This window comes from Ensifer sp. D2-11, from assembly GCF_054161295.1.
This window is the reverse complement of sequence record NZ_CP096435.1, coordinates 505,416-732,865: the sequence shown is the minus strand read 5'-3', so window position 1 is coordinate 732,865 and position 227,450 is coordinate 505,416. Positions and strand designations below refer to the sequence as shown.

211 protein-coding genes, 10 pseudogenes and 1 riboswitch (1 of these 222 only partly in view) are annotated in these 227,450 nt (G+C 60.6%); of the genes and pseudogenes, 123 read left to right on the top strand and 98 right to left on the bottom strand.

Annotation, left to right across the window (positions count from 1 at the left end):
• Positions 1–776 precede the first annotated feature (776 nt).
• Positions 777–2,531 (bottom strand): cation:proton antiporter domain-containing protein, encoded by a 1,755-nt coding sequence (locus tag M1D34_RS29325; protein WP_498784640.1) that lies wholly within the window; start codon positions 2,529–2,531, stop codon positions 777–779.
• A 363-nt stretch (positions 2,532–2,894) separates the two neighbouring features.
• Between M1D34_RS29325 and M1D34_RS29320 the strand changes: the two genes are divergently transcribed.
• Positions 2,895–3,125, top strand: a complete 231-nt coding sequence (locus M1D34_RS29320) for a hypothetical protein (RefSeq protein WP_498784638.1) — start codon at positions 2,895–2,897, stop codon at positions 3,123–3,125.
• A gap of 408 nt (positions 3,126–3,533) precedes the next feature.
• On the opposite strand, the gene M1D34_RS29315 is transcribed toward M1D34_RS29320, so the two are convergent.
• A complete protein-coding gene (locus M1D34_RS29315; RefSeq protein WP_498784636.1) occupies positions 3,534–4,058 on the bottom strand; it encodes a DUF2380 domain-containing protein in 525 nt (174 codons plus the stop codon).
• Between the two features lie 136 nt (positions 4,059–4,194).
• Between M1D34_RS29315 and M1D34_RS29310 the strand changes: the two genes are divergently transcribed.
• Positions 4,195–5,175 (top strand): AraC family transcriptional regulator, encoded by a 981-nt coding sequence (locus M1D34_RS29310; protein ID WP_498784634.1) that lies wholly within the window; start codon positions 4,195–4,197, stop codon positions 5,173–5,175.
• Positions 5,176–5,501: 326 nt separating this feature from the next.
• The gene (locus M1D34_RS29305; protein WP_498784632.1) at positions 5,502–5,981 is read left to right on the top strand and encodes an SRPBCC family protein; all 480 of its coding nucleotides are present in this window, start codon (positions 5,502–5,504) and stop codon (positions 5,979–5,981) included.
• A gap of 986 nt (positions 5,982–6,967) precedes the next feature.
• Here M1D34_RS29305 and M1D34_RS29300 read toward each other — a convergent pair.
• Entirely contained in the window at positions 6,968–7,531 is a 564-nt protein-coding gene (locus M1D34_RS29300; RefSeq protein WP_498784631.1) for a tyrosine-protein phosphatase, read from the bottom strand.
• A gap of 329 nt (positions 7,532–7,860) precedes the next feature.
• Positions 7,861–8,910 carry an extracellular catalytic domain type 1 short-chain-length polyhydroxyalkanoate depolymerase gene (locus M1D34_RS29295; RefSeq protein WP_498786174.1) on the bottom strand — a complete coding sequence of 350 codons (1,050 nt, stop codon included), beginning with the start codon at positions 8,908–8,910 and terminating at the stop codon, positions 7,861–7,863.
• Positions 8,911–9,000: 90 nt separating this feature from the next.
• Between M1D34_RS29295 and ppk2 the strand changes: the two are divergent.
• Positions 9,001–9,625: pseudogene (gene ppk2, locus M1D34_RS29290) on the top strand (polyphosphate kinase 2); the annotation flags it as partial.
• Between the two features lie 96 nt (positions 9,626–9,721).
• Here ppk2 and M1D34_RS29285 read toward each other — a convergent pair.
• The 6 genes from M1D34_RS29285 to M1D34_RS29260 form a co-directional block, all read right to left on the bottom strand.
• Entirely contained in the window at positions 9,722–10,537 is an 816-nt protein-coding gene (locus M1D34_RS29285; protein WP_498784629.1) for a class I SAM-dependent methyltransferase, read from the bottom strand.
• Between the two features lie 497 nt (positions 10,538–11,034).
• Complete coding sequence (locus M1D34_RS29280; protein WP_498784627.1) at positions 11,035–11,391, bottom strand: hypothetical protein; 357 nt, start codon at positions 11,389–11,391, stop codon at positions 11,035–11,037.
• Between the two features lie 309 nt (positions 11,392–11,700).
• Positions 11,701–12,186 (bottom strand): peptidase dimerization domain-containing protein, encoded by a 486-nt coding sequence (locus M1D34_RS29275; protein ID WP_498786173.1) that lies wholly within the window; start codon positions 12,184–12,186, stop codon positions 11,701–11,703.
• Positions 12,077–12,313, bottom strand: a complete 237-nt coding sequence (locus tag M1D34_RS29270) for a hypothetical protein (RefSeq protein ID WP_498786171.1) — start codon at positions 12,311–12,313, stop codon at positions 12,077–12,079. Before M1D34_RS29270 ends, M1D34_RS29275 begins: the two co-directional genes overlap by 110 nt.
• A complete protein-coding gene (locus M1D34_RS29265; protein WP_498784625.1) occupies positions 12,270–12,404 on the bottom strand; it encodes a hypothetical protein in 135 nt (44 codons plus the stop codon). Before M1D34_RS29265 ends, M1D34_RS29270 begins: the two co-directional genes overlap by 44 nt.
• Positions 12,401–13,237, bottom strand: a complete 837-nt coding sequence (locus M1D34_RS29260; protein WP_498784623.1) for an NIPSNAP family protein — start codon at positions 13,235–13,237, stop codon at positions 12,401–12,403. The genes M1D34_RS29265 and M1D34_RS29260 overlap by 4 nt, the downstream gene beginning before the upstream one ends.
• A 163-nt stretch (positions 13,238–13,400) precedes the next feature.
• On the opposite strand from M1D34_RS29260, the gene M1D34_RS29255 reads away from it, so the two are divergent.
• Positions 13,401–13,970: a TetR/AcrR family transcriptional regulator gene (locus M1D34_RS29255; protein ID WP_498784621.1), complete on the top strand. Its 570-nt coding sequence runs from the start codon at positions 13,401–13,403 to the stop codon at positions 13,968–13,970.
• Positions 13,971–14,512: 542 nt separating this feature from the next.
• Here the strand turns inward: M1D34_RS29255 and M1D34_RS29250 are convergent.
• Positions 14,513–15,175 carry a TetR/AcrR family transcriptional regulator gene (locus tag M1D34_RS29250; RefSeq protein ID WP_498784619.1) on the bottom strand — a complete coding sequence of 221 codons (663 nt, stop codon included), beginning with the start codon at positions 15,173–15,175 and terminating at the stop codon, positions 14,513–14,515.
• Positions 15,176–15,358: 183 nt separating this feature from the next.
• On the opposite strand from M1D34_RS29250, the gene M1D34_RS29245 reads away from it, so the two are divergent.
• Entirely contained in the window at positions 15,359–16,258 is a 900-nt protein-coding gene (locus M1D34_RS29245) for a shikimate dehydrogenase (RefSeq protein ID WP_498784617.1), read from the top strand.
• Positions 16,255–16,494, top strand: a complete 240-nt coding sequence (locus M1D34_RS29240) for a hypothetical protein (RefSeq protein WP_498786280.1) — start codon at positions 16,255–16,257, stop codon at positions 16,492–16,494. The genes M1D34_RS29245 and M1D34_RS29240 overlap by 4 nt, the downstream gene beginning before the upstream one ends.
• A gap of 153 nt (positions 16,495–16,647) precedes the next feature.
• On the opposite strand, the gene M1D34_RS29235 is transcribed toward M1D34_RS29240, so the two are convergent.
• A complete protein-coding gene (locus M1D34_RS29235; protein ID WP_498784615.1) occupies positions 16,648–17,328 on the bottom strand; it encodes a GntR family transcriptional regulator in 681 nt (226 codons plus the stop codon).
• Between the two features lie 203 nt (positions 17,329–17,531).
• Here M1D34_RS29235 and dctP point away from each other — a divergent pair, with 203 nt between their 5' ends.
• From dctP to M1D34_RS29210, 5 genes are all read left to right on the top strand, one after another.
• Positions 17,532–18,518: a TRAP transporter substrate-binding protein DctP gene (gene dctP / locus M1D34_RS29230; protein ID WP_498784613.1), complete on the top strand. Its 987-nt coding sequence runs from the start codon at positions 17,532–17,534 to the stop codon at positions 18,516–18,518.
• A gap of 88 nt (positions 18,519–18,606) precedes the next feature.
• A complete protein-coding gene (locus M1D34_RS29225; RefSeq protein ID WP_498784611.1) occupies positions 18,607–19,125 on the top strand; it encodes a TRAP transporter small permease in 519 nt (172 codons plus the stop codon).
• Positions 19,122–20,423 carry a TRAP transporter large permease gene (locus M1D34_RS29220; RefSeq protein ID WP_498784609.1) on the top strand — a complete coding sequence of 434 codons (1,302 nt, stop codon included), beginning with the start codon at positions 19,122–19,124 and terminating at the stop codon, positions 20,421–20,423. Before M1D34_RS29225 ends, M1D34_RS29220 begins: the two co-directional genes overlap by 4 nt.
• An 11-nt stretch (positions 20,424–20,434) precedes the next feature.
• Positions 20,435–20,875, top strand: a complete 441-nt coding sequence (locus tag M1D34_RS29215) for a type II 3-dehydroquinate dehydratase (protein ID WP_498784607.1) — start codon at positions 20,435–20,437, stop codon at positions 20,873–20,875.
• A gap of 491 nt (positions 20,876–21,366) precedes the next feature.
• Positions 21,367–21,933 carry a MarR family transcriptional regulator gene (locus M1D34_RS29210; protein WP_498784605.1) on the top strand — a complete coding sequence of 189 codons (567 nt, stop codon included), beginning with the start codon at positions 21,367–21,369 and terminating at the stop codon, positions 21,931–21,933.
• 128 nt (positions 21,934–22,061) lie between these two features.
• Here the strand turns inward: M1D34_RS29210 and M1D34_RS29205 are convergent, their stop codons facing one another.
• From M1D34_RS29205 to M1D34_RS29195, 3 genes are all read right to left on the bottom strand, one after another.
• A complete protein-coding gene (locus tag M1D34_RS29205) occupies positions 22,062–22,262 on the bottom strand; it encodes a hypothetical protein (RefSeq protein WP_498784603.1) in 201 nt (66 codons plus the stop codon).
• A gap of 179 nt (positions 22,263–22,441) precedes the next feature.
• Positions 22,442–22,633: a hypothetical protein gene (locus M1D34_RS29200; protein ID WP_498784601.1), complete on the bottom strand. Its 192-nt coding sequence runs from the start codon at positions 22,631–22,633 to the stop codon at positions 22,442–22,444.
• 3 nt (positions 22,634–22,636) lie between these two features.
• Positions 22,637–23,614: a nucleoside recognition domain-containing protein gene (locus tag M1D34_RS29195; RefSeq protein WP_498784599.1), complete on the bottom strand. Its 978-nt coding sequence runs from the start codon at positions 23,612–23,614 to the stop codon at positions 22,637–22,639.
• A 119-nt stretch (positions 23,615–23,733) separates the two neighbouring features.
• On the opposite strand from M1D34_RS29195, the gene M1D34_RS29190 reads away from it, so the two are divergent.
• The 3 genes from M1D34_RS29190 to M1D34_RS29180 all read left to right on the top strand — a co-directional run bounded on the left by M1D34_RS29190 (position 23,734) and on the right by M1D34_RS29180 (position 26,233).
• The gene (locus M1D34_RS29190) at positions 23,734–24,186 is read left to right on the top strand and encodes an Lrp/AsnC family transcriptional regulator (protein WP_498784597.1); all 453 of its coding nucleotides are present in this window, start codon (positions 23,734–23,736) and stop codon (positions 24,184–24,186) included.
• 599 nt (positions 24,187–24,785) lie between these two features.
• The gene (locus M1D34_RS29185; RefSeq protein ID WP_498784595.1) at positions 24,786–25,103 is read left to right on the top strand and encodes a GFA family protein; all 318 of its coding nucleotides are present in this window, start codon (positions 24,786–24,788) and stop codon (positions 25,101–25,103) included.
• A gap of 230 nt (positions 25,104–25,333) precedes the next feature.
• On the top strand, positions 25,334–26,233 hold the full coding sequence (locus M1D34_RS29180; protein ID WP_498784593.1) for a helix-turn-helix domain-containing protein: 900 nt from the start codon (positions 25,334–25,336) through the stop codon (positions 26,231–26,233).
• Between the two features lie 37 nt (positions 26,234–26,270).
• Here M1D34_RS29180 and M1D34_RS29175 read toward each other — a convergent pair whose 3' ends face one another.
• Positions 26,271–28,409 carry a TonB-dependent siderophore receptor gene (locus tag M1D34_RS29175; protein WP_498784591.1) on the bottom strand — a complete coding sequence of 713 codons (2,139 nt, stop codon included), beginning with the start codon at positions 28,407–28,409 and terminating at the stop codon, positions 26,271–26,273.
• 254 nt (positions 28,410–28,663) lie between these two features.
• On the opposite strand from M1D34_RS29175, the gene M1D34_RS29170 reads away from it, so the two are divergent.
• The 5 genes from M1D34_RS29170 to M1D34_RS29150 are packed head-to-tail and all read left to right on the top strand — an operon-like array spanning position 28,664 to position 33,645.
• Positions 28,664–29,659 carry an iron-siderophore ABC transporter substrate-binding protein gene (locus M1D34_RS29170; RefSeq protein WP_498784589.1) on the top strand — a complete coding sequence of 332 codons (996 nt, stop codon included), beginning with the start codon at positions 28,664–28,666 and terminating at the stop codon, positions 29,657–29,659.
• Positions 29,656–30,702, top strand: coding sequence for a FecCD family ABC transporter permease (locus tag M1D34_RS29165; RefSeq protein WP_498784588.1), 1,047 nt, complete (start codon positions 29,656–29,658; stop codon positions 30,700–30,702). The genes M1D34_RS29170 and M1D34_RS29165 overlap by 4 nt, the downstream gene beginning before the upstream one ends.
• Positions 30,699–31,739, top strand: a complete 1,041-nt coding sequence (locus M1D34_RS29160; protein WP_498784586.1) for a FecCD family ABC transporter permease — start codon at positions 30,699–30,701, stop codon at positions 31,737–31,739. Before M1D34_RS29165 ends, M1D34_RS29160 begins: the two co-directional genes overlap by 4 nt.
• On the top strand, positions 31,736–32,578 hold the full coding sequence (locus M1D34_RS29155) for an ABC transporter ATP-binding protein (RefSeq protein ID WP_498784584.1): 843 nt from the start codon (positions 31,736–31,738) through the stop codon (positions 32,576–32,578). Before M1D34_RS29160 ends, M1D34_RS29155 begins: the two co-directional genes overlap by 4 nt.
• Positions 32,575–33,645, top strand: a complete 1,071-nt coding sequence (locus M1D34_RS29150) for a DUF2218 domain-containing protein (protein ID WP_498784582.1) — start codon at positions 32,575–32,577, stop codon at positions 33,643–33,645. Before M1D34_RS29155 ends, M1D34_RS29150 begins: the two co-directional genes overlap by 4 nt.
• A 67-nt stretch (positions 33,646–33,712) precedes the next feature.
• On the opposite strand, the gene M1D34_RS29145 is transcribed toward M1D34_RS29150, so the two are convergent.
• From M1D34_RS29145 to M1D34_RS29130, 4 genes and pseudogenes are all read right to left on the bottom strand, one after another.
• Positions 33,713–34,656 (bottom strand): IS630 family transposase gene (locus tag M1D34_RS29145; protein WP_498779537.1). Its coding sequence is split into 2 segments (ribosomal slippage): positions 33,713–34,320 and positions 34,320–34,656, totalling 945 coding nucleotides; the frame shifts between segments, so codons are not numbered across the junction.
• A 193-nt stretch (positions 34,657–34,849) separates the two neighbouring features.
• Positions 34,850–35,046 (bottom strand): annotated as a pseudogene (locus tag M1D34_RS29140) (hypothetical protein).
• 287 nt (positions 35,047–35,333) lie between these two features.
• A complete protein-coding gene (locus M1D34_RS29135; RefSeq protein ID WP_498784580.1) occupies positions 35,334–36,257 on the bottom strand; it encodes an arginase family protein in 924 nt (307 codons plus the stop codon).
• An 18-nt stretch (positions 36,258–36,275) separates the two neighbouring features.
• On the bottom strand, positions 36,276–36,653 hold the full coding sequence (locus M1D34_RS29130) for a VOC family protein (RefSeq protein WP_498784578.1): 378 nt from the start codon (positions 36,651–36,653) through the stop codon (positions 36,276–36,278).
• A 231-nt stretch (positions 36,654–36,884) separates the two neighbouring features.
• On the opposite strand from M1D34_RS29130, the gene M1D34_RS29125 reads away from it, so the two are divergent.
• From M1D34_RS29125 to M1D34_RS29110, 4 genes and pseudogenes are all read left to right on the top strand, one after another.
• Complete coding sequence (locus M1D34_RS29125; protein ID WP_498784576.1) at positions 36,885–37,445, top strand: GNAT family N-acetyltransferase; 561 nt, start codon at positions 36,885–36,887, stop codon at positions 37,443–37,445.
• 275 nt (positions 37,446–37,720) lie between these two features.
• Positions 37,721–38,107, top strand: coding sequence for an ester cyclase (locus M1D34_RS29120; protein ID WP_498784575.1), 387 nt, complete (start codon positions 37,721–37,723; stop codon positions 38,105–38,107).
• Between the two features lie 429 nt (positions 38,108–38,536).
• Positions 38,537–38,803 (top strand): annotated as a pseudogene (locus M1D34_RS29115) (ribbon-helix-helix domain-containing protein); the annotation flags it as partial.
• Positions 38,803–39,130, top strand: a pseudogene (locus tag M1D34_RS29110) (type II toxin-antitoxin system RelE/ParE family toxin); the annotation flags it as partial. The pseudogenes M1D34_RS29115 and M1D34_RS29110, both read left to right, overlap by 1 nt.
• Positions 39,131–39,368: 238 nt before the next feature.
• On the opposite strand, the gene M1D34_RS29105 reads toward M1D34_RS29110, so the two are convergent.
• From M1D34_RS29105 to M1D34_RS29070, 8 genes and pseudogenes are all read right to left on the bottom strand, one after another.
• The gene (locus M1D34_RS29105) at positions 39,369–40,094 is read right to left on the bottom strand and encodes an amino acid ABC transporter ATP-binding protein (protein WP_498784573.1); all 726 of its coding nucleotides are present in this window, start codon (positions 40,092–40,094) and stop codon (positions 39,369–39,371) included.
• Entirely contained in the window at positions 40,072–40,731 is a 660-nt protein-coding gene (locus M1D34_RS29100) for an amino acid ABC transporter permease (protein WP_498784571.1), read from the bottom strand. The genes M1D34_RS29105 and M1D34_RS29100 overlap by 23 nt, the downstream gene beginning before the upstream one ends.
• Positions 40,728–41,399, bottom strand: coding sequence for an amino acid ABC transporter permease (locus M1D34_RS29095; RefSeq protein WP_498784569.1), 672 nt, complete (start codon positions 41,397–41,399; stop codon positions 40,728–40,730). Before M1D34_RS29095 ends, M1D34_RS29100 begins: the two co-directional genes overlap by 4 nt.
• Positions 41,400–41,466: 67 nt before the next feature.
• Positions 41,467–42,252: a transporter substrate-binding domain-containing protein gene (locus tag M1D34_RS29090; RefSeq protein ID WP_498784567.1), complete on the bottom strand. Its 786-nt coding sequence runs from the start codon at positions 42,250–42,252 to the stop codon at positions 41,467–41,469.
• A 4-nt stretch (positions 42,253–42,256) separates the two neighbouring features.
• Positions 42,257–43,003: a GntR family transcriptional regulator gene (locus tag M1D34_RS29085; protein WP_498784565.1), complete on the bottom strand. Its 747-nt coding sequence runs from the start codon at positions 43,001–43,003 to the stop codon at positions 42,257–42,259.
• Positions 43,004–43,505: 502 nt separating this feature from the next.
• A pseudogene (locus tag M1D34_RS29080) lies at positions 43,506–43,980 on the bottom strand (enoyl ACP reductase FabMG family protein); the annotation flags it as partial.
• 52 nt (positions 43,981–44,032) lie between these two features.
• Positions 44,033–45,724 (bottom strand): dihydroxyacetone kinase family protein, encoded by a 1,692-nt coding sequence (locus M1D34_RS29075; protein WP_498784563.1) that lies wholly within the window; start codon positions 45,722–45,724, stop codon positions 44,033–44,035.
• Between the two features lie 371 nt (positions 45,725–46,095).
• Positions 46,096–46,566 (bottom strand): Lrp/AsnC family transcriptional regulator, encoded by a 471-nt coding sequence (locus M1D34_RS29070; RefSeq protein WP_498784562.1) that lies wholly within the window; start codon positions 46,564–46,566, stop codon positions 46,096–46,098.
• Positions 46,567–46,711: 145 nt separating this feature from the next.
• On the opposite strand from M1D34_RS29070, the gene M1D34_RS29065 reads away from it, so the two are divergent.
• Together M1D34_RS29065 and M1D34_RS29060 are read left to right on the top strand one after the other, a co-directional pair.
• Complete coding sequence (locus tag M1D34_RS29065) at positions 46,712–47,617, top strand: DMT family transporter (protein WP_498784560.1); 906 nt, start codon at positions 46,712–46,714, stop codon at positions 47,615–47,617.
• Positions 47,618–48,029: 412 nt separating this feature from the next.
• Positions 48,030–49,889: an ABC transporter ATP-binding protein gene (locus M1D34_RS29060; RefSeq protein ID WP_498784558.1), complete on the top strand. Its 1,860-nt coding sequence runs from the start codon at positions 48,030–48,032 to the stop codon at positions 49,887–49,889.
• A 484-nt stretch (positions 49,890–50,373) separates the two neighbouring features.
• Here M1D34_RS29060 and M1D34_RS29055 read toward each other — a convergent pair whose 3' ends face one another.
• The gene (locus M1D34_RS29055) at positions 50,374–50,796 is read right to left on the bottom strand and encodes a cupin domain-containing protein (RefSeq protein ID WP_498784556.1); all 423 of its coding nucleotides are present in this window, start codon (positions 50,794–50,796) and stop codon (positions 50,374–50,376) included.
• A 428-nt stretch (positions 50,797–51,224) separates the two neighbouring features.
• Between M1D34_RS29055 and M1D34_RS29050 the strand changes: the two genes are divergently transcribed.
• From M1D34_RS29050 to M1D34_RS29025, 6 genes are all read left to right on the top strand, one after another.
• On the top strand, positions 51,225–52,229 hold the full coding sequence (locus M1D34_RS29050; RefSeq protein ID WP_498784554.1) for a LacI family DNA-binding transcriptional regulator: 1,005 nt from the start codon (positions 51,225–51,227) through the stop codon (positions 52,227–52,229).
• Between the two features lie 41 nt (positions 52,230–52,270).
• Positions 52,271–53,554: an ABC transporter substrate-binding protein gene (locus M1D34_RS29045; RefSeq protein WP_498784552.1), complete on the top strand. Its 1,284-nt coding sequence runs from the start codon at positions 52,271–52,273 to the stop codon at positions 53,552–53,554.
• 84 nt (positions 53,555–53,638) lie between these two features.
• Complete coding sequence (locus tag M1D34_RS29040) at positions 53,639–54,580, top strand: carbohydrate ABC transporter permease (RefSeq protein WP_498784550.1); 942 nt, start codon at positions 53,639–53,641, stop codon at positions 54,578–54,580.
• Complete coding sequence (locus M1D34_RS29035; RefSeq protein WP_498784548.1) at positions 54,573–55,466, top strand: carbohydrate ABC transporter permease; 894 nt, start codon at positions 54,573–54,575, stop codon at positions 55,464–55,466. Before M1D34_RS29040 ends, M1D34_RS29035 begins: the two co-directional genes overlap by 8 nt.
• A gap of 3 nt (positions 55,467–55,469) precedes the next feature.
• A complete protein-coding gene (locus M1D34_RS29030) occupies positions 55,470–57,191 on the top strand; it encodes a glycoside hydrolase family protein (RefSeq protein ID WP_498784546.1) in 1,722 nt (573 codons plus the stop codon).
• A gap of 24 nt (positions 57,192–57,215) precedes the next feature.
• Positions 57,216–58,262 carry an ABC transporter ATP-binding protein gene (locus tag M1D34_RS29025; RefSeq protein WP_498784544.1) on the top strand — a complete coding sequence of 349 codons (1,047 nt, stop codon included), beginning with the start codon at positions 57,216–57,218 and terminating at the stop codon, positions 58,260–58,262.
• Positions 58,263–58,530: 268 nt separating this feature from the next.
• Here M1D34_RS29025 and M1D34_RS29020 read toward each other — a convergent pair whose 3' ends face one another.
• The 7 genes from M1D34_RS29020 to M1D34_RS28990 all read right to left on the bottom strand — a co-directional run bounded on the left by M1D34_RS29020 (position 58,531) and on the right by M1D34_RS28990 (position 65,884).
• Entirely contained in the window at positions 58,531–58,926 is a 396-nt protein-coding gene (locus M1D34_RS29020) for a DUF1016 N-terminal domain-containing protein (RefSeq protein ID WP_498784542.1), read from the bottom strand.
• A gap of 296 nt (positions 58,927–59,222) precedes the next feature.
• Entirely contained in the window at positions 59,223–60,080 is an 858-nt protein-coding gene (locus tag M1D34_RS29015) for an alpha/beta fold hydrolase (protein WP_498786169.1), read from the bottom strand.
• Positions 60,081–60,753: 673 nt separating this feature from the next.
• Complete coding sequence (locus M1D34_RS29010) at positions 60,754–61,539, bottom strand: SDR family oxidoreductase (RefSeq protein WP_498784540.1); 786 nt, start codon at positions 61,537–61,539, stop codon at positions 60,754–60,756.
• 46 nt (positions 61,540–61,585) lie between these two features.
• Positions 61,586–62,536 carry a sugar-binding transcriptional regulator gene (locus M1D34_RS29005; RefSeq protein WP_029959090.1) on the bottom strand — a complete coding sequence of 317 codons (951 nt, stop codon included), beginning with the start codon at positions 62,534–62,536 and terminating at the stop codon, positions 61,586–61,588.
• 23 nt (positions 62,537–62,559) lie between these two features.
• A complete protein-coding gene (locus M1D34_RS29000; RefSeq protein ID WP_498784538.1) occupies positions 62,560–64,029 on the bottom strand; it encodes an FGGY family carbohydrate kinase in 1,470 nt (489 codons plus the stop codon).
• Between the two features lie 77 nt (positions 64,030–64,106).
• Complete coding sequence (locus M1D34_RS28995) at positions 64,107–65,075, bottom strand: transketolase family protein (protein WP_498784536.1); 969 nt, start codon at positions 65,073–65,075, stop codon at positions 64,107–64,109.
• The gene (locus tag M1D34_RS28990; RefSeq protein WP_498784534.1) at positions 65,075–65,884 is read right to left on the bottom strand and encodes a transketolase; all 810 of its coding nucleotides are present in this window, start codon (positions 65,882–65,884) and stop codon (positions 65,075–65,077) included. Before M1D34_RS28990 ends, M1D34_RS28995 begins: the two co-directional genes overlap by 1 nt.
• Before the next feature lie 204 nt (positions 65,885–66,088).
• Here M1D34_RS28990 and M1D34_RS28985 point away from each other — a divergent pair, with 204 nt between their 5' ends.
• The 7 genes from M1D34_RS28985 to M1D34_RS28955 all read left to right on the top strand — a co-directional run bounded on the left by M1D34_RS28985 (position 66,089) and on the right by M1D34_RS28955 (position 73,822).
• Positions 66,089–67,063 carry an ABC transporter permease gene (locus tag M1D34_RS28985; RefSeq protein ID WP_498784532.1) on the top strand — a complete coding sequence of 325 codons (975 nt, stop codon included), beginning with the start codon at positions 66,089–66,091 and terminating at the stop codon, positions 67,061–67,063.
• 126 nt (positions 67,064–67,189) lie between these two features.
• A complete protein-coding gene (locus M1D34_RS28980; protein ID WP_029959096.1) occupies positions 67,190–68,122 on the top strand; it encodes a substrate-binding domain-containing protein in 933 nt (310 codons plus the stop codon).
• 26 nt (positions 68,123–68,148) lie between these two features.
• A complete protein-coding gene (locus M1D34_RS28975; protein WP_498784530.1) occupies positions 68,149–69,636 on the top strand; it encodes a sugar ABC transporter ATP-binding protein in 1,488 nt (495 codons plus the stop codon).
• A gap of 16 nt (positions 69,637–69,652) precedes the next feature.
• Positions 69,653–70,441: an SDR family oxidoreductase gene (locus tag M1D34_RS28970; RefSeq protein WP_498784528.1), complete on the top strand. Its 789-nt coding sequence runs from the start codon at positions 69,653–69,655 to the stop codon at positions 70,439–70,441.
• A 59-nt stretch (positions 70,442–70,500) separates the two neighbouring features.
• A riboswitch (FMN riboswitch) is annotated at positions 70,501–70,647 on the top strand.
• A gap of 112 nt (positions 70,648–70,759) precedes the next feature.
• Complete coding sequence (ribB, locus tag M1D34_RS28965) at positions 70,760–71,395, top strand: 3,4-dihydroxy-2-butanone-4-phosphate synthase (protein ID WP_498784526.1); 636 nt, start codon at positions 70,760–70,762, stop codon at positions 71,393–71,395.
• Between the two features lie 332 nt (positions 71,396–71,727).
• Positions 71,728–72,615, top strand: coding sequence for a tyrosine-type recombinase/integrase (locus M1D34_RS28960; RefSeq protein ID WP_498784524.1), 888 nt, complete (start codon positions 71,728–71,730; stop codon positions 72,613–72,615).
• A gap of 13 nt (positions 72,616–72,628) precedes the next feature.
• Complete coding sequence (locus M1D34_RS28955) at positions 72,629–73,822, top strand: IS91 family transposase (protein ID WP_498784522.1); 1,194 nt, start codon at positions 72,629–72,631, stop codon at positions 73,820–73,822.
• 680 nt (positions 73,823–74,502) lie between these two features.
• Here M1D34_RS28955 and M1D34_RS28950 read toward each other — a convergent pair.
• Positions 74,503–74,916 (bottom strand): annotated as a pseudogene (locus M1D34_RS28950) (KUP/HAK/KT family potassium transporter); the annotation flags it as partial.
• A gap of 383 nt (positions 74,917–75,299) precedes the next feature.
• Here M1D34_RS28950 and M1D34_RS28945 point away from each other — a divergent pair.
• The gene (locus M1D34_RS28945) at positions 75,300–76,175 is read left to right on the top strand and encodes a LysR family transcriptional regulator (RefSeq protein ID WP_498784520.1); all 876 of its coding nucleotides are present in this window, start codon (positions 75,300–75,302) and stop codon (positions 76,173–76,175) included.
• Positions 76,176–77,048: 873 nt separating this feature from the next.
• Here M1D34_RS28945 and M1D34_RS28940 read toward each other — a convergent pair.
• The 5 genes from M1D34_RS28940 to M1D34_RS28920 form a co-directional block, all read right to left on the bottom strand.
• Complete coding sequence (locus M1D34_RS28940; RefSeq protein WP_498784517.1) at positions 77,049–79,235, bottom strand: putative bifunctional diguanylate cyclase/phosphodiesterase; 2,187 nt, start codon at positions 79,233–79,235, stop codon at positions 77,049–77,051.
• A gap of 400 nt (positions 79,236–79,635) precedes the next feature.
• Positions 79,636–80,334 (bottom strand): hypothetical protein, encoded by a 699-nt coding sequence (locus tag M1D34_RS28935; protein ID WP_498784516.1) that lies wholly within the window; start codon positions 80,332–80,334, stop codon positions 79,636–79,638.
• 140 nt (positions 80,335–80,474) lie between these two features.
• Entirely contained in the window at positions 80,475–81,731 is a 1,257-nt protein-coding gene (locus M1D34_RS28930; protein ID WP_498784514.1) for an RNA polymerase sigma factor, read from the bottom strand.
• Positions 81,732–81,783: 52 nt separating this feature from the next.
• The gene (locus M1D34_RS28925) at positions 81,784–82,143 is read right to left on the bottom strand and encodes a YciI family protein (protein ID WP_498784512.1); all 360 of its coding nucleotides are present in this window, start codon (positions 82,141–82,143) and stop codon (positions 81,784–81,786) included.
• 10 nt (positions 82,144–82,153) lie between these two features.
• Complete coding sequence (locus M1D34_RS28920; protein WP_498784510.1) at positions 82,154–82,513, bottom strand: YciI family protein; 360 nt, start codon at positions 82,511–82,513, stop codon at positions 82,154–82,156.
• Between the two features lie 157 nt (positions 82,514–82,670).
• Here M1D34_RS28920 and M1D34_RS28915 point away from each other — a divergent pair, with 157 nt between their 5' ends.
• From M1D34_RS28915 to M1D34_RS28900, 4 genes are all read left to right on the top strand, one after another.
• On the top strand, positions 82,671–82,895 hold the full coding sequence (locus M1D34_RS28915) for a hypothetical protein (RefSeq protein WP_498784508.1): 225 nt from the start codon (positions 82,671–82,673) through the stop codon (positions 82,893–82,895).
• A 128-nt stretch (positions 82,896–83,023) separates the two neighbouring features.
• Complete coding sequence (locus tag M1D34_RS28910; RefSeq protein WP_498784506.1) at positions 83,024–83,374, top strand: hypothetical protein; 351 nt, start codon at positions 83,024–83,026, stop codon at positions 83,372–83,374.
• Between the two features lie 255 nt (positions 83,375–83,629).
• Positions 83,630–83,971: an ArsR/SmtB family transcription factor gene (locus M1D34_RS28905; protein WP_498784504.1), complete on the top strand. Its 342-nt coding sequence runs from the start codon at positions 83,630–83,632 to the stop codon at positions 83,969–83,971.
• On the top strand, positions 83,968–84,894 hold the full coding sequence (locus M1D34_RS28900) for an SRPBCC family protein (protein WP_498784502.1): 927 nt from the start codon (positions 83,968–83,970) through the stop codon (positions 84,892–84,894). The genes M1D34_RS28905 and M1D34_RS28900 overlap by 4 nt, the downstream gene beginning before the upstream one ends.
• Positions 84,895–85,291: 397 nt before the next feature.
• Here M1D34_RS28900 and M1D34_RS28895 read toward each other — a convergent pair whose 3' ends face one another.
• On the bottom strand, positions 85,292–86,161 hold the full coding sequence (locus M1D34_RS28895) for an SDR family NAD(P)-dependent oxidoreductase (RefSeq protein WP_498784500.1): 870 nt from the start codon (positions 86,159–86,161) through the stop codon (positions 85,292–85,294).
• 111 nt (positions 86,162–86,272) lie between these two features.
• On the opposite strand from M1D34_RS28895, the gene M1D34_RS28890 reads away from it, so the two are divergent.
• On the top strand, positions 86,273–87,175 hold the full coding sequence (locus M1D34_RS28890) for a LysR family transcriptional regulator (RefSeq protein ID WP_498786278.1): 903 nt from the start codon (positions 86,273–86,275) through the stop codon (positions 87,173–87,175).
• A 433-nt stretch (positions 87,176–87,608) separates the two neighbouring features.
• Here the strand turns inward: M1D34_RS28890 and M1D34_RS28885 are convergent, their stop codons facing one another.
• The 6 genes from M1D34_RS28885 to M1D34_RS28860 form a co-directional block, all read right to left on the bottom strand.
• The gene (locus M1D34_RS28885; RefSeq protein WP_498784498.1) at positions 87,609–88,409 is read right to left on the bottom strand and encodes an ABC transporter ATP-binding protein; all 801 of its coding nucleotides are present in this window, start codon (positions 88,407–88,409) and stop codon (positions 87,609–87,611) included.
• Positions 88,410–88,422: 13 nt separating this feature from the next.
• Positions 88,423–89,316 carry a nitrate ABC transporter permease gene (ntrB, locus tag M1D34_RS28880; RefSeq protein ID WP_498784496.1) on the bottom strand — a complete coding sequence of 298 codons (894 nt, stop codon included), beginning with the start codon at positions 89,314–89,316 and terminating at the stop codon, positions 88,423–88,425.
• A 62-nt stretch (positions 89,317–89,378) separates the two neighbouring features.
• Complete coding sequence (locus M1D34_RS28875) at positions 89,379–90,671, bottom strand: CmpA/NrtA family ABC transporter substrate-binding protein (protein WP_498784494.1); 1,293 nt, start codon at positions 90,669–90,671, stop codon at positions 89,379–89,381.
• An 833-nt stretch (positions 90,672–91,504) separates the two neighbouring features.
• Positions 91,505–92,320 (bottom strand): oxidoreductase, encoded by an 816-nt coding sequence (locus M1D34_RS28870; RefSeq protein ID WP_498784492.1) that lies wholly within the window; start codon positions 92,318–92,320, stop codon positions 91,505–91,507.
• A gap of 85 nt (positions 92,321–92,405) precedes the next feature.
• Positions 92,406–93,686, bottom strand: coding sequence for a beta-ketoacyl-ACP synthase II (fabF, locus tag M1D34_RS28865; RefSeq protein WP_498784491.1), 1,281 nt, complete (start codon positions 93,684–93,686; stop codon positions 92,406–92,408).
• A gap of 175 nt (positions 93,687–93,861) precedes the next feature.
• Positions 93,862–94,446, bottom strand: a complete 585-nt coding sequence (locus M1D34_RS28860) for a TetR/AcrR family transcriptional regulator (protein ID WP_498784489.1) — start codon at positions 94,444–94,446, stop codon at positions 93,862–93,864.
• A gap of 99 nt (positions 94,447–94,545) precedes the next feature.
• Here M1D34_RS28860 and M1D34_RS28855 point away from each other — a divergent pair, with 99 nt between their 5' ends.
• From M1D34_RS28855 to M1D34_RS28845, 3 genes are all read left to right on the top strand, one after another.
• On the top strand, positions 94,546–95,655 hold the full coding sequence (locus M1D34_RS28855; protein WP_498784487.1) for an efflux RND transporter periplasmic adaptor subunit: 1,110 nt from the start codon (positions 94,546–94,548) through the stop codon (positions 95,653–95,655).
• A complete protein-coding gene (locus M1D34_RS28850) occupies positions 95,655–98,765 on the top strand; it encodes an efflux RND transporter permease subunit (RefSeq protein WP_498784485.1) in 3,111 nt (1,036 codons plus the stop codon). The genes M1D34_RS28855 and M1D34_RS28850 overlap by 1 nt, the downstream gene beginning before the upstream one ends.
• Positions 98,766–99,865: 1,100 nt before the next feature.
• Positions 99,866–99,967, top strand: coding sequence for a recombinase family protein (locus tag M1D34_RS28845; RefSeq protein ID WP_498784483.1), 102 nt, complete (start codon positions 99,866–99,868; stop codon positions 99,965–99,967).
• Positions 99,968–99,993: 26 nt separating this feature from the next.
• Here the strand turns inward: M1D34_RS28845 and M1D34_RS28840 are convergent.
• Positions 99,994–100,326 (bottom strand): annotated as a pseudogene (locus M1D34_RS28840) (ATP-binding protein); the annotation flags it as partial.
• On the opposite strand from M1D34_RS28840, the gene M1D34_RS28835 reads away from it, so the two are divergent.
• Positions 100,256–100,456, top strand: a complete 201-nt coding sequence (locus M1D34_RS28835; protein ID WP_498784481.1) for a hypothetical protein — start codon at positions 100,256–100,258, stop codon at positions 100,454–100,456. The pseudogene M1D34_RS28840 and the gene M1D34_RS28835 overlap by 71 nt on opposite strands.
• Positions 100,457–100,797: 341 nt before the next feature.
• Here M1D34_RS28835 and M1D34_RS28830 read toward each other — a convergent pair whose 3' ends face one another.
• Positions 100,798–103,143 (bottom strand): PBP1A family penicillin-binding protein, encoded by a 2,346-nt coding sequence (locus M1D34_RS28830; protein WP_498784479.1) that lies wholly within the window; start codon positions 103,141–103,143, stop codon positions 100,798–100,800.
• Between the two features lie 622 nt (positions 103,144–103,765).
• Between M1D34_RS28830 and M1D34_RS28825 the strand changes: the two genes are divergently transcribed.
• The gene (locus tag M1D34_RS28825; RefSeq protein WP_498784477.1) at positions 103,766–103,909 is read left to right on the top strand and encodes a hypothetical protein; all 144 of its coding nucleotides are present in this window, start codon (positions 103,766–103,768) and stop codon (positions 103,907–103,909) included.
• 142 nt (positions 103,910–104,051) lie between these two features.
• Here the strand turns inward: M1D34_RS28825 and M1D34_RS28820 are convergent, their stop codons facing one another.
• Together M1D34_RS28820 and M1D34_RS28815 are read right to left on the bottom strand one after the other, a co-directional pair.
• The gene (locus M1D34_RS28820) at positions 104,052–104,327 is read right to left on the bottom strand and encodes a hypothetical protein (protein WP_498784475.1); all 276 of its coding nucleotides are present in this window, start codon (positions 104,325–104,327) and stop codon (positions 104,052–104,054) included.
• Between the two features lie 173 nt (positions 104,328–104,500).
• Complete coding sequence (locus M1D34_RS28815; RefSeq protein ID WP_498784473.1) at positions 104,501–104,698, bottom strand: hypothetical protein; 198 nt, start codon at positions 104,696–104,698, stop codon at positions 104,501–104,503.
• Positions 104,699–105,012: 314 nt separating this feature from the next.
• Here M1D34_RS28815 and M1D34_RS28810 point away from each other — a divergent pair, with 314 nt between their 5' ends.
• Both M1D34_RS28810 and M1D34_RS28805 read left to right on the top strand, forming a co-directional pair.
• Complete coding sequence (locus tag M1D34_RS28810; protein WP_498784471.1) at positions 105,013–105,264, top strand: hypothetical protein; 252 nt, start codon at positions 105,013–105,015, stop codon at positions 105,262–105,264.
• Positions 105,265–105,777: 513 nt separating this feature from the next.
• Positions 105,778–106,035, top strand: a complete 258-nt coding sequence (locus M1D34_RS28805) for a hypothetical protein (protein ID WP_498784469.1) — start codon at positions 105,778–105,780, stop codon at positions 106,033–106,035.
• A 594-nt stretch (positions 106,036–106,629) separates the two neighbouring features.
• On the opposite strand, the gene M1D34_RS28800 is transcribed toward M1D34_RS28805, so the two are convergent.
• Positions 106,630–107,817, bottom strand: a complete 1,188-nt coding sequence (locus M1D34_RS28800) for an MFS transporter (protein WP_498784467.1) — start codon at positions 107,815–107,817, stop codon at positions 106,630–106,632.
• Complete coding sequence (gene wrbA, locus M1D34_RS28795) at positions 107,814–108,452, bottom strand: NAD(P)H:quinone oxidoreductase (RefSeq protein WP_498784465.1); 639 nt, start codon at positions 108,450–108,452, stop codon at positions 107,814–107,816. The genes M1D34_RS28800 and wrbA overlap by 4 nt, the downstream gene beginning before the upstream one ends.
• A gap of 155 nt (positions 108,453–108,607) precedes the next feature.
• On the opposite strand from wrbA, the gene M1D34_RS28790 reads away from it, so the two are divergent.
• On the top strand, positions 108,608–109,528 hold the full coding sequence (locus tag M1D34_RS28790) for a LysR family transcriptional regulator (protein WP_498784463.1): 921 nt from the start codon (positions 108,608–108,610) through the stop codon (positions 109,526–109,528).
• A 139-nt stretch (positions 109,529–109,667) separates the two neighbouring features.
• On the opposite strand, the gene M1D34_RS28785 is transcribed toward M1D34_RS28790, so the two are convergent.
• Positions 109,668–110,726 carry a YeiH family protein gene (locus M1D34_RS28785; RefSeq protein ID WP_498784461.1) on the bottom strand — a complete coding sequence of 353 codons (1,059 nt, stop codon included), beginning with the start codon at positions 110,724–110,726 and terminating at the stop codon, positions 109,668–109,670.
• Between the two features lie 204 nt (positions 110,727–110,930).
• On the opposite strand from M1D34_RS28785, the gene M1D34_RS28780 reads away from it, so the two are divergent.
• The gene (locus M1D34_RS28780) at positions 110,931–111,803 is read left to right on the top strand and encodes a LysR family transcriptional regulator (RefSeq protein WP_498784459.1); all 873 of its coding nucleotides are present in this window, start codon (positions 110,931–110,933) and stop codon (positions 111,801–111,803) included.
• A gap of 71 nt (positions 111,804–111,874) precedes the next feature.
• Here the strand turns inward: M1D34_RS28780 and M1D34_RS28775 are convergent, their stop codons facing one another.
• A complete protein-coding gene (locus M1D34_RS28775) occupies positions 111,875–112,939 on the bottom strand; it encodes an FAD-binding oxidoreductase (RefSeq protein ID WP_498784457.1) in 1,065 nt (354 codons plus the stop codon).
• Positions 112,940–113,512: 573 nt separating this feature from the next.
• On the opposite strand from M1D34_RS28775, the gene M1D34_RS28770 reads away from it, so the two are divergent.
• The 4 genes from M1D34_RS28770 (at position 113,513) to M1D34_RS28755 (ending at position 117,652) form a co-directional block, all read left to right on the top strand.
• Positions 113,513–114,595, top strand: coding sequence for an amidohydrolase family protein (locus tag M1D34_RS28770; protein WP_498784455.1), 1,083 nt, complete (start codon positions 113,513–113,515; stop codon positions 114,593–114,595).
• Positions 114,596–114,607: 12 nt separating this feature from the next.
• On the top strand, positions 114,608–114,961 hold the full coding sequence (locus M1D34_RS28765) for a Rieske (2Fe-2S) protein (RefSeq protein WP_498784453.1): 354 nt from the start codon (positions 114,608–114,610) through the stop codon (positions 114,959–114,961).
• Positions 114,962–114,979: 18 nt separating this feature from the next.
• Positions 114,980–116,449: a betaine-aldehyde dehydrogenase gene (gene betB / locus M1D34_RS28760; RefSeq protein ID WP_498784451.1), complete on the top strand. Its 1,470-nt coding sequence runs from the start codon at positions 114,980–114,982 to the stop codon at positions 116,447–116,449.
• 201 nt (positions 116,450–116,650) lie between these two features.
• Complete coding sequence (locus tag M1D34_RS28755; RefSeq protein WP_498784449.1) at positions 116,651–117,652, top strand: ABC transporter substrate-binding protein; 1,002 nt, start codon at positions 116,651–116,653, stop codon at positions 117,650–117,652.
• Positions 117,653–117,881: 229 nt separating this feature from the next.
• Here the strand turns inward: M1D34_RS28755 and M1D34_RS28750 are convergent, their stop codons facing one another.
• Positions 117,882–118,118, bottom strand: a complete 237-nt coding sequence (locus M1D34_RS28750) for a ferritin-like domain-containing protein (protein WP_498784447.1) — start codon at positions 118,116–118,118, stop codon at positions 117,882–117,884.
• Positions 118,119–118,457: 339 nt separating this feature from the next.
• The gene (locus M1D34_RS28745; RefSeq protein WP_498784445.1) at positions 118,458–118,871 is read right to left on the bottom strand and encodes a Ros/MucR family transcriptional regulator; all 414 of its coding nucleotides are present in this window, start codon (positions 118,869–118,871) and stop codon (positions 118,458–118,460) included.
• A 243-nt stretch (positions 118,872–119,114) separates the two neighbouring features.
• Between M1D34_RS28745 and M1D34_RS28740 the strand changes: the two genes are divergently transcribed.
• Entirely contained in the window at positions 119,115–119,717 is a 603-nt protein-coding gene (locus M1D34_RS28740) for a hypothetical protein (RefSeq protein WP_498784443.1), read from the top strand.
• A 144-nt stretch (positions 119,718–119,861) separates the two neighbouring features.
• Here M1D34_RS28740 and M1D34_RS28735 read toward each other — a convergent pair whose 3' ends face one another.
• Positions 119,862–120,071: a hypothetical protein gene (locus M1D34_RS28735; RefSeq protein ID WP_498784441.1), complete on the bottom strand. Its 210-nt coding sequence runs from the start codon at positions 120,069–120,071 to the stop codon at positions 119,862–119,864.
• Positions 120,072–120,815: 744 nt separating this feature from the next.
• Between M1D34_RS28735 and M1D34_RS28730 the strand changes: the two genes are divergently transcribed.
• Together M1D34_RS28730 and M1D34_RS28725 are read left to right on the top strand one after the other, a co-directional pair.
• Positions 120,816–121,271 carry a transposase gene (locus M1D34_RS28730; protein WP_498784439.1) on the top strand — a complete coding sequence of 152 codons (456 nt, stop codon included), beginning with the start codon at positions 120,816–120,818 and terminating at the stop codon, positions 121,269–121,271.
• 256 nt (positions 121,272–121,527) lie between these two features.
• Positions 121,528–122,160: a hypothetical protein gene (locus tag M1D34_RS28725; protein ID WP_498784437.1), complete on the top strand. Its 633-nt coding sequence runs from the start codon at positions 121,528–121,530 to the stop codon at positions 122,158–122,160.
• A 114-nt stretch (positions 122,161–122,274) separates the two neighbouring features.
• On the opposite strand, the gene M1D34_RS28720 is transcribed toward M1D34_RS28725, so the two are convergent.
• Positions 122,275–122,514, bottom strand: a complete 240-nt coding sequence (locus M1D34_RS28720; RefSeq protein ID WP_498784435.1) for a helix-turn-helix domain-containing protein — start codon at positions 122,512–122,514, stop codon at positions 122,275–122,277.
• A gap of 488 nt (positions 122,515–123,002) precedes the next feature.
• On the opposite strand from M1D34_RS28720, the gene M1D34_RS28715 reads away from it, so the two are divergent.
• Entirely contained in the window at positions 123,003–123,587 is a 585-nt protein-coding gene (locus M1D34_RS28715) for a LabA-like NYN domain-containing protein (protein WP_498784433.1), read from the top strand.
• A 407-nt stretch (positions 123,588–123,994) separates the two neighbouring features.
• Here M1D34_RS28715 and M1D34_RS28710 read toward each other — a convergent pair.
• Positions 123,995–124,424 (bottom strand): annotated as a pseudogene (locus M1D34_RS28710) (LysR family transcriptional regulator); the annotation flags it as partial.
• Between the two features lie 168 nt (positions 124,425–124,592).
• On the opposite strand from M1D34_RS28710, the gene M1D34_RS28705 reads away from it, so the two are divergent.
• Positions 124,593–124,736, top strand: coding sequence for a hypothetical protein (locus M1D34_RS28705; protein ID WP_498784431.1), 144 nt, complete (start codon positions 124,593–124,595; stop codon positions 124,734–124,736).
• Between the two features lie 518 nt (positions 124,737–125,254).
• On the opposite strand, the gene M1D34_RS28700 is transcribed toward M1D34_RS28705, so the two are convergent.
• From M1D34_RS28700 to M1D34_RS28680, 5 genes are all read right to left on the bottom strand, one after another.
• Entirely contained in the window at positions 125,255–125,710 is a 456-nt protein-coding gene (locus M1D34_RS28700) for a hypothetical protein (protein ID WP_498784429.1), read from the bottom strand.
• A gap of 134 nt (positions 125,711–125,844) precedes the next feature.
• Entirely contained in the window at positions 125,845–126,066 is a 222-nt protein-coding gene (locus tag M1D34_RS28695) for a hypothetical protein (protein ID WP_498784427.1), read from the bottom strand.
• Positions 126,067–126,152: 86 nt separating this feature from the next.
• A complete protein-coding gene (locus M1D34_RS28690) occupies positions 126,153–126,719 on the bottom strand; it encodes a DUF1003 domain-containing protein (RefSeq protein WP_498784425.1) in 567 nt (188 codons plus the stop codon).
• Positions 126,720–127,167: 448 nt separating this feature from the next.
• The gene (locus M1D34_RS28685) at positions 127,168–127,938 is read right to left on the bottom strand and encodes a DUF1614 domain-containing protein (protein ID WP_498784424.1); all 771 of its coding nucleotides are present in this window, start codon (positions 127,936–127,938) and stop codon (positions 127,168–127,170) included.
• Positions 127,939–128,156: 218 nt separating this feature from the next.
• Positions 128,157–129,551, bottom strand: a complete 1,395-nt coding sequence (locus M1D34_RS28680; RefSeq protein ID WP_498784422.1) for a sigma-54-dependent transcriptional regulator — start codon at positions 129,549–129,551, stop codon at positions 128,157–128,159.
• 366 nt (positions 129,552–129,917) lie between these two features.
• On the opposite strand from M1D34_RS28680, the gene M1D34_RS28675 reads away from it, so the two are divergent.
• The 8 genes from M1D34_RS28675 (at position 129,918) to M1D34_RS28640 (ending at position 141,707) form a co-directional block, all read left to right on the top strand.
• Entirely contained in the window at positions 129,918–131,198 is a 1,281-nt protein-coding gene (locus tag M1D34_RS28675; protein WP_498784420.1) for an MFS transporter, read from the top strand.
• Between the two features lie 131 nt (positions 131,199–131,329).
• The gene (locus M1D34_RS28670) at positions 131,330–132,826 is read left to right on the top strand and encodes a sensor histidine kinase (protein ID WP_498784418.1); all 1,497 of its coding nucleotides are present in this window, start codon (positions 131,330–131,332) and stop codon (positions 132,824–132,826) included.
• The gene (locus M1D34_RS28665) at positions 132,823–133,260 is read left to right on the top strand and encodes a response regulator (protein ID WP_498784416.1); all 438 of its coding nucleotides are present in this window, start codon (positions 132,823–132,825) and stop codon (positions 133,258–133,260) included. Before M1D34_RS28670 ends, M1D34_RS28665 begins: the two co-directional genes overlap by 4 nt.
• Complete coding sequence (locus M1D34_RS28660; RefSeq protein WP_498786276.1) at positions 133,260–134,327, top strand: sensor histidine kinase; 1,068 nt, start codon at positions 133,260–133,262, stop codon at positions 134,325–134,327. Before M1D34_RS28665 ends, M1D34_RS28660 begins: the two co-directional genes overlap by 1 nt.
• A 145-nt stretch (positions 134,328–134,472) precedes the next feature.
• The gene (locus M1D34_RS28655; RefSeq protein WP_498784414.1) at positions 134,473–135,942 is read left to right on the top strand and encodes a trypsin-like peptidase domain-containing protein; all 1,470 of its coding nucleotides are present in this window, start codon (positions 134,473–134,475) and stop codon (positions 135,940–135,942) included.
• 168 nt (positions 135,943–136,110) lie between these two features.
• Positions 136,111–137,376 carry an efflux RND transporter periplasmic adaptor subunit gene (locus M1D34_RS28650; protein ID WP_498784412.1) on the top strand — a complete coding sequence of 422 codons (1,266 nt, stop codon included), beginning with the start codon at positions 136,111–136,113 and terminating at the stop codon, positions 137,374–137,376.
• A 14-nt stretch (positions 137,377–137,390) separates the two neighbouring features.
• Entirely contained in the window at positions 137,391–140,498 is a 3,108-nt protein-coding gene (locus tag M1D34_RS28645) for an efflux RND transporter permease subunit (protein ID WP_498784410.1), read from the top strand.
• A 265-nt stretch (positions 140,499–140,763) separates the two neighbouring features.
• A protein-coding gene (locus tag M1D34_RS28640; RefSeq protein ID WP_498784408.1) for an IS630 family transposase occupies positions 140,764–141,707 on the top strand; the annotation gives its coding sequence in 2 pieces (ribosomal slippage) (positions 140,764–141,100 and positions 141,100–141,707; 945 coding nt in all).
• Positions 141,708–141,962: 255 nt separating this feature from the next.
• Here the strand turns inward: M1D34_RS28640 and M1D34_RS28635 are convergent.
• Complete coding sequence (locus M1D34_RS28635; RefSeq protein ID WP_498784406.1) at positions 141,963–142,172, bottom strand: hypothetical protein; 210 nt, start codon at positions 142,170–142,172, stop codon at positions 141,963–141,965.
• Positions 142,173–142,680: 508 nt separating this feature from the next.
• Positions 142,681–142,822: pseudogene (locus M1D34_RS28630) on the bottom strand (1,3-1,4-beta-glycanase); the annotation flags it as partial.
• A gap of 217 nt (positions 142,823–143,039) precedes the next feature.
• Here M1D34_RS28630 and M1D34_RS28625 point away from each other — a divergent pair.
• From M1D34_RS28625 to M1D34_RS28610, 4 genes are all read left to right on the top strand, one after another.
• The gene (locus M1D34_RS28625; RefSeq protein WP_498784404.1) at positions 143,040–143,495 is read left to right on the top strand and encodes a transposase; all 456 of its coding nucleotides are present in this window, start codon (positions 143,040–143,042) and stop codon (positions 143,493–143,495) included.
• Between the two features lie 883 nt (positions 143,496–144,378).
• Complete coding sequence (locus tag M1D34_RS28620) at positions 144,379–144,681, top strand: hypothetical protein (protein WP_498786274.1); 303 nt, start codon at positions 144,379–144,381, stop codon at positions 144,679–144,681.
• A 128-nt stretch (positions 144,682–144,809) separates the two neighbouring features.
• On the top strand, positions 144,810–146,570 hold the full coding sequence (locus M1D34_RS28615) for a tetratricopeptide repeat protein (RefSeq protein ID WP_498784402.1): 1,761 nt from the start codon (positions 144,810–144,812) through the stop codon (positions 146,568–146,570).
• Positions 146,571–146,891: 321 nt separating this feature from the next.
• A complete protein-coding gene (locus M1D34_RS28610; RefSeq protein ID WP_498784400.1) occupies positions 146,892–148,190 on the top strand; it encodes a mechanosensitive ion channel family protein in 1,299 nt (432 codons plus the stop codon).
• A 74-nt stretch (positions 148,191–148,264) separates the two neighbouring features.
• Here M1D34_RS28610 and M1D34_RS28605 read toward each other — a convergent pair whose 3' ends face one another.
• The 6 genes from M1D34_RS28605 to M1D34_RS28580 all read right to left on the bottom strand — a co-directional run bounded on the left by M1D34_RS28605 (position 148,265) and on the right by M1D34_RS28580 (position 153,029).
• A complete protein-coding gene (locus M1D34_RS28605; RefSeq protein WP_498779751.1) occupies positions 148,265–148,570 on the bottom strand; it encodes a hypothetical protein in 306 nt (101 codons plus the stop codon).
• The gene (gene tnpC / locus M1D34_RS28600) at positions 148,570–150,135 is read right to left on the bottom strand and encodes an IS66 family transposase (protein WP_498780409.1); all 1,566 of its coding nucleotides are present in this window, start codon (positions 150,133–150,135) and stop codon (positions 148,570–148,572) included. The genes M1D34_RS28605 and tnpC overlap by 1 nt, the downstream gene beginning before the upstream one ends.
• Positions 150,136–150,207: 72 nt before the next feature.
• The gene (tnpB, locus tag M1D34_RS28595) at positions 150,208–150,555 is read right to left on the bottom strand and encodes an IS66 family insertion sequence element accessory protein TnpB (RefSeq protein ID WP_018240454.1); all 348 of its coding nucleotides are present in this window, start codon (positions 150,553–150,555) and stop codon (positions 150,208–150,210) included.
• Positions 150,552–150,914 carry a transposase gene (locus M1D34_RS28590; protein ID WP_498779747.1) on the bottom strand — a complete coding sequence of 121 codons (363 nt, stop codon included), beginning with the start codon at positions 150,912–150,914 and terminating at the stop codon, positions 150,552–150,554. Before M1D34_RS28590 ends, tnpB begins: the two co-directional genes overlap by 4 nt.
• A 195-nt stretch (positions 150,915–151,109) precedes the next feature.
• Positions 151,110–151,622: a pilus assembly protein N-terminal domain-containing protein gene (locus tag M1D34_RS28585; RefSeq protein WP_498786167.1), complete on the bottom strand. Its 513-nt coding sequence runs from the start codon at positions 151,620–151,622 to the stop codon at positions 151,110–151,112.
• A 111-nt stretch (positions 151,623–151,733) separates the two neighbouring features.
• Positions 151,734–153,029, bottom strand: a complete 1,296-nt coding sequence (locus M1D34_RS28580) for a pilus assembly protein TadG-related protein (RefSeq protein WP_498786165.1) — start codon at positions 153,027–153,029, stop codon at positions 151,734–151,736.
• A gap of 258 nt (positions 153,030–153,287) precedes the next feature.
• On the opposite strand from M1D34_RS28580, the gene M1D34_RS28575 reads away from it, so the two are divergent.
• From M1D34_RS28575 to M1D34_RS28540, 8 genes are all read left to right on the top strand, one after another.
• Positions 153,288–153,800, top strand: a complete 513-nt coding sequence (locus M1D34_RS28575) for an A24 family peptidase (protein ID WP_498786164.1) — start codon at positions 153,288–153,290, stop codon at positions 153,798–153,800.
• 43 nt (positions 153,801–153,843) lie between these two features.
• Positions 153,844–154,635 carry a Flp pilus assembly protein CpaB gene (cpaB, locus tag M1D34_RS28570; RefSeq protein ID WP_498786162.1) on the top strand — a complete coding sequence of 264 codons (792 nt, stop codon included), beginning with the start codon at positions 153,844–153,846 and terminating at the stop codon, positions 154,633–154,635.
• Positions 154,636–154,658: 23 nt separating this feature from the next.
• Positions 154,659–156,404: an AAA family ATPase gene (locus tag M1D34_RS28565; protein ID WP_498786160.1), complete on the top strand. Its 1,746-nt coding sequence runs from the start codon at positions 154,659–154,661 to the stop codon at positions 156,402–156,404.
• The gene (locus M1D34_RS28560; protein WP_498786158.1) at positions 156,401–156,826 is read left to right on the top strand and encodes a TadE/TadG family type IV pilus assembly protein; all 426 of its coding nucleotides are present in this window, start codon (positions 156,401–156,403) and stop codon (positions 156,824–156,826) included. Before M1D34_RS28565 ends, M1D34_RS28560 begins: the two co-directional genes overlap by 4 nt.
• Before the next feature lie 344 nt (positions 156,827–157,170).
• Positions 157,171–157,341 (top strand): Flp family type IVb pilin, encoded by a 171-nt coding sequence (locus M1D34_RS28555; RefSeq protein WP_003526943.1) that lies wholly within the window; start codon positions 157,171–157,173, stop codon positions 157,339–157,341.
• A gap of 107 nt (positions 157,342–157,448) precedes the next feature.
• The gene (locus tag M1D34_RS28550) at positions 157,449–158,876 is read left to right on the top strand and encodes a TadA family conjugal transfer-associated ATPase (protein WP_498786156.1); all 1,428 of its coding nucleotides are present in this window, start codon (positions 157,449–157,451) and stop codon (positions 158,874–158,876) included.
• A gap of 27 nt (positions 158,877–158,903) precedes the next feature.
• Positions 158,904–159,905: a type II secretion system F family protein gene (locus tag M1D34_RS28545; RefSeq protein ID WP_498786154.1), complete on the top strand. Its 1,002-nt coding sequence runs from the start codon at positions 158,904–158,906 to the stop codon at positions 159,903–159,905.
• Between the two features lie 9 nt (positions 159,906–159,914).
• Positions 159,915–160,880: a type II secretion system F family protein gene (locus M1D34_RS28540; RefSeq protein ID WP_498786152.1), complete on the top strand. Its 966-nt coding sequence runs from the start codon at positions 159,915–159,917 to the stop codon at positions 160,878–160,880.
• A 53-nt stretch (positions 160,881–160,933) separates the two neighbouring features.
• Here M1D34_RS28540 and M1D34_RS28535 read toward each other — a convergent pair whose 3' ends face one another.
• From M1D34_RS28535 to M1D34_RS28500, 8 genes are all read right to left on the bottom strand, one after another.
• Positions 160,934–161,998: a chemotaxis protein CheB gene (locus M1D34_RS28535; RefSeq protein ID WP_498786151.1), complete on the bottom strand. Its 1,065-nt coding sequence runs from the start codon at positions 161,996–161,998 to the stop codon at positions 160,934–160,936.
• A gap of 9 nt (positions 161,999–162,007) precedes the next feature.
• On the bottom strand, positions 162,008–164,134 hold the full coding sequence (locus tag M1D34_RS28530) for a hybrid sensor histidine kinase/response regulator (protein ID WP_498786150.1): 2,127 nt from the start codon (positions 164,132–164,134) through the stop codon (positions 162,008–162,010).
• Entirely contained in the window at positions 164,121–165,761 is a 1,641-nt protein-coding gene (locus M1D34_RS28525; RefSeq protein ID WP_498786148.1) for a methyl-accepting chemotaxis protein, read from the bottom strand. Before M1D34_RS28525 ends, M1D34_RS28530 begins: the two co-directional genes overlap by 14 nt.
• Entirely contained in the window at positions 165,739–166,413 is a 675-nt protein-coding gene (locus tag M1D34_RS28520; protein WP_498786146.1) for a chemotaxis protein CheW, read from the bottom strand. Before M1D34_RS28520 ends, M1D34_RS28525 begins: the two co-directional genes overlap by 23 nt.
• Positions 166,410–167,771 carry a CheR family methyltransferase gene (locus M1D34_RS28515; protein ID WP_498786144.1) on the bottom strand — a complete coding sequence of 454 codons (1,362 nt, stop codon included), beginning with the start codon at positions 167,769–167,771 and terminating at the stop codon, positions 166,410–166,412. The genes M1D34_RS28520 and M1D34_RS28515 overlap by 4 nt, the downstream gene beginning before the upstream one ends.
• Before the next feature lie 177 nt (positions 167,772–167,948).
• The gene (locus M1D34_RS28510) at positions 167,949–168,632 is read right to left on the bottom strand and encodes a LuxR C-terminal-related transcriptional regulator (RefSeq protein WP_498786142.1); all 684 of its coding nucleotides are present in this window, start codon (positions 168,630–168,632) and stop codon (positions 167,949–167,951) included.
• A gap of 190 nt (positions 168,633–168,822) precedes the next feature.
• Positions 168,823–172,038: a PAS domain S-box protein gene (locus M1D34_RS28505; protein ID WP_498786140.1), complete on the bottom strand. Its 3,216-nt coding sequence runs from the start codon at positions 172,036–172,038 to the stop codon at positions 168,823–168,825.
• A gap of 142 nt (positions 172,039–172,180) precedes the next feature.
• Positions 172,181–172,852: a protein-L-isoaspartate(D-aspartate) O-methyltransferase gene (locus M1D34_RS28500; protein ID WP_498786138.1), complete on the bottom strand. Its 672-nt coding sequence runs from the start codon at positions 172,850–172,852 to the stop codon at positions 172,181–172,183.
• 299 nt (positions 172,853–173,151) lie between these two features.
• On the opposite strand from M1D34_RS28500, the gene M1D34_RS28495 reads away from it, so the two are divergent.
• The 14 genes from M1D34_RS28495 to nuoG all read left to right on the top strand — a co-directional run bounded on the left by M1D34_RS28495 (position 173,152) and on the right by nuoG (position 187,577).
• Positions 173,152–173,652, top strand: a complete 501-nt coding sequence (locus tag M1D34_RS28495) for an NADH-quinone oxidoreductase subunit J family protein (protein WP_498786273.1) — start codon at positions 173,152–173,154, stop codon at positions 173,650–173,652.
• Entirely contained in the window at positions 173,652–173,954 is a 303-nt protein-coding gene (gene nuoK, locus M1D34_RS28490) for an NADH-quinone oxidoreductase subunit NuoK (protein WP_100673253.1), read from the top strand. The genes M1D34_RS28495 and nuoK overlap by 1 nt, the downstream gene beginning before the upstream one ends.
• A 4-nt stretch (positions 173,955–173,958) precedes the next feature.
• Positions 173,959–175,422 (top strand): monovalent cation/H+ antiporter subunit D family protein, encoded by a 1,464-nt coding sequence (locus M1D34_RS28485; protein WP_498786136.1) that lies wholly within the window; start codon positions 173,959–173,961, stop codon positions 175,420–175,422.
• Entirely contained in the window at positions 175,419–175,673 is a 255-nt protein-coding gene (locus M1D34_RS28480; protein WP_498786134.1) for a hypothetical protein, read from the top strand. The genes M1D34_RS28485 and M1D34_RS28480 overlap by 4 nt, the downstream gene beginning before the upstream one ends.
• On the top strand, positions 175,666–177,426 hold the full coding sequence (locus M1D34_RS28475; protein ID WP_498786132.1) for a Na(+)/H(+) antiporter subunit D: 1,761 nt from the start codon (positions 175,666–175,668) through the stop codon (positions 177,424–177,426). The genes M1D34_RS28480 and M1D34_RS28475 overlap by 8 nt, the downstream gene beginning before the upstream one ends.
• Positions 177,427–177,432: 6 nt before the next feature.
• The gene (locus M1D34_RS28470; RefSeq protein ID WP_498786130.1) at positions 177,433–178,908 is read left to right on the top strand and encodes an NADH-quinone oxidoreductase subunit M; all 1,476 of its coding nucleotides are present in this window, start codon (positions 177,433–177,435) and stop codon (positions 178,906–178,908) included.
• Positions 178,905–180,344, top strand: a complete 1,440-nt coding sequence (locus tag M1D34_RS28465) for an NADH-quinone oxidoreductase subunit N (protein WP_498786128.1) — start codon at positions 178,905–178,907, stop codon at positions 180,342–180,344. Before M1D34_RS28470 ends, M1D34_RS28465 begins: the two co-directional genes overlap by 4 nt.
• 215 nt (positions 180,345–180,559) lie before the next feature.
• Positions 180,560–180,925, top strand: coding sequence for an NADH-quinone oxidoreductase subunit A (locus tag M1D34_RS28460; protein ID WP_248447020.1), 366 nt, complete (start codon positions 180,560–180,562; stop codon positions 180,923–180,925).
• Positions 180,913–181,416 carry a NuoB/complex I 20 kDa subunit family protein gene (locus M1D34_RS28455; RefSeq protein WP_498786127.1) on the top strand — a complete coding sequence of 168 codons (504 nt, stop codon included), beginning with the start codon at positions 180,913–180,915 and terminating at the stop codon, positions 181,414–181,416. Before M1D34_RS28460 ends, M1D34_RS28455 begins: the two co-directional genes overlap by 13 nt.
• Positions 181,413–181,961: an NADH-quinone oxidoreductase subunit C gene (locus M1D34_RS28450; protein ID WP_498786125.1), complete on the top strand. Its 549-nt coding sequence runs from the start codon at positions 181,413–181,415 to the stop codon at positions 181,959–181,961. Before M1D34_RS28455 ends, M1D34_RS28450 begins: the two co-directional genes overlap by 4 nt.
• A gap of 16 nt (positions 181,962–181,977) precedes the next feature.
• On the top strand, positions 181,978–183,192 hold the full coding sequence (gene nuoD, locus M1D34_RS28445) for an NADH dehydrogenase (quinone) subunit D (RefSeq protein WP_498786123.1): 1,215 nt from the start codon (positions 181,978–181,980) through the stop codon (positions 183,190–183,192).
• A gap of 18 nt (positions 183,193–183,210) precedes the next feature.
• On the top strand, positions 183,211–183,717 hold the full coding sequence (gene nuoE / locus M1D34_RS28440) for an NADH-quinone oxidoreductase subunit NuoE (protein WP_498786121.1): 507 nt from the start codon (positions 183,211–183,213) through the stop codon (positions 183,715–183,717).
• 3 nt (positions 183,718–183,720) lie between these two features.
• Positions 183,721–184,986 carry an NADH-quinone oxidoreductase subunit NuoF gene (nuoF, locus tag M1D34_RS28435; RefSeq protein ID WP_498786119.1) on the top strand — a complete coding sequence of 422 codons (1,266 nt, stop codon included), beginning with the start codon at positions 183,721–183,723 and terminating at the stop codon, positions 184,984–184,986.
• Between the two features lie 29 nt (positions 184,987–185,015).
• Positions 185,016–187,577 (top strand): NADH-quinone oxidoreductase subunit NuoG, encoded by a 2,562-nt coding sequence (gene nuoG / locus M1D34_RS28430; protein WP_498786117.1) that lies wholly within the window; start codon positions 185,016–185,018, stop codon positions 187,575–187,577.
• 93 nt (positions 187,578–187,670) lie between these two features.
• Here nuoG and M1D34_RS28425 read toward each other — a convergent pair whose 3' ends face one another.
• From M1D34_RS28425 to nuoH, 3 genes are all read right to left on the bottom strand, one after another.
• Positions 187,671–188,111, bottom strand: coding sequence for a CBS domain-containing protein (locus tag M1D34_RS28425; protein WP_013845539.1), 441 nt, complete (start codon positions 188,109–188,111; stop codon positions 187,671–187,673).
• 43 nt (positions 188,112–188,154) lie between these two features.
• The gene (locus tag M1D34_RS28420; RefSeq protein ID WP_498786115.1) at positions 188,155–188,721 is read right to left on the bottom strand and encodes an NADH-quinone oxidoreductase subunit I; all 567 of its coding nucleotides are present in this window, start codon (positions 188,719–188,721) and stop codon (positions 188,155–188,157) included.
• A gap of 68 nt (positions 188,722–188,789) precedes the next feature.
• The gene (gene nuoH, locus M1D34_RS28415; protein WP_498786113.1) at positions 188,790–189,776 is read right to left on the bottom strand and encodes an NADH-quinone oxidoreductase subunit NuoH; all 987 of its coding nucleotides are present in this window, start codon (positions 189,774–189,776) and stop codon (positions 188,790–188,792) included.
• 352 nt (positions 189,777–190,128) lie between these two features.
• Between nuoH and M1D34_RS28410 the strand changes: the two genes are divergently transcribed.
• Complete coding sequence (locus M1D34_RS28410; protein WP_498786111.1) at positions 190,129–190,320, top strand: DUF6494 family protein; 192 nt, start codon at positions 190,129–190,131, stop codon at positions 190,318–190,320.
• A gap of 46 nt (positions 190,321–190,366) precedes the next feature.
• On the opposite strand, the gene M1D34_RS28405 is transcribed toward M1D34_RS28410, so the two are convergent.
• The 5 genes from M1D34_RS28405 to M1D34_RS28385 form a co-directional block, all read right to left on the bottom strand.
• Positions 190,367–191,287, bottom strand: coding sequence for an ABC transporter permease (locus M1D34_RS28405; protein WP_498786109.1), 921 nt, complete (start codon positions 191,285–191,287; stop codon positions 190,367–190,369).
• Positions 191,287–192,351, bottom strand: coding sequence for an ABC transporter permease (locus tag M1D34_RS28400; protein WP_498786107.1), 1,065 nt, complete (start codon positions 192,349–192,351; stop codon positions 191,287–191,289). The genes M1D34_RS28405 and M1D34_RS28400 overlap by 1 nt, the downstream gene beginning before the upstream one ends.
• Positions 192,335–193,870, bottom strand: a complete 1,536-nt coding sequence (locus M1D34_RS28395; RefSeq protein ID WP_498786105.1) for an ABC transporter ATP-binding protein — start codon at positions 193,868–193,870, stop codon at positions 192,335–192,337. The genes M1D34_RS28400 and M1D34_RS28395 overlap by 17 nt, the downstream gene beginning before the upstream one ends.
• 86 nt (positions 193,871–193,956) lie before the next feature.
• The gene (locus M1D34_RS28390) at positions 193,957–195,051 is read right to left on the bottom strand and encodes a BMP family ABC transporter substrate-binding protein (protein WP_498786103.1); all 1,095 of its coding nucleotides are present in this window, start codon (positions 195,049–195,051) and stop codon (positions 193,957–193,959) included.
• A 54-nt stretch (positions 195,052–195,105) separates the two neighbouring features.
• Entirely contained in the window at positions 195,106–195,876 is a 771-nt protein-coding gene (locus M1D34_RS28385) for a GntR family transcriptional regulator (RefSeq protein WP_498786101.1), read from the bottom strand.
• Positions 195,877–196,106: 230 nt separating this feature from the next.
• Here M1D34_RS28385 and M1D34_RS28380 point away from each other — a divergent pair, with 230 nt between their 5' ends.
• The 4 genes from M1D34_RS28380 to M1D34_RS28365 are packed head-to-tail and all read left to right on the top strand — an operon-like array spanning position 196,107 to position 200,367.
• Positions 196,107–196,973: an aromatic ring-hydroxylating dioxygenase subunit alpha gene (locus tag M1D34_RS28380; RefSeq protein ID WP_498786099.1), complete on the top strand. Its 867-nt coding sequence runs from the start codon at positions 196,107–196,109 to the stop codon at positions 196,971–196,973.
• A gap of 39 nt (positions 196,974–197,012) precedes the next feature.
• Positions 197,013–197,918 (top strand): aromatic ring-hydroxylating dioxygenase subunit alpha, encoded by a 906-nt coding sequence (locus M1D34_RS28375; protein WP_498786097.1) that lies wholly within the window; start codon positions 197,013–197,015, stop codon positions 197,916–197,918.
• 24 nt (positions 197,919–197,942) lie between these two features.
• A complete protein-coding gene (locus tag M1D34_RS28370) occupies positions 197,943–199,709 on the top strand; it encodes a PDR/VanB family oxidoreductase (RefSeq protein WP_498786095.1) in 1,767 nt (588 codons plus the stop codon).
• Between the two features lie 10 nt (positions 199,710–199,719).
• Entirely contained in the window at positions 199,720–200,367 is a 648-nt protein-coding gene (locus tag M1D34_RS28365; protein WP_498786093.1) for a glutathione S-transferase family protein, read from the top strand.
• A 126-nt stretch (positions 200,368–200,493) separates the two neighbouring features.
• Here M1D34_RS28365 and M1D34_RS28360 read toward each other — a convergent pair whose 3' ends face one another.
• Positions 200,494–201,369, bottom strand: a complete 876-nt coding sequence (locus tag M1D34_RS28360) for a helix-turn-helix domain-containing protein (protein ID WP_498786092.1) — start codon at positions 201,367–201,369, stop codon at positions 200,494–200,496.
• Between the two features lie 210 nt (positions 201,370–201,579).
• Between M1D34_RS28360 and M1D34_RS28355 the strand changes: the two genes are divergently transcribed.
• The 7 genes from M1D34_RS28355 to M1D34_RS28325 all read left to right on the top strand — a co-directional run bounded on the left by M1D34_RS28355 (position 201,580) and on the right by M1D34_RS28325 (position 209,601).
• Positions 201,580–202,635 carry an aromatic ring-hydroxylating oxygenase subunit alpha gene (locus M1D34_RS28355; protein ID WP_498786090.1) on the top strand — a complete coding sequence of 352 codons (1,056 nt, stop codon included), beginning with the start codon at positions 201,580–201,582 and terminating at the stop codon, positions 202,633–202,635.
• 159 nt (positions 202,636–202,794) lie between these two features.
• On the top strand, positions 202,795–203,805 hold the full coding sequence (locus tag M1D34_RS28350; RefSeq protein WP_498786088.1) for a PDR/VanB family oxidoreductase: 1,011 nt from the start codon (positions 202,795–202,797) through the stop codon (positions 203,803–203,805).
• 38 nt (positions 203,806–203,843) lie between these two features.
• Entirely contained in the window at positions 203,844–204,878 is a 1,035-nt protein-coding gene (gene add, locus M1D34_RS28345) for an adenosine deaminase (RefSeq protein ID WP_498786086.1), read from the top strand.
• A 103-nt stretch (positions 204,879–204,981) separates the two neighbouring features.
• Positions 204,982–206,013 carry a BMP family lipoprotein gene (locus M1D34_RS28340; protein WP_498786084.1) on the top strand — a complete coding sequence of 344 codons (1,032 nt, stop codon included), beginning with the start codon at positions 204,982–204,984 and terminating at the stop codon, positions 206,011–206,013.
• 80 nt (positions 206,014–206,093) lie between these two features.
• Complete coding sequence (locus M1D34_RS28335) at positions 206,094–207,608, top strand: ABC transporter ATP-binding protein (RefSeq protein ID WP_498786082.1); 1,515 nt, start codon at positions 206,094–206,096, stop codon at positions 207,606–207,608.
• A complete protein-coding gene (locus tag M1D34_RS28330) occupies positions 207,605–208,672 on the top strand; it encodes an ABC transporter permease (protein WP_498786080.1) in 1,068 nt (355 codons plus the stop codon). Before M1D34_RS28335 ends, M1D34_RS28330 begins: the two co-directional genes overlap by 4 nt.
• Entirely contained in the window at positions 208,669–209,601 is a 933-nt protein-coding gene (locus tag M1D34_RS28325) for an ABC transporter permease (RefSeq protein WP_498786078.1), read from the top strand. Before M1D34_RS28330 ends, M1D34_RS28325 begins: the two co-directional genes overlap by 4 nt.
• Positions 209,602–209,726: 125 nt before the next feature.
• On the opposite strand, the gene M1D34_RS28320 is transcribed toward M1D34_RS28325, so the two are convergent.
• A complete protein-coding gene (locus M1D34_RS28320; protein ID WP_498786076.1) occupies positions 209,727–210,224 on the bottom strand; it encodes a redoxin domain-containing protein in 498 nt (165 codons plus the stop codon).
• A 299-nt stretch (positions 210,225–210,523) separates the two neighbouring features.
• Between M1D34_RS28320 and M1D34_RS28315 the strand changes: the two genes are divergently transcribed.
• The 9 genes from M1D34_RS28315 to M1D34_RS28275 all read left to right on the top strand — a co-directional run bounded on the left by M1D34_RS28315 (position 210,524) and on the right by M1D34_RS28275 (position 218,840).
• Positions 210,524–210,661, top strand: coding sequence for a hypothetical protein (locus M1D34_RS28315; protein ID WP_498786074.1), 138 nt, complete (start codon positions 210,524–210,526; stop codon positions 210,659–210,661).
• Positions 210,662–210,679: 18 nt separating this feature from the next.
• Positions 210,680–211,846, top strand: a complete 1,167-nt coding sequence (locus M1D34_RS28310) for an acyl-CoA dehydrogenase family protein (protein WP_498786072.1) — start codon at positions 210,680–210,682, stop codon at positions 211,844–211,846.
• A gap of 26 nt (positions 211,847–211,872) precedes the next feature.
• Complete coding sequence (locus M1D34_RS28305) at positions 211,873–212,991, top strand: LLM class flavin-dependent oxidoreductase (RefSeq protein ID WP_498786070.1); 1,119 nt, start codon at positions 211,873–211,875, stop codon at positions 212,989–212,991.
• An 82-nt stretch (positions 212,992–213,073) separates the two neighbouring features.
• A complete protein-coding gene (locus tag M1D34_RS28300; protein WP_498786068.1) occupies positions 213,074–214,144 on the top strand; it encodes an ABC transporter substrate-binding protein in 1,071 nt (356 codons plus the stop codon).
• Positions 214,145–214,155: 11 nt separating this feature from the next.
• Complete coding sequence (locus M1D34_RS28295; RefSeq protein ID WP_498786066.1) at positions 214,156–215,163, top strand: ABC transporter permease; 1,008 nt, start codon at positions 214,156–214,158, stop codon at positions 215,161–215,163.
• Positions 215,157–215,969: an ABC transporter ATP-binding protein gene (locus M1D34_RS28290; RefSeq protein ID WP_498786064.1), complete on the top strand. Its 813-nt coding sequence runs from the start codon at positions 215,157–215,159 to the stop codon at positions 215,967–215,969. The genes M1D34_RS28295 and M1D34_RS28290 overlap by 7 nt, the downstream gene beginning before the upstream one ends.
• An 18-nt stretch (positions 215,970–215,987) precedes the next feature.
• On the top strand, positions 215,988–216,527 hold the full coding sequence (locus tag M1D34_RS28285; RefSeq protein ID WP_498786062.1) for a YcnI family copper-binding membrane protein: 540 nt from the start codon (positions 215,988–215,990) through the stop codon (positions 216,525–216,527).
• Positions 216,524–218,191, top strand: coding sequence for a copper resistance CopC/CopD family protein (locus M1D34_RS28280; RefSeq protein ID WP_498786060.1), 1,668 nt, complete (start codon positions 216,524–216,526; stop codon positions 218,189–218,191). Before M1D34_RS28285 ends, M1D34_RS28280 begins: the two co-directional genes overlap by 4 nt.
• 145 nt (positions 218,192–218,336) lie before the next feature.
• Entirely contained in the window at positions 218,337–218,840 is a 504-nt protein-coding gene (locus M1D34_RS28275; RefSeq protein ID WP_127595136.1) for a cupin domain-containing protein, read from the top strand.
• 102 nt (positions 218,841–218,942) lie between these two features.
• On the opposite strand, the gene M1D34_RS28270 is transcribed toward M1D34_RS28275, so the two are convergent.
• The 3 genes from M1D34_RS28270 to M1D34_RS28260 all read right to left on the bottom strand — a co-directional run bounded on the left by M1D34_RS28270 (position 218,943) and on the right by M1D34_RS28260 (position 219,627).
• The gene (locus tag M1D34_RS28270; RefSeq protein ID WP_498786058.1) at positions 218,943–219,152 is read right to left on the bottom strand and encodes a PIN domain-containing protein; all 210 of its coding nucleotides are present in this window, start codon (positions 219,150–219,152) and stop codon (positions 218,943–218,945) included.
• An 80-nt stretch (positions 219,153–219,232) separates the two neighbouring features.
• Positions 219,233–219,382, bottom strand: coding sequence for a hypothetical protein (locus M1D34_RS28265; protein WP_498786056.1), 150 nt, complete (start codon positions 219,380–219,382; stop codon positions 219,233–219,235).
• On the bottom strand, positions 219,382–219,627 hold the full coding sequence (locus M1D34_RS28260) for a type II toxin-antitoxin system VapB family antitoxin (protein ID WP_498786055.1): 246 nt from the start codon (positions 219,625–219,627) through the stop codon (positions 219,382–219,384). The genes M1D34_RS28265 and M1D34_RS28260 overlap by 1 nt, the downstream gene beginning before the upstream one ends.
• A 209-nt stretch (positions 219,628–219,836) precedes the next feature.
• Between M1D34_RS28260 and M1D34_RS28255 the strand changes: the two genes are divergently transcribed.
• On the top strand, positions 219,837–220,070 hold the full coding sequence (locus tag M1D34_RS28255) for a hypothetical protein (RefSeq protein ID WP_127595142.1): 234 nt from the start codon (positions 219,837–219,839) through the stop codon (positions 220,068–220,070).
• A 68-nt stretch (positions 220,071–220,138) separates the two neighbouring features.
• Positions 220,139–220,292, top strand: a pseudogene (locus tag M1D34_RS28250) (cyclophilin-like fold protein); the annotation flags it as partial.
• Between the two features lie 52 nt (positions 220,293–220,344).
• Here the strand turns inward: M1D34_RS28250 and M1D34_RS28245 are convergent.
• Entirely contained in the window at positions 220,345–222,765 is a 2,421-nt protein-coding gene (locus M1D34_RS28245; protein ID WP_498786053.1) for a GcvT family protein, read from the bottom strand.
• 234 nt (positions 222,766–222,999) lie between these two features.
• Positions 223,000–223,887, bottom strand: coding sequence for a LysR substrate-binding domain-containing protein (locus M1D34_RS28240; protein ID WP_498786052.1), 888 nt, complete (start codon positions 223,885–223,887; stop codon positions 223,000–223,002).
• A gap of 226 nt (positions 223,888–224,113) precedes the next feature.
• On the opposite strand from M1D34_RS28240, the gene M1D34_RS28235 reads away from it, so the two are divergent.
• The 3 genes from M1D34_RS28235 to M1D34_RS28225 form a co-directional block, all read left to right on the top strand.
• A complete protein-coding gene (locus M1D34_RS28235) occupies positions 224,114–225,649 on the top strand; it encodes a trimethylamine methyltransferase family protein (RefSeq protein ID WP_498786050.1) in 1,536 nt (511 codons plus the stop codon).
• A gap of 7 nt (positions 225,650–225,656) precedes the next feature.
• Positions 225,657–226,649 (top strand): GlxA family transcriptional regulator, encoded by a 993-nt coding sequence (locus M1D34_RS28230; protein ID WP_498786048.1) that lies wholly within the window; start codon positions 225,657–225,659, stop codon positions 226,647–226,649.
• Between the two features lie 91 nt (positions 226,650–226,740).
• Positions 226,741–227,450, top strand: the 5' portion of a protein-coding gene (locus tag M1D34_RS28225; protein WP_498786046.1) for a M24 family metallopeptidase. The gene runs 595 nt beyond the window's last position; 710 of the gene's 1,305 nt are visible here — the first part of the coding sequence; its start codon is at positions 226,741–226,743; its stop codon lies off the right edge, out of view.

Genomic DNA, 227,450 nt, shown 5'->3' with positions numbered 1-227,450 from the left:
TTAGATTTCGGAGAACGCAAGGTTAGAGCCCGGTAAGAGGGGCCGCGCCTCCGTCGCACCGGCACTAGTGGGCGGCACCTGAGGCTCCGAAGTGCGCTATCGCGGAGACGGGGAGCTAGCGGCGACGCCTGCGCGAACGTGCTTGCTGCAAGAACCAACGGGCATTCTCAATCGATAGCCGCATGCGCTCTCCCGGCACGGTCTCCTCCGCGTTAACCTGGTGCCCGTTCTACTGTAGTGTCGGGGATGTGATACGTGATGGTGAAGGTATCTACTGGGACGGGGTCAAAGTCGCTCCCTGTGTCGAAGGACTAGCCGACCCGCGCGGCATCTGCGTGTCGGTCTTGCATATGATCCCGCAACAAGCTTGCCACCCGATTTGAATCCAAGGGCAGACAAGGCGCTATCCGGCAGGCGCGGCCAATTGGGTGCTTACATTTGAGCTCTTGCGCCCAATTTTCGAGATACGCGGGAGCGAGTTCTCGGTCGAAGCGGCAATTCGTTATCTCGGGCAACTGAACCCGAAAAGTTCGCGACTGCTGAGGAGTACATTCGCAAGGGGCCCAGAGGCGATCAAGACACCTTTGCCGGTGGCCTTCATTCATCGATTAGAGCAAACGACACGATAGTTAAGCCAGCCCATCTAGGCTCGGTTCTGTTGACGCACATCGCGTATTCGGGATCGCCGGGAATATCAGGCAGTTAGAATGCGCCGGTGCGGAGCCGCTGGTTCGGTTCCTCTCAAGGCGAGGGACTGTCCGCAGTTCAGCGCAAGCTTATTCTGATATGCGGCCTGTTTGGCCTTCGTTGGGATTGGGAGCTGCGGATACATCGATGTGGCTTAAAATATGTTCCGAGATGCTCCGCGCGATCTCCCGCTCTCCCATTATGATGAGATTCGCTCCCAACTTTGTCAGGTAATCGACCTCAGCGTCGGAATGGGCGCGGGCGATGATCTCGAGTGGCGGATTCACTGTGCGGGCGCGCTCGATGAGGTTGCCACTTTCGAACGGGCTTGGAATGGCGCTGATCAACCATTTGGCTGCGCCAACGTTGGCCGCCTCGAGTAATCCGGGCTGAGCGGCATTTCCAATAATGACCTCCGTGCCAAGCGCCCGGAGTTGATCGGCAACCGCTTGCCGTTCCTCGATTATCAGGTAAGGCAGCCGGGCTTTTTGCAACGTCTCTGCAACCAGGCTCCCAACCCGCCCATAGCCGACGAGGACAGCATGGTCGGTGAGACGGCTACCAGTGAGCTCGGGTGTGTCTGTCTTGCTGTCTTCCTGTACGGTTCCGGCCGGCTCGCGTGGCTTGAGCCATGGCGTTAGGCGAGCGAACCCGGCGAATAGAAGAGGGTTGATGAGAATGGATAGGATCGCTCCGGCAAGCACCAGGTCCCGTCCTGCCTCCGGAAGAAGCTTGAGTTCAACTCCCAACGCCGCAAGTATGAAGGAGAACTCGCCGATCTGTGCGAGGCTGAGGCCGAGTGTCAGAGCTACAGACAGGGAATAGCCGAACATGACGGCGATCGCGGACGCGGCTGTCGCATTGCCAATCACGATGATCAGGAATGTTGCTCCGACGAGCAGCGGCTGCTCAACCAGAATCATGGGGTTGAACAACATACCTACCGAGACAAAGAAGAGCACGGCAAATGCGTCGCGGAGCGGCAGCGTTTCCTGCGCGGCCCTTTGGCTCAACTGCGATTCGGCGAGGATCATTCCCGCGAAAAAAGCGCCAAGAGCGAAAGAGACGCCGAACAGTTCAGCTGCTCCGAAGGCGACTCCCAGCGCAATCGCCAGCACGGCCAGACGGAAAAGCTCTCGCGAACCGGTGTGAGCAACATAGTGCAGTACCCACGGAATGACACGCCGGCCGACGATAGCCATCGCAGCAAAAAAGGCGGTCAACTTGGTCAACGCAAGTGCAAGCGCGCCGGACACAGTTTGCGGCTCAAGGAAGGTGAAGAGGCCGCCATCGCCTGAACTCGGCTGAGTTGTGCTGCCGCCAAAACTGCCAGCGAAGGCCGGCAATAATACGAGCGCGAGGATCATGGCGACGTCTTCGACGACCAGCCATCCGACGGCAATACGCCCTCCAACGGTTTCGAGTTGTCGCTTTTCCTGGAGGGCCCGTAGAACCACGACCGTGCTTGCAACCGAGAGTGCCAACCCGAACACCACGCCGGCTGCAATTGGCCATCCGATCAGTTGCGCCACGATCAACCCGAGCGTTGTCACCAGAGCCATTTGACCGAGCGCCCCAGGAAGCGCGATCGTTCGTACGGAGAGTAAGTCGTGGAGGGAGAAATGCAGCCCTATGCCAAACATCAGCAGGATAACACCAAGCTCGGCGAGTTGGCGCGCCAGCGATTGGTCTGCAACAAAGCCGGGCGTAAACGGGCCTATCAAAACACCTGCCAAGAGGTAGCCGACCAGCGGCGATAGGTGAAGTCGGTTTGCCAGCGTGCCGAAAATGAAAGCAAGCCCAAGGCCGGCGACGAGGGTAGCCATAAGTGGTGTGTGAGGCATTTCTCCAGTCCGGCCGGTTCCACTAAGAGGCCAAGTGCCCAACGAGCATAGACATAATGGACTACGGCGCGAGTGTCTTGCTTTCTATTCGCCAGAAGATGTGAGGTGCCGTCGCTGGCGTCACGTATGGTTGTGACAATTTGGCGTGTGGGTCTGGCATAGGAGCCATGCTGAGTAACCGACAGGAGATCGCCATGTGTTCTATGCCGAAAAGCATCGGCATAGCTGCTCTGGTTTTGCGGTCCACCCCGCCTCGCACCGGATCGAGCAGCGGTTTTTCACCTCAGAAACCAGGTGAACCATCCGGTTGGCATCAAAGTGCGGGTTTTCCATTCGAGTCAAAGAGACGGAGCAGAGCAACTGATGCCGACCAGCATCGCAAGCTCGACATCAGCGGGGCTGGCACCGGACGGCAGCCGCGTCATCAGCGTAATGCGCTTCAGCAAGGAGCCGCTGAGCTCGGAGGAGAGCTACCTGGTGGTGATCGACGAGTTAGCTGATCCATTGCGGAGCACGTCCGGCGGCGAAAGCTTGGCTGTGCAATACGTGCTGCCAGTCCTCTTTCGCACTTCGGACGCTCTTGCATCGGGGTGAATTGGAGTCTGGCACGCTCCCGCGGCCGGCTCATGCTCGTGGTTGAAAATAACGGGGGCAAGGCTGAGGCTGTCTGATGTGAAGCTGACCCAGGGCCGCGCCGTCATCGCTCCCTGGATTTATCGGTTACGTGCTGCCGGGCCTAACCAGGCAATGGCGAGTCGGCAGGGAGGGCAGTTATTCTGGCGGCGTGGTGACACTTTCAGTGAAGAGCAACGGCAGCGAGATCGATGCACAGGTTGTGGTGAGCGGTCGGAGTTCTGTCACGCCCGCGGGCGTTTCCCATGATCGATGTCCGCACTGCTGGCTTGCAACCGGGTTGCTCGGCACTAATACTCAAAGACGATCACTGCGGTTTAACTGGGCAGCGCTACTTGGGTCGACACCGCGGAGGCCTCGGGAGCTGCCTCACGGGATGCAGTTCCTTTCTACATCACGCGCCACGAATCTTGCAGCCCGCTGCCAAGCTTCATCCGTGTCGCCACGATAGCTTAAAAACCGGTCACAGGTCGGTTTGTTAGAGTTGAGATCCAGCAGTGCGTATTTCACCCAACCGACCAAGGTGCTCATCTTGTGAACCTCCCCTATGAGCAGGTAACTCGCTCCGGCTGACTTCGCTTGCTCGGAAAGCTCTGCGATCCCTCGTTCGCGGGCTGTGCACTGCTCATGCTCGCAGGCCAACGAAGTGAGGGTGATCGTGTGATGTTCCGCTAGTTTCTCGCGCACCGTGAACACAAACGCCGTCAGTCGCGCTTCATGTTCGGTAATCTGGTCCTCGACTTCGCCGGAGGTGTCGTGGAAGTCGAAACTAGCTACGGCCAGGGTTAGCGGTTCAACCGTTTCGGCGACGGCAACTGAAGCAATCGCGCTCACACCGATCAACGCCGAGAAGATTATCCGACCTGCAGAGCGATATCCCGTTGGTATTTTCATCGATCCGACCTCTCCCGAAATCTACGGCGATCTGCGCCACTTTCGTCCTTCTTCGCCGAGCATACCCACTCGACGTCTGCCGTTCTTGCCATTTGGCGCCAGGTCGACGACAATGCCTCACGTTCGAATGTCGCTGTTGGGCCTTACCAAAGCGCGGTCCGTAGGACCGATCATTGATGCCGTTGAGCGAGCGGGGGGAAACGTCGCTCGCGTATTCTTGCGCGCCGATCTGCCACTTCGATTGATCGAGTGCCCCGAACAGCTGGTTCCGCTGCGCACTCAGCTTTGCCTCCTTGAATATGCGGCCCGGGAGATTGGCGATCCCGTGCTGCCCGCACGCCTGTCGCTTGCAGCGGGTGTGGTGAAGCTTGGTGCTCTCGGGCAACATGCACTGGCCACCGATCGTCTCGACACGGCAGTCTCGAACACCAACCGTCTAATGGGTTCACTGCTGCAATCGTGCACCCGGATACAGCTGATCGTCCACGACAAAGTGGCGAAATGGAGCTACATGGTCACCGATCCGTGCGAGGTCGGGCGGCAGAAGAATGAATTGCTGGCTTTGGGTTACATGACGGACCTTGTGCGTTCCTTTATGGGACCGGCCTGGACACCGCTTCGGGCTGTGGTCTCAGGATCGCAGATTGAAGCAAAATCGGAAACCGAGCTCACATTGCGCGCCGATCTTTCGCTTAGCACCGAGGCCGCTCTCTATTTTCCAAGCGACCAGCTTGACGCGTCGAAGCCTATCAGGTCAGTGCAGCCATCGTCTGCAGTTGGCTGTGGTCGGCCGATAGGAAATGACCTACTAACCTGTATCGAACACCTGATCCTGCTCAATCTGTTGGATGATCGCCCCACAATTGATCGGATAAGTAGTCGACTCGGGATCTCGAGACGTACCTTACAGCGCCGGTTGACCGAGCGAGGCACGAGCTTTGACGCCATTCTAAAGGGAGTGCTCGAGCGTCAGGCGGAGATCATGCTCGCCATACCGGATTTTCCGGTTTCGCAGATTGCCTATCAACTCGGATACGCCGACCCTGCGCACTTCACTCGTGCTTTCATCGCCTGGAAGGGAATGTCGCCGCGGGCATGGCGGCTTGCCCGTCCATGATTACTCTGGGGATGTACCACGTAGAGAAGGGGCCGTCCGTGACAGGTGGCTCCTCGCCGTCAGCGGGAGCTTCTTTGCGCTTACGGTGAGCGCCCAGTCCCCGAAGCACGTGATGAACGAACGGCCTGAGAGCGGCAGCGTCGCGGTATAGAGAGGCTTGCGGCCGGCCAGATCTTTGGTCAGCGGCTGCCTCGATGAGCTCGGCCGTTTCGACGCCGACGGTGACGATCGCTCTCTCGCAGAGAGCGTAGTTGTTGTGTAAGGTAGGTTCCTGGCCGCGCGCTGGGCGCTCCCGAATCCGCGAGCGACAGGAAGAAGGAGACGGTATGAGCCCCAAGCCCACCGGCCACGTTTGTGGCAACGACCTGATCTTAACGCGCACGTTTCGGGCACCCATAGATGACCTTTGGGCGAGCCTGACGAAGTCCGAGAACACCGCGCTCTGGTTCGGCGGCTGGGAGGGCGACGCCGGCTCGGTCAAGATGGTGCGGTTGCAACTGGTCCATGAGAAGGGCCAGCCGTGGACGAACGTGACGATCGAAGAATGCGCGCCGCCGCGCCGCCTGGTCGTCACGATGAAGGATGACCATGGCGAGTGGCGCATCGAACTGTCGTTGACGCAGACGGACGACACGACCGAGCTGCGCTTTGTGCAGCCCCTGAGCGACAGGAAACTCGCGGGCGATGTGGGGCCGGGCTGGGAATACTACCTCGACATGCTGGTCGCGGCGCGCGAAGGCAAGGCGCTGCCGTCATTCGATGACTACTACCCCGCGCAGAAGGCATACTACCTGGAAGGCGCATAGGCGATCGGCACGCCGCAGGGTTGGAAAGCAGGGTGGGCATCGAGGCGCTGGCCGCCAAGGTGCCGCCAGGAATTCGGCCGGGCATGATCTTGTTGGCCCGTTCTGCTCCGGCAAGCCATAGACTCGAAAGTCAGGAAACACGCGAAGCCCGTTGCGCGAAGCGCTGCAACATCGGCCACGTCCACCGCCGTTCCCTCCGTTGGCCAGCGGCCGTGCTCCACTCACATCGCGAGATGGATCGGCTCCTTCAACTATCTCGCAGACCTTACGCTCGATAAGGCCAATGACTGCAAAGGCCGAGCAGGTTCGGATGGCTGCAAAGGGTCGATTTTCACCTTCCTCAGCGCGAGCACGCGTCCAGAGGAACCGGCCCTACGCGGCGAGAACCAGCGAGGTGTTCCCGTTCTCTGCTAAAAGATCGCATATTATATCGAGGGAAACCTTGCCGCGTGCCTGAGCGCCGCCGCCGATCGATAGTGTGTTCCCCGACGGAAAGGCTCCAACCAGAAGCGGAGATCGTTCGCCGCATTCGTTCAGGCAGTGACCCCGTGATCTTTCGAACGCCGGGAAATCACCAACCTAGCATGCGATCAAACACTTCCGATTGGTTGAGTGTCACGGTTTCACCTCCTTCTGACTTGCCCTGTTCGAGGTTCTCACGCGTAGCGCGGGGAGCATTCATCTGTAGAAACGCCTTTGCCGAGCTCCACGCCGCCGACGATCGAGTGTCTGCATCTTCTCGGAAAACAGCCCCTTCGATATGAAGAACCGCTAAGACCCGCGGCTATCACCCATGCCCGCGGGTAGAGATGGCCGCATGAGTTGTCCTTTCAGGCCGAAAAACTGCCGAACCTTGTCGTGATCGTCGGGGTCAGGTTTTCATTCGCCCGACATGAGCAAGTCCATCCACCTGCGGAGGACCAAGGCCAGCGCGAACTCCTCGGCAAGATCGGTGGTGCTGCCCGCTCGAGGTACGACCCAGGCCCTCAGCTAGTCAGACCGAAGAGGACCGTTTCCAGCTCCTCCCAGCTTTCATCCATAGCAAAGGCTGCGGAAATGTACGGAATGCCGATATGGCCGTAGCGGGCAGATAGCTGCCGTTCCGAGGTCTCCTCATCGATGCCCGCGATCTGCTTAAGATAGAGCACTGCAGCTAGCCCGGTTCTGTCAGCGCCGGCCTGGCAGTGGATGAGTATCGGCTTTGGTGCGTGATGCAGCAACGCGATCAGGTGCCGCGCCTGGTGCGGCGACACCCGCTTCGACGCTGACAAACGGAAATCGAAATGAGCAATGCCGGCTCGGTTGGCGGCCCCGACCTCCTGACGATACCACGCTTCCTTGCTCTGGCCTCGGAGGTTCACGATCGTCTTGATTCCGAAGTGTCGTGCATAGCCCGCGATGTCCGCGGCAGAAGGCTGTGCCGATCGGTAGAGCTGTCCCGGCAGCACCTCGTGGAAATTGCCCGTGAGTTGGAGAGCACCCAGGTATCCGCCAAAGATGAGCGCGGCGGCGCCGGCCGAACCTGCGATTGCTTTCAAAAATGTGTTCATATTCAACCTTGTGCTTGAGAATGGAGGGCGGTCGGCCGACGTGGCGTGGCAGATATGACCCACTTCGGAAGGGCTCCTGATAATGTGATCTGATGATTTTGTGGTCGCCCTCAGCGACGAGGATGCGCATTGCCGGTCCGCCTCTGATCCTTGGCGTAAGCGAACGCCTTCGGGTCTATCGCGGCGGACTATTATGTCCTGAACCTGTCCGAACGCTGACAAGTCCGTAACACGCTTCCGGCAGAAAAGTTGGTAAAGCCGCCTCTCTACAACTGCTGCACCGGTCGAGCAGTGAACATGCCGGTGGAACGCGCCCAGAACGCGAAGTCTCACTTTGAGCGGATGATCCCTGCTGCCCTCAGAGCCCGCTCAATCACCGCACTGATGCCATCTGGTGTCCGCGACGGCATTTGTATTCTCCTCTCGCTCGGCGTTTTGATCAGCTCCCAAGCCAGAGCGGTCTCGATCGTGGAGGAGAGACCGACGTCCAGGAAGAACCTCCCGCTCTTTTCGTACCCCGCGGAGGTGTCGATGGCTACGCCGTGAGCCATCCGAGGAAGGGTTAAGAGTTCTATGACGTCGCGACCGCTGGCGTCTTTCCAGATGTCCAGCGTTCCACTACCTCGTTGCTGCGTGACAGTCGGGCGCCGGCCGACCCCGTGCACGCCCCGCCACTGTTCGACAATCGCCATTGCATTGGCGGGTACCACGGTGTCATCCTTGGCACCGTGCCAGATGGAAACTGTTGGCCAAGGTCCTTGGTGATCCGAAGCATTGCGGAGTTTCGTTCGCAGGGTTTGACCATCCGGCAGGCCGTGCCCTCGCATGCGATCGAAGGCCTCCGGGACTGTCGACGCCGCGTTATAAGGCAGGCCTGAGAGAATGGTCCCTGCCGAAAAGACCTCCGGGTAGGCGGCCAGCATTGCGTTCGCCATCGCCCCACCTGCGGAAAGGCCCGTGATGAATACGCGGCTAGGATTCACATGGTGCCGTTTAATCATGTGCTCGACCATCTGCCAGATGGAGAGAGCTTCCCCGGAATTCCGGCTGATATCGACGGGATTGAACCAGTTAAAACACAAGTTGGCATTGTTGGAGCGGAGCTGTTCTGGAAACAGCACGACGAAGCCATTGTCGTCGGCAAGTCGCGACCAGCCTGAGCAGGCATCGAAGAGCGCTGCGGTCTGGGTGCACCCGTGCAGGACCACCACGAGATCGGGGGACCTTCCGACCTCCACCGGCACGTGGGACCAGGCGCGCAGTTGACCGGGATTTGATCCGAAGCCTTCCAAAGGCTTAAGCAGAGCCGAGCGGTACCGTGAAGGGTCCGTTTCAGAAAGTCGGTTGAGGCGCCTCAAAGTGTCTGAAAGAGATCGCACACTGCTCTCCTTGGTCATTGGCTAAGACACCTCGGAAACGCTTAGGATGCAATTTGGTTGCTGCACTGCACAAAATCGAGATGACGTGGTGTTTGGGAGGGCCGCGATGCGGCTGGAAAGGGTGGTGTCATCAAGCGCATCACCCAGCGGCTCACATCCATGCGTCGTCAGAACCGTAGCACTGCCGGCACCGTCGGATCGCGAGAAGACCCAATGGTATTTCCAGCGCTATGTGCCGCATCTGCCGGCCGGCGACGAAATCGTGCTGTTCGAGCGTTCCTGGTACAACCGCTGCGACGTCGAACGCGTCATGGGTTTCGCGACCGAGGAGGAGGTCGAGCAATTCTTCAACGACGCGCCCGAGTTTGAGCGCATGTTGGTGCGCTCCGGCGTTCGGCTCGTTAAATACTGGTTCTCGATCACCGACGAGGAGCAGCAGTTGTGCTTCCTGATGCGGATCCACGATCCGCTGAAACAGTGGAAACTTTCGCCGATGGACCTGCAATCACGCGTGCGCTGGGAAGCCTATACCAAGGCCAAGGAAGAAACCTTCGCCCGAACCAACGTGCCCGAGGCGCCCTGGCACATCGTCGAGGCCAACGACAAGAAGCGGGCGAGACTCAACTGCATCGACCATCTCTTGAGGCAGATCCCCTATGGCGATGTACCCCATGAGGACATCAGCTTACCGGATCGCATATTCAATCCCAACTAGGAGCGGAAGGTTCTGCCGCCGCAGCTTTACGTGCCATCAAAATACTGACATCTCGCGGCAGGACTGCGGCGCTGCCTGGGCTATGGCGCCATCTTCTCAGAAGCCATATCGAACCAGGCGCCCCATACGATATGGTGTCGGGAAGGTGCTGAAGAGCTGCAGCGCGATCTGGGCGGGCGGTGACATGCGCGCCACTTGCTCGGGTTCCCAGTCCCAACGATCCTCGATGAGCTTTAGCCGCGGTACCTGCAGCTCCATCTCTGCCGCGTCGTCGAGCGCCCATTGTAAACAGGCGCCGGTGGCGCGTATCGCCGGATTGAAGCGCAGCAGTCGGACCGCGAAACTGCCATAGGCGTCGAAGGCTATTTCGCCCGAGGGAAAGTGGCCGGCGATCCGCTGCAGAACCTGCAGAACCTGATATTTCTTCAGATAAGGCAGAACACCCTCGGCGATGATGATGGCCGGCCTGTCGGCGGGAAGGTTCGCTATCCATCCGTGCTCGACTATCGAGCACGCTAGCATCTCGCAATCCTCGCGGTCGGGGTAGATCTGTTGCCGCAAGCTGATGACATCGGGAAAATCCAATTCGAACCAACGAACTCCCGGCCCAGGATCAATCCGGAAGATCCGACTGTCGAGACCACAGCCGAGATGGAGAACAGTCGCCTCGGGGCAGCGCTCGAGGAATGCCTCCGCCCATCGATCAAGCATGTAGGCGCGCAACGCGATGCCGATCGTCATGTCGTGACCAACATTAAGGTGTCGACTGTCCTGATCGATACGGTGCATCGCATCTGCGGCGAAGCGGTCGCGAAGCAGCGAATCCGGCATGGCGTTTTCGGCTGCCTTGGCTTGAAGGGTGATGAGTAGGGTTTCCCTTGCACCGGTGAGGCGGACTTGCTCCAGTTGCATGGCTTCCTCCAGAATGCCCGTCAGAAGGTCTCCGCCGCATCTGCGGCAATGATCTGTTATCCTCGGCATCGATCATTGAGTGCCAGGCTGAAGTGAAAGCGCTCGGCTCACAGCGAGGGCACGCAGCTCCGCTTTGCTGGCAGCCGCAACATGGCGACACTATACGACGATTTTGTAACGCTTGTGTTGACCAGATCGATTGTCGCTGTGGGCGACACGCTCCTGCGTCAAGGCGAGCGCAAGAATTCGCGACAGGGATAAATGGCTTGCATCGTCAACGCTGTTTTTTGCGCCGTGAAGTCAGGTTACAGTTGACGCTTCAAACGCCGGAGGCTGTCTTCGCGAAATAGTTTCGATCACTCCATAAGAAGACCGCGTCCCTTTCTACGTCACCTCCAAATAAGGAGGGTTACCATCGCAACGCAAGCCGCAGAAGACCCTTAGCAGCTGTGTGAGGCACCTCGCACGGCGGTTTCTATATCACTTTGCCGTATCGCTCATGTATTCCTCCTGTTGAAATCGCGTTTGCCTTTGGTGCGCTTGAGGATTTCGGACAGGGTCCTTCGGTCATCCTCGGACATGGCGGCAATCCACTGGTTGGTGAAGTACCGCAATTCGTGGGTAGAGAAGGGGGCCGGGTTCCTCGCGTGGGGAACGAGGGTGTCGATGAGCGTCTGGCCCAATCCGAAGTGGTCCCAGTTCTCCTCGACACCCGGCTCTCCCTCCTTCGGCTCGATTGCGACCACCGGTGAAACCATGTTGATCGTGGCGCCGGTGGGAACCGGCCCGCCCTGCAGAAGCGCCACGTACTTGGAAGTCTGCGGCCTACCAACCAACCATTCCATTATGCTCATCCCTTGCCCTCCAATAACCACATTCTCGTCACCAACCACTGCGTGCAGTGAGGGCCCTCCAGCCCCGTGCGCTTTCCCGGCTGGGCTGTGGCGTTTGTATAGACTTCATCAAACCTTTTGATCCATTCGGCTTGATGGTCGATACCTCTTGCGGAGAGGCCAGCCGATTGGCCTAGTCCGTCGGATGGATTTTTGCCGTCTTTGGAGCGGCGAGTGGGGAAATGACTCGATCTGCTCCAAAGAGACCAGCCGGCGGCTGTAAAGCTCGGTAGTCGATGCGTATAGATCACAACTCCTGTCGCGCAGTGGTTAGACAAAGCGGTGAAGCTCATCAACGAGGCGCGCTATCATCCGGTAACAACGTCTCAGTTGATCCGCGCTGACGAACTCGTCCGGCTTGCGGCCATTATCCATGAGCCGGGGCCGCAGATGGCGGTGGAAATGCCCAGGCCTTGGTTGAAGACGCCTACTTCGGTGCCGAACGCGACTTTCAACGCCGGGTCGTCGTGGCCGAGGATTCGCCGCAACAATCTTACTGCTGGCGCATCGCGCGCGGCACTCAGGCCGGGATAGCCGGAGAACCTCGTCCATCTCGATGCAGGCCGTCGGGAAGCGGGTGTGATGGCGCGAGGCGATCGCACTTGCGTCGGCCTTGATGCGGGCGAGGATGTCGCGCGGGTCGTCCTCAGCGATGTTGCGGATCTCGAAATCGATCTCGCAGCGGTTCGGCACGAAGTTGAGCGCGGTGCCGCCGCGCATCATGCCGGCGTGTGCGGATAGGCGTCCTCGAGATATTCGATATGACAGTCGATTCAAAAACCGCGAGGTCGCCATCAAGCAGGACGGGGACCTGCCTGTTGGGATTGGTTGCGAGAACGTCAGGATGCCTGGGATTGTAGCTCTCCGTCTGGCTGAAAGGCACCACTGATGCGCTCAAAAGTCAGGCCCTTTTCATGGAGGGCGATCTCGACCTTGCGCGAGAAGAGGCTGAGCGGCGCGGAAAGCAGCTTCATCTGTCCTCTCCCTGGCAGGGAGTCTTCAGCGCGAGGGAAGAAAGACCCTCGCCATGAATCAGGGAGCGCGCCGTCGGGGTCAGCCGAGATATTTCGTTCGGCCGCCACACGCGGCCGTCCATTTCCGGAAGGATACGCTCGGTCCATTCCCGCGATGCTGAAAGAGCATCGATGTGAGCGTCATAGGCCACCTCATCGCGAAAGAGCGAAAACCAGACGAAGACGGTCTCTCCCTCCCTGACGGGCAGGCGCGGAAAGGTGTTTTCCGATCGCTCCAAGACGAAGGTCCCAAGCACGTCCGCGCCAGTTTCGCTCAAAACTGGCGACACGTCCCTGATAAAGAAATCCGCAAACGCGCTGTCGGTCCGGGGAGCAAGGTACGCAATCGTCGCGACGACGAGCCCGCGCCGGCTGCCTTTTGTACCGCGAGGCGACCGCCTTGGGTCCGTCACCCGGAACACGTCCTCCGGCGAGAGCGGACGGAGCAGCAGCACATTGTCAGAGTTCACCATCGTCCCGTTGGCGGCATCGCGATGCTCGGCCCAGACCGGCCCCGAGTAGAACGCCTGCAGCGCCTTCTCGCGGGAAGCCATGTCGCGGAAGCCGCGCAGCCAGACGAAGCTGTCGGGCGCGTCCAAATCGCGGAACTGGCCGATGACGCGCATGCCGGCGTCCTCCTGCGTCTCCACGAACGCCCGATCGAAAAGATCGATCAATCTCTCGCGGCTTCCCGGACGCAGCCGGTATCGCCGCAGTTCCACCACAGATACCGGATCAAGGCGTGCAGATGCGGGCATAGATCCCTCGACTGCCGTGTCGCATACATTCGTCATGTGGTTTTCCCCAATGGCAGGACGATCATCCTGTTTTCACTAATACGGGACACTTGTCCTGTTTTGTCAAGCTGCTATTCTGAGACCGACTGCACAACGAGATGGAGAGGCTATGAAGGCGGACGGCGCACGATCCGGCGGGCGGCGGAATGATCCCAGGGCTATGAGGGAAAGACTCGTTGATACCGCCTATACCGCCTTCGTCAGCAACGGCTACCACGCTACCTCGATGCATGATCTCAAGCGTCAAGCTGACGTCTCCGGCGGTGCGCTCGCCCATCATTTCCCGACCAAGAAGGATATCGGCCTGTCGGTTTTGCGCGACAGGGTGGCGAGGGCAGTAGAGGAGACGTGGATCGCGCCGTTGCGGGCGGCATCCGGCGCGCGTCAAGGCGTCCTCTCCATCTTTGATAAGATCATCGCGGAACTGGAGGGACGTGGATCCGTAACGGGTTGCCCGCTGAACAACCTGTCCCATGACATGGCGCGGCAGGACCCGGATTTCCGCGAGGAGATCGAGCTGACCTATCGGCGCTGGCGTGACGCAATCGCAGACAACATCCGCACCGGCCGAGGGTCGCCCGATCGGGTCGACTCCGATGCCTTCGCAACGCTCGTCGTTGCAGCCTATTCAGGCGCAATGGCAATGGCCAGGGTCAGCCAGAGTGCGGCTCCGCTAAAGGCTTGTGCCGATCAACTCGAACGCATCATGGAGGACTGGGGCGTCACTTGAGCGGCTCCATCGCGGCTTACCTTGCGACAGGCAAAACAGACGCGCGGGAGGCATGGGTTATATCTGTTGCGTCCGTCAGATAAAGAACCGTCTTCCAGCTTATCCTCTGGCCGTTCAGCAGGGTGTCAGCGCCAGCGGTACAATCGGCGGACCAAACCTCTGATCTGAAAGGCAGCTATAGGCTCATCAATTCTGTAAGCGGACGGACCGCTTCCCACCCCAGGTCAGATGTCACGACAAAAGAGCGCATCTCCATAATTCATGAAGCCCAGCTCAACCTCTCTTGCCGGCTCGAACGCGAGCATTCCACCTGGGCCGAGCAGAACGACGATCACTGTGGCCAACAACACGTAGTTCTGCGATCGAAACTCATCAGCGGCGAGAGCAACTCATCAGCGGCGCGAGCAACGTGATTTTTACGGCGGGCACATCGAACCCAGAACGATTTGACGACCCTTGATCTTTTCGTGACCGAAGTGCTCGGCGTCGAGATCATCCGTGGTTCTGCGTTTCGACGAAAGTTGCTCAGGGCACCTAAATTATCAAGGTTTTGGCGGCCGCGTCGCATAGGCGATAACCGCGTCAGCAATCATCTGCTTGTGGCGGTTGTAAAGATCCGGCTCAGACAGATCGCGATGAAAGATGGTCCCGAAGGTGTATCGGTTGGACACGCGGAAGAAGCAGAACGCGCTGATGAGCATATGCAGATCCACGGCGTCGATGTCGCGGCGGAAGACGCCTTCCCTGCGGCCTCGATCTAGGATCTCCTCGATTGTCCTAACTATGGAAAGGTTGAGTTCACGGATCTCCGATGACCGCTTCATATGGCTCGCATAATGGATGTTCTCGATGCTGACCAGCCGGACAAAGTCCGGGTTCTTCTCATCGTGATCGAAGGTGCTGGCGATCAGTGTCCGTAGCGCTTCGACCGGGGGCAAGTCAGCGAGCTCAAGATCAGCTTCGAGCGCACGGATCTTGCGATACGCCTTTTCAAGCACCGCGAGATAAAGACCCTCCTTGCTGCCGAAGTAGTAATAGATCATCCGCTTGGAGGTGCGTGTTTTCTCAGCGATGGAGTCCACTCGGCCGCCCGAGAGGCCAAAGGCAGAGAACTCCTCGGTGGCGACATTCAGAATATCCTCCTTGGTTTTCTCCGGGTCGTTCTTCCGACTTTCTCGTTCAACAAGCTTGGCCATCTTACCCATCCACCTCGGGGGCACGCTCGCCCCAATTGCAACCACTTCATATTGAGCTTGGTCTCGGCTTTCAATGGAACTCCGATTGACACGGACTGGTTAGTACATTATCAGCTTTCGGCAATAGTGCGTTGGAGGAGCGCCACTGGCAGGACATGTTCGACATCGTCCAGAGCCGGCGTTTAACGTTGTATGAAAACGGTCGGCAGTGCGTCTTTCCAAGCTGGACTGATCGGAAAGGGCATCCAAGCGTCTTTGACGCCAGCCCTGCATATGGCAGAAGGACAGGCGCAAGGTTTCGAGTATTTTTACGAGTTATTCGACCTGGACGGAGTCGATGGCGGTGTCGAGCGTCTGGCCGATCTTCTCACGGAAGCGGAGCGGCGGGGCCTCGGCGGCCTGAACATCACGCACCCTTTCAAGCAACAAGTAATCGAGTTCCTCGATACGTTGTCAGACGAGGCGGGGGCTCTTGGCGCTGTAAATACTGTTGTCCTTCGCGGTGGACGAAGGCATGGGCATAACACCGACTGGTGGGGCTTTGCCGAGGGCTTCCGCCGTGGCTTGCCTCGTGCTGATTTGACCTCGGTGGTACAGCTTGGAGCCGGTGGCGCAGGTGCTGCCACCGCCTTCGCTATTCTCCGCTCTGGAGCAGCCGGACTGACGATATTCGACCAGGACGAAAATCGCGCACTGGCATTGGTTGAAAATATGCAGCGGCTTTTTCCGGATGCGTACATTATGGCTGGGACCGACCTGTCAGGGGCGATGGCGACTGCGTCGGGGCTGATCCATGCGACACCGACTGGAATGGCCAAGTATCCTGGTTTGCCCTTGCCCGCTGATCTTCTGCGCTTTTCCTTGTGGGTGGCCGAGGTCGTCTACTTCCCACTGAGCACTGAACTGGTGATCGAGGCGGGGCGCCGCGGATGTCGGACCCTGAATGGCGGGGGCATGGCGGTCTTCCAAGCTGTGAAGGCTTTTCAGCTCTTTACCGGCGTAGAACCCGATGCCGAGCGGATGGTGAAGCATTTTGAAGAGATGACGCGCATTCCCGGTCAATCCGCAGTCGCGGCGGGGGGTGGCCGATGAGGACCTCGATCGCAGCCGTCTCCCTAAGTGGCGAACTGCCCGAGAAACTGGAGGCGATCGCCAAGGCGGGTTTCGACGGTGCCGAAATCTTCGAAAATGACTTCCTCACCTTTGATGGATGCCCTCGTGACGTTGACTCTTACCGGCCGAAACATCGGATTTGGGCTCTGCTAATCGGCTCATCAGTGTTCGATGTGCTCCCGGAAGCGCAGCGGAGGCGGATGCGAGAAGCCTGAGGCAGGAGAAGGAACTGGTGGGGCTTTTCAATGAGCAGGGGATGATATCTGCGAGCCCGACCTAGGGCAATTCCGGACCTAGCAGTACATGGACTCGCCCCTGTTCTCCTCTTGGCGGGACGAACGCAAACTAAGAGGCGAGAGCGGCAGCATTCAAGGAATGCGGCCGCTCTTCAGGACATGATCTGCCCCGTTTTGAACATGCCTTGTGAGCATTGCGCATGCGCCCGCGAGATCTCGGTTCATGGCAAACTCGAACAACCTCTTGTGGTCATCAACCACCGGCTGACCTCGGAAGCTCTGGGCGAGAAGGTGATAGCGTAAGAAGCGGTCGAAGACGGACGACAGCGTGGCCATCAGGGTCGCTGAATTGCAGGCCGATACCATCGCCTGATGAAACTCCCAGTCGTACCGCACCCACTCCAAGGTTCGAGAAGCATCGCCGCCTAGAAGGCTTCGCTCCACGGCCGACAGTTTGTGGTGCGCGGAGACAAGGCGCGCTTCCCAATCAAGATCGCCAGCAGCGAAGGAGAGGCCGATGGCGTGGCACTCCAATAAGATTCGCATATCAGCGAGTTCCAGAAGTTCTCGCTGAGACGCCGGGCTTACCTCAAAACCACGTTGGCCTTCAGCGACTACCAGGTTCTCCGTGGTCAGGCGACTGAGGATCTCTCTGAGGGTCGAGACGCTTACAGAGTAGCGATCCCTGGCCTGCTCCAACTTGATCTTTGAACCAGGTGGTAGGGCCCCCGAGATCAGATCCCCCCGGATCCGACGGAAGGCGAGTTCACCCGCTGTTTGGTTTGTCTTCGTATTGTCTTGGGAATGTATCATGCAAAAGCTTATATATCCGATATTACGGGAAATATAGGAGATAAAGTTGTTGACTCATTTCCTCGGTGCGTCATTCTGTCATGCACGACATTGATTAAACGGACTATTCCGTACATTATTGCACCGATTGTGGCCAGGAGGATCGGCCATTGATGAGGAGGCAGCTGTCCGTTGGATAGCAGGATCAACTGGGAGGAGAGAATATGACTTTCAACATGACCCGCCGCTATCTTGTCGGCGCGACCATGCTGGTCGCAGCAGCATTCGCCGCACCCGTCCTGGCGCAGGACAAGCCAGTTTTGAAGTTTTCGGCTGTTTTCTCGGAGCAGGATATCCGCGCCGAGATGACCAAGATGCTGGCGGAAGATATCAAGAACGATTTCACGCTCGAGCCCTACTACGGCGGAAATCTCTTCAAGCAGGGCACGGAGCTCGTTGCGATCCAGCGCGGCAACCTCCAGATGGGCAATATCGCACCTCAGGATATCTCCAAGCAGATCCCTGAGTGGTCGGTGCTGACATCCGCATATCTGTTCCGCGACGCGGCACATCTCAGCGCCTTCTTCAACAGCGACGTCGGCGCCGAGTTCAAGAAGATGGCCGAAGACCGGCTCGGCATCCACATTCTTGGACCAACCTATTTTGGCGCGCGCCAGATCGGTCTGAAGCCGGAAAAGAAGATCACGACACCGCAGGACATGGCAGGCATCAAGCTGCGTATGCCCGGCGGCGACGCATGGCAATTCCTCGGTGAAGCCCTCGGCGCCAATCCAGTGCCGGTGGCTTATGCTGAGGTCTACACAGCACTTCAGACCGGTGCGATCGACGGTCAGGACAACCCGCTACCGAACGTAAAGAACATGAAGTTTTACGAAGTGATGTCGCAGATCGTTATGACGTCGCACCTGATCGGCTACGATTTGCTGGTGATCTCAAACGAGGTCTGGAATGCGATGGCGCCAGAACAGCAGCGGGCGTTTCAAGCGGCGGCCGACAAGGCAATGAAGTTCAGCGAAGAGAAGCACGTCGCACAAGAGAAAGCTCTGGTCGAAGAGTTCAAGGCTGCGGGTCTGCAGATCTACGAGCCTGACATCGGCGCATTTCGGAAGTTCGCTCAGGAGAAGTATGTCAATTCCGACCTGGCCAAGTCGTGGCCGGAAGGCATCCTGGAGAAGGTAGCCGGCCTTTAAGGCGCGGCTACCTCGCTGCTAGATCATAAAGGGCGGCGGAGGCGGGGTCCGTTCCTCGCCCTGCCGTCTCGTCTCTGGAGAAATCGACATGCCACCCAAACTGCTGGCCATCGGTGGATGGTTGAGACGGCGTGCGGAGAATCTTCTCTGCCTAATGCTTCTGGCGATGTTCATCGTCTTCATGTTGCAGATCATTTTCCGCTATGCGCTCAATCTTTCCATCGGTTGGACGCACGAAGTCAGCGTCGCTCTTTGGATATGGATCGTCCTATTTGGATCCGCCTTCGTGGTGCGCGAAGTAGACGAGATCCGTTTTGACCTCATCTGGGGCGGCGCGAGCGATCGATCGCGGCGTGTCATGCAGATAATCTGCGCGGCAGCGTTGATCTTCCTGTTCGGCATCTCGCTGCCGGCGGTCATCGATTATGTGACTTTCATGAAGGTGGAGAGCACTGCCTACCTCAAGATCCGCTTCGACTATCTCTACTCCATCTACGTGATCTTCGCGATCGCTATGATCCTTCGATATATCTGGCTGGCTGTACAGGCTATCCGTGGCAGGGCGCCCGACGCTTTTGATCCCACTAAAGCAGGCTCCGGCGTATGAATTTGGCAAGCCCGTTCTCCATCACCCTGGTAGTCATCACCGTGCTCGCGTTCATGGGGCTACCGATCGGCCTGTCAATGATCAGCGGCTCGATCCTCTACCTGTGGCTTGCCGGAGCAGACATGGGAATTGCAGCCGAGCAGTTCCTCAACGGTATGTATTCGAACTACGTCATCCTGGCGGTGCCGCTGTTCATCCTGGCGGCGGAATTCATGAACGTGGGCTCCATGACGGAGCGCCTGCTCAAATTCTGCAACGTCCTCGTCGGGCGTTTCCGCGGCGGTCTCGCCCAGGTTAACATTGTCCAAAGCATCATCTTTGCCGGCATGTCCGGCTCGGCGATCGCCGACGCCGCAGGCAGCGGCAAGATGATGCAGAGCATGATGACGCGCGAAGGCCGCTACACACCGAGCTTTGCGGCCGCCCTAACCGCCGTGACCGCGGTCGTTGGCCCGATCATCCCGCCATCGATCCCGATGATCATCTACTCCCTCGTTTCAGATGCTTCCATCGGCTATCTCTTTCTAGCAGGCATGGTACCTGGGCTCTTGATGGCCGGTCTGCAAATGGTGCAGGTCGTGATCACTGCCCGGCGCGAAAATTTCCCGGTTGAAGAACCGGTGCCGCTTCGCAAGATTCCGGGAATCACCATCCGGGCCTTTCCGGCGCTGATGATGCCTGTTGTATTGCTCGGCTGCATCTATTCCGGCGTCACCACACCGACCGAGGCAGCGGCCATCGCTGCTGCTTACGCTCTCATCATATCGGTTGTCCTCTACCGCAGCATCAGCCTCAGAGACTTCTACGGCTCACTTGCGGTAAGCGCCAAGTCGACGGCCTCGATCGGCATGCTGATCGCCGGCGCATTGGTCTTCAACTATGTGGTCACGATCGAAAACATTCCCCACTCAATCCGGGTTCTGTTAACCGGGTGGGAGTTGAGCCCGACTGGCTTCCTGATCCTCGTGAACGTCATCCTGCTCGTTCTTGGTTGCCTGCTCGAGGGTACCGCGATCCTGCTGATCATCGTGCCAGTGTTCATACCGACAGCGCAGGCCCTTGGGATTGACCTTGTCCATTTTGGCGTTGTCGTGGTCGTCAACATCATGCTGGGCCTGGTAACGCCGCCATATGGTTTGCTGCTGTTCATCGTGGCGAACATATCTGGAGCACCGATCAAGAGCATCATCACAGATGCCGCACCCTTCCTTTTCTGGATGGTGGTGTGCCTGATCTTCATCACATTTGTGCCTGACAGCGTGCTCTGGCTGCCAAGGCTGCTTGGATACCAGGGCTGATGGGAGTGATCATGAAGCCGATCTACATTCTGAACGGGCCAAACCTCAACCGCCTTGGCAAGCGAGAGCCTGAAATCTACGGGACGACCACGCTGGCCGAGGTTGAGGCCTGGTGCCGGGAGGCGGCGGGAGATCGGCCGGTAGAATTTCGTCAGACCAATAGCGAAGAGCGGTTGATCGACTGGGTTCATGAAGCAATCGACGAGGGCGACGGGATCATTATCAATCCTGCCGCCTTCACGTTCACCTCGGTTGCCCTCCTAGACGCTCTCAAAATGTTCAAGGGGCCAATCATAGAATTCCACATCAGCAACGTTCATCGCCGCGAGCCTATCTATCACCGCTCCTATGTCTCGATGACGGCGACCACCGTCATGGCGGGGCTGGGGGCGGAGGGATATCCGCTGGCTGTGAAGGCGCTCGAGATGCTGATCATGAAACAGATGGGATAGCGCACCCACGACTCCAGTTAATTGTCTCGTGATGGCAGCAAGGCGCCTTCGCCACTCAGCACCCTATTCGTCATCGCGGGTAGCGCGTCTAGAGGAGCTGGCCCTGCGCGGTGCGCGACCAGCCGGGGTCCGGTTTGTGCTAAAAAGATCGCATGATGCATCGACGGGAACGGGGCACACTTGCGGTCTTCACGGCTCCAAGCCGCCTCTCGAACTGGACGCAGTAGCCAGACCCTCGCGCGACATCGCAACGGCTCCGAAGCCCCTGTAGAAAGCCCCAAATTTTCACGGTTACGCACTTTCCCTCAACGTGCTTATGTCTTCCTGCTAAAAAACGCATAAGCACGTGTGGCAACGGTGGCAGCATTGCTATGTTGCGAAGTCAGGGGCTCGAAGCCGCAACGCTTTTGCTGGCGTGAGCGGATCTCTGCTCGCTTTTTGCCGCTGCTGCTACGGGCGTCGGACTGCGTGATTCTCCAATGGAGTGAGGGATGAATCAGGGGTTGCCGTTTATAAATCTGGGAGCCATCGGTGCAGCACGGCCTGGGAGCGACGCGTTACAAAGTGCCCCAACCCCTCCTGAGCCTGATCGCAGCGGCGAAGGTCTCCTGGTCAGCTATTTCGAGCTTGCCCGCGTCATGGAGCGTGCAAGCCGGCGGTTTTATGGGGTGCTGCGCGCGGAACTGACGATGCTCGGTGTGGACGACATCGGGCCAGCGCAGGCAATGGTTCTTTTGGCTATAGGAGGGGCGGAACTCTCGGTGGGAGAGCTTTTGGACCGCGGCCATTACATGGGTTCCAATGTCTCCTACCACCTGAAGCAGCTTGCCGAGGGAGACTATATCGATCGGGTCGCCTCACAGCGGGACAAACGGTCTGCCCGCATTCGGCTATCGGAAAAGGGGAAGAAGCTGTGTGCAGGCCTGCGGGAGGCGGGGAAATCCTACGACCGTGGGCTAAGCCACGCCGAGGCGGAACGGAGGGATCTTGAGACGGCCTTCCAGACGCTGCTTCAGCTCGAGCTCGTTTGGAGCAATGCCGTTCGATACGGCATCTGACAAAGCGCTTCCGCGGCTTGGTGTAGGATCGATGGGACTCACTCCTAAAAATCATAGCTCTCATGATAATCCGCACGAGGCCGGGTCGACATAATCGGCAAAGCGCCACAGCCATCCCATTTTCCACTTTATGGCTGGTCAGTGGCCTTTTGTCGCCCGCCCGCGCAGACCGTATCGTCGCCACGGCGCGGTTGGACGTTTTCCGCATACGTGCCGAGCCGCTGATGGAAGAGCTTGGCAAGCCTCGGATAACCCATCGGTTCCGTCTGGGCCAAAAGCACCAGGAAGACCGTGAGTTCCTCTGCGAGCCTCCGGATGGTCCGGTCCATGATCCTGTAGCCAGCGGTAAAGATCCGGATGGGAATTGTTCATTACCCGCAGAAGCCGGCCCCGGTCACCCGCATCGCCGGATAGACGATCGCGGCATTGCCATTGCAGATCAGGAGGGGCGAACCTTCCGCGATCTTCGTCCGGCGCTTGACGGTTCCGAGGTCGCATGAGACGTCCTTCAGTAGGAGGAACCGACCCGACGGGCACAGAAATCGATCTCATCGATGAGCAGGCGACGATAGGGTGCCGGGCACCCGTACAGTGCGAGCGGCGTCTCCATCGGAAGAGCGGCGAGCAGCGTATCCAGGCAAGCGCGCACGTCAGAGGCGCCGCCCAGAGTCCGAAGAGCCAAAAGCGGTCTTTCGTCCATAGCTCATCGTCCCTTTGCCTTTATGGCGTTCACGCGAAATATCTGCGTAAAGAACGTCTTGTCCGACAGGTGGCGAAGCAGAGCAGCAATTGCGGCAGTTGCCGCTACGGCGAAGGCGAGCCGTCCCGCAAGAATGCCGTGAACGTTGGCGCCAATCGAGATCACGATGAGAGTGTCCTCGATCACGCTGTGCGCGAAGCCCATGAACACGCATGAAAGGAAGATCTGACGTGGTGATATTGCGCCAGATTGCGCCTCGCGGATCAGAAGACCGGCGCCGTAGGAAACCCCCAGGAACAACCCGACAGCGGTGAGATGTCCCGCTTCGCCCCGGATGCCGGCAAGGCGCAACACGGGCGAAAGGGCCTTCATCAGCAGTTCCAGCATTCCAGTCACCTTTAGAATTTCAAGGCCCCAGGACAGGACGACGAGGATGACAAGCATCGAGATCATTGTCTCTCCAAGACCACGGAAATATTCGGCCCAATCGGGTGTGGCGCTCATTGGCATCCAGGCTGGGTTCACCGGATCCGACAACCAGCCCGTGGCGATCAGAATATGGTGCAATAGAAAGGCGTAGACCAAACCGCCTGAGATGCGCAGCATCGTCGTCGCGATCATGCCCGGACCTGCCTTCTGAATGATCTTCTGCTCGATGGGCAGGCCATGTGCGAAAAGGAGGAGCGCCGAAAAAACCGTGATATCCGCCACGCTTAGCGAGGAGATAGGAACGAGGGTAAAGACGAGCGGGACAGCGCCCCATATCCCGACGAGCATCCCAGTGAGCCAGGCTAGACCCAGCTCCGGCGGAAGCCCATAGAGGTTCATGACAGGCGCAAAAGCGGGGGCCACCGCCTTGATTGCTCCCATCCTCGACAATAGCTCCGTCAAGATCGCGATAGGGATCGTGATCCGAACAAGCAGCCAGTAAATTTCAAGCGTTTCCCCGGTTTTGCGCAAGGCGGACATCAAGAACAGCATCAGAGGCTCCTTTCCGGTTACCTCAATCTGCTAGGCCAAACCGGTTCACATTTGTGGTCAAAAATTGCAAGAATGTGCAACTTTATTGCAAATGAGCAGTTGGTGAGTATGCTGCCAAAATGGATCGGATCGACCGGAAGCTCTTGAACCTGATGCAGCGCGATGCATTGCGCACAAATGTCGATATGGCAGATGAGGTGGGCCTGTCTCCCTCCAGTTGCCTGCGCCGCACACAGCGGCTGCGAAAATCAGGCGTGATCGACCGGATTGTCGCGATCCTGAACCCGGCCAAGGCCGGGCGCATGATCAAGGCCCTGGTTACGGTAGAACTGAAGTTGCACGGCGAGCAGTACATGCGCCGCTTTCTGGACATCGCAATCACCGAAGAGGCCGTTTCGCACGCCTATGCCGTTACTGGCGAAACCGACGTCGTTCTGATGCTGCGCTTACGCGACATGGAAGAATTCGACTCTCTCTGCGACAGGCTATTCCGCGATCAGACCAATGTTGCTCGGTTCTTCACCATGATGATAATCCGGACCGCGAAAGAGGAAACGGCAATACGGCTTTGATCAATTGCCGCTGCTGGCGAACGAATGATAACTCTTATTCCCGCCATGGTTGTGGGTACAGCAAACTGCGGCGAAGTCTCGAATGGGCTCGAACGAGCCATTCCCGGTCCTCGTCCCTACGGGCACAAGGGGTCGAGAGCAGTGAGATCGCACCGTCCATCAAGCAGAATCCAGTACGCGCGTGACAACCACTAGCCCGCGATCGCGCTGCGCGGACTAGGAGGCACATTAGTGATGGCGCACAAAGAAATCATCAAAAGATCGAGCGGCGCTTGTGCACGGGGATCGGACCGTATTCGATGCAGAAGCGCGCGAATGCCAAGATCTAAGACACAATGGGAGGAGAACGACGAGTTCTCGGCGTTGGTTTTTCTGTTCGGACGGCTATGGGCGCAAGTGGAGCCCGTGCGGTAAAGGCTCTGTCTGGAGTCGAGATCCCGGACTGGGCGGAATTTTGCCGACTCCCGACCGTCCCAGTCGGGTGGGAGCCAGCGTTCGGCGTGGTTGTGCCGAACAGTTTGATAGAACGCCAGAAGCAGACCTTGATCACCCAGCATGATCTGGCGTCATATTTTGTTTGCTGAGACCGGAGGTCCTAGATGAAAGGTCATTGTGATTGCGGAAGCGTGGTTGTCACAATCCCGGAATTGCCGAACGAGATCAATGCGTGCCCGTGTTCCTTCTGCAACCGGGCTGGTGCGCAATGGGGATACTTCCCAGCCAAAGCAGTCGACGTGAAAGGCGAAACCCAAGCCTACTGCCGTGCATCGCGCACCATTGAGTTTCACCGCTGTGCCATATGCGGCATCCTTACCCATTGGCAGACCAATGACCGACGGATCCGATACACGGGAGTCAACATGAGGAACTTTGATCCGGAAGTGATTGCGACAATCACAGTTGTGGCGAATCCCTGAACCAGCCTGGCGCTGTCGGCTCAAACGAGCCGCTCATGCACCCGGTACCGATTACGCAACCTGCAATAGAGTATCCCGCTGACTTAGAAGCCCAGCTTGCCAGTTTGCAAAAAAGATGAGAATACGGTTCAACTTACTTGGCCTGAGATGTGGATTGGCGCCGAACGACAGTGCAATTTCCCTGCTCGCACCGACATCTGGCACCTTGAAGAGGAAGAACTGATCTACAAATGAGCTTCTGGCATTCCATGTCTTGGAAAACCGAAGGCATTCGGGTCACGGCGCCAGTCCAATGGCGCCAATACGATGGGATGGTCAGCGTCCTTTGGGAGGCGGAAAGTCAAGCCGGTGCCAGTGGCTATTATCTCGCGGACGATCCGCGCATCATGTTTTTCTTCAACGACGTCTCGTCGAACGTTCGCATTTCGAACCGGGACACTGATCTAGCGAGGAATTCGCGCCCTATGGCGCGTGCCGTGTATGTTCCCGCCGGTATCCCGTTGTGGACAGGCAGTCTGAAGACACACAGCTTCAGCCACCTCAATCTGCACCTTCACAAGGATCGGGTGTTACGGTTTCTGGCTCCATCGGTTGGGAACTCCGCAGCGCGGACGGCGTTGCGCCGGCCAGTCGAGCTTCAAAACGTGGCGGCAATCGATGCGTTGGCGAAGTTGCTCGCCGACGAAATAAAGAGCCCTTCCAAGCCTGCAGTCTATGCGGAGAGCCTTATAGGCAGCATCGTCGCCGGGCTTCTGGATATTCCTGCCGAAAGGGAGGAAAGGGCTGGCGGCAGGCTGACACAGGCACAGATGAACAAACTCATCTCGCATATCGACGCGCTTGGTGATTATCGAATGTCTGTCGCCGATATGGCTGCCGTCGTTGGCCTGTCCGAAAGCTGGTTTGCAAACGTCTTCAAGCAGACAATGGGCAAGACACCGCTGCAATGGCAACTTGCAAAGCGAGTCGAGCTTTCGAAAAAGCTGCTCGGCGAAAGCGACCTCCCGGTTGCCAGCATCGCCGCGCAGCTCGGTTTTTCCGATCAGGCACATCTGACGAAGGTCTTCCGCCAGATCGTTGGCGAAACTCCCGCGGCTTGGCGGCGGATGCGGCAATTCCGGGAATCGTGAAGATTCCGCCGGCAAGTCGCGAGGGGATGACTTGCCCTTACCAGGTCTGGCGCAGCGTGGCGAGAATGCTGCGTCCCGGATTGTAGTAGACCGCCCCGGAGTCTTTGCTCGCCACGTGTTTTTCGTCGAATATATTGTTGACATTCAGCTGGAACGTCGTGTTTTCCTGAACCTTGTAGGTGAAGACTGCATCGAAGACGAATGCACTCTCCGACGATGAGGTGTTAGTGATGTCGGTGTAATAGGCGTCCGCGTAGCGAGCGCCGAGCCCGAACATCATGTCGCCCCGCGCACCGTCGCCCTCAAGCGTGTAAGTGCCACACACCGAAGCAATATTCTTGGGAACACGCATCAGGCGGTTGCCATCATTAGCACCGCCGGGTTCTTCAATCTTGGAATCGATGTAGCTGTAGGCGGCAATCACGCTGATATTGTTCGTTACCTCCGCCTTGGCTTCGAGTTCGAAACCACGATGTCTGACCTTTTCGACGGTTTGCGGCAGGTAGGTGACCTGGTCAAAAACCGTAATGTTGCCCTTCGTCAGGTCGTAGACGGAAGCAGTAAACAAGGCCGGAAAGGCATCTGGACGATATTTGATCCCGACTTCATACTGCTTTCCCGTCGTAGGATCGCTACCTGCGGCAGGCGGCGCGGCCGACTCGGCGTAGCTGATGTAGGGCGCCAGCTCCTCGGTAATCTTGTAGCTCGCGCCGATCCGCGTCGTAAATTCGCTGTGGGTGCCAGCCCGCGTGGTACCCGCAAGGAGATTTGTCTCGCTAAGATCGAGCCAGTCATTGCGCAAGCCAACGCTCACGGTGAACTTATCGGAGAAGGTCAAATCTTGCTGCAGATAAATAGCGTTGGTCTGCTGGTCGTTGTTTGTGCTGGCATAAGGCGCCATCGCGCCGGGCCCGCCTGAATAGATCGGGTTTTCCCAATCGATCGAAGGCGCAGGCGTGTAAAAGTTGGCACTGTCCGATTCGTATTTATTATAATCGGCACCGAAAAGTGTGCGGCTTTCCACATTGTCGAGACTTGCTTCGTAAATCAGGTGCGCATCGATGACGAATTGTTCGGTCGATTTCTCGTTTCCGAAGAAATAGCGACCCGCCACGGTCGAGCCATCGGTTGGCGTGCTGCCGATATAAGCACTGCCGAACCCGTCGTTCAGCTTGCTGTAGCGGGCGTTGGAGCTGACACTCAGGCCGTTGCCGAAATCGTGGTCGAAAAGAACGCTGTAGCTATTGCGGTTCGTCTCGGTGAAGTAATAGTCCGGTTCCCCAAAAAACTGATCCCTGTCGAAATCAGTCCCGAGCGGGTGGCCACCGCTGCCGGGAACTCCGTCCTTGTCGAGATGATCGAAGACAAATGTCAGACTTGTCGCGTCAGTGGGGCGCCACGTCAGGCCGCCCATGACGAAGTTCTCGTCATCCTGAGAATAATCGTATTCCGCGTCCGATCGCTGAAATTTGCCGGTCAAACGGTAGGAGAGGGTGTCGTCCGCTGTCAGGTTGTCACCGAAATCAAAGCCCAGTTCCTTATGCGAGAACGAGCCGCCCGTGCCATAGACTTCACCGAAACGATCGGTCTTTGGCGTTTTCGTGACATAGTTTACCGATCCACCGGGTTCCGCCGCTCCAAAGGTTGAGGAGCTGGCGCCCTTCAACACCTCAATACGCTCGAAAGCATAGGGCTCTTCCCTGACCCCTGCAAAGGTCCTGCCGATCGCCAAGCCGTCGCGATACGTATACGGAGTGAAGCCGCGAATATCGAAGTAGTCATATCGGTCGTCCGAACCATAAAAGTCGGTCACCACCCCCGCCGTATATTGTACGACTTGCTCGATGGTGTCGGCGGCGCGTTCCTCAATTTCTTTGGAGGTGATGACGGATACCGAGGCAGGGGCTACCAGGAGATCGGTCGGCATCTTGCCGGCGCCGGTCGTTTCGGTGGCGATGATCGACTTTGAATCGTCATCCGTATTGAGAACGCTTCCGCCACCAGTGCCCTGCGCCACAATCGTCTCCAGCACCGTTGCGTCGCCTTCAGTGCCTGCGTCCTGTGCAAACGAGAGGGCAGGCGTTAAAGCAAAAAGTGCTGTGCAGCCCAACAGAAATGCGTTTCGTGAAGGAAACGCTGCCCTCGTCGGCCAGCGGCCAGTCTGATCGATGTCCATGTTCATGTTCCAATTGACGTAAATGCTGAAAGCGGGCCTCAAATACCAATGCCCAACCGGCCCCGGCGTGAAGCCGTTCTCCCACCAGCCGCTATTAACTGGAGCAGTATTGTCCAGTATTGTATGTTTCCCCGGTTTTGTACGATCCGCCGGAAATCTCCGCCCACTTTCTGATTATCGGCGGCTTTGCCGTTGACGCCGCTTAATTAAGCTGAGAGTGGGGGTCAACTTAAAACGTTGAATGGAGTGTGGCGATGAGGCTGTTCCGTTTCGCTGTACTGGCAGTCATAGCCCTTCTTTGGACAGGCAGGCACGGCACTGTGTTCGCTGCCGAGAGTGCTGCGTATCCCATCACCATCGAGCATGCCTTCGGCAACACCATCATCGCGAAGAAGCCGGAGCGTGTCGCAACCGTCGCCTGGGCGAACCATGAAGTGCCGCTGGCTCTTGGCATCGTGCCGGTTGGAATGGCGCGCGCCAACTTCGGCGATGACGACAGAGACGGCATTCTGCCGTGGGTCGCCGCACGGCTCGGTGAACTCAAGGCTGAAAAGCCGGTGCTTTTCGACGAGGGGGATGGCATCGATTTCGAGGCGGTCGCCGCGACGCGACCGGACGTCATCCTTGCGGCCTATTCGGGTCTCAGTCAGGCGGACTATGACACGTTGAGCGAGATTGCACCTGTCATCGCCTATCCGCAGGCTCCCTGGTCGACCGACTGGCGCGAGACGATCCGATTGAACAGCGCGGGGCTCGGGATGGCTGCGGAAGGGGAAGCGCTTATAGCCAGCATCGAAGCTGAGATTGCCCTTACGCTTGACGGACATCCCGAACTCAAGGGCAAATCGGCAATGTTCATAACCCATCTCAGCTCGTGGGATCTCAGCGTCGTCAATTTCTACACGACCAACGATACGCGCGTCAGGTTTTTCGCCGATCTCGGGCTCAGATCGCCGAAAAGCGTGGTGCAGGCATCACAACCCGGAAAGTTCTCAGGCTCCGTCAGCGCCGAGCAGATCGATGCTTTCGACGACGTCGATATTCTCGTTACCTACGGCGACGGGATGCTTTTCGATGCTTTGAAAGCCAACGCGCTGATGCAGCATATGCCTGCAATTGCACGGGGATCCATTGTCATGCTCGGCAACAACGCGGTCGGTAATGCCGCCAATCCCACGCCACTGTCCATCAGATGGGTCCTGAAGGACTACGTGGAGCTGCTCAGCGAGGCAGTCAAGAAGTCAAAATGACCGCGGGGATTATCAAGACATCGGACGGGCGTTGGTCGCCCGTGTCCCGTTCCAACCGGATGCGAAGTCTTTGGCTGGCAGCGCTTTTCGCGCTTCTGATGATCTTGCTTGTCGCCTCTGTTACGGTCGGTACGCGCTATGTCGGGTGGGACGATGTCGCCGCGGCACTGGGCGGTGCGCAGGATAACATCGGTCGCGCATCGGTCGCGTTGCGCATTCCGCGGACCTTGCTGGCCCTGCTTGCGGGGGGCGCTCTGGGGTTGGCCGGAGCGATCATGCAAGGCGTGACCCGCAATCCGCTTGCGGACCCCGGCATTCTCGGCGTCAATATGGGGGCATCTCTCGCTGTTGTCGTCGGCGTCGCCTGGTTCGGGATGTCGTCGCTGTACGCGTATATCTGGGTGGCGATCCTGGGGGCTGGGTGCGCCGCGATCTTCGTCTATGCCATAGGTTCGCTGGGCAGGGGCGGCGCGACCCCTTTGAAGCTGGCGCTGGCAGGCGTGGCAACGTCGGTCGCATTTGCGTCCATGATTATCGCCGTCGTGCTGCCGCGTGGCGATATCGCAGGCGGTATTCATTCCTGGCAGATCGGTGGCGTTGGCGGCGCGACTTACGGGCGCATCCTTCCCCTATTGCCGTTTCTGCTTATAGGGTTCGTGATCAGCCTGTTGTCGGCCAGAAAACTCAACTCTCTTGCACTCGGCGACGAGCTTGCGACCGGGCTCGGCGAAAGCGTCGCAACCGCGCGTGCCGTTGCTTCCCTCGGCGCCATCCTTCTCTGCGGTGCGACGACAGCCATATGCGGGCCGATCGGCTTTCTCGGACTGGTCGTGCCGCATCTCTGCCGCCTGTTGATTGGCGTGGACCATCGGTGGCTGCTGCCTTTTTCGACGCTCGCAGGCGCGTGCCTCCTGCTCGCGGCGGACGTTGTCGGGCGCATCGTCGCGCGCCCTGCAGAGATCGACGTCGGCATCGTCACCGCGCTGATCGGTGCGCCATTCTTCATCTGGATCGTCCGGCGCCAGCGCGTGAGGGACCTGTGACATATCCCTCATCCACCCTTGACGTCGTGATCGCACACCGTAGCAAAAGCGCGCGCAGGCACGCGGTCATTCTCGCGGTGTTGCTGACCCTGGTCGCAGTGATCTTCGCCGTCACCTTGTCGGTTGGGCAATCCGTCACGCCGCCGAGCGATGTTCTGCGCGTGCTCCTCGGTGAACCGGTTTCCGGCGCATCCTTTACGGTTGGGCAACTGAGGTTGCCGCGCGCCGTGCTGTCGATTCTTGCAGGATTATGCTTTGGACTGGGCGGCGTGGCGTTTCAGGTCATGTTGCGCAATCCGCTCGCCAGTCCCGATATCATCGGGATTACCTCTGGCGCTGGGGCGGCTGCCGTTTTCGCCATTGTAGTCCTGTCTATGGACGGGCCGATGGTTTCGGTTATCGCTGTCGTAGGGGGCCTTGGCGTGGCGCTGCTCATCTATGGCCTTTCCTTTCGCAATGGGGTCGCCGGCACCAGGCTGATCCTTGTCGGTATTGGCGTTTCCGCCATGCTGCAAAGTGTTATCGCCTATATCCTTCAATCGGCGCCTGCCTGGAACTTGCAGGAAGCGATGCGTTGGCTTACTGGCAGCGTCAACGGCGCTCAGCTCGGCCAGGCGCTGCCGCTTCTGCTTGCCCTCCTGTTCTTCGGCGGGCTACTGCTCGTTCGCAGTCGCGATCTCGAGACATTGCGGCTGGGCGACGATATGGCGGCCGCTCTTGGAACCAGGGTCTCGCATACAAGGATGCTGGTGATTGTCGCCGCGGTCGGACTGATCGCGTCGGCGACCGCGGCAACGGGGCCGATCGCCTTCGTCGCTTTCCTGTCGGGACCGATCGCCGGCCGGATCGTCCGAAACGCCGGCTCGGTGCTGATCCCGTCTGCACTGACGGGCGCCGTTCTCGTGCTTGCCGCCGATTATGTCGGGCAGCACCTTCTGCCGAGCCGCTATCCTGTGGGCGTCGTAACCGGGGCGCTTGGCGCACCCTACCTGATATACCTCATCGTTCGCTTCAATCGGATCGGGGGGGCTTTATGACCGATCATCTACTGGTCGCCAGCGGATTGACGGCCGGCTACGACAATACCGAAATCCTGCATGCGCTCGACCTCACCATTGCCCCGGGCAAGATCACGGTGATCGTCGGCGCAAATGCCTGTGGCAAGTCCACGTTTCTTCGCACGCTCTCGCGGTTGATCGCGCCCAGCAAGGGACAAGTTCTCCTCGACGGCAAATCCATCCACCGGACACCGTCGCGAGACCTCGCCCGGACGCTGGGTCTGCTGCCGCAATCGCCGATCGCGCCGGAAGGCATTACCGTGGTCGACCTGGTCAGCAGGGGACGGCATCCGCATCAAAGCTTGTTTTCTCGCTGGACGCGACAAGACGACGAGGCGGTCGACAGTGCGCTTACGGCGACCAAGACATTCGACCTTGCCGAACGGCCGATCGACGAGCTCTCCGGCGGCCAGCGGCAGCGAGTCTGGATCGCCATGGCACTCGCGCAGCAGACCGAGATCCTGCTGCTCGACGAGCCGACGACCTTTCTCGACATCAACCATCAGATCGAGGTGCTCGATCTGCTGACCGATCTCAACAGCACGCGTGGAACGACGGTCGTCATGGTGCTGCACGATCTCAACCTTGCTGCCCGCTATGCCGACCATCTCGTGGCGATTGCCGGTGGGCGCGTGCACATTTCGGGTACTCCGGAAGAGGTGCTCACCGAAGAGACCGTGCGGCATGTTTTCGGCCTCGATAGTCGCGTTATCAGCGATCCCACGTCGGGCCGGCCGATCATGCTGCCGATCGGGCGACACCGGATGGCCGCCATCGACGCCATGGGCGATGCACCACAAAAGGAGAGGAGCGCATGAACGCAGTTCATTCATTCAAGCTGTCCGGCGTAGCGGTCTGCGGCAGCGGTGCCGACATGCTCGACGAGATCTGCGAGCATTTTGTCGAACATGCCGAGGTCGAACGGATAGACGACTTGGCGGTGCTGCGGAGCGAGCTCGGTGTCGCGCGCATCAGCATCGAAAACGCGGGCTTGTCGATCGAGCTCGACTGCCCGACGCGTGAAACGCTGCACATGAGCCGCACGATCCTGGCGGAACATCTTTTCTATTTTGCCGAAGACCAGCCGTTCGAATTGACCTGGTCGGAACCGATTTCCCTGTCGGTGCTCCCGAACCTCCATGAGGTGACAGTCGTCTCGGCGCACGATGTTACGCCGCATATGCGTCGCGTGATATTCTCCTGCGCCGATGTAACGCCTTTTGTGGGTGGCGACATGCATGTCCGCCTGCTGGTGCCGCCGAAGGGCAAACCGCCGGTCTGGCCAGGCTCCCGGCAAGACGGCCGCATCGCGTGGCCGGAAGGCGAGGACAGGCTTCTGGTTCGTGTCTATACCATCCGCGCCGTCGATTTGGATCGGGGCGAGTTGTGGATCGATTTCTTGCAGCATCCCGCTCCTGGCGTACCGACTCCGGGTGCAGACTTTGCGCGCGACGCGCAGCCCGGAGACGTGGCCGCGCTGCTAGGGCCAGGCGCAGGCGGTCTGCCAGCGGAGCGCTCCATTTTACTGATCGGCGACGAGAGCGCCCTACCAGCCATAGCACGGATCGCGGCCGAGGCTCCGGCTGAAACGCATATACGTGCCATCATCGAGGTTGAGGACAAGGCGGAAGAGCAACCGCTTCTGACCGATGGCGTGCTCAACGTGCGTTGGTTGCACAGGGGGAGCTACCCGCAAGATGCTGCCGGTATTCTCGTGTCCGAGGCGAAAGCAGCGATAGAAGCCGTCGATGACGAAACGTTTGTCTGGGCTGCGTGCGAAAGAAGAGACATACGAGCAATCAGGACCTTCCTCAAAGCGCGGCAACATGATCGCAGGAAGATGTATGTCGCTTGGTACTGGGAAAGAGATGTGAAAATCGCATAATGTATCGACGGGAAGCTTGCCACGTGGGACCTGGAGTGCCGCAGCCGATCGCTAGAGCACGTCCACTTTAAACCGGGTCATATCCTGCTGCTGCGAAGTAGTTCGCACACTCTTGCGGCTCGAAGAGTTTGACGATGTCGCCAACGGTGTTCCACAGGGCGTCGACGGAGCGTTCGGCCCGTGCCCGCAGAAGCGCCTTGAGCTTTGAGAAGGCGTTTTCGATCGGGTTGAAGTCGGGGCTGTAGGGCGGGAGATAGAGCAGCGTGCAGCCGGCGGTTTCTATGGCCTGTCGGATGCCATCTGCCTTGTGGGCCGGCAGGTTGTCCATGACGACGATGTCGCCGGGCGTGAGGGTCGGCACGAGAACCTGCTCGACATAGGCCCGGAAAGCCACTCCATTCATCGCCCCGTCAAGGACCATCGGCGCGGTCATGCCGGAGAGCCTGAGCGCCCCGGTGAACGTCGTGGTTTTCCAATGACCGTGCGGAACGCCCGATCGGCAACGCTCTCCGCGCGGCGCGCGACCGCGAAGCCGGGACATCTTCGTGGAAAGACCCGTCTCGTCTATGAAGACGAGGCGGGCTGGATCGAGATCAAGCTGGGCATCGAACCAGTCCTGACGCCGCTTCAAGAGGTCTGGCCGCTCCTGCTCCAATGCATGTGCGGTCTTTTTTTGAATGTGAAGCCGCGCTTGCGCAGCCAGACGTCGAGGGTGCTGCGGCCGATAGAGACGGATCGGTCCTCTTCCAGACGCAAAACCATCTCGTTCAGCGTGATGTCCTTCGACGCCTCGATCATGCCGATGATGAAAGCCTCATGATCGTCGAGACGGGAACCTCCAGGTCGACCCTGCTTGGCAGCGCTCACCTGACCCTGCCGGGCGCTCGCGATCCAGGCAATCGCCGTCGAAATCCCGATCCCGAACCGCGCTGCAGCCGACCGCGCGGACATCCCACCAGCCGACGCAGCCAGAACCCGGTGGCGAAGATCATCACTCAATGCTCGGGCCATGTTCCCTCCGACAAATCAAAGACAGGAGGAGGGAATCACAGAACGCTCTGAAAAGGAATCCTCACGCCGATTCCGCTTTCATCGGACGCGCTCTAGTGTGTTCTCCGACGGAAAAGGTTCCAACCAGAAGCGGAGATCGTTCGCCGCATTCGCTCAGAGTACCCCCGTGATCGATCGAACACCCGGAAATCACTCACCTGCTATCGAACACTTCGAGCATTGCATCGCTGATCGCCTCGCCGAGCACGGCCGCAGTTTCCATCAGTGCTTCCTCGTTCACGTCGCGAGCTGCTAGCGCGAAGGCCGCGCCTTCCGCGGTTACAGTTTCCTGCGCCCGCTGGATTGCCCACAGGCAAAGTCGCTACGGCTGCGGATTTCGACGGTCTCCAAGATCTCTCTCTGAAAGCAAATGCCATATAGCGGATTTAGAGGACGAGTCAGTCCGAGGAGTCGTTTTTGACAACCAGCCGGAGGCCGACCCTCCGATCAGCCGACCGACGGTCTTCGACCGTTTCAAGACCTAATCCGCCGCGGGTCCGCGGCACCGCGGGTGCTCGCAGCATCCCGGCAGTCTCAGGTGCGTGGACAGCCGAAGTTCGGCCCTCGGAGGGCGGTCCGCTTCGGGCCAAACCGTGCCACTCATCGTCCGGACGGTGCTGGTCTGCCATAGGGCAAATTTATCGGATTGCCGCCCTTCGGCAACCGACCGAGGGCGCTGCTTTTCCGAGCGCTGTGGCTAGTACGTCGGCCAGGCCGCGCCCGGCGCTGCCGTCCTCATCAAGGCGCGGATTGTAGATGGTGATTTCGATGCCGACTGCCTTGCCGCTCTCCAAGGCAACCCGAAGCGCGGTCCCTAGCTCGTCCCACGACAACCCGCCCGGCACGCGGAAATCGACAGCCGGCATGATGACGTCGTCGAGGCAATCGGCGTCGAGATGGATGAAGAAGCCGTCCAGCTCCTCTCGCGTCAGGTGGTGGACCGCTTCGCGCGCGGCGGCCTCGATGCCCATCGCGCGCACGGCGGGAAGGTCAATCGCCTTGAGCTCTTTGGGAAGCGGCTGGCTTCCGTACTCCTCCTGGTCTTCATGATCGCGATACGCGAACGCGACAGCGTCTTCGGGACGGACCAGAGGACGGCGACCTTCAATGTTAGTCAGGTGCGACGGGCCGTAGCCGGTGACAAGGGCAAGGTCCATCGAGGCGCCCTCACCATTGGGTTCCGCCTCGGGCTGGAAGAAATCGGCGTTGCCGTCGATGAAGAACAGGCCGTAGCTGCCGCGCCGCCGGAACGCGAGCATGGAGCCCAGCACGATCGTGCAATCGCCGCCGAGTACTACCGGAAATTCGCCCGCGTCAAGTACCGCTTCCACCGCGTCGGCGAGCTTTGGCGACCACGCCGCAATTGCCCTGGCATTCAGGGTGCCAGTCTCGGGATCGGGCGTAGGGTCCTTCGGAAGCACCGCCAGCCGCTCGGCGCGGCGCGCATGGATGCGCTCCGCAAGACCGAGGCGCAAGAGCTGGTCGGGCAAGTGCTCCACACCGTCGGTCGCGAGGCCCAGCGTAGAGGGGGCTTCGAGAATTGCATAGGGAAGGGTCGGCATGGGCGCCTCCGTTAGCGGCTATTTTGCGGAGTAGGTCACTGCCTCGATCTTGTGACCGTCCGGATCGCGGACGAACGCCCCATAATAGTTGGCATCGTAGTTCGGCCGCAGCGCCGGAGCGCCATCGTCGCGGCCACCATATTCTAACGCTGCTGCGTAAAATCGATTGACCATCGAACGGTCCTCGACGGCAAAAGCGATATGAGTGCCATTGCCCACGGTCGCTGGTTTTCCATCAATGGGAACCTGAACACTGAAGTGAAACGTGCCGCTTCCGTAGCCTAGTCCACCCTCGTCTTCGGCCATCGGCAAAAGGCCGACGATGGGCAAAACGGCATCGTAGAAGCGCTTTGAACGCCCGACATCATTCGTCCCTACCGAGACATGGTGGATCACAACTACCTCCGCTCCAGTTTTGTCCCCCTAACGGCAGTTTCTGGTCATTGTTCCCTCAAAGCCGACTGTCGTTTGTGGCCAGAATGGACCGAAGCGAATCCGGAACCGCTGAGCCAGCAGCAACCGGTATCGCTCCCACGCCATCCGGGTTACGATGCGTAGCTGAGAACGGGCGCCTCGTCGGACCACCTACGTCAGGAGGGCAGTGTGAAATCGCCAACGGTGAGAGTTATGGCCGCGGCCGAGGAAGATCTGGCGATCGAAACGGTCATGCTGGCGTTTGCAGCGGACCCTATGGCGCGATGGACCTGGCCGCATGCGCACCAGTACCTTGCGGCCATGCCGCGAATGATCCGGGCGTTCGGAAGCAGCGCATTCTCTCACGGGAGCGCCTTTTGCACCGACGGCTACGCCGGAACGGCGCTGTGGCTATCGCCCGGGGTGCATTCCGACGAGGATGGGCTTGGTGCGGTGCTCGAGAGCACGGTTGCACCCTCTCTTGCCCCCGAAACCACGGCCGTATTCGAGCAGATGGCGACGTATCACCCCTCCGAACCACATTGGTACCTGCCCCTGATCGGGGTCGACCCGGCGCATCAAGGCGAAGGTCACGGCGACGCCTTGATGGCGTACGCACTCGCACGGTGCGATCGCGATCACGCGCCAGCCTATTTGGAATCCTCAAACCCGCGCAACATTCCGTTCTACCGACGCTACGGCTTCGAACCGCTCGGCGCGATCCAGGTCGGTTCATCGCCGACGCTCGTCCCGATGCTGCGGCGGCCGCGTTGAGCTTCGGTTCGATCAGATAGTTTGTGGCATACGGCCGCCGAGCGCCACAGCCGCCATACGAAGATGCAACGGGCCGGCGAGACCGTTTGCCGGCGGGCGCCTAGTCGATTTAGGCGATATCCGCTTTTAGATGGCGCATGAACTTCTATGGGAAAGAGCATGCTGCCCACTAATAAAGGCGTCCATTGCCGCATTGGAGGAAGGGGGCAGTACGCTATCTTTCAACGTTGGAAGGCCGTGTAGCCTGTGGGCCTTTCGGCGGAAGGAGACAGTTAATGTTCAGACAACTCGCTGACATATATCGTGCCTACTTGGATTGCCTCAATCGGCAAGCCTGGGATGAGCTTGGCCGATTCGTTGACAACGAAGTCCAGCATAACGGTCGGCTGCTAAGGGTATCGGGCTACCGGGAAATGCTGGTGAAGGACTTCGAAGACATTCCGAATCTGCAGTTCAACATTCAACTGCTTATATGCGAGCCGCCGCGCCTTGCCGCCCGACTTTCATTCGATTGCTCCCCGAAAGGCGAGTTCTTGGGCCTAAGCGTCAATGGACGACGAGTGTCCTTTACGGAGAACGTTTTCTACGAATTCGTAGGATCGAAGATCGCCTCGGTATGGTCGGTAATTGACAAGTCGGCAATCGAGGCCCAACTCCCATAGTAGCGAGAGTAGGGGAGAGTTGGTCCACGACGGCTTGCGGCCGAAACGATGCGTTCTCGTTGACCGGTAGCAACGGGTCGTATGCTGCCTTCGGCGACGATCAGGGACGGCTTGTCGATGGCAGGTTGGCGCCCAGCTTTCAAAGAGATGCGTCGGACCGAGGTTCAATCCTGATCGGCAACCACCTCACCATCCTGCCATCGATATGAGCTGAAGAGGACGCCGGAAGACGTCGAAGGTCTGCACGCTCGCCGGCACGGCGGGTCGAAGCCGAGGGCCACTCGGGAGTCCTGTCCTACAGGTCTTTCGTGATGCGTCCGAGAGGACAGCGCGCGGCATCATCAACTACAAGGGTCCTGACGCTTGGATCGTTCACCACGATATCGCCATGAGCTCGTCGCTGACGGCGCGAGTTCGTAAAGGGAATAAATTTGCAGGTGGATTCCAGAGGTTGAGTGGCTGTGCGAAACGAATGACTGCGTGAGGCCGGACGATCTTAAGAGCTTCGTCGATGAGCAACTCACGGGACCACGCTAGGGGAAGTAGTGAGTATATTCGGGAGTTGATTCGTCGAGATCAGGATGGCCTCGCGCTGCGTAGGCTGTGCTTGACGGAGCCTCGTCCGCACCAACTGAGCCAGTCGACGCGGCTTATTTTACCAGTCTGCGCGATCGAGTTGGTCAGCAGAGCAGTGAATTAAAGAACATTGTTCGCGCGAATTGGCGCGCAGCGACGTCGAGGCGGCCATCGACCATTACGCACGCGAAGCAGGAACCGATTTAGCCACCGGCTTTATCGACGCACTTCAAGCGGCGTACGCTTTAGTTGCGAGCCATGCCGAGTCCGGGTCGTTGCGGTATGCATACGAGTTGGGATTGCCTGACCTGCGGAGTGTAGGTCTGAAGCGACATGCCTATCTCATTTTCTATCGTGACCAGCCAGGTCACGTCGACGTGTGGCGTGTAGCGTGTGCTACATGATAAGCGGGACATTCCGCAATGGATGCAAGAACCGAACAGTCACCGACCGCTCGGACATTCCCACTGTTGGAAGCTAGACTGGGAGGGCAATCGACTTGCCGTCCCTTTTGACAAGATAGGTCCCGCCGCGTTCCGCTTTTCCATTACGCCGCCTGAACGGTCTCTTGATGTCGCGTTGGACCCGGACTCCGCAGGCGTGCCGCCACTCAGGTCGCCCGCAGGAAGACGATCGCTTAATTGCGAACATCGCCGAGACCAGTTTCGGCCGGAGGCACGGCCGGTTAGTGCATGCCGAGAAACTGCCGCAGTTCAGGTGTCTGCGGTTGGGAAAAGACCTCTTCCGGCGGACCTATCTCGTGAACGCGGCCCTGATGCATGAAGACGACGCGCGAGCAGACGTCGCGGGCGAACTTCATCTCATGAGTAACCATGAGCAGCGTCATGCCCTCGGCGGCAAGGTCGCGCACCACAGCTAGTACCTCCGCCACCAGTTCTGGGTCGAGCGCCGAGGTGATCTCGTCGCAGAGGAGCGCGATCGGCTGCATTGCCAAGGCGCGAGCGATTGCCACTCGCTGCTGCTGCCCGCCGGAGAGTTCGTCCGGATAGGCGTCGAACTTCTCGACGAGGCCGACGCGCTCCAACATCTTACGGGCCACGACTTCGGCCTCGGCCCTCGGCGTCTTTCTGACGACCGTTTGTGACAGCATGACATTGCCGCCGACCGTCAGGTGCGGAAACAAATTGAACTGCTGGAAGATCATACCGACCTTGAGCCTGAGCGCCTTCAGATGCGCTTCGTCCTCGATGAGCTGGGCGCCAGCAACAGCGATCAAACCCTTGCTGATCGATTCGAGGCCGTTGATGCAGCGCAAGAGCGTAGACTTGCCCGAGCCGCTCTTGCCGATGATGGCGATCACCTCGCCAGGCTGGACGTCGAGATTAATACCCTTCAAGACCTCGTTGCTACCGTAGCTCTTGCGGACGTCAGTGATTTCGATGAGCGACATTGAGCTTCCTTTCGAGGATCTGGCTGCTCTTTGAGAGGGGCCAGCACAGCGCGAAATAAATGAGGGCGACGAGGCCGTAGACGGTGAAGGGTTGGAAAGTGGCGTTGGTGACGACGGTGCCGGCCTTCGACAGTTCGACGAAGCCGATAATCGAGGTCAGGGCCGTACCCTTGATCACCTGCACCGAAAAACCGACCGTCGGCGGCACGGCGATCCGCGACGCCTGCGGCAGGATGACGTGACGCATCTGCTGCAGCCACCCCATGCCGAGGCTCGCAGAGGCCTCCCACTGACCCTTGGAGATTGCCTCGACGCAGCCGCGCCAGATCTCGCCGAGGAAAGCGGCGCTCCAGAGGATCAGCGCCAGTCCCGCAGCAAGCCAGGCCGGCACGTCGACACCGAAGAGACCAAGGCCGAAGAAAGCGATGAAGAGCTGCATCAGGAGCGGTGTACCCTGGAAGAGTTCAATGTAGTATTTCGCGAGCGCCCGCAGCCACTTGCGCCGGCTGATGCGCAAGACAAGTAGAACCAACCCGGCAATGCTGCCGCCGGCGAAGGAGACAAGCGAAAGTACAATCGTCCAGCGGGTGGCGAGCAGCAGGTTGCGCAGAATGTCCCAGAGGGTGAACTCGATCATCGCACCGCGCTCCTTGGGAAAAAGTAGTCACCAACCATCGTCAGCAGCTGGCGAAGCAGGATCGCAAGAATGAGATAGACGACGGTCGAGACCATGTAGGCCTCAAAAGCGCGGAAGGTTCGCGATTGGATGAAGTTCGCTGCGAAGGTCAGGTCTTCTGCCGCGATCTGGGAAACGACTGCGGAACCGAGCATAACAATCACGACCTGCGAAGATAGCGCTGGCCAGATGCGCTGAAGCGACGGTACCAGCACCACGTGGCGAAAAGTCTCGAACGGGGTCATGGCAAGGCTCGCGCCCGCCTCGAATTGGCCCTTTGGCGTCGCCTGGATACCTGCGCGAATGATTTCGCAGCTATAGGCGCCGAGATTGACGACCATGGCGAGATTGGCCGCCTGCAACTCGCTAAGTTGGAGGCCAAGCGATGGCAGGCCGAAAAAGATGAAGAAGAGCTGGATCAAGAACGGGGTGTTGCGGATTAGCTCGACATAGGCGGCGACAAACGGCTCCGCCCAGGCCGGTCCAAGAGCCCTGGCCCAGGCGCAGACGACGCCGAGCAGGATGCCGGCCACGCCGCCGACCGCGATCAATTGAAGAGTGATCGCGATCCCCTTGAGGATCTGCGGGTAGTATTCGAAAAGCCAGCCGAACTCGAAGTGGTAATTCAAGGCGCACTCCTGTCATGAGAGGCTGACGCCACCCCCGCTCTCGCGTAGTGGCGCCCAGGGCGATCGATCAGAGATCCTTGGGTAGATCCGTGCCGAGCCATTTCTGGGCAATGGCATTCAGGCTGCCGTCGGTCTTGGCAGCGGCGATGATGCCGTTGACCTTTTCGAGCAGCGCCGGCTGTTCCTTGCTCAAGCCGATATAGCAGGGCGAGTTCTTGATGAGGAACTTGAGTTCCGGCCGCTTCGGCGGGTTCCTCGCGAGGATCGCGGCGGCGACCACGTTTCCCGTAGCAACCGCCTCGACTTGACCGGAAAGGAAGGCGGAGATGGTGCCATTATTATCTTCGTAGCGCTTGATAACGGTGTCGCCTGGCGCAACCTCAGTCAGTTCGAGGTCCTCGACGGCGCCGCGGGTTACGCCGATGGTCTTTCCGGCCAGCTCTTCCGGCTTCGTGGCCGCGAATTCGGCTGGCGCGAAGACGCCGTTATAAAAGGGCGCATAGGCAATTGAGAAATCGATCACCTTTTCACGGTCGGGATTTTTGCCGAGGCTCGAAATCACGAGATCGACCTTATTGGTCTGCAGGTAGGGAATGCGGTTGGCACTGGTAACCGGCACAAGCTCCACCTTCACGCCGAGTTTCTCAGCGATTAGATTTGCCATGTCGATGTCGTAGCCGACCGGCGCCATGTCGGTACCGACGCTGCCGAAGGGCGGGAAATCCTGAGGCACCGCGACGCGCAATGTGCCACGTGCGGTGACGTCGCTGAGCGCATCGGCATGGGCGCTGCTACCAAAACCGATCGCGACTGCTATTGCCGTCATAGCGACGAAAAGTCTCCTGGAAATCATTGGTTCATTCTCCTCTGTTGGTCTGCTGTTTTGCTTTTCGGGGTGTATTCGTGGCCTCGTTCTGCGGAGGAAGCGAAAGCGAGTACCTGAGGTCGGCCAGCGGATCGGGGCGTCGTGTGAGGTCAAGCCCTGTCTCCACCTCGTCGGGATGCTCGACTGAAAGTGCTGCCGCTTTCTCGAAGTCCCCCTCCTCCATCGCCGCCACAATTCGGCAATGACCGAGATGCGATTGCACCGCGTGAAATTCGGACTGGTAGAGCAAGGAGATCAGGATCGTGCGTGCGGTCAGGTCACGCAGGATCTCGACGAGAATAGCGTTGCCGGAGAGTTCGGCTATGCGGATGTGGAAGTCGCCCATCAGACAGGTGAGGCGCTGGCGATCGCCGGCCGCGATCGCGTCTTTCTCCTCCACGAGATGCGCATGAAGCTTTTCGCGGCCGCTGTCGGTAAGCGCGTCCATGCCGCGCAGAAGCCCCGCCTCGATGACCCGGCGTGCCGCGTAAACGCCGATCGCCTCTTCGGCCGAGGGCTCTACAACGAACCAGCCTCGCCGCGCGCTGACCTTGACGACACCGCGCTGCTCGAGCCGCATCATCGCCTCGCGAACCCTGGTACGTGAGACATTGAAAAGGCTGGCGACCTCATTCTCGCTCAGGCGCGTACCCGGACGTATGCGCGCGGACAGGATGCCGGAGACGACGGCCTCGTCAATGCTGGTCTGAGCGTTCTTTGATGGCGACAAATCTTGCATACAAGCGGTGTAAGCAAGGCTTGTGCCAACATGAACTCCGCTCGTCTTTCAGCCATTTGCGTCGATCCTGCCGTTTCACATAGCGCTCGGCCGTCGCGCCAATCAGCATCTGCTTACAATTTGATCAGCAGCAGGAATCGGTTTCGTCGGCTACGCAAGGACAAAGCTGTCCCGGCGGGGACAAGCGCCTCCAGATGCTCTCCGTTTAATGTAAAGTCACCAGGGACGGGATTGGCCGCGCGCTCGAGGTGCTGACGTCATCCTGTGATTACAGCCAGCAGACGCAATCCCTAATGATGTACTTGGCGGAAGGTTAAGCATGCGTCTGCGCGCAGTGCTTCAACAGAAAGTTCCGGACCGCTCCCGTCTCTACCGCCTGCTACAAAACATTTCTGCAGGCTGAGACTGTTGGAAAACAACCGCAATTGGCGCATTCTTGCCGGACCGTCCTATCCTTCTGGCCCTTGAGAGAAAACTGCTTCCAACCTAGATTGGGAGGCTGTCAGGCCACCTCAAGCTGAGAGTCTTTCGCCCCTTGCGCGCTCAACGGCGCGGGAGCCTTGCTTTGCAGGTGGGAAGCGTTAAGTCGACGCGCCACGATATCGTGGTTGAGCCACTGGATGGGGCCGGAGGGGATCTGAGGACGCGCCAAAAATCAGCTGCCCGGTCGCCTCCACCACGAGAGCACTCAGGAGGTCGCTGATCATTGCCTTGCTGTCCCGATGCATCTGCGTGATCTCGTTGGATGTGCCGATGGTCAGATCGGCCTGTGCTTGGCTGTTCGCCATCGGCCACGCCGAGAAGTCGTAAAACGGTCGCATGGCTTCGTTGGCCTGCATATCGGCAATTTTTTGGAACACACCCTTCATCGTGAAGCCGTCTGCCAGAAGCTTCTGACATGCCTGCCATTGGTCCTCTGCCCATTGGCCACCGTTCTCTTTCCGCAAGGCGAGTAGCAGAGGATTCAGCGGAAGTTTCACCATGACACAAGGACGGGGGCTGTTGCTCTTGTCAACTTGGCCGCCTGCTTCAGATCGCCTCGGCAACAGCTTTCATCCACACGGCCACGGCCGCGGCGCCACCGTCTGGAGCCCCGATGGCACGATCGCCCATATAACTGGCGCGGCCAAGTTTAGGATTCATGACCGTCGTCGATTGCGCGCCGGCTTCAGCCGCTTCTGCAGCGGCCGCCCAGGTCTGTCGCGCAGAAGCGCCATTGGCGTGCTTGAGCGCCTCCAGGGCGGGATGGAGCGCGTCGAGCATCGTCCGATCGCCGGGCCTTGCACCGCCGATTTCGCTGACCGCGGCAACGCCAATGGCGAATGCCTCGCGGAAACCACTGAGGCTGATGTTATTGCGGCCGGCGAGATGCCGACCGGCTCTCGTGAGTGCGACTGCATAGAACGGGCCTGAGCTCCCGGCAATGGCGCGACGCAGCGCGTTGGCGATGGCAAGGAGCGCCGAGGAGGGGTTTGCCCACGCCTCCAGGGGGAGGGCCCGTATGGCTTCGGCGCCGCGAACCATGCTAGCGCCTAGGTCGCCGTCACCCGCCTTGCTGTCTAGCTCAGTAAGGTAAGGCTCGGCAGCCTCCAAAGCCTCGGCAACTGCGATGCCGATCATTCGATGCTGTTGCGCATGGCTGCCGACCTCGGTGGTCTTGGCAGGGCCTTGCACCGACCGGGCGGGTGCCGCGACTACGGTCCGTTGCCTGGGTATTCGCCCGGATCCGGGCCAAGCGGGAGCTTCCGCCTCTGCGTCGAGCAGCGCCAATTCCTCGTCCTCGACTTTGAGGAGGGAGATCGAGCAACCGGGCATCTCGAGAGCCGTCAGGAAATTTCCCTTCCAGGCCCTTTCCACAGAGATACCGTGTTCGCGCAAGGCAGTCAGCGCACGTCGGCCGATGATCGCGAGTTCCATCGGGGGCGTGGCACCGAGGCCGTTGACAAGGAGCGCGACGCGATCGCCAGGCCTCAGCTCGAGATCTTGCGTTATTTCAGCGACGAGGTGGTTGGCGAGTTCGTCCGCAGATTTAAGGCCCGCCCGTTCCACGCCCTTCTCGCCGTGAATTCCCAGGCCAAGCTCGATTTCGCCCTCTCCGAGCTCGAAGCCGGGCCGACCGGCAGCCGGCACGGTGCAGGCGCCGAGGGCAACGCCCATGGTTCCGAGCCGCGATGCTGCCGCCCGCCCGATCTCCGCAACGACCTTAAGCGGTTTGCCCGACGCGGCCGCGGCGCCAGCGATTTTGTGGACCAGGACGGTTCCAGCGATGCCGCGGCGGCGCTCCGGTGCGACTAGTTGAGAAAGCGCTACGTCGTCGGCGACCACGACAATTTCGACCGGAATTCCGTCGACCTCGGCAAGTTCGGCGGCCAGGCCGAAATTCAGCCGGTCGCCGGTATAGTTCTTGACGATCAGCAAGGCGCCCGCTGGTCCTGCCGAGGCGCGGATTGCCGCAAGAATGGCGTCGACGCTTGGTGACGTGAAGACGTCGCCTGTGACCGCAGCCGCCAGCAGACCCCTGCCGACATATCCAGCGTGTGCAGGTTCATGGCCCGCGCCGCCGCCGGAGATGACCGCCACCTGCCTAGCTTCAGGATCGGGCAAATCGGCCCTGAGCGCAACGTTTTCGGTGTCGAGGAGTGCGAGGTTCGGCGTCATGTCTGCCAGACCTTCCAGCATCTCCCGCACCACGTGGCGGGGGTCATTGATCAGCTTTTTCATGTGTCCTCAGTTCTCCACTTTCAGGAACGCAGCGAGACAGTTGGTGGTGTCTTCGATCAGCGCCCGACTCATAGCCGTTATCCCTGCCGCACCGAGAGAAAGAAATAGTACGTGGCCCCAGACCAGAAAACTATCACGTTCGGTAGCCGATCAGCGCCGAGCAGATGATCTCCCTATCGAAACCCAAGGGTCATCATCAGTAAGCGCTATACTCAGAACCTTAACCGCTGGGCCGGGCGACCATTTCGTTCTCGTTCCATCCCCACCCATAGCGGTAGCATGTCTAGCGGCGAGTGAACCATACAAATTGAGGAAGATCCTACGGCCGAGCGACAGCGGCACGACAGGTCATCAGGACCTGTCCGGTTCCCTCAACGTTCCGGAAGCTTGAGCGCACCGCCTATCTTAACCGCGCGGATGGCGAAGTTTGAGCGGATGTCATTGACGCCCGGCAGTGCGAGAAGGGTTTCGGTCAGAAGTTCCTCATAGGCGGACAAGTCCTTCACGACGACTTCGGCGAGGAAATCGGCGTTGCCGGAAATCAGGAAGCAGGAGACGACTTCCGGAATCGAAAGGAGGGCCGCTTGCTGCGCCTCGGCGTTCTCGCGGCTGTGGTGCCCGACTTTGATCTCGACGAAAACGGTGAGCCCAAGTCCCACCTCCTTGCGGTCGATATCGGCACGATAGCCACGCAACACGCCCGACTTTTCCAGATTGCGGATGCGGCGCAGGCACGGTGACGGCGACAAGTTCACACGCTCGGCAATCTCCACGTTGGTGGCGCGGGCATCTTCCTGCAGAACGCGCAGAATGGCGATGTCGAATTTATCAAGGTGCGGCATATCCGGTAAGTCTCGCGGCCATGATTGGCAGATAATTGCTGATATTGCACGATCGTCGCCATAAATAGCAAGGACATGCCCGAGTGTGCGGACCTATTCTTCCTTTAGACGGACCACGGCCGGACCGTCCACGGAAGGACAGGCAATGAGCACAACGATGATTTCTCCCGATGCGAAGACCTCAAAGGGCGCCGGCTATGCGGGAGCCAGCGTGACCGTCCTCATCTGGGCGGCTTGGGTTCTGGCGACGCGCCACACGGCCTCGACCGGGCTTGGAACCATCGACATCGGGCTCTTGCGCTTCGGCATACCGGCACTGGTGCTGTCGCCTGTGTGGCTGCGAACCGGCCTCATGCCGAAATCCGTGCCGCTCGTGGTTCTCGCGCTGATGGTCGCCGGCGCCGGTGCGCTGTTCTTCCAGGTCACCGCTTTTGCTCTCCATGCGACTCCCGCAGCGCCGGCCGGCATATTGCTCGGCGGCTCGATGCCGCTTGCCACGGCGCTGATCGGCATTCTTATCTTTGGCGAACGGCCGGACCGGATGCGGGCGCTGGGACTTGCAACTATAGTGTCAGGCGCGGCGCTGCTTTTCGTCGGCAGCCTGCTGACGAGCGGAATGACCGCGGCGGGATTCGTTCTGCTGCCGCTTGGTGCGCTTCTCTGGGCAGGCTTCACGCACGCGTTCCGGCGCTCGGGGCTGCCGCCGATCGAGGGTACCGCGATCATCGCGATCTGGTCCTTCCTCGTTCATCTGGTGCTCGCCGCAATCTTCGGCTTCAGCCTGCACACGGTTCCGCTGCCTGAACTCGGATTGCAGGTCATCAGCCAGGGGCTACTCTCGGGTCTCGTCGCTACTTTCGCCTACGGCGTCGCGATCCGCGCACTCGGCAGCATCCAAGCGGCCGCATTCACGGCACTGACGCCGGTTCTCGCGACGCTGGGCAGCGGGCTTCTTTTGGGAGAAGCCGTCGGAAAGCTGGAAATCAGCGCCGCCTTCATCACCGCCACAGGGGTGGTGCTCTCGACCGGCATTCTTTCGAAACGGCGATGAAGGTACACGCTTCCTCCCGACGGTCGGTCGCCCCTACGCAGTTGCGCTTCACTTTATTCGTCATAACCAACTCGTGGCGGGACTTACACCCGCAGGAGCGCGCCCATGCCGGGCGTACAGTGAGGAAAGCCACCGTGAAGGCGGCTTCTTCGCCATGGTGGGTCCTGTAAGTAGCCCTCGCGTCCTGAAATCGAACCATCCCATAACTATAGCAAACAGCCCCCAGATGAGAAGCTAAGATCCTCTGTCATCAGGGGTTGCATTGCGCCCGTTCCGTTCGCATTCTGTCCGGAACGGCGCAGCTGATGCACCGATTCATCCAAATCTCGATTTGTCGCGGCAGTTAGGATCCGTGCCCAATCGCAAAGATCCGTTCGCGCCGCCTCATTCTTCTCCCCTAGTCGGAGCCGCCATGTCGTTTTCGGATCTTATCTATCGTCCCTTCGAGACGCTCATTCGCCCGCTTGATATTCCTTACGCACCACTGCCGTCACGCGGGCCTTTCGCTCTGCTCGTGCATTTCGCCTCGATGTTCCGCGGCGTGCTCGCGGCCGTCGCCATCCTCATGATTGCCATCGAAGGCATCAATCTGGCTACGATCTGGGGCATTTCCTTCGTCGTGGATGGGGTGACGGCTGAGGGCGCAGCCGCTTTCCTCGAAGAGGATTGGCCGACGCTGGCCGTCCTCGGCGTGCTCATTTTCCCGGTGCTGCCGCTGCTGATCTTCCTCGGCAACACGCTGAATTCGCAGTCCGTGGCCGTATGTATGCCGGCCGCGATGCAGTGGCAGGGCCACAAGGCGGTGGAGCGCCAGGACCTCGCCTTCTTCCACGATCTCTTCGCAGGCCAGGTGGCTACGCGCATTTCACAGGTCGCGTCTGCCGTGCAGCAACAGATCGTCGTGGCCTTCTACCAGGTCCCACTCTTCCTGGTACAGTTTGTCGGCTCGCTCGTGCTGCTCACCGCGCTTTCCTGGCCACTGGCGCTCCCGGTTTTCGTCTGGATCGCGGCCAACATCGCGCTTGCAGTGGCGGCGGTGCCCCATTTTTCCCAGCGTTCGCGCAGAACCGCCCGCGCGCGAAGCCTCGTTGTCGGCGCCATGACTGACCTCTACAGCAACATCCAGATGGTGAAGCTGTTCGCGGCGGAAGACAGCGAGGCGGGCGCGATGCGCAAGATCATGGAGAACGCTGTCGAGAGCCAACAGCGCGAAAGGCGCATTCACTTGACGACCGACACATGCGTCATCCTGATCAATACTGTGCTCACGCTCGCTACTTCCATCATAGGTTTTTGGGGACTTGGGAGTGGCTTCGTCACCGTCGGCCAGTTCGTGGCATCGATCGCGATCGTGCTGCGGCTTAACGCCAATTCCCGGGCCTTCCTGCAGATGGGTCAGCAGATTTTTCAGGCGGTTGGAACGATCCGCGACGCCATGCCCGTTGTCACCACGCCGCCGACAATCACCGACACGCCGAACGCCAGGTCGCTCGCGGTGATGGCAGGTGAAGTCGAGTTCCGGAACGTGCAGTTCGAATACCGACAGGGGCAAGGCGTAATCGAAAACTTGTCACTCACCGTGCGCGCCGGCGAGAAGGTAGGGCTGGTCGGTCTCTCTGGCGCCGGCAAGTCGACCCTGGTCAGCCTGCTCCTCCGCTTCTTCGACTTAAAGGGCGGCGCGATCTACATTGATGGACAGGATATACGCAGCGTCACGCAGGCGAGCCTGCGTGAGAGCATTGGTGTCGTTACGCAGGACGTGTCGCTGCTGCATCGCTCCGTCGGCGACAATATCCGCTACGGCCGGCCAAGCGCGTCGTGGGAAGAGGTGGAACATGCTGCGATACTGGCCGAGGCGGATGGCTTCATCGCCAACATCAAGGACAGCGAAGGCCGCACCGGCTACGACGCTTTCGTCGGCGACCGCGGCGTAAAGCTGTCCGGTGGCCAGCGCCAGCGCGTCGCCATCGCTCGCGTTCTTCTTAAGGACGCGCCAATCCTTGTGCTCGACGAGGCAACATCAGCGTTGGACAGCGAGGCCGAGGCAGCAGTGCAGGACAAGCTTGCCTTGCTGATGGAGGGAAAGACGGTGATCGCCATCGCACATCGCCTGTCCACCATTGCCAGCATGGATCGCATCGTCGTGCTCGATCAAGGCCGCATCGTTGAGGAAGGCGTGCCGCCGGCGCTGCTCGAACGAGACGGGCTCTACGCGCGGCTATGGAAGCGGCAGACGGGTGGCTATATTGCCGATACGGTCGAGGCGACGTGAACCGACTCTGTCGCCGCCTCAATTCCATGCCGGACATTGAACGTCTCTCCAAGGCAGCACAGCCGCTGTTCGGCCCGTGCTCGGCGAGTGTCCTCCTGCGACTCATAATCGAAGCCATCCGCGTGCACGTCGATCTCTTCGAGCTTTACGACCCATCGCGGATGTGAGCGGTGCAGAGAATCGAAAATGACCATCATGTCGTTCGGGAATATGGTTGCCAAGACGCGTGTAAGCCTAGCCTGCGGGACCGCTTCCCCTGAATGGGGCATGCGTTCGACTCCCTTCAAGGCGCGACGGATGCACAGTTCGCCTCCCGAGGGCGGCGGTGACAACGGTCATCAACGGCCGTCTCAAGTGGGTGTAAGCGGTGGTCCAAACGCAAATGCGGCACGGCAGATACGCGCCAAGCAGTAGCCATTCCACGACAGCAACGACGCTTACCTCTTTGAAGGCGCCGTTGCCGTACTTCAGGGCGTCGCCTCTCTTATGAGGTCATCAAGTCTATGATCCGCATGACCGCCACCGCACTGCTCGTGTTCTGGGTGCCTTCCGTCGTGTCGGCATTAGCGCAGGTCCAAACATCACCCTTCTTGACGGTGAATTTTTTCCCATTCTGAACCACCGAAAGTTCTCCCTCAGTCATGTGGCAGAGCATATCGTTCGGCATCACGTTGTCGGGCGTCTTCGCACCCGGTTGGATAACGACATCACGCAGCTTGACCATTTTGTAAGCTGGTATCACCGAAGCCCTCTCACCAAGCGCGACAACTCTGACACCGGGACCAATCTCCTCACCCTCATTTGGACCGTAAGTTTGGGCGGCTGCTGGTGTTGGCCAAGCGATCAAAGGTGTGGCGGCCATTGAAAGACCGAGCGCGAGTGTGGTTCTGCGATTGACGACTTCCATTGCTTCCTCCCTAGCCAACTCGTTCTGAAAAAGTAGGCAACCAATCAGCTTTGAGCCGCTGCCACCAAGAGTCAACGGCCCTTCTCATTTGGCATGCCTTGTCGCGCTCGTGTCGCGAGAGGCTCCGAAGAATTCAAACCGCCGGCTTGTCTTACGAGACGCGTTAGCGCCGCCCGCGCGTCGGCTCTATTGACACCGATGCTCGTCAGGACCTGCCCATCAGCTTGCCTTGATCAACCTTAGCAAAGGGGTCGAACGGAGACTTGGACGACTCCAATGGGCCGACCCAAGCCGTTCATCCATGCCGGAAGCCAAACACGCCGATGGCTGACATTTGAGCCATGGCGGCGCCTGTTCGAAAAGCCGCTATTTGACTTAAGTCCCCTGCCAATGTTAGATGTGGGTAATCGATAACCCTAGGTGAAACTTTGACCGTCTCGTTGAATGACATAGCCGAGCGCGCGGGCGTCTCCGTAAAGACGGTCTCAGGCGCACTGCATGGCGGCTCGGCCCGCATGGCCGAGGCGACCAGGCAGCGCATCAAGGAGATCGCCGAGGAACTCGGCTACGTCACCAATCTGGCCGCGCGCAGCATGCGGCAGGGTTGGATGCCTCTGATCGGCGTCGTTGCCGACGAGTTGATCACCTCGCCCTTCGCGACAGAAATCATCCGTGGGCTCGACGGCGCGGCGCGAGCCTCTGACATGGCCGTTTTCGCCATGACCCTGAACGGCAGCCGCGACGTTGGCGCGGTGATCGAGGAAGTGCGCCGCTTTCGGCCGCGGGCGATCGCCTATGCCGCCATGTACCACAAGACGGTGGCGCTGCCGGAGGAGTTCGCCGAGGCAGTCGGCGTGATGATCAATTGCCGCGAAGCGAACGACCGCGTGACCTCGCTAGTGCCGGATGAGTTCGGAGCGGCGCATGAGATCACCAGTTATCTCATAGGTGCCGGACGCAGGAATATTGCCTTCGTCAACCTGCCCGGTCTGCTCGCCGGCGAACTGCGCGAGGCCGGGTTCCGACAGGCGATCACCGAGGGGGGCCTCGATGGCGCCGGCGCGCGCGTGTTGCCCGCTGTTCGCCGAGGGGTCTACAGCGACAGGGCGCACAGCCTCGTTCTTTCCCACATCACCGAGCTGATGAGTGGACCCGGCCACCCGGACGCCATCCTTTGCGGCAACGACCGTGTGGCGATGGAGGTCTATGCGGCGCTGCGCCGTGTTGGCGTGCAAATTCCCGACGACGTCGCCGTCGCCAGCTTCGACAACCAGGTCGATATCGCCTCGCGTCTCGATCCGCCATTGACAACCATGGGCCTGCCGCATCGGGCGATGGGCCGATTGGCCGCGGAGATCCTGCTTGGCGGCGATACGACACCGGGCGAGTTGCACAAGCTTCCGTTCCAATTGGTAGAGCGGTCATCCGTATAAATCAGTAGCCACGTAAAACCCGTTGAGGAGGAGAAACAGTGATGGGTAATCGTTTACTTTCAATCTTAATGGCATCTGTTGCGCTCGGAGGCCTGGCTGAAGCAAAAACCGTCATTCACGTGATGCATCAGGGAGACCCTGGCTGGGTTTCGACCTATGGCGAAGTCGCCAAGCGCTTCGAGGCCGCCAACCCGGATGTCGACATCGAGCTCATCTATGCGCCCCACGACGCCTATAACGAGAAGTTCAGCGCCGCCGTCATGTCAAAGCAGTTGCCGGACGTCATGGAGCTCGACGCGCCGTTCCTCGCAAACTACGTCTGGTCGGGCTATCTGCAGTCGATCAAGCCTTTGATCGACAAGGACATCCTCGACGACATGACCGAGTCCAACGTCGCGCAGGGTACCTATCCGATCGACAAGGAGCTCTACGCCGTCGGCCTCACCGACTCCTCCGTCGTGCTCTACGGCAACCGGGAATATCTGGAAGCGATCGGCGCCCGCATCCCGAAGGGCGTGGACGACGCCTGGACGCGCGAGGAGTTCGAAGGCTACCTCGAAAAGCTTTCGAAGCTTGAGGGCGTCAAATGGCCGATCGACACGTTCCGTGGCTACGGCATCAAGACCGAGTGGATCACCTATGCCTACGGCCCCATCCTGCAATCTGCGGGCTGCGACCTGATCGATCGCAAAACCTGGAAATCCGTCGGAACGCTTGACAGCGATCCTTGTGTCGATGCGCTGACGATGATGCAGAAATGGGTGAAGAACGGCTGGGTCGTGCCGCAGTCCTCAGGCACCAATCAGTTCTTTGCGGAAGGTCATCCCGCGGCGCTCGCGCTCGGTGGCCACTGGTTCTATGCGGAAGCCGCGGCTTCGATGAAGGACAACATCGTCGTCATGCCGCTGCCGAAGTTTGGGCCGAAAGGCGCGAGCCCCAACGGCACCTGGATCTGGGGCATCACGACTGCGTCCGAGCACCCCGACATCGCCGGCCAGTTCGTCAGCTTCATGCTCAAGGACAAGGCACTCCGCGACTATGCGAAGGAGGATTCCGCCTATCCTGGTTTGAAGAGCTTCGCCGCCGATTCGCCCCTTTACGCTGACGGCGGTCCGATGGCCGTGGCTTTCGAGCAGGCGTCAAAGACGGCGATGGCACGGCCGCCGCATCCGGCCTATCCGATCATCACCTCGGCCTTCATGGGAGCAGTCGATGAGATCTTCAATGGCGGCGACGTCAAGGCCGCTCTGACGACGGCAGCCGAGAAGATCGACGAGGACATCGAAGAAAACGACGGCTACCCGCCTTTTGACGAACAGCAATAGCGCCCGCATGTGGCCGCGCGGCGCCGATGCCGCGCGGCGCTGCAGCCGATCGACAAGCGACGCATCTTAACTGAGGAGGAGATCATGACCCTGCAGCAACCGGCGCTGCCGGCGACGGCTGGCGCGACGCGCCCAGCCCGCCGAAGAGACAGGGGCCGCCTGTTCCAGGAGATCGGCATGCTTGCGCCAGCCGTGGCGCTGCTGACGATCTTCCTCCTCGTGCCCTTCCTCCTGTCGTTCTGGACGGCGATGACGAACCAGCCACTGGTGCCGCGACCGACGCCCGTCCGCTTCATCGGGCTCACCAACTTCCTGCGCATCTTCAAGGACGATCTGTTCTGGACGTCCCTTTGGAACGTCTCGCGCTTCACCTTCTGGATCCTGCCGGTGCAATGCGGCCTGGCCTTCGCCACCGCACTGCTGCTCCACCAGAAGCTGCCGTTGCGCAATTTCTTCCGCGGTCTTTTCTTCCTGCCGGCGATCACGTCGATGGTCGTCGTCTGCGTCATCTGGGGAACGCTCTTCCAGTATCCGACCGGCCCGTTTAATCAGGTGATAGGCTTCCTCTCCGGCGGGCACATCCAGCCGATCGATTGGCTCGGTGACCCAAATTGGGCGATGTTCTCGATCGTGCTTCTGTCGGCCTGGCAGGCCTATGGATTTCAGATGATCGTCTATCTCGCCGGGCTGCAGGGTATTCCCGATGAGCTCTACGACGCCGCCAGGATTGACGGTGCCAATGCCTTCCAACGCTTTTGGCACGTGACCATGCCGGGCCTGAGACCGACGCATGTCTTCGTGCTTGTCATCACCACCATACAAGCCTTCAAGCTCTATACCCAGGTTGCGATCCTGACCCAGGGCGGTCCGAGGAGCAGCACCGAAACCGTGGTCCACTATATGGTACGTGCCGGTTTCGAAGAGCAGAAGCTCGGCTACGCCTCGGCCGTTTCGGTCATTCTCTTCCTCATCGTTCTCGTCATCGCGCTCGTACAGCGCCAGCTCCTGAGGCGTTTCGATGTCTGATGTCGCCATCCCCACACTGCACACCGAGGCAAAGCGCGAGCGCTCCGCGATCGGTTCGCTGCGCCTCGTCCAAACAGGCTGTATTCTCATCATCGCACTGGTGATCGTGTCGCCGCTGTTCATGCTGCTAATCGCGAGCTTGAAGGACGACCGCTTCCAGATTCTAGCCGATATGGGCAGCTTCCGGGCTTTTTGGGTCTCGAGCCCGACGCTCTCGAACTTCGCCGAAGTGAGCAATTTCTCAGGTGAGCTCGCCTTTGGCCGTTACCTTCTGAACTCGCTGTTCATTCTCGCCTGCACGGTCGGCGCAGGGCTTATCGTCAACTCGATGGCCGGCTTCGTGCTCGCCTGGGGTACGTTGCGCGGTCGCGCCCTGGTCCTGTCACTGATCATCGCACTCTATGTGATCCCGCAGGAGAGCATCATCATGCCGCTCGTCATCATGGTGTCGCGCGCCGGTATGACCGACACTTTCGCGGTGCAGATCGTGCCCTGGGTTGCGAGCCCGCTTTATATCTTCCTGTTCTACCAGTTCTTTGCCCAGCTTCCGAAGGAGCTCTTCGAAGCGGCCGAGATGGACGGTGCTTCGGTGTTCCGCATCTATCGTTCGATCTTCCTGCCCTTGAGCCTGCCAGCGCTCGCCACAGTCTCGATTCTGATGGGGATCGAGAGTTGGAACCAGTATCTCTGGCCGATCCTGGTGACGCAGACCGACTATGCCCGGCCGATCGCCGTCGCCATCGCCACCTTCTTTGGTCAGGACAGCATTTATTGGGACCGCGCCATGGCAGCCTCGGTCCTGATGATGATCCCGATCCTCGCCCTCTACCTCGCCTTCCAGCGCTGGTTCGTGAGTTCCTTTATTGGCTCCGCCGTGAAAGGTTGATCAATGACAAGCAATGCAAGCCCCACCTCCCTTCTCGGCGGCAGCCTGAAGGCGTTCAGCGCCGCGCTCCCCGCTCGGACTACGCTCCATGCGTGGCTAAAGGCGGTCGATGCGGTTACGCCGGCCGAACTCACAGCGAGCCAGGACGGGCAGCAAATCGGCCGCATAACGGCGGGAAACACGGAGGAATTTGAGTTTCGGGCGCTGGTGATCGAAACAGCCGGCGAAACCTCTTTCAGTTATGACGCCGCGACTACGAGCCTCTCCGTCGTCTACGCCTTTTCGGGGGCGGACGTTCTGGAAAAGGGCATCGTTGTTCTTTACAGCGGCGGGGCCAATACCACACCCGCCGTGCCTGGCAGCTATCATTTCCGCCCACCTTTCGGATGGATGAACGACCCGAACGGGTTCGGCCGCATCGGCGACAAGGTTCATCTCTTTTACCAGCACTATCCCCACAGCCTGCGCTGGAACACCATGCATTGGGGCCATGCGGTCTCCGACGACTATCTCCGTTGGAAGCACCTGCCGATCTTCCTGTTTCCGTCGGCGGAACTTTCGGCCCGCGGGGATGGCCGCGGCGGCGCCTTCTCCGGCTCGGCAATTCCGCTTGCTGGAGAGGAGCCCGCGATCCGTGTCTTCTTCACCGAACAGGTCAAAGACCGCGAGCCGGAAGAGCAGACCCAGTTGACCGCCGTCAGCCGCGACCAGATCAGTGCCGGCCCGGCGGAGACCATCCTCCCGGAACGACCGGCCGGCTTCGACCTGACGCTCGATTTCCGTGACCCCTACGTGATTAAAGGCCCGGATGGCCGCTGGAAGATGCTCGTCGGCAGTCGCGATCACGCGGGAGGAGTGATCCTACTCTACGAGACCGCCGATTCGGACGCCGCAGGTGACTGGAGCTTCGTCGGAATTCTTCACCGTGAGAATCGCTTCGGCATGACGGCGGCCGAATGCCCGTGCATCGTCCCACTCGATGGTCCTGCCGATGATCCGCACACCCGTTGGGCGTTGATCTTTGGACTGCTCACCAGCCGCGATCCGTCAACTGCTCGCCGCAACGTCACCCTTGCAACCGTCGGCCGCTTCGACGGCCGTACCTTCGTCAAGCAATTCGAACAGGAACTCGACTTCGCCACCGACGCCTATGCCTTCCAGGCTTTCGTCGAGGATTCCGGTCCCGTAGGCATCGCGTGGCTCGCGAACTGGACGGAAATTTCGAAGAGGGTCGATTTCCCGACAGCCATGACGCTCCCCCGCCGGGCCGTGCTCAAGGACGGTGCCTTGCTGACGCCGCCGATCGACGCGGTCGATAGCTTGCGGCAAGATTTGATCGACGACTGCCGGCTGCTTTCCGGTGACAAAATCGATCTCGCCAACGGTGCCGTTGAAATCGTCCTGGATCTTACGGCCGCAGGCGCCGCCTTCGAGCTTGAATTCGAACATCCCGACGTGGAACTCGGGGTGCGGCTCGATGCAGAGGGCCTGAGCATCCTCTACGACGTTCCGGAAGGCAAATTGTTGCCCCGCTACATCGCGGCCGGGGCGAGACCCTCGACGCTGCGCATATTCCTCGACATCGGCTCGATCGAGGTTTTTGCAGATCATGGCCGCTGGACCGGGACCAAGCGCTTGCCCGGATTTGCGAGTGTGCGTTCCGCCCGCCTCACGGCCCCCGGAAGCAACGTCGCCGCCGCCAGCATCTGGCAGCTCAAGCTCTAACAAACAATCAAAGGGAGGAGTTTCATGGCATCCGTCTCGATCGATCAGGTTCGCAAGCAATACGGCGCCGTTCCGGTAATTCATGATATTTCCATGACCATCGAAGATGGTGAGTTCGTCACCCTGGTCGGGCCCTCCGGCTGCGGTAAGTCGACCCTCTTGCGCATGCTGGCCGGCCTTGAGGACATCAGCGGCGGCGAGATCCGCATCGGCGGCCGTCTCGTCAACGACGTAGCTCCGAAAGAGCGCGATATCGCCATGGTCTTCCAGAGCTATGCGCTCTATCCGCACATGACCGTCGCTGAAAATATGGGCTTCGCGCTCAAGCTCAAAGGTAAGGACAGGGCGACCATCGAAAAGAGCGTACGAGAAGCGGCCGCCATCCTGGCGCTCGAGCCTCTGCTCGATCGCCTGCCGAAACAGCTTTCCGGCGGCCAACGTCAGCGGGTGGCAATGGGACGGGCGATCGTCCGTCAGCCGCAGGTCTACCTATTCGACGAGCCGCTTTCGAACCTCGACGCTAAGCTCCGGGTCACGATGCGCGCCGAGATCAAGGACCTGCATCAGCGCCTGAGGACGACCACGGTCTACGTCACGCACGATCAGATCGAGGCGATGACGATGGCGGACAGGATCGTCGTCATGCGCGGCGGCAAGGTCGAGCAGATCGGCAGACCGCTTGAACTTTACGACCGTCCGGCCAACACCTTCGTCGCGACCTTCATCGGCTCGCCGGCCATGAACCTTTTCGACGGGGCGATCAACAATGGGCAGTTCGTTACCGATGGCGGGGTGGCGCTTCCAATTCCTGAGGGCTATCAAGGCGCGACGGCGGCGGTCTACGGCGTCCGTCCGGAACATCTCTCCATTGTCGATGTGGGTGCGCCGGCCAGCGTGGTCGTGGTTGAGCCGACCGGATCGGAAACGCATGTGCTCGCGAAGCTCGGATCTTCGGACGTGAACATCGTGCTTCGCGATCGGGTCGGCCTGCAGCCTGGCCAAGCCATCAAGGTCGCTCCCGATATGAGAAGGATTCATCTCTTTTCATCGCAGGGCATGCGCACAACCTAACGGGTGCGGCCCAAGCACGGTGCAAATGCGAGAACTTCACCCGCGGGTATCGCAAGCGTGGGAACCGCCGAGAACCCGTCACGCCCTCGGTTCACAAACAGCAAGGAGGGGACAGCGGCAAGGCGGCACCTTGTAAATAGGTCGCCCCAACCGAGGACTTCGCCAGCACGAACGCTGCTGGCCGCCCCATTTGCGCACTGGCGCAGGTTCAAAGAAGCACGTGAATTTCAGTTTTATGAGGTGAGGACCAAAAGGGCTCGCATCACGGTCACCTCGACTGACTGCTTTCGGCTCGAATTGAGCCGTTCAATGCCTCGATGAGCTTGACGTCATGGCCCCAGGGCAATCGTGCAACAAGTTGTTGCACGATTTTGTTCATCGGGAAATGCCTCTGCAAAGGCGCGCATTTATTTAAGGTTCCGCGGCGAAAGCCCGTCATTTCGGGAAAATTGCGCCGAAGATCCGTGGCGAGCCGATCGATGACGCGCGCGCCCCATCGCTCGGCGACCTGGCGTGCCAAGATTTCCCGGCCGATGCTCCAGTAGAGCAAGATGAGTTCTCGATTGACAGCGACGACCGCCTTCAGGCGGGCTGTTCGGATCCTGTCCTTAAGCTCGGCACGCAGAGAGGCATAACCGTCGCCGTCAGATGACGGAATGTCCATAACTGGATGGTGCCAGCCGAAGGCGGTGTCTGAAGGCGCTCGCCGAGGTTTATATTGTATCTGATTGAGCGGGAACTTGAGGCGCTGACAAACCGCAGCAGGCGGAGAATGCCACCCTGCAGGACTTCATCGAAACAAGTCCGGATTGCCTGGAATTCACCGATCAATGCTCGCACTGCGCTGTGGTGAACGGCCGCCGAATGCTCGCTTGGCCAATGAATGAACAATGGGGATGTCCTGCCGTGGCGGGGGCCGACAGGGGTCGTCTTAGATGAACGGCGATGCGTACGTCCATGTCAGCCGTCCAGGAACTCCAAAAGCGAGCCATTCACCGCACTTCCTTCTTCGCGTTGAACCCAATGCGTCGCCTTCTCAAAAGTCTGCAGGCGGCCATCGTCACAAAGACCGAGACTACGCCTCGCAAGCCCGAATTCCAGAGCCTGGTCCTGCATCCCCCACATGACGAGAGTAGGCGTCATGATCCGCTCCTTCAGGCTCGGGCGAAAGCGCAAGGCGCGGTACCAGTTGAGCATGCTGGTGAGCGCCCCCGGCCGCTCCCAAGCCTGCCGATATTCCGCCATCTCCCCTTCTTCAAAGGCGCCGTCCCGGCTGGATCCCATAAGTGCCCGTGCGAGCAAGGCCGAGTGGCGCGCACTCAAAACGGCTTCGGGCAGCAAGGGGATCTGGAAGAAAACCGCGTAACTGCTCCGCAGAAACTGCGTCGGAGATCGCAGGGCATGGACAAATAGCACATCGGGATGGGGCGCATTCAGGATGACGAGCTTGTCCAGGCGATGAGGCAAATTGGCCCCGGCCGCCCAAGCGACGATACCACCCCAGTCATGGCCGACGAGGTGAAACCTTCCGATGCCCAGCGCGTCGGCAAGGGCGACGACATCGCCGAGGAGCTTGGGGAGCGTGTACTCGCGGATCCCCTTGGGCTTGTCGCTGGTGTTGTAGCCCCTCTGGTCGGGGACGATGACCCGATATCCGGCGGAAGCGAGCGCATCGATCTGCCGTCTCCAGCCGATCCAGAAGTCGGGGAAGCCGTGCAGGAGCATGACCGGCTTACCCCCGGCGGGCCCGGCCAGAACGACATGAAGCCGAATCCTTCCGGCTTTGACGAACTGATGTTCAGACGCGAGTGAGATCATGGTTGGTAACGCGGTTGTCGTCGAAGTGATCCAGCGCAATGAGGTTTTAGATCTAAGCTGCGTCGACCCGACAAGATGCACGCTCAGGCGTCGCATCCTCCCGCTGGACGGAATGGAGCCGAAGGTTCAGATGGCCGAAAGCCGCCGGTCCGCTGAGGCCCATTCCATCCGGACAGGGCGGCATGTTGCCGACTTCTGATTGTCTCAGTCGGGGCGATTCTTCGCCTTCACCACCGTCTCCGATGGCTGGAAGGTTCACCCTGCTGCCGTCGATCTGAACCGGCACGACGCGCCATGAGCGGTTGTCCAATCGGGGAACGGCTTGTTTCGAAACGAACCCGTACATTGGCGGCTTTGTTGGGGTACGGAGACCACGAGATCAGCCCTGCGAGGTCCGTCGTGTGTCGCACTCGTCGGAACGGAAGGGCCTGTTTCTTTGCGACAAGCACTATTGCGCGGCAACCGGCGCGCACTATTTGGTAAGCCGATCCTTGAAGATTTTCCCGTCCTTCATGATGACGACGAAATTTTTGTCGGGATCGGTAATGAGCTCGATATTTGCGATCGGATCCCGTCGATCAGAAGAAGGTCGGCTAGCGCACCTTTGCGTAAAGTCGCGCGACACCCGACGCGCTCAGTCCGTTCATTAGATCGTGCGGTTAGTACTGATAGACTAGGACATGATCAGCCCGCCGTCGACATTGATGGTCTGGCCGGTAATGTAGGCGGCATCGTCCGATGCCAGGAATGCAACCAGGGCCGCGACTTCGGCCGGCGTTCCGGCGCGGCGCATCGGGATACCGCGAACCCATTCGGCCATCAGTTCGCCGGGGCCGTATTCACCCAGCATCTGACCCCAGACCCGGTCATTGTAATCCCACATCTCGGTGTGAATGATTCCGGGGCAAATTGCGTTGGCGGTGATGCCTTCGCGCGCGAGCTCCTTGGCAAGGCTCTGCGTGAGGCCGACCACGCCAAACTTCGAGGCGGCATAGTGCGGGGTATAGATGAAGCCCTGACGGGCCTGGCCGGAGGCGGTGTTGATGAGACGGCCTTTGGTGCCGCTGGCTCGAAAGCGGCGGACGGCCTCCTGGCAGCAGAGGAAGACGCCCTTCGTGTTCACATCCAGGTTGAGGTCCCACTCGCGCTCGGTTAGGTTTTCGACCTTGGCGATGGTGATGACGCCTGCGTTCTGGACCGATACGGAAATCGCGCCCAGCTTCGCCTCGGCCTCGCCATAGGCCTCCTGCACTGCTCGAGCGTCGGTTACATCCAGCATCAGCCCGATCACATAGGCGCCGGTCTCCTCAGCCAGCGTCTCGGCGGCCGCGGACGTATCCTTCTCGATCGCGGCGATGGCGACCTTTGCTCCCTCTTCGGCAAAGCGCTTGGCGATGCCACGTCCGATTCCCTTGTTCCCGCCGGTGACGAAAACCGTTTGGCCTGCGAAACGTCTCATGGTCTTCCCTCCATAATGCGCAACAGGCCAAGGGCTGATCGTCGGATCAGGCCGTTAGCCGAGCTGCTGTGAACTTGTCGGTGACGAGCACATCGATAACGCCCAGTTTAAGGGCGCCGGCGATGGCTTGTGTTTTGGATTCTCCGCCCGCGAGCGCCATGACGCGGTCGGTCTTGCGCAGGTCTTCCAGCGAGATGCCGATTACGCGGTCGTTAAGCGGGGTTTCGACCGGCTTTCCGTCCTTGTCGTAGAATCGGTAGGAAATCTCGCCAACCGCCCCGGCCTCGTGCAGCATCGCCATTTCCTGACGGGAGAAGGTGTTGCCGGAGCGGGCGAGCAGCTCGGATGGTTCCACCGCGCCGATGCCGACGATGGCAAGGCTGAGGCGGCCGAAGAGGTCCATCGTTTCGCGCACGACCGGGTCGGCGAGCATGACGAGTTTCGCCTCGCGTGAGGAGGTGATGCCCTGGACAAGAAGCAGTCTCGGCTCGCCGCCGGTGAGTCTTGCAAGACGCGCGGTCAGCTGCGTGGCATGGGTCTGCACCGAGGCGTCGCCCATGCCGCCGAGGATCTGAACGATGTACTTGGCCTTGGCGTTCTTCAACGGGTGGATGTTGTCGACCATGCGCAGAATGGTCTGACTCCAGCTCGAGACCCCGACAATCTCGTCCTGCTTCAGCGTGACCTCGAGGAAATGGGCGGCCGCCTCGCCGATGCGCGCCATGATCGCCCCGTCGCGATCTTCCGAACAGTCGATGACGATAGCCTCGGTCAGGCCGTAGCGCTCTCGCAGCGCGGTTTCCAGATCCGCGAAAGTGCCGGCCGGGGGAATGACCGTCGTGCGCACGATGTCTTCCTGCTCGGCGCGCTTCAGCATGCGCGAAACAGTGGCCTGCGACATGTGCATGATCTCGGCGATCTCCGCCTGCCTCTTGCTTTCGATATGGTACATCTGGGCAACGCGGGCGATCAGTCGAAGCTCGTTGAGCCGTCCCATTGGGGTCCTCCAGCAGTGAATTTTTATTCACTCATAATTGAAGGGCCTCGAACGGTCGAGCGGTAGATTGCGTCCTGCCAAACCACAAGGCGATCTGTGGCGTCGCATGCGCGCGGAAGGAGGGGATTGCCGGCGCGCGGCAGGGAAGCGACAGCGGGGAGATCGGGCCAAACGCCCAGCGAGAGACCCGCCAGATAGGCCGCGCCGAGAGCGGAGGCCTCAGGCGCGTCGGATTGGATAATGACGTGGTTCAGAGTATCGGCGACGCATTGCATCAGGAAGGTGTTCTTGCTCGGCCCGCCATCCGCATAGAGACAGCCGAGCGGCGCCGGCGATTGCGCGGACATCGCCTTGAAGACGTCATGGACCTGGAAGGCCATTGAGTCTGTCACCGAACGCGCCATCTGGGCGCGCGTCGTGTTGAAGGTGATGCCGGAAAACAGCGCTCGTGCATCTGCCTGCCAATAGGGCGCGCCGAGACCCACGAAACCCGGCACGAAACCCGGCCCGCCGGGCTCGGCGGTGGCGGCGAGATCGATCAGGGCCTGCACATCGGAAAGGCCGAGCATTTCGGCCATCCACGGGAGGGCCGCGGCCGAAACGAGAATATTGCCCTCGAAGGCATAGGTCGGCCGGCCGGCAATCGACCAGGCGATCGTCGTCGTGATGCCCTGCTCGGGTGCGATGAAGCGAGGCAGGGTCGTCATGACCGACGAGCCGGTGCCGAAGGTCACCTTGCCGTCGCCGGGATTGAAGGCGCCATGGCCGAAAAGCGCGGCATGGCTGTCGCCGATCGCCGAGGCGATCGGGATGCCGTCCTTCAACCCCGGCACATTCTTCGTCACGCCGAAGCGGGCGGCGCTGTCGCGCACCTCGGGCAGGGCGGACTTCGGCACGCCGAACAAGTCGCAAAGCTCGTCGCTCCAGACTTGGTGGTTGAGGTCGTAAAGCTGGCTGCGGGCGGCATTGGCGGCATCGCAGGCATGGATCGCGCCGTCAGTGAAGCAATGGATCAGCCAGGCGTCGATCGTGCCCAGTCGGATCTCGTGTCCTGCCGGCACGCGATCGAGCAGCCACTTCATCTTGGGGCCGGGGAACATCGGGTCGATGGGGAGGCCCGTGAGCGCCAGGACGCGCCCGGCATGGCCCGCTGCGCTGAGTTCGGCGCAGGCTGGCGCGCTGCGGCGGCATTGCCAACTGACCACCGGGCCGAGTGGCTTGCCCGTGACGGCATCCCAGACGGTGACCGACTCGCGCTGGTTGGAGATCGCGATCCCGAGGATGTCGGCGCAAGGTCCCGTTTGCAGGCAGGCGGCAATCGCCTCCAGAACCGATTCCCAGATGCGAAGCGGGTTTTGCTCCACCCAGCCGGGCTGCGGATGTTCGATGCCGACCGGAGATGCGCCACGCGAGAGGATCTCCCCGGTCGTCGAAACGAGCACGGCTTTGGAATTCGTGGTGCCCTGGTCGATGGCGAGAATGGCAGTCGTCATGGCGGCTCCGGCAGGCAGGAATTGGGGGCGCGGCAGGAGGATTGCCGCGCCCGGCACGAAAATCTAATCGCGCATGATCATGCGCGGGAAGGCTTCCGTGCAATCAATGCAACGGCCGCTTCGGCGATGGCGGCAGGGGACATGCCGAACTCGTCGAGCAGGAATTCCGCCGATCCGGTAGGCGCGAAAATTCCCGGAACGCCGAGAATCTTCATCGGCACGGGGGCTTCGGCCACGACGATCTCGGCGATGGCCGAACCGAGGCCGCCGAAGGTGGAGTGCTCTTCCGCCGTTAGGATCGCGCCGGTCTCGCGGGCGGCGGCCACGACGGCATCGATGTCGAGCGGACGGACCGTCGCCATGTTCAGCACGCGTGCCTCTATGCCCTTTGCCGCCAGCAGGTCGGCGGCTTTCATCATGCGGTGTGTCACCGTGCCGTTGGCGACGAGGGTGACCGCGTCGCCGTCGCGCAGCAGGTTGGCCTTGCCCAGTTCGAATGTGTGGCCGGCCGGCAGCAGGTCCGGAACGCCGACGCGCGACAGGCGCAGGAAGACCGGACCGTCATAGTGGGCGGCCCATTCGACGGCCGCGGCGGTCTCGATCGAGTCGCATGGCGCGATGACAGGAAGGTTCGGCAATACGCGGGTCCAGGCGAAATCTTCGATGGAATGGTGCGTCGGCCCAAGCTCGCCATAGGCCATGCCGGAGGAAATGCCAATGAGTTTCACGTTTGCGTTTGAATAGGCGATGTCGGCCTTGATCTGCTCCAGCGACCGCCCCGTGAGGAAGCAGGCGGCGCCGCAGACGAAGGGCAGCAGCCCGCCATTGGCAAGTCCTGCACCGACGCCGACCATGGTCTGTTCGGCGATGCCGACATTGACCAGCCGTTCCGGCCATTTGGATTTGAAACCGCCGAGCTTGGAGGAACCGACGGAGTCGTTGCAGACGGCCACGATCCGGGGGTTGTCCGCGCCGAGGCGCTCAAGAACGGCAACGAAGGCGTCGCGGCAATCGTGCAGCTTGGCAGAAGGTGTCACGGCGTTCATCACAGGGCCTCCGAAAGCTCAGCCACGGCAATCTTGTATTGTTCGGCATTCGGCACCTTGTGGTGCCAGTCTACCCTGTCCTGCATGAAGGAAATGCCGTGGCCCTTGTTCGTATGGGCGACGATGCAGTGCGGGTGGCTACCGCGCTTTTCCAGCGCCGGAACGACTTCATCCATGGCATTGCCGTTGATCTCGGTCACATCCCAGCCGAAGGCTTCGAGTTTGGCGGGGAATGGGGCGAGGTTGTTGGTGTCCTTCAGAGCCGCGCCCTGCTGGAAGCGGTTGTGGTCGATGATCAGGGTCAGGTTGTCGAGGCCGAACTGCGCGGCAGCCGCGATGGCCTCCCAGTTGGATCCTTCCTGCATCTCGCCGTCACCGGTCAACACATAGGTATGGTATTTCGCGTTCGTCAGCTTCGCGGCCTTCGCCATGCCGACCGCCACCGGCAGGCCATGGCCGAGCGGGCCGGTATTGGTCTCGACGCCCGGTACCTTGGTGCAGTTCGGATGCCCGTTGAGGCGCGAATGCGGCTTCAGGAAGGTGCTGATCTCTTCCTGCGGAATGAAGCCACGCTTGGCCAACGTCACATAGAGCGCCAGCGCCACATGGCCTTTCGACAGCACGAAACGGTCGCGCTCCGGATGCTTCGGCTGTTCTGGCCAGATGCGCAGCACGCGAAAATAGAGCGCCGTCAGAATGTCTATGGCTGACATCTCCCCGCCGATATGGCCGGCGCCGGCTTCGAAAACCGCTTGCAGATCGCGAAGGCGGATCTGTCGAGCGATGCGGTCGAGATCGTTCGGCTGCATGAAATCCTCTTACTGAATAAATATGCTATTGCACATATAGTTGCATGTCGATCCCGCAAGTCAAGAGGGAATGCGTCACTGCCAGTCCAAATTTGCGAGACTGGTCGTATTGACAGCTTAGGGATCTATCATGTACGCATTTAAAGACAGCTATGAATAATTATGCCGAACGTACGGGAGGCGGATTATGCGGGAGGACGACGCATGCGGGCTGCAGTGCAAGAGAAGCAAGGAACTGCCGTGAGGCAGCTTCCGTCACTGAGGGGCGCGACCGGCCCGCTGATCGGGCTCGTCGTGCTGTGTCTTTTCCTCACCTTCGCGACGGACAAGTTCCTATCGCTGCGGAACTTCCTCAACGTGCTCGACCAGATCACGGTGCTGGGGGTCATGGCCGTCGGCATGACTTTCGTCATCCTGATCGGAGGCATCGACCTTGCGGTGGGCTCGGTCATGGCGCTGGCGATGATGGTTCTCGGCTACCTCAACGTCGTGGCCGGGGTACCGATGGGGCTCGCCATTCCCCTGTCGCTCGCCGCCGCCGCGCTCAACGGCCTCATCGCGGGCCTCCTCATAACGCGCTTCAACGTACCGGCTTTCATCGCGACGCTGGCGATGATGTCGATCTCGCGCGGCGTTGCGAATATGATCACCGACGGCCAGCAGATCATAGGCTTTCCGGCCTGGTTCAACATGATGGCCATCGTGCGCTTCGGCGGCTTCGTGACGCTGACGGTTGCCGTAATGATCGCGGTCTTCATCCTCGGCCTTCTCTACCAGCGCTATCGGCATGGTGGGCGCGTGCTCTACGCCATCGGCGGCAATGCCGAAGTGGCGCGCCTTGCTGGAATCAACGTCCAGCGCGCGACCGTGCTCGTCTATGTCGTCAGCAGCTTCCTCGCGGGCCTTTCCGGTATGGTGCTCGCGGCTCGTCTCGACTCGGTTCAGCCGTCGTCGGGTGTGTCCTACGAGCTCGACGCCATCGCAGCGGTCGTCATCGGCGGTACCTCGCTTTCCGGCGGAACCGGCGGGATCGGCGGCACCATCATCGGCGTGCTCATCATCGGTGTCCTGCGAAACGGTCTCAACCTGCTGAGCGTGTCTCCGTTCATGCAACAGGTGATTATCGGTGCCGTCATCGTGCTCGCCGTCACGGCAGAAACCTACCGCAAGCGGAAATAACGTCTTTCGCCCCGCTGCCGAGGTGCGGCGGGGTGCTGAAAACGGCCAGCAATGGTGCAGGCCGGAAAAGGAGAAGGTGACCTCCTGCGAGGGCAGGGCGCCACCGGGCAACTCGGAGGAGAAACCATGAAACTTACCACACTGCTGATGGCGGCAGCCGCCGCTTCGGGCCTTGCGCTTCCCGCATCCGCCGCCGAGGTCAAGAAGATCGGCCTTGCCGTTCCGAACCTCCAAGCCGACTTCTTCAACCAGATCAAGCTCGGAGTCGAAAAGCACGCCAAGGAAAAGGGCCTGGAAGTGGTCGTCGTCGACGCGAAGAACGACACGAACACGCAGGTCAGCCAGGTGCAGGACCTGATGATCCAGGACATCGACGCCTTCATCTATATCCCGGCCGGGGCCGCAGCCGCTGCCGTGCCGACGCGCCTTGCCCGCGAAGCCGGCATTCCGGTGATCAACGTCGACCGCGTTCCGGATGGTGCGCCGGGCGACACCTTCATCGCCGGCGAGAGCGTCGAATCCGCCTACGCCGTCTGCAAGCACATCATCGAGAAGGCCGGTGGCTCGGGCAAGATGGCGATCATCCACGGACAGAAGGGCACGACGCCGGAAGTAGACCGCTTCACCGGCTGCAAGCGCGCCATCGACGAGAACAAGGGTGTCGAGCTGGTCGACCAGCAGTGGAGCAACATGTGGTCGGCCGACGAAGGCTTCTCGATCGCGCAGAACATGCTGCAGGCAAATCCGGATATCACGATCATCTTCGGCCAGGCCGACGGTCTCGCCATGGGGGCTGCCAAGGCGGTCGACGTCGCCAACCTCTCGGACAAGGTGATCATCGGCGGCTATGACGGCGACGTCTCGGCCCTCGAATACCTCGCCAAGTGCAAGGGGCCGTTCATCGCCACCGCCACGCAGAGCACGCAGAAGATGGGCGTTCTTGCCGTCGAATCCGCGCTTGCCGTCGCGGCGGGCGAGAAGGTCGAAGAGCGTCAGACGCCGAATGCCGTACTGACGACCTGCGATAACGCTCCGGAATTCGTAAAGAACCATCCGTAACTTGATAGCCGAAAGGCAGCAGCGCCATGACGACCCGCTCTCCAATCCTGTCGCTCCGTCGAATCCAGAAGTCCTACGGTCCGATCAAGGTTCTTCACGGTGTCGATCTCGATATCTATCCGGGAGAGGTCGTGGCGCTGCTCGGTGAAAACGGTGCCGGAAAATCGACCCTGTCGAACATTATCTCCGGCACCGTGCAACCCTCAGCGGGCGAGATGACCTGGCTGGGTAGGGCCTACGCCCCCGCCGATCCCCGTGCCGCGATGGACGAGGGGGTAGGCATGATCCATCAGGAACTGAAACTGCTTCCGAAGCTCTCCATCGCGGAGAACGTATTCGTCGGTCGCTACCCGATGAAGGCGGGACGGATCGACCGCAAGACGATGGAAGATCGAGCGCGCAGCGGCCTTCACCGGCTGGGTCTGGATATCTCCCCGGATCGCCTCGTCGAGGGGCTTTCGACCGGCAAGCAGCAGCTCATCGAGATCGCCAAGGCACTGACGCTCAATGCGCGCCTCCTCATCCTCGACGAACCGACAGCCGCTCTCGGCGGCGAGGAGAGCCAACTCCTCTTTCAGCAGATCGAACGGCTGAAGTCGGAAGGCGTCGGCATCATCTACATTTCGCACCGCCTGGAAGAAATCCGCCAGATCGCCGACCGCATCGTCGTGATGCGCGACGGCTCCAAGGTGCAGGAGTTCGAGAGCGGCGACGTGCCGATACGCACGATCGTCGAGGCCATGGTCGGGCGCTCCCTTGAGCGCATGTTCCCGGCTCTTCCGGCCCCCACGGATCAGGTGACGCTGGAAGTGCGAAACCTCTCGTCGCCGTCCAACGCTTTCCGGGACATCAGCTTCTCGGTTCGCAGAGGCGAGGTTTTCGGGATTGCGGGCCTGATGGGAGCCGGCCGGACCGAACTCGTGCGCGCCATCAGCGGTGCCGACCCCATCTCCGGCGGAGAGGTCCTGCTGCACGGCAGGTCCGTCACGCCCCGCTCGCCGATCGATGCGATCCGCAATGGTATCGTTCTCGTGCCGGAGGATCGAAAGCTCCAGGGCGTCGTGCTCGATCATTCGATCGCGGAAAACATCGCCTATGCCAATCTCCGCGAAATCTCCCGCGGCGGCTGGGTCTCGTCGCGCCGCATCCAGCTATTCGCCGAGGACTGCATCAAGAAGTTCGGGGTGAAGGGCCGCGGCGGGCAGAATGCAGGCGAGCTTTCCGGCGGCAACCAGCAGAAAGTGGTGCTCGCCAAATGGCTGGCGAGAAAGCCTCAGGTTGTCGTGCTGGACGAACCGACGCGCGGCATCGACGTAGGCGCCCGCTCGTCGATCTACGATCTCATCATCGATCTCGCGCGCGAGGGCGTTGCGGTCATCGTGGTCAGCTCGGATCTCGAGGAGGTGCTCGGCGTCTCCACCCGCATCCTGGTCATGGCGCAGGGCAGGCAGGCCGGCATCCTGAACCGCGAGGATGCGAACGACGTCTCGGTCATGGAATTGGCAACGATCTAAGCAGGAAAGAATCCATATGTCTGAAATCACTCTCGACGCGCCGAAATTGTTCGATCTTGCCGGAAACGTGGCTCTCGTGACCGGCGCGGGCAGCGGCATTGGCCAACGCATCGCTATCGGCCTCGCCCAGTGCGGCGCAGATGTCGGGCTGCTCGACCGTCGCACCGATGACGGCCTCGCGAAGACGGCAGATTTCATCGAAAAGGCGGGACGTCGCAGCATCCAGATCGCCGCGGACGTCACCAGCGGCGCGGCGCTCGACGACGCGGTTGCGCGTACGGAAGCGGAACTGGGCCCGCTGACCCTTGCGCTCAACGCTGCCGGCATCGCCAATGCCAATCCGGCCGAGGAGATGGAGGAAAGTCAGTTCCAGACGATGATGGACATCAACCTGAAAGGTGTTTTCCTTTCCTGCCAGGCGGAAGCGCGCGCCATGTTGAGGAACGGCCGCGGGTCGATCGTCAACATCGCCTCGATGTCCGGCGTCATCGTAAATCGCGGCCTCAACCAATGCCACTACAACGCCTCCAAGGCGGGCGTCATCCACATGACGAAGTCCATGGCGATGGAATGGGTCGGCCGCGGCATCCGCGTGAACACGATCAGCCCGGGCTATACGGCAACGCCGATGAACACCCGGCCGGAAATGGTGCACCAGACCAAGCTCTTCGAGGAGCAGACGCCGATGCAGCGCATGGCGAGCGTGGACGAGATGGTCGGCCCGGCCGTTTTCCTCCTGTCGGACGCGGCGAGCTTCGTGACCGGCGTCGACCTTCTCGTCGATGGCGGTTTTTGCTGCTGGTGAATATTGTAGGGGCGGCGCAATCCGGCCCTTGCATTTTGCTGCGGAAATTTCTTAATTACGCGTGTTCTCAGGGCGGGGTGAAATTCCCCACCGGCGGTATCCGGAGCGATCCGGGAGCCCGCGAGCGCTTCCATGCACGTGGAAGGTCAGCAGATCCGGTGAGAGGCCGGGGCCGACGGTTAAAGTCCGGATGGAAGAGGACATGTCTGCACAACCGCTTTTCAGGGAGCGGGTGCAGGCCTGTTCGCCCAAGGGATGAATAGCGGCCGAGAGGTCGCGGTTTAACGCCGATACCGGCAACCCTTGAAAGGCAATGGAATGGCAATCTCGAAAATTGAAGACGCAATCGCGGCGCTGGCACGCGGCGGCATGATCGTCGTCGTCGACGACGAAAGCCGCGAAAATGAGGGCGACATCATCGTCGCCTCGGATGCGGTGACGCCCGGAGCGATCGCGTTCATGATGAAACATGCCCGCGGCCTCATCTGCGTGGCGATGGAGGGCGAGCGTCTCGACTCGCTCGATATCCCTCTCATGGTTCCGCAGAACACCGACGGTTTTAAGACGGCCTTCACCGTTTCCGTCGATTATCTGCCGGGAACGACGACCGGCATTTCCGCCGCCGACCGGGCCGCGACCGTGAAAGCGCTCATGGATCCGGCTTCAGCGCCTGAAGATTTTGCCCGTCCCGGCCACATTTTCCCTTTGCGGGCGCATCCTCGCGGTGTGCGCAGCCGTCCCGGCCATACGGAGGCCGCCGTCGATCTTGCGCGCCTCGCGGGCAGGGCTCCGTCGGGCGTAATCTGCGAGGTCGCCAACGACGACGGCACGATGGCGCGGCTTCCCGAACTGATCGCTTTCGCCGAGTTGCACGGGTTGCCGCTTGTCACCATTGAAGATCTGATTGCATACGTCGAGGGACGGCAGTCGGCTGATGCCGCAGAAGCCGCGTAGCGCCGGCCAGAGTACGAACCGGCGTCTTCGAGTGGAATCGGGGATATTGGGGCAGGCGCCGCGACGAAGTGGATCAGTGGCGTGTGCTTGGAGATTTTTCAACGGGGCCGGGGGTTCGACCCAACTCAATGCGAGGGATGAGCAGTCGACATTCCGGGCTGGCGGTCTGTTGCCAGTCTCCGATCGTCTCAGTTGGGCGGATGGACTAAGCCGCTCGCGCGGCAATCGCGCGTGTGGCTGGCGGTGCGTTTCCCGATCGACGGCGGTTCTTTGTGTCTCGGGTTCCTGGCCTGACGATTGAGGCTTCTCAATCTGATGGACAGGAGGTTCCGATGACAGAGGAGAAGACCACCCCGCTGCGTGAGCGGATGATCGAGGACATGCGGATCCGCGGGATCGGCGACAAGGCGCAGAAAGGCCATATCCGGGCGATCAAGGATTTCGCGGCGTTTCTCGGGCGATCACCCGACACGGCGACGCCGGAGGAGTTGCGGGCCTATCAGCTGCACATGACCAATGCCGGGGTAACGCCCTGCTCATTCAATGCCCGGATCATCGCGCTCAGGTTCTTTTTCGGGATCACCTGCGGGCGCGAGGAGATGAAGCGGTACATGCAGTTCCAGCGCAAGCCGCAGAGGCTGCCGGTCGTCTTGAGCGTCGAGGAGGTCGCCGACCTGCTGGCCGCCGCTCCCGGGCCCGGGCTGAAGTATCGGGCGGCGCTCAGCATCAGCTATGGCGCCGGGCTGCGGGCCTCGGAGGTCTGCCACCTCAAGGTCACTGACATCGATAGCGAGCGCATGTTGATCCACGTCGAAGAAGGCAAGGGCGGCAAGGATCGTAAGGCCATGCTGTCGCCGGGCTTGCTGGATCTGCTGCGCGATTACTGGCGGGAGGCGCGTCCGCGGGGATGGCTGTTTCCCGGCAAGCCGAAGATCAATCCGCTGACGCCGCGCCAGCTCAACCGGGCCTTCACCGCGGCCAAGCACATGGCGGGCATCGCCAAGCCCGCCACGCTGCACACCTTGCGCCACAGCTTCGCCACGCATCTGCTGGAGGCGAACACCGATGTGCGGGTGATCCAGGTTCTGCTCGGCCATGCCAAGCTGAGCACCACCGCCCGCTACACCCATGTCGCCACCAAGCTGATCCGCGACACCATCAGCCCGTTCGAGCGCCTGAAGCAACTGGAGGATCTGACCCTGAGGCGTGGGCTGGAATGAAGCGTGCGCCGGGGTGCCCCGGCAAAAGCTGGAGATTGCTGACATCTTCCGGGCCTATGGTCCTGCGTGGCGGCGAGCCAATGCCGGGCATGTCAGCCTGACCCAGCTCAAGGTCATGGCGGCGATCGAAGCCTGCCGAACCGAGGCGCTCGGCGGGCATGTGGCGGCTTGCACCAAGTGCGGCCATAACCACGTCGCCTATAATTCCTGTAAGAATCGGCACTGTCCGAAGTGCCAGGGACCCGCGGCCCGGGACTGGATGGCCGCCCGCGCCGAAGACCTGCTGCCGGTCGAGTATTTCCACGTGGTCTTCACCCTGCCTGCCGAGATCGCGCAGATCGCTTACTGGAACAAGAAGCCCGTCTATGACCTGCTGTTTCGGGCATCGGCCGAGACGTTGACCACGATCGCCGCCGATCCCAAGCGCCTCGGCGCACGGATCGGCCTGACCAGCGTGCTGCACACCTGGGGATCGGCGCTGACGCATCACCCACATGTGCACATCATCGTGCCCGGCGGTGGGCTGTCGCCGGATGGCAGGCGCTGGATCTCATGTCGCCCCGGGTTCTTCCTGCCCGTAAAGGTTCTGTCGCGTCTGTTCCGGCGATTATTCCTTAAGGGCCTGATGGCACTGCATCAATCCGGCGGTCTCGCCTTCTTCGGGGATCTCGCCGGGCTCGCAGAGGCGGATGCCTTCGCCGCCTGGCTTGCGCCGCTCCGCAAATCCGAATGGGTCGTCTACTCCAAGCCCCCGTTCGGCGGTCCCGAGGCCGTGCTGGCCTATCTCAGCCGCTATACCCACCGCGTGGCGATCTCGAACAGCCGCCTGATCAGCGCGAATGCCGAGACGGTCACTTTCCGCTGGAAGGACTACCGGATCAAGACCGGCGACCGACAAAAGGTCATGCGGTTGGCCACCGACGAGTTCATCCGCCGCTTCCTGCTCCACGCGCTGCCCGACGGTTTCCACCGCATCCGCCATTATGGTCTGCTGGCCAGTGCGGGCCGCAAGACCAATGTCGCAAAGATCCGCGCTCTGCTCGGAGCGGAAACGGCCAAACACGATGATCCGCCAAGCGCTGAGACCATCCCGCTCACTCTGAGAGAGCCATGCCCCGACTGCGGCGGCCCGATGCGCATCATCGAGATCTTCCGACGCGGCCAGAAGCCCAGATCTCGTGCGCCACCGAGAAAGCAGGCCGCATGACAAGGTGCCCGTCACATTGGCCAAAGCCGACCCGGAAACACTCTGCGTTCCGAGTTGGCACCGCTTTGCGCCCAATAACGCTGATCTTCGCAAAATCGTCGAAATCGACAGCAACGAGACCGTCAGATCTGCTTCCGATCATGTCATCCCACGCCCTCAGGTCGGCCCTTTTGCTTCTCCCGCCAGCGCCGAGGTCCACAACAGACGTCCGCGGCCCCGTACTTTCCCCATAGGTCCCACCCAGCCTCCGCGGCTTCCTCCTTCCAAGGTTTGTCAACGCGGGCCGCCAACGCCAGCGGCAATCGTCGCACTGCGGCCCGCATCGAAAAACCTTCAGGAGAGCCGAAGTCTGATGCCACGCGACGAACGGCGACTTTGCGTGCAGAAGAGGTCAATCGCCGCGCGTTCCCATCTCATGCCCCCGGCTCCGAGGTGCTGTTCATGCGGTGGTACGGGGGAGGTGGAGAGCGGCAGGTAGGCGCGCGCAAAGGCACGCCCTTCGTAGGTTCCGGATTGTAATGGCCGCCACAAAGAGGCTGGGAAAAAAGAGCGCTCGCCTACCGGGCGGAGCGCTGCAGTTGTTCGACACGTGCGATTGTCCGCTATTTAGACGACCCAGAGGGGAACTCCCTTTGGAAGTAGGAACGCTAACCGAACTGCTTGTTTGTCGAAATGTTCCTTTAGCGGCAGTGGCTGCCCCCCAAAATGATGACTTGCTCTCCCAACTCGACGCTATTTGCGGGCAGATGGAAGTACTCGGTTGGATCAATCGCCGAGTTGGCCGTGGCGGTGAAGAGCTTGTCCTGCCACTGCGGCAATCCTGATTGATCAATCCGCTATCAGTTTGCACCGCCGGGATAGATGGACGTCGACATTATGTCGAACTTAAAGCCTTCTTTTGACAGCGCGCCAGGGTTCTTGAGACGTTCTGATCGTCCATGAAGCCGAATCTCAACTCCAACAGGCTGAACCGGTCAGACAGCTTTGTAATTGTGTAGCGCTCTTTTTCGGGTACGTACGGGACCTGGCGGTCTTGATGGTCAGGATGACGTTGTGCTTTGCAGCACCTGATTGTGCTTGATGTTGTGACGCAAAATAACTCTACTTGTTAGGGGATGCGCCGGCCTGCGGCGGAGCGAAAGCCGCAGGACCTGGCGAAGCCGTGCACATCAGACCGTGATGCTGCGGTGGCGCGTTTCGTGCTATCGGCTGCGCCGAGCAGGCCTTCCGTCGCTTTCGAACGGCGCTCCGCAGATTTCTCGAACCACTTAACGATCCAGCCGAAGCCTTCCCATTCGCAACTGTCGAGCGGATCGGCAAAAGGATCGGTTCTTTTCTTGCGGTACTGGCTTACGAGCTCTCTATATACAATCGTCCATTGAAGTAGCATCTCATTTCTCCGCCATGCTGTCTGGCCAGAATGTGGTTCGTGGCGGCTTGAAGATGTAGACGCACAAACGAAAGGCATCTTTCAGAGATGAAACTCGAGAATTGGGACGATCTTCGTTTGTTCCTGCACGTCGCTGAACAAGGCGGACTGGCGGGTGCCGCCGAGAAGGCGGGCGTCAGCGCGCCTACAATCGGACGGCGCATGCTGGCGCTTGAACGCGCTATTGGGAGAGCGTTGTTCGTACGGGCGCGTACGGGATACGAGCTTGCACCGGACGGGCACGTTCTGCTGGAGCGCGTGAAGGCGATGTATGAGGCTGCCCAGGATATCCACGAGTGGCAGGAGTCGGTACATTCGCTCCCAATTGTGCGGCTTCTGTCGGACAGCACGTTATCGTGCTTCACGGCCGCGAGCTTTGACCACCTCTGGACGCCCAGCGACTCATTTCGCGTGTGTTTCAAGACTTCCGAGGCCACCCTTGACCTGACGTACCGGGAAGCAGACATAGGACTAGCCGCCGACCGGCCGGAGACTGGTAATGTCGCTGCCCGCCGTTCCGTCGGGGTCGCCTACGCGCCCTACTGCGCCCAGGGTTTTGACCAGCGACGCCACAACAACTGGGTGTCGCTCGGCACAGACGTCGCCAATCAGCGGTGGAAGCGGTGGGCGTTTGAACAGCGGGGCCAGTTCATCACAAACTGGGTAAACGCACCCCGATCGATGTTCGATCTTGTGAAGGCCGGAGCGGGCATCGGCGTTCTGCCGTGCTTCATCGGCGATCGCGACCCCTGCTTCCTTCGGGCGGGGCACGTGATTGACGAGTTGAGCCACTACTTGTGGATCGTCATGCATGATGACGAACGGGACCGGGAATCCGTGCGCACCGTCGCGGACCGACTGTCGGCGCTGCTTGCCGCGAATGCCCCGCTATTCTGTGGATCCACTGGGCGAGATCCCTTGTGAACGGAGCGGGCAACCGACCCCAGCAGGCTCAACGGCGTTGATCCGCCGACACACCTGACCAGCACGTTCACCGCTATCGTTAACGACAACTCCTGTCGTGGAATTGTCCGGTCGCTAGTGCCGCCAATGACTGCTGACGGGACCCTGAGCGAGCATCGCTCGCCAAGCGTCGTGCAGACCATGGCAAGTTCTCTCGCCAAGGCCCTTAGGAATTCGGGAATAGCGACGTCGACACATCGGATACCTATTGGCCAACGATAGCCGCTTAATCATCGATAAAATTCGTTAAGCGCTCGATCCGAGAAAACAGAGAAATCCTCGAGGCTGCCCGAGCCGGTCATTCGATGACCAATTGCCGCTCAAGGGGCGAGCCCCTGACGTTACTCAAGGGTCGTAAGAGGACCAGATTCAGCCATTCATATGGCGGTCACGGTCGCAGGCGTTCAACGGCAACGCGGCCGTTAAAGCTGGCGACAGCTGCGACGAGTACTGATTTGGCGAACTACCGCTTTGTTATCATAGCGTTTTCCTGACAACATCGTCCAAACGGTCGAGATAATCGCCTTCGCGGACAATGCCGACGGATGCTGCTCTTCGTTCGCGCAACCGTTCCCTTCACTCCTCTTCACTTGCACCGGGCGTCTCAGACGCCCTGCACAGCTCGTGACCGCACTTCGTAACGCATCAACGCCCAGCAGTCGGAGCACTCGGCGAACGCACTTCGTTGCACGCTCCTCGTAAGACGGCAATTCCCGGCCGAAGAACCCGGTTGATTGAGGGTCCATGTGCCAAGGGCTCCTTTGCAGCCGCGGCAAACAATAGCGATGCGACCCCGGCCAAAGGCCGCATACCAGCCGCGATTGACCTAAGAGGTCATCGACTGCTGTGGCTCGCGCTGCAGCTCGCCTCGGTTGCGCAATAGATTGCCGTAACTTCGTCGGCACTCACCGGTCGACTGAAGAGGTATCCCTGAAGTTGGTCGCAACCCGACAGCCGCACGGCCGTCGCCTGCTGTTCCGTCTCGATGCCCTCGGCCGTGACAGGGATCTGCAGCGCATTGGCGAGGGCCACAGTTGCCTGAAGGACGGCGCCGGCATTTTGATCGACTTCCAGCGCCGCCACCAGCGAGCGATCCACTTTCATCCGGTCGAACCCAAAACGCCGGAGTGATCCGATGCTGGCATACCCGGCACCGAAATCGTCCAACGCAACTTTGACGCCGATCTTCTTCAACCCGTCGATTGCGCGCCGCGCCTGATCTGGATTGGAAATTAGCACACCCTCCGTCACCTCGATCGTCAGTCGGTGGGGGTCAAAATCCGCAGTTTTGATTGCGGCTGTGACCTGCTCGACGAATCGCGGGTTCTTAAGCTGCAGCGGTGAAATGTTAACTCCGAGATTGAGCGCCGGCCACGCCGCGGCGGCGTTCAGCGACTTCGTCAATACCTGCATGCCGAGAAAATCAATCATGCCGGCGCGCTCAGCGATCTGGATGAACACATCGGGACCGATTTCGATGCCATCCTCCCTGCGCCAGCGTGCTAGCGCTTCCACGCCGGTCACCGCGCCGGAGCGAGCATCGATTAGTGGTTGGAATAGAACCGATATGCCGCCCGTCAACAGCGTAGTGCGCAACTGGCTCTCTAGTTCCGCCTGTTGGAGGGCGTCATCGTCAAAGCTGTTGTCGAAGTCGATGGTCATGCCGCGGCCGAGATTTTTCGCACGGTAAAGTGCGATGTCGGCGCGGCGCATGAGTTCATTGATCTGCACCGAGCCGAGCGCGGATACCGCGACGCCAATGCTACAGCCGATCTCGATCGACCGTCCGTCAATCTCGAATACGCTCGCCAAGGCTTCTTGGAGCCGCCCGCCGAAGCCTGGGACAAGCTCAGCACCAAGTTCGTTGATGGTCACAACCGCGAATTCGTCACCGCCCAAGCGAGCAGCAAATGCGTCATCGGGCAAGGCGTCGCGCAGCCGGTGGGCAACTGAGACAATGAGGGCGTCTCCAACCGCGTGCCCCCAGGCGTCATTGACCGCCTTAAATCCGTCCAGATCGATGAAATGGAGCTTCACCTGCTTCCCGTTCAGTCGCACCCAGTTGAAAACAGCTGCAGCGTTTTCAAGTAGTCCTGCGCGGTTCAAGAGACCCGTCAGAGGATCATGCAGGGCGCGATGTCGCGAAGCGTGTTCGCTCTTGCGCAGATTGCGAACCGTTATGCCACCCGCAAATCCGATGGAGCAGAGAAACAGGACCAAAATCGCGCCTGCGGTTCGTAGATCGCCGTCGACCTTCTCGTAGCTTTTTGTGCCTGGGGCCATCGAGGGCCAGGTGAAATAGGCGATATCCTTGGACGACACACCTTTCAATGGAACGGCCAATCGTCCCGCAGCAGGCTTCAATTCAAGACGCAGGTCCGCAATTGCGAAACTGTTGGACACCTCGGCCACGACGGCCGGGGTAATCAGCTTGGCGAATACGAGCACATAGAAATCTCGCGGGTCGAGCGACTCATCGCTTTTGAACGGTTGGATCGCGGCCGCGCCGATAAGTTCGGTTCCGGCGGAGGAGCGTGCGAAATGCACAGGAACCTCGTCGGCCGTCCTCACCCGTCTCGCCGCGTCGAGCAATGCTTGGAACTCGTCAACAAATTCGCTGGGCATGACGTCCATCGGAACGCCTTTGCGGTACGCGACAACCGGCAGATTCCGGCTATCGACAACGATGGCGGTGTCATAAAGAGGGTAGTCGGCGGAGGTCGACGCCCAGTTTTCGATAATCCAGTCGGCGCGCGTGTCGGCGTTCACCTCGGCATAGGCATCGTCCCAGTACGCGTTGTCGCGCAAGGTTGCCGCCATCTGCTTGCGAAGCGCCTGCACCGCTCCCGACGTGGCTTGCAGGGCTCTTTGGTCATCGATGCCATCGGCCGTCGTCGTGAGGGTAGCGATCGAGCCCGCAACCAATCCTGCGAGTGCGGCTGCGACCAAGATGAACACAGCAGCGACAAGCAGCACCAGTAGCTGTGTCTGGCGGCTTTCCGAGAGTGTATTCCTGTGCATGGGATGATACCTGCGGGGGATTATTGAAAGAATTCCTCGGTCCGTCAGCCCGGGGAAGCAGGAGGCATCATGCCCGCGGCGCGCTGCGTCGTGAACGTACATGCTGCTACGCTAATGGAGGCTTAACGTGCTTCCACGGGGGAGGGGTCTGCCTTCAAGCGGAAGGGCTTCTGCGGTGATCAGCGCGCCGATATGGAAGGAGAAAGCCGCATTTCTCTTGCGAAGGAGCCCCCGCTACTCGCGACATCCTGAAGCAGCTGCCTATCTCTGTTCTAGCTGGACGAATCGGCGCGGAAAGCGGTTGTTGCAAGACTTTGACAACACTCTGTGGTCGAACCCTGATCGCAAAATTTGCCGTGTCGCGGGAGCATCACCCCCCGCGACCCGGCATTGGCCGCCCTTACATTGTTTTCACCATGGTGCAGAGCTGCGCGATCGTCATGCTGTCGGCGCCCGTTGTGCCAGCGGCTGAGCCAGGCGATGTCGATCCGGTTGTGGTACTTGCAGTGGTTTCTCCGGATGGCGTGCTTCCGGCTGTCGAACCGCTCGCGTCACCTGATGTGCTGCCGCTTCCCGCTGTCGACGCGGTTTGCATCGTGTTGCAATCCTGCTTGATCCGGTCCTGCTGTTCGGCTGTGAGCTTCGACCAGTTCGCTTTGAGCTCATCCTGACTGCGCAAAGTCGACCCAGTGGCATCAGAGAACAGGGCATTGCGAATTGACTCTGGCCAGTTCGACGTGGTGTTCCTTTCCGCTTCGTTCATCTCCATCATCCCTGGCGTGCCAGAGCTACCTCCGGATGTGGTGGCGGAGGTATTTCCGGACGTGCCCGATGTACCCGAAGTGCCCGATGTGCTGCCCGATGACGAACCCGAACTGCTTTGAGCGATGGCCGCAGATGCCATTGCGAGGGAAATGGCGGCGACTAGAAGATATTTGTGTGCCATCTGCATTGTCCTTCTTGTTGGCGCGCGAAAGCGCAGCGCCCAAATCGGCTGATATGGGTAATGTTCCGCTTTCAATCGGCTGGGATGCATTTTTCGCGAGGCTTCGGCGCATAGTCGCGCTTCGGAGCGCTCGTTCGGGTCCGGTTCGCACATGGCGTCAGCTTCAGACTGTCGAGCCGACGCTGTTTGACGAAGCCGCCCAACCCGAAGAGACCTGCAGGAAGTTTGACCTCGGCGCTGAGCCCGACCGTGAGGACGATACGCGGGATCAACGGTTGGGTGGACGGTCGATTCTACAAATCGCCTCCAAGATGATCTAAGGGTTCGCGCGCGAACTCGGAGATCCTCTTGCGAATAAAGGCCTTCTCCGGTGCTTGCCGGCATAGTTCGAGTGCGTGTTCGTACGCTCGGCGGGCATCGGGCAAACGCTTGAGCTGGCGCAGGAAATCGGCGCGAGCCGCGTGCGCGAGATGATAGTCCCGCAGTTCACCCCTGGACAGGATTGCGTCGACGATCGCCAGGCCTGCCGCCGGTCCTTCGCACATGGCAACGGCGACAGAACGGTTGAGTTCGATGATCGAAGAGGGCCGGGCAAGCAGAAGCAGATCGTAAAGTTGGACGATATGGTGCCAGTCGGTTTCTCCGGCCGTTCGCGCGCGGGCATGTTCGGCGGCGATAGCCGCCTGCAGCGTATAGTACCCAGCCGTTCCACCAAGCGTCGCGGCGTCAATTAGGGCTAACCCTTCCCCAATCATCTCACCGTCCCAGAGGGAGTGGTCCTGATCGGCAAGCAGGACCAACTCGCCCGACGCGCTCCGTCGCGCCGCCCGCCGCGAATCCTGCAGCAGCATCAGCGCAAGCAGTCCCGAGACCTCAGGGTCCGGAAGCAGGGCCAAGAGCGTCCGACAAAGACGAATAGCCTCGCTGGTCAAATCCGCCCTGACGATTCCCGCACCGAAGGACGCCGAGTAGCCCTCGTTGAACACCAGATAGATCACATGCAAGACCCGCTCGAGGCGACCCGGAAGTTCGGTCTTGTCCGGCACCTCGTAAGGGATTGCGGCTACGCGGATCCGGTTCTTTGCTCGCACGATCCTTTGCGCGACCGTCGGTGCGGGGATCAGGAAAGCATGGGCAATTTCCTCAGTCGTCAGCCCACATATTTCCCGAAGAGACATCGCAATCTGCGCGTCCGCCGGAATCATCGGGTGACAGCAGGTGAAGATCAGCCGGAGCATGTCGTCTTCGATGAGACTCATATCGCCGGACTCCGCATCGCTCGCCGGATAAAGGCTGTCCTCGATATCCGTAAGCGCGGCCTCGAAGCGAGACCGCCTTCTCAGATGATCGATAGCCCGGAAGCGCCCCGTCGATATCAGCCACGCGAACGGGTTCCCGGGAACTCCATCTCTTGGCCATTTCCGCGTCGCTTCGGCAAAGGCATCATGCAGCGCCTCCTCCGCCCGGTCGAAATCGCCGAGCAGGCGGATGAGTGTCGCCAACACCTTGCGTGATTGTGAGCGGTAGATGTCCTCGATCAGCTTCTGCAAGAGATCACCTTCATTCCGGCTCGTCACTGTCGACCTGCGCACAAGGCGCGATTTAGGTTTGTTCCTTGATGGAATAGGCCGGCCGCACCTCAAGTGCCGCGAATCTTGCGAGCGGGGAACGGCTCGCAATGCGAAGAGCCTCCTCCATATCCTCGGCATCGATGAGGATGACGCCGCCGAGGTGTTCCTTTATCTCGGCGAAAGGTCCGTCGGTCACCGAGATTTTGCCGTCGCTCATGCGCACGGTCTTTGCCGTCGCCGGCGCCCGGAGGGCCTGTGCGAGGACCAGATGACCGCTTTCGGTCAGGCTGTCGTCGTAGGCCCTGCAGTCGTCAGTGAGCTTTTGCTGTTCTTCCTCCGACAGTTCCCGGATTGTCGAAGTCTCGAACCAAATCTGGCAGAGATAGTTCATCGCCTTCTCCTTAAATCTCTTTACCAAAGTCATAAACCGGCCGCACCTCTATGCTGCCGAGCTTGGCGAGGGGAATTCCTGCCGCGATGCGGATCGCATCGTTCAAGTCTCGTGCCTCGATCAGGATGAAGCCGCCGATCTGTTCCTTGGATTCGGCGAAAGGGCCATCTGTCATGGAAATCTCGGAACGGCGCACACGTACCACCACCGAGTTCGCCGGCGGTTGCAGGGCTTCCGCCGCAATCATATGGCCGCTTCTGACGAGGTCCTGGTCGTAGGCAAGGGAATCGCGGTCGATCTGTTCCCGTTCCACTTTCGACAACGTCTCGAACTTTCCTTCCTCGCACCAGACCAAGCAGAGATACTTCATGATGGGTGTCCTCCTCTTGTTTCGACAGCCGGTAGACGAGCAGGCTAGGCATATTTCGACAGCGAGGGAGAAATTTTTTTGAATTCTGATGACCGGGTGTCGAACTTCGCCACCCGCGTTCGACCAGAGGCCGTCAGTGCAAAGAGGAGTGGCGGCCATGAATATTGTTGAAGTCGTTCTTGCAAAACAGATCTTTGCGCCACGCGATGAAAGATGCCAGAACTTCGATCATGTGGAGAGTCGCCGGGTACTCCTGCGCCTCTGTGCTTTCCTGCCGATTCTTGCAGCAACCTTCATCGCGCTTGAAATAACCGGTCGGGGAGAGTCAGGGTCGCCCATCCGTCAAAGAACGACATCTTCGGCAGAGTTTCGAGCCTGGTAACACAGTCGAACTTGCAACCACCGAAGGCCGCGGACCGTGATACGGCTGAACGCGGCCGAGAAGCTGGACGTCGGAGTGGCGTGCGTCGTGCTCGCTTTCCCGGGGGATCGTGCGACGAGCTCGAAGGAATGTCGAGCGAAATTCTTGAAACTGGAAACGTTCCGGCGCTGAAGTACTTCACCGGCCGGACCCTGATGCTTTCCGGACAACGTTTGATCCTGATGGCTTGGTTGTTGGCGTGGAGGCGCTACGAAACAATAGCTAATGCGGAGCGGAACGATCTGTTTGTCCTCTCGACATTCATCGCACCTGCGGACGATGAAAATGGACGCGAAAACCGTGAGCGTATCACAACGGCGATTGAGCGTGCCTGCCGGCGCGGTGTTCATGTCCATCTCTTCTACCGGACGACCTTGGATGAGCGGTCCGGATGCAACCGATATGAAGTCGCATGCGTGCCCCGGAATTGCGTGACGTAACGGGCAAGATACACCAGGAGCTGTTGTTGTCAGGCCGACCGCTGAGCGACGTGTTTGTGGGCGCAAGCCGACAGGCAGCATCAGGATTTGGTTCTTCGATTGCGCGGTTCGGTGCGAGCATCGTTGCGCTGACCTTTCCAGCGGTCCTGCAACGAAAGGGGACTTGTCTAGCGACCTGACAAGCTTAGCGAGAAACTTAGCGGATTGACGAAGTTTTCTCTTGCGTCGCCAATAGTGCTGATGATAGTTAGCTTTATGGCTAAGCATGATACTGATCTTTCGCTACTCTTCCACGCTCTCGCCGACCCGACCCGTCGGTCAATCCTGACTCGACTCGCCGAAGATTCCGCGCGGGTCACGGATTTGGCCGGTCCCACGGGACTGCGTCTGCCCACGGTGATGCGGCACCTTTCCGTGCTGGAGGAGGCAGGGTTGATCTCCACCTCCAAGAATGGGCGGATACGTACCTGCGCCATCGTGCCGGAGGCACTGGACCCGGTGCGGACATGGCTGGATGAACAGCGGGCCGTCTGGGAAGCCCGGCTCGATCGGCTGGACGCATTTGTGATGAATGTGATGAGGGAGCGCGCAAAATGACACGGAGCCCGAATTCAAGCAGTATGGCCCGCACGGCACCAGATGACAGGAAGGACCGTTTTGCGATGCTGGCCTTCGAGCGGGACGTGGCCGCGCCGTTATCGGTGCTGTGGCAGGCCTGGACAGCCCCGGCCGCGCGGGCGGTTTGGGCTGCACCCACGCCCTCGGTCACCGTGGAGTTTCTGGAGGCCGACAGTAAGGTGGGCGGACGCGAGGTCTCGCTCTGCAAGGTGGAGGGGCAGCCAAATATCCGCTGCGAGGTCGGTTGGCTGGAATTGCAGCCTGCGCTGCGCAGCGTGAATTACGAGGTGATTTCGTCCGGGGGCGTGACGCAATCGGCCGCGCTGGTGACTTCGGATTTCTCAGGCACGGACGAGCGCAGTCGGCTGGTCGTGACGGTACAACTTTCCTCGCTGGCCGAGAATATGGAGGCGGGATATCGGCAGGGCTTTGCCGCGGGGCTGGACAATCTCGCGGGCGCGGCTGAGCGGACAATGGTACTGGAGCGCGTGATACAGGCACCGCGAACCCTGGTCTGGGGTGCGTGGATGAATCCCGAAACGCTGCCGCAATGGTGGGGACCGGACGGGTTCTCCTGCCGGACGACGCGGATAGATCTGCGAACGGGCGGCGAATGGGTCTTCGACATGATTGCGGCGGATGGTACGGTCTACCCGAACCACCATCGTTACGGTGAGGTCCGGGCCTATGAAAGGATCGGCTACACGCTTCTTTGGGGCGAGAATGGGCCGAAACATGCCGACGCCTGGGCCTCGTTCGAGGATCACGGCGGATGCACGAAGGTGACGCTAGGCATGATCTTTAGCACGGCTGCCGAGTTCCAAGAGGCGAAGGGCTTCGGTGCTGTGGAACTCGGGCTGCAAACTCTGGGCAAACTTGAGCGCTTCGTCGCATCCCGGTGAGAAGCTATGGCTTCCCAACGGAATGGGCTGGCCGAAGTAGGCGAGCCAAATTCCAGCGGCGGGTTTGGGAGCGGCCCGCTTCGCGCGAAGGGCGGGTAAGCGGCGCGAAGCGGTCATTTAACCTTTGAGGAGAGCGAGGTCTCCTCAAAGTCATCAACGCTGGCTGCACCCCCGCAAACGAGGGTCACAGGGAAGCCGTTCGTCACGAGCCCTGTGCACGACTTGTCGGGAGGATGTTCTCGTTCTGGCAAAGATGGCATAATGTATCACTTCGAGCGATCTGAGGTGAGGCCGGCCCAATTGCGCCGCTAGACTTGCATGGGGGCACCCAAGGCGACCACGTGAGTATGGCCGTGAGGCCGGCCGCGGCCTCAATCGATCGCCGCCGCCCGCGAGACTAGGCAAGATCCCCACCGTCGATCCCGATGACATGTCCACTTAAGTACGAACTGGCGTCACTGGCGAGGAAAAGTACCACCGACGCTACCTCCTCCGGAGTGCCGACGCGGCGCATGGGATAGGGGGCAACGAGTTGCTCGGTGGTCAACTTCCAGTCGCGCCGCACGCGGTCCAGCATTGGCGTCTCGATCGGCCCGGGTGCGATGGCGTTGATACGCACGTGCTGCCCATATTCCTGGGCCGCGGCGCGGGTCATATGGATGACGGCGGCCTTTGAAGCCCCGTAGGCGACTATGTTCGGGAAAGCGTGGCGGCCCCCGATCGAGGCGGTGTTGATCATCGCGCCTCCCGATTGCACGAGATGCGGCAGTTCGTATTTCATCGAGAGAAAGACCCCGCGCAGATTGGTGGCGATCTGGTCGTCGAAGCCGGCGATGTCGGTGTCGGCGATTGATGCTGGTGGCAGGTCAATGCCGGCATTATTGAAGGCAATATCAAGACGGCCGTAACGCTCGATCGTCTCGGCTACGAAGCGTTCCACTTGGGACGCATTCCGTACATCCGATCTGATGTAGACAACGTCGCCGCCAGCCGCGCGAAGGCGGCCCTCCACCTCTCGCCCGAGTGCGTCCCGCCGGCCGTTGAACGCGACCTTGGCGCCGGCCCGCGCAAGGGCGCCGGCAGTGATCGCGCCGATGCCGGACGTGCCACCGGTAACAATTGCGACTTTTCCCTCCAGCATACCAGGGGTCTGCGCCCACGCAGGTGACGCCGTGAGACCGATGCCCGCGGCGCCGGCAGCAAAAGTGCCCGCGATAAGCTGCCGCCGGGGAAGCATCATCGTGGCGAATTTGACCTCGTCGTTCATGTCTCGTCTCCTCAGTCATCAATTCGCAAAGGCTAACCGAGAGCATTCGCCGGAAAAATACGGGTCAGCTTTCAAGATTTTAAACTTCCGGTTTATAATCGACACATGGGTTTGCGATCGGATTCCTTTTCCGGCCTTTCGGCTTTTCTTGCGGCGGCAGAAGCCGGCAGCTTCACCGCGGCCGCGGCGCGGCTGGATGTGTCGCCGGCGGCCGTGAGCCAAGCGGTAAAGGCTCTCGAGGAAAGGCTCGGCACGCCCTTGTTCGTGCGTACCACGAGGCGTATCGGCCTGACGGAGGCGGGTGCGGCCCTGCTGGCGCGCGTCAATCCGGCTGCGGCCGAGATCATCGCCGCTATCGAAGATGCGGCCGCAGCGGACGAGCCCACGGGATTGCTGCGGCTGACCGTACCCCGAATGGCGGTGCCGCTTATCATCGAACCCGTTGTTCCCGCTTTGAGGCGCGCTCACCCCAAAGTCTCGATCGAGATCGCGGTTGATGATGCGACGATCGACATGCCTGGGCGCGGCTTCGATGCGGGCATCCGCATTGGTGAATATATCGAGCGCGATATGGTCGCCGTGCGTCTTACGCGGGACATCACTTGGTCGGTCGTGGCGAGTCCAGCCTACCTCGCCAAGCGCAGTACGCCGCAGACACCGCACGACCTGACGGCTCACGATGCAATTCGCTACCGATTCCCGCGTTCGGGCGCCGTCTACAGGTGGGAGTTCGAGCGGGACGGCCGCGCCTTCTCCGTCGATCCGCCCGGCAACCTGATCGTGAACGACGGCGCGTTGCTTGTTTCGTGGGCGTGTGCAGGTCTCGGTCTCGCCTATGTCGCGGATCTCGCGGTTGAGACTGAGGTGGATGACGGCCAGCTTGTTCGACTTCTCGAAGCTTTTCTCCCGACGACGCCGGGCCTTTTCCTTTACTTCCCTCAGCGAGCGCAGACGCAACCGAAGTTGCGCGCCTTTATTGATATAGCCAGACACGTGCTGCGCCCGGCTCGGTAAACAGCAGCGTACTACTGAGCTGTCCTTCTTGGGGGATTAAACGTGCGACGCCGCTGCGTAGAAGGCCAGCGCCATTCTAGGACGTGGTCAAATTCGAATCCCTTAAAGGCGGGGGGATAAGGCGCGGCCCTCTCCGCGAATGAAGCCGTTCGGTCGAAACCGGAGAGCCGACTGCTGGCGGCTGCTCGGCTCGGGTTTGTTTTGCGCCGACAAGCGGACCTTAGCTCGCTCCATCGAAGTTCGCAGCGCGGCTGGATCAACCCCGATTGGAGCCGGAAGGAAGCCTTCGACCCGCCACGCAAAACTGACCCAAACCGCCGCGCTGTTGGAGGTTGCAGGGCAGGGCAAGGCGACGTCGCAACCATTGGTACCGCAAGCTGCAGAACATGGCCGCTGATGACAGCCTTTACTGAGATCGGCTTCGGTTCGCGCATCACTCTGCAGCTTCGACGAAGCGGTGGCGTTCGTAGAGGAACTTCAGCACCGCTTCGCGACATATTAGGTAGGTTCGATCGGAGGCGAGCTCAATGCGCCGACGTGGACGCGCGAGCGGCACGTCGAGGATTTCACCGACTCGTGCAGAGGGTCCATTGGTCATCATGACGATGCGGTCGGAAAGCAGGACCGCTTCGTCGACGTCATGCGTGATCATCAGCACCGTATTGCCGAGTGTCGCGTGGATCTGCATGACCTGGTCCTGCAGATGCGCGCGGGTCAACGCGTCGAGCGCCCCGAAGGGCTCGTCGAGAAGCAGCACCTTCGGTTCCATGGCAAGCGCCCGGGCGATGCCGACGCGCTGCTTCATGCCGCCGGAGACCTCTGAGGGGTGCTTCTCGGCGGCATGCGCCATCTGCACTAGCTCGAGGTTGCGCATCGTCCATTCATGGCGTTCGCCCTTGTTGCGGGTTCTCGAAAACACCTTGTCGACGGCCAACCGGACGTTTTCGTAGACCGTCAGCCACGGCAGCAGCGAGTGGTTCTGGAAGACGACGGCGCGGTCGGGTCCAGGTTCGTCGACCACCTTGCCGTCGAGGAGCACGACGCCGGTTGTCGCCTGTGTCAGCCCAGCGACGATGTTAAGCAGGGTCGACTTGCCGCAGCCAGAATGGCCGATGATCGAGATGAATTCACCCTTGTCGACTGTAAGTGAGACCTGTTTGAGAACCTCGGTGCGCATTCCGCCGCGTTCGAAGCTCTTGTCCAGGAGTTCAAGTGAAAGATAGCTCTTGGTCATCAGGCTTCCCTATTTAAGCGTTTGCAGTGCCGCGGGTGACGAAGCGGCCGATGAGTGCGATGAGGCGGTCGAGGAGAAAGCCGACAATGCCGACATAGATGAGCGCCACGATGATGTCGCTGATCAGCGACGAGTTCCACGCATCCCAGATGAAGAAGCCGATGCCGACGCCGCCAATCAGCATCTCGGCGGCGACGATCGCGAGCCAGGAGAGGCCGATGCCGATCCGTAGGCCCGTGAAGATGTAAGGCGCGGCTGCCGGCAGCATAATCTTTTGGAAATATTCGAGTCCGTTCAGCCGCAGCACCTTTGCGACGTTCTGGTAGTCCTGTGGAATGTTGCGGATGCCGACCGCGGTATTGATGATGATCGGCCAGATCGCCGTGATGAAGATGACGAAGATCGCCGAGGGATTGCCGTCTTGGAAGGCGGCGAGCGAAAGCGGCAGCCAGGCGAGCGGCGGCACGGTGCGCAGCACCTGGAAGATCGGATCGAGGCCGCGCATCGCCAGCGCGCTCTGGCCGACGAGCGTGCCGAGCGCCACGCCGGCAGCGGCGGCCAAGGCATAGCCGAGCGCGACGCGCTGCAAGCTGGCGAAGATGTGCCAGAACAGCCCCTGATCGACACCCTGGCCGGTGTAGAAGGGATGCGCGATCAGTTCCCAGCTCTCCTCGAGGACGCGCGTCGGAGCCGGCAGGCTGGACTCCGGCGACGAACAGACGAGCTGCCAAGCGAGGATGAAGAGCGTCAGCGTAAAGAGCAGCGGCAAGAGATTCGCGACAGCTTGAGCGGCAAAGTGCGATAGCCGCCGATCGATGCCGGGGCTCGCCGTGTGCCCGAGAGCGATGACTTGAGCGGATGACTGCGGCGACGCCTGCGGCTTGATCTCGAGATTAGTGACGGACATGCCGTTCTCCTACGGGTTACAATCGAAGGCAGCCGGGCAGCGACCCGGCTGCCATTTCGGCATCACGCGATGCGGCTGATTGTCAGGCTCTTCAGGTACGCCTCGGGATTAGCGGGATCGAAAACCTTGCCGTCGAAGAACGTCTCCGGACCGCGCGAGGTCGAGGCCGGGATGTCGGCGACGCCAAGGTCCTTTGCCGCCTCGCGCCAGATGTCCTCTCGATTGACTTTGGCGATCAGGGCCTTGATGTCCGTATCCGGTGCTAGCTTACCCCAGCGGATGTTCTCGGTAAGGAACCAGGCATCGTGGCTCTGGAAGGGGTAGGAAGCGTGGTCGCGCCAAAACTTCATGAAATGCGGGCTGCTCTCCACGATTTTGCCGTTGCCGTAGTCATATTCGCCCTTGAGCCGGTCGACGATGTCCTTCGGCGGCACATTGAACCAGCTGCGCTTGCCGACGATTTTGGCAAGTTCTTCCTTGTTCGCCATGTCGTCGCACCATTGAGCGGCTTCCTCGACCGCCATCAACAGGGCCTTGGCAGCCCGCGGGTTCTTCTCGACCCAGTCGGCACGCATGGCGAAGGATTTCTCGGGGTGCTTCGCCCAGATCTCGGCGGTGTTAACGGCGGTGAAGCCGATCTTCTGGTTGACGAGCTGCTCGTTCCAGGGCTCGCCGACGCAGAAACAGTCCATGGTGCCGACCTTCATGTTGGCGACCATCTGCGGAGGAGGGACGACGATGGTCTCGACGTCCTTGTCCGGGTCGATGCCGCCGGCGGCGAGCCAGTAGCGGATCCAGAGGTCGTGCGTGCCGCCCGGGAATGTCATAGCGACCTTCGCCGCGGCGCCCTCGGCCTTTTTCTTCGCAAAGGCGTCCTTGAGCACCGAGGCGTCAAGGCCGACCTTCAGGTCGGCATAGGCAGCACCAATTGAAATCGCCTGGGCATCGAGATTGAGGCGGGCGAGGATTGCCATCGGCAGCGGCTGGTTGTTCTGCGTCACCTTGCCGGTCGAGATGAGGTAGGGCATCGGCGTCAGGATATGGGCGCCGTCTATACCGGCGCCGGCCGAGCCGAGCACCAGATTGTCGCGGGTCGTGCCCCAGGAGGCCTGCTTCACCACCTCGACCTCGGTCATGCCGTACTTGTCGAACAAACCCTTCTCTTTAGCGATAATCAGCGGGGCGGAATCGGTCAGCGCGATGAAGCCGAGGATGGCCTTCGCGGTCTCGGGGCCGGCGCCCTGGGCGAAGGCCCCAGAGGGCAAAAGCGTTTTCGCTGCGCCGACTATGGCGGCCGTCGCGGTCGTCTTCAGCACGCTGCGGCGGGTCAGGCCGCCGAACAAAGTCTTTTTCATGCGTACGTTCCCTCAATGTGTTGGCCGGTCGAAAGCCGACAAAAAAACGCCGCTTGGGCATTGCGCTCCTGGGTTGGGAGGAAACCCTTGGAGGCAAGGACCTTGCGACGTCGGTGTCCTTGGCAGGCGCTATCGGCGCCTGAGCTCGCTTCTATCGCCGTTGATCGAAGCAATGATGGAAAAGCAAGGCCCATGCCAGTTCTAGGCGGCCGCGATATCGCTTTGAATCTAAAGAAAAAGGGAAGTTCCAAGTACTGCCCAAAAAATGAACATTAGCAAATTACGATGAAATATTGTGCGCTGCAGTACAGTTAGGTCGGTCATCCCGCGTAGAAAAACGGCGGTGCCGTTGAAATGTCGTGAGCGATCCTGTGAAGCTCTCAGGACACCGGTTCAGCGCCTCTCGAGCGCTCGCTGAACCACGACACAGTTTGAGCTGACGTAATCGACAATGCTCGCGCGGCGCGCAACGTCGCGCTCGAGCAGCAGTTCCACGTCCTCAGGCGTGGCATTCGTTACGCCTGCAGTTAACCGGGTGTTCCGCAACTAAGCGGATTTTGCATTCTGAAAGAACAACTTTGCGCCCATCACCGGAAATTGCGGCCGGCTGTCGACGAATGATTGCTGCCGGTTTGGGTGCGCGGCTCACCGCGAGAATACTCCCGTTCTAGGATCTGGATTGCACAATCTATCGACGGGAACTGTCGCCCCCGAAGTCGACCGATCGGCGATTGCAGTGCCCAATTCAACTCGTTTGTTGTCAGTGCCGTGCAATGCGCAGTGCCAGGCTCCCAACCCCAGAGGCCCTTCTTGCCTCGCGCATATTGTCGACGTCAGGCCGGCAGCCCGGCCTGCTTGCGCAAGCTCTTGTCGAAAGCGGATTCGGGGACGAAACGGCGCAGCAAGCGAACTTGGCCGGCCAGTTTTCCCGCGGTGTAGCGTCTTCTCGGCGCCTTGGCTATTGCGGCTTTGACAACGGTCTCTGCCACGACCTCCGGCTCGTCGCCTTTTCCGACGCTCTTGCGCATCTGTGCTTCCATGTCAGCGCGCACCGCGTCGTAGACAGCAAGCGAGCGATCGGGCCCGGTTAAGTTCTCTTCGAACGCTGTGCGGGTAAAGCCGGGCTCGACCAGCGCCACCCGAATTCCGAAAGTCCGCAGCTCATGATCGAGCGATTCGGAATAGCCTTCGACGGCATGCTTGGTGGATGCATAGAGAGCATTGTAGGGAGACGGGATCAGCCCCAGGATGGAGCTGATATTGATGATCCTGCCCGCCCCTTGACCGCGCATTGTTGGCAAGACCGCGTTGGTCATGCGAAGCACGCCGAAGACGTTCACGTCGAACAGTGCCTGAGCCTGGGCAGTTGAGGACTCCTCTGCGCCGCCGAGCAGTCCCTGGCCGGCATTATTGACGAGCAGGTCGATGCGCCCTGTCTCCGCTAGCACCTCTTCTACGAGTTTTGCCACGGATGCGTCATCGGTCACGTCACAGGTCAGCATGGTGACGCCGTCAGATCTTTCGGTGGCCGCGCGACGGCTGGTCCCGAAGACGCGAAAGCCCGCGCGCTGAAGGGCTCTGGCGGTTGCGCGCCCGATGCCGGTGGATGCCCCCGTCACCAGAGCGACGCCAAGATTGGCTTTGTTCATGGAACTCACTTCCTTCCCTATGCTGGATTTCGTTTGGAAATAGCGCACGCGCTCTCGTTCATGCTGCCCAACAAGCTTCAGTGTCTCAGGCGGCAATCTTGTCGGTCCATCGTCTGAACACGGCGCTGGCGTTGACACCTCCGAAGCCAAAGCCGTTGGAGATCGCGTACTCCATCTCCGTCGGCCGGGCCTGGTTTGCAACGAAGTCGATCCCGTCGCCGGCCGGATCAGGAGCGCTCAAGTTGAGCGTCGGCGGCGCCACCTGATCCCTGAGTGCAAGAATCGTGAAGATCGCTTCAAGCCCTCCGGCAGCTCCGAGCAGGTGTCCGGTGGCCGACTTCGTTCCGCTGACAGTCACGCTGAAATCTGCGCCGAAGACCCTCTTGATCGCCGCGATTTCTCCGAGGTCGCCGACTGGCGTGGAGGTCGCATGCGCATTGAGGTGGCGAATCTCACGCGCCGAAATTCCGGCTTGGGCAATCGCGATCTCCATAGCGCGGCGCGCACCGTCGCCGTCCTCGGGACCGGAAGTTACGTGATGGGCGTCCGCCGTCGTGCCGTAGCCGACGAGTTCGGCGAGCGGTTTGGCGCCGCGCGCAAGCGCGTGGCTCAATGCCTCGATGACCAGGATGCCTGCTCCTTCGCCCATGACGAAGCCGTCACGCAACATGTCGAAGGGGCGGGAGGCCCGATCAGGTGTTTCGTTGAAATCCGTCGAAAGGGAGCGGGCCGCGGCAAAACCACCGAGGCTGACGATGTTCATGCACGCTTCCGTTCCGCCGCAAACCGCGATGTCGGCTTCATTCGCGCGGATAAGGCGAGCCGCGTCACCGATGGCCTGAATGCCGGCCGCGCACGCCGTTACCGGTGCACCCAGCGGACCTTTGAAGCCGTAGCGGATGGAGATCTGTCCCGCTGCCAAGTTCACCAGGAAGGATGGCACCGTGAACGGTGAAAGACGTCTGACCCCGCGCTGGTCGGCCGTTCGCACCGCTTCCGTTATGGCGGGGAACCCGCCGATGCCCGAGGCGATGATTGTTGCGGTGCGGGCTTGATCCGCTTCCGAGGCCGGCCTCCATCTTGCATGAGCAAGCGCCTCTTCGGCCGCCTTCAGCGCGAAGAGAATGAATCGGTCCACTTTGCGCTGGTCCTTCGGAGCAAAAACCTTGTCAGGATCGAAGCCAGCCTCCGCATCTTCTTCCAGGGAGGGAACGACTCCGCCGATCTTCGCCGGCAGGTCTCCGACCACATCGTCCGAAAGTCGTCGGATGCCCGAGCGGCCAGACAAGAGCCTAGACCAGGAAGTCGCCGCATTGGCTCCGAGGGGGCTGACTGCTCCCATCCCTGTAATAACGATACGACGCATGTTGTCTCCAGTCGTCATTTTGTTCGATCCGGCCGCGCAATCGCGCCGTGAGACGCCCGATTGCGCTCACCGCGTATTCAAAAGCCGCGGCTGAGTTCAGCACCACGCGTGGGCGGCGAAGTCACGGAGTTTCGGCAAAGGCAATTCGCCCGCATCCATTACGCGGGAGGCCGTCTCATTTTCCGTCGGAGCGGGCAATCCGCCGAACTTCCTCGGCTGCTGCTCCGAGAAAGCGCTGCGACATCTCTTCATCATTCACGATGCGAGAGATCGTCACGGCACCCACCATGAGCGACAGCATCGCCATGGCCCTGCTGTAGGTTTTCGGGCCTTCGACCTCCGGGATCAACTCGTCGAGCATTTCAAGATGAGCTTGGATGCCCTCCTGGAAAGGGGCTCTCACTTCCTCGCCTTGTCGCGCCGCATCGGCGCCAAGCGCAACCAGTGGGCAACCATCGCCCTTCTCTCCGCGATGCCCGGTGGAAAGGTAAAGCTTGATAACGCCTTCGAGGGGATCAGGGCTTGCGCCAGCAACAGCCGACCATCTGCGGGTCGCGTGCTCCATCGCTCGCCTGGACGCCAGCGCCGCAAGATCGTCCTTGGATTCGAACTGCTTGTAGAAAGCACCTTGGGTCAGGCCGGCGCCCTTCATCAGATCCTTCAGCCCGATGCCATCAAAGCCGTGCTCCCGAAAAAGCCGGCTCGCCACGTTGATGACCGCTTCGCGATTTGCTTCCGCCTGTGCGCGACTGACTCTCATAAACGACTCCCTTTTTAGATTTCACTTGACATCTATAGCACTGTTAGATTTAGATCGCAATCTAATAGAGGCGGCTCCCGGCAACAAGGGTCATTTGAAATGAACCGCAAGTATCTTTTCGCATCGATCGGACTTGTGGCTGCGGCCGGAGGCGCAGCGTTCGCGTTCGTTTTCGAAGCACCCGGACAGGATGCGGAGGCGGCAGATCCACGTGTCGCGCCTCCACTGGTGAGACTGGTGCAGGCTAAGTCACCGCAAAGAGCAGAGCGTGCCTTCACAGGTACAGTCGCCGCCCGAGTGCAGAGCAATCTTGGTTTTCGCGTACCGGGCAAGATTATTCAGCGCCTCGTTGATGCCGGGCAAAGCGTCAAGGCGGGCCAGCTCCTTATGCGCATCGATGAGACTGATCTGCGGCTTGCGCTCACGGCAAGACGCAACGCTGTAGCCGCGGCACGCGCTGTCCTGGTTCAGGCGAGCGCGGACGAGAGCCGCTATGCAGTTCTGGTAAAGAACGGATTGGCTGCAACGCCTCAGCGCTACGAGCAGGCGAAGGCCACGCTGGACACTGCGACGGCGCAGCTTGCCGCCGCTGAAGCTGAAGCCCGGGTTGCGGAGAACGAAGCGACCTATTCTGTATTGGTTGCGGGCGCGGATGGAACGGTGGTCGAAACGCTCGGTGAGCCGGGACAGGTCGTTTCCGCCGGCCAGACCGTAATCCGGATTGCTGAATCCGGCCCCCGCGAAGCGGTGATCGCGCTCCCCGAAACCACCCGGCCCGCCATCGGCTCGATGGCCGTGGCCAACCTGTACGGAAACGACGAACGCCGCTATAAAGCACATCTTAGGCAGTTGTCGGACTCAGCCGATCCCCAGACGCGTACCTATGAGGCCCGCTACGTGCTCGACGGCGAGGCGGCAACAGCACCGCTTGGGGCCACGGTGACCATCCGGCTTGCAAGCCGGAGTAGTCAGCCGGAAGTCCAGGTGCCGCTGGGAGCCGTGCTCGACAACGGCGAGAAGACCGGCGTTTGGGTCTTGGACAGCGCCACCTCGACCGTACACTTTCGACCTGTCAAGCTTGTTCGTGTGACCAGCGAGACCGCCTTGATCTCCGGACTGAACTCCGGCGATCCGATTGTTTCGCTCGGCGCTCATCTCCTGCAGGAGGGCGCAATCGTCAGGACTGCGTCCGAAAGCGGGGGCAAGTGATGAATTTCAATCTCTCAGCGATCGCCGTTCGCGAACGCGCCGTCACCCTGTTCTTTATCCTCTTGGTAGTGGCGGCCGGCGCCTACGCCTTCGTCATGCTCGGGCGGGCGGAGGATCCCAATTTCACCATCAAGACCATGACGGTCACGACAGCATGGCCGGGTGCGACAGCACGCGAGATGCAAGACCTCGTCGCCGAACCGTTGGAGAAACGGCTTCAGGAACTGACCTGGTACGACCGGGTGGAGACAACCACACGGTCGGGCTATGCCTATATGACGGTCACGCTGAGGGACGACACGCCGCCATCCGCCGTTGAGGAGGAGTTTTACCAAGCCCGCAAGAAGCTCGGAGATGAAGCCCGCAACCTGCCGCCCGGCGTCTTCGGCCCCTTCGTCAATGATGAATATTCGGATGTGAGCTTCGCCCTTTATGCACTCAAGGCCAGCGGCATGGCGATGCGTGAATTGGCCAGGAAGGCCGAGGTGATCCGCCAGGAACTCCTGCACGTGCCCGGCGTCAAGAAAATCAACATCCTCGGAGAACGTCCTGAACGGATATTCGTCGAGTTCTCCTATGCCAAGCTGGCAACCCTCGGCGTTTCTGCTCAGGACATCGTTGCCGCGTTGCAGCGGCAGAACACCGTCACGCCGGCGGGCTCCATCGATACCCAGGGACCGCGGGTCTTCATCCGGGTCGACGGCGCTTATGACAGCGTGCAGGCGATCGCCGACACGCCGATCGTGGCTTCGGGGCGGACGCTGAAGCTCTCCGACATCGCCGAGGTCCGGCGTGGTTACGAGGATCCACCCACCTACCTCATCCGCCGCCAGGGGGAGCCCACCATCATGCTGGCGGCCGTTATGCAGGAGGGCTGGGACGGTCTCGCGCTCGGCAAAGCGCTGGAGGATAGGACTGCGGCTATCGCGCAGACGCTGCCGCTGGGGATGACGCTCGACAAGGTGAGCGATCAAGCCGTCAACATCACCTCCGCGGTTGACGAATTCATGATGAAGTTCGCGATGGCGCTCGGCGTGGTGCTGCTGATCGCCCTGATCAGCATGGGTTGGCGCGTCGGCATCGTCGTGGCGGCCGCCGTTCCGCTGACGCTTGCCGTCGTCTTCCTCATCATGCTGGAAACCGGCCGGTTCTTCGACCGCATCACCCTGGGTGCCCTCATCCTGGCGCTCGGTCTTCTCGTCGACGACGCCATCATCGCCATCGAGGTGATGGTGGTGAAGATGGAAGAGGGCATGGACCGCATCAAGGCGGCGGCCTATGCGTGGAGCCACACCGCGGCGCCGATGCTGTCGGGAACACTCGTGACGGTCGCCGGGTTCCTGCCGGTGGGCTTCGCGCGCTCGACGGCCGGCGAATACGCCGGCAACATCTTCTGGGTCGTCGGGTTTGCCCTTATCGTCTCGTGGATCGTCGCGGTGATCTTCACGCCTTATCTTGGCGTCAAGATGCTGCCCGCGATCAAACCGGTCGAGGGCGGTCACCACGCGATCTACGACACACCGAACTATCGGCGCCTGCGGCGGCTTATCACCTTTGCCGTGCGGCACAAGTTCGTAGTCACCGGTATTGTCGCCATCGCCTTCGCGCTTTCCGTGGTGGGCATGGGCTCCCTCAAACAGCAGTTCTTCCCGACATCCGACCGCCCCGAAGTGCTCGTAGAGGTTCGCCTGCCGGAAGGCACCAGCATTGAGACGACGACTGCCACAGTCGAGAAGCTCGAAGGTTGGCTGGAGGGCCAGCCCGAGGCTGAGATCGTCACGAGCTATGTCGGTCAGGGCGCTCCCCGCTTCTTTTTCGCAATGGCGCCGGAATTGCCCGATCCCGCCTTCGCCAAGATCGTTGTGCTGACACCGGACGCGGAGGCGCGCGATGCATTGAAGCACCGGCTCCGGGAGGCGGTGTCCCAAGGGCTCGCGCCCGAGGCCGACGTACGTGTCACCCAACTTGTGTTCGGGCCCTACACGCCGTTTCCCGTCGAATTCCGGGTCATGGGACCTGATCCCGTGCAACTCTACAGCATTTCCGAGAAGGCCCTCGACATCATGCGGGGCGTCCCGGATGTGCGGCAGGCCAACCGCGACTGGGGCAATCGCACGCCCGTGCTCCGGTTCGTCCCGGATCAGGATCGACTGAACCTCATCGGCCTCTCGTCGGCCGAAGCGGCCCAGCAACTCCAATTCCTCCTCACCGGCATCCCCGTTACGCAGGTCCGCGAGGACATCCGCAATGTCCCCATCGTGGCACGCAGCGCCGGCGGCGAGCGCCTGGACCCGGCGCGTCTGGCGGATTTCTCGCTGATGAGCCGGGATGGCCGGCAGATACCGCTCGACCAGGTTGGCCATTCGGAAATCCGTCTGGAAGAGCCGATCTTGAAGCGCCGTGATCGCACACCCGTCATCACGATCCGCTCGGACATCAACGAGGCGACCCAGCCTCCGGAGGTGTCCATGCAGATCATGGCGGCCCTTCAGCCGCTGATCGCATCACTTCCGGCCGGCTATCGGATCGAAATGGGCGGGTCGATCGAGGAGGCAGCCAAGGCCAATACCGCGCTCGGCAAGGTCTTCCCGGCCATGATCGCCGCCATGCTGATCGTCATCATGCTGCAGGTGCGATCGTTCTCGACGATGGCCATGGTCATGCTGACGGCACCGCTTGGCCTCGTCGGCGTCGTGCCGATGTTGCTCACCTTTAACCAGCCCTTCGGTTTCAACGCCATTCTGGGCATGATAGGACTGGCCGGCATCCTGATGCGCAATACGTTGATCCTGACCGAACAGATCAAGGAGAACCGTGCTGCCGGCCTCGACGACTATCACGCCGTCATCGAGGCTACGGTGCAACGCACGAGGCCAGTGATCCTGACGGCACTTGCCGCCGTGCTGGCCTTCATTCCCCTCACGCATTCCGTCTTCTGGGGATCGATGGCCTATACGCTGATCGGCGGCACCGCGGTCGGCACGGTGCTGATCCTGCTCTTCCTGCCGGCGCTCTATGCGGCGTGGTTCCGGATTAAGCCGACCGCTGATGAGCTCCATGAAAAACCGCCCGCGAAGGCGAAATTGCGACCGGCACTGGCTGCCGAGTAGCATCTGTCGCGGGGGCTGACGATTCAAGTCGCGCTCGACTTGCTTTAACGGGAGGCTGGGCCAGGGCTGTTGGGAGTCACGCCTCAGCTCTGTTGAAAAAGCAACATGGAGGCCGAGGCCGACGAGCACTGTGCCACCTGCACGCCGCATCAGACGTTGCGCAAGACTGGGGGACCTCAATCTTGGGGCTTCTGCCCTACTTAGCGTTTCCCCCCAGGCGACGTCAGGGCGCCCCGTCTAAGACAAATCTGGAAGGATCAGCCGATCGAGAACAGGCAGAGACCCTCCCTAATGGATCGTCGGAGGGGGCTCTAAGATGTCCCGCCTAAGAGCATCCAAAAGGTTGAGCAGACCGACGACCTCATCGGCCTCCTCAGGGCTGAGCTGCGAGGAGAGCTTGTCGGGGCCTAAGACCGCTGGTTCCCCAGTGAAGACGTCGAAGACCGTCCAGGTCCCATCCTGCTCACGTTTCACGCTATATCTTTGATCGTGCATGCGAGTTTTCCGTGTCGATGGTCGTGAACGCACGGGACTCCACTCGGTTCCCCCCGAGGTGGCCATAAGGTCGCCTGAGGGGAGCTTGAAGCGGCGGACTAAGGTCCGTTGCTAACTCCCCGATCTTCTGGAATCAATTATGGTCTGGCAGGGAGGGCCACGACGATGTTTCAGGGCAGCTACAGACCAGACGACATTGCCGTTATGCGCGACGTGCTGAGCGATTGGTGCACCTTGCACGAACGAGACCCGAAGGGTCCCGAGGGCATCGCTGCCGCGTTGAAGTTACTCGACCTGATGCGAGATCGACCGCTGACGTACCAGCAACTCCTTCGGGGACTGGAGGAGTCTGGCGCGTGGCCGCATTGACCAAAATGTTTGGAACAAATTTCTGGGGCCCCCATCGGACTAGAGGAACGCGCGGAGACCTCCGATACCGCTTCGGTTTCGCCAGAGGGTGACCCTGACGCGTTGCCTTCGGCCGACCTGAGCGCGTTCCCTTCCGTTCCGTCATTGCCGACCGAGTGACCACCGAGGGCCAAAGCATCATTGAGAAGGAGGGCGGGTGATTCGCCTCTCTGTCTTAAGACGAATGGAGACACCTAATGATCATCGGTTACGCCCGGGTTAGCTCGACAGGACAGGACCACACGACGCAGATTGAACGGCTGAGGGCGGCTGGCGCTGAGGAGAAGTTTTCAGGCTGAACCGGGAGCGTCCCGTCCGGAGCGGCGCTGTCACTGCGGATGGTGATCACCGTGGAATGGTGAAGTAAGCGATCCAGGATCGCCGTGGTCACTACGGGATCACCAGATACGCCCCCCATTCACCAACAGAGCGGTTAGATGTGATCAGGATCGACTCCTTTGCGTAGCGGCGGGACGCCAGCTTATAGAGCGACAATCTGGATGAGATCACCCTGTTTGTCGCGCTGCAGCCAGCTGGAAGAACAGGTGTGTGGCATAGCCTCGGAGGGGAGATATCCGAGCTCGTCGATGATCAGCAATTTCGGCCGAGCCAGCATCGTCAACTGGTTGTCGAGCGAGCCGTCGCTGTGGACCTTGGCTGAACGCGATCATGCCGGCTTCTTCGATACCGAAGGTGCGCGCGCGATCGGTGTGAAGGGAAGTGAGCAGGAAGCCCACCTCCTTGCCGTTACGCCTCTTGAAAGCGCCCCGGCCGTCGCTCCGATTTGAGCCCCGTCGCGATCTTCCTGGCCTCTCGCACCTAGCGTCGTTGACAGGAGAAATACTAACTGTTTCAGGCGGGCAACATTGCACGAGCGTCGAATTGAGGTTTCACTGACGGCTGAGTTTCTGTTCATTGAGAGGCAAGCGCGCCCTCAACTCCCCAAGGGTGCTGACGGACCCATTTGGCCTCTGCAAGGAGACCGAGTGCAGCCATCTGAGGCGTTTGGCGCCTATGACTGAGCGTTCGGCGCAGCGTATCAGGGGATGTTCCGTCTAGCATCGCATACTTGACCGACAGGACCAGCGTCCTGCGGCAGGACTTTTTGGACCTTTTATCCAGACAAGCATTACTTTTCGCACAGTCGCCGCCCGCCGGAATAGGGCTGATAGCTGCAGTCCGAGGGCCGGAAGGAACGATAGCTGCGGGAGCAAGCCGTAACGTTGCAGGCCCGCGGTGCGCCTTCGCTGTCTACAATCGTGCCCTCCGGCCCCACACGATTTGCCGCAAGCGCGGACACAGCCTCCCGCATGAAGTTCCGCCAAATATGCGCTGGCAGGTCGCCACCAGTGACCCCCTTCATCGGCGTGTCGTCGTCATTGCCTACCCACACACCGGCGACGAGTGGCTCCGTGAAGCCGACAAACCAGGCGTCGCGATTGTTTTGGCTGGTGCCGGTCTTGCCGGCGGCGAATGCGCCCGGATCGGCTTCACGTCCAGTTCCGCGCTCGACCGCTAACTGCAGAAGGCCAAGAAGATCGGACTGATAGGCCGAAAGATCGATGGTTGGCGTGGTTTGTGCGCCAATCCGAAAGGCCTTCGGCTGCCCGGCCGCCTGAAAATCGATAATGCCCCAAGGCTCGATGGGTGCCTTGCCGAAGCGGACCGACGCATAGGCGCTCGTGAGTTCAAGTAAGTTTACTTCCGAAGTGCCGAGGGCCAGAGACGGGGTATTAGCGAGCGGCGCATCGATTCCAAGCTCGCGCGCTGCTGCGATCACATTGTCGAGCCCGACTTCCTGGGCAAGCGCCACTGTCGGTGCATTCAGCGACCTGGCGAAGGCCTCGGCAATGGAAACCCATCCGCGATAGCGGCCGCTAGAATTCTCCGGCGACCAACCATTGACGTCGATCGGCGCATCAAGGACCTGGTCGGATAAGGTGAACCCGGCCTTCAGCGCTGCGTAGTAGACGAACAGCTTGAAGGTGGAACCAGGTTGCCGCATTGCCGTGACCGCACGGTTAAACTGACTTTGCTTGTAGTCGCGGCCGCCGACCATGGCAACGACCGCTCCATCCGGCGTCATCGCAACCAACGCGGCCTGGGATGCGCCGACAGCCTTTCCTTCGGTATCCAAGGCATTTCTTACCACCCTTTCAGCGATCTGTTGCAGGCGCGGGACGAGCGTCGTGCGAACCGTGGTCGAACCCGGCGAGGGACCGGCGATTTCACTCGCCTGTGGCGAGATCCAATCGGCAAACCAGCTTCCGGAGCGTGGCGTCGGCATCGTCGGGGTTAGCGTGGCAAAGCTCGCCTTGACGTGCTCTGCGTCGGGGGCGGTGATCTTGCCATTGGCCACCATCGTGTCGAGGACGACGGAGGTGCGTTGCCGGGCGCCTTCGAAATTGTCGATCGGATTCCACTGGCTGGGGGCCCGCAGCAAGCCCGCCAGCATCGCCGATTCTTGCAGGTTGAGCGCGCCAATATCCTTGTTGAAGTAGACCCGCGCGGCAGCAGGCATGCCGGTAGCGCCGGCGCCGAGATAGGCGCTGTTGAGATAGCGCGTCAGGATTTCCTTTTTGCCGAGTTTCCACTCCAGCCAAAGGGCGATAACGAGCTCCTGTATTTTTCGTTTTATTGTGCGGTCGCTGTCGAGGTATTGCAGCTTGATTAGCTGCTGGGTGATCGTGCTGCCGCCCTCTACCACCGAACCAGCTTCGAAGTTTCGCACGAGCGCCCTTCCGATGCCTCGGACATCGATGCCGAAATGATCCATGAACCGCCGATCCTCAATTGACAGGACGGCATCGATGAGATGTGGCGGGAATTGGTTATATTGTGCGTAGGGCCCTTGATAGGGCCCCTGTCTTACCAACGGACCCCCGTCCGCTGTTTCGAGCACGACGACGGGTTTCAGGGTTCCGTTGCGAATCTCGCTCCAGGGCACGTCCTTCAGCGCCCATACCGATACAGCTCCAGCAAGCATGATGCAGGTCACGAAGGTCAATCCGGCTGTGACTTTCCACCCGCTGGTATTTTGCCATGCGTATCGGCTGAACTTCAGAGGCCTTATAAGATGACGAACACCTCGTCCTGTATTGGCCAGAGCAGTCGCAGACCATTGGCTGATAGTGTTAATGTTCGGTGAACCAGCCTGCCGGCTCGATTTGTTGAACTTTGTCCTTAAAGAGGAAACGGCCGCCTTGGCACTAACCTTCGTCGAGAAGGAGATTGCATGCAAATCATGGCGCAGGGCCTGCAGTAGATTGTGCGCTGCCTGTCTGCTCTGCTCGAACGGTCTGGGGGGGTGTTGCGGCTGGTCAGCTTGGATGAATGCATGGGAGCATTCTCCGGACCCCGAGACGGATTCCTGTGCTTCACCGTGGTCATCAACGAAGTCCCCGGTTGCTTCGGGCTTGCCACCTTTATCGGAGCCATTGGTACTTCGAGACGTGGATTTGGAAGAGCGTGGCATCGGTGACCGTCAAAGACCCGTTCAGAATGTGGAGCAACTTGGTAGGTTCTCCAAGAATTAGCCTTTGGTGTGGTTCATAGGACCTTAGTCCGTCAAAAAGCTTGCAAAGGTCCTACACCCGTTGCGGGAGTGCTAAGCGGGGTACATACTAACTAACTGAGGGAACAATGGCTATTCATCCATTCAAATGGACCTTTCGGAGTGTTCGACTGTGCTTTCTCGTAAACGATGGAGAGATCGGGCAGCCACGGTCGTTTGGCGCATTATAACGAGCCCCTTCACGATTGGCGTCTACATCGCAATCGCGGTCTGGATCGCGTTTGTGGCGAGTGCGAAGACCGGAATTCCGGCCTATGTGCTGATGGCTGCTGAGTTTTTGCTGGTGATATTTGTCGACCCGCCTAAACGACTGGCTGAGTTCAGAGATCAACGCCGCCGATCGGCGCGACCGGGGGACGTTCGCATGAGGGTTCGCGGTGGCCAGCAGCGGTAGCCGCCGCTACCGACTGACCCCGCGGAAGGTCCCAGAGCAAGCCCCATAGTCCCTTTGGGTAGCTCTCGGACTTCATCTTTCTTCGGCTGCCGCCATGGCCAGCAGCTCGTTCTCCGTATGAATTCCGGATTGGAACAGCGCAAGAAGGCGCGCAGCAAGTGCCTCAGCGTCTTCGCTCCCCTGCCGAATATCGAGGCGCTCGCGAGCGATATCGAAGACCCGCTGGAGCAAATCGACATCTGCCGGACCGAGGGGGGCCTCACTTCGAACTGATTGCATTCCATCCTCCGTTCCTGGACCCAGTATCCCGGCGCTAGGAGTCCGGTCCTCCTCGAGAGAGCACGTGTCGCCGGCTACTGTGGGTCCCGATTGCAGACGAGCCGAAGAAGAGAGGCTGTGTGCCAGGGCGCGCATTTCATTTACCCGGTTTGGCTTTCCCTTTTAGGTTGTTTCCGCCCTTTCCACCCTTGGTACTATTTCCGCCTTTGCCGCCCTTTGTACTATTCCCGCCCTTACCGCCCTTGCCGCCACTCGAGCCGCTGCCCGACGCTGCGATGGCATTGGAGGTGAGGCTGGTTGAAAGCAACATTGTCACGGCAGGCGGCGTGACGGCCGCGAATCGGCCGCAAGCTTTTAGAAACTCGCGTCTGTCTCCTTCGCTGAGAGGCAGTTCGTCCCGAGGTTTGTCCATCCGCGCGCCCTCCCTTGGCTAGCTGTATAATACAGCGATTGCTAATGTTATGGGATATAGCTTTCTCTATACGAGTTCCTGTGTCTGGCTTTGTCGCTGGTGTCGCCCACGGCATCTTCGGCTGTTGGGCGCGTGCTGCTCATAAAAATCGGCTGAGCCTTGCGGCGAACGGGCTATTCGGAGACGTTGTTCTGGCCAGAAGCGGCGGCGGTCGGAACGTAAACTGCGACATCGCGTCTCGCATTGTCTAAGAACGTGCCTCCGACAATCAGGTAAACGGCAATCGTCAAAATCGATAAAAGCATAATGCTCAGGGGTAGGCCGGTGGATGCTCCTTGTTCCGGCAGCCCGTAGTCGTCTCTGTCGCGCATCAATCAAGTCCTTTCGGGCGTCGGTTCCCGTACGCCGGTGCGCTGTAAGGCGGTGGAGCCTCAGGGCTGCGTTGAAGGGACAATCATGCAGCTCTGAGGCCATCACTCACGCGAGCGGCCGACGAGGAGGCCGCTCGAGGTGAAAACTCCAATATGCATCAAAGGTTTCGCGCGGCCGCCTGCTTCAGACCATTGCTGTCAACGAGCCAGACTAAGGTCCGATCTGTCCTCGGCTGCCAGGTGGGAAAACCCTCTCCCGGGAAAACCAAGGCACCGCAGGAACGTTAGATTCCGATGTGAGTAGGAGCAGGACTATGAAGATCGTAACCTTGGCAACTGCCATTGGCGTCGCGCTCACGGGTATGACTGGTATGGCCTCTGCCGATCCCTGGAAAGACGAAAGCGGCAGCTGGCGCGGGGGCGGCTACTACGACGGGCCTCGCTATGAGCGAAGGGCCTTCAAGGAAGAATACCGCCGTGGCCGCTGCAAGATCGAGCGCAAATGGGACGACGACGAGTACAAGGAAGAGATCAAGTGCAAACGCGGCGGGTACTATCGGTACTAGCTTGGCGCAGACCGGTCGAATGCCCGGACTTATGGCGCGACCGAAGCGGACTTTGGTCCCTGGATCGCGGTTGCTGACGCCCTTAAACTGCGCTCTACCAGTTGCAATGACCTATCAATTTTATGCCGCGCCATCGATAGATTAGCTGCCCACGCCGAAGCGTGGGCAGCTCCTTCACCTGTCCTGACCTTTGGCTATGCAACGGACGTTGGTCGCAAACTAAGTTCCGGTTTAGAATGGCGGCGCTATTTCCTTGCAGTTGTTATAGTATTCCTGTGAGAGAGTCGAATGTGGTTAACTAGGTTACTGTCAAAGGCCACATCGAAAGATCTCGAGAGGAGAGTTCTGCCAGGAACCTATTAAACCGGTTTATGGGCGGCCCTTCTTGCGCTAGATCCATTGCCCAATTTTCTCATGAGAACTGTCATCGGCCTTGACTTACTCTTATTTCTCACGCTGGAACTTAATTCTGCTGTGATGGTTTGGAGGAAAGAACCCAAAGGAGAACTCTAAATGGCTGATAGAGGACCAACAGTAGTCAACACCGGGGGCAGCGGCGGTGGGTGGGCCGTCGCGGTAATCGTGGTTCTGCTAATTGTCGGAGCCTTGTTCCTGTTCGGTGGCGATCTGTTCGACGGCGGTGGCGGTGGTAATACCGACGTCGATGTAAATGTACCGAACGTTGAAGCGCCGCAGGCACCTTCAGGGGGACAGGAAACACAGGCGCCGTCAGGCGGCGAGGCAGCGCCGTCGGGGGGCGCACAGCAGTAGATACCAAAGCGAGTCGTCGCTCGACGGCTCGCCCGCAACTGACCTTCCAAGTCGGTTCGGCTGGGGAATTGCGAATGTGAACCCTCGGCAGCAGAAAGGCAGCTGCGTAAATGCTTGACCAACGCGGCTTCTTCAAAAGCACGAACGGTAACCGGGAGGATGGTTCCGATGAGGAGGCACTCACTTCTGGGCGGCGCTCTAGCGGCCGCCTTGCGCTTGGCTATTACATCCCTGGCGTTGGGCCGTAGAAAAGACTCGACCGGTCGACGCTTCTCTGGTTCGCTGTCTGACGGACTGCTCTCGGATGCACCAAACGCGAGCTGGGAGAAGAAGATGGGTCACGATTGGGAGGGAAGGCGCCGCCGCCGTCTTCAAGTGCTTAGGTTTCTTGCCGCACTGGCTTTGCCCGTGTTGTTGTTAGGCTCTGCCATTGCTGCCGCGGAATGGGCAAATGGACGAAGCTTTACAATCGAGCCCTCTGGAGCACTGTCAGCTCGGTAATGAAGGTGACGACGATCTTCTCGAGCATTCCGCAGGCTTCAGACCATCGAAATAGACGAGAGTTTACATCGACGCCCTTTCGCCGTGCGGATTTCATGATGGTCTGTCATTGAAGCAGAGCACGAGCAGCGCTGCCACAACGGCAATCGCCACGACAGCCAATGAGACGATCGGCCAGCCGAATGCGCCGGAAAGGCCGCCGGCGGCGGCAGGGCCGATGACGAAGCCGAGGTTGTTGCCTTGCATGGCGAAGCCGATGGTCACGCCGACGAGTTCCGGGCGCGGGGCTTGTCGCGGCGCGCTATCAAAAATGACGACGGGGATCAGCCCACCGGCGAAGGAGAAGACGACACAGAGCGCATAGGCAGCAACAGCCCATAGGGCGTGGGTGAAGATGCCAATCCCGCAAAGGGCCATGATGCCGAAGCTGAAATGCAGCAGGCGCGCCGGCAGGAAGCCGCGGGCGAGCAACTGTCCGCACACGAGGTTGCCGATGCCGCTCGCCGCTATCGCCAGCGCGCTCAACATGCTCGCCGCCTCATTGCTGACCCCAAGGCGTTGAGAAAGGAGCGACGGCAGAAAACCGAACACGGCAAAGAAAGCGGCCGAGAAAGCCGCGAACAAACCTCCCAGCACCCAAGGCCCGGGTGAAACAAGGGCTTCGCAGATATCCTGACGGATCTTGCGGTCCGGTCGCGGATGGGCGACTGGCAGGTGCAGGCCCCATCTGAGAAGCAGCGCGTAACCGATGAGGATCGCGGCATTTAAGAACCAGAACCCGCGCCAGGTGATGATGCTTAGCAGCGGCGCGGCGAGCATGATCACTGTTAAGCCCACCGGCATGAAGCTGGCCCACAGTGCCATCGCCCGGTCGCGGATCTGAATCGGCGCAGCTACGGCGACTAGGGCGGGGGCCGCGACGACAAGGCAAAGAAAGCCGAGGCCTTCCATAATCCTGGTCGCGAGCAGCGCGGCAAAGCCCACAGATAGCGCGCCTAGGGAGGAACCTACTGCCTGCAGAAGAAGTCCAAGTACAGCCATTGTTCTGGGCCCGATGCGGTCGACAGCCAGTCCGATCGGAGCACCGATCAGAGCGCCGATAATGGCGAAAGCTGAGATGAGCCACGACGCCGCGGCGAGACTGAGCGCCAGATCCTCCTGTACCGCAGCAAGTGCGGCCGGTGCCTTGCCTACCTGGAAGGCAGACACCACGCCGGCGCCCACGACGAGCAAAATCCGGGGCCATGCCGATCCACCCGATGCGAATTGGGAGACGATCAACGGACCAGCTCCGGCTGAAGGTGCCTGCGACCGAACGCCATTGCAGATGCGACCTCGGCGACGTGTCTGCCCTGAAACCGAGCGCCGTCCAGTTCATTGGCGCTCGGGCTGCGGTCGCGGTGGTTTTCGTCTTCGGCCAGAGTCGAGGCGCCATAAGGCGAACCGCCGGTGATCTCGTCCATACGCATCTGGCCCTTGAAGCTGTACGGCAAGCCTACAATCACCATGCCGAGGTGCAGCATGACAATGTGGGTGGAGAGGATCGTCGACTCCTGTCCTCCGTGTTGACTACCCGTCGACGTGAAGACGCTGCCAACCTTGCCGACCAGCTTGTTTTCGGCCCACAGGCCGCCGGTCTGGTCGAGAAAATTCTTCATCTGGCTCGCCATATTGCCGAAGCGGGTCGGCGTGCCGATGACGATTGCATCAAAATCGGCAAGCTCCGCAACAGTTGCAATTGGCGATTCCTGGCCGAGCCGGTAGCCTGAACTCCGAGCGACCGCCTCTGGCACGAGTTCCGGCACGCGCTTGAGCGCCACGGTGGCGCCCGCCTGCTTGGCCCCTTCTGCGACCGCTTTCGCCATCGCCTCGATGTGACCGTATGAGGAATAGTAGAGCACGAGCATCTTGGTCATCTGTCTTCGTCCTGCCTTGTTGCGGGCGACCGGACACCGACGAGGTTGCCGCCGTGCCAGCCAGCACCGGTTGCATCAGTGAGTCGATAGATGACATGAGAGAGTGATCAGGGTAATTGTGAAAAAATTGGCCAAGTCGATCTATGGAATAGATCATGTTGGATGCCCTTACACTCGATCAAATGCGCATCTTCGTCGCCATCGCGGAGACCGGCAGCTTCCGCGCGGCCGCTGCGCGCCTTTCACGGGTTCAATCCGCAGTCAGTCATGCGATTGCCAATCTGGAGGCGGAGCTCGGAGTGAGTCTCTTGGATCGCTCCGGCCACCGGCCGGTACTGACGCCGGCAGGCCGGTCGCTGCTGAGCGACGCGCGCGCCATCCTTCTCAAGACAGACACACTGCGTGCGCGTGCTCGCGGGCTCGGCGAGGGAGTCGAACTTGGGCTGACAATCGCGCTCGATCCGCAATTTCCGCCCGGTCTCGTAGGTGCTGCACTCGAGGAAATGCACCGGGACTATCCCTCGGTTGCCATACGGGTACTCACGGCATCGCTCGGAGAAGCAGTTCATGCGCTACGGGAGCGCCGTTGCGCTTTGGCCATCAGCGGGATCGATCTTCCCGATCCACACATAGAGCGGCAGGCGCTCGCTCTTGTGCCCCGCGCTGCAGTCGTCGCCGCCAGCCACCCGCTCGCTGTCCTGGCTGCGGCGGGAGATCCGGTCACAGCGGCGGATCTGGCGGACCATGTGCAGGTCGTGGCGGAGGATCCATCTCCGCTTACGCAGGGTCGCGACTTTAACGTTCTGTCTCCTGGAACATGGCGGGTAGGCGACAACATGACGAAGCATGCGCTCATCCTCGCGGGCATCGGCTGGGGAAACCTGCCGCTCTGGCTGGTCGAGCGCGATTTGGCGGAAGGCCGGCTCGTGCGGGTTCCCGCCGCAGAATTCGGTCCGCAAGGCGAAACGCTGGCAAAGGCCTACCTGATGCATAGGACCGACGAGCATCTCGGCCCCGCCACACGTGCGTTTTGCGACGCGTTGCTGCGCATCGCCGGCCACCGAACGGTGCCGTGAATGCCAACTTTTGAGGATCGGCTACCGACAAACGTGGCGGCGGAGAATGTTGCCCGAAATCCGTCGGGAGACTTGGGTAGTCCCCCATGGGACTCTCCAAGGAGCAATTGCGCAGGGTGAATGACGGGGCTTAGATCGGCTATCCTCTGTGCCAGAGGAGGCCGACCACAATGAAGGCCGCAAGAAATCCTGTTGCCAGCATGGCGAGCGTGACGTGTGACGGTCTGATGCTGGCGAACTCCTTCACGGACGTCTTCAAGCCGACGGCTCCCAGCGCGGTTAGAAGCATCCAACGCGAAAGATCGGCAGCAACGTCTGCGGCTGCCGCCGGCAGAAATCCCATCGATGCGAGGGCTGCGAGGAATGTGAACCCCAGGACGAAACCGGGTATCAGCTGACCCAATTTTCGCGGCTCCTGACCCGCGCCTGCTCCTAACACCGTGACCATGACCGACATGACGATTATCGTCGGCGCAAGCAAGCTCACGCGAACAATCTTGACGAGTGTCGCGATCTCTCCGGTCTCGTCCGACATCGCGAAACCGGCGCCCACGACCTGGGCGACATCATGGATCGTTCCGCCGATGAACACGCCGGCCTCTCTGGAGTCAAACTGCAGTTGGGTCGCAACCACCGGATAGAGAACCATCGCTGATGTGGACAGTAGAGTTATTGCCACAATAGTCAGCGCGAGTTCTCTATCGCTGTTCTGTCGCGGTGGAAGAACCGCATTTAGAGCCACGGCCGCCGAAGCTCCGCAGATTGCGACGGCACCACCTATCAAAAGTGACAGTCGCCAATCCATGCCGGAGATCTTGCCGACGATAATCGCGAACAAGATTGTGCAAGCAAGTGCGGCAACGACGAGACAGAGCAGGTTAAGCCCCAGATCACCCAGCACCTCCAACGACACCCGTGCGCCCAGCAATGCCACGCCGAAACGAAGCACGACCCGACTCGTCAGATGAATGCCCGGCGCGGTCCTGGTACCGCTTTCCGACAGAAAGCTGAGAGACATGCCCAACAGAAGCGCCATCAACGTCGCCGGAGCCCCATAGTGCTCGGAAAGAAATTGCGCCGAGATTGCGATCAACACTGCCACGGCAAAGCCGGGCAGGTATTCCGCCACAGACGTCCTCAACGATCGACTCGGCCGGGGCGCGGTGCTCATGGCAGGCTGTGCGGTGCGATCAACCATCGTTCAGTCCGCGGCTCGGCCACAGAGGGCGTCGTGCTGGGCGAAGGGCCGGCAGCGTGTCATATCGGTAGTCACAACCGCTACTGAACATATTCTCTCCTGGAATGTATCGGCCAAAAGCCGCTGCGACCCGAGATGACAACATTTTTTTGATATGATAAACGCGCTTAGAACTACGATATCAATCGTGACTGACGATCAAAGATGAACCTGGATCTCATCGACACATTCCTCGACCTGCTCGAGACCGGCAATTTCAATCGAACCGCCGAGCGGTTGGAAACGACGCAGTCCACCATCAGCGGTCGCGTCAAGGCGCTCGAGCAAGCTGTCGGGGCGAAGCTCTTCCAGCGTGGGCGGGCAGGAGCGATCCCGACGCCGTCCGGGCTTCGATTTGAGCAGCATGCGCGGTCCCTAAAGGCTGGTTGGGCGCATGCGCGTCGGGACATCGGAGGTCTGGAGCGCTACGAGGGCTCGCTGCGGGTCTCGGGGCAGTTCAGCTTAATGCGCACCCTCTTCCTGGACTGGATCGGGGAACTGCACGCGACCAACAAGCGCCTCGCGCTGCACCTCGAGGCGGATTATTCGACGCAGATCATCGCTGATCTGGCCAACGGCGCGATCGACATCGGTGTCGTGTTCGCTCCAAAGTTCCTTCCTGATCTCAGCATCGAGGAAATAGGTGCCCAGCGGCTGGTGATGGTATCCACCGAATTCGAAAGCGTCGGCGATGTCAGCGCCGACCGCTATATCCGCGCATCCTACACGGCCTACATTGATCGTGCGCATGCCGAGCTCCTGCCTCATCTCGCCCATCCGGCTCTGACCGTTGGCTACGAGGAATTAGCCATCGGCATCATGAAACGCTTCGGCGGTACGACCTACCTCCCGGAGCATGCGCTCAGCTATCTCGCAAGTTCGGGTGTTTCGGCCAAGGTCGTCGACGACGCTCCCGACATCCATCAGCCGGTCTATGTGGCGACGCAGAGGCGTCGCAAACACGACCCGTTGGTGAACCGGGCGATCCGCGCGCTCAAAAGCGTTGCAGATCGCCATTTTCAAGAATTCGATCGCTAAGGGCGCCTTATACAAATTATCTGCCAAAAGATCGGTCCCGGCTCCTCGATCAATCCCGCAGACGTCCCTTCTCATGCATCTATGGATACAGAGCCCATCGGGCGGCTGCAGCAGGCCAGCACGTACCCTTCCGACCTCTCGAACGCCGACAGTCCGCCAAGATCCTGCATGTCCACGGTGCCCTGCGTCAATTTCACCTTGCAGCTACCACAAACGCCTTGGTGGCAGGAGCTCTCAATCCAGATGCCGGCGTTCAGTGCCGCTTCCAGGAGTGTTTCGCCGGGCGTGCAGGTTCCGTGTCTGCCTGAGAGTGAGAAGTAAACTTCGCCACCTAACCTATCCGGTTCTTCAATTGAAATCTTCTCGCCGAAGCTCTCCTCGTGCAGAGCTCCGATCGGCACCTCCGCAGCTATGGTCCGAGCGGCTTTCATGAATCCCTCCGGTCCGCACATGAAAATCTCGCGTTGTGAAAGGTCAGGAACAAGCGACTGCAGCAAAGAGGCACTTATCGTTCCCACTCTTCCATGGAAACAAGCTTCCGCGCCGGGGTCGCCCACCACCAGATGCACTTTGATGTTGCGAAAACGCTTCGCAATGAATTCGAGCTGATCTCGGAAAATAATATCTTTCGGGGTCCGTGCGAAATGCACGAACTCAACGTCGGTCTGATCGACGACGTCGGTGATATATTGCAGCATCGACATGACCGGTGTCACGCCTGACCCGCCGGAGAGGAAAAGCGGTTTCCGGGAGGAAATGTCAAAATAGTTGAAGCGACCGCTTATGTCGGCAATTTCGACGGACATACCGGGGCACATCCGGTCATTCAACCAGTTCGATACGAGCCCGCCAGGGACGCGCTTGACGGTAATCTGAACATTGTGAGGACGGGTGGGCGTTGAGCAGATGGAATAGGCGCGGGGGCAGAGTTTGCCGTCGATCTTGAATTTGAAGCTGACATATTGCCCCGGTTTAAAATCGAAGCTCCGGCTCTGGCTATCTTCAAACACGAACGTCCTGCTATCATGCGTCTCGTCGACCACGGCCTTGCACACCAATGTGGCCGGGCCGCCGCGGTAGCATGGTTGCTGGTTGGCAGCGGAAAGGGAGAAGGGAAAGCTCGTTTCCATAAGCATCAAGGGCACCTCTGACTTGGTGCCACAGCTATATCAAGTTCCGCGGAGCGGATTGAGCGAGCAAATCTCCCTTTTCAATCGTTAAATCCGATCATCTGGGTGTGATTCCCTGGCCGCTGCCATCTTCTGACAGGCATTGCGGGTGTTTCAAATCATCACGCCACCATGCCGAAACGGCTTGGCTCGATCGTGAGGTCTTGCCTCAACTGTGGCGACCGAGGGGCCTTTGCAGCGCCTTGCACAAAAACGCGCGAGGACTCCAGTCGCGCTCTGCAAAAGCCGCGACTTGCCGTCGGGAGGCAATTCTCGTCGCCGGATTACGGGGGGCGAACTCGGTCAAGCCGTCGCGCAGCCTCTCCTTGGACTCTGAGGATTGTCTCGAGCAGTCTGCCCCCAGTATCCACGCGTGCCGCCAAGGCGACTTGCCTTCGGAATGCGCGGCTCTGTTCGATCGGAGTTTGCGATCAATAATTCTTGTTTGGTGGCGTTTATCGAATGATAGAATTGCTGTCTTATGTTGCGGCGTCACTCACGCAAATAGAAGTGTCGACCACTTGGGGAGGGAGAAATATCTTGTTCACCGTCGATTGCGATTGCCATAACTACTGGTGCAGCGCGACCGTCCTGGAGCCGTACATGGATGGCTTCTTCAAGGACATGTTTGTTCGTGGCGAAAAGACAGGTCCGCGCGGCGCATTTCCGCACGGTCATCGGCCGTGGTTTCATCCCGAGGGGTTTTCGCGCCACGACGTCAACCCAGTCGAGGAAGACGACAACTACGCGATCATGAAGGAGAAACACCTCGATAAGTACAACATCGATGCGGCGATCCTGACCGGCGACGAGCCGATCGAGGCCTCTACCTTAGCAAATCCCCATTACGCCAGTGCGCTCTGTAGGGCTTACAACGATTACATGATCGACTATTGGCTCCCGAAGGACAGCCGTTTCTGGGGATCGATCATCGTTGCACCGCAGGACCCGAAACTGGCAGCCGAAGAAATTCGACGTCTCGGCTCGCACCCTCGAATTGTCCAGGTTCTGGTAAGCCATGGCGCCCAGCGCCCCTATGGCGACCCATTCTATCATCCCATTTACGAGGCTTGTGCTGAAATGGGGCTGCCGTTCGCCATGCACCTTGGTGGTCAGGGTGGGGTGAACTCGACGCCCATCGGAGCGGGACCTTCGACCTTCTTCTGGGAAACCCACGCGATCCTCCCGCAGTCCGCCATGACACATATGGCTTCCTTGATCGCTCAGGGCGTTTTTGAGAAATGGCCGAGCCTCAAAGTCGTGATCATCGAGTGTGGGGTGGCATGGGTCCCGTCGGTGCTGTGGAGGCTGGACGCCAACTACAAGGCCTTGCGCAAGGAGACACCCTGGTTGAAGCGGTTACCCTCGGAGTATTTTAGATCGAACATTCGCATGTCTACCCAACCTCTCGAGCAGCCAGCGAATATTCAGCACCTCTGGGCAACCCTGGAGGCGATGGACGGCGAAAACACACTGCTCTTCGCGTCCGATTATCCGCATTGGGACTATGACGACGTCACCAAGCTGCACATCCCGCCTGCCTGGCGCGAGAAAGTGCTCGGTCTCAATGCGCTCGACGTATACCGACGCATTCCCCGGCCGGCCGCCATCGCAGCAGAGTAGGGGGAACCGGAAATGGCTTCAAAGCAGTTTGCATGCAAGGCCTCGGAGGTTCCTGCCGATGCCGCCAAGATCATTACATTCGGAAATTTGTCACTTGGCATCTTCAGAGTTGAGAACGCATACCATGCGCTTCTGAACGTGTGCCCTCACAAGGGAGCAGCGCTTTGCCAGGGTCCCGTCTGCGGGACCACGAAGCAGACGGACAAGGCGGAGTTCATTTATGAGCGGGCAGGCGAGTTGGTTCGTTGCGCCTGGCACGGCTGGGAATTTGATATCCGGACGGGCGAGTTCCTTGTCGATCCGCGTGTGAAAGCCCGGACGTTTCCGGTTTCCGTCGAGAACGAAGACATCTTCGTTCATCTATAGCGATAAAGGGCGTCGCTTATGTCCAGTTATCAAACTCGCGACAGGGCGACGCCGCTCTGTCAGCCGATCGCTTCGCATTTCATCGACGGCACATTCATCGAGGATAGCACCGGTCCTGAGATCCTCTCCGTCAATCCGGCAGACGGTCAGATCATTGCCAAGTTACACGGCGCGACTTCCGCCATCCTCGAGAAGGCCATTTGTTCCGCGCAGCGGGCGCAGAAAGAATGGGCTCGGAAAGAGCCGGCCGAGCGCGGCCGCGTCCTCCGCCGCGCCGCCGAGATCCTGCGGGTGCGAAACAGGGAACTCTCGGTTCTCGAAACGCTCGATACAGGCAAGCCAATTTCTGAAACCCTGGTCGCGGACGCTGCCAGCGGTGCCGATTGCCTAGAGTACTTCGGCGCAATCGCGGCAACACTTGCGGGAGAACATATTCAGTTCGGAGAAGACTGGCTTTACACGCGGCGCGAGCCGCTCGGAGTGTGTCTCGGGATCGGAGCCTGGAACTATCCCATCCAGATTGCAGCCTGGAAGGCAGCCCCCGCTCTCGCCTGCGGGAACGCAATGATTTTCAAGCCGTTAGAGGTCACTCCATTATCTGCGCTCAGGCTCGCGGAAATTCTGACTGAAGCGGGAGTGCCCCCTGGCGCTTTCAACGTCGTCCAAGGTGCCGGTGCCGTCGGAGCCGAACTCGTGACCCACCCGGCAATCGCTAAAGTGTCTTTGACGGGTTCGGTCGAAACCGGTGCAAGAGTCGCCTCGGCCGCTATGTCCGGCATTCGGCCCGTGACAATGGAGCTTGGAGGGAAGTCCGCACTGATCGTTTTTGACGATGCAGATATTGAGGCAGCCGTCAGCGGCGCAATCCTCGGAAACTTCTATTCGACGGGCCAGATCTGTTCCAACGGAACGCGCGTGTTCCTGCAGAACGGCATAAGAGAAGCGTTCCTTACACGCTTGCTGGAGCGGATCGAGGCTTTGAATATCGGTAACCCGTTGGACGAGAGAACCGACATCGGCCCGCTAGTGAGCGCTGCCCATCGCAATCGGGTCGCCGCCTATGTCGCGCGTGCCGAGGCCGAGGGAGCATGTCGGATGACGACTCCTCGGAAGCTTCCACCAGGGGATGCCTGGCACGAGCCCGTAGTCTTCACGAAAGTTACGGATTCGATGACATTGGCGCGCGAAGAGGTCTTCGGCCCGGTTATGTCCATCCTGGACTTCGATGACGAGAGAGATGTCGTGACGAGGGCCAACGCTACGGAGTTTGGGTTGGCGGCAGGCATCTTCACGCGAGATCTCGTTCGCGCTCACAGCTTGGCGGCGCAACTGGAAGCCGGGACAGTGTGGATCAACGCGTATAACTTAACTCCCGCCGGCATGGCGTTCGGCGGGATTAAGCGATCAGGCATCGGTCGCGAAAACGGACGTGCGGCGGTCGATCACTATACGCAGCTGAAATCCGTCTTCGTCAGCATGCAGACCTAGCACGAGAAGTGGCACAGTCGGCGGGTCGGCACGGAAATCTTGAGACCAATCTGCCGAGTTTCATGAATACGCATACGCGCCGGGCATATGCGCGGTGTTCGGCGGAAGGCGGGCTTTCGGAGCTCTTGCTAACGGCCACAGCGATGGCGGTCGCGCTGTGCGGTCGAATTCAGGAGAGGCCGCAGTTCAAGGGGAATCAGAATGTTCAGAAAAGTCCTAAGGTCCGGCTGTATTGCCGTTGGTCTTGTTAGCCTCTCACCTGCAGCTTTTGCAGCGGAGTGCGGGGATGTCGTTATCGCCAACATGAATTGGCAATCGGTAGACGTCCTGGCGAATATAGACAAGATCATCCTCGAAAACGGATACGGGTGTTCGGCCGAAATATCCATTGGCGACACTGTTTCGATAATGACGTCGATGGTTGAAAAGGGAGAGCCAGACATAGCGCCGGAGGCGTGGCTCAATGCATTGCCTGAGATTGTCTCGAGAGGCGTTGCCGAAGGAAAGTTGATATCGGCTGGAAACGCGCTGAGCGACGGCGGAATTCAGGGATGGTACATCCCGAAGTACATTGCCGACGCCCATCCGGAGATCAAGACGGTTTCAGACGCACTGAAGCATCCGGAACTTTTCCCCGCCCCGGAGGACAGTTCGAAAGGCGCAGTCGTCAATGGCCCGTCGGGTTGGGGCGCATCGACCACAACCAGCCAGCTATACAGGGCTTACGAGGGCGACGCGAAAGGCTTCGTGCTGGTCGATCCTGGTTCGGCGGCGGGTTTGGACGGTTCCATCGCCAAGAACTACGAACGCAAAATCGGCTGGCTGGGCTATTACTGGTCACCGACGTCGTTGCTCGGTAAATATCCGATGGTCAAGCTGAATTTCGACGCGCCACACGATGCTGCGGAATGGAAACGTTGCAACACTGTGGCTGATTGCGAGGATCCCAAGGTAAATGCTTGGCCCATCGACAAGGTGGAGACGCTCGTCACCCGCAACTTTGCCGAACGTGCCGGTTCGGCGATGGATTACCTCAAGGCGCGGCGCTGGGACAACGCAACGCTGAACAGCCTGCTAGCCTGGATGACCGATAATCAGGCGACGGGCGAGGATGCTGCAAGATACTTCCTAGAGAACAATCCGGACATTTGGACAAGGTGGCTTTCTCCTGACGTAGCGGAGAAGGTGAAAACGTCGCTGTAGCTCGCAAGTCTGTGATCCGCCGGCGATCATCGGCGGATTGCTTTTTTCAGTTTCTAATTCCGGCTTCGCCGGCACCGCCGATCCCGATACCTCTCTCCAGTGCAGAGGGGAACACTTTGCAGCGACGTCTCACAGGTGACCGGTAGCAGTGTGAGCGACAGACGGTTTCACGACAAATCCGCGCGAATAGTCGGCGCGCCGCCTGCTTACAGGAACCCGCCCCACAGGATCACGCGGCACGAAGTTCGCCTGCCCTTTTACTTGGGGACTCCCTGGCCCATCTCTTCCGAACCATCCACCTCGTCACGAGCGTCTGAGAGCGCGCCCTGCCCATGTGAGAGGCTTCGACCGCGAGGATGCCGGCTGCCGCCTCGAGGTGCTCCTTCTTTTGAACGAGCGGCGCAGCGACAGCATAGGCCGTGACGCCAACATCCTCGAAGAGCATTCCTCCAAGTAGGAAGGTCATGTCGTTTGCGACGGGGACGAAGTCCTTGCCGGAACAGCCGGTTCGGCCGCCCCTTGACGCCGGCGTCAAAAGCGATCGTGGGGCGGCTCACCGCTCTGTCGCCAAGCCTCTCGCGATTGAAGCGCACGTGCGTCAGCTCACTTGCGCCCGCTCTTCGCCAAACTGGCGAATGTACTTGTGCTCGAAGCTGACCTCTTGACCACCCTTGACGTCTCCGGCCTGGATCCGATGTCGTCGTCCGCCGTGCCCCGCCCGTGGTGGCGGGGGCAGCTCTTTCCGAGACTCAGCGACACGTCAGGCCGATCTTCTTGCGAGAGGGTGCCGGCTTTGGATCTGGTTCTACCGTTTCCTGCCCAGCCCGGACGCGCGCGCAAGCGCGGAGCGTTGTCGAGCATAGCTTGGAGCAATCATGGGGTAGTCAGCTGGGAGGCCCCACTTTTCCCGGTATTGCTCCGGAGTGATGCCGTACTTTACCATCAAGTGGCGCCTCAGGGACTTGAACTTCTCACCATCCTCCAGGCAGATGATGAAATCGACTGTTACGGACTTCTTGATCTGAACGGCGGGGCGCTGTTCTCCGACGGCCGGTTCAGTCTGATGTCGCGGAGATGTGCCGCTCAGCGAGAAATAGATCTGCTGGATAAGATCCGGCAAATCGCCGGGAGAAACCGCATTGCGGCTTAGATAGGCTGCGACGACCCGGCTTGTCAGCTCCAGCTTCCGCTCCGCATTGATCGAACCCGATTTGTTCAATATCGTCTCCTTTGCTTGCTGTCGCTCAGCCCAGTTTGATCAATGTGCTGGTATTTCGGCCGGAAGGAAGGCGGCTGGGCGGTTATTCTGACAGATTTCTGGGGTGTATCCTTTTCAGCCGACCTCATTCGCATTGCCAGGGTCTGCCTCGGTTTCTATCCTGACGCATGATCCGCACCCGCTGGTGCACCGAAACTCGAGGACACTGGAGGCCGAGTCCATCTGCCTGAAGATTGGAACACTATGAAAGCACCGTGGAAATACCTTGCCCGACTGACGTCGCGTCGACCATCGGCGAATGCGCAAGAGAGTTCGATTGGGAGTGACACCGATCCCAAGGCTCTCGGGAGCGAAGTGGAGCATACGTCCGCACTTCCGCCCAATTGGACGGTGGTTGCCAGCCCATCTCCTCACGAGGAGGACGTCTCGGTTGATCAAGGGGCGGTCGCATCGGATGAGGCGAAAGGCGATGACGATGTCACCCACGCATTAAAACCGCCGATCGATGCTGAAGCGGCTCAAACACCGGCGCGTGACGAAGCCGACCATACGGGTGCTGAAGCGAATTCGTTGGTGCCGAAAAGCGAGGCAAGCACAAAACCGCAAGGCAAACCGCGGATCAAGCGTCGGGAACGTGGGAAGAGAGCCAACGCCTACGTGGCTTCGCAGAGCGCTGTAGCTCCAAAGCATCATCAAAGCGTGCCACCCTCGTCGTCACGTGACTTTTTCGATGAAGTGGCAGTACTCGACAAAGAAATCAAAATACTGAGGACCCAACTCGCCCAAAAGCTTCATCTGCAGAACGTCCAGCTTAAGAAGATGCTTGAGCGATTCGAAGTTTCGTGAGCTTGCCGGCGCTCCCTGACGCGCACTGCGCCATCTTTGCTTGGCGGCGAAATCCTCGCCGCCACTCAATTGAATAGGTGCGGGAGCCAGCTGAGGCAGCCAGTAATCGGCTCGGCGCGTATTCGCTGCCTCGGGCGCTGCGCCTCAGGACAGCCCAGCGACAATACTCAAGCCCAGATCGTCGCGGATCCCTGTTTGATAAGCGTTGATCAGCTTGGCGGCGAGCGCTTCGGCTTCTTTAGACTTGCGTGACAAAGCTCGCCTTTGCAACTCGGCTTGGAAGGCCTTTCCGATCATCTCCAACTCATGAGGCCCAATTGGATCGAAGCTCGCGATCTGAGCTGAATTAATCATTTCCCCTCCCTCCGCCACACGATCCGACGGAATCCATCTGTGCCCCTGCGTTTTTAGTCTGATTTGAACGGGTGCAGCTTCGCTGGAAATTTATCGAAGGTGTGCCGCCCTTAAGGCGGGGCCATTCGCGTCCGTCCACTCCAGAGCTGCCATGGCGGACCCGAATAGCAGGGCAGGTATAGCCAGAGCCCCCATGAACCTGAGCATTTGAAGCCGACGTGTGCGCTTTCCATCCCAATCGTAAGCCATTTGGCACGCCCCTAAAAGCATTCGGAAACGGTACGTCAGGATAGAACCAGAGAACGTCTTTCCGGTCGAGTCTATTTTCAAGTATTACTTTTCGAAGGATTTCGTAGGCGCTGTTTATATTGCACGTCCAACGGCGTATGTAGAAAGTGATAAGTAGTGGTGGCCAAGCAAATTGTAGCATGACGACCGCCTGGCCGTGACAGGCGGGCGTGATCACCCAGGAGGCGGTGCCCGAGCGGCATCATCCTGCGAAACCGTTCGCGCTCGCGCCGAACCTGCGCCAACCTGTAGGGTGGCCACAATCGTCTACATTTGGGGGTAGTCGTAAGCGGGGGGCCGTTCTATTTCGGGTGGTGGCCGGGAGCCTTCAACCGTCATCGTCAGGTTCCAGGCACAAGCCAACATCAACTCTCCGTAAAGCAGGACCTGATGGTTGTGTTGACTCTGCGGGGCACTCAGCCGAAAACAGGCGATGACTAAAGGAGGGAATTGCTGATGGCTGACGAGAGTAATGCGGGACCAGTTGCTGCGGCTGTAGCGACGGACGCAGAAGTGAAAGCACCAACGGCTAAGAAGAAGAGGTCGCCGCGGCCTCCGAAGGCGGCTCCCGAATCAGCTCAATCAAAGGGACCGGTCGCTAAACGCAGGGGGTATACCGAGCAAGAAAAGAGCGAGAAGCTCAAGCTGATCGAGACGCAAGTCATCGAAGGCGACACCCTCAAGGACGCGATCAAGAGCGTAGGCATATCAGAGCAAACCTACTATCATTGGAAAGGTGCTGCGAAGCCTGTCAAACAAAGGGACACCAAGAGCACCAACCCTCTACCGGACGGCGATGAGTTGGCAGATCTTGTCCAGCTCGAAGAGGAAAACCAGAGGCTCCGCAAGCGACTAGCGGAGAAGCTGAGAGCGGAAAATGCCGAACTGCGCAAGAGGCTCGGTCTGGACTAACCAGGACCGGGAATGCTCGGGCAACTTATCTTCGGCGTTCTCCGTGTTACGCCAGAATCTTATCTTTCTCCCGGTGGCATTGTCGCGACCAACGAAGCGCCCTGCTGTTTCCGACTCTTCTCGGGCGAAAGGCACGCCCGCTTGCGACGCTGGCGAGCAGTTGAAGCGCGCGAGGAACGGCTGTATTGGTGCGCCAGCAGGAATGCAGCGGCGCCAATCGGCGTTCATTTTTCACGTTTGCTTGGGATGAAAGTAGATGAAGACGCCACAACGGAGATTCGTTGTTGAATTCAAGTCCGGGCGACGACCGCCAAAAGCCCAGACGAACTCAATCTGGGGAGACACGGATCTCAAGGCTTTGGCCCGCGAAGTGGAAGAGACCACGCCGCATCTGTTCAATTCAAATGAAGCGGCTGGAACGCCGGACTCGGATGAAACTGCGCCGGTCGATCCGATCAATGCAGAGCCTGTCAATGAACGCGCGGACGATGTGGACTTTGCATTAGCAGCGATACCATCTCCCAACGGCGCAGAGGTCGGAACCTCGAAACACCATCAGGCCGAGCATCCGGCCGAAACGGTTGTGCAAGTAGAGGAGAGCCAACCGGCATCGCAGCCGCGGACGACATCAACCGGCACTCCTCGAAACCGCGCCGCCGCCCAGACGATCGCGCTCAACTCGAATGTTGAGCACGAGGATCGAAAGGCGCAGACCGGGGACCCGATCTCCCTCGACGAACTTGCCGCACTGGACGCAGACAACAAGCGCCTCAAGAGGTTGCTCGCTGAACAGCTTCGAGCACAGAACTTTTGGCTGAAGAAGATGCTTGAACGATATATGCCTAATGGCGAGGTAGCACCACTTGCGTTGGCGAATGAAACCCGCTGAGGCGCGAGTTCAATAGCAGCGCGCCGGTGGCGCTACCTCGGTGTGACCTGCCGGGTTTCGAGGCTTTGCACTACTGACGGGAGTGGTGTCCGATGGACTCGCGAACCCATATTGCTAAGCCAGGCGGAACGTGGAGGTTGGCACATGGAGTGCAGCGGCGATGCGCCTGAGCCTGGCGGGGTCGACATCGGCACCCAGTTCGATCCTTGTGATTTCGGCGGCGGTGAGACCACAGGTCATGGAGAGGTCCTCGACGCTGTATCCCATCGCCTCGCGAGATTGCTTGACAGCGCCACCTATATCGACGCGGCCTCGGCATGCGGCAACGTCTAGGTTGCTCATAGTATTTGTCATGAAATGACTCCTTCGATAATGCACCAAGGGCGCGCCCTTTTCTCTTGAAGGGAGCCTGCAGCCATTGATATCCCGGCTGGCAGGGCCATTGATGTTGCGCTGCAATATAGATCCAAACAGTGGCGTTACAAGGGACCACTGGTCCCAACAGAACTTCGTTGGCGCTCAATGAGGCGCCGCCGCTGTACCGTCATTGATGATGATCCGAGTTGAACTGCCGCAACAAAGAAACCGGGGCGACCGACCATGGCAAGCGGTGTCAAGGCTCCTGGCAGAATTCCCTCGACAGTTGTCGGCGCGCGGCGTGGCCAGTAATGCACACGACGTCTTTGCGACGGCACATCCTTGAAGATCCGGGAGAAGGATGCGCCGAACGGACTATGCGCAAGTGGTGCATACTTCGCGTATAATGCTCCTTGGGAGGCTGTACCGCCCCGCGAGCCGATTGGCTTCGGTCCGGAGCCCAGCGCGCCAGGGAGAGAGCGGCCATGTTCGATCAGCGGGAGAAGATCGCGCTCCTCATCGACGGCGCCAATCTCTTTGCCGCCTCGAAGGCACTCGGCTTCGACATCGATTATCGCAAGCTGCTCCAAGCTTTTCGGAAGCGCGCCTATCTGCTCCGTGCCAATTACTATTCGGCGCTAGTGGAGGACCAGGAAACGGCTACAATCCGGCCGCTGATCGACTGGCTCGACTATAACGGATACCAGGTGGTGACCAAACCCGTACGAGAATTCACGGACTCGCTCGGACGTCGCACGATCAAGGGCAACATGGATGTGGAGTTGGCCATCGACGCCCTCGAGATGTCGAAGGCGGCCGATCATCTCGTGATCTTCTCAGGCGATGGCAACTTCACGAATCTTGTCGCGGCATTGCAACGCAAGGGGTGCAAGGTCTCAGTCGTGTCGACCCTGGTGACGCAGCCGCCAATGATATCAGACGCACTGCGCCGCGAAGCCGATCACTTTATCGAGCTGGACAGGCTCCGGGGCGAGATAAGTCGGGAGCATTCAGAAAACGCCTCAGGCGGAGGCGAAAATGGTCACGCGGTATCGACACTTGAGGCATGACGCAGTGTAGCGTGCGACCGCGCAGCGTATATAAAGTATGATTAATCAACAAACCCATTATTTTTTATTGTTTCTCTTCGACTTTGGGATAATATCCTTGCTGCAGCGGCCCATCTTTCCTGAATTGCCCTTAGAACTTTCTGTATTGGCGGGGGGAAAGAAGTATTGCGGTGTCGACGCTTGATATTGCATCAGAATACAGTTTGAACATTGATTAAGCCCGGATCTCAACGATCCGGGCTTCTTTCGACCCACTCTGAAGGCTCGATACGGGCAGCCAGGTCACGACTCCCGGACAGCGCCTCTTTTTTGGGCGGTATAGCCGCCCGAAGCGATCGTCGAAACTGAACGTCTTCGCAAAAACATAAGTGGCGCTTCCGCTTGGCGAAGCCACGGGCGCGTACGGGTGCAGTTTCCCCCTGCATGGGCATCAATTGACGCACACCAATATCTAGGCCCGGTGCGACCGGCCGCAACTCGGCGAGCAGCGGCAACAGGAATACAGCTGAAACACCGTCCGGGGCACCGATGGTGAATCGGCGCGTGGAGGTTGCCGGCTCGAACGGCTCAGCGGTCGCGATCACGTTCCTTACCCGAGCCAGAATGTCTGCGATCGGCACGGTCAGATCCGTTGCACGGTCGGTCGGGACGACGCCTTTTGGTGTGCGTAGAAACAGTGGATCATTGAGCAGTCGCCGCAGCCGGCCGAGCCCATGGCTGACGGCTGAGGAAGTTAAGCCGCCCGGCCGCCCGCCCGACATTGCGCTCTTCCAGCACGGCCACAAACAGGACGAGGTGGTTGAGACCGACGCGGGAGAGATCAACTGAGATCAGCATATGACTGAAATCATATCGTTTGATTCATCTAAATGGGAAAGGCAATCTCGCTGTCGAAGTCAGCCGCCTCGTTGCTGCTTCGCAAGAAAAATCGGATACACAGGAACAATCCAATGCCAACTTCACGACGCACACTTCTCGCCGGGACCGGAGGCCGGCAGCGAAGCCATGATCGAAATCGACCTCTTCCGAGATGGGCTTGATCGCATCGAAGGTGAAGAGCATTCGGCCGATCGCAAAGAGGCATTACGGTTCGATCCTAATCAAGCGACGGAGCGAGCCGCGCAAGAAGCTAACAGAGGTATTCGATAGGTGGCGCCCTCCACATTTGATGCGCCGATCATATTTCTGCTTTTTTAAATGTCCTGCGGGCGCGAGGGGATGAAGCTGGGTACATGCAGTTCCAGCGAAAGCTGTAGAAGCTGATGGTCGTCTTGGGCGTCGAGGCGGTGCCGATCTGGCCCGCGCTCGGGCCCGGGGCTGAAGTATTGTGCGGCGCTCAGCATTATGTATGGCGGCTGCGGGCTTCGGAGTCTGTCAATTCAAGGTTATTGATGTCGATGCGAGCGCTCCACGTTGAATAAGGCCAATGGCGGCAGGCGTCCCACGCGATGCTGTCGTCGGGCCAAAGATCATCAACGTCTCGAAAGCGATCCATCTCCACGAGCGTGGGGTTCGCAGCGGCAGAGTTCTCCTCGCGCAAGAGACACACAAGTGCAACTGAGAATCAGCAGAACCGCCGCAGCTAAGCTGCGGCGGTTCTGTATGCCGGGCTCCGCCGAAACAGATCGGCTTCGCAAGCAGAGTTATTCCGCATTGGCGTTCGCCCATCAGGCTGAGCGGGCTATCTCTTGGTCAAGTCGACGGACGTTCTTTTGCAGGTGCGCATAGAACTCCTTTGGAATCATGCCACCGTGCAGGTCCGCTACCTGGACAGCTCGTGCGCGAATATTGGCTTCCTCGCGCCGCAGCCGGTTAAAGGTCACTGCGTTGAGTTCGCCCTCCGAGCGCTTGGTGTCCATGCGGTGATTGGCGGCGCGAAGCTCTCCGAGAATATTGCTGAGCCGTGGTGTACGCACCGCGGCGGAGGCTGTGGTTTGGTATACCGGTACCGGTGGCATTGCACCGTCGTCGCCAAATAACCCCTGATAGTAATCCCCGTTTTCGGGTCCCTGCGAGGAAATGCCACGATCCTCGTGCCCATGATGATTGGCTGCGAAGGCGCCGCCTGCGGCCATTGACAGGGCGAGAGCGGCGATTGCAGACGTCTTGATGAACGAGAGCATTTTCGAGTCTCCTAGAATAGGGGAAGCATGAGCTTCCAGTCGGGGCTGTCTAATACGACTGCATCGCGAGCTTCGTTCAGCAGCAATATTCAGCCTCACGAAAAAGAATAGTAGGTAATCTCCACTCTGTCACATTAATAATAATTAATATTATCGGTTGTGATTACACCAGCACATTCGCCATGTTTACCAAAGGCGACACCATAATAAGTATCGAGCGGCAGAGCATTATTCAGGATAAGCTGAAACATGACCGAAAATGTATGATAGTTACTGAGAGGCGGTTGTTTGGCTAGCGCAATGGTTAGGAGAGATTGCAGCTGAGACGGAGGATGCTTCATCCGAAGATCGCCCATGTCTGTCTCACCTTGAACCACTAGTCGTGCCTACGTCTGCAGCGAAACAAATATGGTAGGGGCTCCACTCGTTGAAGCCCTCTTCATTATTCCGGACGGCTCCCCGCGAGCGTACTTTTCTCGATGCGCTGCAGATGCCTCGCTAGTTCAGTCAGTTGGTCGCGAATCGGCAGGATCTCATTTCGACGCAGTTCATCGAGTTTGTCGTGCATCGCTAAAATCTCGATCTCAGCCTTGAGATTGACCTGATAATCGTGTGCGGCGTCCAGACGGTCGCGCGCTGCCTGCCGGTTCTGCGACATCATGATCACCGGCGCCTGAAGTGCAGCGAGCATCGACAGCACGAGGTTGAGCAGGATGTAAGGATACGGATCGAACTGATTGCGCCCGAGCAGCAGGCTATTTCCGACGGTCCACAACAACAATAATGCGAAGGCGGTGAAGATGAACGTCCACGAGCCGCCTACCCGGGCGATTTCGTCCGCCACTCGTTCGCCAAATGTAAGCTCCTTCTCATAGGCTTCATTGCGGTCCCTCGAAACCGCCCGCTTCTCAATGGCGCTTCGCAACACTGTCTGTTCGAGTTCAGTGAGGTCGCCTGGGTCCTCATCGAGCCATCGGTCGGCGAGTTCGGCAATAGTCTTGTTTTGCATTCTCTTCTCCGCGCTTTGGAGGTAGCGATGTTAGTCGCCGACGACGTGATGCGATCGTTCCGCATGCAATTGGCGGCTTGCTGGGAGACAAGCACATCCTTGTCTCAATCCGTCTTCACTCGGGGTCCGTCCAGGTGGCGTCGATGATCCGAACACCGTCTCCGCCGGCGGCGAGCGCCAGAGTGACTGTTCAAGCGTGCGTTTTCCGTTTTCGCGGCCCGAGTGCCAATGCTGCTCGATCGAAGCCCACGGGATGCACCCTTCTGAACGTCCTAAAGCTCGCATGATGGCTCCTGCCAGGTAATAGGATTTGGCCTCATCACGATGAAGCAAGCCGCGTGCCATTACAGGAACACCCTGTTTATATTGGGCGTTCAGCATTATTCACATCGCCAGGCCCTTTCTGACTGGGGGATTGCGCCCATGCCATGGGTGACAACGACCAGCCTCAGTGGTCGTTGTTTGTCGGCACTTTCGGTACTGTCGCCGCTGACGAATGTCGGTTCGTCTGCGGATCGCGCAGAGCCTGGGGAATGCTTGCGATGAGTACGGCAAGGATCGCAGTGACGAAGACCCCGTCGAATGTTCCAGCGCCACCGATCGAAGCGACGGGCGCGCCTAGTCCTTGCAAATTTCCGAGATTTAGCAGGTCCGCGCCGACGAGCGTGCCGAGGCTACCGCCGATGTAAGCAAGTGGCGCGGCATGTTGCCTGGAAAGCAGCAGGGCCACTAGACCGGCGCTGATCGCGGGAACGAATACCGGCAATGCAATGCCGAGGCCGGGTACTGGTCGCGCGAGCCAGTGGCATACGGCGGCGACGGAGGCGGTCGCCAGTAAGCCGCGGCCCCATAGTCCATTCTTGGAAAGCAGATAGACTGACATCAAGGTCGGGATCAATGCTCCCCCGACATTCATCGCGATGATGGTCCCCGGCCAATCGACGACGACTGGGACGACGTAAGGCATGCCGAAGTAATCGACAACTCGTCCGGATAGGACTTCCTGCGCAGGCAATTCCGCCAGCGGCAGATTGAGATAGCTGCCGAGGAGCGAGGCAAGGAGAAGGAGCAGCGCAAGGCGGGCGCTGATGCCGAGGCGTCTATACGCATACTGCAGCATTCCGACCTGAATCAGCGCCACCAGGGCAAGGAACGACAGCGCCAGGATGGAAAAGAGCGCCGCCGGTAGGGGGAGGTAGTGAAGTTCGCTCAAACGCATCGAACCCTCCTTAATAGTTTATAGCCAGGTGTCAGTTGGAATTGCCGCGAGCCAATGCCCCTTCCAACTTGGCCAACGCGACCGGACAACCGGATCGGCGCCACAGGGATAGAAGCAAGCGCCGCGCCAAGGCGTAAGTTTTTATTGGGCTCAGCTATTCGGGAAGAACCCGAGAGTGGAAGGTGGATACCCACCATCCACCTGACTTGCGCTCGCACTCAGCGCGGCGCGTTCTTCCGCTGCAGGTCATGGCGAGCCATGCGGTAGCGCAGGGTTTCGCGCGTGAGGCCAAGCCTGCGCGCTGCCGCCACGACATTGTAGCCTTCGCGCTGCAGGGCCGACTCAACGATCAATTTTTCCATGGCATCGAATGTCATTGAGCCGTCCAACGGAAGAGAGATGGCGTCGCTTGAGGTCATCGTCGTCGCCAGGGCACCACCTGGCGCGATCTGCAGCCATTCGCCCGGCAGCTCTTCGTCTTCAGAGAGAAGCACCGACCGCTCAACAACGTTGCGCAATTCGCGCACGTTTCCCGGCCAGTCGTACGCGGCAAGGAGCGCGCGCACGGCTTCGGGAACGCGTTTGACCCGCTTGCCGGCGATCGCGTTGAATTCGCGGATGAGACCATCGACGATCTCGTCGATATCCGCTTTGCGGACCCGCAACGGCGGCAGTTCGAGCTGAAAGACGCTGAGCCGGTGATAGAGATCTGCCCGAAACGCTTTATCGGCCACGAGTTCCGGCAGATTTCGGTTGCTCGCTGCCACGACATGCACGTCGACGGGTATCATACGCTCGCCACCGACTCGACGGATCGCCTTGTCCTCGAGCGCCTTTAGGAGTTTTGCCTGAAGGTCTAGATTGAGGTCGCCGATCTCGTCGAGAAACAGCGTGCCTTCACTCGCCTGTTCCATGAAGCCGCGATGGCTGCTCTTGGCTCCGGTAAACGCACCGGCCTCATGGCCGAAAAGTTCGGACTCCACGAGGTCGCGCGGCAAGGCTGCGCAGTTAACCTCGACGAGAGGACCATCGGCGCGCGTGCCGCTGTGATGCAGGATTCGCGCCGCGAGGCCTTTGCCGGTGCCCGTCTCTCCTGAAATGATGATACTGCTGAGTGGGATTTGACAGAGCCTTTCCAGTGTATCGCGTACGCGCGCGGCATCTTTGCTGCGACCGATGAAGGCGGCCGGGCGATAGCGATTGCGCTGCTGCGAGGCTTCGTCCGAGAGCCGCCTCTGGGCCCGCGCGCCGCGTCGCGCCGCTGCAACGATGCGCTGGAGCCGTTCGCGATCCATTGGCTTGGTAAGAAAGTCGAAGGCACCGAGACGTTTCGCCCGCTCGGCATCGGGCGCCTCGCCGAAGCCAGTCAGAAAAATCCACTCCCGGCCATCGCCCTCGCCGCGGGCGCGCTCCAAAAGGTCAAGCGCGTTGCCGTCGGGCAAGTGCAGATCCGACAGCACGACAAGTCCTTCATAACCAGATCCGAAGACGAAAGAGCCCGCTTCTTCGAGGCTGCGGACGAGGCGCGTCCTCCAGCCAACGCGTTCGAAATATCGTTTGAGATCGATGCCGAGCATGGCGTCGTCTTCGATGATCAGAAGCTCGTCACTCATCGTACTTGAACTTTCGGCGGCTGCGCGAATCTGGCCGTGGCTTGTCTACGCTACCTCCTGCAGAGGTGGTTGAAAATCACCAAGTGGCTGAAGTGGCCCAGCAGCGAAACCACCCGGCAATTCACACTAACCGATTCACTCGAACAGGGAAGGCTGGCAGACGCCAGTTTCCTTGGAAGAGCAGCTCGAAAGCCCCGATCCTCGCCGTTGGCCCGTTCCTTGATTGATGGTCATGGCCCCCGGTGGCGCGGACGAACGCAAAAGTGCTGCGCGCGACCGTGCGGGCGAAACCGGGCGCGCCGGGTCTGCACCGCATGATCTCGAGCGACCGTACCAAGTCTGACCGCCCAAGGACAGGAGGAAGGCATGCCTATAATTTTGGATCTACGCTCGCTGACTTCGCCGCAGCGCAACGCCGTCATTGCGAGTTTTCTTGGTTGGACACTCGACGCGTTCGACTTCTTCATCCTTGTCTTTGTCATGAAGTATGTGGCTGAGGAATTCGGGACCGATATTGCACGGGTCACTATCACTCTCACGCTCACGCTGGCCATGCGCCCCTTGGGAGCGCTCATCTTCGGCTACGCCGCAGACCGTTTCGGCCGCCGGCCGACACTGATGGTCAACATTCTGTCCTATTCGGCCCTCGAATTTGCGTCCGGTTTCGCGCCGACCTTGACCGTGCTCATCATTTTGCGCGCGCTCTACGGCATTGCGATGGGTGGCGAATGGGGTGTCGGGGCTTCGCTGACGATGGAGACGGTCCCGCCGAAGTCGCGCGGCCTCGTTTCCGGGCTCCTCCAGGCGGGCTACCCGGCGGGATATCTCCTCGCCTCATTCGCCTTCTTCCTGCTTTTTCCGCTGATCGGCTGGCGGGGTATGTTCATGCTCGGAGCCCTGCCGGCGCTTGTCGTGGCCTATGTCCGCTCAAATATCGACGAGTCGCCGGTCTTTCTGGCGCGCCGCCAAACGCCTGATCGCGGCGCGTTGTGGCGCACACTGCGGCGGCACGCAGGCCTTACCATCTATGCGGTCCTCCTGATGACGGCCTTCAATTTCTTTAGCCACGGCACGCAGGACCTCTACCCGACATTCCTGGAGGTGCAGCATAAGTTCTCAACTACGACCGTTGCAATGATTGCCGTCGTTTACAACGTCGGCGCCATCCTCGGCGGCATCACCTTCGGCCTCTTGTCGGAGAGGATCGGCCGCAGGCGCGCTATCGTGCTTGCAGCCCTGTTAACCATCCCCGTCATACCACTGTGGGCGTACTCGTCCGGTCCGCCGTTGCTGGCGCTCGGTGCCTTCCTCATGCAGTTCGCTGTCCAGGGCGCATGGGGCATTATCCCCGCGCACCTCAATGAACTCTCGCCCGACAAGATCCGCGGCACGTTCCCAGGCTTCACCTATCAACTAGGCAACCTCCTCGCCTCCGCCAACGCAATCCTGCAGGCCGGGCTGGCCGAGCGCTATAACGGTGACTATGCTTTCGCCCTTGCCACGGTCGTCGGCGTTACCGCCGTCACTGTTGCGCTTTTGGCGGGCTTCGGTGTGGAGGCGAAAGGGGTGGAATTCGGAAAAGCGCAGGATGAAGGCAGGAGCGGGGACATTGGCTGGCTGGAGAAGGACGCCGTTGGATCGCCCTGATTATAGAACCAGTCGCGGAACATATTTGCTATGATGCCCGGTCAACCTATCGCCGGTGGAGCGGCCCGCCCGCGATCAACAGTGACGCGCGCGGTAGGTTGCATTGGGCGATTTGAAGGGCGAGTGCCAACATGACGTCGAGACTTTCTCCATCTCTCACCGTGGGCCAGCCTGCTCTTCTCGCGCTCGGCTTCGCGATTCTGGCAATGATCAGCGGAACTTCCGTATGGTTGGTTGCACAGGCCCGCGGCGATTCCAGCCGAGTAATCTGGACTCTCAACGCAAAGGAAAAACTTCTCAATTTGCAGGGTCAGATTTGGCGGGCTGAGAGCGATCAGCGCGGATTGCTACTTACCGGAGCCGACCGCTATCGGGATGCCTTTCTCGCCGACGTAGATGCGGTGAAGAAAGCAATGGCTGAAGCCAAGGCGGCCTTATCCAGTCATATGGGGGAGGAAACCCGCCTTCCTCTCGTCGCAAAGCTTGACGCGGCCGTATCGGCGGAAGTCTCTTTTCTCGAAGCGGCCGTTGCCCAATGGGAAAATGGCGACGTTGAGCGTTCTCCTTCTGTTGGAACTGATGCACTTGTGCAGTCGCGAGCCGAGGACATCAGGAGCAATATTGCGCAGCTTGTGCGACACGAACAGCGGTTGCTTTCACAAGCGATCGGCGCTTCGCAGAGCACCGCGCACTTGCTCCTGGTCGCCAGCCTTTTCGGGGCATCGCTAATCATTGCCCTGGCGGCGACGTCGGTTGCACTGGTGCGGCACTCGACGAGCCGGCTGAAGTCCGCCCAGAGAGCGCTGGAAGAGGCAAATGAGTCCCTGGAAGCCACGGTGGCGAAACGCACTGCTGAACTGCGGGAAGCCAACGAAGAAATCCAACACTTCGCCCATATCGTCAGTCACGACTTGCGCTCGCCGCTCGTCAACATAATGGGCTTTACTGGTGAACTGGAGGTTCTGCGCAAGGAACTCTTCGGACGCATTGCCCTGCTCAGGACGCACCTCGAAGTCGACCCGGGACCGGACGAGCGGCTTGCGCAGGAATTCGATGAAGCACTTGGCTTCATCAAGAACTCGATCACGCGCATGGACAGGCTGATCAAGGCCATTCTCAAGCTCACCCGCGAAGGTCGCCGCGAGCTCCGTATGGAATTGATCGATATGGCGGAGCTGGCCCGAACAGCGGCCGACGGCTTCAGCTACCAGGCCCAGGAGTCCGGAGCCTCGGTCATCATCGAGCCTTTGCCGTCCTGCGTCGGCGACCGCCTTGCTCTCGAGCAGATTTTCGCCAATCTTTTGGAGAACGCCTTGAAGTATCTGCGCGACGACACGCCCGGCCAAATCCGGGTGACCGGTCGAGCGACTGGGTCAGAGGTCATCTACGAGGTGATTGACAACGGACGCGGCATTGACCCGAAGGACCAGGAACGTATCTTCGAGATATTCCGCCGCTCAGGCCCGCAGGACCGGCCAGGGGAGGGAATTGGCCTCACGTACGTAAGAACTCTTGCCCGCCGGCTTGGCGGTGCCATTACCGTCCGTTCCGATCCTGGCCGCGGGAGCACCTTCACGGTGACGTTGCCGCGCCACGCAGCGGACGCTCTGCCGGAGAAAAACCAATGACTACGCACGTCACGATCGTCATGATTGAGGACGATGAGGGCCACGCCCGCCTCATCGAAAAAAACATCAGGCGGGCCGGCATACGCAACGAGATTGTTGCGTTTCGCGACGGCACGAGCGCGATTGCCTATCTGTTCGGCGCGGATGGAGCGGGGACGTCGCACGCTGGCCGAGCACTCCTCATATTGCTCGACCTCAACCTGCCGGACATGACAGGCGTCGACATTTTGAAACGGATAAAGGCAGACCAGCGTCTGAGACGCTCGCCCGTGGTGATTCTGACCACGACTGACGATCAGGACGAGATTAGGCGGTGCTATGATCTTGGCTGCAACGTCTACATCACCAAGCCGGTTGAGTATGAAAGCTTCGCCCATTCCATCCGGCAATTGGGACTTTTTTTCTCGGTCATCCAAGTGGCGGCAAATTCATGATGGCGCCGATCCGGCTGCTTTACATAGACGACGATCCCGCTCTTCAGCGCCTCGTCAGCAAGGAGTTCGAACGGCACGGCTACCGTGTCCAGCTTGCGACGTCAGGTGAGGAGGGGCTTCGCCGCTTGCGCACAGGCGGCATCGATGTCGTGGCGCTCGACCACTATATGCCGGGCCAGGACGGGCTTCATACCCTTGCTTCCATCCGCGCTGATCCCGATGCGCCGCCAGTAGTCTATGTTACCGGCTCGGAGGAGGGGCGTGTGGCGATCGCAGCACTGAAGGCAGGCGCGGCAGACTACGTGATCAAGGATGTCGGTGGCGAGTTTCTCGCGCTGTTGCGAGTAGCGATCGAAGGCGCCCTGGCACAAGCGAGGCTGCGGAGGGAGAAAGCGGCGGTAGAAACCGAAGTGCGGCTGGCCCGCGACCGCTTCGAGGCGCTCGCGGCCGAAAGAGCTATGTTGCTTCGCGAAGTGAACCATCGGGTCGGAAACAGTCTGCAACTCGTCTCCTCCTTCCTCCTGATGCAAAGCGACACGAGCCGTGAGCCTCATGTAAAGGCGGCGCTCGCCTCCGCTTATGGCCGTGTGCTTGCCGTCGCCCAGGTGCACAAACGCCTCTACACCTCAGACGATGTGCGCACAGTCGCGCTCGACAACTATCTCCATGCGCTCGTCGCCGACATTGGCGCCTCCGCAGCCGGCGGGAACGGATGGCTCTCGTTTGCGGCCGATCCCGTCGCGATAGACCCAGACCGTGCCGTGGCAGTCGGCGTTATTGTCACCGAATTGATCATCAATGCGATGAAACACGCATACCCCAACGGGGAGGGGCCCGTTCGTGTTGCTCTACATGCGCCGGCAGGAAGCGGCGTTCGCCTGTGCGTGGAGGATGATGGACTAGGTAGCCGATCGCCGCCCGCAGAAGGCTCGACGGGGCTTGGGCAGCTCATCATAGAGGCCATGGCCGCGAAGCTCGGAGCCGTTGTCACCGTCCACGCACGCGACCGCGGGACGCGGGTGGTTGTCGATTTCATGAAAGCCGAGGCCAAACGGGTGGTGGATTAGCCGGTTCTGAGTGGTTGATATCCACTGCTATTAGCCCACAGACGGGAAACATACTGTTAAATCAAACACCTAGCATCTGGCACACCGTGTGCATTGCCAGTGATGCCGCGATCGGCAACTTCGACTTACTAGAAGGAAACACGTCATGGCCAGATCTGTAGAAGCCAAGAACTCGCGGGCTCGCCGGTTAACGGCGGCTCTGGCGGCCCTTTCCTCCGTATCCGCCCTGAGCTTGGCGGCGATCGTGATGGAACCCGTCGCCCTGCACCATCCGACTGCGCAAGGCTGGAACGCTGCTGCCCGGGCGGCGACCGGCCCAGCCCAGCCGCAAGCTGCGGCCGAGCCCGATTTTGCCGATATCATCGCACGGGTGAAGCCTGCGGTCATTTCCGTGCGGGTTGAGCTTGACGGAACGCAACAGACCGCAGATGACCGTCAAGACGGCTCTCCCGACAGCGGCGAAGGCGGAGCCTTGATCGGGCTGGGCTCCGGCTTCTTCATCTCGGCGGACGGCTATGCGGTCACCAACAATCATGTCGTCGATAAAGCGAAATCAGTGGAGGTCGCGACGAACGACGGCCAGAGCTACAGGGCAAAGGTGGTCGGTGTCGATCCAAAGACCGACCTCGCTCTGATCAAGGTTGACGGGAACGACTTTCCTCACGTCAAATTTGCCGACGGGCGTCCGCGTGTCGGCAACTGGGTGATCGCGATCGGCAATCCCTATGGTCTGGGCGGCACGGTCACCACCGGGATTGTCTCCGCTGAGGGACGCGACATCGGCGCCGGGCCCTATGACGACTTCATCCAGATCGACGCGTCTATCAACCGCGGCAATTCGGGCGGGCCGGCATTCGACATCAATGGCGACGTGATCGGCGTGAACACGGCTATCTTCTCGCCCTCCGGGGGCTCGGTCGGCATCGGCTTCGACATTCCTGCCGACACCGCCAAAGCCGTAATCGCCGAACTGAAGGACAAGGGCTATGTCACGCGCGGCTGGATCGGCATCCAGCAACAGCAGATCTCCCCCGATATTGCCGACAGCCTTGGGCTGAAGCAAGCCAGCGGCGCCCTGGTCGACGAGGCCGAGCCGAATGGGCCAGCCGCGAAGGCGGGCATCGAGCCGGGCGATGTCATCACCGCGCTCGACGGCAAAGCAATCAGCGATCCGCGCGAATTAGCACAGAAGATCGCCAATATGGCGCCAGGCACTTCGGCCAGGTTGAGCGTGCTGCGCGATGGCGCAACCAAGGACATCTCATTGACGCTCGGAACGATGCCTATCGATCGTCCTGCCGAGGTCGTGGCGACAAACGGCGCACGCCCGAACCAGCAAAATCTCGGCCTGCTGCTTGCGCCGGCTAGCAAGGTCGCGGGTCCTGGCCAAGAGGGCATGGTCGTCGTTGCGATCGATCCCAATGGTGCGGCCGCTCAGCATGGTCTCTCCACTGGCGACATCATTCTCGACGTTGGCGGCAGGGCAGTTTCGAACGCCAAGGACTTCCGCCAGGATCTGGTGTCGCTTCGCAAGGAAGGCAAGACTGAGGCGCTCGTACGGCTCCAGTCGGGCGCCACGACCCGTTTCGTCGCACTGCCACTGCAGGACGTGTAAGGCAGTCGTCGGCTCATTCCAGGACGAGCCGATTTCGGGCCAGTTGCCTTGGTTTGAACGGGACTCCAGGAGCCGCAGCGCAGCAGCGCAGCAGCGAGCTGTACCACCGGCTCGCTCTGCGGGTCCAGTCGCCTCATGTCTCGCCCCCGGGAAAGCGGAGTGCATGCAATGTCTAACCGGATTGTCATAGCCATAGTCGCTTTTGCCTGCACCTTGGTGGGAATTGCCATTTCGCCGCTCGTGGCCAAATTGCCCGCATTCGCGCTATCCGACATCCCTGCCGATGCAAGCATCGTCCCTTCCGGCGGGACGAACGACGCTGCGGGCAAGGCGGCCGGCGGCTCCCCTGGGGCCACAACGGCCGTCGAGATTGCCGAGGCCAAGACGGAAACCTTTCCGATCCTGATCAGCACTTTCGCCAATGTACAGGCGCCCGAAACCGTTGCAATCAGTGCACGCGTATCAAGCCAGATCACGGCCATTCATGTGAAGGACGGGCAGTCGGTGAAAGCCGGCGATCTCCTGTTCTCGCTCGATGACCGAGCTCTGCGGGCCGAGCTCAGCCGTGACGAAGCGATTCTTGCAAGAGATTCAGCTTTGCTTTCCGATGCCGAAGTCGAGTTAGAGCGTGCGAAAACGCTGCGCGACGACAAGACTGGCACCGAGCAAGCCTATGATACTGCTCTTTCGACGCAGCGGTCCGCGAATGCGACAGTGAAGGCCGACCAGGCGACGGTTGACGCCGACAAGGTTGCACTCAGCCTGACCAGCATCCTCGCCCCTATAGGCGGTCGCCTCGGTGCGGTACAGGTGGCGGTCGGAGATCTCGTAGGCACCTCGACCAGCGGCTCGCCGGCTAGCCTCGTCACGATTACGGCCGTCGATCCGATCGAGGTCGCGTTCAATCTGCCGGAGGAACAGCTGCAAGCGTTCAAGGCCCGGCTCGATGCCGGGACGCCGTCTCACGTCACTGCGCGGGTCAGCGGCACGGACGAGGTGATCGGCGAGGGTGTACTCGATTTCATCGATTCGGCGGTCGATACGGCCTCGGGCACGGTCATGATGCGGGCCAGGTTCGACAATGGGAAGCAGAAGCTTTGGCCAGGTCAATATCTCGACATCGACATCGCGGAGAGCACTCTCCCACATGCGGCCGTGATTCCAGCCGTCGCTGTCCAGCCGGGCCAGAATGGCTCCTTCGTTTATCGGGTCAAAGCAGACGATACGGTGGAGGTATGTCCCGTCGTCGTGGCGGCCGAGAATGGAGAAAGCGCTGCAATCACCTCCGGCCTTTCCGCCGGCGACAGGGTGGTGACGGAAGGTCAACTGAAGCTCAATGCGGGTGACAAGGTCTCCATCACCAACAAATACGCCGAGCCTGCAGCGAAGCTGACTAGTGATGCGGCTGCACCCGCGAAGCCCGCCGCAGCCTGACCTGGAAGACGATTATGCCGATCTCCGAATTTTGCATCCGCCGCCCGGTCGCTACGCTGCTGATGTCGTTAGCACTCGTGGCGGCAGGCCTCTTTGCCTATACCGCGCTCCCGGTCGCGGCGCTGCCGCGCACCGATTTTCCGGTGATCAACGTCTCGGCAACCCTGCCCGGCGCATCCCCCGAGACGATGGCGACATCCGTTGCAACTCCGCTCATCAAACAGTTCAACACGATCGCCGGGATCGACAGCATATCGACGACGAACGCGCTGGGTTCGACGTCAATATCCATCCAGTTCGCCCTCAATCGGGACATCGATGCCGCCGCCGCCGACGTGCAAGCGGCCATTACTCGAACGCTGCGTGTACTGCCGCAGGACATGCCCTCGCCGCCGAGCTTTCGCAAAGTCAATCCAGCGGATGCGCCGGTGCTGCTCCTGGCGTTGAAGAGCGAGACGGTGCCGCTCACAAAGCTCGATGCCTTGGCGGAGCAGGTGATCTCGCCGGCGCTTTCGACCCTCGATGGCGTTGCGGAAGTCTCGATTTTTGGCAGCCAGCAATTTGCCGTCCGTATCGAGATCGATCCCAATGCACTCGCCGCCCGCGGCATCTCGCTTCCAGAACTCAAGGCGGCCATTGCGGCGGCAAACGACGATTCGCCGCTTGGCACGGTGCAGTCGACCGGGCGGCAGATGACGATCGTCGCCGACACGCAACTGGAGAATGCCGCCGCCTTCTCCAAGCTGATCGTCAAGAGTGCGGACGGCAAGGCCGTTCGGCTCGGCGACGTCACCAAGGTCATCGACTCGGTTGCGAACACTCAGACCGCAAGCTGGCACGACGGCTCGCGCGCGATTATCCTCGCCGTCCAGCGTCAGCCGGATGCGAACACGGTGGCCGTGGTAGACAAGGTGAAGGCGATGCTGCCGTCCTTCCGCCAGTCCCTGCCGGCGGCGGCGTCGCTGGAGACGCTCAACGACCGCTCGCAGTCGGTTCGCGGCTCCGTCGAGGACGTGGAATTCACTCTCGGCGTGACCATCGGGCTGGTGATCCTGGTAATCTTCCTCTTCGTACGTCGCCTCTGGGCAACGCTCATCCCGGCCTTTGCCGTACCGATCTCGATCATCGCCACGTTCGCGGTGATGTATCCGTTCGGCTTCGCCATCGACAATATCTCGCTGATGGCGTTGACTCTCTCGGTCGGTCTCGTGGTCGACGACGCCATCGTCATGTCGGAGAACATCGTCCGGCACATGGAAGAGACGGGACAGGACGCGTTCCAGGCGGCGATCTCGGCTTCGCGAGAGATCGGCTTCACCATCATCGCGATTTCGCTGTCGCTTGTGGCGGTGTTCATTCCGATTCTCCTGATGGGCGGCGTTATCGGCCGGATCTTCAACGAGTTCGCTGTGGTCGTCACCATAGCCATCCTCGCTTCCGCATTTGTCTCCCTGACGCTGACGCCGATGCTCGCAGCGCGCCTGCCCGAGGCGGCTGCGCATGACGGCAAAAGACGGGGTCTGGATGCTCTGCTCGAGGGCGGTTTCGAGGCGCTCCTCGGTGGATACGAGCGTTTGCTGAAGCTCTGCATTAGCCATCGCTTCGCCGTCCTGGTTTTCTTCTTCGCGACGATCGGGCTGACCATCTATCAGGTGCGAACGACGCCGAAGGGCTTTTTCCCGCAGGAGGATATCGGCCAGCTTCAGGTGACGACGCAGGCGCGGCCGGATATTTCCTTTGCCGCCATGTCGGCATTACAGGCAAAGGTCGAGGACGTATTCGCCCGCTCGCCTTATGTCGCGCATGTGGCAAGCTCGACCGGTGTCGGCGGCTCGTCGGCGCTGAATTCCGGGAGGCTCTTCGTTGAATTGAAGCCGAAGAGCGAACGCCCGGCTTTGCCCAAGATCCTTTCCGAACTGCGTTCAGAACTCGGAGATATTGCCGGCATTAGGAGCTACATCACGCCAGTCCAGAACCTTTCCGTCGGGGCGCGCATCTCCGCTAGCCAATATCAGCTCGTCATCCAGAGCCTGGATCAAACAGCGATGAACGAATGGGCGGACAAGCTGGTCGAAGCAATGCACGAGGACAGTGCCTTCTTCGCCGACGTCAATACTGACCTCGAGGACAACGCGCCGCAGGCGCGGCTCGTTATCGATCGCGACAAGGCCTCGGCACTCGGGATCACGGCGGACGTGCTGCGCTCGACTCTTTACGGCGGTTTCGGCTCGGAACAGATTTCGACAATCTACACCTCCGGCGACAGCTACGAGGTGATCATGGAGCTTGATCCGGCCAAGAGCTGGTCTCCGGCCGCACTTGCCGAGTTGCAGGTGCCAACCGCGGGCAACAAGCTGGTTCCGCTCGGCGCATTTGCGCGGGTCGACACGACACCCGGGCCGCTCACCGTCAACCAGCTCGGGCAGCTGCCGGCAGTCACCATCTCCTACAATCTCCCCGCCGGCACCGCGCTCGGCAACAGCGTCGAGGAGATCAGCCGCCTGAAGACCGCAATCGGCATGCCTTCGGAGGTGACGACGCGCTACTACGGCACGGCACAGCTCTTCCAGGATGCGATGTCCAATCAGGCGTGGCTCATCCTCGGAGCGATCCTCACCATCTACATCGTCCTCGGCATTCTCTACGAGAGCTTTGTCCATCCGCTGACAATCCTCTCAGGCCTGCCCGCGGCGGCCTCGGGGGCTCTTGTGGCGATCCACCTTGCCGGCTTCGACCTTTCGATCATCGCGGTCATCGGGCTTCTGATGCTCATCGGCATCGTGAAGAAGAATGCCATCATGATGATTGACGTGGCGCTCTCGTTGCAGCGCACCGGTATGCCTGCCGATGAGGCGATCCACCGCGCATGCCGGATGCGTTTCCGGCCGATTCTGATGACCTCTCTGGCCGCCCTGATGGGAACGCTCCCCATCGCGCTCGGCAGCGGCGCGAGCGCGGAATTGCGCCAGCCGCTCGGCGTTGCCGTGGTCGGCGGCCTGCTCGTCTCCCAACCGCTGACACTCTTCGTGACACCGGTGATCTATCTCTACATGGAGGAGCTCGCCCGAAGCGTCAAACGGCTGTTCAACGGCCGGGACGACGCCGTCCCCACGAAGCGGTAAGTCGCAGCGCGCGAGGAGGGCTGTTCATGAGAATTTTCTCGGGCGAGGCCGAAGCAGATCAAGTGAGCTGGCTGGATTGTGGCTCTTTCTGAGGCGCAATCAGCGTTACCTCTCCACGCTGGGCATACAGCTCCTGATCGCGCTCTACGCTGCGGCGAGGGTACCCGCACTAGAGCGCGTCCGATGAAAGCGGAATCGGCGCGAGGATTCCTTTTCAGAGCGTTCTGTGATTCCCTCCTCCTGTCTTTGATTTGTCGGAGGGAACATGGCCCGAGCATTGAGTGATGATCTTCGCCACCGGGTTCTGGCTGCGTCGGCTGGTGGGATGTCCGCGCGGTCGGCTGCAGCGCGGTTCGGGATCGGGATTTCGACGGCGATTGCCTGGATCGCGAGCGCCCGGCAGGGTCAGGTGAGCGCTGCCAAGCAGGGTCGACCTGGAGGTTCCCGTCTCGACGATCATGAGGCTTTCATCATCGGCATGATCGAGGCGTCGAAGGACATCACGCTGAACGAGATGGTTTTGCGTCTGGAAGAGGACCGATCCGTCTCTATCGGCCGCAGCACCCTCGACGTCTGGCTGCGCAAGCGCGGCTTCACATTCAAAAAAAGACCGCACATGCATTGGAGCAGGAGCGGCCAGACCTCCTGAAGCGGCGTCAGGACTGGTTCGATGCCCAGCTTGATCTCGATCCAGCCCGCCTCGTCTTCATAGACGAGACGGGTCTTTCCACGAAGATGTCCCGGCTTCGCGGTCGCGCGCCGCGCGGAGAGCGTTGCCGATCGGGCGTTCCGCACGGTCATTGGAAAACTACGACGTTCACCGGGGCGCTCAGGCTCTCCGGCATGACCGCGCCGATGGTCCTTGACGGGGCGATGAATGGAGTGGCTTTCCGGGCCTATGTCGAGCAGGTTCTCGTGCCGACCCTCACGCCCGGCGACATCGTCGTCATGGACAACCTGCCGGCCCACAAGGCAGATGGCATCCGACAGGCCATAGAAACCGCCGGCTGCACGCTGCTCTATCTCCCGCCCTACAGCCCCGACTTCAACCCGATCGAAAACGCCTTCTCAAAGCTCAAAGCGCTTCTGCGGGCACAGGCCGAACGCTCCGTCGACGCCCTGTGGAACACCGTTGGCGACATCGTCAAACTCTTCGAGCCGCAAGAGTGTGCGAACTACTTCGCAGCAGCAGGTTATGACCCGGTTTAAAGTGGACGTGCTCTAGTTTTCAGGCGGCCATCGACAGCCCTTAGCCCGTTCGAGACTGCACGGTCGGGCACCGATGTCGGCATCAGGACTTCAACGCCGTCCTTGGAGAAGAGACAAGTTTGCACGCGAGCAAGGCACGACCGTGTCACCGAGGATCATCGCAACAATTGTATCTCGCTCGAAGGCATCTGGTGGCGACGGGTTGCAGTGTATGACCCACCGATGCTGATCAGCGCCGAGGGTGACGGAACGCATTCAGGCATCTCGGCTGGCAACGGGTACCTCGCAACGCCATTTTCTGACGCTTAGGCCTGGATGCTGCCCAGACCAGTTGCTGACATACATAACGGAACGGAACATACATTGCGTCAACGAGTCTTGGATCTCGAGCTCGAGGCGCTCCTCACGACACCTTTCGGGTGCCGACATAAGGCATACCGTCAGTACAAGCGTTACCGGCCCCATGATAATCCCCTCCTGCGTTGAAATTAAGCACACGCGGATAGCGTCAATGACCGTATTGATGAATTAGGAACCCATTCACGCCATATGCGCCTTCCCTTTGGTGCACGAGTTGTTTTCGCAGGTTTCGGTTCCAGCCTCTGATTTATGACTGTCACTGGAAATCCCCGCAGTTCCTAAGGGAACAAGTTTGGCGATTTCCCGGAGATCTCGATTGGGCGCTTCGTCCCGTTTCCTCCCGTGGCCCATGAATGTGTCAACGGCCGCTCCCGGTCTGCTGGGTGATGCCGCAAGCGGGCGTTTTGCCCGTTGCGAAAATCCTGAATGCACCGACGTCTTCGCGGCAAGTCGGATGCCTTGATGGGGAGCTGGTCCTTCATCGAAGAGGACGGATGGACAGTGTAAACAATGTTTAGCGGAAGCGGGTTCGGTCGATCCATCCTGACCGGCAGACCCTTGGCGCTGCCGGCCGCTGGAAATTTCTTTCCTGGCTCAAATCTGCTTTCCTAGCTCAGATGTGCCAGTCGGCGTCGAGCGAATAGGCTTTGACATAGTCGACCGTCATTTGCGGCGCCGTCCATGAGCCCGTCGGTTGGCGGTCCCGCCATCCCGCCGATCGCAAGATTGACAAGCATGTACATCGGATCGTGCATGCCTTAACCGAGCAGGATGGAGGTGACCTTTGCATGGCCCACATCCGCGACTGGTGCGCGGTGCAGTAGCTGACAGGTACGACTACCAGCAAGCACCCATGGCTCCCTAGTACGGGGGTCCAACATCAACTATCTGTAAAGCAGATGTTCGATGGCTGTGTTGACTCTGTGGTGCACTCAGCAGAAAACAAAATGATGACTAAGGAGGATATTACTGATGGCTGACGAGAGTAACACCGGGTCAATTGCTGCGGCTGTAGCGCCAAACGCCGACGTGGAAGCACCAGCGGCTAAGAAGAAGAGGTCGCCACGGCGCCAGAAGGCGGTTGCCGAACCAAAGCGAGCTGTATCAGAGACGCCGGCCGCTAAACCGAGGCGGTATAGCGAACAAGAGAGAAAAGAGAAGCTCAAGCTGATAGAGACGCAAGTCACCGAAGGCAAAGTTACACTCAAGGACGCTATTAAGCGCGCCGGCATTTCGGAGCAAACCTACTATCAGTGGAAGCGGACCGTAAAGCCGATTGAGCAAAAGGCCGAGAAGCCTCTGCCCGGCGGCCAGGAGCTGGCGGATCTCGTTCGGCTCGAAGAAGAAAACCAGAGGCTCCGCAAGCTTCTGGCGGAAAAGTTGCGATCGGAAAATGCCGAACTGCGCAAGAGGCTTGGGCTGGATTAATGTCACGACCGGAATGCGCCGGCTCGACGGTCCCTTCGGCAGCCTACTGCGTGACGCCAACAGCTCGAATTTGCTTCCGATTTCTAATTGGGCCGGCAAAACGGTGCGCTGCTGATTCCCGCCGTCACCTCGCGAAAGGCACGCGAGCTGCGAGTGGGCACGTAAAGCACAGAGCCGCCTCGCGCGTGGAGAAGTTAAAGCGCGCGGTAAGGGGGCTGTATTGGTGCGGTCATCAGGATGCCGCGGCGCCGACCGGCGTTGTCCTTTTCAGGCTTTGCTTGGGACCGAAAGTCCATGAAGACACCACAACGGAGATTCGGTGTTGAATTCAAGTCGGCGCGACGACAGCCAAAAGCCCCAAAAACTCAGTCTAGGGAGACACCGACCGGAGGGCTCTGGCGCGCGAAGTGGAGGAGAAGGCCTCGCATCTGTTCGGTTTGACTGAAGCACCCGCAACTCCTTCCTCGGCTGACATCGTGCCGGCCACTCCGACAAATTCAGATACCACCAGCGAAGATGCGGGCGACGTCGACATTGCACGAGCAGTGATGCCGTCCACCGGCGGAGCAGAGCTTGACGCGGCGAGGCAGCAGGAGCGTCCGCCAGGATGGCAGGCTCGAACAAGATCTAGGGGCACTCCTCGAAAGCGCATTAGGCGTGCTCCCACCCAGATAATCGCGCAGAGCTCGAAGGGCGAGCACGAAGATCCAAAGGCGCAAACGAGGGCGGTCGCGGATCCGATCTTCCTTGATGAGCTCGAGTAGAAGGTGTGGCGCGTGTTTTGATCATTTCCGACAACGTCGGCATACTCCGAATATTGCCCGATGCATGCTACCGCTCGGGCCTGGGCGAGCGTATTATCGGAGTTTCGAGTTTCACGAGGATGGATGATTTGGATTTGCAGGCCTTCAGAAAATCGCTCGCCAAGCCACAGCCGCCCGTCGGTTTAAGCCCTGCACTGCAGGCGCTGTGGTGGGATGGAAAGGGCGATTGGAACAAGGCGCACGAACGCGCGCAGGAGCACGAGAATAGGGCGGGCATGCATGTGCATGCCTACCTCCATCGCAAGGAAGGCGATCAATCGAACGCCGAATATTGGTATCGCCGATGCGGTATCGCACCATCGACCTCGACGGTCGATGAAGAATGGGAAGAGCTCGCACGGGCACTTTTGGAGCAAGGCTGAGCTCTGCTCTTCGCGAAGTGGTTCTGCATGTTTTGATGTTAGAGCGCATCAATGCGCGAACCGCCGAATGGACGGGAAAAGGACGGCAGTGTTTTTGATCTGCGGGCACCGGGAAGGCGCCATTGCATATGGCCAAGGAATCCATCAGACGCCGGCTTGCAGCCATTCTGGCCGCTGACGCGGTCGGTTACAGCCGACTCATGGAGCGTGACGAAAAGAGCACCCACACCTTGCTTATGGCTCGGTGGAAAGAGGTGCTGGAGCCGCTCGTCGGTATTCATCAGGGCCGTGTCTTCAAGAGAACTGGTGACGGCGTGCTCGTCGAGTTCGGCAGCGCGGTCAACGCCGTCGAATGCGCTGCAGCACTTCAGCAGGCCATGGCGGCCGCAAACAGAGACCTGCCGGAAGACCGTGCCATCGTCCTGCGCGTCGGTGTCAATCTCGGCGACATCATGGTTGAGGACAGCGATCTTTTCGGCGATGGAGTCAATGTAGCTGCCCGTATCGAGGCGCTTGCCGACCCCGGCGGCGTGGCGATTTCGGATGGAATTCATGAATATGTGCATGGTCGCACCGACATCGACTTCGTCGACAGCGGTTATCATGAAGTCAAGAACATCGAGCGGCCGGTGCACATCTGGACCTGGTCGCCTAAGGACCCGAGGGAGCCCCCCAAGATTGCTGCCGAACCGCCCCCGCAGCTTCCGGCGAAGCCGTCTATAGCCGTCCTTCCATTTGACAACATGTCTGGCGACCCGGAGCAAAGTTACTTCGCCGATGGCATCACCGAAGACATCATCACGGATCTCTCGAAGGTTTCCGGCCTTTTCGTAATCGCCCGGAACTCCTCTTTCGCCTACAAAGGCAAGACGCCCGACATCCGCAAGGTGAGCCGGGAACTCGGTGTACGCTACGTCCTGGAAGGCAGCGTACGAAGGGCGGCCAACCGCATCCGCATCAACGCCCAGATGATCGACGGCACGACCGGCGGCCATTTGTGGGCCGAACGTTACGATCGCGGGCTTGAAGATATCTTCGCCGTGCAGGACGAGGTGACGCGCACCATCGTCAATGCGCTGCGCGTCAAGCTGACGGCCGGCGAGGAGGAGCGGCGCGAGAGCCGCGGCAAGGTCGATCCAGAGGCCTATGACCTGCTCGTCCGCTCCCGTCAGGCGATCCTGCAGTTCAACGCGCTGTCGTCCATGGAGGCCCGCCGCATGCTGCACCGCGTCCTCGAGATCGATCCAGGGATGGCGGCTGCCCATGCTTCGCTTTCGATCATCGCCTTGACCGACTTCATCAATCAGTGGAACGGCGCGACGCCTGACAATCTCACACAGGCACTCGGACTGGCCCAAAAGGCAATCGATACCGACAGTTCCGAGCCGCAAGGCCATTACACACTCGCGCTTGCCCTTTCCTGGATGCGGCGTCTGGACGAGGCGGAGCACGCTGCAGAGCGGGCGATCGAACTCGACCCCAATTCCGCCAACGCCTATACGGCACTCGGCACCATACGGGATTTCCAGGGCCGGCACGAAGAAGCCCTGACGCTGTACACACGAGCCCACCGGCTGGACCCGCAATTCGATCTGTCGCTGCACTTCCAGGGGAGGGCTTTGTTGAATCTCGGCCGCTTTGACGAGGCCGAGGTCGCCTTCAAACGTCGGCTAATGCTTGCGCCCCGGTCGGACATGACGCGCTTTTATCTTGCCTGCCTCTATGGTCGTACCGGGCGCCACGAAGAAGCGCGGGGCTATTGGCGGGAACTATTGGGGGTCAACCCGAGCTTTTCCGTAGATCACCTGAGGCGATCTTTACCCTACCAAGATGCCCATCTGATGGACCGGCTGGTGGAGGGGCTCCGCGAGGCGGGAGTCTCCATCTAGCTAGAGCACTTCCAGGAAAAGTGTGTAACGGTTTTCCGTGCGGAAGTGCGTACTTTCAAAGTGTAAGAGGGACGATACGCGGTCAACCCGACCTAAGATGATCGTGATCCACAGCGACGCGTCTTATCAGACGCGCAAAGATCACTGTAGCACTTTGATCTGCTGCATGTTGTTGTCCCGTTAATCGGCTACGATCAAAGGAAACATGCAGTAGGGCCTTGTGCAACACGGCACTGCGGAAGTGAACTATTTTCCACTGGGCCGCTTCGGGCTAACATTTTGGAACAGGGGGTTTTGCAGATCTAGTCAAGAGGCTTCGCCGTGGATTTCATGCAGATGGTTCGACCGCTTGAAATCTGGTTCAGGACATTCGTGCTCAGCGAATGGACATTCTACCAGCTTGGGATTATCGCCGCCGGTTATCTTTTCGCCTCCTTAGTCGCATCCAGAACCGAGCCGGCGATGGAAACCAGGGCTCGGCGCATCAAGGGCAATCCAGATCTGCTGCGCGTCATCATCGCCTTCATGCGCCGCCTGAAATGGCTTTTTCTGACCCTTTGGCTGTGGCTTGCGAACGTCATTCTCCAACAGGGTACCTGGCCGTCGCAACGATGGCTGGTCGCTACGGCGCTTTCCCTGGCGGCCGCCTGGTTTATAATTTCCGCGCTGACCAAGATCATCCGCAACCCGACCCTGTCGCGTTTGGTGGCCATAGTAAGCTGGGGATACCTCGCCGTATATGCCACCGGCCTCGACGGCCCTATCCTGTCGGCGCTCGATGCTGCCGCAGTCAATCTGGGCGTGATGCGTCTTTCACTGCTGATCGTGCTGAAGGCGATTGTTCTGACAGTCGCCCTCATCTGGGTCGCAGTGCTCGTCGGCAATGTGCTTGCCCATTGGGTTCAGCGTTCGGGTGACCTTTCGCCATCGTTCAAAGTGCTGATCAGCAAAGTCATCAAGATCGTTCTGATCGTGATCGCCGGTGCAATCGCATTGTCCGCGACGGGTATCGATCTCACGGCGCTGACGGTCTTTTCGGGTGCTGTCGGTGTCGGCGTTGGCTTCGGACTGCAGAAGGTCGTGTCCAATTTTATTTCCGGGATCATCATCCTGCTCGACAAATCGATCAAGCCCGGCGACACGATCACGCTTGGCGACACGTTCGGATCCATCCGCGACCTCCGCGCACGTTTCGTGTCGGTCATTACCCGCGACGGGAAGGAATACCTCATCCCGAATGAGGACTTCATCTCGCAACAGGTGGTGAACTGGTCGTTTTCGAGCGACTACGTCCGTATCGATGTCGATTTCGGCACATCCTACGACAGCGATCCGCATCAGGTGGTACGGATCGCCATCGAAACCGCATCGGCCGTTCCCCGCGTCGTCAATGACTACAAGGCGCCGGTCTGCTGGATGACCGCCTTTGGTGCCTCCTCGCTGGATTTCCGCCTCCGCTTCTGGATCTCGGATCCCGCCAACGGTCTGACGAATGTGCGCGGCCAAGTTCTGATGGCCTTATGGGATGCGTTCAAAGATGCGGGGGTATCCATCCCGTTTCCGCATCGAGAAATCATCATGAAGACGCCGGTGGAGATTCAGCGGCCGCCGCGAGGATAGATTTACAGCCTGATCGGTGCCGGTTCTTCGTGAGCGTCCGGCGAAGGCATTTTCGCTTGGTCGAGAGGCCGATATTATAGGCCGCGTTTCATCTCGTCGGCCATAACGCGTTCGACCACATCCGGATCGCATTGTTCATCGACGAGAAACTGGCGGATTCCACCATCCCATGTCCGTATGTCGGCGAGGAGATTTTGGAGTTCGTCCACGCCGTTCTCGGTCAGACCCTTTGTGCCGTATTCGGTGCCGTCGCGGACATAAAGCAATTCGCCCTCGCTGATATTATCCGAGTTGGCGGTCACCTCTTCGATCAACTCGAGGTTCTCGCCGATCATCTCAGCGACCTCTTTGAGGGTATAGATGATCCTTGAGCGTGCCATCACGCAGCCTCGCACCGGTCTTTTGCCGGAGTCCACTGCCACGGGAGCAGTTCCTCAAGTCGATCCTTCGGATGGCTCTGGATCCTGGTCAGGACGTCTGCCAGATAGGCCTCTGGATTGTGGCCATGGAGTTTAGCTGTCTCGATGATAGTCAGGATATTGGCCATGCGCTCGCCGCCCTTGTCTGACCCGGCAAAGAGCCAATTTTTTCTTCCAATTCCGAGTGGCCTCATGGCGCGCTCAGCTATGTTGTTATCGATTTCGACACGGCCATCGTCAATGTAGACGCTCAAAGCTGCCCATCGCGAGAGAGCGTATCGCATCGCTTCTGCAAGCTTCTGTTTCTGCGGCAGCGTCGAAAGCGTCGTTTCAATCCAGGCCTTAAGGTCCGCCAGGATGGGTCTGGCGTGTTGCTGGCGCAGTGTTCGCCTCTCGTCAGCCGACATGCCGCGGATACGATCCTCGATATCGTAGAGTGCACCGATGCGCGACAGAGCCTCGTCGGCGATCGGAGATGGCTTGAGCTTGATCACATCATGGAACTTGCGGCGCACATGCGCCATGCAGGCAGCTTCGATGATCTGGTTGCCGTAAAGCTTGCTATAGCCAGCATACCCATCCGCATGCATTACGCCGCTGAAGTGAGCGAGGTGTTCAGCCGGATGCACGCCCTTTCGGTCGGGGCTATAGTAATAGGCGATCGCTCCGGGCGTGGGATCCTGGTAGCCGCTGCCATCGAAGACATAGACCCAGACCCTGCCGGTTTTCGTCTTTCCTCGTCCAGGGTCGAGAACATCGACCGGGGTATCGTCCGTGTGTATTCGGTCGACCGCGGCGATATGGGCTCTGATCAGCAAGATGAGGGGCGAAAGCAGAACGGACACACGGCCAACCCAGTCCGCCATGACAGACCGGGAGATGTCTATTCCCAGGCGGTCGTACATCTCGGAGAGACGGTAGAGCGGGATGTGATCGTCGAACTTGGCGACCATGATATGCGCGAGCAACCCCGGACCGGGCTTGCCTCGCCCGATCGGCAAGGTCGGCATTTCGCCAGACACCGTCGTATCGCAGTCCTTACAGACCATGCGCTTCTCGATATGCCGGACGATCTTCACAGAAGCCGGCACATGCTCCAACACCTGGACCACCTTGTCGGCCGCCTTCAGGAAGGACATGCCACCACAAGTCGGGCAACTGCAGGGCGCTATGTACACCCGCTCTTCAGTTGGAAGGCCATCCGGCAGAGGTCTGCGTTTCGGCTTGTCGGGGGTATCATCCAGATCTGGCAGCAGGCCTTTTCCGGAACGAGCATCAGCTTCGGCGCGAGAGGCTTCGATCTCCTCGAGCATCAGTTCGAATTGCTCAATCTTCCGATCGATCTTTTCCGAAGAAGCGCCGTGCTGCCGATGTCGGAGCAGTTCCAGCTGCGCGCGCAGAAGACCGATGATCGAGTCGCGTTTGATGACTTCGGCTTCTTGCGCGCTGAGTTTCGCCGCCTGTTCAGCGACGAGCGCGCGCAATGCCAATAGCTCGTCATGACTGTCCAGCGGCGGTGCTTTCATGCCCAAAAACATAGCCGATTTGCAGCGAAAGCACTAGCGTTTTGCCCAGGATGTCCCTGTAAAATATAGCTTTTATCCCGTGCGGCCAGGGGCGGAAGTCCACGCTGGTCGGCGCCAGTCAATCCCTTCAACAAGCATCGACAACTGAGCCTGCGTCAGATGCGCAACACCATCTTTCGCCGTCGGCCAAGGAAAGTATCCGCGCTCGAGAATCTTGTAGAATAGGCAGAACCCTTGGCCGTCCCACCATAGAAGCTTGATCCGGTCGGCGCGCTTTCCACGGAACCCGAAGATCGCTCCGGACCCCGGCGCTTCCTTGATCACCGCCTCGACCATTGCAGACAGACCATCGATACCGCGCCGCATATCGGTCACCCCGCAAGCCAAGTAGACCCGCACATTTCCTGTCGGCCCGATCATGCAGCCTCAACACACGCGATCAACGATGACAGCGTCTTGCGTTCAATGTCCGCCGGAACTTTCAAACTGCGACCATTTCGTAGCTGGATCTTGATAAGCACCGGCGCCCCGCCGGCTGCCGGCATCTGCCCGAGGCTTATTTCGTTGACCAGGTGGACCGGAAGGAACGATGCTGACACATCGAAGTGGCTAAGCGTTTTCCGCCATAAACGGATCTGCGCAGGATAAATGTCATGGTGACGAGCGACATCACCAATGCGAACGCCCGGTTGATCGGCTTCAGCCAATATCGCCAGCTTCGCTTCCTTCGACCACCGCCGCCTACGCTCAACGCCGGAAATGATCTCCATGCGAGCCATGCCAACCTCCCAGATCTGATATTAGTGTCAGCACTAATGCTGGTTCTAATGCCAGAACATCGCCTAACTGGCTCGTTCAGCAAAATCCGCTCACCGGACGCTCACGGTTCTTCTGTGTGGAACTGCGTAGTTTCAAGCCTTAGAGCGTTTCACTGTTTCAATGAAACCGTGAAACGCCCTGGGGGAAGAATGCCGTCACGGCTGGTTATCCGGGGAGGGGGCGGAAAAGCCGTTGCGCGCGGCAATTTGCGAGGCCGTGGCGTTGAAGTGGTCAGCGTCGTCTCCGACGAGCAGAACCGGGTCGCAGCGCCTCGCGCATGTGAAGGTTGTCCGCCGCACGCCCTGATGAACCGTGACCAGACGGCCGCTGCTCGCAACGACATCCAGAACGAGGTTCGCCACTTCGGCGCCGTCGCTGTCGATCACGATCAGGTTCGTAGAGCCGGGTGTCTTGCCGGTGAGGATCACGGTCCTGTCGTCGCTCAGGCTTGCCTGTGCTATTCCCGTGTTGCCGATGATGACTGTGCTCGCCGGCCGAGGAAGCGCAACCGCCTTGGCAAAGTCAACGACAAGCCGCTCCACCCCTTCGGCTCCCATGCTTCTTTGCTGAACCGGAACTATAGCCGTTTTTTGCTCGTCCGCTGCTGCGGGCCTGACCAGAGCTGACATCGCCAGCAACAAGACGGCCCCCGTTGAGCGCCTGGACATGGGAAAACTCCTGCATTGATGACAGTTGAGGTCAACGGCTGGACGTCCCTTGCGTTCCGGCCAGCTACAAAGAAGTTACCGCTCCGCTTGCGGACATGGCGGCGTGTCGCCTCACTCGATCAGCGACACCGTCCGACCGACCAGGATCTCGTCCGTCGGCGAGGCGCAGGTCTCCATTGTCGAATTGCCCGTGAAAGTGACCTGATCGGCAATAATCTGCGTACATCCTCCGGAAACGGTCGAGTTTCCGGTGAAGTCGATTTGGCCCGTCGGCGCGTAGAGGTTTCCAACCAGCGTCGACTCGGAATTGCCTGTTATCTGATGGATTACGCCGGCACTTTGGCGACTTGAGAAAAACAGCAGGCCGGCAAAGGGTCCGCTGGTCGGAGCGGCCAGATCGATGTCGCCGTTGCCGAGCAGATTGGCGACCGCCGAATTGGTGAAGAAGAAGGTAACGCCTTCGCCGGTGAGTTTTGCCCCGGCTGTTATCTTCAGTTCGCCGCCGTCTATGATATAGAGACCAGGCTTCAGTGTGATCGTTCCCTTGATGTCCACTCCGCCGCAGAAACGGATTGCCTCGACCCCGCTTGCAAGCCGGTCGAAGACGTAGGTGGAGTTCGAGACATAGGTCAGATCTCGACAAGGAAGCTGCTGAATGTGCAGCTTGTCCGGCTCGGCGACGGATGCAAAAGGATCCGGCGTCGGCGGAATCTGCTGGACGGGTTTGCTGCAACCCGTGAGGGTGAGACCCGTCGTCGTTACGGCTTCGCCGACGGTATACACGCAATCGGTCGACATGAGCGCGCTGCCGTTCTTCATCAGAAAGGCGTCGGCGGCATTAGAATTGGAGACCACACTGCAGCCGGACAAAAGGACTTCGGTCGAGCCGGTTACGGTCACGGCGCCCGATGCGGAGTTCGACAGCGCAAGCACGCAAGCCTTCGAGCCGCCAGTGACCTGAGCGACTGCACGCGCCTTCATGGTGATGGTCCCAGTGCCGAACACGGAAGAAAACAAGCGCGGATGTGTCTCGGTCAGTTCGACCGTCACCTTGTTCGATCCACCGGCAGAGCCCGGGGCGGTGGACACGGTGAGACCCCCCGGCGAAAAACCCGAGCCGCCTGCGACCCTGCGTGCGGCGGCCTCAAGTGCGGATTGTTGATCACCTGCGCGATGGCGCACGGCTGCGGCATAGGCCGATACGTCCGCCGCATGTTGCAGTTTACGCTTTTCCAGATACCAGTATCCCGTCTCGGCTCCCAAGCCCATCGCACCGACGAGCACGGGAAAAGCGACCGCAGCGATGACCGCGACGGCGCCGCCTTCGGCCTTCAGGAATCGCCACGCGAGCCCTTGTCGCCGAGGCGAACGGCTTGCGTCATCGATTGCGTCAATTCTCTTGCTCATGGACGTTTCCCGAAGCCGGAGGCATGTCGTTACTCGGAACCGCTGCATTCTTTGGGCGAGATGCAACAGGGCTTTCCGGTGGGACGATATATCCCGCCCGCCGCTTGCCGGCGATTCGACCAGTTGGCCTAGTCCAGATCCCAGCCGTTCGCGTGGCGTGCTTAGTCCATCAGGTCGAATGGATATTCCATGGCGCAATAGGCACATTCCGGACATTCCAACCGGCCCCCATCGGCCCTTGTGCATGAGGCATCGAAGATGATCTCGACTTCCGCAGCTTGGCTCGCTTTTCTCGTCTTTGCCGGAGCGATGACTTACGCCGGCATCAGGGACGTGGCGACGATGACCATATCCAACCGCCTGGTCGTCTTCCTGGTGATCGCCTTCGCCATTCTTGCGCCCGCTGCGGGGCTGGACATCGCCACTATCTCGTCGAGTGTTCTCGTTGCCTCAGGCGTGCTCGTCTGCACTTTTGCACTCTTTGCTGCCGGCTGGATCGGCGGCGGTGACGCAAAGCTCCTGCCCGTCGCCGTGCTCTGGCTCGGCGCCGACCTTGCGCTTCCTTTCATCCTCTACACGTCGGTGATCGGAGCGGCCCTGACGCTTGGGCTTCTTCAGCTTCGACGGGTGCCTCTACCGCTCGTCCTGAAGAAGAACGCCTGGTCGAAGCGACTGCTCGACCGCGAGATGGGGATTCCCTATGGCGCAGCAATGGCGCCGGCCGCGCTTCTGCTGCTGCCGGAAAGCCACTGGTGCTTCGCCCTTCTTTGATCGACGGCGCCACGCTCCCCTGGCACAAGACGAGGTTTGACCCATGATCCGTATCGTCATTCTCCTGCTCGCACTGGCATCCGGTGGAGCCGCCTCCTGGCTGGCGCTCGGCGCCGGCGATCAGCCTGCGGTCGAGGTTGCAGAGCTTCAAGAAACGCCGGCGCAGGAGGTGCTCGTCGCCGCGGCGGAACTCAAGCGCGGTGCGGCGATCGAAGAGAGCCAGCTGCGATGGCAGCAGTGGGAGGGCGAAATCCCCCCTGTCTTCATCAGCCGCAGCTCCCGACCCGATGCGACGACAGCGCTCAAGGGTTCGCTCGCTCTAAGCGGCTTCGTAGCGGGAGAACCCATCCGCGAGGACAAGCTTGCGCAGGGCGGCACGGGTTATCTGTCCAGCTTGCTGCCTTCGGGAAAGCGGGCGATTGCCGTTCGCGTTACGGCCGAGAGCACCGCCGGTGGCTTCATCCTGCCGAACGACCATGTCGACGTCATTCACACCGTTGCCCGACCTGACGCCTCCGGGGACGCCGGTAAGGTCGTCAGCCGAGCGATTCTATCCAACATTCGCGTTCTCGCGGTCGATCAGACCGTTTCGCAGGCGTCCGATGGAGCCTCGGTCATCGGGAAGACCGCAACGCTCGAAGTGGATCCCGAACAGATCGCAGCCGTTGCGGCGGCGGAAGCCTCCGGCACGGTTTCGCTCGCACTTCGTGCGATTACAGATAATCACGAAGCCTCGGTCGTGGAAGCCGAGGGAACCCGCCGCGGCATGGTGCGCTTTTTCAACGGCGGACGTATGTCGATCGTGGAAGTTCCCTCCCGTTCCGACGGTAGCTGATCCTTTTATGGAAAATCCCGACGATGAAACAGCTCGATAGCGAAACCAAGGAAGCACCGCAGCCGATGGCCGCTGCACCGCTATTGCCCATACCGAAAGTGGACATCGCCGTCTTCTGCCAGTCAGAAGAGGTGAGGGAGGCTATCGGCACGGCGGCGATCGACCGTCGCATGGCGCGTGCCACCGTGACGGTGAAGGCCGGAGGTATGAAAGAGGCTACTGCGCTTTATGGCGGCGTCACATCGCCGAACCTCGTCGTCGTGGAGAGCGACGAGGGCGAGGCCCGGCTGATGGCCACCCTGGAGACGCTCGCAATGGAGTGCGTCACGGGGACCAAGGTCATCGTCATCGGCCGCTCCAACGATGTGGGTCTCTACAAGAAGCTTCTGGACGCCGGTGTTAGCGACTATCTCGTCATGCCGCTCGAGCCGATGGACTTCGTCGCGGCGGTGCACCGTTGCTTTCGTGACTCCACCGAGGAAAAGCTGGGGCGCATCGTCGCATTCGTCGGTGCCAAGGGCGGAACCGGCTCCTCCACGCTCGCACACAATGTGGCATACGCCATGTCCAAGAGGGTGGATGCCGATGTTCTTCTGGCGGATCTCGATCTGCAGTCCGGTACTCTCGGCCTGAACTTCGATATCGAGGCAAAGCACGGTATGGTGGATGTGCTTCAGAGTCCCGATCGTCTCGACGACGTGCTGCTGCGGCGCCTGGCGGTAACCTACACCGATCGCCTGCACCTGCTTCCGGCAACCACGGATCTCGACAAGTTCATCAATTTGCGGGAGGAGGATGTCGATCATCTCCTCGACGTGGCGCGCTCGAGCTCGTGGCATGTTGTAGTCGATTTGCCATACGTCCTGACGCAGTGGACCCGGAAGATCCTGCTCGAGGCCGACGAAATCGTCGTGACGGCCACGCCCGATCTGGCTGGCATGCGCAGTGCCAAGAACCTGATCGATTTCCTGAAGAAGGCGCGGCCGAACGATCCGCCGCCGCGGCTTGTGCTCAACAAGGTTGGCACCCCCAAACTTCAGGAAATCAAGCCGAAGGATTTCGTGGCGGCTGTCGGTCTCGAAGAGAGCGTCTCTCTGGCGTTCGAACCGTCCTTGTTCGGCGCGGCGGCCAATAATGGCCGATTGGTCATCGAGTCGGCACCGGATTCGAAGGCGGGGAAAGCCATAGTTTCGCTCGCCTGGCGGGTCGGCGGGACGCGGGAGAGACGGACGCGGCAGAAAGGCATCAAAGCTTTGCTGCAGAAGATCTTCAAACGCGGCAAGCCGAAGGCTCCTTCCACGTTGCGCAAGAAGGTCGGCGAATTGAAGACGTCCGAGGCCGGTGCTTCGGCGGTCGAATTCGCGCTGATTGCGCCGGTGCTCGCTCTCGGCGTCGTGGCGACGGCCGATCTCGGCCTTGCGATCCATGAGCGGATGACGATCGACCATGTTCTGCGGGCCGGTGCGCAGGCCGCCCTGGCCGATCCCGGCGCGGCGCAGGTCCAAAAGGTGCTCGTTTCCACCTTGGCCCAGAGCCCGCGTCTGGCGAGTGCCACGCTGCCGGCAGTGAAACGCTACTGCGCCTGCCCGGAAAATGCCGATGTCGCACCTGAGGCCGCGCCGCAATGCGGAACTGTGACCTGCGCGAACGCGAGACCGCAATTCGTGTACTATCGCCTGGCGGCTGCAAAGTCCTATCAGCCCATGTCGCTGCCGGCGGTACTTCCCGTGTTCGAACTCGGCTCCTCCATGCAGGTGCAAGTCCAATGAGGGCTCCACCCGCCATCATGCGCCACCTGTGGCGCAGTCAATCAGGTGCAGCGGCGGTGGAATTCGCGCTCGTCTGCCTGCCTTTGCTGCTGCTCGTGTTCGGCATCATCGAGTTCGGCCGCGCCTTTTACGTGCGCAATGAACTGTCGCACGCCGCCGACGTTGCTGCCCGCCGCGTGCTGATCGGGCAGATCGCGCGTGATGCGACGGACAGCGAAGCACTAACGAAGCTGGCCGGCGCGGTGCGCGAGAGCTTTCACAGCGGGGATCCGACGCTGCTCACTATCGCCGTCACCAAGGAAACGGTGGACGGCATAGCCTTCCGCGTGCTCTCGATCCGCTATCCCTTCACCTTCGTCGTTCCCGGTCTCGCCCAAAGCCCCGTCAGCCTCAATCTGTCGCGGCGCATCCCGATCGGGTGATTGAACTTCCAGTCAAGGCCGGCGAATTTCAACTGCCGTGTTTGCAACGATCTCTTGGCGGCGGTGACGGCTATCTGGAGCGGGGCACAGTGTTCGGATAACCCATGGGCCGCGGCGCATCGCAATTTCAAGCTGCCGCAAATTGCGGTTCTGGCGATCGGACTAGACCAACCGGACGAGCCATTTGCTCCGCCGGCTCGGCCATCAGGCTGAATGGATCAAGAGGGTTAACAAAGTCTATATAAGGGCCACACAGCAAGCGGGACTCGAGGCACAACCTGGCCCGGCCCTGTGACGCCGAACCTGGTTTCGGCACTTTCTCCAACCCATTGAAGGACCGAACCATGAAAAATCTTCTCGCGCGTTTTGCTCGCAATGAGTCCGGCGCAACCGCCATCGAATACGGCCTGATCGCTGGCCTGATCTCTGTCGTGCTCATCACCGTTATGGGGACCATAGGCACGGGGTTGACCACCAGATTCACCGCTATCGGAACCGCGCTCACCGGGGGCTGACGCTCTCGACAACACGCGCCGGTTGCCAAGCGAAGCGGAAGGCATAGCCTTCCGCTTTCGCATCCAACGATCTCAAACTTCTCTATCTCGGGAACAGGGCGACAACGATGTTCGGCAAGAAATCCATTTCGGAGGAACGGACGCCCGAAGCAGCGGTCCAGCGCGTAGTCGAAAACGAACCGCGGGCGCCTGCCCTTGTCCAGGTTCAGAAGCCGACCCCGGTTCCGGCAACGGCGAAACCCGAGAAGGCCGAACAGTATTACAGCCTGAAGAAGGAAATCTTCAGCGCCCTCATCGCAACGATCGACGTTGCAGCACTCTCCAACATGGATGGCGAGCAGGCGCGCAAGGAAATCGGCGCGATTATCAATGACATCGTCGCGGCCAAGAAGGCCGGCATTTCGATGGCCGAACAGAACGACCTTCTCAGCGACATCTGCAACGACATCTTGGGTTACGGCCCGCTCGAGCCCCTGCTCGCACGTGACGACATCGCCGACATCATGGTCAATGGCGCAAACCAGGTCTTTATCGAAGTCAACGGCCGGGTGCAGGAGACGGGAATCCGTTTCCGCGACAACGAACAGCTTCTCAATATTTGCCAGCGCATCGTCAGCCAGGTTGGTCGGCGCGTCGATGAATCGAGCCCGATTTGCGACGCGCGTCTGGGCGACGGTTCCCGTGTTAACGTCATCGCGCCTCCACTGGCAATCGACGGCCCCACGCTGACGATCCGCAAGTTCAAGAAGGAAAAGCTGACCCTCGACCAGCTGGTCCGGTTCGGCTCGATCTCGCCAGAGGGCGCCGAGGTTCTCAAGATCATCGGACGCGTGCGCTGCAACGTTCTCATTTCCGGCGGCACCGGCTCCGGCAAGACGACGCTTCTGAACTGCCTGACCGGCTATATAGACCACGGCGAGCGCGTCATAACTTGCGAGGATGCGGCAGAGCTTCAACTGCAGCAGCCGCATGTCGTGCGCCTCGAAACGCGGCCGCCGAACATCGAGGGGCAGGGTGAGATCACCATGCGCAACCTCGTAAAAAACTGCCTGCGCATGAGGCCCGAGCGGATCATCGTCGGCGAGGTGCGCGGGCCCGAGGCGTTCGACCTGCTGCAGGCGATGAACACCGGCCACGACGGCTCGATGGGAACGCTCCACGCCAACTCCCCGCGCGAAGCGATGGCACGCATCGAGGCGATGATCACCATGGGCGGGAGCTCGCTGCCGGCCAAAACGATCCGGGAGATGCTCGTTTCGTCCGTCGACGTGATCGTGCAGGCAGCGCGCCTTCGCGATGGTTCGCGCCGGATCACCCACATCACCGAAGTCCTCGGCATGGAGGGCGACGTGGTCACGACGCAGGACCTCTTCGTCTACGACATCCTCGGCGAAGACGAGAAGGGGAACATCATCGGAAGACACCGTTCGACCGGCATAGGGCGCCCGGCATTCTGGGATCGCGCACGCTATTACGGCGAAGAGGCCCGGCTTGCCGCGGCCCTCGACGCGGCGGAATTGAAGGCCGCCGCCTGAACCAAACGCTGACACAGGGCCAAACAGATGGCAACTTCTTTGCTGTTTCCCGCCTTCGTCTTCCTCCTGGCGTCCACCAGCATCGGCGGCGTAATGGTGGCGGCGTTCTATCCGCGTGTCTCCAAGGCAAGCGCCTATCGCCAGAGGTTCGAGCGCATTTCGGCGCGGGCGGAAGACAAGCGAAGCGAGCCGGCCGAGACGGAAGGGCGCGACCGGCGCCGCTCGGTGGAAAAGACGCTGCGCGAGATTGAGGAGAAGCGCCAGGCGAATGCGCGCAAGGGCAAGGTGACGCTTTCGGCCAGGCTGCGTCAGTCCGGCCTTCATTGGTCGCGCAAAGCTTATTTCCTCATCTGTGCCGGCGCCGCGCTGGCCACCTGGGCCGGGATGCTGCTGCTGCTGGGCCTCGGCCCGCTGGTCTCGGTCGGTTTCGCCATCGCCGGCGGGCTGCTCCTGCCGCACCTCTACGTGAACATCAAACGCACTGCGCGCTTCGCCCGCTTCACTGCCGAGTTTCCGAACGCCGTGGACGTCATCGTCAGAGGGCTCAAGGCAGGCCTGCCTATGCCGGATTGCCTTAGGGTGATTGCCATGGAGGCGCAGGAGCCGGTCAGGGGCGAGTTCCTCGCGATCGTTCAGGATCAGACGCTGGGAATCCCGGTGGACGAGGCCGTGAAGCGCATGAGCGAACGCATGCCGCTTGCCGAAGCCAACTTCTTTGCCATCGTCGTCGCCATTCAGAGCCGCACCGGCGGCAGCCTTTCTGAGGCGCTCGGGAACCTTTCCAAGGTGCTGCGGGAGCGCAAGAAGATGAAGGGCAAGATAAAGGCGATGAGTTCGGAGGCGAAGTCTTCTGCCGGCATCATAGGTGCCTTGCCGTTTCTCGTCGCGGGCGCCGTTTATTTCATGAGCCCGGACTACATGGCGCTCCTGTTCACGACGACGATCGGCAAGGTCGTACTCGTTTGCTGCGGCCTGTGGATGGGCATCGGCATTCTCGTCATGCGCAAGATGATCAACTTCGACTTCTGAGAACTTGAGATGAACCTTGGCGTCCATATCCCAGACCCGGAACAGTTGGCGGCCATAATGGCCGGCTTCTCCGCCTTTTCAGCGGTCGTCGTCATATCCTGGCCCTACGTCTTCCGGGACACGCTGTCGGAGCGTATGCGAAGGGTGGAGGGCGAACGCGAGCAGATCCGCCAGCGCGAACGCGCTCGGCTGGAAGAGAAGAGCAAGGTATCCTTGCGTGTGGAACCGAAACGCCTCTTTCAGGCGATCGTCGACCGCTTCCGGCTTGCCAAGCAGGCGGAGGACGGCGAGATCATCCGCAAGTTGAGCATGGCGGGCTATCGTGGCCATGCCGCAGTGACGGCCTTTCTTGCTTTCCGGCTGATTGCGCCGGTTGCTATCTTCGCGGCCTGCTTGCTTTACATCCTGTTGGTCGTCCGCCCGGAGACGCCGCTGTTTTTCGTGGTGGCGATGGCCGCCGCCATGGGCGCGCTCGGATATTTCTCTCCGGCGATCTTCGTCAGGAACAGGATCACCAAGCGGCAGCAGTCGATCCGGCGTTCCTGGCCGGAGGCGCTGGACCTTCTGTTGATCACCGTCGAAGCCGGCATGGGGATCGAAAGCGCCTTCCGCAAGGTTGGGGAGGAGATCGGCACGCAATCGCCGGAAACTGCGGAGGAGATCCTGCTGACGACTGCGGAGCTTTCCTACCTGCAGGACCGGCGGCAGGCCTTCGAGAATCTGGGGCAGAGAACCGGGGTAGAGGGCGTGCGCGCCGTCGTCACCAGCCTCATCCAGGCGGAGAAATACGGCACGCCGCTCGGTCAGGCGTTGCGCGTGATGGCACAGGAGAACCGGGACATGCGCATGAGCGAGGCCGAGAAAAGGGCGGCTGCCCTACCGCCAAAGCTCACCGTGCCGATGATCCTGTTCTTCCTGCCGGTCCTCTTTGCGGTAATCCTTACACCGGCGGTCATTCAGATCATGAGCACCTAGAGGGGGCGGTCTGGCGCCTGCGTGTCAAATCCGACGCGTGGGCGCCACGACTTTCATGTCCTTGTTTCCTTTTCCGGTACGCGCCGTCCGCGGGCGATGGCAGTGATGTTCTCGGCCATGCCTTCCAGCGGCAGGACCAGGTCCACGAGGCCGGCACCGATCGCCGACTTCGGCATGCCGAAGACGACCGAGCTCTTCTCATCCTGCGCGATTGCCTTGCCGCCCGCCATGCGCAGTGCCCGAAGCCCCTCGGTTCCGTCATCGCCCATTCCGGTCAGGATGACCGCGAGAGACTCCCCCTTGAAGGCACGCGCGATCGAGCCGAAGAGGTAGGATCCGGACGGCTTGAAGCCGTTGACGGGAGCATCGTCCGAGACGCGTAGGCGCGACCTGCCCGAGACGCCGAGCTGGTAATTATCCGGTGCGAGGTAGGCCGTGCCGGGTTTGAGAAGCTCTCCATTCCTGGCGACCTTCACCGTGAGCGGCACGGTCGCGTCGAGAGAGGCGGCAACGCCGTCGATGAAGCCGCTCGACATGTGCTGGACGATGAGGATCGGCACCGGGAACTCGGCTGAAAGGTCTTTCAGTATCGCACGGATCGCCGCCGGCCCACCGGTCGAGGCCGCGATTGCCACGATCCCGATCGGCGTCCTTGCTGCTGGCGGTTGATCTTTGGCCGTGCGATCTCCGCGGACTTTCTGGCGCCATTGGCGGACGACCTTTACCTGCGACATGGCCTTGATCGTCGAGAGGAACTTTTCGATTGCCGGCTGTTCGAGCGGCATGCCGTGCGCGGCCGGAGCCGGGATGACCGCGAGAGCGCCCGCTTCGAGCGCCTGCGCTGAGATGGTCCCGAGCTGCGAGCCGTCCTTATGGGAGAGCAAAACGACCGGCGTCGGTGCCGTGATCATTATCTCCCTGACCGTTTCTGCGCTGTCATCCCCGGAAAGGCAGAGCTCCACGGCGACAATGTCCGGCAAGAGTTCGCCGGTCATTCTCACGGCTTCTCTCCCGCTTCTTGCGATCAGTACGAGCTCCGCGGAGGCGTCCCCCTCGATCGCCCTCCTTACGAGATCCTCGAGCTCGACTGTCGATGTCGAGAGAAGAATGCGTACCATCCTCTTCCCTCAAACGACTTGCCGCATTGTTTCCAGGAAGTCATGCGCGTCGAACTGATCCTTCCTCAGATAGGCGTTTGCGCCGGCGCGTAGTCCTTTCACCTTGTCCTCTAGGGATTCCCGCCCGGTGACGAGTACGACGGGCGTGCCGGTAAAGCGGTCCGACTGGCGAATGGCCTGGGTTAGCTCAAAGCCATTCATGGACGGCATATCGACGTCGGCTACGACCACGTCGGCTCCATGGTCGCAAAGCTGCTTCAACGCTTCCGTGCCGTCGGTCGCCATCGTCACATCGTATCCTGCGCCTTCCAGTATGAGCTTCACCAATGTTCGCACATATTTCGAATCGTCGACGACAAGGACCTTCCGACGAACGGTCGCGGCGGTCTGGCGCGCGACGACGTTGTCGCGAGGCCGCACCTCGGCGGCAGCTTCGGCGAGTGCTGCGACGTTCAGGAGGAGGGCGATGCGCCCGTCGGGGAGCACCATTCCACCGCTGTAACGCCGGACATTTGCCAGGCGCGGACCGAGCGATCGTGTGAGCAATTCCTGTTCCCCGGTGATTTCGTCGACGAGCACTGCCGTTGGCCCGCCCGGCGAGTCGACGACCACTGCCGGGATGGTTTCGCTCGCATCGCTGCGGTTCGGCTGGAGGTGGAGCCAAAGCGAAAGATCGACGAAGGGCATCGGACCGGTGGGGGTGCCGACGAAATTCCTGCCCTCTGTCAGCGTGAAGTTCCCCCGGTCGATCCGGATGACGCGCTGGACGGACGCGGTGTCGATCGTGAACACATGTCCCCCCGCGAGGACTTCCAGCACGCGAACCGTTGCAAGGGTCAAAGGCAGGGTGAGGGTGAAAGCAGCACCGCCGGTTGGTACCTGCGATACGTCGACCGCACCGCGTAGCTTTTCCACATTGCCTTTGACGATGTCGAGACCTATTCCGCGCCCTGAGAGCCTCGTGACGGTGGCCGAGGTGGACACGCCCGGCTCGAAGACACGCCGCAGGATATCCGCTTCGGCCTGCTTGCTTTTTGTGCTTTCGCCTGTCGCCGCACTCAGCAAAGCCAAATTCAGGCCGCGGCCGTCGTCTTCGACACGAACCTCGATCCGGTTCCCGCGCATCGCGGCCGAAACCAGAATCCTGCCCTTTTCCGGCCGTCCTGCCGCCCGACGCTCCTCCGGCGTCTGGATTCCATGCGCAACTGCATTGCGGACGAGGTGGCGAAGCGAATCCTGCAGCGCTGAAACAATGGAGCGATCGACCTCGATCTCTCCGCCCCTGATCTCCAGCTCTGCGCGTTTGCCCGATGCCGCCGACACGTCGCGGACGATGCGGCCAAGACCCTTGCAGGCCTCTGCAAAGGGCTGCGTGCGCGCAAGTCTGATCTCCTCGTCGAGTGCTGTCGCGGCACTTTGCATCAGGCGAACGTCCTGGCGGAGGAATGCCGCGAACTGACGCAGGCCGCCTTCGACACTCGCCACCCGCCCGGTGGGATCAGAACCCGGTGCGCGCATTTTCCTTGCTTCCTCTCGCAACGAAGAGGCCTGCTCGGCATGACGCCGCATGACGGCATTGAAGGTCAGCATTTCACCGCTCCTGTAAAGGAGCGCGTCCAAGCGCGCGGCGGAGACCCGCATGGACCCGTCGGTGTCGGTGGCGCGAATGGCGATCTCCGGCTCCGCCATGGGCGGACGGTGCTGCGCCTCCTCTGAGCCGTCTACGGAACCCGCGGCTGCGACGGACTTCAGCTTTTCGACTACGTCCTCGCCATGCGCGGGAGAGGGGATCTCGCCGCTCTCGAGCAGAATGGCCGCGTCCCGGATTGCGTCCGCAGCCGATAGCAGCAGGTCCAGCCTCGGTCGTTCGAGAACAAGTCCTTCATTCGCAGCGATAGAGAGAATTTCCTCCATCCAGTGACAAATCGTTTCCACGCCGCGCACCTGAAGCAGGCCGGCGGCACCCTTGAGGCTATGCGCCACCCTGAGAAGCTGTTCCTGCAGATGCCGTTTCCGATCTGCGTCGCCGGACGCCTCGATTGCCAGCACGGCGTTCTCCATCTCCGACGCGCGTTCCCGCACCTCCTGAGTGAACATGTTCAGCAAACCGGGGTCGAGTTCTTCAGGTGTTATCATGTTCGCTGCCGTGGTCTGTGAGCATTTCCTTCAGCCTCGAGCCGAGTTCGTTCAGATCCTTCGCGGCCTCCTCTGCCTGGCGTATAGCCGAGAGGTTCTGGCTGCTGGTCTGTTCGATGTAATGCATCGCTTCGTGAATCTGCTTCATGCCGGCGCGTTGCTGACCCGCCGAGGCGGCGATTTGAGCGACCGATCGCGCGGAATCGGCGACGATCGCCTCCAGTTGCCGGATGGTTTCGCCCGCTTCGCTAACAGTCTCGAGCGCACGGCTGACGCTCTTGGATCCATCCTCGGCGCCGATGACTGCGGAGTTTGTCGATTTCTGGATTTCCATGAGGATGCGGCGGACCCTGGTGGTCGCAGATTTCGACTGGTCGGCAAGCGTACGGATCTCGCTGGCGACAACGTTGAAGCCCCTGCCGTGTTCGCCGGCACGCGATGCCTCGATTGCAGCATTCAATGCCAGGAGGTTCGTCTGGTCCGCGATCTCGGCAACGACCGAGACGATTTCGCCGATCTCGAGGCTGTTTTCCGCAAGCGACAGAATATCGGCAGCGATCGTTTCCGTCCGCGCGCTGACGGCATTCATCACCTGCACCGTGTCGTCGAGCGCTCTGCGGCCTTCATTACTGATCTTGACGGCGTTGTCGTAGGAGGCGGCAACCTGCTGCGCGCGCTGCGCTGCCTGTTCTGACGTCTGCAACACCTCATCCACGCTCGTGACCGTCTGGGCAACGGCCGAGGACTGCTCGCGCATGCCTTCGACCTGCTGCGTTGTGCCGGCGAGAATTTCGGCAGCCGATGATGAGAGGTGTTGCGCCGTTTCAGAGATCGTGGCGAGCAACTTCTCGAGCCTCTCCCTGCTGCCCCGCTCGTTGTCGATCATCCCGGCAAGCCTTGCGGTCATCCCGTTGAAGGAGTCGCCCAGAATTGCGAGCTCGTCGCTGCCCTCGACCGACGCCTTCTGCGCCAGGTCACCGGCGCTGACCTTTTCCGCCAGCACCGCGAGCGCGCGCGTACGGTGGGCCAGACGGCGCCCGACCCTCAGCACGTGAAGGAGCAGCAGCAGGGCGAGAGCCGAAAAACCAAACTGCAGCAACTGGGAGCGCTGGAGTCGGGTGACTCCGGCCTGCTCAATGCGGCTGATCAATCCGTCCAGGCGCGCCGCAAACGCCCTGACCTTCGGATCGAGCGCGTCCAGTGCGCCGCGACTGAGCGGTGCGCTAGCAATAGCGCTTTCCAGAGCGGGCCTGACTTCATCCCGCCATTGCTGGCGGGCTTGTTCAAGCTGCGTGAGAGCATCAGGATCGTTCGCTGCCGCCAGTCCGATCCCTTCTTCGCTATTCGCCAGACTCGCAAGGAGCCGCTCATTGCGAGCCATCAAGCGGCGCAGTTCATCGGCAGCAGCGGCGCGATCCGGACCATCCGCCCGTTCCAGGTGACTGGCCGTGTAGATCATCTGATAGGCGAGTCGTTCCTTGCCGAGCGAGGACGTAGCTCCAAGATCGGCCCGCACGCGTTCCAGAGCAATGAAGCTGGACCCGACGAGCAGCGCCGATGCTGCCACGAATAGGAGCATTGCCAATCCCAATGCGCCATAGAGGCTATTCGCTGGTCGGGGATTCATGGAACTCGGTCCTTTCCGTCTCGTCGCTGGCGGTGATCTGCTCATCATCAAGAAAGAAGCGGCGGTCATCCAAAAGGCGGCGGCCATCGAGAATGACTGTGCCGGCTTTCGTCGTCGCTCCGTGCCATGCTGTGGCTGGAGCTGGAGCGCTCTCCGCTGCGCCGGTCTCCTCCAGGGAGACCGCCAGGATTTCCGGGGCGGCTTCGGAAAGTATCAGGAATTCGGGACGCTCGTGCCCGCACACGATCGCCCAGTCATTCGCGATACCGGCCGCTTGCGGGAGTTCGAGCAGTCCGCGCAGATCGAACACGGGAAGCAGTTGACCGCGCAGGTCGCAAACGCCACAGGCATGCGGGGGCATTCCGGGGAGCGGGCTGACGCGTGCCCTCGAAACGATTTCGCAAACGTAGCGGATCTCCAAGGCAAACTGGCGGTCAGCCAGCACGAAGGTCACGAGACTGACGGCCTGTTCTTCGTTTTGCCCGGCGGATACATCGACGGCCGCGCGGGGTGATCGTTGCTTGTGTTGCGCTTCGGAATCCTGTTGTGCCGCCTTCAGAAGCGCTTCCGTCTGTTCTATCGCTGCTCCCATACGGCTTCTGACGGCGGTCCAATCGAGCGAACGGGCGGCGGGGCGGGAAGGTGTCCTCATCCGGCTTCGCTCCCGAGAAGTCGTCGGATCGTGCCGATCTCTCGCCGTGCGCGCTGCGCGAGATGTCCGGCCGTTGCCTCGGGCATCAGCGTGACGTGTTCGCGCGGCGGACGAGAGAGACAAGACGAGAGCGCATTTTCGAGGGCGCGCAGAGCCGCGTGCGGATCGCTGTCCTTGAGGCAGATACCGAGGAAGAACTGTGCGGCCGCCAATTTGCCGTTGAGATAGGCCACGCGCCGGAGTGCCGCCGTGGCCGCGTCGGTCTCGCCGCTGGCCATCCGGGAGAGGCCTTCAAGGAAGTGCAGTTCTGCTGATAGCGGATGCGCTTCGATTGCCTGCGCGGCAAGGCGCGCGGCCTGACGGGTCTCACCCAGGTCTAAACGCGATCGGATTTGCCGGGCAATGGCCTTGGCGGCATCGTCGCCGGGCGTTCTTTGCGCGGGCACGACGCGTGCCCGAGCGAGCGGAACGCCCGCGGCTGGTTTGCCGGGTGCGCGTCGAACAGGAGCGATGCACGCAGTCGAGCTCTTACGTGTGTGCGGAGCCATGATGCGGCGGTAGACAACGCCCGCGGGCGTGATCGACGTCTCGAAGGGGGCGTATCTCCACAGGGGCGGGTCGGTCGGCGCCGTCAGCAGCCAGCCGCCATCGGAAAGGCAGGCGAGAAGCTGACAGGCAATCCGGTGCACGGCGCTCGCCTCGAGATAGACGAGCACGTTGCGGCAAAGGATCAAATCGAAGTCGGCCAATCGCTTTTCCGGCGATGGAAGCGCGTCTGCGCCGAGATTCAGGTGAGCGAAGTCGACTCTCCGGCGCAATCGCTCGTGCAGTTGAAAACGCCCCTCGCACGAAGTGAAATATCGTTGCTTCAGCCTCGGGCCCGTATTCCTCAAGGCCCACTCGCCGTATTCGGCAGCCTTGGCCGCGGCGAGGGCCCTCCTCGAAATGTCGGCTGCATCGATTCGGACACCGTTCAGGAGGCCGTCCTCTTCGCATAGAATCGCAAGCGAATACGGTTCCTCACCCGTCGCGCAGCCCACGCTCCAGATTCGCAGAGGAGACCCGTCGGGCCGCCGTCGCAGCAGTTCCGGAAGAATTGTTCGCCGTATCAGCTCGAACTGCTCGGGCCCCCGGAAGAAATGCGTTTCGGCAACTGTAATCGCGGAGATCACGTCGTCGGTCAAATCCTCGTCCGATCCCAGCAGGTCGAGAAGCGAGCGACCTTCGGCAATGCCGCGCCGCACCATGACCCGGTCTATCGCCGAAGCGACGGCTTCTTTCCGGGATGCCGAGAAGGTCAGGCCGACCCTGCCTGCAACCTGCTCAGCGAGCTGCAACGACACCACCCGCCTGGTCACTGGACACCTCGCTGCCCGTTTGCCAGACAGGCGCGAAGCCGCGTCGGGATGAAGCTCTCTGTCGAAACCGGCTGGCGCATTTTCGTTCCACATACATTGACTGCTGTCGTCACTACGTCCTGGCGTGCATTTGCGCTATTCGTCCGGATGACCTAGAGGGCGGCCTATCCAAGCGGACTACTGTCGGTTTTCGGTCATCGGCAAAAGGCGCGCCCCGGCCGCCGCCGCCTCCTGGCGGTTCCTGACCCGCAGGCTTCGGAATAGTGCTGCCATGTGGATCTTCACAGTGCCTTCGCCGAGTTTCAGCTTGCGGGCGATTTCCTTGTTCGAGAACCCCTGTACAAGGAGCTGCAAGACCTCGCGCTGCCTCGGCGTGAGGAATTCGATCGTACGGTGGCGTTCGTTCTGGTCTCCCCCGCCAGGCGCGGGCGTGTCTGCTTCGGAAGGGGAGGCGCGGCCTGCGATGGAGGGTGGGACGTAGACGGACCCGTTGAGAATGGCGCGAACCGCTTCGGCGAGATCGGTCGCGCCAAGCCCCTTGGGGACATAACCGTTTATGCCTGCCGTCAGGGCGGAGAGGATATCCGATCGACGCGACGATGCCGAAACGACCGCGACTTTCAAATCCGGGTGGACGTCGCGCACGGCAGCAAGGCTGGCGACGCTTTGCATACCCGGCATCGCCAGATCGAATAATGCCAGCGAGACGTCTTCGCGTTCGGAAAGCCTTTCGATCGCCTCATCGAGTGACCCAGTCTCGATAATCTCGGTAAAGCGCAATTTGCTCTTCAAAATGAAGCCAAGCGCAATCCTGAAGAATTCATCGTCATCGGCAATAAGTGCGACGCCTGAGGCATTCATTACGCTATCCTCGCTCGCTGGCTCACGCCAAGGGCTTCCGTATCCGGCTCGTCGACTTGCAACTAACGATCGTCTCAGCGAATGAGTTCCCGCCATTTCGATCAATGAGCGGTAGTAATTGGATTGTGCCACACACGCCGCGCGACGTGTAGGGCTAATTCCTGCCCTGTTGGCAACTGCGGCAATCGAGTCAGAGGGAGCCGGCCGCGATCAGCTTGGAAATTTCCGCGGCGGGCAGGGGGCGCGAAAAGAGGTAGCCCTGCACCTCATTGAAGCCTTCCGAATTCACGACCGCCAGCTGATCCTCCGTTTCGACGCCCTCGACCGTTGTCGTCATGCCAAGGCTCTGTCCAAGGCCGGCGACGGCCTTGACGATCGCGAGCGACTCCTTGCCATGCGGCAGGTCGCGGACGAAGGCCTGATCGACCTTGATCTTGTCGAACGGAAAGCTGCGCAGGTACCCAAGTGACGAATAACCCGTTCCGAAATCGTCCATCGCGATCTTGACGCCGAGCCTTCGCAAGTCCTGTAGCAGCTCGAGATTATGCTCGCTCTCGTCCAGGAGAACCGTCTCCGTGATCTCCAGTTGCAGACGAGCGGGATCAAGGCGAGTGGCCGAGAGGGCGTTGGCGACGGCCCCCACCAGGTTGCGATGCTTGAACTGGACAGGGGAGAGGTTCACGGCGACGCTCACACGTTCCGGCCAGAGCGCGGCCTGGCCGCATGCCTCGCCGAGGATCCACTCGCCAATCGGAACGATCAAGCCGGTCTCTTCGGCAATTGGAATGAATTCGGACGGTGCGATCATTCCACGCTCAGGGTGCCGCCATCGCAACAATGCCTCGCAGCAGCTCACGCAGCGCGACTCCAAGCTCACCAACGGCTGATAGTGCAGCTCGAACTCTCCCTTCGCCAGCGCGTCCCGCATTGTGATCTTCATCTGCTGGTGTGCTTGCAGCTGCGCATGCATCGCCACGTCGAAGAGCTTGTAGGTGCCGCGCCCGCTAGATTTCGCACTGTAGAGTGCGATATCGGCCGCCTTGATCAGCTCATCTGCAGAGGTTCCATCTTCCGGCGCAAACGCAATTCCGATACTCGTCCCGACCGTTGCGGCGGCGCCCTCGATGCTGAAGGGTTCGGAAAGGGTATCGATCAGCCGCTGTGCGAGGCGGAAAGCTTCGTCACGGGACGTCGTCAGAGGTTGTATTATGGCGAATTCGTCGCCCCCAAGTCGCGCGACGGTTTCCGTGCTCCTAACCGACTGGATCAGTCTTGCGGAAACCTGGCGCAGTAAAGCGTCGCCGGCCGGATGGCCGAGCGTGTCGTTGACGGCCTTGAAGCCGTCAAGGTCCAGGCACAGGACTGCCATGCGCGCGTGACTGCTCTCGTTCAGCGCTTGCTCGAAGCATTCGCGGAAGAACATCCGGTTCGCCAGGCCCGTAAGCATGTCGTGCCGGGCCATATGCGCGATCTGCTTCTGGGCGAGCAGCGTGTCCTCTTCCGCGCGACGCCGCTCGGTTATGTCTCGGCAGAAAATGGAAATGCCGTCTTGCGTCGGGGAGGCGTTCGCTTCGACCCAACGGCCGAGGGACGACAAATGGTCCTCGAAAAAGGAGCGGACCCGTCGGTCCATCACTTCGCGGCAATGTTTGGCGAAGCTCCCCTTTTCCTCTTCGGGGAAGAGCTTCCAGAACACTCTTCCGAGGGCCTCGTCTCCGACCTGCAGGAGCTTCCTGGCATTCTCGTTGAGATAGCGCACGCGCCAGTCGGCGTCGAGCAGCAAGACGCTGTCCATGGTGCTTTCGAGAACCGAAGAAAGCTGATCGGCAGCCGCTTCGGCGCGCCTTTGCTCGCGACTGATTTCGTCGCTTGCTCGTTTCGCATCGGTAATGTCGCGCCAGATGGAAAGGATTCTGAACGGTTTTCCTCGATGGTCCGTGATCGGGGCCGAGATCACGTCCATGCATCTTTCTTCACCGCCGGCATCCCGAACGGAAATCTCGAAACGCGCTGTCTTGCCGCGTCTGACGCTTTCCCAGGCCGCCTCGACCTTGCCGGCGTCGGAAGCTAGCCCGATGGAGTCCCATGTCTGGCCCGTCACCGGCGCGCCTTCGTTCAGTCCGAAGATACGCCGGCCGGCCTCGTTCATGAGCAGCGGTCGTCCTTCCATGTCGAGCACGCGCACGCAGTCGGGGCTGCTGTCGAAAATGCTTCTGATAAAAGCCTGAGCTTCCTGTTCAGCTATCTCCGCGGCTCGCCGTTCCGTGATGTCGAGAACGGACCCAACATATCCGAGGAACGTTCCGTCGGCGGAGAAGCGCGGTTGCCCGACGTCGATGACCCATGCCCAGCTTCCGTCGGCTCGTCGCAACCGGTACTCGCTACGCACCGGTTCTTTCCCAGCAGTCGCCCTGAAGAATATCTCCTGGACTGCCTGCCGATCATCGGGATGGATGACGTCGACCCAACCGAAACCGAGCGCCTCGGCCTCTGTTTGCCCCGTCGTTTCCAACCACAAGCGATTGAAGAAGCTCGTGTCGCCGGTGGGGTCCGCGACCCAGATCATCACGGGCGCATTGTCCGCGATGGCGCGAAAGCGGGCCTCGCTTTCGCGCAAGGCGTCGGCAGCGCGTCGCCTTTCATCGATATCTTCCAAGAGGCCGTACCAGCGCACGATTTTTCCATCCGCGTCTCGCTTTGCGGCTGCGCGAGCGCGGAACCAGCGATAATGGCCGGTCCTGGTCAACAGCCTGTAGTCGCAGTCGAATGGTGCACCGCTTGCCAGGGAGTGGCGCCATTCCTCTTCCAAAGAGTCCGCGTCCTGCGGATGAACGGCTTTGGCCCATCCTCTGCCGAGCGTTTCATTTTCGCCCAGACCAGTCAGTTCGCTCCATCGCGGGCCAACCTCCAGGACCTCTCCCGCCGTGTTTGCGGTCCAGGGAACTTGCGGGTGAAGGTCAACCAGAGAGCGATAGTGCTCCTCGCTCGCTCGGAGAGTCTCTTCGGTCCTGCGCAGGCCGGTGATATCCACGATCGTCACGACCACAAACTTCTCCTCGGTCGGACCGGCGGGAATGCTCACGCACCGTTTTTTCGTCAGGAGCGTGCGCTGTGTCCCATCTGGCGTCGTGATTTGCTCTTCGAGCTCGTGGCCTTCGCCTGTCGAAAGAACGACCCTGTCGAGCGAGACGATCCTGTCTGCCTGCTCCCCCGGTAATATGTCGTGGTCGGTCCGTCCGATGAGCTGGTTCCGGTCTTTGCCCAGAAGGTCGCATGCCGCGTCGTTGATGAAGACGAACCGTGACGCATCGTCCTTGACAATCACCGGTTCGGCAATGCCATCCATAAGCCGGTGAAAGAGATCATGGGGTCTAGGGGAGGGCGGTTCGGGCGTCGGTGCGTTCATGACACGACACTTAGACCGGTGAGGCGCTGTAGCGCATTGTAAGAAGTCCCCGATAGGTTGTGCAACCTTGGTCAACTGATCGCGGCTGCGAATTGTTCCCGGAGAAAGATACAGCCTCTCCTGCGGCACCGGTACACGCGCCTTAGACCCCCTCGAGTCGGCTGAACCGAACCGGGATGAGTTGCCGCGCCTCGAACTGCCCTTCCGAATCCTTGTCGATGACAGTCAGCACCTGTTCTTCCGAGCCCACAGGAAGAACAAGGCGGCCCATTGGCTTGAGCTGCTCAAGCAAAGCCGGGGGCGGCTCCTCAGCCGCCGCCGTGACCAGGATCTTGTCGAACGGAGCGTGCTCAGGCCAGCCGCGGGAACCGTCGCCAATACGAATGCCGACATTAGACATGCCGAGGCCGTGCAGGAGAGCCTCGGCATGGCTTGCGAATTCCTCAATGATCTCGACGCTCCAAATTCGCCCGGCGAGTTGCGCGAGGATTGCGGTTTGGTAGCCTAGGCCGGTGCCGATCTCGAGCACGGTCTCATGCGGTTGGGGAGCAAGGAGATCGGTCATGAGAGCGACCATGAAGGGCTGCGACACGGTTTTGTCGAAGCCGATCGGAAGCGGCATGTCCTGGTAGGCAAAGGGCGCAGCCGGCGCCGGGACGAACAGATGCCGGGGTACTCGCAGCATTGCTGCCATCACCCGTTCATCGAGCGCCGCCTTGCCGAGTTCCTTGCTTGCAAGGTCGGCATAGATTGCGATCACCTCGACCATGTGCCTGCGCAGAACGGCGAGGTGCTCTTCGTTCATTGGCTTCATGAGAACGCGCTCTCCTCAGCCAGTTGGCCGGCAAATGGCGTCTAGAACATTAAAGGGTGACGAGCATGCAATAGCAAGACCAAATGGTGCGAACAATGCGCTAGCGATCCGGCGCCACACAGGCAAGGACTTAGGGGTGTGAGCCAACGGCCGCACAAGCACCGCTAGAGCATCGGGAATTTGTCGGAGCGACAATAATCTTGTGAAAAATCCGATACTAGGGCACAATTTGTGAGTGCGGCGCTATCTCGACTCCGGCCGTCTTGCGCCGAGAGTTCGTGGGCGAAAGGTCGGCGTCGATGCATCAGGGGTTCTTTCTTCTGTTCGCTACGGTGTCCGTGGTCACAGCCCTGACGCTCGTCCTGGCGCGAAATCCGGTTCACAGCGCATTGGCGCTGATGGCGTGCTTCCTTCAGATTTCCGCAATCTTCGTCATGCTCGGTGCTCCGCTGCTCGTGGTCATCCAGATCTTCGTCTATGTTGGCGCGATCATGGTCCTGTTCCTGTTCGTGATCATGATGGTCGACGTGCGCGAAGCGGTGCTGCAGCGCTTCATGCCTGGCGGCAACCTGCCGGCGCTCACGTTGCTCGTCCTGCTCGGAGCCGAGATGGTCGTGCTGGTGCTCTGGAGCGATCGCTTTATTGAATCGCCCCCCGTCGCCGAGCGCGGCGGCGATGCGATCAGAGATCTCAGCAAGACGCTCTTCTCCGACTATCTCCTTCCGTTCGAAGTCGCCTCCGTCATCCTGTTGGCGGCCCTTGTCGGCGCCATTGTGCTGGCGCGGAAGGAGCCTGGCTGATGGTCCCGCTCTGGTGGTCGATCTTGCTCGGAGTGGCCCTGTTCGTGATAGGAGCGGGGGGCGTCCTGCTGAGGCGCAATATCCTGATCGTGCTGATGTCGCTGGAGCTTCTGCTCAATTCGGTCAACATCAATTTCATCGCCTTCGCCCAGTACTACGACGACTTCCGCGGACAGATCTTTGCGATCTTCGTCATCGCGATCACCGCGGCGGAGGTTGCCGTGGCCCTCGGCATATTGGTCGCGCTCGTGAGGAACAAGTCCACCCTCAAGGTAGACGACGTCACCATTATGAAAGGATAGCGGCTTGGACCCGGTGATATCGACCCGGCCGCTGCTCGCCGTCGCCGTCGCCGGACTGGCGGCTCTCGCCATTCTCTTTTTCAACAAACGCGAGAAACTCCGCGACGCGGTATCGCCAATCGCGGCGGTCGCCATGTTTGCGATCGTCGTCTCCATGGCGCCGACGGTGCTGGCCGGCGGCACCGTCGAACTGCGCCTGTTCGAGGTCCTGCCGGGGATCGACTTCGCTTTCCGCGCCGATGCGCTCGGCATGGTGTTCGCCACCGTCTCGTCGCTTCTGTGGATCGTGGCCGCGGTCTACTCCATTGGTTATATGCGGCACTTGCACGAGCACGCGCAGACCCGCTTTTTCGCCTGCTTCGCCACCAGCCTCGCTGCCGCAGTGGGCGGAGCCTTCGCCGCAAATCTGTTCACGCTGGTTATCTTCTACGAGGTGCTGAGCCTCGTCACCTATCCGCTCGTCTACCACCACGAGGACGAAGAAGGATGGCGGGGCAGCCGAAAGTATCTCGTCTATCTGATGGGCGCCTCGAAAAGCGTGCTTCTCGCAGCCTTGGCGCTAACCTATCACATCGCGGGGTCGCTCGACTTCGTGGCGGGCGGGCTGCTGGCGGGCGCCAATGCATCGGCGACGCTGCTCGCGGTCGTCTATTTCTGCTATCTGTTCGGCTTCGCCAAGGCGGCGGTGATGCCGATGCACGCCTGGCTACCCGCCGCAATGGTGGCGCCGACGCCGGTCAGCGCGCTCCTGCATGCCGTGGCGGTCGTCAAGATGGGCGTCTTCTGCGTGCTGCGGGTGATCTTCCATGTCTTTGGTGTCAGCATGGTCGGGGAACTGGGCCTCGGCATCGCCACGGCCTATCTGGTCTCGTTCACCATCCTGATGGCGTCGATCTACGCGCTGACGCGGGACGACCTGAAGGCGAGGCTCGCCTATTCGACCGTCAGCCAGCTCTCCTACATCGTGTTGGGCGCGGTACTCCTATCGCCGCTGGCCATGGTCGGCGGGATCATCCACATCGCCGCGCATGCATTCTCCAAGATCACGCTCTTTTTCTGCGCGGGGTCGATCTATTGCGCGTCCGGAAAACGCAATATCAGCGACATGGCGGGCATCGGCCGCAGGCTTCCCTGGACGATGGGGGCATTCTTCGTCGCGTCGCTGAGCATGATCGGGATTCCGCCGACGGCAGGTTTCGTCAGCAAGTGGTATCTGGCGGAGGGCTCGGTAGAGGCCGGGCAGATCGCTTTCCTGGCCGTGCTGCTCGCAAGTTCGGTCCTCAACGCCGCCTATTTTCTGCCGGTCAGCTACACCGCCTTTTTCGAGGCGGAGACCAAGGAGAACCGGGCGCCGGTCCGCGAAATCCCGCTTGTTGTGATCCCGCTGGTCGCGACCGCGATCCTTTCAGTGCTGATGGGCATCTTCCCCTACTATTTCCTCACCCTCGCGGACGGAGTGATCCGATGATCAAGCCTGTCGTCGATTTCTTTGGTGACGCGCAATATGCGAGGCCGCGCCGGCGGCTGTTCTATCTGGTGCTCGTCATGATCATCGTCGCCGATTTCCTGGTTCCCCGCGACCATACCGAATACCTGTGGGAGCGCTTGCCGGGCTGGTCGGCGGCGTACGGCTTCGGCTCCTGCGTGCTGCTCATCTTCGTTTCCAAGTTTCTCGGCCATCGCGCCGGGCTGATGCGGCGCGAGGATTATTATGACTGATTTCGTCCATCCGGCTCTCATCTTCATTCTAGGCGCTCTGCCGATCCCGTTCTTCACGGGACCGGTGCGTAAAGCCTATCTCGTGCTGGTCCCCGTACTGGCGGTCGTCGCCGTCATGGCGATAGAGCCCGGCAGTTATAGCGAGACGCGGTTCCTCGGCCAGGAAATTCTGATTGCGAAGGTCGACAAGCTTAGCATCGTCTTCGCTACTGTCTTCACTGTCATGGCGCTGATCGGGACGGTCTATGCATTGCACCTTTCCGGCGCCGGCCAGCATGTAGCCGCCTTCGTCTACGTCGGCAGCGCGCTCGGGGTGGTGTTCGCAGGCGACTATCTGACCCTCTACCTGTTCTGGGAGGGCATGGCATTCGCGTCGGCTTATCTGGTCTTCGCTCAGGGAGGGGGAGAGGCGATCCGCGCTGCTTTTCGGTATCTCATGGTCCACGTCACCGGCGGCGTCGTCCTGCTCGGCGGAATTCTGCTCCATGGGGCAACCGCTGGCTCGCTGCTCTTCGGCCCGGTCGAGGGCGCTTTGGACGCGGGTGCCTACCTCGTTCTTGCCGGTTTCCTGCTCAACGCCGCGGTGCCGCCGCTCAATGCCTGGCTGACCGATGCCTACCCGGAGGCGACCGTCACCGGCGCGGTGTTCATGAGCGCCTTCACGACCAAGACTGCCGTCTACGTGCTGGCGCGCGCGTTTCCGGGTATCGAACTGCTGGTCTGGCTCGGCACGGTGATGGCGCTCTATGGCGTCATTTACGCGGTGCTGGAAAACGACTGCCGCCGCCTTCTTGCCTATCATATCGTCAGTCAGGTGGGCTACATGGTCGCGGGCATCGGCATCGGCACCGAGCTGGCGGTGAACGGAGCCACCAGTCACGCCTTCGCGCACATCCTTTACAAGGGTCTCCTGTTCATGGGCGCCGGGGCGGTGATCTACGTCACAGGCCGGCGCAAGCTCACGGAGCTTGGCGGGCTCTACAAGGCAATGCCGCTGACGGTAGCGCTCTATATGATCGGCGCGTTCGCAATCTCGGCATTTCCGTTCTTCTCGGGTTTTGTCAGCAAATCGATGGTGATAGCCGCAGCAGGGCAGGATCACCGCGCGCTGGTAATGCTGGCGCTGACGATGGCGTCGTCCGGGACGTTCCTGCACACCGGGCTCAAGCTCCCCTATTACATGTTTTTCGGTACCGACCGCGGGCTGCAGGCACGGGAGCCGCCCGGCAACATGCTGGTCGCGATGGGCATGGCCGCGGCGCTCTGCATTGCCATTGGCATATTCCCCGGGCCGCTCTACGGGCTTCTGCCCTATCCTGTCGATTTCGAGCCCTATACCGGCGTCCACGTGACCGAGAGCCTCGGAATCCTGATGTTTACGGCTTTGGGCTTTGTGATCTTCCTCCGGGCGCTCGATCCCGAGCGCACGATCAGTCTCGACACCGACTGGTTCTATCGCAAGGGAGCCCGCGCCTTCATGTGGTTCGCAGAAAAACCGTTGGCGCGGTACGAGAAGGCGGTCAGCGACGTGTCGGAGACTGCGGTGCTGCCCTTCCTGCACGGCTCGGCGCGCGCCGGCATGCGGCTTGATCTCAATGGCGTGGATGGTGTCGTGAATGGTGTCGCCCGATCGATCCTTGACGGCGGCGGCGTATTGCGACGCTTGCAGACCGGCGTCGTCACTCACTACGTGCTGGCGATGATCGGCGGTCTGATCGCGGCCATCCTCGTCTTCGCGGTGGTGTGGAGGTAGCGCACGATGTCGATCCCGCTGCTGAGCCTCATCGTCTTCGTGCCCGTCGCCGGGGCGGCCGTTCTGATGTTCATGCGCAGCGACGATGCGGTGCGGTGGACGGCGCTCGGTTTCGGTATTGCCGATCTCGCTCTCTGCATCGTGATGCTGGCCGGCTTCGACACCACGACCCACGAAATGCAGTTCACCGAGAGCCGTCCCTGGGTGCCGGCGCTCGGGATCACTTATGCGCTCGGCGTAGACGGCATCAGCGCTCTCTTTCTGTTCCTGACGGCGCTGTTGAGCTTGATCTCCGTGCTCGCTTCCTGGGTGGCGGTCGACCGCAAGGTCAAGGAGTTCATGGTCAGCCTGCTGGTCATGCAGGCGCTGATGCTCGGTGTCTTCTGCGCGCTCGACCTGTTCCTGTTCTACGTCTTCTGGGAGGCTATGCTGATTCCAATGTACCTGATCATCGGCGTCTGGGGCGGCGAAGGCCGGGTCTATGCTGCATTCAAGTTCTTCCTCTACACGCTGGCCGGCAGCATCCTCTTCCTGATCGGCGTCATCGTGCTCTATTTCCAGGGGGGCGAGACCTTCGACATACTCGCCCTGACAGCGCAGGATCTGCCCTTCGGCGTCCAGTCCTGGCTGTTCTTCGCCTTCCTGGTGGCCTTCGCTGTCAAGGTGCCGATGGTGCCGGTGCACACCTGGCTGCCAGACGCACATGTCCAGGCGCCGACGGCGGGCAGCATCATTCTCGCCGGCGTGCTCCTGAAGATGGGTGCTTACGGATTCCTGCGCTTCTCGCTGCCGATGCTGCCGGAAGCATCGCTCTATTATTCGACGCTCATGCTCGTGCTTTCGGCTCTTGCGATCGTTTATGGCGGTTTGCTGGCGTTGGCACAGGACGACCTGAAAAAGCTGGTCGCCTATTCCAGCATCAGCCATATGGGATTTGTGACGCTCGGGATTTTCGCGCTGAACCTGCGCGGGCTCGAGGGCAGCATCCTGCAGATGTTCAACCACGGGATAACGACTGGCGCATTGTTCCTGTTCGTGGGCCTGATCTACGAGCGCACGCATACCCGCAGCATCGCGAATTACGGCGGGCTGATGAAGGCGGCGCCTGTCTATACCGCCTTTCTTGCGCTCTTCACCCTGTCTTCGATGGCGCTGCCGGGGACGAACGCTTTCGTGGGCGAATTGCTGGTGCTGTCCGGCGGGTTTGCGGCAAACTTGGCCGCGGGTGCAGCGGCCGTGGTGGGTGCGTTGCTGAGTGCTGCCTACCTGCTCGGCATGTACGGGAAAGTGGCGCTTGGTCCGGCGAGTGTAAGTGCCAAGTACAAGATACACGACGTGAACGGGCGCGAGATGGCTGCCATCCTGCCGCTCGCCATTTTCGTGCTCTGGGTCGGGCTTTATCCGAGACCGTTCCTCGGGATCATCGATGCCTCGGTGCGAAATCTGCTGGTGCAGGTGCACGGTGAAGGGAGCGGTCAATGACTGCTGCCGCGCTTCTCCAATGGGTCTTCGCGAGCGTCCCCGAGATCATCGTGGTCACCGGTGCCTGCATCCTGCTGATTGTTGGAGAGCTTGTGCGCAAGGGACGGGACGATCTGCTCCTGTGGGCTTCAGTCGCGATCGTGCTCCTCGCCGCGGTGGCCACGCTCATGCTGGCAGGCGAGATGCGGCCAGCCTATGCGGGCATGTTCATTTCCGACCGCTTCGCCGTCTTCTTCAAGTTGGTGTTTTATCTGGCGACTGTCCTGACCTTCTTCCTCTCGCGGAAATACGCCGAGATAGAGGGGATCGGCAGGAGCGAATATTATGTCCTGCTGCTCTTCGCCCTTGTGGGAATGATGATCATGGCCTCGGCGATCGACCTCCTTTCGATCTATGTGGGTCTCGAGCTGATGGTGCTCTGCACTTATGTGCTGACAGGCTTCCTGCGCAAAGAGCGGCGGTCGAACGAGGCGGCGTTGAAATATGTGATCCTCGGCGCGGTCTCGACGGCGATTTTCCTTTATGGCGTCTCGCTGATATACGGGCTCACCGGTACGACCCAACTGGACCGGATGGCTGAGGCGGTGAGCGGCGGTCCGCTCGATCCCGCCCTGCTGCTGGCGGTCGTTTTCATCGTTGCGGGGCTCGTCTTCAAGATCGGCGCCGTGCCCTTCCATATGTGGGTGCCGGACGTCTATGAAGGCGCGCCGACGACGATCACTGCCTTCATGTCGGTCGCGCCCAAGGCGGCCGGGTTCGCGGTGATCCTCAGGGTGTTCCTTAATCCGCTTGTCGAAGCCTCGAACGCCTGGATCATCGTCGCGGCCATTGCGGTGGCAACGATGGCGCTCGGCAGTTTCGTGGCGCTGGTGCAGGATAATTTCAAGCGCCTGCTCGCCTATTCCAGCATCGCCCATGCCGGTTTCGCTATTTTCGGCGTGGTGGCCGGCGGCCAGGACGGGATCGCCAGCGTGATGCTCTATCTGCTCATCTATACCTTCATGAATCTCGGCATTTTCGGCGCCGTGATCATGATGCGGAACGGAGATTTTTCCGGCGAAGTCATCGAAGACTACGCAGGTTTCGCCAAGTTCCATCCCGGGCTCGCGCTTCTGATGCTCCTCTATCTCTTCTCGCTCGCGGGCATCCCGCCGACAGCCGGGTTCTTCGCCAAGTTCTATGTGCTGGTCGCGCTGGTCGAGCGCGGTTTCGTCGCGCTGGCGGTGATCGCAGTCCTGCTCAGCGTCGTCGCCGCCTACTTCTATATCCGCATCGTGATGGTGATCTACATGCGCGAGCCGGAAAGGGCGTTCGAACCTGCGCTGACGCCGCTCGTCCGCGCCACGCTCGCCTTCACCGCCGCCGGCACCATCGGCATCGGCCTGTTTCCGGCGTGGTTCCTGAGGTTAGCTCAACAGTCGGCTTTCGGTGGGTAAGGCGGGTTTTCGCTGCTGTATCGTCGTTCGCTACAGGCGGGCCAATTCGGATCATGCATTACTAATCAATTGGATTTGCATTGATCCGCCCGACGGCATAGACTCGCCTTGGAGGAAAAGGATTGCCCAGGCCGCCTATCGAGGCGCCGGCATCCCGGGTTCCGAAGGGGCCGATCGCGGCTGAGAAAAGCCGCTGGTTGGCCAAGGCCAACGCTATGACGGCAATGGAGTTCCTGCCGGTTCTGTTCATGGTCGCCGGGATAGTCCTGGTGGCGGCGGCGACGCTTTTCGTCTCATCGCTGTTGCGTCCGTCCAATCCCTATCCCGAGAAGAACGCCCCTTACGAATGCGGTATGGAAGCGGCGGGCGAGGCCGCAGGCGGCCGCTTCCGGGTTCCGTTCTTTATCCTCGCTATCCTCCTCGTGGTCTTCGATGTCGAAGCGATGTTCCTCTTTCCCTGGGCGGTCGTCCTGAAGGAGATCGGCATTGTCGGCTATATCGAGATGTTCGTCTTCATGTTGCTGCTACTTGTGGGCTTCGCCTATGCCTGGCTGAAGGGGGCGCTGGAATGGCAGGAGTAAACGACGCGATCCGCGACAGTGTACTGTTCACCACGGCCGACAGCATCATCAGTTGGAGCCGGAGGTCGGCCCTGTGGCCCGAAACCTTCGGCATTGCCTGCTGCGCCATCGAAATGATCTCGGCCGGCTGTGCGCGCTACGACCTGGACCGGTTCGGCGTGGTGTTCCGGCCTTCTCCGCGGCAGTCCGATGTGATGATCATCGCCGGCACGGTCACGCGGAAATTTGCGCCCGTCGTGCGGCGGCTTTACGATCAGATGCCGGAACCGCGCTGGGTGATTGCGATGGGGACCTGCGCGATTTCGGGCGGAGTCTACAACACCTATGCCGTGGTGCAGGGATCGGAAACCTTCGTCCCAGTCGACGTGCATGTGCCCGGCTGTCCGCCGAGGCCGGAGGCGCTGATGCACGGCTTTCTCCTGCTTCAGGAGAAGATCAAGAGGTCCCGCGCACTCACCGGGACGCCCCTGGGACGGGTTGTAGCGTCATGACCGGGGAGCGGCCTGTCGATCTCGCGGCGATCATCGGGAGCTTCGCAGGAGCAGTCGAGAATCTCGGCCTTGCGAATGGTATTTACGCCTTTGCCGTCCCACCGGAGCAGATCGTCGAGTTCTGTCGGTTCCTGAAAGAACACCCGGCGCTTGAGTTCAATTTCCTCTCTGACATCTGCGGCGTCGATCACTTTCCCGAAATGCCTCGTTTCGAGACGGTTTACCACCTCTATTCGCTGAACAACAAATGGCGCGTTCGCATCAAGTGCCGGCTCGGCGACGTACCGCATGTTCCCTCTGTCACGGGAGTCTGGCGAACCGCCAACTGGCATGAGCGCGAGGCCTGGGACATGTACGGCATCAGCTTCGAGGGGCATCCCGATTTGCGCCGGATCTACATGTGGGAAGGTTTCGAGGGCTTTCCGCAACGGAAGGATTTCCCGTTGAGGGGCTACAAGGACAAGCTGAACCCCTTCGGTGCCGAGGGACCGCCGCCGACGCAGCCGGACCTCGCCACTAGAGATATACCCCAAGGAGCTAGTTAGACGCCGGAGAGTTGAGATGACCGAAGTCACCGAGCTCATGAGGCCGGAAGGCGAAGCGCTCAATACCAAGGAGGTGCTTCTCAATCTCGGTCCGCAACACCCCAGCACCCATGGGGTTCTGCGGCTCGTGCTCCAACTCGACGGCGAATATGTCGAGCGCGTCGACCCGCATATCGGCTATCTGCACCGTGGCACCGAAAAGCTGGCGGAGAGCTTCACCTATACGCAGATCTTCCCGCTGACCGACCGGCTCGACTATCTCTGTCCGCCTTCGAACAACCTGGCCTTCGCGCTCGCCGTGGAGAAGCTGCTCGGCATAGAGGCCCCGATCCGGGCGCAATATATCCGCGTGATGATGGCCGAACTCGCACGGATTTCCGGCCATCTCCTGATCACCGGCGCGCTGCCGATGGACCTGGGCGCCATGACCGCGCTTCTTTACGCCATGCGCGAGCGCGAAATGATCATGGACCTATTGGAAATGATCACCGGTGCACGCATGCACACGTCCTACTGCCGCGTCGGCGGGGTGCGCGAGGACCTGCCCGACGGGTTCCTTCCGAAGATCAGGGAGTTCTGCGAGATATTCCCGAACAGGATCCGCGACTATGAGCGCCTGATAGAGAACAATCGGGTGTTTCTCAGCCGTACGCAAGGCGTCGGTGTGATCTCCGCAACGGACGCGATCGACCTCGGCTTGAGCGGTCCGAACCTGCGTGCCTCCGGCGTCGACTGGGACATCCGGCGCGACGAACCCTATGAAATCTACGATCGGCTCGACTTCAACGTCATCACGCGCGAGGAGGGCGATTGCTATGCGCGCTGGCTTTGCCGGGTCGACGAGATGCGCGAGAGCATCCGCCTTATCGAACAATGCATGGAGCAGATGCCGGACGGGCCGTTTCAGGTCGATATTCCGACGATCGCCTTCCCCGTCGATAAAGAGCGCGTGCATTGCTCGATGGAGGCCCTGATCCAGCATTTCGATCTCTCCGCCTATGGCTTCGACGTACCCGCGGGCGAGGTCTATTCGGTAATCGAGGCGCCCAAGGGGGAACTCGGCTTCTACATCATCAGCGACGGATCGCCGAAGCCGTTCCGCATGAAGGTGAGGGCGCCTTCCTTCGTCAATCTTCAGGCGCTCTTCGGCGTCACCAATGCACGCTACCTCGCCGACATGATCGCGGTGCTCGGCAGTCTCGACCCGGTGATGGCGGAGGTGGACAAGTAGCAGGGAGGATGGGACGCGATGTCGATGCGCGAAGAGATCGAGGCGGCGGCGACACGATACCCCGACCGGCGGTCGGCGATCATGCCCGCGCTCATGATCGCGCAGAAGGAGCATGGTCATCTGCCCGGCCCGGTTCTCGAAGACGTCGCCGAGATCCTCGGCGTCGAGCGGGTTTGGGTCTATGAACTGGCGACCTTCTACACGCTCTTCCATACCGAACCGATCGGCAGGTTCCACCTGCAACTCTGTGACAACGTCTCCTGCATGCTGTGCGGATCCGAGGCGCTGCTCAATCACCTGGAAACGACATTGGGGATTAATAAGGGCGAGACCACCCCGGACGAGCTGTTCACGCTTTCGACCGTCGAATGTCTCGGGGCCTGCGAAATGGCTCCGGTGATGCAGGTCGGCGACGATTACTACGGCAACCTTGATACCGCGCGGCTCGATGCGCTGCTGGAGAGCTTCCGCGCGGCGGAGCGGGTGACGAGCGACGAGCGCGCTGCGCCGGCGCCAGGAGAGTAAGCTATGTTCGAGCCGGTCCTGCTCAGGAATGTCGATGTGCTGGACGGTCATCGGCTGTCGACCTATGAGGCCGGCGGCGGCTACCGGGCGCTCAGGAAGGCGCTCGGCGAATACACGCCCGACGAGATTGTCGAGCTTGTCAAGGAATCCAACCTGCGCGGCCGCGGAGGGGCCGGCTTCCCGACGGGCATGAAGTGGAGCTTCGTGCCGAAAGCGGCCGGCAAGCCGAAATACCTCTGCTGCAATGCCGATGAAGGCGAACCCGGTACCTTCAAGGACCGCATCATCATGGAGCGCGACCCGCATCAGCTCATCGAGGGGCTGGCGGTCAGCGCCTATGCAATCGGGGCCGAGACGGCTTATGTCTACATTCGCGGAGAGTATGTGACGGCTATTCGCCGCCTGGAACAGGCGATCGCCGAGGCGCATGAAAACGGCTATCTGGGCGCCGGCATTCTTGGCTCGAATTTCAGTTTCATGGTCCACATCCATCGCGGAGCCGGCGCCTATATCTGCGGCGAGGAGACCGCAATGCTCGAGTCTCTCGAGGGCAAGCGGGCGCAGCCGCGACTGAAGCCGCCGTTTCCGGCCGTGGCCGGGCTCTACGCCAGCCCGACAGTCATCAACAATGTCGAGACGCTTGCCTGCGTGCCGCATATCGTGATGCGCGGATCGGCATGGTTCCGCGGCATAGGGCCGGACAGGAGCCCCGGCCCGAAGCTCTACTGTCTCAGCGGTCAGGTGCGCAAACCCGGCCTTTATGAGTTGCCGATGGGCATATCGCTGCGGGAACTCGTAGAGGAACACGCCGGCGGGCCCCTGCCGGGGCGAAAGGTCAAGGCGGTGATTCCCGGCGGGGTATCGGCGCCGGTTATACCGGAGAGCGAGCTCGAGGTGGGCATGGATTTCGACTCGCTTGCCGCGGCCGGTTCGATGCTCGGCTCGGCAGGCGTGGTCGTGATCGACGACTCGACCTGCATGGTCAAGCTCGCCACGCGGATCATCGAGTTCTTCCACCATGAGTCCTGCGGCAAGTGCACGCCATGCCGGGAAGGTTTGGACTGGACCGTGAAAGTCCTGCGGCGCATCGAGGCAGGCGAGGGTGAAACCGGCGACCTGGAGCAGTTGGAGATGCTCTGCAAGGGCATTTTCGGCAACACGTTTTGTGCCCTGGGCGACGGCGCGGCCATGGGATTGCGGGCCGCGCTCAAGCATTTCCGCGCGGAGTTCGTCGCCCATATCGAAGAGCGGAGGTGCCCCTTCCACTGAAAGGGAACCGGGCCGGTCTGGGAGGAAGTATGGTCAAGATCACGATCGACGAACAATCGCTGGAGGTCGAGGCTGGCTCCACGGTGCTCGCCGCCGCCGAGCGACTGGGCATCGAGATCCCCACCTTCTGCTATTGGAAGCGGCTGCCGCCACTCGCCTCGTGCCGCATGTGTCTGGTGGAGATCGAGGGACTGCGGCGGCTGCAGCCGGCCTGCGCCACTGTGGCAGCGGACGGCATGGTGGTTCGGACAAATACGCCGCTGATCGAGGAAACGCGCTCGTCCATGCTCGACATGCTGCTGGCCAATCACCCGCTCGATTGCCCGATCTGCGACAAGGGCGGCGAGTGCGAACTGCAGGACATGGTCATGGCGTATGGACCCGGCGAAAGCCGGTTCCGCGACCCAAAACGCGTGTTCCATTCGAAGGACATCCGTCTGAGCCCAGTCATCATCATGAATGTCAACCGGTGCATCCAGTGCCAGCGCTGCGTGCGCATGTGCGAGGAGGTCGTTGGCGCGGTGGCGCTAGGCACGGTCGAAAAGGGAATGGACACCGCCGTCACCGGTTTCGAGGGGAGTCTTGCAAGCTGCGACCAGTGCGGCAATTGCGTCGAGGTCTGCCCGGTCGGCGCGCTGATGAGTTTCCCCTATCGCTACAGAGCACGGCCCTGGGATCTCGCCGAGACCGACACGATCTGCCCGCATTGCGGCACCGGATGCCAGCTAACCGTCGGAGCGCGCAAAGGCGAGTTCATGCGGGTCCGCTCGGACTGGGAACATGGCGTGAACCGCGAAACGCTCTGCGTGCGCGGCCGCTTCGGCCTCGACTTCATCGAAAGCCGGGATCGCATCAAGCGGCCGATGATCCGCCGCGACGGAGCGCTGACTGCGGTGTCATGGGAGGAGGCGGGCGAATTTCTCCGCCAGCGCCTCGCGGTAGTGGAGGGCACGGCCGCCGGCGGCCTCATCTCGCCGCGCCTGCCGAACGAGGTGCTCTACCAGTTCCAGAAGCTGATGCGGACGGTGTTCCGCACCAATAATATCGACTGCTCGTCGCGCTGGTCCACGCCCCTCGACATTCTGGCCCCCGTAGTGGCAAGCTTTTACAGCCGCGACCCTCTCGAACAGGTGATCGGCAAGGACTGCGTCCTTATCATCGGCGGCAATGTGACCGAGGAGAATCCGGTCACCGAATACCTCCTGCGCGATGCCGCGCGGCGGCGGCATACCCGCTTGCTCATGCTTTCGGCACGGCCATCTCGGCTCGATGCCGATGCCCGGGCGGTCCTTCGCGCCCGTCCCGGCGGCGAGGCTCAGAGCCTTGCCGCAGTCGTGGCTGCTCTCGCGGCCGTGGCCGATGAGGGTTTCCCGGGAGACATTCTTGCGAAGACCAGCGGGACGATCGCCAGTTCCGGCGCCAATGATGCGTTGGACCGTCTGGTCTTAACGCTCAAGGAAGGTCGGAGCGTCACTCTCCTGGTAAGCGTCGATCTGCTGAGATCACCGCTGGCGCGGGAGACGCTGCAGCAGCTCGGCAACCTTCTGCAGCTCCTGCGCCTGCTCGGCAAGGAACCCTCGCTGCAGTTCCTCTTCGATCGTGCCAATCAAATGGGCGCCTGGGACATGGGTGTTCTGCCGGGGGTTTTGCCGGGGCTGGGCCCTGTCTCCGATGAGGCGATGCGCACGAAGTTCGAACGGAGCTGGGGCGCGGAGATCCCTCGCGAACCGGGTGCCGATTTCGACGCGATGCTGGAACTCTGCGAAAGCGGGCGGATGGGTGTGCTCTATGTGGTCGGAAGCGACCCGCTGATGTCCTATCCCGACCGGGAGTTCGTCGAGAGCGCACTGGGTGCCGCCAATCTTCTGATCGTGCAGGACGCGTTTCTCACCGATACGGCGGGACTGGCCGACGTCGTGCTGCCCGCAGCCGGTTACGGCGAAGAATCCGGCACGTTCACCAACAATGAAGGCCGGACCCAGGAGCTCCGCAAATTCCGCGATCCGGCTTTTGACGCCAGGAGCAATCTGGCGATCTTCGGCTTTATCGCTGCGCTTCGGGAGCAGCCGCTGCAGCCATCGACCGAGACCGTCATCTTCGACGAGATGACCCGGTTGGTTCCCGCCTATGAAGGCTTGACGTGGGAAGGGCTTGGTGCCGACGGTGCCTTCACCACGTCAGCCCTGCAGCCTTGGGCACGCGGGTTCTTCGCTCCTCCGTCTGCGCCTGGGGTGACGGACGTGCTCCAGCTGATCACCGGCAACTGTCTGTTCCACAATGGCTATGTTTCCGAGCGCTCGGAAACCCTGAATTCGGTCGCGGATGACCCGTTTGTCGAGATGAGCGCTCAGGATGCCGCTGGTCTTAGCCTTTCAGACGGCGATCAGGTGCTCGTGCGATCCGCCCGGGGCGAGCTGACGGCGAAGCTCAAGGTCAACAGGCGCTTTCCAGACGGGCTCGTGTTCGTTCCCGAAAACTACCGCGCCCTGCGGCTCAACAGTCTGATGCGGCGGGGCGAGTATCCATGTTCGGTGGAGGTCCAAGAGTGCGCGAAGCGCGTAGAATCTGCTCTGGAGGAAGACCGGGTCTGATTGCATCCGGATCTGCGGAGCAGAGGGGGGCATTTGCTGCAGCCTTGCTGTTGATCGGGTCCACTCTCAGGCAATCTGCGGCAGGCGATTGCGTCAGCGATAGTTGGCTCCGCAAATGTAATCGTGCATGTCCCGCTCCGCTTGCAATGCCTCTTCGAGCCGGTGTTTGACCACGTCGCCGATGCTGACCACGCCGACGGCATCGTTGCCGTCCATGACCAGTACATGGCGCGTGCGCCGCTCGGTCATGATCGACATCACGAAGGGAAGGAAATCCTCCGTCGAACAGGTCGCGACAGTGCGGTTCATGATTTCTCCGACCCGCATCAGGGGTGCTTCGGTGCCGTACTCGGCCACGGCATGGCAGCAGTCCCGCTCCGAGAGCGTGCCCAGGCATTCCCCTGGCGAACGGCCGACGACGACGAAGCCGATATTCTTATCGCGAAACAGCCGCAATACTTCCACCATCGTATGGTCCGGCGTGACCGAGAAGATTTCGGGAGACTTGCTCCCCAGGATTTGGCAGATGTGCATCTGAACCTCCAGTCCCCGCTTCGGCGCGACGCCCGGCGCGCCTTCACTTTCGTCGAATATTCCGCCACCAGTTGTACCCGCGCGGCTCGCTGGTCTCGACCAGAACATCCCGTTCGGTGTTCAGGCGCGCAGCGACGACACCGCCGCCGGTCATCGCCTTGCCCGGCTTGGCGAGGAGATCGTCACGGCCGATCACCAAGTCGCGCGAGGAGAAACTCGAAAATTCATATTGTTGGCCAAGAGCGATCGCGTCCGCCGGACAGGCGTCCTCGCAGAGCCCGCAGAAGAGACAGCGGGCCGTGTCGATTTCGAATATGGCCGGGCGCCGGTTGCCCTTCTCGTCCTCGTAGGGGACCACTTCGATGCAGTCGCAGGGACAGATCCGCGCGCAAAGTTCGCAAGCGACGCATTTGATCTCGCCCTCGGCGTCACGTTTGAGGAAATGATGCCCGCGATAACGCGAATAGGGCAGCCATTTCTCCTTGTCCGGATATTGCATGGTGACGGGTCTGGAGAACATGTAGCCGAAGGTTAAAGCCAAACCATTCGCCAGATCGGCGAAGAAGGCCCAGCCGATCCATCTTCCAGCTTTGTCGAGTGCGCGCGACATGGTCGCCTCGCTGCGGCTCCTGAGAGTCGTCTTGCATGTCCGTACCCAGAGCTTGTGGGCGGCATGCATCAAGAGAAAACAACACCGCTTATGATTATGTTCGCCAAAGACAGGGGAAGCAAGACCTTCCATCCGATCGCCATCAGTTGGTCGTAGCGGTAGCGGGGGAAGGTAAAGCGGAACCACATAAACAGATAGACGAAGAAGGCAACCTTCAGCAAAAACCAGAGGAGTGGCGGCAGCGGGATGAGCACGCCGTTCCACCCGCCGAAGAACAGGATCACGGTGAGGACCGACACCAGCACCATGACGACATATTCGCTGACCATGAACAAGGCGAAGCGGATGCCGCTATATTCGGTATGGAACCCGGCTCCCAGATCGCCTTCGGCTTCCGCAAGATCGAAAGGAATTCGCTGCGCTTCGGCAAGGCCTGCGACGAAGAACACGAAAAATCCGATCGGCTGATAAACGACATTCCAGACGTCGCTTTGCGCCCGCACGATGTCCAGCAGGCTCATGGATTGCGCCAGCATGACGACGCCGATGACCGCGAACCCCATCGGAATTTCGTAGCTGATCATTTGCGCGCAGGTCCGCAGAGAACCAAGGACCGCATATTTGCTGTTTGCCGCCCAGCCGCCGAAGATGACGCCATAGACCTCCAGCCCGATCACCGCGAAGACGAAAAGCAGCGCTACGTTCAGGTTGGAAATGTAGAGCGTGATCTCGTTGCCGAGGACCGAAACGCTTTCGCCGAACGGGATTGCGGCAAACACCACGAAGGGCGGGGCAAGCGCCAGGATCGGAGCCAGTTTGAACAGGAAGCGGTCGGCTTCGGCCGGTATATGATCCTCTTTGGTCAGGAGCTTGATCCCGTCCGCCACCGGCTGCAGCAGTCCGTGCCAGCCCACGCGCATCGGCCCCATCCTCTGCTGCATGTGCCCGGCGATTTTGCGTTCCAACCACGTCAGCGGCAGGGGCAGCAACAGCAGGATCGCGATCACCAAGGCGACCTTGAAGACGATCACGCCGAGGGCGACGATAAGTTCCATGACTTTGCGTCCGTTGCCCAGCCCGCGCGTGTTGTCGGACGCGCAAAGCGAGATGTGGCACTCTGGATCGCTGCATGACTTCATCCTTGGCTCGGCCAGGTTCTTAAGGCAACATGCAGCAGCGCGCGTTTTGCGCACCTGTCAGCCTCACGGTACAGCCGTCACGCTCCACTTGCAATGAGGCGGCAAGGAACCGGCGTCGACAGCATCTGCCGGCGGTATGCTGAACCGATCTCCGCATGCCGGAGGGGGCCGCGCGGCTGATCTGGTTTTCAACAATCCGCGCGGCCGTTTGCTTCCTTGTTCACGCCCCTTCTCCTACAATCACTTCCAGACACAGAGGAGTCCTGCCATGAGCGAAGATGCCTTCAATATGTCGATCCGCAAGTTCCTGAAAGAAGTCGGAGTCACGTCGCAGAGAGAGATCGAGGAGACGGTGCGCAAGGGGCAGATCGGCGGCAAGACGTTGAAAGTCCGCATGACGCTGACGGCGGAAGGCACCAAACTCAATCACGTAGTGGAGGGTGATATAGAGCTTCCATAACCCGAGAGCAGGAAGCTCCAGCATCACAGCCACCTTTCCTGGAACGCTAGCTCGCCGCCCGGAATGGCTTTGCGAGCGACGCCGGGAAGTGCAGCGTGAGCAATTGGCGATTTTGCGAGATGATCACGAGAACTATGATCGTCGCGAGATAGGGAAGTGCCGAGAGCAGCTCCGAAGGGACCGCGATGCCGAGAGCCTGGCCCTGCAGCTGCAGGATCGTCATGCCGCCGAACAGCCAGGCGCCGATCAGCACGCGCAACGGCCGCCATGTCGCAAAGACGACGAGTGCGAGCGAGATCCAGCCCTTGCCGGCCGTCATGTTTTCCACCCAGAGCGGCGTGTAGGCGACCGACAGGTATGCCCCGGCAAGGCCAGCCATCAGACCACCGAAAAGCACCGCCAGATATCTGATCTTGATGACAGGATAGCCGATCGCGTGCGACGTCTCGGGCGACTCGCCGACCGTGCGCAAGATGAGGCCTCCCTTGGTGCGGTAGAAGAACCAGGTGATGAGGCCGAACATCCCGATTGCCAGATAGACCATCGGATCGAAGCGGAAGAACATCGGCCCGACCACCGGGATATCGGAGAGGAAGGGGATATGGACGCGCTTCAGCGCATCGATAGGCGCACTGCCGAACCCGCGGCCGAGAAACGCCGAAACCCCCGATCCGAATATGGCGAGCGCCAGGCCGGCGGCATATTGGTTGGTCAGAAACGTCAGCGCCAGCACCCCGAAGAGAAGCGAGGTGGCGGCGCCGGCGAGTGCGCCGGCGGCGATGGCCACCGGCATCGGCAGGCCAGCGATCACCGCCCAGAAGGCGAAGGCCGCCCCCATCAGCATCATGCCCTCGAGCCCCAGGTTGAGCACGCCAGACTTCTCGACGACGAGCTCGCCAAGGGCTGCGAATATCAATGGCGTCGCGGCGATGATTGTCCCGGTGAAAATGGCAATGAAAAGATCCATCAGGCGTGCTCCGGAAGACGAAGACGATAGTAGATGAAGAAGTCGGCAGCGAGCAGGAAGAACAGGAGGATGCCCTGGAAGATGCGGGTGAGCGCCGCCGGCAGGCCGAGGGTCATCTGGACGGTTTCGCCGCCGAGGAAGAGGAGCGACATCAGCAGCCCCCCGAGCACGATGCCAAAGGCGTTCAGCCGTCCGATGAAGGCGACGATGATGGCGGCAAAGCCGTAACCCGGCGAGATCTGGGGCGACAATTGCCCGAGCGGGCCGGCGACTTCCGCCATACCGGCGATGCCGGCCGCCGCGCCACCCGCAAGCAGCCCTGTCCAGACTGAGGAGGACTCGCGAAAGCCCGCATAGCGTGCCGCAAGGGGAGCGGCGCCGCTCACCGACATCTTGTAGCCGAGGAAGCTGCGATCGGTGAAGAGCCACATCATGACGACCGCTACGGCCGTGATGAAGATCGACGGATTGAGCCGGTAGGAATAATCGAAGGGCTCGAACATTGCCGCTGCGGGCAGGAGCGCCGTTTGCGGATAGTTGAAGCCCGCCGGATCGCGCCACGGGCCGTGCACCAGAAAGGACAGCAACAGCGTCGCGATATAGGTCAGCATGAGCGTGACGAGGATCTCGTTGGTGTTCATGCGGGCTCTGAGAAATGCCGGGATCGCCGCCCATACCATGCCGGCGCCTGCGCCGGCGAGAAACATCAGGGGAATGAGGAGCGGGCTCTCGGGATCGGGATAGAAAAGGCCGACGCCACAGGCTGCGATAGCACCGATGATCAGTTGCCCCTCGGCGCCGATGTTCCAGATGTTGGCACGGAATCCGACCGCCAGTCCGCAGGCGATCAGGATCAGAGGCGAGGCCTTGAGCAGCCACTCCGAAAGGCCGTTGATGGAATTGATGGGCGACACGAAGAAGGCGTGCAGCGTCGCCAGCGGATCATAGCCGAGCGCGGCAAACAGTACGGACCCGGCAAGAAAGGTCAGCGCCGTGGCGATCACCGGAGCGGCGATCCGCATCTGCGCGGATGGTTCCTGCCTTTGTTCAATCCTCAAGCGCAACTTCGGTTCTCCTCGTTTCGCCATGGCCGACCCGGGTCATTAAGAGGCCGATCTCTTCGCGATTGGTTTGCTTTCTGATCAATGGCGGCGAAACACGGCCGTTGGAAATGACCAGCAATCGGTCGCAAATCTCGAACAGTTCATCGAGCTCCTCCGAAACGACGAGCACCGCAGCGCCGGCGCGGCTGAGATCGACGAGCGTCTGACGGATGAAGGCGGCTGCACCGACATCCACGCCCCAGGTCGGCTGGGACACGAGAAGAATCTTCGGCTCCAGGGTGAGCTCGCGGCCGACGATGAATTTCTGCAGGTTGCCGCCGGAGAGGCTTTGCGCGCTCGCTTGCGGTCCATTCGCCTTCACCTTGAAGCGCTCGATAATGTGCCTCGCGAACTCGCCGGCCCGCCTGCGGTCGACGAGAGCGTTGCGCACGAGGCCCGCCCGGTGGGCCGTCAGCACTGCGTTTTCCCATAGGGAATGGGGCGGGACCGCGCCACGGCCGAGGCGTTCCTCCGGGACGAAGGCCATGCCGAGCTTGCGCCGTTCGCCGGCGTTGAGGTGGCCGGACGGTCTGCCGCCGATGAGGATCGTCTCGGCACGCGGATGGGTCCGCTCGCCGCTCAACAGCGCGATCAACTCCGCCTGGCCATTGCCCGACACACCGGCCAGTCCGACGATCTCGCCGCCATGCACCTCGAGGGATACATCCGTCAGCTCGGTGCCGTACTTGTCCCGCGCGGGAGCGGACAGCCCGCGGACTTCCAGCAGCGGCTTGGCGCTCGGGGCTGAAGGACTGACATGCATTTGCGGAAGCTGAGAGCCGACCATCATCCGGGCGAGCTCCAGCGACGTCGATTCCTTGGGTTTTGCCGTGCCGGTCACCTTGCCGTTGCGCAGCACCGTGGCGGTGTCGCAAAGTTCCTGCACTTCATCGAGCTTGTGGCTGATATAGACGATGCTGCAGCCTTCGCTTGCCAGCTGGCGAAGCGTTTCGAAGAGCTTCACCACGGCTTGCGGCGTAAGCACCGAGGTTGGCTCGTCCAGGATCAGAAGCTTGGGTGACTGCAGGAGGCAACGTACGATCTCCACTCGCTGCCGCTCGCCGACGGAGAGATCGTGCACCCTGCGGTGCGGATCGATGGGCATGCCGTAGCGCGCCGACAAGGTCTTGATCTCGGCCGCGAGCCGGTCGAGGTCGAAAGTGCCTTTGACCGCCAGGGCGATATTCTCGACCACCGAGACGGATTCGAAGAGCGCGAAATGCTGGTAGACCATCTCGATCCCGAGCGAACGCGAGATTGCGGGATTGTGCGCTTCGATCCGTCTGCCGTCGCAATAGATCTCGCCCGAGTCGGCTTGAGCCGCGCCATAGATGATCTTCATCAGCGTCGATTTGCCGGCGCCGTTCTCTCCGAGGACCGCGTGTATCTCTCCCGGCAGGATCGACAGCGAGACGGCGTCGTTCGCGACGGTGCCGGGATAACTCTTGGTAATGCTGCGCAGTTCGAGGCGGGGGATCATGGCCGCTCCTGCCGTGGTTGTGCATTGGGGACGACGTGTCCGCGGCGCGTGATTTCACCGCGGTCACGTCGATTTCAGGACGCGACTCAGCTGAGCTTGCCGATCATTCCCCTGACGAACCAGTTCATGCCCCGGATATCGGTATCCGAAAGAACCGATCCGGCAGCGACCTTGACTTTGCCGTCCTGATCCTTGAGCTCGCCGGCATATGGATGGATCTTGCCCGCTGCGATATCGGCTTCGAGCTGCTTCAATTTGGCTTGGATGTCGGCAGGGATCGCCTCGTTATAGGGGGCCATCTTGACGACGCCGGCGGCAAGCCCGTCCCAACGCGCCTCGGCCTTCCAGGTGCCCTCCGCGACGCCTTTTGCGGCACGCAGATATTCACTGGACCAGTCGAGCGTAAAGGCCGTGAGTTGTTTGCCGGAGCCGAACTTGGCCATGTCGCTGGCGTAGCCGATCGACCAGGCGCCGCCTTCGCCGGCCACCTGTACGCCGGTCGCCGTATCGGTCATCGAACAGATCACGTCGCAGCCTTGCGACAGGAGCGTATTGGCGGCTTCCTTCTCCTTGCCCGGATCGAACCAGGAGTTGAGGAAGATGGCATTGCAGGTGGCCCCCGGATTGACGCTCTGCGCGCCGAGAAGAAGCGCATTCGCCGGCCCGACAATGTCCGGGATCGGGAAGCCGCCGATGAAGCCGATCTTGCCGGACTTGCTCATATGCCCGCCGGCAGCGCCCGCGACGAAGGTGCCCTCGTAATATTTGGCCTCGAAGGTGCCGAGGTTTGCGCGGTGCACGATGCCCGAACAGTGTTCGAAGGCCGTCTTGGGGAAGCGCGGCGCCACCTTCTGCATCGGCGTGCCGTGCGAGAAGCTGGTTCCGAAAATCAGCTGGTTTCCGGAGGCGGCGAGCTCGCGGAACACGCGCTCGGCATCCTGGGGCATGAAGATGTTGTCGATGACCGTTATGGCGACCTTGTCGCCGAATTCCTTCTTGATCGCGTCGACACCGAGGCTGTGCTGTTTGGTCCAGCCGATCTCGGCAATCGGCGAGACATAGACGACGCCGATCTTGAGCGGCTCCTCTGCGCTGACGAAGCTGGCAAGGCTTCCGGTTCCGAGTGCCACACCGGTCGCGCCGGAATATTGAAGGAATTGTCGTCTGGTCAGGTTGAACATGGCAGTAACCCCTTTGTCGGTTCGTGTCGTTTCTCCGGCTTGTGGCCGCCGGATCTATTTCGTGGCGTGGACGTGGCGACGCGCGCCGGCCCCGCCGCTTTCTTCCGTTTTCTTGCGCGGCGCCGGCTTGGGCGCCTCGTCGGCTTTGCCCTCGAGATAGGGCTGAAGCGCCTCCCGTGGCGTCAGCTCCGGAAAGACCTGCCGATCCATGATATAACCGCGCACGACGCTGCGGTGATGGGTGTCGATCAGTTCCATGACAGGCTTCAGCCGGCCCTTTTCGAGCAGGTCGATCACGCGCTGGTGGTCGTCCAGCAGATTGCAATAGTCGAAATCGGCGGAGATCAATGAGCGCAGGAGCGTGGTGCGCCGCACGAGCTGCGCGTGAATTTCCTGCATTACCTTGTTACGGCTGAGGCGGACGAAGAGAGTATGAAACTCCTGGCCAAGAACGTCGGCGAGCGCATCGTTGCCGGATGCGACGGCTTGGCGCTGCCGCTCCACGTGCTGGCGCAACTCGGCGAAGCCCGCGGGCCCGAGTCGATCGCAGAGCTGGGCGGCAACGCCCTGTTCCACGAGCGTCAGCGCGTCGTAGATCTCCATCGCCTCTTGCATGCTCGGGCGTGCGACAAAGGCGCCGCGATTGCGCTCGATCTGCGCCAGCCCATCGTCCGCAAGCCTGATCAGCGCCTGGCGGATGACGATGCGGCTGACCTCGAAGATTTCCGCCAGTTCACGCTCGCCGAGCTTGCATCCGGGTACGAGCCGGTGATCGATGATCGCCCGGGTCAGGATGTCGGCAATCGCCTGCGAACGGCTGCTCATGACAGATCTCTCCATCTCCCGCAGACAATCTGCGGGACGGTCGCACCGGAATGTTGCATGGCCACATATCCGGCATTACGAATTCCATATCGGTATTCAATCAAATCAAGCTGTCAATCAAAAAACGCGTTTTGCCATGCAATTTTTTATTGATTGGTATCCAATCTTGTGGTTCCAATGGTCCATCAAGGAGCTAGGTTCATAGGGAAGTGCTAGCCAGGGAGGATGCGATGAGCAGAACTGCCCTTTGTAGCGATCGAGTTCTTCTTAATGATTGGCATGTCGTCGCTGACCTGACGAACCTGTCGTCGGCCGCGCCCTTTCACACCCGCCTCCTCGGTGTTGACCTCACCATCCACTGTCGTGGGCGCTATCGCCGACAGGTGGTTCGCAGCGATAGCGGCGAGTCGGTGAATTCCGACAGCCGCTACGGTTTCCTCTGGGCTTGTCTCGGCAAGCCCGAGCGCGACATCGTCTTCGTGCCGGAGGCGAACGAGGCGGACCGTTATCTCGTGACCGGTGGATCGATCGCCGTGAACGTCTCGGGGCTGCGCGCGGTCGAGAACTTCCTCGACATGGGGCACTTTCCGTTCATTCACACGGGCTGGCTCGGTGAGGAGCCGCACACCGAGGTCGCGCCCTACAAGGTCGAGCTTACAAACGCCGACGAGGTCATGGCGACCGAATGCAGGTTCTACCAGCCGGTCGCATCGCCAACAGCGAAGGAAGGCTTCGTCGTCGATTACATCTACAAGGTGATCCGTCCCTACACGGTGGCGCTCTACAAGAGCAATCCTGTTCACAAGGCGCGGCTCGACGTAATCACGCTCTTCGTGCAGCCGGTCGACGAGGAACGTTGCATCGCCCATCCGTTCCTCTGCTACCTGAAGGAAGGCGTCAGCGAGGCCTCGATCCGCAGCTTCATGCAATTGATCTTCGCCCAGGACAAGCCGGTCCTGGAAAATCAGCTGCCGAAAAGGCTGCCGCTTGACCCGCGTGCCGAAACCCCGATCCGTGCCGATGCCGTTTCCGTCTATTACCGCCGATGGTTGCGCGATCGCGCGGTCACCTTCGGCGCGATCCCGGTCCGGATGTAACCGCCTTATGATCAGACGCCATTCACGGAGATGAACGACATGAGCCCGACCAAATGCCAGGACCAGGTGGTTCTCGATCTGTGGCACCCGCTGGCGGCGCTCGAGGAGATGCCGGCGAGGACGGTTCAGGCCACGATGCTGCTCGAGGAACGCATCAGCTATGTTTCGGACGGCGAAGGCAAGGCGGCCGCCTGGCGTTCGCGCCCGGAGCTCCCTGCCGGCAGCCCGGTCGATATCGATACGCTCGACGGCGGTCTTCCGATCAAGCTGGCCTACGGCTATATCTGGACCTCGCTGGGCACGCCGCCGGCTGAGCTGTTCCCGATTCCGGAATATGCGGAGGCCGATCGCCGCAAGCTCAACGCCGCCACCGTCGGCGTCAACGTTTCGGCACCGCGCGCGATCGAGAATTTCCTCGACATGGGCCACTTTCCTTATGTCCACACTGATATTCTGGGAGCCGAGCCCCATACGGAGGTCAAGGAGTACGACGTCGAGCTTTCGGTCGAGCGCGATGAGATCGTCGCCACGCGCTGTCGCTTCTTTCAGCCGATGGCCTCGACCGCATCGACCGGCGGCGCCGATGTCGAGTACATCTATCGAGTGCCGCATCCCTACTGTTCGGTGCTTTACAAATCCAGCCCCGTCGACGAGAGCCGCCTCGACGTCATCGCCGTTTTCCTTCAGCCGGTCGATCAGGAGCATGTCCGCGCGCATATGATGCTCTGTGTCCTCGACGAAGAGAACGAAGACAAGGTGATCAAACGCTTCCAGCAAACGATCTTCGGCCAGGACAAGCCGATCCTGGAGAACCAGTTTCCGAAGCGTCTGCCGCTCGACCCCCGGGCCGAGACGCCGATCCGCGCCGACAAATCGGCGATCGCCTACCGCCGTTGGCTCAGCCAGAAGGGCGTGACCTACGGGGTCATTCCGGCCGCCACCTGACGTTTCAGAATTCTGGAGAGAACGATGCTCGATACCGCCAAGACCAGATGGCATCCCGTTGCCGCATTCTATGATCTGCCGTTCCGCCACGTCTTTCATGCCCAGTTGCTCGGCCGCGAGTTCGCCGTCTGGCGTGCCGACGACGGCTACGTCAATATCTGGGAGAACCGCTGCCTGCACCGCGGCGTCCGCCTCTCGATCGGCATCAACGACGGCCGTGAGTTGAAGTGCCAGTATCACGGCTGGCGCTATTCCAACCGCACCGCCGGCTGTACCTATATCCCGGCGCACCCGGCCGACGCTCCGGCCCGCACCATTACTAACCGTACTTTTGCGGGCGTCGAGCGCTATGGCCTCATCTGGACGGCGGAGGAGCCTCTGGGGGACGTGCCGGAAGTTGCGGGCCTCGCCGAAGGCGATCTTCTCACCCTTCGCGGCATTCCGGTCAATGCGCCGGCCGATGTCGTGGTGGCGGCGCTGAAAGGCTATCGCTTTCAGCCGAACGGCCGCCTCGAAGGCACAGCGGCGGATATGTCGCTTAAGGCGAGCGACGGCTTCTCGGTGGCGCTGACGGCCCGCGAACAGGGCACCGAGACGCTTGCCGTCTTCTTCGTCCAGCCGGTCGACTCCAACCGCTCGGTCATCCGCGGCGTACTCGGTGGCTCGCCGCGCGGCGCCGAACGGCTCGCCGTCCTTCGCCACCACAACGAAAGGCTTTCGAAGCTTCGCGAGATCGTGGAGCGCGAGGCAGCTGCCGCACCGCAGCCGGCGCCGCTCGAGCCGGTGATCGAGCGCGTCTCGCCGGAACTTGCGGAGATGCCGGAAATGACCGCCCACGGGCGTAAGGCGACGATCCGTGTAACGGTCGCGCGGAAGTGGATGGCTGCCGAGGGGATCGCTGCGTTCGAGCTTCGCCCGATCAAGGGCCTGCTGCCGACCTTCCAGCCCGGCGCGCATATCGACGTGCACATGCCGAACGGGCTGATCCGGCAATATTCGATTACCAATGGCCCGGGCGAAAGCGACAGCTACGTCATCGGCGTCAAGCTGGAGCGGGACTCGAAGGGCGGCTCGCTCTGCATGCATGAGACGCTTCGCGAGGGCGACGTCCTGGCGATTTCGGAGCCGCGCAACAATTTCCCGCTGCGTCGCGATGCCGAGAAGACGATTTTCGTCGCCGGCGGCATCGGCGTGACGCCGCTGATTGCCATGGCCCAGGCCCTTAAGAACCAGAGCCTGGACTTCGCCTTCCATTACTTCGCCCAGAACCAGGGGCAGCTCGCCTTTCCGGAAAAGACCGCTCTCCTCGGCGAGGCGCTGAAGCCTCAGCTCGGGCTCGACCCGGAAGCGACTGCCGCTAAGCTCAAGGACATTCTTTCCGAGTATCGGCCCGGCATGCATGTCTATCTCTGCGGTCCGGGGCCTATGCTCGAGGCGGCGCGCCGGATCGCTGCTGAGCTCGGCTGGCCGGAAACGGCGGTGCATTTCGAGTATTTCAAGAACACCAATACGATAGACGACAGTTCGAGCTTCGAGGTCGCGCTGGCGCGCTCCTGCGTGACACTGAAGGTGCCGGCCGGTAGGACCATCCTCGACGTGATGCGCGAAGCCGGAATCGACATGCCGTCGTCCTGCGAGCAGGGTGCCTGCGGCACCTGTCTCGCGACCGTGATCGAGGGTGAGCCCGATCACCAGGACGTCTATCTCAACGATGCCGAGCGCAAGTCCGGCACCAAAATGATGACCTGCGTGTCGCGCGCCAAATCCGCGCGCCTCGTCCTGGATCTCTAGGAGCTGCCCGATGATCACCCTCTACGATTACGAACTCTCGGGCAATTGCTACAAGCTCAGACTTCTGATGAGCATGCTCGGCATCGAGTACAAGACGGTGCCAGTCGATTTCTACCCCGGCCGCGAACACAAGTCGGATTGGTTCCTGAAGCTCAATCCGCTTGGACAGTTGCCGGTGATCGAGGATGACGGACTGGTGCTGCGCGACGCGCAGGCGATCCTCGTCTATCTCGCCTCCAAATACGATCCTTCAGGCACCTGGTACCCGTGCAGCGATCCGACGCTTTTGGGCGAGATCAGCCAGTGGCTCGCCTTTGCGGACGGCATCACCGGCACCAGTTCGGCCGCGCGTCTCCATGACGGCCTGTTCTACGAACTGGATGTCGAGGCGGCCCGGACCGGTGCTCACAGGCTGTTTCGCATCCTCGACGAGCATCTCTGGTTCGGCGAGCAGGAAGGGCGCGACTGGATCTGCTCGGCGCCACACCCGACCGTGGCCGATATCGCCTGTTTCCCTTACATCATGCTCTCGGAAGAGGGGGGCATTCCCCGGCAGGATTATCCGGCAATCCGTCGTTGGTGCGATCGCCTTAAGCGGATCAAGGGCTTCACCGTCATGTCGGGGATCTTTCCTGCCGGGCCGGCGCGTGCGGCTTAAAGGGCTTCACTGTTTCAGTGAACAAGAAGGCCGATACCGCCGCGCCGATCTTTCCTGCGGATATGTCTCGACGCGCCATGACCGGCGATCATGGGAGCGGACGAGAGTCCGGTGAGCCGGGGCGGATCACTCCCTCCGGATAGGATTGGTATCGGGGAGTGCCATGCCATAGGCCGTATCCGCGGCGCCTTCCGAAATGTCGCTTGGCATGCGGTAGCCCTTGTTGGCGCGTACCTCGCGCGGCGACATCCCGAACTGCTCGGAAATCTGCCGCGAGAAGTGGAACGGATTCTTGTAGCCGCACTGATAGGCAATATCGGAGATCGCGAGTCCGGTCTGCAGCAACAGAAAATGCCCGCGGTGGGCGCGAACCTGCCATAAGTAGCGCACCGGCGTTGTGCCGATATGCTTGCGAAAAGACGATACGAGATGCTGAGGCGTCACTCCCACCAGCGAGGCGAGCCGCGCGACAGTGATTTCTTTTTCGTAGTTCTCGTCGATATAGAAGCGTGCTCTCAGGACCGAGCGCGGCGTCAGCCGTTCCTGCTCGGACATTTGCGCCTCGTGAAAATAGGCAAGGAAAATCGCCTCCCCCAGTGAATTGCGCAGCATGTTCAGGTTGGAGCTGGAGCCTGCGCCGAGCTCGACGCCGAGACGCTGTATCGTTTCGATCCGCTGCGAGAGCGGAATGCGCGGAGGCAGCGATCTCAACCGCATTGTTACCGGCTCGGCAAGCTCGCCCGCGTGTCCCTCGCACCAGCTTACGCGTGTGGCCGCATGGCCATCGCCATATTCGATGAAGAGATGACGCTCGTTGCGGAAGAAACCGCAACTGCGCGGCCCCAGGATGGTTTCGTCCTCGTCGCAAAAGACGCGCGCTTGGCCCTCATGAATGATGAGCAGGGTGACGTACCGGTCCTTCAGCGGGCCATACACCCCGCCGGCCGGATAAATTGCCTCGCCGAATGCGAAGCCGCGACTGCCGTCGATGAATGCGTGCATAGCCGGTTTCCCGTTGGAATGCCGCGTTCGTTCGTAGCACGGGCGGTCGGGAGATAGAAGCTTGCTCTCAGCCGATCTGAATTTCAGATATGCATTCTGTCGCCACAGGCATTCCTTGAAAAACGAGGCTGCGGAATACTCACTCCATACCGGGAACGGATTTGACGGCGCTCTACGGACGAGCCCTCAAGGACTTACGAGGAGCAACAGGTGTTTCTGCCAACCGATCATTCCAAGACCAGGGACGAGTTGCCGCGCGGCTGCACTTTCACACCCGGCGATTGGCATGTGCTCGCTTCCTTCTGGCATCCGGTCGCCTTTGTCCACGACATTGGCGATAAGCCGGTGCGAGCCCGGCTGCTGGACGTCGACCTGGTGATCTACAGGACGTCCGCAGGGATCACCGTCGCCCGCGATCTCTGTCCCCATCGCGGCACACGCATCAGCGCCGGTTGGATAGCCGACAACCAGATCGTCTGTCCGATGCACGGACTGCATTTCGGCGCCGACGGCGCCTGTTCGAAGATTCCATCGATAGCCAATCCCGGAGCCCGTATTCCGCCGCGGCTCCGGCTCCAGACCTACGCCTCGGTCGAGCGTTATGGGATCGTCTGGACCTGCATCAAGAACGCGCCGGTCTGGCAACTCCCGGAATGGGAAGGCATCTCAAACCCCGCTTTCAGAAAGGTTTATGTGCCGAGCGGCACCTGGTACGCCGCCGCAAGCCGGCACGTGGAGAACTTCAATGACGTCGCCCATTTTCCGTGGGTGCACACGAAGAGCTTTGGCGGGAGCACGGCCGAACCGATACCGCCATACGACGTCGAGCAGACCGATTACGGGCTGCGGTTCGAACTGCCGTACCATGAGGGGTTCAACCGCTTCGATGACGGGATCGATGGCGATGAACGCGATGTGGTGTACACCTACGAGCTGACCTATCCGTTCTCCACGCTCATCAAGATCGCGCCGCAAGGTTCCGACTATGTCGTTTATTTTGCCGATACGGTGTGCCCGGTTTCGGCACGCGAGACGCGCATCTTCCAATTGATGACCGACACGACCGGCGAACCGGACAGCGAATACTGGATCGAGGACTCGCTGCTCATAAATGACGAGGATAAGCCCATGGTCGAGGAGCAGCATCCGGAGGAACTGCCGCTCGATCTTACCGAGGAGATTCACGTACCCTCGGATCGCATGTCGCTCGAATATCGCCGCGGCCTGGTCAGGCATTTCGGACTCGGGGCGCCCTTTGCGAGTTGATCCGGACGGCCGCCGCAACTGGAGATATCAGGAGACGTTCATGACTGTCCGCTGCCCAATGTTCCTCCCCAGCCGCATCGTTGCCTCGTCTTCAGCCTTCCGGCCTGGTGGCGAGACAGCGTCGGCATGCGGCCCGGCCGGTTTGAGAAAGCCGCGTTCGTGACCGTGGCGCTTGCAAACCGCCCGGCAACCCGGCAAGCCGCGGAAACGGAGCGAAGCCTGCGTCTGCGCGTGGCCGGGAAGCGGATTTGTGCGGACGAAATAGCCGCTTTCGAGTTCGTCGGTGTGGAGGGCGAGGAACTGCCGCCGTTCACCGCCGGCTCGCACATCGACGTGCATCTGCCGACGGGACCGACACGGCAGTATTCGCTCTGCAACGATCCGCGCGAACGACATCGGTATCGAATCGGTGTGCTGCGCGAGGTGGCGGGTCGCGGCGGTTCGGCCTACATGCATGATCGCGTCGAGGTCGGCGATACCATCGAGGCAAGCCTCCCGCTCAACGCCTTCCCATTGGAAGAGAGCGCCCTGTTTTCGTTATTGCTGGCGGGCGGCATCGGTGTCACGCCGATCCTGTCAATGGCGCATCGGCTGACCGCGCTCGGCCGGGATTTCACCTTCCACTACTGCGCACGCAGCGCGTCGCGCATGGCCTTCCGCCCCGAGCTCGAGGCGTCTGCCTTTGCGCCACGAATGCGTTTTCATCTGGATGATGGACCGGTCGACCAAAGGCTCGATCTTGCTGGCTTGCTTTCGCACCGACCTCCGGGAGCGCACCTGTATGCTTGCGGGCCTGCAGGTTTTCTCGACGCCGTCATTGCGGCTGCCCGGCCGGCTTGGCCATCCGAGGCGGTGCACCGCGAATACTTCGTAAACGCGATGAGGTCTGCGGCGACAGGCGACCGGGCCTTCACTGTGAAGCTTGCCAGCGACGGCCGCGGTTTCACCATCGCGCCGGGCCGCAGCATCGTCGAAGTGCTCGGCGAGAACGGCATCGACGTCCCGGTGTCTTGCGAAGAGGGCATTTGTGGCACCTGTGTGACGCGTGTCGTCTCCGGGGTCCCGGATCACCGCGATCTGGTCCTGACGGAAAAGCAGCATGCGGCGGGGAACTTGATCACCCCATGCTGTTCGCGGGCGCTCTCGGATGAGCTGGTATTGGATCTGTAGCCGGTAAGGCGGAGGCGAGCATATTGAAGGGAGAGTCGATGAACCTTGAAACTTTTGTGCAGGCGTTGCCGAAGGCCGAGTTGCACCTTCATCTCGAAGGTGCCGTCAACGCCCGGACATTCCTCAAACTTGCGCGCAAGAACGGCACCACTCTGCCCAAGTTCGCAGAGGTGGAGGAACTCTATAGATACGAGAACCTGGTCGACTTCCTGCAGGTCTATGATCTCGTCGCGAAATCCGTGGTGGATGCCGATGATTTCCACCTCATCACCTACGAGGCGCTCGCGCACGTCGCCAATGCCGGCGGCCGCTATGCGGAATTCTTCTTCAGTCCACAGGTTCATCAGGATGCCGGGGTCGCCTATGAGACGATGTTTGCCGGCATTCTGAAGGCGATGGACGATGTCGAACACGACTTTGGTCTCGTGTCCCGTGTCATACCGGCGCTGAACCGCGAACTCAGCATCGAACGCGGTTTCGAATTCCTCGACCTGGTTCTGCCATTCCGCTCGGACAAGGTAATCGGCATCGGCCTCGATTACGACGAGGAGCCGTTCCCGCCCGCTCCCTTCAAGGCGGTCTACGACAAGGCGAAGCGCGCCGGCATGCGGCTGACGGCGCATGCAGGCGAAGGCGGCCCTGCCGCAAATGTCCGGGATGCGCTCGACCTGCTCGGCGCCGAGCGGATAGACCACGGCTACCGGGTGATGGAGGATGCCGACCTGGTGGCGCGTTGCATCGCCGATGACATCGCCTTCACCGTTTGTCCGAGTTCGACCGTAATCCTAACTCGCTGGCGCGATCTCGCCGCAGGCGATCATCCGATACGCGCGATGCTGGATGCCGGACTCAAACTGGTCATCGACACGGACGATCCGCCGATGCTGCAGACCGACCTTGCCAAGGAATACCGGTTGCTGGGAGAGGCCATGTCGCTCGACAGAAGGACACTGGCGCAACTTGCGCTCAATTCGCTCGACGCCGCGTGGCTCGACGAAAGCCTCAAGCGCGAATGGCGGGCCGCATGGGAAGTCGAGGTCGACCGCCTCCTGGCGGCTGAGGCAGACGCCTGAAAGAATGCATGAGATCGGCTCCGCCCGGGAGGGGCGGCGCTCGAAGACAATAATAAACGGACGGGATCAACCCAGAATGACTCCAGAGGGAAGGTAGACTCCTATGTTCACACGCTTCGCCAAGAGACTGGTGGCGATGGTGGCGCTTGTCGTCGCTGTCGTCATTTCGAGCCCTGTTAGGTCGCTCGCTGCCGACCCGGACAAGCTCAATATCGCCATCATCCTTTCTGCCGGCATCGATAACGCCTGGGACGGGACGCTGATCGAGGCGCTCGAGCGCATCAAGGCGGCCAAGCCGCATGGCCTAGAGATCACCTGGAAATATACCGACCCTCTTTGGGGCGACGACGCGGGCGACGCGATGCGGCTTTTCGCCGAAAGCGGCGAGTACGACATCATCTGGGCGCACAGCACCTATTCCGATCAGGTGAAGAGACTGAAGGACGAGTTCCCGGACATCCTGTTCGTCGTTGTCGGCTCTGGCAACGAGGGCCTTGGCGGCAATCAGTACTGGGTCTACAAGCGCGTGCATGAGCCGGCCTATCTGCTCGGTCATATCGCCGGAAAGTTGTCCAAGTCGAACAAGCTCGGTGCCGTCGGCACCTTTCCCGCCGATGACGTGAACGACGAAATCAATGCCTTCTTTGCCGGCGCCAAGGCGGCGAATCCCAAGATCGAGCGGACGGTTGCCTTCATCGAGTCCTGGTACGATCCGGCCAAGGCCGCGGAATACACGAGTGCGCAGATCGCAACCGGCGCCGACCTCATCTTCCAGCTGACCGGCAACTTCAAGCCCTGCGAGGAGGCGAAAATCCTCTGCTTCGGCAATTTCCAGGATCAGCACTCCTTCTCTCCCTCGACCGTCCTGTCGAGCGCCGTGGCACAGTGGGACCCGGACGTTCTGTGGGTCATCGACGCCTGGTGGGCGCACAAGTCCGAGGGCAAGCCCTATGCCGGCAACACCGAGAAGCATTGGTTTTCGATGAAGGACGGCGGTGCCACGATCGCTCCTTACCGCGATCTCGAAGCCAGGCTGCCGGCCGATGTGCGGGCCGAGGTCGAGGATTTGAAGACGAAAATCCTTGCGGGAACATTTGAAGTGCCGATCGATGTGTCAGACCCTAAGGCCGACTGACGGCCACAGGCTCATCGGCCGCGATGGGCGTTCCGCCCGCCGCGGCCATCGCTTCAAGCTCCAGCTTTTTCGGTATTGCCATGACCACAGCCCTGCGCGTCGAAGGATTGACGAAGCGCTTCGCGGGCACGATCGCGAACGATGACGTCAACTTCGATCTTCTGCCTGGCGAAATCCATTGTCTCTTCGGAGAGAACGGTGCCGGTAAGTCCACGCTCTCCTCCTGTATTTTTGGATTCTATCGGCCAGACAGAGGTCAGATTTTCGTCGGCGGCGAGCCGGTCCACGTCGGCTCGCCGATTGACGCCATCCGGCACGGCATCGGTATGGTGCACCAGCATTTCGTGTTGGTGCCGGAATTCACGGTGCTCGAAAACATTATCGTCGGCACCCAGCGCTCCGGCATCGGGCTGAAAGCTGCCGAGGCGCGCAAGAAGCTCAGGCGCATCTGCGAGAGCTACGGTATCGAGGTCGATCTTGATGCCTATGTCTGGCAATTGCCGGTCGGTCGGCAGCAATGGGTGGAAATCCTCAAAGCGCTTTATCTCGATGCGCGGATCCTCATCCTCGACGAACCGACGGCGGTACTGACGCCAGGTGAATCGCGTATCCTGTTCAATATTATAGGCGAAATGTGCGCCCGAGGGCTGTCGATCATCCTCATCACCCACAAGCTAGCGGAAGTGATGCAGTCGAACCGGGTCACCGTGCTGCGCAAGGGCAGAGTCGTCGCGACCCTCAAGACGTCCGAGACCTCGCCGGATGAACTGGCGCGGCTGATGGTCGGGCGCGACGTGTCCTTCTCGGTCGCCAAGCCGGCGCTCGAGCCGGGTGAAGAGGTATTGGCCGTAGAAGGGCTCACAGCCCGCGGTCACTGGGGAGAGACGGTACTCAAGAATATCTCCTTCTCGGTGGGGCGTCACGAAATTCTCGGCATTGCCGGGGTTGCCGGAAACGGCCAGAAGGAGCTTTTCGAGCTTCTGTGCGGCGTCAGGAAACCGGACGCCGGGGCGATCCGGCTGAGGGGCGAGGATGTCGCCGGCCTCAAGCCGCGCGCTCTGATGGATCGCGGGGTCGGCCACATTCCCGACGACCGGTTCCGCGAGGGCCTGGTGCCGGAATTCAGCATCGCGGAGAATCTCGTTCTCGGATGGCAACGCAGTCCGAAATACCGGGCCGGGCTGATGATGAACCGAAGAGCCATTGCGGATCTGGCGCGGGACATGATCGCGCAATACCAGATAGCTGCGCGCAGCGAGACCGTGGCGGCCGGCAAACTTTCCGGTGGCAACGCGCAGAAGGTCATCATCGCCCGCGAATTCCTGCATGCCTCCGGTTTGATCCTTGCCAATCAGCCGACACGCGGGCTCGACGTCGGTGTGATCGAATATGTCCAGAGACAGCTGCTGAAGAAACGGGGGGAGGGCTTTGCGATCGTGCTCGCCTCGGAGGAGCTGAGCGATCTGTTCAGTCTCGCCGACCGCATCGCCGTGATGTTCAAGGGGGAGATAATGGGGATTGTCGATCCGAGGACGACCACCATCGCAGAGGTAGGCGTGCTGATGGCAGGCGGCAGGGAAGGAGGCAGGTCATGATCCTGTTCGAACGCAGAACGGAAACGAGCCGCACCTGGACCACGATATCCTTCACAGTGGCAATTCTTGCCGGCCTTGCCGCGACGGCAGTGCTGCTCGCATCGACCGGTGCCGATGTGCTGCAGGTCTTCGGCGCTCTGGTGAAAGGCGCGGTAGGCTCTCCGAAGGCGCTTGCAACGACGCTGGTGAAGGCGACGCCACTCATCCTGACCGGCCTTGCGACGGTCGTTGCCTTTCGGGCTCAGATTTGGAGCATCGGACAGGAGGGGCAGGTCTTCGCCGGCGCCATGGGCGGCTATCTCGGGGCTCAATTGCTCGCCGGGTTGCCGGCACTTCTTTTTTTCCCCGGTGTGCTTGCCTTCGGGATAGCGGGGGGTATGGCGGTAGCCTGGCTTTCTGCACTCTTGCGCAACCGCTTCGGCGTCAACGAGATCATCTCGACGGTGATGCTCAACTATCTGGCTGTCTACTTGCTGTCGTGGCTACTTCAGGGCGGCCCCTGGGGGGAAACCGGGGGGACGATTTCCTATCATCAGTCGCCGATGTTGCCCGATGCGGCATTCCTGCCGGCGCTCATGGGCAGCAGCCGGTTACACGCCGGCGTGCTTCTGCCTTTCCTAGCCGCCGCAATCTGCGCCTTGGTAATGGCACGGACACCGCTGGGCTTTGAGATACGCGGGCTTGGGTACAATCCGGAGGCACTACGGCACAAAGGCGTGAATATCGGCCGCACGGTCACCGTGATCATGCTTTTCAGCGGCGCGCTTGCGGCCCTTGCGGGCGCCATCGAGCTTTTCGGCGTGACGCACCGGCTGCGAGCCGACAATCTCATCGGCCTCGGCTATGCCGGCATTATCGTCGGAATGATCGGCGGCCTTAGCGCCTGGGGAACGGTGCTGGCCGGGCTCTTCTTCGGCGCACTTGCAAGCGGCGCGGTCTACATGCGCGTCCTGGGCGACGTCCCGGCCGCGCTGGTGCCTGCAATCCAGGGCATCACCCTTTTCTTCTTCCTTTGCGCCGGTGTTCTGGCGCGTTACCGCATCGTCAGGGTCGTCGTCCAATGAGCCAGCTGTTCCACGAAGCGATCATCATCAGCATTCTCGCCTCCACGCTTCGCATCATGACGCCACTCCTGTTCTCCTCTATGGGCGAACTGGTCATTCAGCGCTCGGGCATCTGGAACATGGGTGTCGAGGGTACGATGCTGACCGGCGCCTTCGCTGCCTATCTGGCCGCCACGCTTAGCGGCTCCCTATGGTTGGCCGTGATCGCGGCCGTGCTTGCCGGGATATTGATGGGCGCGATCATCGCCTTCATGACGGCGGTCCTCAGGGTCGATCATTTCATCGCAGGGCTTGGGCTGAACCTCCTGGCGGGCGGCTTTACGCTCTATTGGTTCCAGAGCTATATCCGGGGGCGCGCGCAGCCGACATTTTCGGGGTTCGAGGATGTAGACATTCCGCTGCTGTCGGACATTCCGTTCATCGGGCCGATCCTGTTTTCACAGCGCGCGCTCACCTATGTGGCGCTGCTTGCGGTGCCGGCAATATGGTTCCTGCTTTACCGCAGCCGCCACGGGCTCGAACTTCGCTGTCTCGGCGAAAATCCGAAAGCCCTGGACGTCAAGGGCCTGAGCGTCACGGGTCGTCAGTTTGCGGCCGTTATGTTCGGCAGCGCCATGACCGGGCTCGGCGGCGGCTTCCTCATGCTCGGCTTTTCCGATCGCTTTCTCGCGGATTTCACCGCAGGTCGCGGCTGGATCGTAGTGGTTGCGCTGATCGCCGGCAATTGGAAGCCGAAAGGCGTGTTCATTGCGGTCGCTGCCTTTGCCTTCCTGGAAGCGCTCGCCACGCATTTGCAGGTGCTAGGCGCAAAGGTACCGCATCAGCTCCTCCTGTCGCTCCCGTATATTGCGTCCATTGGGCTTCTGATGGGGTTGCGCTGGCGCCCCGGGCAGCCGGCCCGCCTCGGCGTCCCCTACACAAGGGAGTAGCTCGGGACATCAGGCAGCGGACGCTGTAGCGATGCTTCGCACGGCGGCGAGGACGTCGGCCGGTTCAGTGCGGACTAACCAATCCGGGCTCACGTCGGCGAACCTTACCACGGCATCCATGCCTATCACGATCGTGGCCGGCATGGGGAGTTCGAAGGTTCCGGTACCGTCACCTCACCGATCGGATTTCCGCTTGTTATAGAGGCACGGCGAGAGGGTTCGTCGAACGTATACAGAATGCTGAAGCGGCGCCCCAATGCATTGCCGGCGTCGCTGGCGATCAGGAAATCCAGGCCGTGGCGTTCCTTGATCTCCTTCAATCGATCCGGCACCTGCGGGCTGATACCGACCAAAGTGGTACCCAGCCTTTCGAGTTCCGGCGCGAGGAACCGGTTGTAATAGGGCAGGGCGATGTTGCAGGCCGGACATCCCGCAAAATGGAAAAAGATCAGCACGAGGGGACCCTTCCGAAGCAGTTCGTGCAGCGTGAGTTGCGCGCCCCCCACCTCCGTCAGCTGAAATGACTCCACGCGATCACCGGCCTTGATGAACCCGGCGTGATCGGCGGTTTCCACGAGGAGCCTGCGTTGCTCGACATTGATCTTCAGCGCGGCAGGCGTCATCGTCTCGGCGCGCCTTGCTTGGAAATCTGCGAGCGTTTCGTTGAGGGTGGATTCTTCGGTCATCCCTGGGCTCCTGCTGTCGGACAAGCGTGATCTTCCACGGATGATAGGTGCCGGTAGCAGCTGCAGCGAGCCAAGGCTTTGCACGGGTGTTCGCAGACGAGGGAGAATTTTTCCGGTTCTTGGCGAGGCGGCGACAGCATTATTCCTTTAGTACACAAAATCAGTAGATAATATCAAGTAAGTTGCACTGGATGCCTCGCTGCAGGCTTCGTTCCATCCGCCGAAAGGAAAAATCCATGTGGTCTCCCAAGCTCGTCGGTCTCGCCGGAAGTGATGCCGGTTTGTCATTCGGCCGGCGCATCGCACATGCGGTCGGCGAGCTCTCCGCCTTTTTTGCCGCGCCGTCCGCCCGGCACGTCATCGCAGCAGAATGAGCAGAGGAGGCGATCACCATGGCTGCTTTCGGCAATCAGCAGAAAACAATTTCGCCTTTTGATCCCGTCAGGATCGCCGCCGAGCTTTCGGTCCGGTTTGCGCAAACGGCGGCGAGCTATGACGAGAGCGCATCCTTTCCATTCGAGAATATCCGGCTTGCACATGAGGCCGGCCTGATCGCTCTCACGGCGCCGGTGGAACATGGCGGAGCGGGAGCAGGGCTTGCCGTGGCCGCCGAGGTTATCCGCCATGTCGCCCGAGGCGAACCGTCGACGGCCCTAATCCTCATCATGCAGTACATCAATCTAGCGACGATTCCGAACTCCGGCTGGCCTCAAAACCTCATTCAACGCGTGCTTGGAGATGCTGCGAGGAAGGGTTCGTTGATCAACGCCTTCCGAGTAGAGCCGGAACTTGGGACGCCCGTGCGCGGCGGGCTGCCGAAGACCACGGCCCGTCGGGTGAAGGGCGGATGGTCCATCAGCGGGCGGAAAATCTATTCGACCGGTGTGGAAGGTCTGACCTATGCGGTCGTCTGGGCGCGTACCGACGAGGCGGATCCGAGAGTAGGCGCCTTCCTCGTACCGCTTGAGGCGGCGGGTCTTGCCATCGAAAAGACGTGGAACCCGCTCGGCATGCGTGCAACGGGCAGTCACGACATCGTCTTCGAAGACGTACGCGTGCCGTCGGACCATGCGGTAGATATCCGGCTGCCATCGGAATGGGGCGGCCGGGGCGAAGGCCAGGCAGCCTGGTTCGGCCTTTTGCCGGGCGCACTTTATACGGGCGTTGCGGAAGCGGCACGCGACTGGCTGGTCACCTTTCTCAGGAACCGTGTGCCCACCAATCTCGGCCAGCCGCTCGCGAGCGTGCCCCGAATCCAGCATGCCGTCGGCGAAATCGAAGAATTGATCGCGGTCAACCGGCGGCTGATCGCGTCGGCCGCCGGCGATATCGATCGCGGGCTGCCGCTTCCCGCTACGGAAGCCAATCTCATCAAAACGGTCACCACGGAAAACGCGATCGCTGCCGTCGAGAAGGCGCTCAAGCTGACCGGCAATCACGGGATTTCCCGCAACAATCCACTGGAGCGCCATCATCGCGATGTCCTTTGCGGCCGCATCCACAGCCCGCAGGAAGACACGGTGCGGGTCGAAGTGGGCCGCATCGCGCTCGGCATCTGATCTCGAACTCAGCAACGGAGGGTGTCATGCCTGTCGAATTCATCGGTTACATCGGCAATCACAATGCTTCTGAGACGATAGCCCGGAAGGGACCTATCATCGATCTCGACCATATCGCCGCCGCCGCCTCGATCCACGAAAATGCCGGTTTCGACCGTGTCCTCTTCGCTTTCCACTCGACCTCGCCCGAAAGCATCCTGATCGCGCAGCACGTCGCCAATAACACTCGCAAGCTCAAGCTGATGATTGCGCATCGGCCTGGCTTCACCGCCCCCACGCTTGCCGCGCGGCAGCTCGCAACGCTCGACAACCTGACGGGCGGACGGGTCGCCGTCCATATCATCACCGGCGGCAACGACAAGGAGCTCGCGCAAGACGGCGATGACCTGAGCAAGGACGAGCGCTATGCCCGCACCAGCGAGTATCTCGATATCGTGCGTAAGGAATGGACGAGCGAGACGCCGTTCGACTATGCGGGAAAACACTACAAGGTAAAGCAAGCCTTCGCTGCCGTGAAGCCGCAGGGCCCGGAAGGTATCCCGATCTATTTCGGTGGGTCCTCCGATCCGGCGATCGCGGTCGCGGGAAAACATGCGGACGTCTATGCGCTCTGGGGCGAGACACTGGAGCAGGTGGCCGAAACCTTGCGGAACGTCCGCGCCGCAGCTGCGGTGCACGGCCGTAAGCTCCGTTTCAGCCTGTCGCTGCGCCCGATTCTGGCCGAGACCGAGGACGCGGCCTGGGAGAAGGCGGCCAGCCTGCTTTCCCGTGCCAAGGCTCTTCGCGGCGCACCCGGGACCGAACGGCTGATCGACACCAACGCACATAGCGGCAACGGCCCGCAGAACGAAGGCTCCAGACGGCTGCTTGCCGCCGCCTCCCGCGGGGCTCGGCTCGACAAGCGCCTGTGGACGGAAATGGCGGCACTGACCGGCGCAAGCGGCAACTCGACCTCGCTCGTCGGGACACCCGAACAGGTGGCAGAAGCGCTCATCGACTATTACGATCTCGGCATCACCACGTTCCTCATCCGCGGCTTCGATCCCATCGAGGATGCGTTCCACTACGGCCGTGACCTCATCCCGCTGGTACGCGAGCTCATCGCCGAGCGCGACCGCAGCGGCCATGCCCAGGCAGCCGAGTAAACCTTGAAATGCATCGCGGGTCGCCTGGCGCGATCCGCTTCTTCCCAGCGCGCTCATTTTTCAGAGGATCAGGAGACGGATGATGGCATGGAATGCAAAGACGCTCTTTGGAGCAGGCGATGATCACTCCCGGGGTTTCGACCGCCGGGCTTTCCTGAAGACGGTCGGGCTGGTGGGCGTTGCAGCGCCCTTGGGCGCCATTTCGCTCGGCAGCTTCGCCGCGACCGCCTCGCCACCGGCCGCGGCGGGAGAGCTGAAGAAGATCAAATTCGCGACGAATGCCAGTGCCATTTGCCTTGCGCCGGTCTTCGTGGCGCAGGAGCACGGCATCTTCAAAAAATACGGTCTCGACGTGGAGCTGGTGAATTTCGGCGCTTCAACCGAGGCCCTTCTCGAAGCGATCGCGACCGGTAAGGCAGATGGCGGGGTCGGCATGGCGCTTCGGTGGCTGAAAGCGCTGGAGCAAGGCTTCGACGTCAAGATCACCGCCGGTACCCATGGGGGCTGCTCGCGGCTCGTCGCGCTGAAGTCGGCCGGCATCACCAAACTCACCGAGCTCAAAGGCAAGACGATCGGGATCTCGGACCTTGCCAGCCCCGGCAAGAATTTCTTCTCCATCCTCCTGCACAAGGAAGGCATCGATCCAATCTCCGATGTCGAATGGCGGCAATATCCTGGCGAGCTCCTGCAGCTTGCCGCCGACAAGGGAGAGATCCACGCAATCGCCGACGGCGACCCGAAAGCCTATTTCTGGCTGCAGGATCCAAAGTACATCCAGATCGCATCGAATCTCGACCACGGTTTCGAGAACCGCGTCTGCTGCATCGTCGGATTACGCGGCAGCCTCATCCGCGACGACCAGCCAACCGCCGCCGCCCTGACGCGCGCCCTCCTGGAAGCCCAAGACTGGACCGTCGCCAAGCCGCAGGATGCTGCCAGGGCTTTCCTGCCCAACGCGCCCAAGGGCAAGACGGTCGAGGAACTCGTCGGCGTCCTGCAGAGCCAGACGCATAACCACAATCCGGTCGGCGCGGACCTCAAGACCGAGATCGCACTCTACGCGCAGGAACTGCGCGACGTGCAGGTCTTCAAGCAGTCGACCGATCCGAAGGATTTCGCCGAGCGCGTCTTCGCCGACGTCCTGACCGCTTGAAGGGGGGCGTCATGAGCACCATCGATCCGACGGTGGCGGAGGCCGGCGATGCCGCCGCCACTACCAATTACGGCCGAAACATTTCTCCGGTCCTGCTCGCGGCGGCGCTGGCCTGGGCTGCCACGGCCGGGCTAATTGAATACTGGGCGGAGATCATTCCGCAACCCTATGGCCGCGAACTGGCTGCGATCTGCCTCGGTATCGCGGTTATCGCCGCGCTGACCGCATTGAGCGGCACTGTCTTCGGCCGTGTCGCATCCATCCTGCGCTATTACGGACCGTGGCTCATCGTCGCGGCCGTGATCCTTGCCGTTTGGGAAATCGTGACCGCAAAGACGGGCATTCTGCCGGTGCCATTTTTCTCCTCTCCCCAGAGCATGCTGGAAGTGTTCTTCGATGATTGGGAGCGGCTTGGCACCAGTGTCGCCTATTCCGTTCTGTTGCTTGCCAAGGGCTACTTCTTCGGCGCGTTGGCCGGGTTCGTCACCGGCGTTACAATCGGCTGGTCGCGTACGGCTAGCTATTGGGTGCATCCGCTTTTGCGCCTGATCGGCCCTCTGCCGGCGACGGCCTGGCTGCCTCTCGCCTTCTTCATCTTCCCGACGTCGGGTTCCGCCAGCGTCTTCCTGATCGCGCTCGCCACGGCCTTTCCGGTAACGATCCTCACCTGGTCCGGCATCGCGAGCGTTAACCGCGACTACTACGACATTGCGCGTACACTCGGGGCGAAGTCTTCGTTCCTGATCCTGAAAGTTGCGATCCCGGCGGCACTGCCGCACGTCTTCGTCGGCCTGTTCATGGGCCTTGGCACTTCCTTTGCGGTGCTCGTGGTCGCGGAAATGCTGGGCGTCAAGGCAGGGCTCGGCTGGTACCTGCAATGGGCGCAAGGTTGGGCAGCCTACAACAACATGTATGCGGCGCTGCTGGTAATGGCCCTGATGTGCTCGACGCTCATCACCGCGCTTTTCCGCATCCGCGACTGGACGCTTTCCTGGCAGAAGGGACTCGTCAGATGGTAACTGCTGCTTTGAGATCGACAGGCCCCGCTGCCGGCGGAGATGTGGAGCCGGCGGGAGTGCAGGTCGACATACGCGATGTCTCCCACAGCTTCGAACTGGAAGGAGCCCCGCTGCCGGTGCTGGATCGGGTAAGTTTCACGGCCGAGCCCGGCTCCTTCGTGGCATTGCTCGGGCCTTCTGGCTGCGGGAAGTCGACGCTTTTGCGTCTGCTCGCCGGGCTCGATCACCCGCGTTCGGGAGGCGTGGCGGTCGGCGGGGTGCCGGTCGCAGAGCCGGACCCTTCCCGCATCCTGGTCTTCCAGGACCCTACTCTCTTCCCCTGGCGCACGGTCTGGGACAATGTCGCGCTCGGTCTGGAGGCGCAGGGCATCCTCAGGAGCAATCGCGCCCGGGTCGACAGGGTCCTTGAGCTCGTCGGGCTGAAGGGTTTCGACAAAGCCTATCCGCACCAGCTTTCAGGCGGTATGGCGCAACGCGTCGCGTTAGCGAGAGCGCTCGTCAACGAGCCACGGCTGCTGCTCCTGGACGAGCCGCTCGGCAAGCTCGACTCGCTCACACGGCTCGCCATGCAGACCGAGCTCGTCTCGCTTTGGAAGCGCGCCCGGCTGACGGCGCTTCTGGTGACGCATGACGTGGAGGAAGCAATCTTCCTGGCGGAGCGGGTGATCGTCTTCGGTCCGCGGCCGGCGCGCATCGTCGCCGATATCGCTGTCGACCTCCCTTATCCGCGCCATCGCGGCGATGCGCGTCTTGCCGAGCTTCGCCAGAAGGCGCTGCAGCATCTCGGCTTGGCGGCCACCTGGTAATCCAACAAGGAAACCATCATGAAGTTTCGGACAATGGCTCTCGGCATCGCGGTCGGCACGGCGGCGCTCGGGACAAGCCTCTTCGCCGCGCCGGCCATGGCGCATATCATGTTCGAGAACGGGGCGGTTGCGGCGGGCACTACGACAGAGTTCGTGCTGCGCGTTCCGCATGGCTGCGGCGGATCGCCGACAGTGGCGGTTCGGGTCGCGGTGCCGAAGGAACTCGAAGGTGTCGAGGCCCTGCCAAAGCCCGGCTGGAAGCTCTCGGTCGTCACCGATGGCCTCCATCAGGTGAGCGCAGACGCAAATACCGCCCATTCCAATGGCGGTGAACCGCAGGTGAAGGAGCTCGTCTGGTCTAACGGGCGGCTGGAGGACGCCGTCCGGGACACATTCGTCTTCCGCGCATCCGTAAACAAGACGGCTACCGGCCGCATCTTCGTGTCCGTCGTGCAGCAGTGCGAGATCGGTATCGAGCGCTGGATCGAAATTCCCGCTGCAGGTGGATCGTCCGATGACCTGAAATACCCTGCGCCATCCGTCGGCGTCGAGCCGTGAGGCCGGTCCTCATCGCGGCGCTCTTCCTCTTCGCCGTCGCCGGTCTCTTCGCCGGTCATGCGACCGCGCATGCGAACCTCGTCTCTGCCGATCCTCATGATGCGGCGGTCCTGCCGGAATCGCCGGCGCGGATTGTCCTGCGCTTCTCCGAGGCGGTCACCCCGCTTGTCGCCCGGTTGATCCATCCAGACGGCCGGACCGATGTCCTGTCCGCGCCGGCGGTCGAAGGGTTTTCCGTCATCTATGCGGCACCCGGGCTTGGCCGCGGAACCTATGTGCTTTCCTGGCGCGTCACCTCGTCCGATGGTCATCCGATCGGCGGCGGCCAGACCTTTTCAATCGGAGAGGCGAGCACAACGGCGGCCCGTCCCGATCCTTCAGCGGACGGAAGCGTCCATCTGGGCCTCTGGGCGTCGCGCTTCGCCTTGACGCTCTCGATCGCTTTCGGATTGGGTAGCGTCTTCTTCTACAGGTTCTGCGGCATCGCTCCAGATCCACGCCTGCGCAGAGCACTCATCGTCCTGCTGTCCCTTGGACTGATCGCAGCGCCGGCAGTTATTGCGTTCCAGGGCCTGGACGCCCTGGGCGAACCGATGTCGGCGATCGGGAAGACGGAGATCTGGTCGGCCGGGCTGCACGCCACGTCCTATGGACGCGCCACGCTTCTCGCGGTGTTCGGCGTGACAAGCGCGGCCCTTGCTCTTGCGGGCCCTGCGGCGGTGCAAAGGCATTGGGCCTTCGTCGCCTTCCTTTTCGCCGGCCTGTCGTTTGCGGCCGCCGGCCATGCGGCGGCGGCTTCGCCCCGTTTCCTCACCACGCCGGCAGTTTTCCTCCATGCGCTCAGCCTCATTGCCTGGTTTGGCGCCTTCATTCCATTGGCGGACGTATTGGCACGCAGGCAAGAGGGGGTTGCGCGGCAGGCGCTCACGAGCTTCTCGAATATGATCCTGCCGGTGATCTTCGCCCTTTCGGCAAGCGGTTTTTTCCTTGCGGCAATTCAGCTCGAGCGAATGTCGGCGCTCTGGACGACGGACTATGGTTTCACGCTGATGGCCAAACTCGGCGTCGCGGCTTTTCTTTTCCTTGCCGCGGCGGTCAATCGATTCCTCCTGACGGGTCCTGCTCTCGCGGGCGGATCGCCTGCGCGCAAGCGGCTCAGGCGCAGCATCCAGGCCGAGATCGCACTGTCCGTAGCCGTCGTCGCAATCCTGGGGCTGTGGCGATTCACGCCGCCGCCCCGCGCGCTCGCCGCCGCCGCATCGCCAACGGCTACGATCCTGCCGCGCAGCGGCGGCTTGGAAGCAAGACTGACGCTGACGCCCGCGCGTGTCGGGCGAGCTGCCGTGTCGGCCGAGGGCTTCCGGCTCGATGGCAAGGCCTTCGCGCCGCTCTCGGTAACCATCGAACTCTCCAAGCCGTCCCATGGCATCGGTCCGTTCAGCCGCAAGGCGGCGAAACAGGGGGAGCGATTTGCGGCGGAAGGTTTCGTGCTGCCCCTCGACGGCTTCTGGGTGGTTCGCGTCACAGTGCTCGTCGAAGATTTTCAGTCGATCGTCCTCACCGATATTTTCGACGTCCAAGCAGCCGTTCGGCGAAAAATTCTTTCACCGCATCAGGCGCAGTCGCGCAATAGTATATTTCAAGGGTCATCGCATGCTGCCTAGGGCGGGATCAGGAGAGGTGCGTCAGGTTTTCCGCCCGCAGCCCGCGTCGCAACTTATGAAACGTTCACGTTCTGATTTTAGGTCGGATCGAGCTTAAATCATCGTGATCTAGTCCAGAACGGTAGCTTAAAGCAGGAGACGGAGAATGGCCGACAAACACCATCAGCACGATCACGATCATCAGGGAGAGGACCGCTGGAAGCATAACGGCGTTCGGGTCATCAAGGGCGACCAGCTCGACGCCAACACGGCTCAGACGCCGGGCATGTATCGGCAGGCGGCCATCAACCATGCCCGCGTCGGCGCCCAGAAGATCTGGGCCGGAACGGTTGCGATCGAGCCCAATGCCAAGACCGGCGTGCATCATCACGGGCCGCTTGAAAGCGTGATCTTCGTGCTCCGCGGCAAGGCGCGCATGCGTTGGGGCGACAGGCTCGAATATGTGGCCGAAGCCGGACCCGGTGACTTCATCTACGTGCCGCCATACGTGCCGCACCAGGAAATCAATGCGGATCCGGAAAATCCGCTCGAATGCGTGCTGGTCCGGTCCGATAACGAGGCGGTCGTGGTCAACATCACCGATGTCGACCCGGTCGAAAAGCCAGAGGAAGTCTACTGGGTGGATCCGATCCACAAACATCCCGGCTGACTGGACGTTTTTCCGGAGCACTTCCAGACTAAAGCAGGGGAACTGTCCGAGTGCGAGATCGAAGGACGGGCCCCTCGGCGAGGCCTGCCAAGGTGCGCACTTTCAGGCAGTGTCGATATCCGTTTTCGAGAAATCATCGCCTTTGAACAGAAGGGGAAGGCGGTTTTCCTTGGCGCAGGCATAGGAGAAGCAGTCACCAAAATTCAGTCGCGCCGGGTGCGCGACAAAACGGCCATAGTTGCGAGCCGCTTCAATGGCCTTGTCATGTAGGGAGCCACTCACGGACACTTCGCGCGCGCCGATCGTCTCCATAAACTTCGCTACGTCCTCTTGAACCTCATCGATCAACTCGGGCGGAGTAGGGGCCCGATCGCCGAACTGCGAGATCGAGACTATATACGGGCTAAGCTGATCACCGTCTCGAACATCGAAAGCGCCGAGTAAATCTTAGGATTTTCCGACATTTCGATCTTGGCGAGGAGGTAACCTGCTTCTTCTTCACCGGCCAGGATGGCCACGATTGCCGACGCGTCCAAGACCATCATATCTCCCACGTGTCGCCGGTAAATTTCTTCATGTCGAAGTCTGGCTTGTTTGGTCCCATCTTGGCTCGCACACTGTCCTGAATCTTCCTGACGCGCTCTTTCAGCGGCACAGCTTGTTCCACTCGCGCCAACTCATTTTCCAGAGCGCGTCTGACCGCTTCGGTCTTCGTCGGGGCTTTGGTGACCTGCTGCACCTTCTTTGCCAGCGCATCGACATCGTCATCGCGAATGTAGAGAGACATGACCTGTTCCTCGTGTATATGCAGTGTGAAATATTCGAATATATCGGTTGGAATATACATTAAGCGCAAGGATCAGGGCGCATCCGCCTCTCCAATCGGTTTTCGGTCAGGGGCGAAGAGAATGGTAGGGAGCGTCGCCCGCTCGTTTCTGCTAAGCTCGAAAATGTATGGACTTTGACCAGCAAACCACGGCAAAGGCGGGGCTTCCAATGAGCGATCCAAAACCCGAAAGGCTCCACCTAACCTTGGCTGAGCTGATCAGCGAACAAATTGAGCAGCGTCATGCAACAGAGCTGCGAGCCGTGCTGTCAACCGGAAACGAAATTACGATGCATGGAAGGTTCACAGTCGGCAGTGACTTTATAATCTACAGGACTGCAAAGGATGGTAGCGGCAAATGGGCGATGACTCCCTTTGCTCATATCGTCCAGCTGGCAATCTAATTTTCGTCCGCGCTGCCGGGTTCAACTTCGACGCGACACCGATGCAGCCGGTAAGCCACATCTTGCCTCTCTGCTACTATGCTCCCTGGGGCAATCTGGCGTTTCTTCTACGCCGGCTATCGCTATTCGGCTGGCCTGATCCGGCTTGGCCGTCTGGATGGCGGCGTCGAGCCCTTGTGCACACGGGGAAAGTTTCCGCTCCGCATCGAGCGCGTGTCCTGAAGGTCATGCTCGCAGCTGTTCTGCGCTGCCGCCTTCAGGCAACGGCTGTCCGTCACATTCGAAGCCGTTCGCCTTCCGGGTCGAATGGCGGCCGTTCCAGGATGACTGCGTCATGGGGGCGGCCGAGGATGGCGACACTCACCTTGTCGCCCGGTTTCGCCATTTCAGCCTTGATGTAGCAGAGCGCCAGCGACATGCCGACCGTATAGCCGTAGGCGCCGGATGAAACCTGGCCGATCGGGGTGCCGTCATGGAGAAAGATCGGCTCGCCGCCGGTAGCATCCGCATCCGTGGCGTCGATCGATATCATGGCGAGCTTCTGCCTCGCACGCTTGCCTGCGATTTCCTGATAGGGGGCCTTGTTCAGGAACGCGTCCTTGTCGAGCTTGATCAGCCGGTCGAGAGCGCATTCCTGCGGCCAGTATTCCGGCGAATACTCGCGGCTCCAGCTGCCATAGCCCTTTTCGATGCGCAGCGAGGCGAGTGCGCGTGAGCCGACCGGGCCCGCGCCGAGATCCGCACCGGCCTCCAGCAAGGCGTCGTAGAGCGCGACCTGCCTTTCGGCGTCGCAGTAGAGTTCCCAGCCGAGATCGCCGGTGAAGGAGACGCGCAGCGCGACGACCTCGACGCCGCCAACGCGCATCCTGCGCGACCGCATGAAGGGGAAGTTCTCGTTTGAAAGGTCGTCATTCGTCAGGCGCATCAGCAATTCGCGCGATTTCGGCCCGGCGATGTTGAAGGCGCAAAGACGCTCCGTGAGCGAGGTGAAGGTCGTTCCCTCGGGAAGCGGAACCGCATTGAAGAAGCGCTGATGGTAGCGTTCCGCCATGCCTGAGCCGAAGATCATGAACTCGTCGTCGCCGAGCTTCGTCACCGTGAAATCGCCCGCAATGCCGCCCCGCTTGCCAATGAGAGGCGTCAGGCACGAGCGGCCGACACCAGTGGGCATGCGATTGGCGAAAAGCGCGTTCAGCCAGTCGGAGGCACCCGGCCCCTTCACTGCGTATTTCGCAAAGTTGGAAATGTCGATGATTCCGGCGCTTTCGCGCAGCATGCGGGCCTCGCGGCCGACGGGCGCCCACCAGTTCTGGCGGGTGAAACCGATCGTTTCTTCCTTCGGCTCACCATCGGCGGAGAACCAGAGGGGATGTTCCCAGCCGAAATTCAGGCCGAAGACGGCGCCCATCGCCTTCTGTTTCTCATAAGCCGGCCGGGTGCGAACCGGGCGCCCGGCCGCCCGCTCCTCATTGGGGAAATGGATCTTGAACCGGTGGCTGTACTGGTCCTGAACGCGCGCCTTGGTGAAGGCCTTGTTCGCCCAGTGGCCGAAGCGGGCCATGTCCCAGCCGAACATGTCGAGCGACGGCTCGCCCTCGATCATCCATTCCGCCGCAAGCTTGCCCATGCCGCCCGACTGCGAGAAGCCGGGGATGATGCCGTTGCAGCAGAAGTAGTTCGCCATTTCCGGCACGGGGCCGAAGAGGACCGCGCTATCGGGCGACCAGATCATCGGCCCGTTGATGACGCGCTTGATGCCCGCCGTTCCGACCACCGGCACGCGGTCGATCGCGCGCATCATGTTTTCCTCGATGCGTTCGAGGTCATCGGGGAAGAGTTCGTGACCGAAGCCGAGCGGCGTGCCCTCCTCGGCCCAGAAGCGCATGTCGCGCTCATAGGCGCCGATCAGCAGGCCCAGGCCCTCCTGCCGGAGGTAATACTCGCCGTCGCGGTCCGCGACGGAGGGCAGCCGCCGGTCGAGGGCGGCGATCTCCGCTATGGTCTCGGTCACGAAATACTGGTGTTCCGTCGGCATCAGCGGAAGTTCGAGGCCGGCCATGGCGGCGACTTCACGGCCCCATAGTCCCGCAGCGTTGACGACCCAACGGGTGCGGATGTCGCCCTTCGGGGTGCGCACGATCCAGCTGCCGTCCGCTTGCGCCTCCGTACCGGTGACGGGCGTGAAGCGGTGTATTTCGGCGCCGCGCTTGCGCGCGCCTGCGGCATAAGCCATCGTCACGCCGGAGGGGTCGACATTGCCGCCCTCCGGCTCGTACATGATGCAGCGGATGCCGTCGAAGTTGACGAGTGGATGAAGACGCTCCGCTTCATCACGGCCGATCTCGTAGAAGTTCATCTTATAGCGGCGCGCCTTGGCCTCCTGGAGCCTTAGCTGGTGCTCGCGCGCCTCGGTCTGCGCAAGATAGAGCGATCCTGGCTGGAAGATGCCGCAGCCTTGCCCGGTCTCGACCTCCAGCTCCTTGTAGAGCGCCATCGTATAATGCTGAAGCAGGCTGATGTTGGTGGAGTCGTGCAGGCCGTGGATGTTGGCGGCCGCATGCCAGGTCGATCCCGACGTCAGTTCGCTGCGCTCGAGAAGCACGACGTCGGACCAGCCGAGCTTGGTGAGATGGTAGAGAATGGAGCAGCCGATGAGACCGCCGCCGATGACGACCGCTTGAGCGTGGGAGCGCATGGAAATCCAGCCTTGAAACGATGACCTCTGCCGCCGGCGGATGTCTGCCGGCCGGCTTCAGTTTAGGGACGGGCCGTTGTTTGCAAAGCGGCGCAAAGCGGGAAATCGGCCCCTTTTGTCATCCGATGGACAAATAAAACGAGGTCATTGATCTCGCAATTTTCGTTTGTTGCCGGATGGGTTCCGGCTAGTCTGAAATCGGCCCTTTCCGGCATCGAGCCAATGGGTCACCGGTCAGCCGATCACCTTCTGAGCCTCGGCGACGATCCAGTCGCGCACCTTCGAGACGGTCGTTCCTTTGGATGCCTGTCCTTCGGCGAGGTAATAGTTCCACGCGCTTCTGGTGCGGATCTGAAACGGCTCGACAAGCAGGCCGCGATCCACATAGGTCCGCGCGAGCGACTGGGTGGTCACGATGCAGCCGGCGCCGCTCGCCGCCATTTCCAGCGCGATATTGGTGGAATTGGTGGAAAGCCGCTTGTCGTTCGCGGATGCGTCTATGCCGAGCGCATCGGCCATTTCCTGCCAGAACTCCTGCCGCCCGTGCACGGCGATCCAGTTCGTTTTAAGAACGTCGGCCGGCGTCCTGATCGCATTCTGGCCATGGACGAGCTGGGGCGCGCATAGAAGCACAAGCCGGTCGTTCCACAATTGCATGCCGCTTGCCGGCATGTTGTCGAAGCGGCGGATCGAAATCAGGATGTCGGCGATCTGCTCGGTCGAATCCTCCCAGATCGTGCCGTGCAGAAGGATTTCCACGTCCGGATGTTTCCTGCTGAACCCGGCGACGCACCTTGCCAGCCAGTTTTCGGCAAGGCTCGTCGGGCAGGAGATAACGACGGTCTTGTTGCGCGCCGACGCAAGGACCGCTTCGGTGGCGAAGTCGATCTGGTTCAGAGCCTGGCGCAGGGTGGGAAGAAAAGCCTCTCCCATCTCGGTCAGCTTGAGGCTGCGCGGATAGCGGATGAAGAGCTGACGCCCAAGATATTGCTCGAGTGCCCGCACATGATTGCTGATGGCGGCCTGCGTATAGCCCAGTTCGTTGGCCGCCTCGGTGAAGCTGAGATGCCGGGCAGAGCATTCGAAGGAGCGGATGTAGTTCAATGGCGGCGGCGGCTTCATTTGAGAGTTCCCCTTTTGCTCCATGCTAGTCAGGCCGGTCGGGGACTTGCAAGGTGCAAGCGTGCCATGACATGGTTTTTTTTGGCCATTGCCGCCGAACTTATCATGTGAAGACCGGTGCATGATTGGCCATAGTTTCGGTGAGCGGAACAGAAAAAGCACCAGTACCCGGAGCAGGGCTTTTTATGCCCAGCTGCGCGGATCAGGGGATGAAAGGCAGTTCTCGATGAGCGGCAGACGCGGCGGCGGAAGACGATCGCGGGCAATCCGGGGCGGCGACGGTATTTCGCAGCTGCCATGGCAGGAGGTCGTCAACACCTATGCCCCGATGCAGCTTCTCGACGAGGAGCGTCTCGAGGCGCTTCATCGCAATTCGATGCGCATCCTCTCCGAAATCGGTATCCGCGTCATGAGCGAAAAGGCGATGGCGCTGTTCGAGAAGGCGGGCGCAATCGTCGACCGCGAGAACCTGATGATCCGCATCGACGAATCCATCGTCGAGGCGGCGCTCGCCACGACGCCGTCTTCCTTCACGCTGACCAGCCGCAATCCCGAGAAACGGCTGACGATCGGCGGCAACACGATCGCCTTCGGCCTCGTGGCAGGTCCTCCGAACGTGCACGACCGGGTCAACGGCCGGCGGCAGGGCAATCTCGCGGATTACCAGAACTTCACGCGTCTCGCCCACCACTTCAACGCGATCCACATTCTCGGGAACCAGGTCTGCGCGCCGATGGAGCTGCCGGCCAATTCCCGGCACCTCGATACCTACAAGGCGAATATCACGCTTAGCGATCTCTGCTTCCACTGCACCGCCATCGGGCGGGGGCGGGCCGTGGACGGCATCAACATGATGGCGATCGCGCGCGGCATCAGTGTCGAGGAGATGCGCCAATCGCCTGGCGTCATCACGATCATCTCGGTGAACTCGCCGCGGCTTTTCGACGATGCGATGGCGGATGGGCTTATCGCCATGGCCGAGCACGGGCAGCCGGTGACCATCACGCCCTTCACGCTGATGGGCGCGATGACACCGGTGACGCTTGCGGCTGCACTCTGCCAGCAGAATGCCGAGGCGCTGTTCGGCGTCACGCTTGCGCAGCTCGTCAATCCGGGTACGCCGGTCATGTATGGCGCATTCACGTCCAATGTGGACATGCGTTCCGGCGCCCCCGCCTTCGGCACGCCGGAAAACGCCAAGGCCAACATCATCGCGGGCCAGCTCGCGCGGCGCTACAAGCTTCCCTATCGCACGTCGAATGCCAATGCCTCCAACGCAGTCGACCTTCAGGCGGCCTACGAGACGGAGATGGCAACCTGGGGTGCGGTGCTCGGGGGTGCCAACCTCATCTATCACGCTGCCGGATGGCTCGAAGGTGGCCTGACGGCCTCCTATGAGAAGCTGGTGCTAGACGTGGAGATCCTGCAGAACATGATGAGCTTTCTTGAGCCCATGCCATTCTCCGAGGACGATCTCGGTTTCGACGCCATAAAATCGGTACCGGCCGGAGGACACTTCTTCGGTTCCGAACATACGATGGCGCGATACGAAACTGCTTTCTACCAGCCGATGCTGTCCAACTGGCAGAATTACGGCAGCTGGCAGGAGGCCGGCGGGCACGACGCGCTGGAGCGCGCGACCGGCATCTGGCAGCAGGCGTTGCGCGAGTACGAGGAACCGGTAGTCGACCCGGCGATCCGGGAAGAGCTCGATGCCTACATGATCAAGCGGCGCGCCGAGATCGGCGCGGGCGAACCTTGAGGGGCAGATGAGGGATACGCAGGAAATCCGCTTTGCGGTTTTGATGTTTCCGAATTTTCCGCTGATGGCCTTCAGTTCCGTCATCGAGCCGCTGCGGGCTGCCAATACGCTGTCCGGCAAGCGCTGCTATTCCTGGGTTACGGTGGCCGCCGGCGAGAAGATCACCGCGTCGAACGGCATCGGTATCGAGCCGGACTTCCATGTGCGCAACGCACCTGAGGTCGACCGGATCGTCGTATGTTCGGGCGGTGATGCAGAGCATCTCGTTGCGGACGAGGAGATGGCGTGGATCCGCAAGAATCTCCGATCCGGTGCGCAACTTGGTGCGGTGGCCGACGCCGCCTTCTTCCTGGCGCGCAAAGGGCTACTCGACGGCCACTCCTGTACGCTCCATTGGACCAGCCAGCCGGCCTTCAAGGAAGCGTTCCCGCATCTCGACATGCGCTCGGATCTTTATGTGATCGACCGCCGCCGCTTCACCTCCGTCGGCGGCATCGGCAGCCTCGACATGATGCTGGACATGATCGGACGGGATTATGGCGCCGAGCTCGCCGACGGCGTCGCCGGCTGGTTCATGCACAGCCCGTTGCGGCCTGACGCCGATCGGCGGAAGCTGACCTTGCGCATCCGGAGCGGCATCGCCGACGGCCTCGTCCTTTCCGCGGTGGCTATGATGGAGGATGCGATCGAGGACGTATTGCGGATCGAGGATATGGCCGGCCGGCTGAATGTCTCGTCCGATAAGCTCGAACGCGCCTTCAAGGCCGAACTTGGCGTGTCGCCCAACAGCTATTACCGCAATCTTAGGCTTGGTCATGCGGCAGACATGCTGACGCATTCCAGCCTCAAGGTGAATGAAGTCGCCGTCGCCTGCGGTTTCGGAAATGCCGCCAACTTCTCCCGCGCCTTCAAAGAGCAGTTCGGTTATGTCCCGCACAGCGTTCGCCGCCGCGTCTCGCGGGCGGGCGAGGCGCCCCGCGCAGTCGCGGGGCTGAAATAATGAAACTTCGCGGATTTTGGCATAGATACTGCGGAATCTGCGCAAATGCGCGCTCCGACTCTTCTCCATCCTGCTGGAAAAGGAGAATGTCATGAGCATTGTTGTATTCGATCCCGACAGCGTGGATGACGTGGACTTCAAGGACCGGATGCGCCATCCGCAGGCAGCCGATCCGGCCGGCGGCATGTGGCTTTCGGACACGGAACCGTCCTTCATCGACGCCGACGCCCTGCGCAAGGGGAGGCTGAAGAAGCTTCGCGACTGGATGCGCGCGGCCGGTTACGGCGCGGTGGTCCTTTTCGACCCCTATAACCAGCGCTACGCGACGGGCTCCCGAAACATGTTCGGGTATTTCCTGCGCAACTCCACCCGCTATTTCTTCATCCCCGCTGAAGGTCCGGTCGTCCTCTTCGAATATCCGCAGAGCTATCACGTCTCGATGGTCCTCGACACGATCGACGAGGCCCGCCCTTCCAAGCTTGTCTGGTCCTCCGTCTCCGGTAAGGACGACGAGACCGCCGGGCCGTTCGCGGACGAGATTACCGATTTGCTAAAGCAGCATGGCGGCGGGTCGATGAAGCTCGGCATGGACCGCTGCAGCCACCTCCAGGCACTGGCACTCGAAAAGCGCGGGTGCGAGGTGAAGGACTGTCAGGGCGAAATTCTCGCCGTCAGGGCCGTCAAGACTCCTGAAGAGATCAAATGCCTTCAGGTATCCATGGCCGGCGCCGAAGCTGCCGTGGCCGCCGTACGCGAAGCGATCAAGCCGGGCGTTTCCGAAAACGAGCTCTTCGCGATCAT

Excerpts from the sequence above, each read along its gene's own strand:
- M1D34_RS29325 (WP_498784640.1), bottom strand. The coding sequence starts at position 2,531 with ATGCCTCACACACCACTTATGGCTACCCTCGTCGCCGGCCTTGGGCTT.
- M1D34_RS29320 (WP_498784638.1), top strand. The coding sequence starts at position 2,895 with ATGCCGACCAGCATCGCAAGCTCGACATCAGCGGGGCTGGCACCGGAC.
- M1D34_RS29315 (WP_498784636.1), bottom strand. The coding sequence starts at position 4,058 with ATGAAAATACCAACGGGATATCGCTCTGCAGGTCGGATAATCTTCTCG.
- M1D34_RS29305 (WP_498784632.1), top strand. The coding sequence starts at position 5,502 with ATGAGCCCCAAGCCCACCGGCCACGTTTGTGGCAACGACCTGATCTTA.
- M1D34_RS29300 (WP_498784631.1), bottom strand. The coding sequence starts at position 7,531 with ATGAACACATTTTTGAAAGCAATCGCAGGTTCGGCCGGCGCCGCCGCG.
- M1D34_RS29285 (WP_498784629.1), bottom strand. The coding sequence starts at position 10,537 with ATGCAACTGGAGCAAGTCCGCCTCACCGGTGCAAGGGAAACCCTACTC.
- M1D34_RS29280 (WP_498784627.1), bottom strand. The coding sequence starts at position 11,391 with ATGAGCATAATGGAATGGTTGGTTGGTAGGCCGCAGACTTCCAAGTAC.
- M1D34_RS29265 (WP_498784625.1), bottom strand. The coding sequence starts at position 12,404 with ATGAAGCTGCTTTCCGCGCCGCTCAGCCTCTTCTCGCGCAAGGTCGAG.
- M1D34_RS29260 (WP_498784623.1), bottom strand. The coding sequence starts at position 13,237 with ATGACGAATGTATGCGACACGGCAGTCGAGGGATCTATGCCCGCATCT.
- M1D34_RS29255 (WP_498784621.1), top strand. The coding sequence starts at position 13,401 with ATGAGGGAAAGACTCGTTGATACCGCCTATACCGCCTTCGTCAGCAAC.
- M1D34_RS29250 (WP_498784619.1), bottom strand. The coding sequence starts at position 15,175 with ATGGGTAAGATGGCCAAGCTTGTTGAACGAGAAAGTCGGAAGAACGAC.
- M1D34_RS29245 (WP_498784617.1), top strand. The coding sequence starts at position 15,359 with ATGAAAACGGTCGGCAGTGCGTCTTTCCAAGCTGGACTGATCGGAAAG.
- M1D34_RS29240 (WP_498786280.1), top strand. The coding sequence starts at position 16,255 with ATGAGGACCTCGATCGCAGCCGTCTCCCTAAGTGGCGAACTGCCCGAG.
- M1D34_RS29235 (WP_498784615.1), bottom strand. The coding sequence starts at position 17,328 with ATGATACATTCCCAAGACAATACGAAGACAAACCAAACAGCGGGTGAA.
- dctP (WP_498784613.1), top strand. The coding sequence starts at position 17,532 with ATGACTTTCAACATGACCCGCCGCTATCTTGTCGGCGCGACCATGCTG.
- M1D34_RS29225 (WP_498784611.1), top strand. The coding sequence starts at position 18,607 with ATGCCACCCAAACTGCTGGCCATCGGTGGATGGTTGAGACGGCGTGCG.
- M1D34_RS29220 (WP_498784609.1), top strand. The coding sequence starts at position 19,122 with ATGAATTTGGCAAGCCCGTTCTCCATCACCCTGGTAGTCATCACCGTG.
- M1D34_RS29215 (WP_498784607.1), top strand. The coding sequence starts at position 20,435 with ATGAAGCCGATCTACATTCTGAACGGGCCAAACCTCAACCGCCTTGGC.
- M1D34_RS29210 (WP_498784605.1), top strand. The coding sequence starts at position 21,367 with ATGAATCAGGGGTTGCCGTTTATAAATCTGGGAGCCATCGGTGCAGCA.
- M1D34_RS29205 (WP_498784603.1), bottom strand. The coding sequence starts at position 22,262 with ATGGACCGGACCATCCGGAGGCTCGCAGAGGAACTCACGGTCTTCCTG.
- M1D34_RS29200 (WP_498784601.1), bottom strand. The coding sequence starts at position 22,633 with ATGGACGAAAGACCGCTTTTGGCTCTTCGGACTCTGGGCGGCGCCTCT.
- M1D34_RS29195 (WP_498784599.1), bottom strand. The coding sequence starts at position 23,614 with ATGCTGTTCTTGATGTCCGCCTTGCGCAAAACCGGGGAAACGCTTGAA.
- M1D34_RS29190 (WP_498784597.1), top strand. The coding sequence starts at position 23,734 with ATGGATCGGATCGACCGGAAGCTCTTGAACCTGATGCAGCGCGATGCA.
- M1D34_RS29185 (WP_498784595.1), top strand. The coding sequence starts at position 24,786 with ATGAAAGGTCATTGTGATTGCGGAAGCGTGGTTGTCACAATCCCGGAA.
- M1D34_RS29180 (WP_498784593.1), top strand. The coding sequence starts at position 25,334 with ATGAGCTTCTGGCATTCCATGTCTTGGAAAACCGAAGGCATTCGGGTC.
- M1D34_RS29175 (WP_498784591.1), bottom strand. The coding sequence starts at position 28,409 with ATGGACATCGATCAGACTGGCCGCTGGCCGACGAGGGCAGCGTTTCCT.
- M1D34_RS29170 (WP_498784589.1), top strand. The coding sequence starts at position 28,664 with ATGAGGCTGTTCCGTTTCGCTGTACTGGCAGTCATAGCCCTTCTTTGG.
- M1D34_RS29165 (WP_498784588.1), top strand. The coding sequence starts at position 29,656 with ATGACCGCGGGGATTATCAAGACATCGGACGGGCGTTGGTCGCCCGTG.
- M1D34_RS29155 (WP_498784584.1), top strand. The coding sequence starts at position 31,736 with ATGACCGATCATCTACTGGTCGCCAGCGGATTGACGGCCGGCTACGAC.
- M1D34_RS29150 (WP_498784582.1), top strand. The coding sequence starts at position 32,575 with ATGAACGCAGTTCATTCATTCAAGCTGTCCGGCGTAGCGGTCTGCGGC.
- M1D34_RS29135 (WP_498784580.1), bottom strand. The coding sequence starts at position 36,257 with ATGCCGACCCTTCCCTATGCAATTCTCGAAGCCCCCTCTACGCTGGGC.
- M1D34_RS29125 (WP_498784576.1), top strand. The coding sequence starts at position 36,885 with ATGGCCGCGGCCGAGGAAGATCTGGCGATCGAAACGGTCATGCTGGCG.
- M1D34_RS29120 (WP_498784575.1), top strand. The coding sequence starts at position 37,721 with ATGTTCAGACAACTCGCTGACATATATCGTGCCTACTTGGATTGCCTC.
- M1D34_RS29105 (WP_498784573.1), bottom strand. The coding sequence starts at position 40,094 with ATGTCGCTCATCGAAATCACTGACGTCCGCAAGAGCTACGGTAGCAAC.
- M1D34_RS29100 (WP_498784571.1), bottom strand. The coding sequence starts at position 40,731 with ATGATCGAGTTCACCCTCTGGGACATTCTGCGCAACCTGCTGCTCGCC.
- M1D34_RS29090 (WP_498784567.1), bottom strand. The coding sequence starts at position 42,252 with ATGATTTCCAGGAGACTTTTCGTCGCTATGACGGCAATAGCAGTCGCG.
- M1D34_RS29085 (WP_498784565.1), bottom strand. The coding sequence starts at position 43,003 with ATGCAAGATTTGTCGCCATCAAAGAACGCTCAGACCAGCATTGACGAG.
- M1D34_RS29075 (WP_498784563.1), bottom strand. The coding sequence starts at position 45,724 with ATGAAAAAGCTGATCAATGACCCCCGCCACGTGGTGCGGGAGATGCTG.
- M1D34_RS29070 (WP_498784562.1), bottom strand. The coding sequence starts at position 46,566 with ATGCCGCACCTTGATAAATTCGACATCGCCATTCTGCGCGTTCTGCAG.
- M1D34_RS29065 (WP_498784560.1), top strand. The coding sequence starts at position 46,712 with ATGAGCACAACGATGATTTCTCCCGATGCGAAGACCTCAAAGGGCGCC.
- M1D34_RS29060 (WP_498784558.1), top strand. The coding sequence starts at position 48,030 with ATGTCGTTTTCGGATCTTATCTATCGTCCCTTCGAGACGCTCATTCGC.
- M1D34_RS29055 (WP_498784556.1), bottom strand. The coding sequence starts at position 50,796 with ATGGAAGTCGTCAATCGCAGAACCACACTCGCGCTCGGTCTTTCAATG.
- M1D34_RS29045 (WP_498784552.1), top strand. The coding sequence starts at position 52,271 with ATGGGTAATCGTTTACTTTCAATCTTAATGGCATCTGTTGCGCTCGGA.
- M1D34_RS29040 (WP_498784550.1), top strand. The coding sequence starts at position 53,639 with ATGACCCTGCAGCAACCGGCGCTGCCGGCGACGGCTGGCGCGACGCGC.
- M1D34_RS29035 (WP_498784548.1), top strand. The coding sequence starts at position 54,573 with ATGTCTGATGTCGCCATCCCCACACTGCACACCGAGGCAAAGCGCGAG.
- M1D34_RS29030 (WP_498784546.1), top strand. The coding sequence starts at position 55,470 with ATGACAAGCAATGCAAGCCCCACCTCCCTTCTCGGCGGCAGCCTGAAG.
- M1D34_RS29025 (WP_498784544.1), top strand. The coding sequence starts at position 57,216 with ATGGCATCCGTCTCGATCGATCAGGTTCGCAAGCAATACGGCGCCGTT.
- M1D34_RS29020 (WP_498784542.1), bottom strand. The coding sequence starts at position 58,926 with ATGGACATTCCGTCATCTGACGGCGACGGTTATGCCTCTCTGCGTGCC.
- M1D34_RS29015 (WP_498786169.1), bottom strand. The coding sequence starts at position 60,080 with ATGATCTCACTCGCGTCTGAACATCAGTTCGTCAAAGCCGGAAGGATT.
- M1D34_RS29010 (WP_498784540.1), bottom strand. The coding sequence starts at position 61,539 with ATGAGACGTTTCGCAGGCCAAACGGTTTTCGTCACCGGCGGGAACAAG.
- M1D34_RS29005 (WP_029959090.1), bottom strand. The coding sequence starts at position 62,536 with ATGGGACGGCTCAACGAGCTTCGACTGATCGCCCGCGTTGCCCAGATG.
- M1D34_RS29000 (WP_498784538.1), bottom strand. The coding sequence starts at position 64,029 with ATGACGACTGCCATTCTCGCCATCGACCAGGGCACCACGAATTCCAAA.
- M1D34_RS28995 (WP_498784536.1), bottom strand. The coding sequence starts at position 65,075 with ATGAACGCCGTGACACCTTCTGCCAAGCTGCACGATTGCCGCGACGCC.
- M1D34_RS28990 (WP_498784534.1), bottom strand. The coding sequence starts at position 65,884 with ATGCAGCCGAACGATCTCGACCGCATCGCTCGACAGATCCGCCTTCGC.
- M1D34_RS28985 (WP_498784532.1), top strand. The coding sequence starts at position 66,089 with ATGCGGGCTGCAGTGCAAGAGAAGCAAGGAACTGCCGTGAGGCAGCTT.
- M1D34_RS28980 (WP_029959096.1), top strand. The coding sequence starts at position 67,190 with ATGAAACTTACCACACTGCTGATGGCGGCAGCCGCCGCTTCGGGCCTT.
- M1D34_RS28975 (WP_498784530.1), top strand. The coding sequence starts at position 68,149 with ATGACGACCCGCTCTCCAATCCTGTCGCTCCGTCGAATCCAGAAGTCC.
- M1D34_RS28970 (WP_498784528.1), top strand. The coding sequence starts at position 69,653 with ATGTCTGAAATCACTCTCGACGCGCCGAAATTGTTCGATCTTGCCGGA.
- ribB (WP_498784526.1), top strand. The coding sequence starts at position 70,760 with ATGGCAATCTCGAAAATTGAAGACGCAATCGCGGCGCTGGCACGCGGC.
- M1D34_RS28960 (WP_498784524.1), top strand. The coding sequence starts at position 71,728 with ATGACAGAGGAGAAGACCACCCCGCTGCGTGAGCGGATGATCGAGGAC.
- M1D34_RS28945 (WP_498784520.1), top strand. The coding sequence starts at position 75,300 with ATGAAACTCGAGAATTGGGACGATCTTCGTTTGTTCCTGCACGTCGCT.
- M1D34_RS28940 (WP_498784517.1), bottom strand. The coding sequence starts at position 79,235 with ATGCACAGGAATACACTCTCGGAAAGCCGCCAGACACAGCTACTGGTG.
- M1D34_RS28935 (WP_498784516.1), bottom strand. The coding sequence starts at position 80,334 with ATGTGCGAACCGGACCCGAACGAGCGCTCCGAAGCGCGACTATGCGCC.
- M1D34_RS28925 (WP_498784512.1), bottom strand. The coding sequence starts at position 82,143 with ATGAACTATCTCTGCCAGATTTGGTTCGAGACTTCGACAATCCGGGAA.
- M1D34_RS28920 (WP_498784510.1), bottom strand. The coding sequence starts at position 82,513 with ATGAAGTATCTCTGCTTGGTCTGGTGCGAGGAAGGAAAGTTCGAGACG.
- M1D34_RS28915 (WP_498784508.1), top strand. The coding sequence starts at position 82,671 with ATGAATATTGTTGAAGTCGTTCTTGCAAAACAGATCTTTGCGCCACGC.
- M1D34_RS28910 (WP_498784506.1), top strand. The coding sequence starts at position 83,024 with ATGTCGAGCGAAATTCTTGAAACTGGAAACGTTCCGGCGCTGAAGTAC.
- M1D34_RS28905 (WP_498784504.1), top strand. The coding sequence starts at position 83,630 with ATGGCTAAGCATGATACTGATCTTTCGCTACTCTTCCACGCTCTCGCC.
- M1D34_RS28900 (WP_498784502.1), top strand. The coding sequence starts at position 83,968 with ATGACACGGAGCCCGAATTCAAGCAGTATGGCCCGCACGGCACCAGAT.
- M1D34_RS28895 (WP_498784500.1), bottom strand. The coding sequence starts at position 86,161 with ATGAACGACGAGGTCAAATTCGCCACGATGATGCTTCCCCGGCGGCAG.
- M1D34_RS28885 (WP_498784498.1), bottom strand. The coding sequence starts at position 88,409 with ATGACCAAGAGCTATCTTTCACTTGAACTCCTGGACAAGAGCTTCGAA.
- ntrB (WP_498784496.1), bottom strand. The coding sequence starts at position 89,316 with ATGTCCGTCACTAATCTCGAGATCAAGCCGCAGGCGTCGCCGCAGTCA.
- M1D34_RS28875 (WP_498784494.1), bottom strand. The coding sequence starts at position 90,671 with ATGAAAAAGACTTTGTTCGGCGGCCTGACCCGCCGCAGCGTGCTGAAG.
- M1D34_RS28870 (WP_498784492.1), bottom strand. The coding sequence starts at position 92,320 with ATGAACAAAGCCAATCTTGGCGTCGCTCTGGTGACGGGGGCATCCACC.
- fabF (WP_498784491.1), bottom strand. The coding sequence starts at position 93,686 with ATGCGTCGTATCGTTATTACAGGGATGGGAGCAGTCAGCCCCCTCGGA.
- M1D34_RS28860 (WP_498784489.1), bottom strand. The coding sequence starts at position 94,446 with ATGAGAGTCAGTCGCGCACAGGCGGAAGCAAATCGCGAAGCGGTCATC.
- M1D34_RS28855 (WP_498784487.1), top strand. The coding sequence starts at position 94,546 with ATGAACCGCAAGTATCTTTTCGCATCGATCGGACTTGTGGCTGCGGCC.
- M1D34_RS28850 (WP_498784485.1), top strand. The coding sequence starts at position 95,655 with ATGAATTTCAATCTCTCAGCGATCGCCGTTCGCGAACGCGCCGTCACC.
- M1D34_RS28845 (WP_498784483.1), top strand. The coding sequence starts at position 99,866 with ATGATCATCGGTTACGCCCGGGTTAGCTCGACAGGACAGGACCACACG.
- M1D34_RS28835 (WP_498784481.1), top strand. The coding sequence starts at position 100,256 with ATGATCAGCAATTTCGGCCGAGCCAGCATCGTCAACTGGTTGTCGAGC.
- M1D34_RS28830 (WP_498784479.1), bottom strand. The coding sequence starts at position 103,143 with ATGCCACGCTCTTCCAAATCCACGTCTCGAAGTACCAATGGCTCCGAT.
- M1D34_RS28820 (WP_498784475.1), bottom strand. The coding sequence starts at position 104,327 with ATGGACAAACCTCGGGACGAACTGCCTCTCAGCGAAGGAGACAGACGC.
- M1D34_RS28815 (WP_498784473.1), bottom strand. The coding sequence starts at position 104,698 with ATGCGCGACAGAGACGACTACGGGCTGCCGGAACAAGGAGCATCCACC.
- M1D34_RS28810 (WP_498784471.1), top strand. The coding sequence starts at position 105,013 with ATGAAGATCGTAACCTTGGCAACTGCCATTGGCGTCGCGCTCACGGGT.
- M1D34_RS28805 (WP_498784469.1), top strand. The coding sequence starts at position 105,778 with ATGGCTGATAGAGGACCAACAGTAGTCAACACCGGGGGCAGCGGCGGT.
- wrbA (WP_498784465.1), bottom strand. The coding sequence starts at position 108,452 with ATGACCAAGATGCTCGTGCTCTACTATTCCTCATACGGTCACATCGAG.
- M1D34_RS28790 (WP_498784463.1), top strand. The coding sequence starts at position 108,608 with ATGTTGGATGCCCTTACACTCGATCAAATGCGCATCTTCGTCGCCATC.
- M1D34_RS28785 (WP_498784461.1), bottom strand. The coding sequence starts at position 110,726 with ATGGTTGATCGCACCGCACAGCCTGCCATGAGCACCGCGCCCCGGCCG.
- M1D34_RS28780 (WP_498784459.1), top strand. The coding sequence starts at position 110,931 with ATGAACCTGGATCTCATCGACACATTCCTCGACCTGCTCGAGACCGGC.
- M1D34_RS28775 (WP_498784457.1), bottom strand. The coding sequence starts at position 112,939 with ATGCTTATGGAAACGAGCTTTCCCTTCTCCCTTTCCGCTGCCAACCAG.
- M1D34_RS28765 (WP_498784453.1), top strand. The coding sequence starts at position 114,608 with ATGGCTTCAAAGCAGTTTGCATGCAAGGCCTCGGAGGTTCCTGCCGAT.
- betB (WP_498784451.1), top strand. The coding sequence starts at position 114,980 with ATGTCCAGTTATCAAACTCGCGACAGGGCGACGCCGCTCTGTCAGCCG.
- M1D34_RS28755 (WP_498784449.1), top strand. The coding sequence starts at position 116,651 with ATGTTCAGAAAAGTCCTAAGGTCCGGCTGTATTGCCGTTGGTCTTGTT.
- M1D34_RS28750 (WP_498784447.1), bottom strand. The coding sequence starts at position 118,118 with ATGACCTTCCTACTTGGAGGAATGCTCTTCGAGGATGTTGGCGTCACG.
- M1D34_RS28740 (WP_498784443.1), top strand. The coding sequence starts at position 119,115 with ATGAAAGCACCGTGGAAATACCTTGCCCGACTGACGTCGCGTCGACCA.
- M1D34_RS28735 (WP_498784441.1), bottom strand. The coding sequence starts at position 120,071 with ATGATTAATTCAGCTCAGATCGCGAGCTTCGATCCAATTGGGCCTCAT.
- M1D34_RS28730 (WP_498784439.1), top strand. The coding sequence starts at position 120,816 with ATGGCTGACGAGAGTAATGCGGGACCAGTTGCTGCGGCTGTAGCGACG.
- M1D34_RS28725 (WP_498784437.1), top strand. The coding sequence starts at position 121,528 with ATGAAGACGCCACAACGGAGATTCGTTGTTGAATTCAAGTCCGGGCGA.
- M1D34_RS28720 (WP_498784435.1), bottom strand. The coding sequence starts at position 122,514 with ATGACAAATACTATGAGCAACCTAGACGTTGCCGCATGCCGAGGCCGC.
- M1D34_RS28715 (WP_498784433.1), top strand. The coding sequence starts at position 123,003 with ATGTTCGATCAGCGGGAGAAGATCGCGCTCCTCATCGACGGCGCCAAT.
- M1D34_RS28705 (WP_498784431.1), top strand. The coding sequence starts at position 124,593 with ATGATCGAAATCGACCTCTTCCGAGATGGGCTTGATCGCATCGAAGGT.
- M1D34_RS28700 (WP_498784429.1), bottom strand. The coding sequence starts at position 125,710 with ATGCTCTCGTTCATCAAGACGTCTGCAATCGCCGCTCTCGCCCTGTCA.
- M1D34_RS28695 (WP_498784427.1), bottom strand. The coding sequence starts at position 126,066 with ATGGGCGATCTTCGGATGAAGCATCCTCCGTCTCAGCTGCAATCTCTC.
- M1D34_RS28690 (WP_498784425.1), bottom strand. The coding sequence starts at position 126,719 with ATGCAAAACAAGACTATTGCCGAACTCGCCGACCGATGGCTCGATGAG.
- M1D34_RS28685 (WP_498784424.1), bottom strand. The coding sequence starts at position 127,938 with ATGCGTTTGAGCGAACTTCACTACCTCCCCCTACCGGCGGCGCTCTTT.
- M1D34_RS28680 (WP_498784422.1), bottom strand. The coding sequence starts at position 129,551 with ATGAGTGACGAGCTTCTGATCATCGAAGACGACGCCATGCTCGGCATC.
- M1D34_RS28675 (WP_498784420.1), top strand. The coding sequence starts at position 129,918 with ATGCCTATAATTTTGGATCTACGCTCGCTGACTTCGCCGCAGCGCAAC.
- M1D34_RS28670 (WP_498784418.1), top strand. The coding sequence starts at position 131,330 with ATGACGTCGAGACTTTCTCCATCTCTCACCGTGGGCCAGCCTGCTCTT.
- M1D34_RS28665 (WP_498784416.1), top strand. The coding sequence starts at position 132,823 with ATGACTACGCACGTCACGATCGTCATGATTGAGGACGATGAGGGCCAC.
- M1D34_RS28660 (WP_498786276.1), top strand. The coding sequence starts at position 133,260 with ATGGCGCCGATCCGGCTGCTTTACATAGACGACGATCCCGCTCTTCAG.
- M1D34_RS28655 (WP_498784414.1), top strand. The coding sequence starts at position 134,473 with ATGGCCAGATCTGTAGAAGCCAAGAACTCGCGGGCTCGCCGGTTAACG.
- M1D34_RS28650 (WP_498784412.1), top strand. The coding sequence starts at position 136,111 with ATGTCTAACCGGATTGTCATAGCCATAGTCGCTTTTGCCTGCACCTTG.
- M1D34_RS28645 (WP_498784410.1), top strand. The coding sequence starts at position 137,391 with ATGCCGATCTCCGAATTTTGCATCCGCCGCCCGGTCGCTACGCTGCTG.
- M1D34_RS28635 (WP_498784406.1), bottom strand. The coding sequence starts at position 142,172 with ATGGGGCCGGTAACGCTTGTACTGACGGTATGCCTTATGTCGGCACCC.
- M1D34_RS28625 (WP_498784404.1), top strand. The coding sequence starts at position 143,040 with ATGGCTGACGAGAGTAACACCGGGTCAATTGCTGCGGCTGTAGCGCCA.
- M1D34_RS28620 (WP_498786274.1), top strand. The coding sequence starts at position 144,379 with ATGGATGATTTGGATTTGCAGGCCTTCAGAAAATCGCTCGCCAAGCCA.
- M1D34_RS28615 (WP_498784402.1), top strand. The coding sequence starts at position 144,810 with ATGGCCAAGGAATCCATCAGACGCCGGCTTGCAGCCATTCTGGCCGCT.
- M1D34_RS28605 (WP_498779751.1), bottom strand. The coding sequence starts at position 148,570 with ATGGCACGCTCAAGGATCATCTATACCCTCAAAGAGGTCGCTGAGATG.
- tnpC (WP_498780409.1), bottom strand. The coding sequence starts at position 150,135 with ATGAAAGCACCGCCGCTGGACAGTCATGACGAGCTATTGGCATTGCGC.
- tnpB (WP_018240454.1), bottom strand. The coding sequence starts at position 150,555 with ATGATCGGGCCGACAGGAAATGTGCGGGTCTACTTGGCTTGCGGGGTG.
- M1D34_RS28590 (WP_498779747.1), bottom strand. The coding sequence starts at position 150,914 with ATGGCTCGCATGGAGATCATTTCCGGCGTTGAGCGTAGGCGGCGGTGG.
- M1D34_RS28585 (WP_498786167.1), bottom strand. The coding sequence starts at position 151,622 with ATGTCCAGGCGCTCAACGGGGGCCGTCTTGTTGCTGGCGATGTCAGCT.
- M1D34_RS28580 (WP_498786165.1), bottom strand. The coding sequence starts at position 153,029 with ATGAGCAAGAGAATTGACGCAATCGATGACGCAAGCCGTTCGCCTCGG.
- M1D34_RS28575 (WP_498786164.1), top strand. The coding sequence starts at position 153,288 with ATGATCTCGACTTCCGCAGCTTGGCTCGCTTTTCTCGTCTTTGCCGGA.
- cpaB (WP_498786162.1), top strand. The coding sequence starts at position 153,844 with ATGATCCGTATCGTCATTCTCCTGCTCGCACTGGCATCCGGTGGAGCC.
- M1D34_RS28565 (WP_498786160.1), top strand. The coding sequence starts at position 154,659 with ATGAAACAGCTCGATAGCGAAACCAAGGAAGCACCGCAGCCGATGGCC.
- M1D34_RS28560 (WP_498786158.1), top strand. The coding sequence starts at position 156,401 with ATGAGGGCTCCACCCGCCATCATGCGCCACCTGTGGCGCAGTCAATCA.
- M1D34_RS28555 (WP_003526943.1), top strand. The coding sequence starts at position 157,171 with ATGAAAAATCTTCTCGCGCGTTTTGCTCGCAATGAGTCCGGCGCAACC.
- M1D34_RS28550 (WP_498786156.1), top strand. The coding sequence starts at position 157,449 with ATGTTCGGCAAGAAATCCATTTCGGAGGAACGGACGCCCGAAGCAGCG.
- M1D34_RS28545 (WP_498786154.1), top strand. The coding sequence starts at position 158,904 with ATGGCAACTTCTTTGCTGTTTCCCGCCTTCGTCTTCCTCCTGGCGTCC.
- M1D34_RS28540 (WP_498786152.1), top strand. The coding sequence starts at position 159,915 with ATGAACCTTGGCGTCCATATCCCAGACCCGGAACAGTTGGCGGCCATA.
- M1D34_RS28535 (WP_498786151.1), bottom strand. The coding sequence starts at position 161,998 with ATGGTACGCATTCTTCTCTCGACATCGACAGTCGAGCTCGAGGATCTC.
- M1D34_RS28530 (WP_498786150.1), bottom strand. The coding sequence starts at position 164,134 with ATGATAACACCTGAAGAACTCGACCCCGGTTTGCTGAACATGTTCACT.
- M1D34_RS28525 (WP_498786148.1), bottom strand. The coding sequence starts at position 165,761 with ATGAATCCCCGACCAGCGAATAGCCTCTATGGCGCATTGGGATTGGCA.
- M1D34_RS28520 (WP_498786146.1), bottom strand. The coding sequence starts at position 166,413 with ATGAGGACACCTTCCCGCCCCGCCGCCCGTTCGCTCGATTGGACCGCC.
- M1D34_RS28510 (WP_498786142.1), bottom strand. The coding sequence starts at position 168,632 with ATGAATGCCTCAGGCGTCGCACTTATTGCCGATGACGATGAATTCTTC.
- M1D34_RS28505 (WP_498786140.1), bottom strand. The coding sequence starts at position 172,038 with ATGAACGCACCGACGCCCGAACCGCCCTCCCCTAGACCCCATGATCTC.
- M1D34_RS28500 (WP_498786138.1), bottom strand. The coding sequence starts at position 172,852 with ATGAAGCCAATGAACGAAGAGCACCTCGCCGTTCTGCGCAGGCACATG.
- M1D34_RS28495 (WP_498786273.1), top strand. The coding sequence starts at position 173,152 with ATGCATCAGGGGTTCTTTCTTCTGTTCGCTACGGTGTCCGTGGTCACA.
- nuoK (WP_100673253.1), top strand. The coding sequence starts at position 173,652 with ATGGTCCCGCTCTGGTGGTCGATCTTGCTCGGAGTGGCCCTGTTCGTG.
- M1D34_RS28480 (WP_498786134.1), top strand. The coding sequence starts at position 175,419 with ATGATCAAGCCTGTCGTCGATTTCTTTGGTGACGCGCAATATGCGAGG.
- M1D34_RS28475 (WP_498786132.1), top strand. The coding sequence starts at position 175,666 with ATGACTGATTTCGTCCATCCGGCTCTCATCTTCATTCTAGGCGCTCTG.
- M1D34_RS28470 (WP_498786130.1), top strand. The coding sequence starts at position 177,433 with ATGTCGATCCCGCTGCTGAGCCTCATCGTCTTCGTGCCCGTCGCCGGG.
- M1D34_RS28465 (WP_498786128.1), top strand. The coding sequence starts at position 178,905 with ATGACTGCTGCCGCGCTTCTCCAATGGGTCTTCGCGAGCGTCCCCGAG.
- M1D34_RS28460 (WP_248447020.1), top strand. The coding sequence starts at position 180,560 with ATGACGGCAATGGAGTTCCTGCCGGTTCTGTTCATGGTCGCCGGGATA.
- M1D34_RS28455 (WP_498786127.1), top strand. The coding sequence starts at position 180,913 with ATGGCAGGAGTAAACGACGCGATCCGCGACAGTGTACTGTTCACCACG.
- M1D34_RS28450 (WP_498786125.1), top strand. The coding sequence starts at position 181,413 with ATGACCGGGGAGCGGCCTGTCGATCTCGCGGCGATCATCGGGAGCTTC.
- nuoD (WP_498786123.1), top strand. The coding sequence starts at position 181,978 with ATGACCGAAGTCACCGAGCTCATGAGGCCGGAAGGCGAAGCGCTCAAT.
- nuoE (WP_498786121.1), top strand. The coding sequence starts at position 183,211 with ATGTCGATGCGCGAAGAGATCGAGGCGGCGGCGACACGATACCCCGAC.
- nuoF (WP_498786119.1), top strand. The coding sequence starts at position 183,721 with ATGTTCGAGCCGGTCCTGCTCAGGAATGTCGATGTGCTGGACGGTCAT.
- nuoG (WP_498786117.1), top strand. The coding sequence starts at position 185,016 with ATGGTCAAGATCACGATCGACGAACAATCGCTGGAGGTCGAGGCTGGC.
- M1D34_RS28425 (WP_013845539.1), bottom strand. The coding sequence starts at position 188,111 with ATGCACATCTGCCAAATCCTGGGGAGCAAGTCTCCCGAAATCTTCTCG.
- M1D34_RS28420 (WP_498786115.1), bottom strand. The coding sequence starts at position 188,721 with ATGTCGCGCGCACTCGACAAAGCTGGAAGATGGATCGGCTGGGCCTTC.
- nuoH (WP_498786113.1), bottom strand. The coding sequence starts at position 189,776 with ATGGAACTTATCGTCGCCCTCGGCGTGATCGTCTTCAAGGTCGCCTTG.
- M1D34_RS28410 (WP_498786111.1), top strand. The coding sequence starts at position 190,129 with ATGAGCGAAGATGCCTTCAATATGTCGATCCGCAAGTTCCTGAAAGAA.
- M1D34_RS28405 (WP_498786109.1), bottom strand. The coding sequence starts at position 191,287 with ATGGATCTTTTCATTGCCATTTTCACCGGGACAATCATCGCCGCGACG.
- M1D34_RS28395 (WP_498786105.1), bottom strand. The coding sequence starts at position 193,870 with ATGATCCCCCGCCTCGAACTGCGCAGCATTACCAAGAGTTATCCCGGC.
- M1D34_RS28390 (WP_498786103.1), bottom strand. The coding sequence starts at position 195,051 with ATGTTCAACCTGACCAGACGACAATTCCTTCAATATTCCGGCGCGACC.
- M1D34_RS28385 (WP_498786101.1), bottom strand. The coding sequence starts at position 195,876 with ATGAGCAGCCGTTCGCAGGCGATTGCCGACATCCTGACCCGGGCGATC.
- M1D34_RS28380 (WP_498786099.1), top strand. The coding sequence starts at position 196,107 with ATGAGCAGAACTGCCCTTTGTAGCGATCGAGTTCTTCTTAATGATTGG.
- M1D34_RS28375 (WP_498786097.1), top strand. The coding sequence starts at position 197,013 with ATGAGCCCGACCAAATGCCAGGACCAGGTGGTTCTCGATCTGTGGCAC.
- M1D34_RS28370 (WP_498786095.1), top strand. The coding sequence starts at position 197,943 with ATGCTCGATACCGCCAAGACCAGATGGCATCCCGTTGCCGCATTCTAT.
- M1D34_RS28365 (WP_498786093.1), top strand. The coding sequence starts at position 199,720 with ATGATCACCCTCTACGATTACGAACTCTCGGGCAATTGCTACAAGCTC.
- M1D34_RS28360 (WP_498786092.1), bottom strand. The coding sequence starts at position 201,369 with ATGCACGCATTCATCGACGGCAGTCGCGGCTTCGCATTCGGCGAGGCA.
- add (WP_498786086.1), top strand. The coding sequence starts at position 203,844 with ATGAACCTTGAAACTTTTGTGCAGGCGTTGCCGAAGGCCGAGTTGCAC.
- M1D34_RS28340 (WP_498786084.1), top strand. The coding sequence starts at position 204,982 with ATGTTCACACGCTTCGCCAAGAGACTGGTGGCGATGGTGGCGCTTGTC.
- M1D34_RS28335 (WP_498786082.1), top strand. The coding sequence starts at position 206,094 with ATGACCACAGCCCTGCGCGTCGAAGGATTGACGAAGCGCTTCGCGGGC.
- M1D34_RS28330 (WP_498786080.1), top strand. The coding sequence starts at position 207,605 with ATGATCCTGTTCGAACGCAGAACGGAAACGAGCCGCACCTGGACCACG.
- M1D34_RS28325 (WP_498786078.1), top strand. The coding sequence starts at position 208,669 with ATGAGCCAGCTGTTCCACGAAGCGATCATCATCAGCATTCTCGCCTCC.
- M1D34_RS28320 (WP_498786076.1), bottom strand. The coding sequence starts at position 210,224 with ATGACGCCTGCCGCGCTGAAGATCAATGTCGAGCAACGCAGGCTCCTC.
- M1D34_RS28315 (WP_498786074.1), top strand. The coding sequence starts at position 210,524 with ATGTGGTCTCCCAAGCTCGTCGGTCTCGCCGGAAGTGATGCCGGTTTG.
- M1D34_RS28310 (WP_498786072.1), top strand. The coding sequence starts at position 210,680 with ATGGCTGCTTTCGGCAATCAGCAGAAAACAATTTCGCCTTTTGATCCC.
- M1D34_RS28305 (WP_498786070.1), top strand. The coding sequence starts at position 211,873 with ATGCCTGTCGAATTCATCGGTTACATCGGCAATCACAATGCTTCTGAG.
- M1D34_RS28300 (WP_498786068.1), top strand. The coding sequence starts at position 213,074 with ATGGCATGGAATGCAAAGACGCTCTTTGGAGCAGGCGATGATCACTCC.
- M1D34_RS28295 (WP_498786066.1), top strand. The coding sequence starts at position 214,156 with ATGAGCACCATCGATCCGACGGTGGCGGAGGCCGGCGATGCCGCCGCC.
- M1D34_RS28290 (WP_498786064.1), top strand. The coding sequence starts at position 215,157 with ATGGTAACTGCTGCTTTGAGATCGACAGGCCCCGCTGCCGGCGGAGAT.
- M1D34_RS28285 (WP_498786062.1), top strand. The coding sequence starts at position 215,988 with ATGAAGTTTCGGACAATGGCTCTCGGCATCGCGGTCGGCACGGCGGCG.
- M1D34_RS28275 (WP_127595136.1), top strand. The coding sequence starts at position 218,337 with ATGGCCGACAAACACCATCAGCACGATCACGATCATCAGGGAGAGGAC.
- M1D34_RS28270 (WP_498786058.1), bottom strand. The coding sequence starts at position 219,152 with ATGGAGACGATCGGCGCGCGCGAAGTGTCCGTGAGTGGCTCCCTACAT.
- M1D34_RS28265 (WP_498786056.1), bottom strand. The coding sequence starts at position 219,382 with ATGGTCTTGGACGCGTCGGCAATCGTGGCCATCCTGGCCGGTGAAGAA.
- M1D34_RS28260 (WP_498786055.1), bottom strand. The coding sequence starts at position 219,627 with ATGTCTCTCTACATTCGCGATGACGATGTCGATGCGCTGGCAAAGAAG.
- M1D34_RS28255 (WP_127595142.1), top strand. The coding sequence starts at position 219,837 with ATGAGCGATCCAAAACCCGAAAGGCTCCACCTAACCTTGGCTGAGCTG.
- M1D34_RS28245 (WP_498786053.1), bottom strand. The coding sequence starts at position 222,765 with ATGCGCTCCCACGCTCAAGCGGTCGTCATCGGCGGCGGTCTCATCGGC.
- M1D34_RS28240 (WP_498786052.1), bottom strand. The coding sequence starts at position 223,887 with ATGAAGCCGCCGCCGCCATTGAACTACATCCGCTCCTTCGAATGCTCT.
- M1D34_RS28235 (WP_498786050.1), top strand. The coding sequence starts at position 224,114 with ATGAGCGGCAGACGCGGCGGCGGAAGACGATCGCGGGCAATCCGGGGC.
- M1D34_RS28230 (WP_498786048.1), top strand. The coding sequence starts at position 225,657 with ATGAGGGATACGCAGGAAATCCGCTTTGCGGTTTTGATGTTTCCGAAT.